General features: G+C 36.8%; 195 protein-coding genes, 1 other RNA gene, 21 pseudogenes and 2 riboswitches (2 of these 219 only partly in view). Of the genes and pseudogenes, 159 read left to right on the top strand and 58 right to left on the bottom strand.

The window, feature by feature from the left end; translation table 11 throughout:
• A protein-coding gene (locus ACJ9PY_RS11600; protein ID WP_411740055.1) for a DNA-methyltransferase crosses the window boundary here: on the top strand, positions 1-11 show its 3' portion. Its footprint begins 718 nt before the window's first position; 11 of the gene's 729 nt are visible here — the last part of the coding sequence; the start codon falls outside the window, past its left edge; the stop codon is at positions 9-11.
• Between the two features lie 116 nt (positions 12-127).
• Positions 128-259 carry a hypothetical protein gene (locus ACJ9PY_RS11605; RefSeq protein ID WP_286675646.1) on the top strand — a complete coding sequence of 44 codons (132 nt, stop codon included), beginning with the start codon at positions 128-130 and terminating at the stop codon, positions 257-259.
• Between the two features lie 213 nt (positions 260-472).
• Here the strand turns inward: ACJ9PY_RS11605 and ACJ9PY_RS11610 are convergent, their stop codons facing one another.
• Positions 473-1,666, bottom strand: coding sequence for a PucR family transcriptional regulator (locus ACJ9PY_RS11610; RefSeq protein WP_252297886.1), 1,194 nt, complete (start codon positions 1,664-1,666; stop codon positions 473-475).
• 537 nt (positions 1,667-2,203) lie between these two features.
• Here ACJ9PY_RS11610 and ACJ9PY_RS11615 point away from each other — a divergent pair.
• The 9 genes from ACJ9PY_RS11615 (at position 2,204) to ACJ9PY_RS11655 (ending at position 13,015) form a co-directional block, all read left to right on the top strand.
• Entirely contained in the window at positions 2,204-3,388 is a 1,185-nt protein-coding gene (locus tag ACJ9PY_RS11615; protein WP_411740056.1) for a M20 metallopeptidase family protein, read from the top strand.
• A gap of 57 nt (positions 3,389-3,445) precedes the next feature.
• Entirely contained in the window at positions 3,446-4,888 is a 1,443-nt protein-coding gene (locus ACJ9PY_RS11620) for a YfcC family protein (protein ID WP_411740057.1), read from the top strand.
• Between the two features lie 194 nt (positions 4,889-5,082).
• The gene (locus ACJ9PY_RS11625) at positions 5,083-6,099 is read left to right on the top strand and encodes an ornithine cyclodeaminase family protein (RefSeq protein ID WP_411740058.1); all 1,017 of its coding nucleotides are present in this window, start codon (positions 5,083-5,085) and stop codon (positions 6,097-6,099) included.
• A gap of 91 nt (positions 6,100-6,190) precedes the next feature.
• Positions 6,191-7,333: an aminotransferase class I/II-fold pyridoxal phosphate-dependent enzyme gene (locus ACJ9PY_RS11630; RefSeq protein WP_411740059.1), complete on the top strand. Its 1,143-nt coding sequence runs from the start codon at positions 6,191-6,193 to the stop codon at positions 7,331-7,333.
• Between the two features lie 620 nt (positions 7,334-7,953).
• The gene (locus ACJ9PY_RS11635) at positions 7,954-8,601 is read left to right on the top strand and encodes a GntR family transcriptional regulator (protein ID WP_252297891.1); all 648 of its coding nucleotides are present in this window, start codon (positions 7,954-7,956) and stop codon (positions 8,599-8,601) included.
• A gap of 212 nt (positions 8,602-8,813) precedes the next feature.
• Complete coding sequence (locus tag ACJ9PY_RS11640) at positions 8,814-10,469, top strand: M20/M25/M40 family metallo-hydrolase (RefSeq protein ID WP_411740060.1); 1,656 nt, start codon at positions 8,814-8,816, stop codon at positions 10,467-10,469.
• 184 nt (positions 10,470-10,653) lie between these two features.
• Positions 10,654-12,036 carry an amino acid permease gene (locus ACJ9PY_RS11645; protein WP_411740265.1) on the top strand — a complete coding sequence of 461 codons (1,383 nt, stop codon included), beginning with the start codon at positions 10,654-10,656 and terminating at the stop codon, positions 12,034-12,036.
• A gap of 304 nt (positions 12,037-12,340) precedes the next feature.
• Positions 12,341-12,523: a hypothetical protein gene (locus ACJ9PY_RS11650; RefSeq protein WP_411740061.1), complete on the top strand. Its 183-nt coding sequence runs from the start codon at positions 12,341-12,343 to the stop codon at positions 12,521-12,523.
• A 6-nt stretch (positions 12,524-12,529) separates the two neighbouring features.
• Positions 12,530-13,015 (top strand): hypothetical protein, encoded by a 486-nt coding sequence (locus tag ACJ9PY_RS11655; protein ID WP_411740062.1) that lies wholly within the window; start codon positions 12,530-12,532, stop codon positions 13,013-13,015.
• Between the two features lie 711 nt (positions 13,016-13,726).
• Here ACJ9PY_RS11655 and ACJ9PY_RS11660 read toward each other — a convergent pair.
• Positions 13,727-15,151: a YfcC family protein gene (locus ACJ9PY_RS11660; RefSeq protein ID WP_411740063.1), complete on the bottom strand. Its 1,425-nt coding sequence runs from the start codon at positions 15,149-15,151 to the stop codon at positions 13,727-13,729.
• 346 nt (positions 15,152-15,497) lie between these two features.
• On the opposite strand from ACJ9PY_RS11660, the gene ACJ9PY_RS11665 reads away from it, so the two are divergent.
• Positions 15,498-16,652: a M20 metallopeptidase family protein gene (locus tag ACJ9PY_RS11665; RefSeq protein ID WP_411740064.1), complete on the top strand. Its 1,155-nt coding sequence runs from the start codon at positions 15,498-15,500 to the stop codon at positions 16,650-16,652.
• Positions 16,653-16,799: 147 nt separating this feature from the next.
• On the opposite strand, the gene ACJ9PY_RS11670 is transcribed toward ACJ9PY_RS11665, so the two are convergent.
• On the bottom strand, positions 16,800-17,753 hold the full coding sequence (locus tag ACJ9PY_RS11670) for a LysR family transcriptional regulator (protein ID WP_411740065.1): 954 nt from the start codon (positions 17,751-17,753) through the stop codon (positions 16,800-16,802).
• A gap of 848 nt (positions 17,754-18,601) precedes the next feature.
• Here ACJ9PY_RS11670 and ACJ9PY_RS11675 point away from each other — a divergent pair.
• The 7 genes and pseudogenes from ACJ9PY_RS11675 to ACJ9PY_RS11705 all read left to right on the top strand — a co-directional run bounded on the left by ACJ9PY_RS11675 (position 18,602) and on the right by ACJ9PY_RS11705 (position 26,861).
• The gene (locus ACJ9PY_RS11675) at positions 18,602-19,657 is read left to right on the top strand and encodes an ornithine cyclodeaminase family protein (RefSeq protein WP_411740066.1); all 1,056 of its coding nucleotides are present in this window, start codon (positions 18,602-18,604) and stop codon (positions 19,655-19,657) included.
• Positions 19,658-19,680: 23 nt separating this feature from the next.
• Positions 19,681-20,805 carry an aminotransferase gene (locus ACJ9PY_RS11680; RefSeq protein WP_411740067.1) on the top strand — a complete coding sequence of 375 codons (1,125 nt, stop codon included), beginning with the start codon at positions 19,681-19,683 and terminating at the stop codon, positions 20,803-20,805.
• 415 nt (positions 20,806-21,220) lie between these two features.
• On the top strand, positions 21,221-21,664 hold the full coding sequence (locus ACJ9PY_RS11685) for a MarR family winged helix-turn-helix transcriptional regulator (protein WP_411740068.1): 444 nt from the start codon (positions 21,221-21,223) through the stop codon (positions 21,662-21,664).
• Between the two features lie 13 nt (positions 21,665-21,677).
• A pseudogene (locus ACJ9PY_RS11690) lies at positions 21,678-22,280 on the top strand (DDE-type integrase/transposase/recombinase); the annotation flags it as partial.
• A gap of 70 nt (positions 22,281-22,350) precedes the next feature.
• Positions 22,351-23,688 (top strand): haloacid dehalogenase-like hydrolase, encoded by a 1,338-nt coding sequence (locus ACJ9PY_RS11695; protein WP_411740069.1) that lies wholly within the window; start codon positions 22,351-22,353, stop codon positions 23,686-23,688.
• Between the two features lie 664 nt (positions 23,689-24,352).
• Positions 24,353-25,798: a PLP-dependent aminotransferase family protein gene (locus tag ACJ9PY_RS11700; protein ID WP_411740070.1), complete on the top strand. Its 1,446-nt coding sequence runs from the start codon at positions 24,353-24,355 to the stop codon at positions 25,796-25,798.
• A 904-nt stretch (positions 25,799-26,702) separates the two neighbouring features.
• Positions 26,703-26,861, top strand: a complete 159-nt coding sequence (locus ACJ9PY_RS11705; RefSeq protein ID WP_411740071.1) for a Spo0E family sporulation regulatory protein-aspartic acid phosphatase — start codon at positions 26,703-26,705, stop codon at positions 26,859-26,861.
• Positions 26,862-27,140: 279 nt separating this feature from the next.
• Here the strand turns inward: ACJ9PY_RS11705 and ACJ9PY_RS11710 are convergent, their stop codons facing one another.
• On the bottom strand, positions 27,141-28,022 hold the full coding sequence (locus ACJ9PY_RS11710; RefSeq protein WP_411740072.1) for a LysR family transcriptional regulator: 882 nt from the start codon (positions 28,020-28,022) through the stop codon (positions 27,141-27,143).
• A gap of 513 nt (positions 28,023-28,535) precedes the next feature.
• On the opposite strand from ACJ9PY_RS11710, the gene ACJ9PY_RS11715 reads away from it, so the two are divergent.
• The 6 genes from ACJ9PY_RS11715 (at position 28,536) to ACJ9PY_RS11740 (ending at position 33,906) form a co-directional block, all read left to right on the top strand.
• Complete coding sequence (locus ACJ9PY_RS11715; RefSeq protein WP_411740073.1) at positions 28,536-29,903, top strand: MATE family efflux transporter; 1,368 nt, start codon at positions 28,536-28,538, stop codon at positions 29,901-29,903.
• 152 nt (positions 29,904-30,055) lie between these two features.
• Positions 30,056-30,238 (top strand): YolD-like family protein, encoded by a 183-nt coding sequence (locus ACJ9PY_RS11720; RefSeq protein WP_411740074.1) that lies wholly within the window; start codon positions 30,056-30,058, stop codon positions 30,236-30,238.
• Positions 30,239-31,799: 1,561 nt separating this feature from the next.
• On the top strand, positions 31,800-33,236 hold the full coding sequence (locus ACJ9PY_RS11725) for an amino acid permease (RefSeq protein WP_411740075.1): 1,437 nt from the start codon (positions 31,800-31,802) through the stop codon (positions 33,234-33,236).
• Positions 33,237-33,472: 236 nt separating this feature from the next.
• Positions 33,473-33,592, top strand: a complete 120-nt coding sequence (locus ACJ9PY_RS11730) for a PLP-dependent transferase (RefSeq protein WP_411740266.1) — start codon at positions 33,473-33,475, stop codon at positions 33,590-33,592.
• Positions 33,534-33,722: a hypothetical protein gene (locus ACJ9PY_RS11735; RefSeq protein WP_411740340.1), complete on the top strand. Its 189-nt coding sequence runs from the start codon at positions 33,534-33,536 to the stop codon at positions 33,720-33,722. Before ACJ9PY_RS11730 ends, ACJ9PY_RS11735 begins: the two co-directional genes overlap by 59 nt.
• Before the next feature lie 37 nt (positions 33,723-33,759).
• Positions 33,760-33,906 (top strand): hypothetical protein, encoded by a 147-nt coding sequence (locus ACJ9PY_RS11740; protein WP_411740076.1) that lies wholly within the window; start codon positions 33,760-33,762, stop codon positions 33,904-33,906.
• Positions 33,907-33,929: 23 nt separating this feature from the next.
• Here the strand turns inward: ACJ9PY_RS11740 and ACJ9PY_RS11745 are convergent.
• A pseudogene (locus tag ACJ9PY_RS11745) lies at positions 33,930-34,013 on the bottom strand (hypothetical protein); the annotation flags it as partial.
• On the opposite strand from ACJ9PY_RS11745, the pseudogene ACJ9PY_RS11750 reads away from it, so the two are divergent.
• From ACJ9PY_RS11750 to ACJ9PY_RS11770, 5 genes and pseudogenes are all read left to right on the top strand, one after another.
• Positions 34,009-34,146, top strand: a pseudogene (locus ACJ9PY_RS11750) (pyridoxal 5'-phosphate synthase lyase subunit PdxS); the annotation flags it as partial. The pseudogenes ACJ9PY_RS11745 and ACJ9PY_RS11750 sit on opposite strands and share 5 nt — an antisense overlap.
• Positions 34,147-34,961: 815 nt before the next feature.
• On the top strand, positions 34,962-36,074 hold the full coding sequence (locus ACJ9PY_RS11755) for an aminotransferase class I/II-fold pyridoxal phosphate-dependent enzyme (RefSeq protein WP_411740077.1): 1,113 nt from the start codon (positions 34,962-34,964) through the stop codon (positions 36,072-36,074).
• 112 nt (positions 36,075-36,186) lie between these two features.
• Positions 36,187-36,291, top strand: a pseudogene (locus tag ACJ9PY_RS11760) (hypothetical protein); the annotation flags it as partial.
• Between the two features lie 211 nt (positions 36,292-36,502).
• A complete protein-coding gene (locus ACJ9PY_RS11765) occupies positions 36,503-36,964 on the top strand; it encodes a GNAT family N-acetyltransferase (protein WP_411740078.1) in 462 nt (153 codons plus the stop codon).
• A 1,104-nt stretch (positions 36,965-38,068) separates the two neighbouring features.
• A complete protein-coding gene (locus ACJ9PY_RS11770) occupies positions 38,069-38,332 on the top strand; it encodes a hypothetical protein (protein ID WP_411740079.1) in 264 nt (87 codons plus the stop codon).
• Positions 38,333-38,865: 533 nt separating this feature from the next.
• On the opposite strand, the gene ACJ9PY_RS11775 is transcribed toward ACJ9PY_RS11770, so the two are convergent.
• Complete coding sequence (locus tag ACJ9PY_RS11775) at positions 38,866-39,168, bottom strand: helix-turn-helix domain-containing protein (RefSeq protein ID WP_411740080.1); 303 nt, start codon at positions 39,166-39,168, stop codon at positions 38,866-38,868.
• Positions 39,169-39,344: 176 nt separating this feature from the next.
• Here ACJ9PY_RS11775 and ACJ9PY_RS11780 point away from each other — a divergent pair, with 176 nt between their 5' ends.
• A complete protein-coding gene (locus ACJ9PY_RS11780; protein ID WP_411740081.1) occupies positions 39,345-41,009 on the top strand; it encodes a DUF262 domain-containing protein in 1,665 nt (554 codons plus the stop codon).
• A gap of 169 nt (positions 41,010-41,178) precedes the next feature.
• Here ACJ9PY_RS11780 and ACJ9PY_RS11785 read toward each other — a convergent pair whose 3' ends face one another.
• The 4 genes from ACJ9PY_RS11785 to ACJ9PY_RS11800 all read right to left on the bottom strand — a co-directional run bounded on the left by ACJ9PY_RS11785 (position 41,179) and on the right by ACJ9PY_RS11800 (position 44,875).
• Positions 41,179-41,433 carry a hypothetical protein gene (locus ACJ9PY_RS11785; RefSeq protein WP_411740082.1) on the bottom strand — a complete coding sequence of 85 codons (255 nt, stop codon included), beginning with the start codon at positions 41,431-41,433 and terminating at the stop codon, positions 41,179-41,181.
• Positions 41,427-42,185 carry a hypothetical protein gene (locus tag ACJ9PY_RS11790; protein WP_411740083.1) on the bottom strand — a complete coding sequence of 253 codons (759 nt, stop codon included), beginning with the start codon at positions 42,183-42,185 and terminating at the stop codon, positions 41,427-41,429. The genes ACJ9PY_RS11785 and ACJ9PY_RS11790 overlap by 7 nt, the downstream gene beginning before the upstream one ends.
• A 721-nt stretch (positions 42,186-42,906) precedes the next feature.
• Positions 42,907-43,758, bottom strand: coding sequence for a hypothetical protein (locus ACJ9PY_RS11795; protein ID WP_411740084.1), 852 nt, complete (start codon positions 43,756-43,758; stop codon positions 42,907-42,909).
• 700 nt (positions 43,759-44,458) lie between these two features.
• Entirely contained in the window at positions 44,459-44,875 is a 417-nt protein-coding gene (locus ACJ9PY_RS11800; protein WP_230163446.1) for a MarR family winged helix-turn-helix transcriptional regulator, read from the bottom strand.
• A gap of 470 nt (positions 44,876-45,345) precedes the next feature.
• Between ACJ9PY_RS11800 and ACJ9PY_RS11805 the strand changes: the two genes are divergently transcribed.
• The 3 genes from ACJ9PY_RS11805 to ACJ9PY_RS11815 all read left to right on the top strand — a co-directional run bounded on the left by ACJ9PY_RS11805 (position 45,346) and on the right by ACJ9PY_RS11815 (position 48,487).
• Complete coding sequence (locus tag ACJ9PY_RS11805) at positions 45,346-46,347, top strand: LLM class flavin-dependent oxidoreductase (protein WP_230163408.1); 1,002 nt, start codon at positions 45,346-45,348, stop codon at positions 46,345-46,347.
• A 206-nt stretch (positions 46,348-46,553) separates the two neighbouring features.
• Positions 46,554-47,270 carry a hypothetical protein gene (locus ACJ9PY_RS11810; protein ID WP_411740267.1) on the top strand — a complete coding sequence of 239 codons (717 nt, stop codon included), beginning with the start codon at positions 46,554-46,556 and terminating at the stop codon, positions 47,268-47,270.
• A 101-nt stretch (positions 47,271-47,371) separates the two neighbouring features.
• Positions 47,372-48,487, top strand: coding sequence for a M20 metallopeptidase family protein (locus ACJ9PY_RS11815; protein ID WP_411740085.1), 1,116 nt, complete (start codon positions 47,372-47,374; stop codon positions 48,485-48,487).
• 751 nt (positions 48,488-49,238) lie between these two features.
• Here ACJ9PY_RS11815 and ACJ9PY_RS11820 read toward each other — a convergent pair.
• Positions 49,239-49,871, bottom strand: a complete 633-nt coding sequence (locus tag ACJ9PY_RS11820) for a GntR family transcriptional regulator (RefSeq protein ID WP_411740268.1) — start codon at positions 49,869-49,871, stop codon at positions 49,239-49,241.
• A gap of 338 nt (positions 49,872-50,209) precedes the next feature.
• Between ACJ9PY_RS11820 and ACJ9PY_RS11825 the strand changes: the two genes are divergently transcribed.
• The 4 genes from ACJ9PY_RS11825 to ACJ9PY_RS11840 all read left to right on the top strand — a co-directional run bounded on the left by ACJ9PY_RS11825 (position 50,210) and on the right by ACJ9PY_RS11840 (position 54,575).
• Positions 50,210-50,590 carry a RidA family protein gene (locus tag ACJ9PY_RS11825; RefSeq protein WP_411740086.1) on the top strand — a complete coding sequence of 127 codons (381 nt, stop codon included), beginning with the start codon at positions 50,210-50,212 and terminating at the stop codon, positions 50,588-50,590.
• A 23-nt stretch (positions 50,591-50,613) separates the two neighbouring features.
• Positions 50,614-51,855, top strand: a complete 1,242-nt coding sequence (dpaL, locus tag ACJ9PY_RS11830; RefSeq protein ID WP_411740087.1) for a diaminopropionate ammonia-lyase — start codon at positions 50,614-50,616, stop codon at positions 51,853-51,855.
• A 71-nt stretch (positions 51,856-51,926) separates the two neighbouring features.
• Positions 51,927-53,090 (top strand): M20 aminoacylase family protein, encoded by a 1,164-nt coding sequence (locus ACJ9PY_RS11835; protein ID WP_411740088.1) that lies wholly within the window; start codon positions 51,927-51,929, stop codon positions 53,088-53,090.
• A 174-nt stretch (positions 53,091-53,264) separates the two neighbouring features.
• Positions 53,265-54,575, top strand: coding sequence for an aromatic amino acid transport family protein (locus tag ACJ9PY_RS11840; protein WP_411740089.1), 1,311 nt, complete (start codon positions 53,265-53,267; stop codon positions 54,573-54,575).
• Between the two features lie 252 nt (positions 54,576-54,827).
• Here the strand turns inward: ACJ9PY_RS11840 and ACJ9PY_RS11845 are convergent.
• The 4 genes and pseudogenes from ACJ9PY_RS11845 to ACJ9PY_RS11860 all read right to left on the bottom strand — a co-directional run.
• Positions 54,828-55,782: pseudogene (locus ACJ9PY_RS11845) on the bottom strand (IS4 family transposase); the annotation flags it as partial.
• Between the two features lie 136 nt (positions 55,783-55,918).
• Entirely contained in the window at positions 55,919-56,299 is a 381-nt protein-coding gene (locus tag ACJ9PY_RS11850; protein ID WP_411740090.1) for a RidA family protein, read from the bottom strand.
• Between the two features lie 142 nt (positions 56,300-56,441).
• Positions 56,442-56,809: pseudogene (locus tag ACJ9PY_RS11855) on the bottom strand (hypothetical protein).
• A 74-nt stretch (positions 56,810-56,883) separates the two neighbouring features.
• A complete protein-coding gene (locus tag ACJ9PY_RS11860; protein ID WP_411740091.1) occupies positions 56,884-57,075 on the bottom strand; it encodes a tyrosine-type recombinase/integrase in 192 nt (63 codons plus the stop codon).
• Positions 57,076-57,782: 707 nt separating this feature from the next.
• Here ACJ9PY_RS11860 and ACJ9PY_RS11865 point away from each other — a divergent pair.
• The 22 genes and pseudogenes from ACJ9PY_RS11865 to ACJ9PY_RS11970 all read left to right on the top strand — a co-directional run bounded on the left by ACJ9PY_RS11865 (position 57,783) and on the right by ACJ9PY_RS11970 (position 84,035).
• On the top strand, positions 57,783-58,688 hold the full coding sequence (locus tag ACJ9PY_RS11865; RefSeq protein WP_411740092.1) for a LysR family transcriptional regulator: 906 nt from the start codon (positions 57,783-57,785) through the stop codon (positions 58,686-58,688).
• Between the two features lie 165 nt (positions 58,689-58,853).
• Positions 58,854-59,441: a LysE family transporter gene (locus ACJ9PY_RS11870; RefSeq protein WP_411740093.1), complete on the top strand. Its 588-nt coding sequence runs from the start codon at positions 58,854-58,856 to the stop codon at positions 59,439-59,441.
• Between the two features lie 260 nt (positions 59,442-59,701).
• Positions 59,702-60,076: pseudogene (locus tag ACJ9PY_RS11875) on the top strand (family 1 glycosylhydrolase).
• Between the two features lie 631 nt (positions 60,077-60,707).
• Positions 60,708-62,663, top strand: a complete 1,956-nt coding sequence (locus ACJ9PY_RS11880; protein WP_411740094.1) for an AAA family ATPase — start codon at positions 60,708-60,710, stop codon at positions 62,661-62,663.
• On the top strand, positions 62,648-64,684 hold the full coding sequence (locus ACJ9PY_RS11885; RefSeq protein WP_411740095.1) for a UvrD-helicase domain-containing protein: 2,037 nt from the start codon (positions 62,648-62,650) through the stop codon (positions 64,682-64,684). Before ACJ9PY_RS11880 ends, ACJ9PY_RS11885 begins: the two co-directional genes overlap by 16 nt.
• Positions 64,685-64,948: 264 nt before the next feature.
• Positions 64,949-65,020, top strand: a pseudogene (locus tag ACJ9PY_RS11890) (endopeptidase); the annotation flags it as partial.
• A gap of 1,264 nt (positions 65,021-66,284) precedes the next feature.
• The gene (locus tag ACJ9PY_RS11895) at positions 66,285-67,730 is read left to right on the top strand and encodes a hypothetical protein (RefSeq protein ID WP_411740096.1); all 1,446 of its coding nucleotides are present in this window, start codon (positions 66,285-66,287) and stop codon (positions 67,728-67,730) included.
• A gap of 180 nt (positions 67,731-67,910) precedes the next feature.
• Positions 67,911-68,666, top strand: a complete 756-nt coding sequence (locus tag ACJ9PY_RS11900; RefSeq protein WP_411740097.1) for a trypsin-like peptidase domain-containing protein — start codon at positions 67,911-67,913, stop codon at positions 68,664-68,666.
• A 29-nt stretch (positions 68,667-68,695) separates the two neighbouring features.
• A pseudogene (locus ACJ9PY_RS11905) lies at positions 68,696-69,064 on the top strand (family 1 glycosylhydrolase); the annotation flags it as partial.
• Positions 69,065-69,205: 141 nt separating this feature from the next.
• Positions 69,206-69,919: pseudogene (locus ACJ9PY_RS11910) on the top strand (flotillin domain-containing protein); the annotation flags it as partial.
• A gap of 1,044 nt (positions 69,920-70,963) precedes the next feature.
• On the top strand, positions 70,964-71,719 hold the full coding sequence (locus ACJ9PY_RS11915) for a helix-turn-helix domain-containing protein (RefSeq protein WP_411740098.1): 756 nt from the start codon (positions 70,964-70,966) through the stop codon (positions 71,717-71,719).
• 243 nt (positions 71,720-71,962) lie between these two features.
• Positions 71,963-72,847, top strand: a complete 885-nt coding sequence (locus ACJ9PY_RS11920) for a hypothetical protein (RefSeq protein WP_411740099.1) — start codon at positions 71,963-71,965, stop codon at positions 72,845-72,847.
• 70 nt (positions 72,848-72,917) lie between these two features.
• Positions 72,918-73,166: a hypothetical protein gene (locus ACJ9PY_RS11925; RefSeq protein WP_411740100.1), complete on the top strand. Its 249-nt coding sequence runs from the start codon at positions 72,918-72,920 to the stop codon at positions 73,164-73,166.
• Positions 73,153-74,664 carry a tyrosine-type recombinase/integrase gene (locus ACJ9PY_RS11930; RefSeq protein WP_411740101.1) on the top strand — a complete coding sequence of 504 codons (1,512 nt, stop codon included), beginning with the start codon at positions 73,153-73,155 and terminating at the stop codon, positions 74,662-74,664. Before ACJ9PY_RS11925 ends, ACJ9PY_RS11930 begins: the two co-directional genes overlap by 14 nt.
• Positions 74,661-76,775, top strand: a complete 2,115-nt coding sequence (locus tag ACJ9PY_RS11935; protein WP_411740102.1) for a hypothetical protein — start codon at positions 74,661-74,663, stop codon at positions 76,773-76,775. The genes ACJ9PY_RS11930 and ACJ9PY_RS11935 overlap by 4 nt, the downstream gene beginning before the upstream one ends.
• On the top strand, positions 76,744-79,152 hold the full coding sequence (locus tag ACJ9PY_RS11940) for a site-specific integrase (protein WP_411740103.1): 2,409 nt from the start codon (positions 76,744-76,746) through the stop codon (positions 79,150-79,152). Before ACJ9PY_RS11935 ends, ACJ9PY_RS11940 begins: the two co-directional genes overlap by 32 nt.
• Positions 79,145-79,582, top strand: a complete 438-nt coding sequence (locus tag ACJ9PY_RS11945; RefSeq protein WP_411740104.1) for a hypothetical protein — start codon at positions 79,145-79,147, stop codon at positions 79,580-79,582. The genes ACJ9PY_RS11940 and ACJ9PY_RS11945 overlap by 8 nt, the downstream gene beginning before the upstream one ends.
• A gap of 139 nt (positions 79,583-79,721) precedes the next feature.
• Positions 79,722-79,862: pseudogene (locus tag ACJ9PY_RS11950) on the top strand (isochorismatase family protein); the annotation flags it as partial.
• Between the two features lie 61 nt (positions 79,863-79,923).
• Positions 79,924-81,393 (top strand): nicotinate phosphoribosyltransferase, encoded by a 1,470-nt coding sequence (locus ACJ9PY_RS11955; protein ID WP_268564942.1) that lies wholly within the window; start codon positions 79,924-79,926, stop codon positions 81,391-81,393.
• Positions 81,394-81,427: 34 nt separating this feature from the next.
• Positions 81,428-82,258 (top strand): ammonia-dependent NAD(+) synthetase, encoded by an 831-nt coding sequence (gene nadE / locus ACJ9PY_RS11960; RefSeq protein ID WP_057277742.1) that lies wholly within the window; start codon positions 81,428-81,430, stop codon positions 82,256-82,258.
• Between the two features lie 122 nt (positions 82,259-82,380).
• Positions 82,381-83,394 (top strand): annotated as a pseudogene (locus ACJ9PY_RS11965) (serine hydrolase domain-containing protein).
• Between the two features lie 347 nt (positions 83,395-83,741).
• Positions 83,742-84,035, top strand: coding sequence for a hypothetical protein (locus ACJ9PY_RS11970; RefSeq protein ID WP_063576323.1), 294 nt, complete (start codon positions 83,742-83,744; stop codon positions 84,033-84,035).
• A 149-nt stretch (positions 84,036-84,184) separates the two neighbouring features.
• Here the strand turns inward: ACJ9PY_RS11970 and ACJ9PY_RS11975 are convergent, their stop codons facing one another.
• Positions 84,185-84,589 carry a hypothetical protein gene (locus tag ACJ9PY_RS11975; protein WP_063576322.1) on the bottom strand — a complete coding sequence of 135 codons (405 nt, stop codon included), beginning with the start codon at positions 84,587-84,589 and terminating at the stop codon, positions 84,185-84,187.
• A 342-nt stretch (positions 84,590-84,931) separates the two neighbouring features.
• On the opposite strand from ACJ9PY_RS11975, the gene ACJ9PY_RS11980 reads away from it, so the two are divergent.
• From ACJ9PY_RS11980 to ACJ9PY_RS12025, 10 genes and pseudogenes are all read left to right on the top strand, one after another.
• Positions 84,932-85,180: a hypothetical protein gene (locus ACJ9PY_RS11980; RefSeq protein ID WP_411740105.1), complete on the top strand. Its 249-nt coding sequence runs from the start codon at positions 84,932-84,934 to the stop codon at positions 85,178-85,180.
• A gap of 230 nt (positions 85,181-85,410) precedes the next feature.
• Positions 85,411-85,839 carry a DUF5082 family protein gene (locus tag ACJ9PY_RS11985; RefSeq protein WP_034312189.1) on the top strand — a complete coding sequence of 143 codons (429 nt, stop codon included), beginning with the start codon at positions 85,411-85,413 and terminating at the stop codon, positions 85,837-85,839.
• Positions 85,839-86,129: a YwqI/YxiC family protein gene (locus tag ACJ9PY_RS11990; RefSeq protein WP_057277738.1), complete on the top strand. Its 291-nt coding sequence runs from the start codon at positions 85,839-85,841 to the stop codon at positions 86,127-86,129. Before ACJ9PY_RS11985 ends, ACJ9PY_RS11990 begins: the two co-directional genes overlap by 1 nt.
• On the top strand, positions 86,126-88,084 hold the full coding sequence (locus ACJ9PY_RS11995) for a polymorphic toxin type 15 domain-containing protein (protein WP_411740106.1): 1,959 nt from the start codon (positions 86,126-86,128) through the stop codon (positions 88,082-88,084). Before ACJ9PY_RS11990 ends, ACJ9PY_RS11995 begins: the two co-directional genes overlap by 4 nt.
• A 19-nt stretch (positions 88,085-88,103) precedes the next feature.
• The gene (locus ACJ9PY_RS12000) at positions 88,104-88,652 is read left to right on the top strand and encodes a T6SS immunity protein Tdi1 domain-containing protein (RefSeq protein ID WP_328118388.1); all 549 of its coding nucleotides are present in this window, start codon (positions 88,104-88,106) and stop codon (positions 88,650-88,652) included.
• A gap of 323 nt (positions 88,653-88,975) precedes the next feature.
• The gene (locus ACJ9PY_RS12005) at positions 88,976-89,443 is read left to right on the top strand and encodes an antitoxin YezG family protein (RefSeq protein WP_239861191.1); all 468 of its coding nucleotides are present in this window, start codon (positions 88,976-88,978) and stop codon (positions 89,441-89,443) included.
• A 324-nt stretch (positions 89,444-89,767) separates the two neighbouring features.
• Entirely contained in the window at positions 89,768-90,403 is a 636-nt protein-coding gene (locus ACJ9PY_RS12010; protein ID WP_411740107.1) for a deaminase domain-containing protein, read from the top strand.
• Positions 90,404-90,431: 28 nt separating this feature from the next.
• The gene (locus ACJ9PY_RS12015; protein ID WP_137024583.1) at positions 90,432-90,788 is read left to right on the top strand and encodes an Imm3 family immunity protein; all 357 of its coding nucleotides are present in this window, start codon (positions 90,432-90,434) and stop codon (positions 90,786-90,788) included.
• Between the two features lie 255 nt (positions 90,789-91,043).
• Positions 91,044-91,399, top strand: a pseudogene (locus ACJ9PY_RS12020) (DNA/RNA non-specific endonuclease).
• Positions 91,400-91,416: 17 nt separating this feature from the next.
• Positions 91,417-91,872 carry an immunity protein YezG family protein gene (locus ACJ9PY_RS12025; RefSeq protein ID WP_098184845.1) on the top strand — a complete coding sequence of 152 codons (456 nt, stop codon included), beginning with the start codon at positions 91,417-91,419 and terminating at the stop codon, positions 91,870-91,872.
• Between the two features lie 224 nt (positions 91,873-92,096).
• Here ACJ9PY_RS12025 and ACJ9PY_RS12030 read toward each other — a convergent pair.
• The 3 genes and pseudogenes from ACJ9PY_RS12030 to ACJ9PY_RS12040 form a co-directional block, all read right to left on the bottom strand.
• Positions 92,097-93,011, bottom strand: a pseudogene (locus ACJ9PY_RS12030) (iron-hydroxamate ABC transporter substrate-binding protein).
• A 1,030-nt stretch (positions 93,012-94,041) separates the two neighbouring features.
• The gene (locus ACJ9PY_RS12035) at positions 94,042-95,253 is read right to left on the bottom strand and encodes a SpoIIE family protein phosphatase (protein WP_411740108.1); all 1,212 of its coding nucleotides are present in this window, start codon (positions 95,251-95,253) and stop codon (positions 94,042-94,044) included.
• 22 nt (positions 95,254-95,275) lie between these two features.
• On the bottom strand, positions 95,276-96,097 hold the full coding sequence (locus ACJ9PY_RS12040) for an alpha/beta fold hydrolase (protein ID WP_034312169.1): 822 nt from the start codon (positions 96,095-96,097) through the stop codon (positions 95,276-95,278).
• A 537-nt stretch (positions 96,098-96,634) separates the two neighbouring features.
• Between ACJ9PY_RS12040 and ACJ9PY_RS12045 the strand changes: the two genes are divergently transcribed.
• The 3 genes from ACJ9PY_RS12045 to ACJ9PY_RS12055 all read left to right on the top strand — a co-directional run bounded on the left by ACJ9PY_RS12045 (position 96,635) and on the right by ACJ9PY_RS12055 (position 100,457).
• Positions 96,635-96,844, top strand: coding sequence for a hypothetical protein (locus ACJ9PY_RS12045; protein ID WP_063576313.1), 210 nt, complete (start codon positions 96,635-96,637; stop codon positions 96,842-96,844).
• A gap of 384 nt (positions 96,845-97,228) precedes the next feature.
• A complete protein-coding gene (locus tag ACJ9PY_RS12050; protein ID WP_278089818.1) occupies positions 97,229-98,191 on the top strand; it encodes a peptidoglycan-binding protein in 963 nt (320 codons plus the stop codon).
• 661 nt (positions 98,192-98,852) lie between these two features.
• Positions 98,853-100,457 carry a phosphodiester glycosidase family protein gene (locus ACJ9PY_RS12055; protein WP_411740109.1) on the top strand — a complete coding sequence of 535 codons (1,605 nt, stop codon included), beginning with the start codon at positions 98,853-98,855 and terminating at the stop codon, positions 100,455-100,457.
• A gap of 114 nt (positions 100,458-100,571) precedes the next feature.
• Here the strand turns inward: ACJ9PY_RS12055 and ACJ9PY_RS12060 are convergent.
• The 3 genes and pseudogenes from ACJ9PY_RS12060 to ACJ9PY_RS12070 all read right to left on the bottom strand — a co-directional run.
• Positions 100,572-100,709: pseudogene (locus tag ACJ9PY_RS12060) on the bottom strand (IclR family transcriptional regulator C-terminal domain-containing protein); the annotation flags it as partial.
• A gap of 207 nt (positions 100,710-100,916) precedes the next feature.
• Positions 100,917-101,501, bottom strand: coding sequence for a TetR/AcrR family transcriptional regulator (locus ACJ9PY_RS12065; protein WP_411740110.1), 585 nt, complete (start codon positions 101,499-101,501; stop codon positions 100,917-100,919).
• Positions 101,502-101,508: 7 nt separating this feature from the next.
• The gene (locus ACJ9PY_RS12070; protein ID WP_411740111.1) at positions 101,509-102,261 is read right to left on the bottom strand and encodes an alpha/beta fold hydrolase; all 753 of its coding nucleotides are present in this window, start codon (positions 102,259-102,261) and stop codon (positions 101,509-101,511) included.
• Between the two features lie 263 nt (positions 102,262-102,524).
• On the opposite strand from ACJ9PY_RS12070, the gene ACJ9PY_RS12075 reads away from it, so the two are divergent.
• From ACJ9PY_RS12075 to ACJ9PY_RS12110, 8 genes and pseudogenes are all read left to right on the top strand, one after another.
• Complete coding sequence (locus ACJ9PY_RS12075; RefSeq protein WP_347877884.1) at positions 102,525-102,773, top strand: recombinase family protein; 249 nt, start codon at positions 102,525-102,527, stop codon at positions 102,771-102,773.
• An 80-nt stretch (positions 102,774-102,853) separates the two neighbouring features.
• Positions 102,854-103,003 carry a hypothetical protein gene (locus ACJ9PY_RS12080; RefSeq protein WP_411740112.1) on the top strand — a complete coding sequence of 50 codons (150 nt, stop codon included), beginning with the start codon at positions 102,854-102,856 and terminating at the stop codon, positions 103,001-103,003.
• A 346-nt stretch (positions 103,004-103,349) separates the two neighbouring features.
• On the top strand, positions 103,350-104,045 hold the full coding sequence (vanR, locus tag ACJ9PY_RS12085; protein ID WP_400449215.1) for a vancomycin resistance response regulator transcription factor, VanR-F/VanR-M family: 696 nt from the start codon (positions 103,350-103,352) through the stop codon (positions 104,043-104,045).
• Entirely contained in the window at positions 104,038-105,135 is a 1,098-nt protein-coding gene (gene vanS, locus ACJ9PY_RS12090; RefSeq protein ID WP_411740113.1) for a vancomycin resistance histidine kinase VanS, read from the top strand. Before vanR ends, vanS begins: the two co-directional genes overlap by 8 nt.
• A 117-nt stretch (positions 105,136-105,252) precedes the next feature.
• The gene (gene vanY, locus ACJ9PY_RS12095) at positions 105,253-106,116 is read left to right on the top strand and encodes a VanY-A/VanY-F/VanY-M family D-Ala-D-Ala carboxypeptidase (RefSeq protein ID WP_411740114.1); all 864 of its coding nucleotides are present in this window, start codon (positions 105,253-105,255) and stop codon (positions 106,114-106,116) included.
• Positions 106,117-106,170: 54 nt separating this feature from the next.
• Positions 106,171-106,384: pseudogene (locus ACJ9PY_RS12100) on the top strand (VanZ family protein); the annotation flags it as partial.
• 25 nt (positions 106,385-106,409) lie between these two features.
• Positions 106,410-106,799, top strand: a complete 390-nt coding sequence (locus tag ACJ9PY_RS12105) for a hypothetical protein (RefSeq protein ID WP_411740115.1) — start codon at positions 106,410-106,412, stop codon at positions 106,797-106,799.
• Between the two features lie 160 nt (positions 106,800-106,959).
• Entirely contained in the window at positions 106,960-107,838 is an 879-nt protein-coding gene (locus ACJ9PY_RS12110; protein WP_411740269.1) for a YitT family protein, read from the top strand.
• A gap of 387 nt (positions 107,839-108,225) precedes the next feature.
• Here the strand turns inward: ACJ9PY_RS12110 and ACJ9PY_RS12115 are convergent, their stop codons facing one another.
• Positions 108,226-108,489, bottom strand: coding sequence for a hypothetical protein (locus tag ACJ9PY_RS12115; protein WP_411740116.1), 264 nt, complete (start codon positions 108,487-108,489; stop codon positions 108,226-108,228).
• Between the two features lie 230 nt (positions 108,490-108,719).
• Here ACJ9PY_RS12115 and ACJ9PY_RS12120 point away from each other — a divergent pair.
• Positions 108,720-108,868: pseudogene (locus ACJ9PY_RS12120) on the top strand (hypothetical protein); the annotation flags it as partial.
• 971 nt (positions 108,869-109,839) lie between these two features.
• A complete protein-coding gene (locus ACJ9PY_RS12125) occupies positions 109,840-110,088 on the top strand; it encodes a hypothetical protein (RefSeq protein WP_106026440.1) in 249 nt (82 codons plus the stop codon).
• Positions 110,089-110,227: 139 nt separating this feature from the next.
• Here the strand turns inward: ACJ9PY_RS12125 and ACJ9PY_RS12130 are convergent, their stop codons facing one another.
• Positions 110,228-110,767, bottom strand: coding sequence for an ECF transporter S component (locus tag ACJ9PY_RS12130; RefSeq protein WP_145505727.1), 540 nt, complete (start codon positions 110,765-110,767; stop codon positions 110,228-110,230).
• A gap of 209 nt (positions 110,768-110,976) precedes the next feature.
• Here ACJ9PY_RS12130 and ACJ9PY_RS12135 point away from each other — a divergent pair, with 209 nt between their 5' ends.
• Positions 110,977-111,825 (top strand): pyridoxamine kinase, encoded by an 849-nt coding sequence (locus ACJ9PY_RS12135; protein WP_278090139.1) that lies wholly within the window; start codon positions 110,977-110,979, stop codon positions 111,823-111,825.
• A gap of 630 nt (positions 111,826-112,455) precedes the next feature.
• On the opposite strand, the gene ACJ9PY_RS12140 is transcribed toward ACJ9PY_RS12135, so the two are convergent.
• A complete protein-coding gene (locus ACJ9PY_RS12140; RefSeq protein ID WP_061463132.1) occupies positions 112,456-112,689 on the bottom strand; it encodes a helix-turn-helix domain-containing protein in 234 nt (77 codons plus the stop codon).
• A gap of 77 nt (positions 112,690-112,766) precedes the next feature.
• Here ACJ9PY_RS12140 and ACJ9PY_RS12145 point away from each other — a divergent pair, with 77 nt between their 5' ends.
• Positions 112,767-113,027 carry a hypothetical protein gene (locus tag ACJ9PY_RS12145; protein ID WP_411740117.1) on the top strand — a complete coding sequence of 87 codons (261 nt, stop codon included), beginning with the start codon at positions 112,767-112,769 and terminating at the stop codon, positions 113,025-113,027.
• On the top strand, positions 113,027-113,179 hold the full coding sequence (locus tag ACJ9PY_RS12150) for a hypothetical protein (RefSeq protein ID WP_411740118.1): 153 nt from the start codon (positions 113,027-113,029) through the stop codon (positions 113,177-113,179). The genes ACJ9PY_RS12145 and ACJ9PY_RS12150 overlap by 1 nt, the downstream gene beginning before the upstream one ends.
• Before the next feature lie 359 nt (positions 113,180-113,538).
• Here ACJ9PY_RS12150 and ACJ9PY_RS12155 read toward each other — a convergent pair whose 3' ends face one another.
• Positions 113,539-114,600 carry a DUF3900 domain-containing protein gene (locus ACJ9PY_RS12155; protein WP_106026435.1) on the bottom strand — a complete coding sequence of 354 codons (1,062 nt, stop codon included), beginning with the start codon at positions 114,598-114,600 and terminating at the stop codon, positions 113,539-113,541.
• Between the two features lie 505 nt (positions 114,601-115,105).
• Between ACJ9PY_RS12155 and ACJ9PY_RS12160 the strand changes: the two genes are divergently transcribed.
• Together ACJ9PY_RS12160 and ACJ9PY_RS12165 are read left to right on the top strand one after the other, a co-directional pair.
• On the top strand, positions 115,106-116,518 hold the full coding sequence (locus ACJ9PY_RS12160; protein WP_187049371.1) for an amino acid permease: 1,413 nt from the start codon (positions 115,106-115,108) through the stop codon (positions 116,516-116,518).
• A gap of 521 nt (positions 116,519-117,039) precedes the next feature.
• Positions 117,040-118,338, top strand: a complete 1,299-nt coding sequence (locus ACJ9PY_RS12165; RefSeq protein ID WP_411740119.1) for a protoglobin domain-containing protein — start codon at positions 117,040-117,042, stop codon at positions 118,336-118,338.
• A gap of 309 nt (positions 118,339-118,647) precedes the next feature.
• Here the strand turns inward: ACJ9PY_RS12165 and tatA are convergent, their stop codons facing one another.
• Positions 118,648-118,854, bottom strand: a complete 207-nt coding sequence (gene tatA, locus ACJ9PY_RS12170; protein ID WP_145505702.1) for a twin-arginine translocase TatA/TatE family subunit — start codon at positions 118,852-118,854, stop codon at positions 118,648-118,650.
• 361 nt (positions 118,855-119,215) lie between these two features.
• On the opposite strand from tatA, the gene ssrS reads away from it, so the two are divergent.
• The 5 genes from ssrS (at position 119,216) to ACJ9PY_RS12195 (ending at position 124,647) form a co-directional block, all read left to right on the top strand.
• A non-coding RNA gene (gene ssrS / locus ACJ9PY_RS12175) (6S RNA) lies at positions 119,216-119,403 on the top strand.
• 326 nt (positions 119,404-119,729) lie between these two features.
• Positions 119,730-121,097: an MFS transporter gene (locus tag ACJ9PY_RS12180; RefSeq protein ID WP_268936971.1), complete on the top strand. Its 1,368-nt coding sequence runs from the start codon at positions 119,730-119,732 to the stop codon at positions 121,095-121,097.
• A gap of 299 nt (positions 121,098-121,396) precedes the next feature.
• Positions 121,397-121,585: a hypothetical protein gene (locus ACJ9PY_RS12185; protein ID WP_053534951.1), complete on the top strand. Its 189-nt coding sequence runs from the start codon at positions 121,397-121,399 to the stop codon at positions 121,583-121,585.
• A gap of 716 nt (positions 121,586-122,301) precedes the next feature.
• On the top strand, positions 122,302-123,273 hold the full coding sequence (locus tag ACJ9PY_RS12190; RefSeq protein WP_411740120.1) for a family 43 glycosylhydrolase: 972 nt from the start codon (positions 122,302-122,304) through the stop codon (positions 123,271-123,273).
• A gap of 123 nt (positions 123,274-123,396) precedes the next feature.
• Positions 123,397-124,647, top strand: a complete 1,251-nt coding sequence (locus tag ACJ9PY_RS12195; protein ID WP_411740121.1) for an MFS transporter — start codon at positions 123,397-123,399, stop codon at positions 124,645-124,647.
• Positions 124,648-124,930: 283 nt separating this feature from the next.
• Here the strand turns inward: ACJ9PY_RS12195 and ACJ9PY_RS12200 are convergent, their stop codons facing one another.
• The gene (locus ACJ9PY_RS12200) at positions 124,931-125,257 is read right to left on the bottom strand and encodes a YnfA family protein (protein ID WP_411740122.1); all 327 of its coding nucleotides are present in this window, start codon (positions 125,255-125,257) and stop codon (positions 124,931-124,933) included.
• Positions 125,258-125,454: 197 nt separating this feature from the next.
• Here ACJ9PY_RS12200 and ACJ9PY_RS12205 point away from each other — a divergent pair, with 197 nt between their 5' ends.
• Positions 125,455-125,808 (top strand): hypothetical protein, encoded by a 354-nt coding sequence (locus ACJ9PY_RS12205; protein ID WP_411740123.1) that lies wholly within the window; start codon positions 125,455-125,457, stop codon positions 125,806-125,808.
• A gap of 182 nt (positions 125,809-125,990) precedes the next feature.
• On the top strand, positions 125,991-126,938 hold the full coding sequence (locus ACJ9PY_RS12210; protein ID WP_411740124.1) for a DMT family transporter: 948 nt from the start codon (positions 125,991-125,993) through the stop codon (positions 126,936-126,938).
• 320 nt (positions 126,939-127,258) lie between these two features.
• On the opposite strand, the gene ACJ9PY_RS12215 is transcribed toward ACJ9PY_RS12210, so the two are convergent.
• Complete coding sequence (locus ACJ9PY_RS12215; RefSeq protein WP_336619042.1) at positions 127,259-128,344, bottom strand: MBL fold metallo-hydrolase; 1,086 nt, start codon at positions 128,342-128,344, stop codon at positions 127,259-127,261.
• A 260-nt stretch (positions 128,345-128,604) separates the two neighbouring features.
• Between ACJ9PY_RS12215 and ACJ9PY_RS12220 the strand changes: the two genes are divergently transcribed.
• Both ACJ9PY_RS12220 and ACJ9PY_RS12225 read left to right on the top strand, forming a co-directional pair.
• On the top strand, positions 128,605-129,348 hold the full coding sequence (locus ACJ9PY_RS12220) for a type II toxin-antitoxin system SpoIISA family toxin (protein WP_223255799.1): 744 nt from the start codon (positions 128,605-128,607) through the stop codon (positions 129,346-129,348).
• Entirely contained in the window at positions 129,349-129,528 is a 180-nt protein-coding gene (locus tag ACJ9PY_RS12225; RefSeq protein ID WP_034312075.1) for a hypothetical protein, read from the top strand.
• 495 nt (positions 129,529-130,023) lie between these two features.
• On the opposite strand, the gene ACJ9PY_RS12230 is transcribed toward ACJ9PY_RS12225, so the two are convergent.
• Positions 130,024-130,983 carry a diguanylate cyclase gene (locus tag ACJ9PY_RS12230; protein WP_411740125.1) on the bottom strand — a complete coding sequence of 320 codons (960 nt, stop codon included), beginning with the start codon at positions 130,981-130,983 and terminating at the stop codon, positions 130,024-130,026.
• 532 nt (positions 130,984-131,515) lie between these two features.
• Between ACJ9PY_RS12230 and ACJ9PY_RS12235 the strand changes: the two genes are divergently transcribed.
• On the top strand, positions 131,516-134,086 hold the full coding sequence (locus ACJ9PY_RS12235; RefSeq protein WP_411740126.1) for a helicase-related protein: 2,571 nt from the start codon (positions 131,516-131,518) through the stop codon (positions 134,084-134,086).
• A gap of 63 nt (positions 134,087-134,149) precedes the next feature.
• Here the strand turns inward: ACJ9PY_RS12235 and ACJ9PY_RS12240 are convergent, their stop codons facing one another.
• Entirely contained in the window at positions 134,150-134,356 is a 207-nt protein-coding gene (locus tag ACJ9PY_RS12240; protein ID WP_411740270.1) for a YqaE/Pmp3 family membrane protein, read from the bottom strand.
• Positions 134,357-134,667: 311 nt separating this feature from the next.
• Here ACJ9PY_RS12240 and ACJ9PY_RS12245 point away from each other — a divergent pair, with 311 nt between their 5' ends.
• Complete coding sequence (locus tag ACJ9PY_RS12245) at positions 134,668-135,339, top strand: hypothetical protein (protein ID WP_411740127.1); 672 nt, start codon at positions 134,668-134,670, stop codon at positions 135,337-135,339.
• Between the two features lie 581 nt (positions 135,340-135,920).
• Here ACJ9PY_RS12245 and ACJ9PY_RS12250 read toward each other — a convergent pair.
• The 3 genes and pseudogenes from ACJ9PY_RS12250 to ACJ9PY_RS12260 all read right to left on the bottom strand — a co-directional run bounded on the left by ACJ9PY_RS12250 (position 135,921) and on the right by ACJ9PY_RS12260 (position 137,251).
• Entirely contained in the window at positions 135,921-136,232 is a 312-nt protein-coding gene (locus ACJ9PY_RS12250) for a hypothetical protein (RefSeq protein WP_098936493.1), read from the bottom strand.
• Between the two features lie 313 nt (positions 136,233-136,545).
• Positions 136,546-136,707, bottom strand: a complete 162-nt coding sequence (locus ACJ9PY_RS12255; protein ID WP_411740341.1) for a hypothetical protein — start codon at positions 136,705-136,707, stop codon at positions 136,546-136,548.
• Positions 136,708-136,997: 290 nt separating this feature from the next.
• Positions 136,998-137,251, bottom strand: a pseudogene (locus ACJ9PY_RS12260) (four-helix bundle copper-binding protein).
• A gap of 130 nt (positions 137,252-137,381) precedes the next feature.
• Here ACJ9PY_RS12260 and ACJ9PY_RS12265 point away from each other — a divergent pair.
• Positions 137,382-137,771, top strand: a complete 390-nt coding sequence (locus tag ACJ9PY_RS12265) for a DUF948 domain-containing protein (RefSeq protein ID WP_411740128.1) — start codon at positions 137,382-137,384, stop codon at positions 137,769-137,771.
• Positions 137,772-137,866: 95 nt separating this feature from the next.
• On the top strand, positions 137,867-138,232 hold the full coding sequence (locus ACJ9PY_RS12270; RefSeq protein WP_057277700.1) for a DUF948 domain-containing protein: 366 nt from the start codon (positions 137,867-137,869) through the stop codon (positions 138,230-138,232).
• 223 nt (positions 138,233-138,455) lie between these two features.
• Here the strand turns inward: ACJ9PY_RS12270 and ACJ9PY_RS12275 are convergent, their stop codons facing one another.
• Entirely contained in the window at positions 138,456-138,647 is a 192-nt protein-coding gene (locus ACJ9PY_RS12275; protein WP_034312059.1) for a DUF3934 family protein, read from the bottom strand.
• Between the two features lie 180 nt (positions 138,648-138,827).
• On the bottom strand, positions 138,828-140,159 hold the full coding sequence (locus ACJ9PY_RS12280; protein WP_411740129.1) for an oligosaccharide flippase family protein: 1,332 nt from the start codon (positions 140,157-140,159) through the stop codon (positions 138,828-138,830).
• Between the two features lie 381 nt (positions 140,160-140,540).
• Between ACJ9PY_RS12280 and ACJ9PY_RS12285 the strand changes: the two genes are divergently transcribed.
• Positions 140,541-140,819 (top strand): hypothetical protein, encoded by a 279-nt coding sequence (locus ACJ9PY_RS12285; protein ID WP_034312053.1) that lies wholly within the window; start codon positions 140,541-140,543, stop codon positions 140,817-140,819.
• A gap of 262 nt (positions 140,820-141,081) precedes the next feature.
• Here ACJ9PY_RS12285 and ACJ9PY_RS12290 read toward each other — a convergent pair whose 3' ends face one another.
• The 3 genes from ACJ9PY_RS12290 to ACJ9PY_RS12300 all read right to left on the bottom strand — a co-directional run bounded on the left by ACJ9PY_RS12290 (position 141,082) and on the right by ACJ9PY_RS12300 (position 145,128).
• Entirely contained in the window at positions 141,082-142,518 is a 1,437-nt protein-coding gene (locus ACJ9PY_RS12290) for an amino acid permease (protein ID WP_057277697.1), read from the bottom strand.
• 372 nt (positions 142,519-142,890) lie between these two features.
• Positions 142,891-143,841, bottom strand: a complete 951-nt coding sequence (gene rocF, locus ACJ9PY_RS12295) for an arginase (RefSeq protein WP_034312048.1) — start codon at positions 143,839-143,841, stop codon at positions 142,891-142,893.
• 555 nt (positions 143,842-144,396) lie between these two features.
• Complete coding sequence (locus ACJ9PY_RS12300) at positions 144,397-145,128, bottom strand: hypothetical protein (protein WP_095678392.1); 732 nt, start codon at positions 145,126-145,128, stop codon at positions 144,397-144,399.
• 192 nt (positions 145,129-145,320) lie between these two features.
• Between ACJ9PY_RS12300 and ACJ9PY_RS12305 the strand changes: the two genes are divergently transcribed.
• The 11 genes from ACJ9PY_RS12305 to ACJ9PY_RS12355 all read left to right on the top strand — a co-directional run bounded on the left by ACJ9PY_RS12305 (position 145,321) and on the right by ACJ9PY_RS12355 (position 158,365).
• Entirely contained in the window at positions 145,321-146,205 is an 885-nt protein-coding gene (locus ACJ9PY_RS12305) for a hypothetical protein (protein ID WP_411740130.1), read from the top strand.
• 298 nt (positions 146,206-146,503) lie between these two features.
• Positions 146,504-148,123 (top strand): amidohydrolase, encoded by a 1,620-nt coding sequence (locus tag ACJ9PY_RS12310; protein ID WP_411740131.1) that lies wholly within the window; start codon positions 146,504-146,506, stop codon positions 148,121-148,123.
• Positions 148,124-148,225: 102 nt separating this feature from the next.
• Positions 148,226-149,458 carry a Zn-dependent hydrolase gene (locus ACJ9PY_RS12315; protein ID WP_411740132.1) on the top strand — a complete coding sequence of 411 codons (1,233 nt, stop codon included), beginning with the start codon at positions 148,226-148,228 and terminating at the stop codon, positions 149,456-149,458.
• A 129-nt stretch (positions 149,459-149,587) separates the two neighbouring features.
• A complete protein-coding gene (locus ACJ9PY_RS12320) occupies positions 149,588-149,788 on the top strand; it encodes a DUF3311 domain-containing protein (protein ID WP_053534973.1) in 201 nt (66 codons plus the stop codon).
• The gene (locus tag ACJ9PY_RS12325) at positions 149,785-151,269 is read left to right on the top strand and encodes a sodium:solute symporter family protein (RefSeq protein WP_411740133.1); all 1,485 of its coding nucleotides are present in this window, start codon (positions 149,785-149,787) and stop codon (positions 151,267-151,269) included. Before ACJ9PY_RS12320 ends, ACJ9PY_RS12325 begins: the two co-directional genes overlap by 4 nt.
• A 52-nt stretch (positions 151,270-151,321) precedes the next feature.
• Positions 151,322-152,188 (top strand): carbon-nitrogen hydrolase family protein, encoded by an 867-nt coding sequence (locus tag ACJ9PY_RS12330; RefSeq protein WP_411740134.1) that lies wholly within the window; start codon positions 151,322-151,324, stop codon positions 152,186-152,188.
• A gap of 319 nt (positions 152,189-152,507) precedes the next feature.
• Positions 152,508-152,825: a DUF3870 domain-containing protein gene (locus ACJ9PY_RS12335; protein WP_034312026.1), complete on the top strand. Its 318-nt coding sequence runs from the start codon at positions 152,508-152,510 to the stop codon at positions 152,823-152,825.
• 161 nt (positions 152,826-152,986) lie between these two features.
• Positions 152,987-154,147, top strand: coding sequence for a DUF819 domain-containing protein (locus ACJ9PY_RS12340; protein ID WP_411740136.1), 1,161 nt, complete (start codon positions 152,987-152,989; stop codon positions 154,145-154,147).
• 15 nt (positions 154,148-154,162) lie between these two features.
• Positions 154,163-155,266, top strand: a complete 1,104-nt coding sequence (locus ACJ9PY_RS12345) for a dipeptide epimerase (protein ID WP_411740137.1) — start codon at positions 154,163-154,165, stop codon at positions 155,264-155,266.
• Positions 155,235-156,269 carry an NlpC/P60 family protein gene (locus ACJ9PY_RS12350; RefSeq protein ID WP_411740138.1) on the top strand — a complete coding sequence of 345 codons (1,035 nt, stop codon included), beginning with the start codon at positions 155,235-155,237 and terminating at the stop codon, positions 156,267-156,269. Before ACJ9PY_RS12345 ends, ACJ9PY_RS12350 begins: the two co-directional genes overlap by 32 nt.
• Positions 156,270-156,565: 296 nt before the next feature.
• A complete protein-coding gene (locus ACJ9PY_RS12355; RefSeq protein ID WP_411740271.1) occupies positions 156,566-158,365 on the top strand; it encodes a S9 family peptidase in 1,800 nt (599 codons plus the stop codon).
• A 529-nt stretch (positions 158,366-158,894) separates the two neighbouring features.
• Here the strand turns inward: ACJ9PY_RS12355 and ACJ9PY_RS12360 are convergent.
• Positions 158,895-158,984, bottom strand: a pseudogene (locus ACJ9PY_RS12360) (formylglycine-generating enzyme family protein); the annotation flags it as partial.
• A gap of 246 nt (positions 158,985-159,230) precedes the next feature.
• Here ACJ9PY_RS12360 and ACJ9PY_RS12365 point away from each other — a divergent pair.
• From ACJ9PY_RS12365 to ACJ9PY_RS12385, 5 genes are all read left to right on the top strand, one after another.
• Entirely contained in the window at positions 159,231-160,016 is a 786-nt protein-coding gene (locus ACJ9PY_RS12365; protein WP_411740139.1) for a DUF2935 domain-containing protein, read from the top strand.
• A gap of 147 nt (positions 160,017-160,163) precedes the next feature.
• Complete coding sequence (locus tag ACJ9PY_RS12370; protein WP_098865803.1) at positions 160,164-160,814, top strand: GntR family transcriptional regulator; 651 nt, start codon at positions 160,164-160,166, stop codon at positions 160,812-160,814.
• A gap of 113 nt (positions 160,815-160,927) precedes the next feature.
• On the top strand, positions 160,928-161,716 hold the full coding sequence (locus tag ACJ9PY_RS12375) for a glucose 1-dehydrogenase (protein ID WP_411740140.1): 789 nt from the start codon (positions 160,928-160,930) through the stop codon (positions 161,714-161,716).
• Positions 161,717-161,750: 34 nt separating this feature from the next.
• On the top strand, positions 161,751-162,503 hold the full coding sequence (locus ACJ9PY_RS12380; protein ID WP_268572887.1) for an SDR family NAD(P)-dependent oxidoreductase: 753 nt from the start codon (positions 161,751-161,753) through the stop codon (positions 162,501-162,503).
• Between the two features lie 48 nt (positions 162,504-162,551).
• Entirely contained in the window at positions 162,552-163,337 is a 786-nt protein-coding gene (locus ACJ9PY_RS12385) for a glucose 1-dehydrogenase (protein WP_411740141.1), read from the top strand.
• A gap of 188 nt (positions 163,338-163,525) precedes the next feature.
• On the opposite strand, the gene ACJ9PY_RS12390 is transcribed toward ACJ9PY_RS12385, so the two are convergent.
• Positions 163,526-163,681, bottom strand: coding sequence for a DUF4021 domain-containing protein (locus ACJ9PY_RS12390; protein ID WP_082609346.1), 156 nt, complete (start codon positions 163,679-163,681; stop codon positions 163,526-163,528).
• A gap of 156 nt (positions 163,682-163,837) precedes the next feature.
• On the opposite strand from ACJ9PY_RS12390, the gene ACJ9PY_RS12395 reads away from it, so the two are divergent.
• A complete protein-coding gene (locus ACJ9PY_RS12395) occupies positions 163,838-164,488 on the top strand; it encodes a lysozyme family protein (protein ID WP_034311999.1) in 651 nt (216 codons plus the stop codon).
• A gap of 88 nt (positions 164,489-164,576) precedes the next feature.
• Here ACJ9PY_RS12395 and ACJ9PY_RS12400 read toward each other — a convergent pair whose 3' ends face one another.
• The 4 genes from ACJ9PY_RS12400 to ACJ9PY_RS12415 form a co-directional block, all read right to left on the bottom strand.
• A complete protein-coding gene (locus tag ACJ9PY_RS12400) occupies positions 164,577-165,128 on the bottom strand; it encodes a DUF402 domain-containing protein (protein ID WP_411740272.1) in 552 nt (183 codons plus the stop codon).
• 163 nt (positions 165,129-165,291) lie between these two features.
• Positions 165,292-165,792, bottom strand: coding sequence for a VOC family protein (locus ACJ9PY_RS12405; RefSeq protein WP_089362193.1), 501 nt, complete (start codon positions 165,790-165,792; stop codon positions 165,292-165,294).
• 286 nt (positions 165,793-166,078) lie between these two features.
• Entirely contained in the window at positions 166,079-166,492 is a 414-nt protein-coding gene (locus ACJ9PY_RS12410) for a VOC family protein (protein WP_048686391.1), read from the bottom strand.
• A gap of 62 nt (positions 166,493-166,554) precedes the next feature.
• The gene (locus tag ACJ9PY_RS12415) at positions 166,555-167,022 is read right to left on the bottom strand and encodes a DinB family protein (RefSeq protein WP_411740142.1); all 468 of its coding nucleotides are present in this window, start codon (positions 167,020-167,022) and stop codon (positions 166,555-166,557) included.
• A gap of 163 nt (positions 167,023-167,185) precedes the next feature.
• On the opposite strand from ACJ9PY_RS12415, the gene ACJ9PY_RS12420 reads away from it, so the two are divergent.
• Both ACJ9PY_RS12420 and ACJ9PY_RS12425 read left to right on the top strand, forming a co-directional pair.
• The gene (locus ACJ9PY_RS12420; protein ID WP_411740143.1) at positions 167,186-167,677 is read left to right on the top strand and encodes a hypothetical protein; all 492 of its coding nucleotides are present in this window, start codon (positions 167,186-167,188) and stop codon (positions 167,675-167,677) included.
• 198 nt (positions 167,678-167,875) lie between these two features.
• Positions 167,876-168,256, top strand: a complete 381-nt coding sequence (locus ACJ9PY_RS12425; RefSeq protein WP_053535009.1) for a VOC family protein — start codon at positions 167,876-167,878, stop codon at positions 168,254-168,256.
• A 97-nt stretch (positions 168,257-168,353) separates the two neighbouring features.
• Here the strand turns inward: ACJ9PY_RS12425 and ACJ9PY_RS12430 are convergent, their stop codons facing one another.
• Complete coding sequence (locus ACJ9PY_RS12430; RefSeq protein WP_095678412.1) at positions 168,354-168,674, bottom strand: 2Fe-2S iron-sulfur cluster-binding protein; 321 nt, start codon at positions 168,672-168,674, stop codon at positions 168,354-168,356.
• A 266-nt stretch (positions 168,675-168,940) separates the two neighbouring features.
• Here ACJ9PY_RS12430 and cdaS point away from each other — a divergent pair, with 266 nt between their 5' ends.
• The 22 genes and pseudogenes from cdaS to sdaAA all read left to right on the top strand — a co-directional run bounded on the left by cdaS (position 168,941) and on the right by sdaAA (position 196,013).
• On the top strand, positions 168,941-169,567 hold the full coding sequence (gene cdaS / locus ACJ9PY_RS12435) for a sporulation-specific diadenylate cyclase CdaS (protein WP_411740144.1): 627 nt from the start codon (positions 168,941-168,943) through the stop codon (positions 169,565-169,567).
• Between the two features lie 268 nt (positions 169,568-169,835).
• A complete protein-coding gene (map, locus tag ACJ9PY_RS12440) occupies positions 169,836-170,582 on the top strand; it encodes a type I methionyl aminopeptidase (RefSeq protein ID WP_057277666.1) in 747 nt (248 codons plus the stop codon).
• 223 nt (positions 170,583-170,805) lie between these two features.
• Complete coding sequence (locus tag ACJ9PY_RS12445) at positions 170,806-171,564, top strand: helix-turn-helix transcriptional regulator (RefSeq protein WP_411740145.1); 759 nt, start codon at positions 170,806-170,808, stop codon at positions 171,562-171,564.
• A 117-nt stretch (positions 171,565-171,681) separates the two neighbouring features.
• Entirely contained in the window at positions 171,682-172,929 is a 1,248-nt protein-coding gene (locus ACJ9PY_RS12450; protein ID WP_411740146.1) for a GTPase, read from the top strand.
• Positions 172,930-173,045: 116 nt separating this feature from the next.
• Positions 173,046-174,188 carry an acyl-CoA dehydrogenase family protein gene (locus ACJ9PY_RS12455; protein ID WP_411740147.1) on the top strand — a complete coding sequence of 381 codons (1,143 nt, stop codon included), beginning with the start codon at positions 173,046-173,048 and terminating at the stop codon, positions 174,186-174,188.
• 931 nt (positions 174,189-175,119) lie between these two features.
• Positions 175,120-175,440 (top strand): (2Fe-2S) ferredoxin domain-containing protein, encoded by a 321-nt coding sequence (locus ACJ9PY_RS12460; RefSeq protein WP_057277663.1) that lies wholly within the window; start codon positions 175,120-175,122, stop codon positions 175,438-175,440.
• 472 nt (positions 175,441-175,912) lie between these two features.
• Entirely contained in the window at positions 175,913-177,103 is a 1,191-nt protein-coding gene (locus tag ACJ9PY_RS12465) for a sensor histidine kinase (protein WP_268592690.1), read from the top strand.
• Positions 177,104-177,211: 108 nt separating this feature from the next.
• Positions 177,212-179,200 (top strand): acetoacetate--CoA ligase, encoded by a 1,989-nt coding sequence (locus ACJ9PY_RS12470; RefSeq protein ID WP_411740148.1) that lies wholly within the window; start codon positions 177,212-177,214, stop codon positions 179,198-179,200.
• A 115-nt stretch (positions 179,201-179,315) separates the two neighbouring features.
• Positions 179,316-179,687: pseudogene (locus ACJ9PY_RS12475) on the top strand (IS1595 family transposase); the annotation flags it as partial.
• A gap of 1,112 nt (positions 179,688-180,799) precedes the next feature.
• Positions 180,800-181,045 (top strand): hypothetical protein, encoded by a 246-nt coding sequence (locus ACJ9PY_RS12480; RefSeq protein ID WP_411740149.1) that lies wholly within the window; start codon positions 180,800-180,802, stop codon positions 181,043-181,045.
• A gap of 276 nt (positions 181,046-181,321) precedes the next feature.
• Positions 181,322-181,421, top strand: a riboswitch (glycine riboswitch).
• Between the two features lie 362 nt (positions 181,422-181,783).
• Positions 181,784-183,163, top strand: a complete 1,380-nt coding sequence (locus tag ACJ9PY_RS12485) for an amino acid permease (RefSeq protein ID WP_411740150.1) — start codon at positions 181,784-181,786, stop codon at positions 183,161-183,163.
• A gap of 327 nt (positions 183,164-183,490) precedes the next feature.
• A riboswitch (glycine riboswitch) is annotated at positions 183,491-183,595 on the top strand.
• Between the two features lie 184 nt (positions 183,596-183,779).
• Entirely contained in the window at positions 183,780-185,030 is a 1,251-nt protein-coding gene (gene glyA / locus ACJ9PY_RS12490) for a serine hydroxymethyltransferase (RefSeq protein WP_268592686.1), read from the top strand.
• Positions 185,031-185,168: 138 nt separating this feature from the next.
• Positions 185,169-186,278, top strand: coding sequence for a glycine cleavage system aminomethyltransferase GcvT (gene gcvT / locus ACJ9PY_RS12495; RefSeq protein ID WP_411740151.1), 1,110 nt, complete (start codon positions 185,169-185,171; stop codon positions 186,276-186,278).
• A gap of 158 nt (positions 186,279-186,436) precedes the next feature.
• Positions 186,437-186,832 (top strand): glycine cleavage system protein GcvH, encoded by a 396-nt coding sequence (gene gcvH / locus ACJ9PY_RS12500; RefSeq protein ID WP_101222131.1) that lies wholly within the window; start codon positions 186,437-186,439, stop codon positions 186,830-186,832.
• A gap of 1 nt (position 186,833) precedes the next feature.
• On the top strand, positions 186,834-188,186 hold the full coding sequence (gene gcvPA / locus ACJ9PY_RS12505; RefSeq protein WP_268592684.1) for an aminomethyl-transferring glycine dehydrogenase subunit GcvPA: 1,353 nt from the start codon (positions 186,834-186,836) through the stop codon (positions 188,184-188,186).
• On the top strand, positions 188,179-189,663 hold the full coding sequence (gene gcvPB / locus ACJ9PY_RS12510; RefSeq protein ID WP_268592683.1) for an aminomethyl-transferring glycine dehydrogenase subunit GcvPB: 1,485 nt from the start codon (positions 188,179-188,181) through the stop codon (positions 189,661-189,663). The genes gcvPA and gcvPB overlap by 8 nt, the downstream gene beginning before the upstream one ends.
• Before the next feature lie 241 nt (positions 189,664-189,904).
• Entirely contained in the window at positions 189,905-190,783 is an 879-nt protein-coding gene (gene lipA, locus ACJ9PY_RS12515; protein ID WP_411740152.1) for a lipoyl synthase, read from the top strand.
• A gap of 38 nt (positions 190,784-190,821) precedes the next feature.
• Complete coding sequence (locus ACJ9PY_RS12520) at positions 190,822-191,133, top strand: iron-sulfur cluster biosynthesis family protein (protein ID WP_411740153.1); 312 nt, start codon at positions 190,822-190,824, stop codon at positions 191,131-191,133.
• 115 nt (positions 191,134-191,248) lie between these two features.
• Complete coding sequence (lpdA, locus tag ACJ9PY_RS12525) at positions 191,249-192,646, top strand: dihydrolipoyl dehydrogenase (RefSeq protein WP_411740154.1); 1,398 nt, start codon at positions 191,249-191,251, stop codon at positions 192,644-192,646.
• A gap of 318 nt (positions 192,647-192,964) precedes the next feature.
• Positions 192,965-193,834 carry a formyltetrahydrofolate deformylase gene (gene purU, locus ACJ9PY_RS12530; protein WP_268592679.1) on the top strand — a complete coding sequence of 290 codons (870 nt, stop codon included), beginning with the start codon at positions 192,965-192,967 and terminating at the stop codon, positions 193,832-193,834.
• A gap of 594 nt (positions 193,835-194,428) precedes the next feature.
• Complete coding sequence (gene sdaAB, locus ACJ9PY_RS12535) at positions 194,429-195,091, top strand: L-serine ammonia-lyase, iron-sulfur-dependent subunit beta (protein ID WP_411740155.1); 663 nt, start codon at positions 194,429-194,431, stop codon at positions 195,089-195,091.
• Positions 195,092-195,131: 40 nt separating this feature from the next.
• Entirely contained in the window at positions 195,132-196,013 is an 882-nt protein-coding gene (sdaAA, locus tag ACJ9PY_RS12540; protein WP_411740156.1) for an L-serine ammonia-lyase, iron-sulfur-dependent, subunit alpha, read from the top strand.
• 1,871 nt (positions 196,014-197,884) lie between these two features.
• Here sdaAA and ACJ9PY_RS12545 read toward each other — a convergent pair.
• Positions 197,885-199,711 carry a helix-turn-helix domain-containing protein gene (locus ACJ9PY_RS12545; RefSeq protein ID WP_411740157.1) on the bottom strand — a complete coding sequence of 609 codons (1,827 nt, stop codon included), beginning with the start codon at positions 199,709-199,711 and terminating at the stop codon, positions 197,885-197,887.
• 167 nt (positions 199,712-199,878) lie between these two features.
• Here ACJ9PY_RS12545 and ACJ9PY_RS12550 point away from each other — a divergent pair, with 167 nt between their 5' ends.
• From ACJ9PY_RS12550 to ACJ9PY_RS12605, 12 genes are all read left to right on the top strand, one after another.
• Positions 199,879-201,075, top strand: a complete 1,197-nt coding sequence (locus tag ACJ9PY_RS12550; protein WP_411740273.1) for a M20 metallopeptidase family protein — start codon at positions 199,879-199,881, stop codon at positions 201,073-201,075.
• 51 nt (positions 201,076-201,126) lie between these two features.
• Positions 201,127-202,371, top strand: coding sequence for an MFS transporter (locus ACJ9PY_RS12555; RefSeq protein ID WP_411740158.1), 1,245 nt, complete (start codon positions 201,127-201,129; stop codon positions 202,369-202,371).
• Between the two features lie 522 nt (positions 202,372-202,893).
• A complete protein-coding gene (locus ACJ9PY_RS12560) occupies positions 202,894-203,886 on the top strand; it encodes a thiamine pyrophosphate-dependent dehydrogenase E1 component subunit alpha (protein ID WP_063576237.1) in 993 nt (330 codons plus the stop codon).
• Between the two features lie 21 nt (positions 203,887-203,907).
• The gene (locus ACJ9PY_RS12565) at positions 203,908-204,942 is read left to right on the top strand and encodes an alpha-ketoacid dehydrogenase subunit beta (RefSeq protein WP_411740159.1); all 1,035 of its coding nucleotides are present in this window, start codon (positions 203,908-203,910) and stop codon (positions 204,940-204,942) included.
• A gap of 105 nt (positions 204,943-205,047) precedes the next feature.
• Entirely contained in the window at positions 205,048-206,268 is a 1,221-nt protein-coding gene (locus ACJ9PY_RS12570; protein WP_411740160.1) for a dihydrolipoamide acetyltransferase family protein, read from the top strand.
• A 16-nt stretch (positions 206,269-206,284) separates the two neighbouring features.
• Positions 206,285-207,667 carry a dihydrolipoyl dehydrogenase gene (gene lpdA, locus ACJ9PY_RS12575; protein WP_411740161.1) on the top strand — a complete coding sequence of 461 codons (1,383 nt, stop codon included), beginning with the start codon at positions 206,285-206,287 and terminating at the stop codon, positions 207,665-207,667.
• A gap of 35 nt (positions 207,668-207,702) precedes the next feature.
• A complete protein-coding gene (locus ACJ9PY_RS12580; RefSeq protein WP_411740162.1) occupies positions 207,703-208,479 on the top strand; it encodes an acetoin reductase in 777 nt (258 codons plus the stop codon).
• 205 nt (positions 208,480-208,684) lie between these two features.
• A complete protein-coding gene (locus tag ACJ9PY_RS12585; protein WP_411740163.1) occupies positions 208,685-210,571 on the top strand; it encodes a sigma-54-dependent Fis family transcriptional regulator in 1,887 nt (628 codons plus the stop codon).
• A gap of 71 nt (positions 210,572-210,642) precedes the next feature.
• Positions 210,643-211,620, top strand: coding sequence for an NAD(P)H-dependent flavin oxidoreductase (locus tag ACJ9PY_RS12590; protein ID WP_057277652.1), 978 nt, complete (start codon positions 210,643-210,645; stop codon positions 211,618-211,620).
• Positions 211,621-213,945: 2,325 nt separating this feature from the next.
• Positions 213,946-214,215 (top strand): hypothetical protein, encoded by a 270-nt coding sequence (locus tag ACJ9PY_RS12595; protein WP_411740164.1) that lies wholly within the window; start codon positions 213,946-213,948, stop codon positions 214,213-214,215.
• 105 nt (positions 214,216-214,320) lie between these two features.
• Positions 214,321-214,545, top strand: coding sequence for a hypothetical protein (locus ACJ9PY_RS12600; RefSeq protein ID WP_283930740.1), 225 nt, complete (start codon positions 214,321-214,323; stop codon positions 214,543-214,545).
• Positions 214,538-215,248 carry an exosporium leader peptide gene (locus tag ACJ9PY_RS12605; RefSeq protein ID WP_411740165.1) on the top strand — a complete coding sequence of 237 codons (711 nt, stop codon included), beginning with the start codon at positions 214,538-214,540 and terminating at the stop codon, positions 215,246-215,248. Before ACJ9PY_RS12600 ends, ACJ9PY_RS12605 begins: the two co-directional genes overlap by 8 nt.
• A gap of 334 nt (positions 215,249-215,582) precedes the next feature.
• Here ACJ9PY_RS12605 and ACJ9PY_RS12610 read toward each other — a convergent pair whose 3' ends face one another.
• Complete coding sequence (locus ACJ9PY_RS12610) at positions 215,583-216,224, bottom strand: glycosyltransferase (protein WP_411740166.1); 642 nt, start codon at positions 216,222-216,224, stop codon at positions 215,583-215,585.
• A 751-nt stretch (positions 216,225-216,975) separates the two neighbouring features.
• On the opposite strand from ACJ9PY_RS12610, the gene ACJ9PY_RS12615 reads away from it, so the two are divergent.
• A complete protein-coding gene (locus tag ACJ9PY_RS12615; RefSeq protein WP_411740168.1) occupies positions 216,976-218,007 on the top strand; it encodes an acyltransferase family protein in 1,032 nt (343 codons plus the stop codon).
• A 171-nt stretch (positions 218,008-218,178) separates the two neighbouring features.
• Here the strand turns inward: ACJ9PY_RS12615 and ACJ9PY_RS12620 are convergent, their stop codons facing one another.
• Positions 218,179-218,358 (bottom strand): hypothetical protein, encoded by a 180-nt coding sequence (locus ACJ9PY_RS12620; protein WP_411740169.1) that lies wholly within the window; start codon positions 218,356-218,358, stop codon positions 218,179-218,181.
• A gap of 301 nt (positions 218,359-218,659) precedes the next feature.
• On the opposite strand from ACJ9PY_RS12620, the gene ACJ9PY_RS12625 reads away from it, so the two are divergent.
• Entirely contained in the window at positions 218,660-219,031 is a 372-nt protein-coding gene (locus ACJ9PY_RS12625; RefSeq protein ID WP_034306719.1) for a cyclic-phosphate processing receiver domain-containing protein, read from the top strand.
• A gap of 836 nt (positions 219,032-219,867) precedes the next feature.
• Here the strand turns inward: ACJ9PY_RS12625 and ACJ9PY_RS12630 are convergent.
• From ACJ9PY_RS12630 to ACJ9PY_RS12655, 6 genes and pseudogenes are all read right to left on the bottom strand, one after another.
• Positions 219,868-220,398, bottom strand: a pseudogene (locus tag ACJ9PY_RS12630) (6-phospho-beta-glucosidase); the annotation flags it as partial.
• A gap of 178 nt (positions 220,399-220,576) precedes the next feature.
• Entirely contained in the window at positions 220,577-221,494 is a 918-nt protein-coding gene (locus ACJ9PY_RS12635) for a DMT family transporter (protein WP_411740170.1), read from the bottom strand.
• A complete protein-coding gene (locus tag ACJ9PY_RS12640) occupies positions 221,487-222,182 on the bottom strand; it encodes a GntR family transcriptional regulator (RefSeq protein WP_411740171.1) in 696 nt (231 codons plus the stop codon). Before ACJ9PY_RS12640 ends, ACJ9PY_RS12635 begins: the two co-directional genes overlap by 8 nt.
• 674 nt (positions 222,183-222,856) lie before the next feature.
• The gene (locus ACJ9PY_RS12645; protein ID WP_095678425.1) at positions 222,857-223,675 is read right to left on the bottom strand and encodes a methyltransferase domain-containing protein; all 819 of its coding nucleotides are present in this window, start codon (positions 223,673-223,675) and stop codon (positions 222,857-222,859) included.
• A gap of 173 nt (positions 223,676-223,848) precedes the next feature.
• On the bottom strand, positions 223,849-224,304 hold the full coding sequence (locus ACJ9PY_RS12650) for a HEAT repeat domain-containing protein (RefSeq protein ID WP_098865835.1): 456 nt from the start codon (positions 224,302-224,304) through the stop codon (positions 223,849-223,851).
• A 275-nt stretch (positions 224,305-224,579) separates the two neighbouring features.
• Positions 224,580-225,407: a TrmB family transcriptional regulator gene (locus tag ACJ9PY_RS12655; protein ID WP_411740172.1), complete on the bottom strand. Its 828-nt coding sequence runs from the start codon at positions 225,405-225,407 to the stop codon at positions 224,580-224,582.
• A 139-nt stretch (positions 225,408-225,546) separates the two neighbouring features.
• Between ACJ9PY_RS12655 and ACJ9PY_RS12660 the strand changes: the two genes are divergently transcribed.
• A complete protein-coding gene (locus ACJ9PY_RS12660) occupies positions 225,547-226,176 on the top strand; it encodes a homoserine/threonine efflux transporter (RefSeq protein ID WP_034306727.1) in 630 nt (209 codons plus the stop codon).
• Between the two features lie 217 nt (positions 226,177-226,393).
• On the opposite strand, the gene ACJ9PY_RS12665 is transcribed toward ACJ9PY_RS12660, so the two are convergent.
• Together ACJ9PY_RS12665 and ACJ9PY_RS12670 are read right to left on the bottom strand one after the other, a co-directional pair.
• On the bottom strand, positions 226,394-227,689 hold the full coding sequence (locus tag ACJ9PY_RS12665) for a (Fe-S)-binding protein (RefSeq protein ID WP_411740174.1): 1,296 nt from the start codon (positions 227,687-227,689) through the stop codon (positions 226,394-226,396).
• Between the two features lie 32 nt (positions 227,690-227,721).
• On the bottom strand, positions 227,722-229,128 hold the full coding sequence (locus ACJ9PY_RS12670) for an FAD-binding oxidoreductase (protein WP_057277637.1): 1,407 nt from the start codon (positions 229,126-229,128) through the stop codon (positions 227,722-227,724).
• Positions 229,129-229,239: 111 nt separating this feature from the next.
• Between ACJ9PY_RS12670 and ACJ9PY_RS12675 the strand changes: the two genes are divergently transcribed.
• Entirely contained in the window at positions 229,240-229,881 is a 642-nt protein-coding gene (locus ACJ9PY_RS12675) for a hypothetical protein (RefSeq protein ID WP_411740175.1), read from the top strand.
• A gap of 64 nt (positions 229,882-229,945) precedes the next feature.
• On the opposite strand, the gene ACJ9PY_RS12680 is transcribed toward ACJ9PY_RS12675, so the two are convergent.
• On the bottom strand, positions 229,946-230,686 hold the 3' portion of the coding sequence (locus ACJ9PY_RS12680) for an ABC transporter permease (RefSeq protein ID WP_095678476.1). 66 nt of this gene lie beyond the right edge of the window; the window shows 741 of its 807 coding nt (coding positions 67-807); its start codon lies beyond the right edge, outside the window; the stop codon is at positions 229,946-229,948.

Below are 230,686 nucleotides of genomic sequence, written 5' to 3' on the forward strand. Positions count from 1 at the left end.
CGACAAGTTAAATGAGAAACTCCTGATAAAATCGGGTTACCCCCCTCTTGATAATTATGAAATTGACTACTAAAGTCTTTAATCTTAACGATACGAGATAAACACCGTTTCCTGCGGTGTTTTTATTTTGGATAAGAAAGATGATCTGGGGAAATTAGGTGAAGATATTGTAGGTCCAGCTGTTTTTCTGTCCTCAGAAGAATCATCCTTCATCACTGGAACTCATATTTTAGTTGATGGAGTTTATTCAGTAAAATAATTATGTAAGTACAAATCATGAGAAATCTTACAAATTGATTGTTAATCTAAAGGAAAAGAAAAAGCGCAAACTTGTTGCCATTCAACGGGTTTGCGCTTCTTTACTTCCCCTTTTTGTTGAAGAAATCCGGTACTCCTTGCATCTTTGAAATCCTACGAATACGCCAATATACTTCGAGGGATAAAACTTTTTTATACTCATTTCCTTTGTTTGTTATAAAATTCCAAATTCATTTAACAAATCCGTGCAAATTTGAACTTTTACGGCCAATGAAAGCTGTTCATAGTGTTCAGGTTTTTTAAAATTCAAACCGGTTAAGTGCGTTATTTTTTCTAGACGATAACGTAGAGTATTCTCGTGTAGAGATAATTTAATAGACAATTCACGTAAATTTCCGTCGCACATAATAAATTGAGTTAACGTATCTAAAAGTAATAATGAATTCTCTGCGTCGAAATCTCTCAAAGGATTTAAACATCGTTGACTAAACTGTTCCATTGGCTCAGACTTTGCAAAAGGAAAGATAGCCTTAAAGGTTCCGATATCTCCATATGGTAAAAAACAGGAATTTAAATTGTTATGTAAAAGGGCTGCATAAAAAGATTCCTGGATAGCTTGCTTTATTTCTTCTAACCGATAATGTAAATCGCTAACACCTATAGCTATACTTGTATCCGAATCTAATAGTGTATGAATTATTTCAGTTAATAAGAAGTCTTTATCATTTGGGTCTATATAATTCTTGGAGTAAAGGATCATAAAGCCGTTATTAAATCGCAGTAAAGAAATAGAAGGTTGGTTAAATTTACTGTTTTTAAAGCAAGTTTGAACCTTAAAAAAAAGTTGATTGTCAAAGTTATTTTTAAAATAAAAATACAATATAAAAAAGTTATTCTTTAGAGATGGATTGATTTGAAGTGCATGTTGTTTTATATTGCTTTGATCAAGTGATTTATATAGTAGATTATCAATCTCTTTTTGTCCATAATAGGAGCTTCCAAGCATTTGTATGCTCTCTTCTATCGAAATAATAATATCTTCAAAAAATATAGATGGATCAATAATAAAAATAGGAAAATTCATTGACTCTGCGTACCGAAGAGCTGAATCGTGTATAGGCAATCGATATATATTTTTTATTGCTAAACCGCTTGCTTCTTTTTTAACCAAGTGCTTGATAGCATCATTTATGAGGTAGTCGTCATCCTTTGCATATAAAAATGTACTTAGAGCAAGTTGGTGTTCATGAAAATTACTATGAAAATATCTATTGTTTAAACTGCGATCAAATTCGTAGTCTAATATTCCACAATCCGTTATTTTTCTAGAAAGCCCCTTTTCTCCTGCAATTAGCTCCATTCCGTCGAAAATTCTCAAGTTCATTAAGTCTTTTAGTGTAACATCCATTATCTTGTCCCCTTAATTATTTTAATCAATCTTATTAATTTGCTAAAAATCGATTTCTTTCGTCATAATTCCAACAGTATTTTTTATAATAGATTATAACTAAATTGTTTAATTTTTGTAAAGTTTCACAAAAATCTGACTTTCCATTCGATTATTACTCAATTAAAATTCAATTATGATTTCATTGAATCAAGATGATATAGAAAGGTGGGGGCTAATAATGTAAATGACTATAATTCAAAAAAATGATTACGCTTTCATATTCTAACAATTCTACTACTTCCTGTGAAATTACAAATCTTCACCTTTGATAAGGTTGTAATACTGAATATTACGTTTATTGACGTGGGGATATTCAGTAAAGATGGCACAGACGGATTGAACTAGTATATAAACCTTATACATCTGAAGTATGATCAGAGATTATTCGAAAGTTGACATTATAACTATTTAAATCAAAAGCATAATTAAAATATTTACATTATCTATTTAATATTTGCAAAAATAGATAAAACGTAAAAATTTGGGAGGCATGAAATGGTAGCTTCAGTCGAAGTTAAAATCGATAACTCTTTGGTGGATGACATCATTAAATGGAGAAGATATTTGCATCAAAATCCTGAAATATCATACTTAGAAACAAAAACTTCGCAATTTATTTACGATATATTATCATCTTTTGGAGGTTTAGAAATTACTAGACCTACTCCTACAGGTATAGTAGCTAGATTAATCGGTACTAAGCCTGGAAAAATTGTAGCAATTCGCGCTGATATCGATGCATTACCTATTCAAGAATTAAATGATTTAGCATATGCTTCGGAAAATGAAGGAGTTATGCATGCTTGTGGTCACGATGGACACACTGCCATGCTATTAGGGACAGCTAAATTACTAATAGAATATAAAGATCAAATTGAAGGGGAAATAAGATTTATTTTCCAACACGCTGAGGAAATGACTCCTGGAGGAGCCAGTGAATTAATTAAAGCAGGGGTTATGGAAGGTGTTGATTGTATTATTGGAACCCATCTATGGTCACCATTAGAAAGTGGCAAAATCGGAATATGTTATGGACCTATGATGGGCTCACCTGATTCTTTCTTTCTTACTATAAACGGGAGTGGAGGTCATGCTGCGTTACCACATCAAACTATTGATAGTATTGCTATAGGTGCACAAGTTGTTACCAATTTACAGCATATTGTATCTAGAAAAATTGATCCTTTAGAAAATGTAGTATTATCTATTACTCAATTTCAAGGGGGTAGTGAATGGCATGTTATTCCTGGGACGGTTGATATAGCAGGAAATGTTCGTTCATTAAACCCATCCATCAGAGAAAAAATTCCCGGAATGATTGAAAAGGTGGTTAAAGGTATTACATCTGCACATGATGCCTCGTATGAATTTGAATATAGTTATGGTTTCAATCCTGTTATAAATAATGACTTAATTACTCAAGAAATAGAGAGTACCGCTCAAGAAATTTTTGGATCTGCTCAAGTTGAAAGAATTAAACCAGTTTTAGCTGGAGAAGATTTTTCTGCATATCAAAAAATAGTTCCTGGCTGTTTCTTTTTTATTGGTATAGGTAATGAAAAAAGAGGCACTCACTACCCACATCATCATCCTCGTTTTAATATTGATGAGGATGCGTTACCTAAAGGAGTAGAGTTATTCGTTAAAGCAACTCTTAAACTTCTTCAAAATAATGTTTAATAAATTATAATTATTCACTTATCTATAAATTTGTTAAACAAGGGGGCAGGGAATTATATGAATTCTAACCAAAAAGTAGATGTCGTAAATGAAGATGTAAATGTAAACATAAAAGAAAAACATAAAGAAAGAAAAGGTTTAAATACTTTTGTTTTACTCTTTATTATTGTTATTATTGCAGCAATTCTTACTTACATTGTACCTGCGGGATCATTTGAAAGAGCTGAAGAAAATGGACGCACAATTGTTCAAGCCGGAACTTTTGAATATATAGATTCTAGCCCAGTAGGTGTTCTCGGTGTTGTAGGTAGTATACCACTTGGTATGATTGAAGCAGCTGGTGTTGTTTTCTTTGTATTAATAATGGGAGGGTATTTTGGAATCTTAAAAGCAACCGGAGCAATTGATGAATTAATTTTAATGTTATCTAATACATTGGCCCAACGTGAAAAATTAATTATCCCAACTTTAGTTTTATTTTTTGCTCTTCTAGGTGCACTAACTGGTGCTGCAGAATCCAACCTAGTATATATTCCTATTTTAGTGCCACTTGTCATTGCGCTAGGCTTTGATACTATAACTGGATTAGCCATTGTATTAGTTGGCGCCTCTGTTGGATTTACTGCTGCTATAATGAACCCATTTACTATAGGTGTTGCTCAAGAATTAGCCGATCTACCTATATTCTCTGGTATTGGCTTACGATTAATTCTTTTAATAGTTCTCTATGTCATTGCAGTTTACTTCATTCATCGACACGCAATGAAAGTTAAAAAGAATCCTGATTTAGGTCACTATGGATATTTTAGTCGAGATGATATTAATCATCATCTCGGTACTAATACAAAAATGAGTACTACAAATAAACTTATATTACTACTTTTTGCCTTAAACTTTGTTGTTCTAATATTTGGTGTTTTGAAATATAATTGGTTCATTTTGGACATCGCAGGTCTTTTCTTACTTTTTGCAATTCTTATTGGTTTAGTAGGACGCCTACACCCAAACTCAATAGCAGAAAATTTTATGTTAGGTACTAAAGAATTGCTCGAAGGTGCATTAATCATAGGGGTTGCACGTTCAATTTTAGTTGTACTCGAACAAGGCCATATAATGGATACCCTACTGTATCATGCAGGAAATTTAATTGCGAACATCCCAGTTGCCTTTACTGCACTTGGTATGTTCGGTATTCAAATGACACTGGATTTCTTTGTGCCTTCTGGCAGTGGAAAAGCGGCATTGACAATGCCAATTATGATACCTCTTTCCGATCTAGTTGGCGTTACTAGACAAACGGCTATACTTGCTTATCAACTCGGTGATGGCATTACAAATCTCTTTTTTCCAACATCGAGTTACCTTATGGCAGCATTAGCTATCACAGGAATGGCATATTCCAAATGGGTAAAGTGGATTTTTCCTTTCTTAGTTATTCAGGTTATTTGTGGCATCATTGCTTTACTTGTTGCCCAATATATCCAATATGGGCCTTTCTAGTTTTTATATAGTTAGATTATAAAGAAGTAATTAATTAATAGTGTAAATATAATTTTTCGTTGAAAAAAATTATAAAAAAGTAATGATTTTTTTAGTGAAAATCACAAATGTAAAGTTTGAACCCTAACGATGGGTGTATTTATAATAAAATTGTGAAAGTTCAATAATATCAATAGAAAGGGGGGAGGATTGCGATGAAAATTTGTATACTTAGTCGTGATCAAATAAAACAAACCTTAGAAATGAATCAAGTCATTAAAGGCGTAGAAGAGGTATACCAATTAAAATCCCAAGATAAAACAGAAGTTTGGCCTCACGTAGCCTATGATTTTATACCTGAGGAAGGGGTTATGGACATAAAGTCTGGTTATGTGAAGGGAGTGCAATTGCATGGGTTAAAAATGTTAAATTCATTTCCTCATAACTCAGGAAAAGGCCTACCTACTTTTAATGGAATGATGATGGTATTTGACTCTAACACGGGAATTCCTTTAGGTGTTATGGATGCTTCTTATATTACATGTATGAGAACTGGTGCAGCAGGAGCAATTGGAGCAAAGATGTTAGCTAAGGAGGATTCGCAAAACCTGTTGATTGTAGGATCAGGAAATCAGGCAGCCTACCAGCTTGCAGCAACTCTTCTATTGCTACCTCAAATTAATACAGTAAGAGTTGCCAATCCAAGAAATGTAGATGAGGCAAGAGACTTTGTGTCAGGTATTGTCGATAGGTTAAAAGGAGAATTTGGAATCACAGTTTCTACAAATATTCGGTTTGAGGTTGCAGAAAATTTAAAAGAGGCAGTAGAGAATAGTGATGTAATTATAACTGTTACTCGTTCAAGAAGTCCACTTATTGAAAAAAGTTGGGTAAAAAAAGGAACACACTTTAGCTGTGTTGGAGCAGATATGAAAGGAAAACAGGAAATTGATCCGGAGATTTTTAGAGGAGCACGTATCTTTGTAGATGATAAACCGCAGTGCATTGAAGTAGGGGAATTAGAAATACCAGTAAAAAAAGGGGTAGTTAGAGAGTCGGATATTTCTGGTGAAATAGGTGAACTTTTGGAGGGGAAAGTAAAAGGAAGAACTTCAAATGAAGAAATTACAATCTATGATACTACCGGAATTGCTTTGTTGGATCTTATAACTGCAAAAGTGGCAATTGATTTAGCGAAAGAAAAGAATTTGGGTACTTTTATTGAGATCTAATTAATTTAAAGATAATCACTGTTTTGTATTATTTACGCCTTAAAGAACAGTAAGTGCATTTGAATAATTAACTTTGGGAGGAGTATTATATATGAATGTTAAAGAATTTAAGCTTGAAAAGTGGTTAAATCCAAGAGTTGATTCCGCTAAATTTAATTTGGGTGCAAGTTGTGTGAAAGCGTTCACGGTTGAAGAGTTGTTTGATTTTATTGGAGAAGATGTGAATGAATTTTTAAAAGAACTACAAAAAATGAGTCTTCATTATGGACACTTTTTTGGATTAGATAGGCTTTTAAGGGCATTAAGCAATTTATATAGAGAAGTAACCCCAGATATGGTATTGACAGTTCATGGAGGAACAGGTGCTAATAATATGGTAATCACTGAATTAGTAGAGCCGACGGACAATGTGATTGCAATTATACCGAATTATCAGCAGCATTATTCACTTCCAGAATCTTTAGGAGCTGAAGTAAGATACCTTGAGTTAAAGGAAGAAAATGATTATTTGCCGGATTTGAATGAATTAAAAAATTTAGTTGATGAAAAAACAAAAATGATTACATTATCTAATCCTAACAATCCAACAGGGGCCCTTATTGAAGAAGAAATGTTAAAGGAAATATGTAAAGTTGCCGAAAGTGTGGACGCTTATGTGCTATGCGATGAAATTTACAGAGGTTTAGGCAATGGCTACATGACCTCAATTGTAGATGTATATCATAAGGGAATTGCGACAAGCAGTACCTCAAAGGTGTTTTCAATGGCAGGAACTAGATTAGGGTGGATTGTTACAAGAGATAGAGAAACTTACGACAGACTTGAAAATAGACGTTCCTTTGACACTATTTGTTGTGGAGTATTTGATGAATTATTAACAGCAATAGCTTTAGAACATTTCGATAAAATTTTAGAAAGAAGTAAAGAAATTGTCAGAGAAAGTAAAATGATTTTTGACGAATGGATAAAAACTCAACCATATTTATCGTGTAATTACGAAAGTTTCAGTACTACGGCTTTTATAAAATATGATTTTGATATTCCAAGTGATGAATTATGTAATGACATCTATGAAAAAACGGGTGTATTGCTCTGTCATGGTGACTGTTTTGAAATCCCTCATTCATTCAGAATTGGATATGCTTTCGGTGATCCAAAAGTATTGGACGAAGGACTTAGAATACTAGGTGACTATTTTACAGATCTGAAAAGTAAAAAAGCAGCAACAGTTTGATAGAAGTAGCCACAAATTTGATTGATTTGTTTTCTCAGAACAAAGTTAGATATACATCCCGGTACATTTAAAAAATGCAGAACTTTAATTGGTGCAGGCAGATAGTTTTAAAGGATTAGTACATTTAGCAACCATTAACAGTCCTGTACCAATGGTTTCTGTTCAAGGCATGAGGAAGAAAATCATTATTGTAGACGGTCTTACTAAATCTCATTCAATTACTGAATGAAGAATTGTTTTTTTATTTACAACTACTTATTTATCTAGAGAAATGCTAAAGGTCATCTTTAGAATTGAGCTTGCTCAAGTACGAATTAGCCAGTATGCAACAATAGACGCTCTAACCGAAGAAAGGAGACAATCTCTATTTGATAAAAGCGTCAAGATGACATTATTTGATTTTACGCTCAATAATAAGAGATTTTATTAGGAGGAACTGGATTTATAACAAATTCTACAACACGAAAACATCCGAGAAAGTGGAAGCGCTTAACTGCACTCTTATCAGTATTAATAGCATTTATGGAACAATTGGTGAGGTGGATTGCTTATAATTTAGATACATTGTATTGTATACATTGTATAGATTCTACAGCGATTACTTTTAAAGGGAGTTTATAATGCGAAAATTAAAGTCTGCAGGTTCGTTATCTGATCAAGCGTATAATATGCTTAAAACTGCAATTATCAATAATGAAATAAAGCCTTTGGAATACTTAGTAGAAGAGCAAATTGCCGAACAATTGGGGATAAGTCGAACTCCTATCCGTACAGCGCTAAAAAAGCTAGAATTTGAAGGGTTAGTTGAAATGGAAACTTCAAAGCATACACGGGTTCGTACTATTTCCGTCGGCGAAGTACAAGAATACCAAGTTCTAAGAGAATCACTTGAACCTCTTGCTGCTCAGCTTGCCTGTGTAAGCATGGATAGTGAGCAATTATTATTTTTAAAAGATCTTTGTGAGCAGCAGCGCCAAAGCATAGAGGAAAAAGATTTTAGCCATTTCATTAGTTTAGACACCCAATTTCATTGCTATCTTGCTGATTTCACAAATAACAACAAATTGAAAGAATTCGTAAGCTCTCTTTGCACCCAGCTACAAAGGTATGTCATTCTAACGAATACAATACAAACGAGCTCATCAGAAGCACTAAAAGAACATCTGCAAATTATAGAGGCTTTTGAAAGAAGAGACGCGGAAGAAGCTGCTGAATGCATGACGAAACATATAAAAAATGTATCTAGGAGATTTGGAACTACTCCATAATAAGGATATTTTTCTGAATATTATAAATACGTACACATATAGTAGAAATAGCTATCTAGTACTTGTAATGCAAGAATACATTCTTAACTTAATCACCCTTATCCTTTGATTGCGCCTTCTAATTTTACATATTAGGCACAATCGCGAGATTTATTGTATACAAATACAAAAACAATCTTTATTTCTACTAAATAACTGAATGGAGATATCAAATGAAAATACTTCAACAGAAAACCACAACACTTGAAGGTAGATGGCAAATGAAAAATCAATTATTAGACCTACTGTGCGAACTCGTCCAAATTCCTAGCGTAACCCATAGTAATGCTGAGATTACCGTCGCCGAGTATGTTGAAAAAAAGCTACGTGAGCTTCCTTATTTTCAACAAAATGCAGAGTACTTAAATCTGCATCAGACAGAAGACAATCGCAAATTTGTTACGGCTCTCGTAAAAAAGGGAGCGAACGAAAAAAAGACAATTATCCTCGTAAGTCATTTTGATGTCGTTGGAGTAGAGGATTATGGTAATTGGAAGGAATTTGCCTTTAACCCGAAAAAAATAACTTCATTATTTTATGAAAACAAGCACAGCATGCCTGAAAATGTCCAAAAAGATTTAGAACAAGGAAATTGGCTATTTGGTAGGGGAACGATGGATATGAAGTGTGGACTAGCGCTCCATATGTCCCTTATCGAAGAAGCATGTACGGATGCATTTGATGGAAATATACTTCTTTTAAGTGTTTGTGATGAAGAAGTGAATTCCGTTGGCATGCGGAATGCTGCACCTATCTTATCAGAGCTGTCAAAGCAGCATGATCTTGATTATATAGCGTGTTTAAATTCAGAGCCTATGTTTTCCAGATATCCTGGGGATGAGAATAAGTATATCTATTCAGGTTCTATAGGAAAGGTTTTACCTGGATTCCTCTGTTATGGGAAGGAAACCCACGTTGGTGAGCCTTTTTCGGGCTTAAACGCCAATTATATGGCTTCTCAATTGACATGTGAGTTAGAGTTAAATACAGAATTCTGTGAAGCAGTGGAAGGGGAAGTCACGCCTCCTCCTACTAATCTCATGCAGAAGGATCTAAAAAAGGAATACAATGTACAAATACCCCATCGAGCTGTGACCCTATTTAATATGTTTATGATGGAACAGTCGATGGATACAGTAGTGACCCAGCTGAGACAAAGCGCAGAAAAGGTGGCACGAAGCATTGAACAAGGCTATCGAAAAAAAGCTATTCGCTTTTCTACACTCGAAGAATCTATCGCAAAAGAAGTAAACGTAAAAGTGTTAAACTTTGATGAATTACTACAGTACGCTTTAAAAACCTATGGTAAAGAAGAAGTAGAGCGTATTCAGGCAAACGTGATAAACAATAGAGGTAACAAGGATGATCGCGATGTGTCTATTCATTTGGTGGAGGAGTTCACTATTTTATGTAAAGAACTTTCACCAATGATTGTTATGTTTTTTGCACCTCCTTATTATCCATCGGTAAGCTCTCGAAAACACCCGCGTATTCAGTGGGTAGTCCAAGAAATGATGGACTATGCTAAAGAGAATTATAATATAGAACTTAAAAAACAAAATTACTTCGCAGGTCTATCTGACTTAAGCTACACAGGTTTACAGACACCCATATCAAGCTTAGGATGCCTGACTTCCAATATGCCTCTTTGGGATAAAGGATATAGCATTCCTTTAGATGTATTAGAAGAACTAAACATCCCAGTGCTAAACCTCGGGCCTATAGGTAGGGATGCCCATAAATGGACAGAACGACTAGATATCGACAATGCATTTAATGTTTTAAGAGATATGCTCTCAGTTACTATTACTCGATTACTAATGAGATAAAAAACGGATATAGGCAAGAAATAATTAACATAAGGAAAAGAAAAAATCTACTTTCCTAGAAATATATACGAAAAAAAGATTTGAATTATCCTAATATTCGAAATGATTTCGGTTTATTATTCAACCAAGAAGGGGTGGTTAAAAATTGGGGAATTATAAGGAAAACGATGAATTAAAGCGCACGATGAAAAGCAGACATTTGTTCATGATTGCACTTGGAGGTGTCATTGGAACTGGATTATTTCTCGGATCAGGATTCACAATTAGTCAAGCAGGACCCGGAGGAGCCGTTCTTGCTTATGTACTAGGTGGGATTCTTATGTATCTAGTTATGCTTTGTCTCGGTGAATTAACAGTGGCTATGCCAAATTCGGGATCTTTTCAAGCATATGCTACGAAATATATCAGCCCTTCAACCGGATTTACGATTGGATGGCTTTATTGGTTAAGTTGGGCGAATACGATCGGGTTAGAATTTACATCTGCAGGTATTCTTATGCAGCGTTGGTTTCCGGAAGTGCCTGTTTGGATTTGGTGTTTGGTATTCGGAATTCTCATATTCTCACTAAATGCTTTGTCTACTCGTAGTTTTGCAGAAACAGAATTTTGGTTTTCTAGCATTAAAGTGACTGCTATTGTTCTCTTTATTATCCTTGGGGGGGCAGCTATGTTTGGTTTCCTTAACCTAAAAGGGGATGAAACTGCTCCGTTTTTCTCGAATTTTACAGGTGACGGTGGTCTCTTCCCCAATGGAATTCTTGCCATATTTTTAACAATGGTTACTGTGAACTATTCTTTCCAGGGAACTGAGCTCATTGGAATCGCTGCTGGAGAAAGTGAAAATCCAGATAAGACACTCCCTCGTTCCATTAGAAATATAATTTGGCGTACCATGTTCTTCTTTGTATTGGCGATGTTTGTCCTTGTTGCACTAATACCGTGGAAAACGGCAGGATTAGTTGAAAGTCCGTTTGTTACCGTATTTGACAGAATCGGGATTCCATATGCTTCAGATATCATGAATTTTGTTATCCTTACAGCTGTTCTTTCTGTAGCCAATTCAGGACTGTACGCAGCCTCAAGAATGCTCTGGTCACTTTCAAAAACTGACATGGCCCCATCTTTGGTAGGTAAACTATCTTCAAGAGGTATTCCGCTGAATGCACTAGTTATCACGATATCCATATCGGCCCTCTCACTTCTTACTAGTGTTGTGGCTGCAGAAACTGTCTATGTATGGCTTATTTCTATTTCTGGTGTGATTACCATTGTCGTATGGATGTCTATATGTGCATCACAGTTCTTTTTTCGAAAAAGGTTTATAGCAGAAGGTGGAAATGTAAACGATTTAAAATTTAGAACACCTCTTTATCCACTCGTACCGATCTTGGGATTCGTGTTATACGGAATTGTGTTAATTAGCCTTATTTTTATCCCTAATCAAAGACTAGGGCTATACTGTGCTATACCTTTCATGGTAGCCTCTTATATTTATTATCACGTAATAATAAAGAAGAGAAAAAAGCACAAAAGTGGTGAAGACAATGAACTTGGAAAAGCACAATGATTCCAATGTAGAATATTCACCACATTCCATGGATAAGTATTCATGAACTAACTTCGTGTAAAAGAGATTGCACAAGATTATCAAGACCTTAAATTATAAAAAACCTTAATAAATAATTGGAGAGCACATATTATACATGGTTAATATGTGCCCTCTTTTTATCAGCTAAAAAACCCGTTAAGAGGGGATTGCAACAAAAAAACCTCTAAACCTGATAGTACTTACATTCAATTCTTAGATTGATTGTATATACATGAAAAGAGGGTTCCAATGAAAAAGATATTGTTGATTTTGGCAGCCTTTTTTGGTAACAGGACTTAGTGCTTGTAAAGGAGTACAGGAGGAAAATAAGGAATCTCCACCAATTTCAGAAAAGCCAAATGATAATCCTAAGGAAATCGTCGTGCAAGATGAAGATCCTCCAGGTGAATCGGTCGATGATCCGACAAAAGATCTGCCAAATACGAAAACGGATATGATCATATAAGAAGGTATGGAAGAATTATTCCAATTCATGCTTCATCATAGTCAGGCATTTGGATTCTCAACCTACATCGTGGATGACATGGTCGTTGAAGAGGCGAGTTCTGGTGAAGGAGATGCAATGATTGTTTTTGCAAATTTTGCAGGCAAGAGAAATGAGGATGCCAAAGTTCAGATATTTTCCAAAAGGGAGGGTACGAATGCGACAATAGAAGGACAGGATGAGTTTGCGAGGGAGGTTGTGATAAGCAACGACTTTGAAATTAAACAGCAATCTGATAATACGCCGAACCAATTTGATTGGTCTGAGATAGAATTTGACATTAGTCAGAAGGGCAGTAATTATTCAATATTGGGTACAGTGCCGGTTTTTCAATATGGCGACCGCGTTTACTATGCGATCGTTCAATACCCGGAAGAATATGAAGAAGGCTTCATACCGCAGGTTGTAAAAATGTTTGATTATATCGTATGGTATGAGCCCCTTGATAAATGAGTATCCAAAATTGGAAACTCTTTTTTTTTTGAGGGGAAACGTCTAATGGTGGATAAAACCATTTATAGAGGATATATCCAGAGGGGCAGCGGATATATTGCGTTTTGCAGCGGATGAATCCGAAGAAGCGGGCGATTTTAATCCCTTCCTGCATTGACTAGCAATTGTGCAATTCTTTCACTTATACTAAATTTCGTTTTTTTCAAATGAGCGCGGGGCAGGTTAGTTCAATGAGGATTCAATATCATAACTAAATTGCATAAAAAATTCCGGTTTTCGTTTGAACACCAGAATGCAATAGATATAGTTGTAAAGAGAAATCTCTTGTGCTAATAAAGTATCAACCTCTATTAGTAAATGGATGAATGGGCATGGGGAAAAGTAAAAAAAATAATGGACTCCGAATCTCGAAATCCATTTCAAAATAACGTGTATGAAAGTCACGTAATTAATCTTCTATTAAAGGGTTTAAGTCAGAAAAAAGGGAGAAGTTTAAGTTGCCCAATATTAAAATCCCTATTTTATTTATTCAAATATAGACATAAAATAGGTGTTATATATTTTTTTGATTTATTGTTGAGTTTCTATCATGATGCTTTATATTATAAAATAGATATATTCTAGTAAAGAACGATCAAGATTGCTGATAATTTTGCGATTCATAAAAATATTATATATATAAAATAGTGGGAATTAATTGAAATTTGGTGGTTAAAAAGGCCCGTACTTAATCAAATGAGCTATAATTACAGCTATAATCCCTATTCCATATTGTATTAGAATCAGAGGCCAGACCCATTTTGCCCAACGTATCCAAGGAATCCCTGCAAGGGTTATAGCTGCCATGAAATACCCTGATGTTGGAAAAATAATATTCCCAATTCCATCTGCTATGGAAAATGAAAGTACAGTTGTCTGTCTAGTAACCCCAATTAAATCTGCCAAAGGTCCCATAATTGGCATAGTTAAAGCAGCTTGTCCACTTCCAGATGGAACTACAAAGTGAATAAGAGCTTGGAGTATAAACATTCCTCCAGCACTAAACACAGAAGGAACAAGTTGAAGGACAGAGGAAGTATGATGTAAAATCGTATCGATGATATGTCCTTGTTCAAGAACGATTAATATTGCCCTAGATACTCCAATGACAAGGGCTCCTGTAATTAATCCCGCTGAACCTTTCATAAAAGAATGAACGATTTGATCTGCTGAAAGTCTGCCGACCAGACCTATGAGAATTGCTAGTACAATAAAGAGAGCTGCAATTTCTGTAATATACCAATGAAATTTGATTACACCAAATGCTAAAAAGATGAAATTAAGTAAAAAACAAAAGAGAACCCATTTATGTCTTCTTTCAAAAATAACAGGCGAGTTCAGTATTTGCTCTAAGTTTATATCCTGATAACCGCCAAAATACCCAATAGAACGGTCTTCTTTGACTTTCATTGCATGTCTGTAAACAAATCCAACCCCTACTACATACATAACAATAAATAATAAAATCCGATATGTGATTCCAGAGAAAAGTGGAAGGCCAGCGATTCCTTGGGCAATGCCAACGGTAAAAGGGTTCATGACTGCAGTTGTAAAACCAATTGAAGCTCCTATTAATACGATGGCTGTTCCAGTAAATACATCAAATCCTAGAGCGATAGCAAGAGGAATAAGAATTGGAATATAGGCTAGGGTTTCTTCAGCCATTCCCATAAGAGACCCTCCCAATGCAAAGAATAACATCATAACGGGAATTAACCCTTTCTCCTTGTTAGCGAACTTTCTTGACATAACTACCATTAAAGTCTCGATTGTACCGGTAGCTGTAAGGACTCCGAATGTACCTCCAATAATAAAAACAAAAAAGATGATATCGGCTGCTTCCACCATCCCGGTGTGTATGGCTTTGAAATAACTAAAGAATTGAACGGGTGATTGATCTATTCTGGTAAAGGATCCTGCATCTACTATTTCACGTCCGTTTTGTTCAACCCTTTCATACTCTCCTGCCGGAATAATGTGGGTTAGTATAGTGGCAACCAATAGTACGAATAGCAGCAAAACAAATACATTGATTGTTTTGCTGCTATTTGTTTTTTCACTCTTCACCTCTTCTATTTTCTGTTGTAATTGAACCAAGTTATTTCCTCCCTCTCTTTAAATTCATCACATTACTTTTGTTTCATCTGTTATTAAAATATTAGAATTATTCTGTTTATTTAACAAATTGAAAAATCCTATAGTTACAATTTGATAAATTAATAGTATTGTTTTTTTTCTTTTTATAAATGAAACAGTTAAATTTATTAATTTTCCATAAAATTCTAATTTCAATGAAAGCTGTTTACTAACTATAAGAAACTTCAATTACAATCATAAAACCTTTTAATTAGTTGTATTACATCGATTTATTTACAATTTAACAATAACGAGTATTCTATTTTAAGCGAATCGGAATTTAAATCAGTTACTAGGGGGAATAAAAATGGAAACAGCTGAATTGAATAAATTAACAAAATGGGCAATTGAACATAGGAGATATTTTCATCAGTATCCCGAATTATCTGGCGAAGAATTTGAAACACGTAAATATATTAAACAGCATTTGGACAAGTTGAATATAGAAATATTAAATTATGAACCTCCGAGCATAGTAGGATATCTTAAAGGTACAGAAGGTAGCACAACTATTGCTCTTAGAGCCGACATGGATGCACTCCCTGTTGAAGAAGAGGGTGAAAAAAGTTATATTTCACAAAAACCTGGAGTTTCTCACGTTTGTGGACATGATGGACATATGGCTGTGTTATTGGCGGTAGCCAAGTGGTTGTCCGAACATAGGAGGGAAGTAAAACCAAATATCGTTTTTATTTTTCAATCCTCAGAAGAAATGTCTCCTAGTGGTGCTGAATCTTTAATACGACAAGGGGTATTAAATGAAGTCGATATGATTTTTGGAATTCACTTGTGGCAACCCCTTCAGAAGGGAAAGATTGGAATACGCTCTGGTGCGATGATGGCGTCAGTAGACGATTTCCGTATAACGATCGAAGGAATGGGAGGACATGGTGCTTCACCTCATGAAACAGTAGATTCTGTTTATATATCAAGTCATATTATAGGAGCCCTTCAATCTATTATAAGTAGAAGAATTGATCCATTGAATCCAGCTGTTATTTCTGTTGGGAAAATGGAAGCAGGAACTTCTTACAATATCATTCCTACCAAGGTATCCATGTATGGGGCAATACGAACTTTATCAAATGATACAAGACATTATATTTGTAGTGAAATGAAGAAAGTTATTGAAGGAATTTGTAATAGTTTTGGAGCGAATGGAAGTTTAGAATTGTTCGGGGGATTATCTCCTGTGATGAATGATAAAGAAATGAGCCATTTTGTGGGAAAGACAGTCAAAACAGTGTTTGGGACAGAAGTTTTAGTTCACGTAGATCCTACCATGGCATCGGAGGACTTTTCTTGTTATTTAGAAAAAAGAAAAGGGGCTTTTATTTTTGTAGGAACCGGAGGGGAAAAGAGCGCTTATCCACATCATCACCCCAAATTTGACATAGATGAGGACGTTCTAGAGACTGCAATAAACTTATTCATAGGACTTGTACTAAATTATGAAGAATAGTCCGATTTGAAACATTAGTTGAAAAGATAGTATTTACTAAAGAATATTCAACAGTAGTAAACAAAACAAAAAGTCCTGAATAACATCAAATGATATTATTCGAGGACTTTTTGTTTGCTATGGTTAGAAAGCAAAGGACATTCTTTACTATGTTGTAGCTACCCAAGCATCTTTTAATAGGTCACTAAAGGAATTAATAGTAGCTCCTTCTGTTCGCGTTTTTAAATAAATTAAAGATGTTCCAATCGTTTGAGTACAATAATGTAAAGGAACGAGTAGTCCGTTCGCAAGTTCTTCTTTAATGACATTTTCCCCGAGTAAAGCAATCCCTGTTTGATTGAGTACAGCACGTCTAATGGTTTCATCACTTCCACCGAATTCAATGATAGACGTCGGTCTATAATTCATCTCGGAAAAGCATTGTTTAATTAGTGTATCAAAACTACAGTTTCCATGAAATGCTAGAAAAGGATATTTTTCTAATATTTTTTCTTTAGTGTTATCTTTTAAAATTTCTGCAGCAACTACTAGTACTGCCCTTTCTTCACCAAGAACATGACTTTCAATATCTTTATGGTTACATTCACATGCAATAATTCCTATATCTGCTTCATTACTAAGGATTTTTTCAATAACGTCCAGACTATTGGAAGGTATAAGTTTTAATTTAACTTGTGGATGAAGGTTTATATAGGCATTTACCAAAATTGATAGGTAGTGACTACAATAATATTCAGATGCAGCAATAGAGAGTCTTCCAGATGGACCGTTCAATTCCTCCAGGTCTCTTTCTAATTCCTCCACAACATTAAATAACTTATCTGTATGTTTTTGTAACTTTTTACCTGCGGGAGTTAAAAAAGTATTTTTTCCAATGCGAGTAAAAAGTGAATGACCAAGCTCTCTTTCTAATACTTGAATTTGTAGCGTAATAGTTGGTTGTGTGTATCCTAAAATTTTAGCTGCTTTTGTCATATTCAGGTGTTGGGCAACAACCTGGAAAGTTTTCAAGTTTCTAAGCTCCATACTTTTTCCTTTCATACCTGAAAAAATAGATATAATTTTGCATTTAACAGTATTAAGTTTTTCTATGGTTACCATTAAATTAATTCATTTTATCTCTATTTTAGCCTGTGATAAATTTATTGCGGACACAATTTAGATGATATTCATACTATCAGAAGATGAATATGAAATCAAAAATGTTAGGATTAGCATTGAAAATCAAAAGAATGATTTAAATTAGGATCATGTTAGAGTCGTTTAAACTCTTTATAGTCAGGTTTACAGTCATTTAGTTAAAAATAAACTCATTTACTGAACGGGGATACAATAATTTTAATTATTTAAACAATGGGTTCAGGTATAACTCCTTATAGTTGAATTGCTCGTTCTTACAGTTTTATTATTTATTATGATTGAAGTAACTTTCTACGTGCAGCTTTGTTTCTACGAATCCGATGCCAAGGCGACTTCTGTACAGGGTGTGTTAAGAGGTTACAAAGATGTCAATATTACTTTTATCAGTCCTTTTTTAGCATATTTAGGGAGTTGGCTTGTGTCTTGGTTATAAATTAGCTAACTATAGTTTTATAGGTCCCAAATTACTGAATCAGGTTAATTCAGAATCTTCATAAATATTTTCGTTGCGGGGGTTACTTTCCTTTGAATGACTGCATTAATGCATTTCAATCAAAAAATAAAAGGTGAATAATAACTAAAATTAACTATAAGTAACAAGAGGCTCATGCATATTTAATAAGAATATGTGCTGGGCCTCTTTTTAATGAATTTTATAATTTATTTTTGGAGATGCTAAATCACTAAGTTTATTTAATAGATACTATTAAATTAATCAATTTTTCACATTGTTTATACTGTGATAGATTTAATTGGAACTTAGTAGTGGCAACTACTTTGTAGATGAAAAATTAAAGGAGGAAATAACTTTGTTCCCATTTAGAGTTTTAAATCAGGAAAATATTAAAGAGTTATTAGACATGAGAACTACAATAGAGTTGGTAGAAAGAGCTTATACGTTGAAGGAGAAAGACGAGGCCTCTTTATTTCCGATGGTATTTCATGAGTTTGAACCTGGTAAAGCAGATATGGATATTAAGTCAGGAGAATTAGTAGGTGCTAATATCTTTGGTCTTAAATTAGTTTCATGGTTTGGGGATAATCCTTCTAAAAACCTTCCGGCCGTTGTAGGGACAGTTCTAGTGCTGGATAGTCGTACAGGAGCGCCACTAGGTATCATGAGTGGAGAGTTTATTACTATGATGCGCACTGGAGCTGCTGGAGGTATAGGAGCCAAATATTTGGCAAGAAAAGATTCAGAGCATCTCGTTTTGGTTGGTTCAGGGCATTTAGGACCTTACCAAATTATAGCTACCTTGATGAGTATGGAGAATATCAAAAAAGTAACTGTTTACAACGCTAATTCTTTTGAACATGCTAATGATTTTTGTAAATCGATTAAGGATAAATTATTGGAACTTCTTGCTCCTTATAAAGATCTAGATCAAGAATTTTATAATCAAATGCTTCAACGAATCAACATTTCATTTGAAGCAACCAAAGATATTCAACAAGCAACAGAACAAGCTGACATCATTATTACCGCAACTCCAGCTCGTAAACCTATAATTAAAAAAGAATGGGTAAAACCTGGAACGCATATATCGTGTATAGGTGCAGATATGGAAGGGAAGCAAGAAATCGATGAAAACCTTTTTGTTAACGCAAGAGTGTTTGTTGACGATGTAGGTCAAGCCATTAGTGTAGGTGAGACTGAAGTACCATATAAAAAAGGACTTATTACAACCATTCAAATTGAGGATGAAATAGGAAGTGTGATTTTAGGTAAGGTTGCCGGTCGTGTTTCTAATGAAGATATTACGATTTTTGATAGTACGGGAATATCTTTACAAGATTTATTAACAGCTAACTATCTTTTAGAACAAGCAACTGAAAAGAAACTCGGTCTTATTACAACACTTTAATATATATACAAAGGAGATTTATTATGAATATTAAAACATTTGCAGTAGAACAATGGATGAATGAATACGAAGTGGAAGCTGTGTACAATATTGCAGAGACTTGTGTAGAGTCGCTAACAGTAAACGAATTAATCTCAATTGATGGAACAGATCCAGAAAAATTTCTCGTTGATTTGGGCAAGAACAAATTAACGTATGGGCATATTGAGGGCTCTCTAGACTTTAGAACATTAGTATCAAATGAGTATCAATCTCTTGATGCTGATAATGTACTAGTAACAAATGGTGCCATTGGTGCAAACTTTTTATTACTTTATTCTCTTATCCAACCAGGCGATCATGTAATTGCAGTCCATCCAACATATCAACAATTATATGAAGTTCCTACATCATTTGGCGCAACTGTAGACTTATTACCTTTACGAGAAGAAAATAATTATTTACCGGATTTAAATGAGTTGAAATCCTTAGTAAATGAAAAAACAAAAATGATAATAATTAATAATCCAAACAATCCATCCGGCGCTATTATCGAAAAAGAAATGCTTGAAGAGATTGTAGAAATTGCTCGTTCTTATGATGCTTATATCCTTTGTGATGAAGTATATCGTAAGTTATTACAAGAAGACGATTTAGTAGTTCCATCTATTGTAGATTTATACGAAAAAGGTATAAGTACATCTAGTATGTCAAAAGTGCTCTCATTAGCGGGTTTACGTCTTGGGTGGATAGCTGGACCAAAAGAAGTAATTTACGAGTGTTTTAGACATCGTGATTATACAACAATAAGTTGTGGTATGTTAGATGATATTTTGGCAGTCCATGCATTGAAGAATTATGACAAAATTTTAGATCGAAATCGTAAAATTATTAAAGAAAATTTAACTATTTTAGACGCATGGGTAGAACAAGAACCTTTAATTTCATATGTTAAACCACGTGCTGGTACAACTGCTATGCTTAAATATGATCTCCCCGTTTCTTCAGAAGATTTTTGTATTGGTCTCTTCAAAGCAAACGGTGCATTCCTCACGCCTGGTTCTTGTTTTGATATAGAAAGTCATGTTCGAATCGGTTACGCCTGCAAAACAGATGTATTAGAACAGGGGCTTCAAAAAGTATCAGAATACCTTCGGACATTTAAATAATTTTATAAATATTAGATTCTAGTTGTATTTGTACAATGGCCAAAGCCAGCCTATTTTTCAGATCATTAGCAACTCTTGAGATAAAACAAAGAAGAGAATTTATTTATAATTAGAAAACTAATGAATAAAAAATCATAGACGTATTCCTGGGTTAGGATTAATGATTAGAAATTCAAATTATTAATCCTAATCACAGGTTGTTCAAAGGTTCCTCTGTTAACAGTTACCAAAGAACAAATGGATAAAGGATTATGCTTGATATAGCATTAGCAAAGTATGAAAAGACATTAAAGCTAAAACCTATTAAAAGGAGTATTAAAAACGTCTTTTTAGATACTTATTTTGGATAAAGAGAGAAGCAATTCTAGTGAAGCTCCTTATAAACCTATTTTGAAAAAATAAGTGGGGAAGTATTATGGAAAGAATTATTGAAGAGATTAAAGTTATTGCAAGATGCTTAGATACACTCAGCAATATAGCATATAAAGATTTTCAACTTTCTAGGGGACAGTACTTGTATCTCATTGAAATCTGTGAACATCCTGGAATGATTCAAGAAAAAATAGCTGAAGTGATTAAAGTAGATAGAACTACAGCAGCTCGTGCTATAAAAAAGTTAGAAATAAATGAATTTATAAAAAGAGTAAGTGATAAGGAGAACAGAAAAATAAAAAAACTATTCCCTACAGTAAAAGGAAAAGAAATATATAAACTGATAGAAAAAAAAGAGAAACACTTCAATGCATCAGCTCTACAGAGTATTAATATAGAAGAACAGCAATTAGTTTTAAGTCTTATTCAAAGAATAAGAGGAAATATTGAAATTGATTGGCAGTATATAAAAAAGGGTTCTGGCTGACATAATTTTGTGAACAGAGAGATGGTATCTGCGGTACTACTTTAGCTTTCGTATATTAGTGGTGACGATGGAAGAACGCGGCTTATCGATGGCTCACAAAACATTATGCGCGGGTTCATCAAAATGAACCGGAATTAGATGAAAGAGTACGGGCGTAATCATAAGTAATGACTCCTGGAACGTCGATGAAACGTATTTCAAAGTAAAAGGTCAATGGATGTATCTGTATCGTGCAGTGGATTCAAAGCTTTATTTTCAGTAAAACTAGTGACAAAAAGGCTACAAGCACTTCTTCAAGAAAGCTTTGCGGTCTTTAATATATCTAAACCTTGACTCATTCCGGTCGATGAGAATCAGGCTTAAAAATAGGGGAAAGCATACCAGAAGGATGCAACTTAGACAACAGAAATATTTGAATAAATAGTGAAGCAAGATCACCGCTTTTTAAGAGGCAAGTCTTATTTCATGATAGTATGAGGATTCAAAACAGTTTTGAACAGCCAAACAGATCATCTGTGGATTGGCGGTGATGTATATGCTGAAAAAGGACAATTTCATCAAGGGGGAGTCTGTCCAAACAGAGATTGAATTCATATTATTTCGTGTAGCATTATAACTCATGGTTGAAAAACAAATTTAATATTTAAATTACAAACATACTAATTTATTAAGGAGAATGTATATCTATGTCTCTTATAAAATTAAGAAATGTTATAACTCTATTAACTACAATTGTTATGTTGTTAGCAATAATTAGTATGGCAGTATCTACACCTAAAAAACATGTATCTGCAAAAGGAAAGGATAACGATGAAAAAGGAACGGCTGTTCAAGTGTTAGACAAGGGAAAGTGGGCGCCTAATACCTATAATTCGGTTCAACAATTGATTAACAATTATGGGGAAAATGGTCCGAAATACAATTCGAATAACGCACCTTATGCCGTCTTCGACTGGGATGACACTAGTATAATAAATGATGTAACGGATAAATTTTTTATCTATCAAATAGATCAGTTAGCGTATAAATTAACTCCGAGTGAATTTGCCAAGGTTATTAAATTAACTGTGCCAAATGGTCCTTTTTCGGGAGTGGTAAAAAATAATAACGGAGAGCAAATTACATTAGAAAAAATTACTAGGGATTTAAACAGAGATTATAAGTATCTTTATAATCATTATAGTGGACTTAAAGGTAATCAACCATTAGAGAAAATTCATCAAACAAACGAATTTAAAGATTTTAAAATAAAATTGTATTTCCTTTATCAAGCTATTAATGAAACATACGGAGCAGAAGTTGCTTACCCATGGGAGATTTTCTTTGTTGCAAATATGACAAAATCTGAAGTGTCTAAATTAGCGATAAAATCACATCGTCATAGCTTACAGGTAGGGATTACAGATGTTAACCTGACTAGCCCTGTATCAATGAAGGGAGATACTGGGGTAGTAAGTGTATCTTATACAGATGGTATGAGATTAGCACCTGAAATTTCAAATCTAATGCATACTTTCAAAAGTAATAAGATTGATGTTTATGTGGTGTCTGCCGGATTTGAACCTGTTGTAGAGGCTATTGCTTCAAGTCCTGAATTTGGGTATAACATTCCAAAAAATCACGTATTCGGCTTAAGATTGGAAAAAAATGATCATAAACAATTTGAACCACTGTACAAAAATGGTTATCCATTTACTTATCGTGAGGGGAAACCAGTTCTCATTAGAAGCAAAATTGCTATTAAAAAAGGAGGTAAAGACCCTATATTTATAGCAGGAGATAGTAATTCCGACTATGGTAATTTCACTGAATTAAATGGGATAAAGCTTGGATTGATTGTCAATCATTTAAGTAGTGGTGATTTTGGTAAAGTTTCAAAAAAAGCTGTAGAACAAATGGGTAAAGCAAATCCAAAATTTGTCCTACAAGGTGTAAATGAAAATACTGGTTTATGGATACCGTCAGAATCTACAATCGAATTAGGAACCAATAAAGAGGTTCTCTTAAATCAAGAATTAAAATAGAAAGAAATGAAAAAATAAGGTTCTAGTGCAAAAACAGAATTGATGGATGGAACCTAGGTGATATTCCAAATAATTCATGTGTGAATTTGACTTTATATTGGACAATTACACCTGAGTTGGTGCAATTGTCCTTTTTTTATATGCCTAGCTACAATTTCCAGAAGTGGATGTTTCATACTGCTTGATTCCCAACAAAGAAGGTGCCCCGTTTTTGGGTAAAAACGATGATTTATTCAGCTAAATTGTTAAGGTGCCGTATTCGATAGATTTTAACGCCATTAGGCATTATCTTTTTCTCTTTTAATTGCTCAATGACTAAAAATTCGTTAGATGTTTCAAAATCTAAAGCCATTGTAGATATTTGAAAATCCAAGGATTTTTTTGAAAAATGATATAGGTTTCATCGTCTTCTTTTGTTTGCTTGAGATGACGCAGTATTCTTTTATCTATATAGTCTTATATCAATAAACCAATCCACAATAAGTTCTTGGAGTCATGGATAAGCCTGTACAAATCTCACGTTAACAATATAATGTCAGGCCCGTCATGCTTCTAAAAAGCATGGAATAGCGATAAAAATATTCACTTAACTATGATAATATACCTCTATTAGAAACTATTTCTTTGAAGGAAATTAAAACTGGAAAGATTGAGGTGTTATTATATGGATCTTACACCATTAATAAATATAGTCGATACTCGAAATAATCCTATTTATGTACAAATCTATAGTTACTTGCGACTTGAAATTGAAGAAAATAGATTAGAAAAAGGAACTAAATTGCCTTCCATTCGTAAGCTAGCTCAACGTTTAACAATCAATAAAAATACTGTAGAGAACGCTTATAGACAATTACAAGCTGAAGGCTATATTACTAGTCGCGAAAAAAGTGGATGGTATGTTTGTGATTTAGAACCGGAATTAATTAAGCAAGTTAAAAATTCCATAGACCTCTCGAAGCCACAAAAATTACCTGAATGTAAATATAGTAGTACCATGCCAGAGGTGGATATAATTTATGATTTTCGCTATGGAAAGATCGACGCACAACATTTTCCAGGTCCACTTTGGCGTAGAGCATTAACTAAATCACTAAGCATGGGTATGACAAATTCGCAATATTACGGTGATCCTCAAGGAGAACTTCTGTTACGTGAAGAATTGGTTCGTTTTTTATATCAATCCCGAGGTGTACGTTGCAATGCTGATCAGGTTGTGATTGGTTCAGGCACTCAAAATATATTATCTATGTTAACATTACTTCTTAATCAATATGGGCAGAAGATTGCATTTGAAGATCCTGGATATGATGCTGCCCGAATTGTTTTTCAAAATGCAGGGTATGAAATAATACCGATTCCTTTAGAGGAAGATGGGATAGAAGTAAATAAGATACATGAAAGTGATGCCCGGTGTGTATTCATTACACCTTCACATCAATTTCCGTTTGGGATGACCCTACCGATAAAAAAAAGACTACAGCTTTTAAAGTGGGCTAATGAGATTGATGGTTTTATATTAGAGGATGACTATGATGGGGAATTCCGCTTTCACGGGCACCCTATTCCTTCCCTACAAGGATTAGATACGAATGACAGGGTAATATATTTGGGAACATTTTCGAAGTCCTTAGCTCCTTCATTTTGTATGGCTTATATGGTATTACCATATCGTTTGCTTAATATATGGAAGGAAACATTTTCATTATATAATTCAAATGTTTCGCTAATACAACAGGAAGCATTAATTATATTTATGAAAGATGGACATTGGGCAAGACACCTAAAAAAAATGCGTAAACTTTATGCGAGTAAACAGGATAAGCTACTACACGCATTGCATAAGTGCTTATCAAACAAAATAGTTGTTAAAGGTGCAGGGGCGGGGCTACATGTTGTTATAGAAGTTCCTAACTTAAATGTTCATGCATCAAGCATTATAGAAAAGGCTAATCAACTTGGAATAGGTTTATATTCAACAGCAAGTTATTGGATAAACCCCATCGGAAGAGAACGCCCTGATTTTTTAATAGGTTTTGGTGGGATCAATGAAGAAGACATCGAAGAGGGTGTTCAATTAATAGCTTCAATTATTAATGAAAATCTATAATTTAATTATACGCATAAAAAAAATTATCATAAAACTTCTAATGAAATAACCTGATATTCAAAGAGGCTGACTTTACAGTAATATAAGATGAAATTCTTTGAGATAGGGAAAGAACTTTATGTAAAATCTCGAGTCTCCATAGTTAACTATGGAGACTCGAAAATTAGGATCCAAAAATCTATTTTTTTTAGTTCTTCAATGGTTTTAATTATACTTTCTTCGGCCTTTTAGTTGCTCTACCTTGGGCCAAGCATACCCAATTCTAAAGTGCCTGGCACTCATTTCAAACCATCTGCCTGAACCAACCAAAAGTTCCATACTTATCATATAAAACCTTATAGAACTCGTTTGTATCAATATTTATATCTAATTTTATTCTTGGAAAGAATTCACTCCTCCTTTAGGTTCAACCCATTCAATATAGCTTGTTCGTTCATTCATTCTTTAACTAAGTTGAATTTCAATAAAATCTGATATTGTACTCTCTAAGAATTTATCTCTATTTAAAAAAGATAAGTAATTTCCTTATCCAATACAGAATTACATATGAATATCTGCTCTTTAAGTTTCCAAAAAGTCCTCATTTAGTTTTTTATCTTGTGTAGCAAGCCAACCCATTCTAATTCCTTGTAACCCATTAGCTTTAGATAATTCAACGCTGATAGCTTTGGAACTAAGCGATGCAGCAGTTGGCAATTTCTCCTGTTACTTCCAACAAAGAAATAAAGCCTTCATTTTTGTTGGAATGGGAGGGGGGAAAGCTTTTATTCCCATTAACATCCAAATTTAGATATTGATGAGGATGCTATCCCAATAGCGATAGATGTATTTATACAGCTTGTATTTGGATTTGAAAAGCTGCTTTAAAAAGAATAATTCCAACTTCAGAGAGGTATGAGCAGCGATGTCTTCTAACATTAAATTACTTAAAGAAATTGAAGCTTGCCGGTTACTAATGTTTAATTTAGCTAGTCGAAATTCCTTGTCTTCTCCACAAGTTGTTGAAGCTAGTCAAAAATTAGATCTTTTATTAAATAAATTAAGTAAAGAATTTAAACAATAGGGTTATCAACCTCATTTTATCCTCGCTTTAAAAAATATACTGTTGGAGGAAACTGTTCCAATGGCGAGTTTTCAGAAAAGCTCATAGATGAGATTGCTTAAAACCTATTTAAAATAAAAATATGAGAACAAAAGAAATATATTTTACTTACCTAATTCTCGATTATTATTGTTCATATTTAATGGCTACTGTAAAGCCAAAAAGCCTAATGGGATACATTTTAGGCTTTTTGGCTTTACAGTATTTTATTTATGAAAAAGGTGGGGGAAGCATTCTTCGTCATTCAATTGCTGCGTGCCAAGCTTCTTTTAATAAGTCACCAAAAGATTGGATAGTCGGCCCTTCAGAGCGATTCTTCAAGTAAATGAAGGAAGTTTCAATAGACTGATTGCAGTAATGCAAGGGAACAAGTCGACCATCGGCAATTTCTTCTTTAATTACATTTTCACCGAGTAAGGCAATGCCTGTCTGGTTGAGTACGGCGCGTCTAATCGTTTCGTCACTTCCCCCGCACTCGATGATGGATGCCGGTTTATAATTTATTTCGGAAAAGCATTGGTTGATGATTACTCCAAAGCTGCAGTTCTCATGGTAAGCAAGGAAAGGATAATTCGCGAAAATCTGCTCCCTCGTGTTCAGTTTAAAGATTTCTAAAGCAACCACGAGTACTGCCCTTTCTTCGTCAAGCGTATGTTTTTCAATGTCTGGAGAGTTACAATCACAAGCAATAATCCCTATATCCGCTTCATTGTTAAGAACCTTTTCGATTGCAACAAGGCTATTTGAGGGAACAAGTCTTAACTGTACTTTCGGATGAAGTTTAGTATAGGAATTGAGCAATAATGAAAGATGGTGAATGCAATAATATTCCGATGAAGCAATGGTAAGTGTCCCAGAAGGTCCATTGAGTTCTTCCAAATCCCTCTCAAGGTTTTCTATGGTAACAAATAATTTATCCGTATGCTCCTTTAACTTCTTCCCTGCAGGAGTTAAGAATGTTTTTTTTCCAACACGAGTAAAAAGTGAATGATTTAGTTTTCGTTCTAGCACCTGAATTTGCAATGTAATAGTCGGCTGGGTGTACCCCAGTATTTTTGCTGCTTTTGTCATATTAAGATGTTTAGCAACAATGTGAAAGGTTTTTAAATTTCTAAGTTCCATAGTTTTCTCTCCCATAATTTAAAAGTTAAAACAATGATGGATTCAAAGCATCACTAAATGTTTATTATAGTTACGATTAAATTAATTAATTTTAACGTTAGGATGAGCTGTGATAGGTTTAAGGAGAAGTTATAGTAGTAGTTTTTTCATGTTATCAGAAGAAGAGCAAAGGTGGGAGAAATGGAAGTGAAAGGTATATAAAGAGATTTAAATAAGGGGGAAAGGGCCTGAAAATAGGGCCTGAAAATAGGACTAACAATGGAGAAAAACTATATATTCAATAGAAAAAGATGATTATCAAATGTAATGAATTTTTTTAGCTTGAAGTAGGCAAAGGAAACAGATATTGGATTTGGACATCTAGAGGATACGAGTATCAACTGTATCTCCTTAATATTAAATATAGTGATGGATGCATTTCTTATTTTAAAATTCCCTTGAAAGTAGACTTTCATCAGGAAAAACTGGACATTCAGTTAATATCAATTTTATTTACTAGGAGGGGGAATATACGTGGCCGAAATGAAGACAAATAGTCAAAGGTTAAAACGTTTTTTTATTCTGTTGATTCCTATTTTCATTACCCAGACTTCTCTTTTTGCTATGCACTTTTTTGATACTATGATGGCTGGCCAGATCAGTCCGCAAGACCTTGCTGGTGTAGCGATTGGGTCAAGTTTATGGGTAGCTGTAAGTGCGGGGTTAGCAGGAATTCTATTAGCGGTTACACCGATTGTATCCCAGTACGTTGGGGCAGATCAACAAAATAAAGTGGCCCCATTTGTCGTTCAAGCAATTTATTTAGGAATTATGATGGGGATTTTGGTTATAGTCGCCGGATTCCTTACTGTACCGTCAATTTTAGGAGCAATGAATTTAGAAGCAAAAGTATATAAAATATCATCAGCATTTTTAGTTTTGTTATCTGTAGGGGTCATTCCCTTACTTGTTTATACTGTCCTTCGATGTTTTATGGATGCATTAGGACAAACAAGAACCACGATGTGGATTACATTGTATGCTATACCAATTAATGTATTTATTAATTACATTATGATGTTCGGAAAACTGGGTTTTCCTAGGTTGGGGGGAGCAGGGGCAGGGCTTGCTTCAGCATTGACTTATTGGTGTCTACTCTTTATTTCTATTTATATTGTACATCATAAGCCTACGTTCTCCATTTATGATATATTTCAGCAAATCCAACTTGTACATTTTAAAACCTTGAAAAAAATTTTAAAGATTGGTATCCCTATTGGATTATCTATATTTTTTGAATCCAGCGTTTTTTCGGCTGTTACTATACTAATGAGTCGATTCGATACCGATACTATCGCTGCTCATCAAATTGCAAATAACTTTCAAGCTCTCCTTTATATGACACCCTACAGCATTGCTCTGGCTTTAACTATTGCAGTTGGTTTTGAGGTAGGGGCAGGTCGTTTTAAGGAAGCTCGTTTGTACAGCATTATAGGAATAGTAACAGCTCTTATATTAGCTGCTTTTTATATGACGAATATTATTATATGGGATTATAAAATTGTTGGAATTTATACATCTGATTACCATATACAAGTAATTGCCCATCGTTTCTTACTCTTCGCAGCTTTGTTTCAATTTTCTGATGCCATTGCAACTCCTGTACAAGGGATACTCCGTGGTTATAGGGACGTAAATGTTTCTTTCGTGAGTACATTACTGGCTTATTGGGGAATTGGGTTGCCCTTTGGTTATCTATTAGCTAACTTTACTTCTTTAGAGGCAGTTGGTTACTGGATAGGATTAATTTCTGGTCTTGCTTGTGCTGCAATCTTTCTGTTATGGAGATTATTTTACTTACAGCGCCAACAACCAGACTTTGCAAACAGATTTACTGCTTAAAATCCTAGCAAGTTATTATGAAAAGTATGCTATTAAATATTATTGAACAACTAACAACCAGGGATCTATTGAGTGCTTAAGATAAGAGTGATTCAGTAAATCTTGGCTCTTTCGGTCATATTCAGAACATTTGTCAGTAAGGAGGCAAATAAATGATTCTAAAAGCACTAAGAAAAAATTCATTAATTACCATTAAATATTATGAAAATGGATTGTTACATACATGTAAGGGGCGTTTGTGTAACCTTATCCTTCATGAACAAACCCTTTTATTGGAGGATGAACAACATAACATCTTTTCTATACGTCTATCTAGTATTAAAGAAATCTGTTAATTACCTTATTATAGTTTTGAGAAGACATAAATAAAGTTGAATATGTTGATTATTTTAGGTTTTATTGTTTTCTCTATAGGATTTACAGGTGAGTTTATTAAAAGAGATGAAAACCCTAAAATCGTGGTTATTTAGCAAGAATTGAACATTGAACACGGATCATTCAAAAATCATTAAAGCAGGAATAGATAAAGGAGACTTGCTGATTTTGATATAGAGGGGAAAGTAATGGCACCCGATACACAATATCCCGAAACAGGTGAGTAACCTTTTACAGACTAATTCTAATATTAAAGGGGTACTTGCCACAAATGAAAACATTCCTTTAGATGCACTAAAAGTATGAGGAAATAGAATTAAAGATTCCTGTCATTGGAAAGGGTGGTAGTAAGCGAACTGCTGAAAACGGTTTAAGAGGAGAAGTTGAGCATTGCCTTATCTCAAAACCCCTATGATATGGGATACCTATGTGTTGAACAAGCATTAAAAGCATTAAGGGAGAACACGTAGAAAAAAAGATTGACAGTGGAGTGGACCGTATTACAAAAGATAATGCAAGATCGACAATAGAGTTTTATACAAAGGAAGTTTTTGAATGAATAGATGATACTTGAGTAGTCTTTTTAAAATAAAGATTGATTCAAAAACAAGTTATGAAGAATTTTAATGAACAGCCCATGTGTAGATGCTATGCCTCTATCAAATAGTTTTGCCCCAGAGTCAAACAAAAAATGGTCATTCTGTCCTATTTAATAAGAGGGAAACTGTATCTTTTCAATAGTAAGATATCTGTTTAAATATAAATATTACCATTCCGATGGTTAATGAACCTAACTGCATTCTATCTACCTTTTCTCTTTAATAGAGTTCCGGGTAGTAAGGTAAAGTCATCATTTGAATTAAAGGAGAGATGCGTATGTAGATTAAGAGAAAGACTATGAACAGAAATTGCCTGAAGAGCTGGCCTGCCCAAAAATCAAGTATCATTCGTTGAAGTATTCAAACACCGACTGCCGTTTCACAGGCTTAAATTTCACCTTTGAAAATCTCACCATATTTTATGGTAATCATGTCCCAAAAAGAACTCAAGGAATTAATCATACACGGAGCCTGCGCAGCACTGTTTATTATTCACTCAACCCTTCTTATGCGGGGTAGGTGACCACATATTGATTGTAAAGCCGAACTATGCTATAAACATTGAAGTTCCCAGATCTTTAGGAATCACCACCAATTTATTGAAACTCATGTATGAGAATAACTATGAAGTTGAAGTATCCACCAGGAGTAATAATTTCCGTGGGTAAACTGAATGAAATTATTGAATTTGCTCAAAAGCAAGATTGCTACTATCTAGTAGTAGACGAAGCCTATTGAGGTGTTAGTCGTAGCTTGTAAGAGATTGAAATCTCAATAATATTTACAAGGTCAATTAATACTAGGATTATATTAACTTGTAATAATCAATAAATAAAAAGAGCGTGTAAAAATAGTTACATGAAGACAAACCATATTAGTTAACTTTAATTTAAGTAGTTATTCTTAATTTTGGAGGCGCTGTATGATAAAAAATAATAACCAACAGATGGAACTGAATCGTACCATGAAAGGTAGGCACTTGTTCATGATTTCCCTAGGGGGAATTATCGGGACTGGACTCTTTCTCGGCTCTGGATATACTGTTAGTCAAGCTGGACCAATTGGTGCAATACTTGCCTACTTGGTAGGTGGATTAATTATGTATCTAACGATGCTTTGTCTAGGTGAATTGTCTGTAGCAATGCCGGTCGCTGGATCCTTCCAGGTTTACACTTCTCGCTTCATTAGCCCAGCAATCGGATTTACTGTTGGCTGGAATTATTGGTTGGGTTGGGCTGTAACCATTGCATTGGAGTTACTATCAGCTGGAGTATTGATGAAACGGTGGTTTCCAGATTCTCCAGTGTGGATGTGGTGCTTAATTTTTGGAAGCGCTTTATTTTTGGTAAATATGCTCTCTACTCGAACATTTGCTGAAACAGAATTTTGGTTTGCAAGCATAAAAGTAAGTGCTATTGTTTTGTTTGTTATCCTCGGAGGAGCAGCTATGTTCGGTCTAATTGATATGAAGGATGGCCAGGAGGCACCATTATTTTCTAACTTTACAACATCTGGCTTGTTACCTAATGGAGTTACGGGTTTTCTAATGACGATGATTACAGTAAGCTTTGCATTTCAAGGAACTGAGTTAATTGGGATTGCAGCTGGGGAAAGTGAAGATCCGGAGAAAAACATTCCGAAATCAATTCGAGCTATAGTGTGGAGAACACTTTTCTTTTATGTACTTGCAATATTTGTCTTATCAGGAATAATACCTTCTAGTGAAGCCGGTGTAATTCAGAGTCCCTTCGTTGTAGTATTTGATAAGATTGGAATCCCTTATGCATCGGATATTATGAACTTTGTTATTCTGACAGCATTACTATCTGTTGCTAATTCTGGCGTATATGCGTCAACTCGGATGCTTTGGTCGTTATCCCAAGACAACATGGCTGTTTCAAAATTAGGGAAACTTAATAAGAAAGGAGTGCCAATGAACGCACTGCTTCTGACGATGAGCATCTCATCACTTTCCCTACTATCAGGCCTAGTGGCAGAAAATACGGTTTTCCTATGGCTAATTTCCACCGCAGGTTTAGGGACAATAGTTAGCTGGATTGCCATTACTGCCTCACAGATTGCGTTTCGGAAACAGTATTTAGCCAAAGGAGGGACTCTAGAAGAATTGAAATTTAAAACACCATTGTATCCTTACTTACCATTACTTGCCCTCCTTCTTAATCTTACTGTCCTAGTTAGCTTGGGGTTTGATCCGGACCAACGTATGGGTTTATATTGTAGTATTCCATTCATGGTAATCTGCTATTTGTATTATAAGCTTCGGATTGAAAGGAAAAAAGAAGCTTTACAGAAAGATAATCTTAATGATTCTATTGAAAAAATAAATGAAATAAGCTAAAGGGAGGAAAAAATTTATATTTGTCTTAGGGAAATTTTTCTCTAATATTAACGTCTACAGGCGTAATCCTTTTCTCTTTTAATTGTTCAATGGTTGAAGAGTATGGTGAAGTTAATCGTTACTGAAGCCTCGTGGTATTGTGGAGTGACAAACAGCCAAGGACTTTTCGAAAAAGTGCTTGGCTGTTTTGTTATCTTTGGATTTACTTAAATAAAGATCTTTTGTATTACCTCCCGATGGGAATTCCAGAAGGGTTGGTTCGTCTTTCTTGTGGTATTGAAGATGCGGATGATCTCATTGCTGATTTGGAACGAGTGTTTGTACATCTTGAATCCAATATGCAAGTATCTAAATAAAAATACATTCGGGCAGACTTTAGGCTGCCCGTCCATTTTAGAAATAAGCATCATGACAATCCGTATTGCATTACTTGGATTTGGAATTGTCGGCAAGGGATTAGCTGAAATTTTGAGAGATAAAGGGTAAAGCGTTACACAGTAGTCTTGGGTTTGATGGCAGGATTGTGGCGATTTCTGATCCTATGAAAGGGTCTCTTTATCATCCTGAAGGATTAGATTTAGATCAGGCATTAAAGTCTGTAAAAGACACGGGAAAAGGATATGATGCCCAATACAAGGTTGTTATTTTAGCCAGCAAAAAGACGGCGTGATTATGGATGTGATCAATGCCGGAATCAATGTAATCAACTCCAAGCGCCTCTAATACACATGCTTCTACGATGTGGCCAATACGGGCTTTCGCCATGACCGGGATAGAGAAAAGTGAAGTATTAACACCAGCGGATCAAGAGTATCACCATTCTAAAAGTGCATTTACTGTTCCGTTTGTGTGCGGATGCTGTGATTTAGGTGAAGCGGCAGCTATGCTTCGGACAAAGGCAAGCCTGGGTAAGAATGTTCGGCCTATTGTCACTTTAGATGTTATTTTGCACCTGTTTTAGTCGATTTTTTGCATTAAAAATAATAAAAAAAGCCATCAAATCAAATCCTGATATTTGTTTACTACCTTTTTTATTACTAAATAGTAAATTTGTTTAGTTGGGGACAGTTAAATTAGTTTATATAATACTGATTATTGATTCAAAAAAAGCCCTTTATTCGTTAATTTTTGAATGAAATTCTAGTTTTTTTATGAGTACAGTTCATCTTGAATCTGGATTTTTATGTTTATGGTTATTAAAATCAGCTTCTTTTAATCTTCTTTCTACTAAAATTGCATTACTTTTTTCAACCCATTTTAACTTTTCATTTATCTGTTTTGCCACTAATATTGCAGGAGAAAAAATATACCTGGTTCAGTTAACTTGTTGTTGTATTTCTTTTTATGATTGGCAATTATTTTGTTCATGTCAAGTAGTTCTTATATTATTGCTGAACTGTTGAAATTGAATTAATCGAAATTATTAATGACCTTATTTAAAATAAAACAAATTCCTTTTAATTAGTTATTTTAAAAGGATTATTATGAGTAGGTTTTATTAGAATATATATGTATTTTAATAAAGAAATGGATGTAATTGATTCATTTGAATATCATTCTGTCCTATTTCAACTAACCCAAACTGTATCTTTTCATTAGTACAATATGTGTTTAAATATAAATTGTAAGCATTTCAAGATTTAAAAAGTATTACTTCACTCTATCTATGCTCTCTACCTAGGTAGAGAGGAAATTCAGATTATTTAATTTAAGGGAGAGATTACTATGTGGTTTAAAAGAATGACTATTGAAAAAGAATCACCTGAAGAACTTGGATACGAAAACATCAAGTATAATTTGTCGGAGAGTTCAATTGCCGATCTTCGCTATGAAGATTTAAATTTTACGTTTGATAATCTTACTATATTTTATGGTGATCACAGTGGAAAAAAAGAATTGAGAGAAATAATTGCAAAAGAACACTACAATATGGATGCAAATCAGGTGTTAATTACTAATGGAGCTTGTGCAGCATTATTTATTATTCATTCTACACTTCTTATGCCGGGAGACCACATATTGGTAGTAAAGCCGAATTACGCTACCAACATAGAGGTTCCACGGTCTTTAGGAATCACTACTAATTTACTAAATCTTACATTTGAAAATAATTTTGATGTGGATATAGATGAGCTAAGGAGCCGAATTACACCGGAAACAAAGCTAATAAGTATTACATATCCACATAACCCAACAGGAGTAATGATTTCTGAAGATAAGCTAAATAAAATTATTGAAATTGCCGAAGAGTATAATTGCTATTTAGTAGTTGATGAAACATACAGAGATTTAACATTAGGAGAAAAATTGCCAACTGCTGCATCCCTTAGCTCAAAAGTAATTAGCGTTGAATCGTTATCAAAAGCTTATGGTTTACCAGGAATCAGAATGGGATGGCTTGCCACTCAAGACAGTAATTTAAAAGAAGCATTCCTGGCAACTAAAGAGCAAATATCTATATGTAATTCTGTTTTTGATGAAGAAATTGCTTATCATGTTTTTAAAAACAGAGAAAAGTTCTTAGAAAGTACTAGAGAAGATAATCTATTAAAATTTAATATCGTCAAAGAATGGATGGAAGAACAAAAATATCTTGAATGGGTTGAACCAAAAGGCGGGGTAATCTGTTTTCCAAGAATAAAATTAGATATTGATATTGATACAAACGAATTCTATAAGGTTCTTTTTGATAAATATGGAACTTTAGTGGGTGCGGGTAGATGGTTTGAAATGAGTGATAGACATTTTAGAATTGGATACGCTTGGCCTACTGTAGAGCAATTAAAAGGTGGATTAGATAGTATTATTAAAACTATCGAAGAATTAAAGAAAAACTAAAAAATATATCAAAAATTACTCCCGAATTTTAACTTTTATAGATTCTTTTTTGTTTAAGAATCTATAAAAGTTTTACAAAATACAAATATGTATATAACTAGGAGGAATATTTATGGTAATACAATACTCTCATGAACCATTTTCCAATTTTAAATTAGATACCAACAAAAGAGAATTTCAAGAATCACTAGCCTATGTAAACACACAGCTTGGCAAGCGCATTAGCCAAAAATAAGGAAAACAGGTGTATGCAATAATTTTAATCCTAATATTGAGATAGCCTAGCACGCTTATCTAATTGAATCCCATGCTAATCACGTACCTATTATAGAATTCTGGTAGCAGTATATCTAAAATGTAGAGATTATCTATGATTGAATTAAAGTTTTTATTTCAATACCTAATGATTGGAGAAGGGGGGGAGGAAGATGAATATTTATCAGGCAACTATACTAGACGTTGAAGGGATTTCGCATTTATTCAATTCGTATAGGGTTTTTTATAAGCAAGAGTCTAATCAGGAAGAAGCTAAAGCTTTTATTTTAAAGCGTTTTCAACAAAAAGACTCGGTAATATTTGTAGCTGTTCATCAAGGAAGTTATTTAGGGTTTACACAAATGTATCCGTTTTTTTCATCGGTTGCAATGAAGAAATTATGGATTTTAAATGATTTATATGTACTAGAATCGGCTAGGAAACAAGGTGTAGCTTCAAATCTACTAAACATAGCAAAAGAATATGCTCATAGTACGGGTGCAAAAGGAATAAAGCTCGAGACAGAAATTAATAATACATCTGCACAAAAATTATACGAGACAAACGGATATGAGAAAGATAATGTGAATTTTTATTACAGTTTAGATGTAAAAACCAAAACAGTAAAATATTAAGAAGTTTTTCCTATATATTTACTTCATAACCTTTATTCACATAATAAACAGTTCTAGGAAATATAAGAGATTGTATGATTACATACCTCTTATTTACCTAGAGCTGTTTAATTTTAGAGAGATTCGTAAGGAAGTAGAGGTTCTTTATATAAATATTTTGTAAGCCCAAACCAACAGTAGGAAGGTAGTAAAAATCAAGGTATGGGACTTATAAAACTGTATTATTTCTAAACATTCTAATTTTTTATAAAGTAACTGTCCTATATTATATATTCTCATTAATAATTAGGATATTAAATGTATACCCTCTTCAATTTTCTCTTCATTAATTCCACCAAAACCAACTAAAAAGTCAGGGCGTTCTTTTCCTATAGGATTAACCCAGTAACCTTCTGTAGAATATAATCCTACTCCAAGTTGATTAAAGCATTCCGTACTGTAGAGATTCATCACGTCATAAAGTGTGGGGATCGTATGTCGTATCAATTTCCTAAGAGCATCATTCTAATTATACTCGTTATGCCTTCTCATTATTAACGGCATCAATCCTGAACTCTTAACGAAAAAAAGATGGGCATTACGGCAAGTACTAGGCAGCAACATTGAAGTAAATGGCAGCTTATAAAGGCTTACCGAAAATGCTCAATTATAATTATTAAGGCATTCATTCTCATCGAAAATATGGAGCTTCCTGTGTATGGTTGGTCAAGACATCTATGGAAACGTCATTTCATGCGATTTTGCGGATTTAGAAACCTTACTAATTTCGGGTGAAATATACATCTCCTAAAGGCTTACGCTTAGTATTAGTGGATTTTTAGCGAGCTGATTTAGTGGAAGCTAATAAAGTATTAGAAAGATCGGCGTTAAATTAACGAAGGTATTGCAGTTGGTACTGGTACAGATATGGATTCAGAAACTGCTAGAATTGCGATTCTTTCTGGTGCACCTTTTGTTGTATCGCCGTATATAAACGACAATACAGTTCGGCTTCGTAATCGGTATCGAAATAATATTATTATTCCCTTGTTTCTAGGGTATAAATAGAATTTAATACAGATACCTTAGTCAGCTAAGAGAAAACAAACGATAGGGATAAATAAAATGACGTTTAGTATTTCAGCAGATGATTGGAAGGATCATTTTAAAAACAAAGTAGAGGAATTGAGCATACCTGCTCAGTATTATTTGTTTCGTAATTTTTTAGAACAAACTTTATGTTATTCAAATAATTTGAGCGACAAAACAAGATGGGTTCTTATGCACATCTTAGCAGCCGAAGTGAAAACCTTGAAACAGTTTGATAAGGATACATACAATGAGTATCTATTAAATGATATAGAGCTGGAGAAAAAACAAGGGTTGTAGAATAAACTCTTTCAGGATTGATTCCATTTTAAAGAAATAAAGCAAAGAATATAGCAAGGGTAAATCATACATTAGCTATAAATGGGGGAATAGGGGCTTGAAATTATATACTTAAAAAGTTAACAAAGAATTTTTATAACTCAAAGAATCATTAACTTCCCTATCTTCTTTATAACCTGATAACTTGTGATTTTTAACAGCTGATCAGAAAGGAATGAGGAGGATCAAGTTTTATAAAGAAGAAAGAAAAGAGTGAAGTAGTAGGTGGAGCAGAGATTTTAGTTTTTTCTTTTGATAGCTTACTCCCGTATTAAGTATGAAAGTCCATACTCATTATAGTTTGCCTTATGGTCCTTTTTGTTTTCTGGAGATTTATGGAATGTATTATAGGTTTAGTTATGCAACTATTAGGTTCTCTAATTGAAGAGGAAAGGTAATTAATTACACTTGGGCTATTTGTATGTATAACTAAAAACCACCGCTAAATGCGGTGTACTTATTTATACATTTTTGCTCTCACTTTTCTACAATACCTATTTTAAAAAGGATTGGATCATTTCAGTAACTTTTTGCCGTTGATCAGGGGATAACTTTTTTGCAGTATTGATTAAATCAATCAAATCGCTAGGCGTATTTTCGTTTATCTCAAATATATCAATAATGCTAATTTCTAATGCTTCAGAAATCTTTAGAAGTGTTTCTATAGTTGGAGATATAGCATTCCTTTCTATTTTACTAATATTGGACTGACTAATTCCTGATAAATGTTCAAGTTGGGTACTAGATATACCTTTATCTGATCTTAAAGTTCGCAATTTTTCACCCAAATTTATCATAATAAATCCCCCGTTAATACTGTTTATAAAAAAGAATTGTTTATTTATATAAGTGGAAACATCATAGCAAATATGTTTTAAAAAAAACGCAATTAGTTAAAGTTGACTATTTTATGTATAATAATATTCATATATGACTATAATGAACATTAGAAGTTGATCGTGGAGGTGAGAAAATGTCAATAGATACAAAAAGACTCAGCATTGGAAAGTTATTAGGGAGTGTTAATGAAGTCTTTCGAATACCTCTATATCAAAGGCCATACAATTGGGGTAAAGATCAATGGAATGATCTATGGGAAGATCTAATCAGATTAGATAGTGACCAAACACATTTCCTGGGGTTTATCATTACCATAAGCCAAGAACGGCAAAAAGGTTTTGGGTATTTTGAGGTAGTAGATGGACAACAACGAATTACAACAATTCTAATACTTTTAACTGCAATACGTGATTTAGCAGAGAAAATCGATAAGGAACGTGCTGCCTACATAAATAATTACTTTTTAAAAAGTTCAACAATAGATGAAATTGAAGCCAAGTTAATATTAGGTAGGAAGGATAATAAATTATTCAAAAAATTAGTTGAAAAAAGTATTAAAAGGGAAGATGTAAAAAATGAAAAAGTCATTCAAGCTTATAATTTCTTTTTAGAAAAGTTGCAGGATAGTAATTTGCAATGGCAGCATATCTATACAAAGTTATTGGGGTCATTGGATCTTGTATTAATGGTTACTGATTCATATTATGACGCATTCAGGCTTTTTGAGACCCTAAATAACCGCGGGTTATCCCTTTCATCCGTTGATTTGATTAAAAATTATTTACTAAGTAAATTTTCAGCCAACGAATCAATGTTGGAAGAATGCATTGATATTTGGGATAGTATTATTGAAAATATTGAGGAAATTGAGTCGGTCCGACACGATAAGGTTCGTTTCTTTAGACATTATTTGTTCTCTATTGAATATGGTGTTGTCCCAATACCTAAACTGTATTCGAAATATCAAAAGTTGATTGATTCAAATGATAATTTATTGAGTTTAGTTGAAGATATATGGTTAAAATCTGAAATGTATTTAAAGCTGTATAATGGAATATTAGGCATAAAGGAGGTGGATGATCGGCTGAATACGTTAGTACGTATAGAAGCAACTACGTGCTACCCACTTTTAATTAAGTGCCTCTCCAAGAACCTTAATAAAGAACAATTGATATCAATTTTGGAGGCTATCGAAGTTTTTACATTGCGAAGAAGTATATGTAATATTTCAACCCGGGACATAGATAGAATTTACAATCATTTGGCTTTAGAATCATTCAATAAAGAAATGCCAGTTTCTTATATTGTTGATTATCTTAAGAGGAGAACCCCATCTGATACTGAATTTTATTTAAACTTCCAGAACCGAGATTTTACAAGGTCAGCACAAACGAAATATATCTTAGAAATGATAGAAAATGCACTAACAAACAACACAAGAGAAAAAACTATAAGTGGTCGAAGTGATGTTCACATTGAACATATTATGCCAAGGGAATTACTAAGGAAAAGAAATAAAATCATTGAAAATTCTTGGCAAAAAGAACTAGGAACAAGAGCTTCTGAATATTCAATGTTCGTGAATAGAATTGGGAACCTTACGCTGCTTGGAAGCGAATTAAATATTACTGCATCTAATTATCCTTTTCTTGAAAAGAAAAAAAAATATGAGCAATCCATCATAATGTTAACCAAAGAAATTTGCCAAGAAGACAAATGGACCTTCGAAGAAATAAATATAAGGAGTGTGTATCTTGCGGGCATAGCTAAGAAGATTTGGAATTTCAATAATTTTTAAAGTAGAGAGGTGTAAAGAATTATCCCTCTTTGTTGTTGATGTTGGCTTTAATATCAAGTATTAAAAAAAGCGTTGCTGATGGCAATGCTCTTTTTTACTGTTGTTGGGGTAATTTACGCGCAGATGAACATCCGCTCTTTTAGCAGCTAATCCAAACTTAGCCGCATGTTTAAAGCCGTGGTTTTTTAGGTCGAACCTTCTTAGATACTGTGTTAAGATCCAGATATGCGGAAAAATCTCGTTTTATTTTTGCTAGGTAGGATGCTTTGTTGAGTGAAAAATCATACATTTTATCGACAAAATAAGATTCATCATCGTAAATGACACTATCAGCAATGTAATATTCATTTATATTTTCTACTAACATATCTGGATTCCTGACTAAAGCAGCTTCCATAATTTCTTCTTCATTATTCTCTAACATTTCTTTGCCAGCTTAGTTATCGTTTCCGTATAGAAAATTTCATCATAAAAGATTGTGTCTTCAGGTAAGTCCCAGCCAAACAAAGAACCAAACTCTTCTTCTACCCCTGAATTGGTAACTTTAGATTCTAGAAAACTTTCAATTTTTACCGCGTACACGTTGCTTGAAACTTTATTTAGACGCTCTATGACCCAATTTAAATGTTTTATGATTTCAGCCTCTTTATCAAAACAAATGTAATTTAAATAATCATTATATTCATCACCATTAGGTAGAAAGGATTCAATATGCCAGCCAGGATCCATTTCAAACAATGGGATATAATATTTCCCAGCATTGCAAATCGCACCAATGTATTCATTTCTTTCTAATGCTACTTTGATAAGATTCTTAAGGTTTTCCTCTCGCTCTGTTATTTGCTTATGGTCATATACTTTATTTAAATCAAATTTTATATTGTATTTTTCTCGGTACTGTGTAAAATCTTGAGATTTTAATATTAAATTAAATACCTTTTCTGACAAAGACGCATTGTAATAGAACTCTGGGTCAGGTGATTTTACCGTTTTATTAGAAAACACAGCTTTCTCCGGATCAATCTTGTAGATTACACTATTAAAGATATATTTATTACCCTCCCTTGCTATTGTCGCCCAATTTTTAGTGATGTTATTATCTCGGTCTAAATCAAATTTAACCGTATAAAATTTGCCTTTCTTATTTTGTTTAACAACTAAATTTTTAATATCCATTTTTTTCAACACCTCTAATCTAATAAAGAAAAAAAGCATATTTTTAATGACAAAGAGAGAAGGTTTATGTTTCAGAACCGCTAACAATGACCTAAGATATGCTCCTGAAAATGGGAATTTTAAGTTCGCGTTGTTTTTAAAGCTTAAGACACGCAATAGGTACAACTATTGGTGACGTAATTTATGATTAGGATTCATTAATTACTGCTCTAACTATACTCATAATAATGGCTTATTGAATAAATTCCTCATTTTTTTCTCTCTTTATATCATTAGAGTAAACGGATGCGTTGTTGAATCGGAGCTGTCTTTAAGGCAGCTTTTACTTATTCAACTAAAAGACGGATTAGTGCAATATCTTGAAAGTAATTATTGTTTTTTCGACGATGTTGTTGAGTGAAGGAACTCTGTATTTTCTCAGCCGGATACTTCAACATAATATCGAAGAGTTCATAAAGATGTGGATATAACATAAGGCAAAAATTTTGGTCAAAGGGAAGATGTAGTTGTCGAATTTGTTGCAACTGCATGTTTATGTATTATGTGAAGGGTTACACTTAAACTAACTGGTGAATTAGTTTATTTAAAAGAAAAAAGGAGAGTACATATTATACATGACAAATATGTACTCTCCTTTTTATAGTTAGGTCTTTATAACTTAAGCTTAGTAATAAAATCACCAGTTTCAACATCGTTTCAACTTTCCGGCTCTAATCTTTAACTAATATTTCTCTAGTTCTTTTACCTTTAGACCGCCTTTAAATTTAACGTTTTCTAAAACAAGAGGGTTTTCCATATTTGATTTTGATTCAATTACTCTATATTTTGGAGTTATTATCTTATTATCTAAATCAATAGGAGCGACAATTAAATTCTCTTTATCTTTTCCTACTACAACAAAAGTAGAACTTTTTTCATGTATTATTATGTAGTCTTCAGTTCTTTCAGCTTCAGTTTCCCCAAAAGTATAGAAAACCAAAAAAATTCCATATAAAGAACATATAATTATAATCCAATTAAAATAAGGAATACTACTCCAAATAGAAAATAGAGTGTTATAAAATTTGCTGACTAATTCTTTTATCTTTGTTATTATCTTTCTGTATACCCAAAAATTGTCATATAAGGAATAATGTATAAGTAGTGTAATGGAGTAATATATATATAACATCCAGTTAATTGGTTTTTCTATATTAGTAATGTATTTAAACACAATTGATAAAGCGAATGGTATAGCAACAAGATTAATAATTATTCTAAAATTTTTATCTTCTACTTCCAAAGCAAAAATTACTACGAGAGTAATAGACATATATACAATTGTAAATACTATTATAGCCGCGGTAAAACCATAAACTGTTTGAATAATGTCAGTAGGTGTTATATCACTTGGTGATATAATACCTAATTTATAATAATTCATATAACCCTGCTTATATGCATAAGAAAAACCAGTTAAAATAGCTATGAGTATTGCTGTATCTTTAAAAATATTTATATTTTTAAAAATGTCTATTATACTTCTATTTTTAAATACATTCCCTGAAATAGCATTCGTAACAGTATCAACCATTTGGTTTTTAGTGTTTATATCTTACCACCTCGTTTTATCCTAATCTTTACCAGTGTTTATTATTACCCTTAAGGTCTATAAAAAAACCATTAAAGTGCTGAATTTAAATTTATTTCTATCTTAAGAACATCCATAATAGTTTATTTTCCAACGTCATTTCTTCCTATTAATATATTCATTCCTTCATTAGAGTCTATTTTTGCTTCCCACCTAGGCGTATATTTAGTAAAATGTTCATAAGAAAAATTACCCATTTAGATTATAATAAATATTCTTTATGCTAACAGACATTTTGGGGAGCTTTTAGTATTAATAAAAATCGTTGATAAGGCGAGTAAACTGCCAAGTGGCAGCTTTTCTTTAACTAAAGATGTTTGCTTCATGATGAAACCGTTCCTCCTTAATAAATAGAATTAAATTAAATGAACCTCTCTATTTATATAGAGAAAGTAATGCTAATCCATAGAAAGCCATCTTTCTTTTCAAAAGAATACTGCCACATCGGAAACATGCAATGGGATTGTTTAGTTCCTAGTGTGTTTTAGCTTATATGGACTGAATAATTCTTATGCGGCATATAATTCCCTATGAGATCCATTATATGCGTGCGCATGCATATAGTATTAAACGTTATGCTACCTTTGATCAAATAAAAAAAGACCCTATCCGAATTTAGGGCTTTGAAAAATCATTGATATGGCTATAGTTTATTTATGAGTTTTAGCAATTCTTGTTTATTACTATTTTCAGAAGAAGCAGCGAGAAAAACTTGATTAAATGTTTCGATACATTCCTTTACTGCTTCTTCACCTTTTGTAGTCAAACTAGTATAAACACCACGAAGATCGTCTTCACAAGCACTTCTTTGTAATGTCTGACAACTTCTTGCTTCTAGTCTAGTCACAAGCCTAGAAACAGCACTTTGACTTAGTCCAACCAAGTCAGGTAGATCTTGCAGTCTCAATCTTTTATTGTATGCTAGAGATAAATAATAAAGCACATAAAACTCTTTCAAGGTTAAATCATATTTTTCTTGAAATACTGCTTCGAGTTCATTGTTTATTTTCATTTGAATATGTGTAAGGGATAACCAATTATCCAAAAGTTCGTTATTCATAATAAGATTCTCCTTTTCTATAAAATGAAGACCTTTGATTATCGTATTGTACTGGGTTATATAAAAATCCATGTGAAATATGATACCATTTGCTTTGTTTTTAGTCCATGTTGTTTATTCTGAGCTTTTTAGGTAGTTTTTTGTTCAAATGGCTTAAAAGAAATCGTTGACATTGTTTTTTATCCATGATAGGGTTTAACCATCAATTATATGCGTACGCATGCATTTAAATATTTGAGTGAGGGATTCACTTCCCCGTCACTTATATCATTTATATATTCATTAAAGTTATCAAGTAAGCACTTTTTCTCCAATGTCAAGTCAGTATCTTTGTGAAATTTCTTCATCATTTAAACAGGTATTCAAAAAATCACCACCAAAGATTCACTGTGGTCCTAAGTATACAGTTTCATTCTAAACCTGTTATTGACTATAGTGATATATTTTGATTTAGAAAGGGAGCCAATGAAATGACAAATATAAATATACCGGTTTCTGTCTTAAACCTTTCCCCGATTCGTCAAGGACAGGAACCTAAGGATGCAATTGATGCAATGGTTGATTTAGCAAAAGCTACGGAGGAAATGGGATATAATCGCTATTGGATTGCAGAACATCATAATACTCCTACACTTGTAAGTTCAGCTACCTCCATTTTAATTAAGCATACATTGGAGCATACGAAAACCATCCGTGTTGGATCTGGCGGGGTTATGCTGCCTAATCATTCTCCATTAGTCGTTGCCGAACAATTTGGAACGATGGCAACCATCTATCCAAACCGTTTGGACTTAGGACTTGGAAGAGCACCTGGAACTGATATGATGACGGCAAGTGCGTTAAGACGTTCACAGAAAGATTCAGTTTATACATTTCCTAATGACGTAAATTCCTTGCTTACATACTTTGGACCTGAAGAAAAACAGGGTTATGTCAAAGCGTATCCAGGTGTTGGTACTAAAATCCCATTATATATTTTGGGGTCATCGACAGATTCGGCGTATTTAGCTGCTCAATTAGGGTTGCCGTATGTGTTTGCCTCACACTTTGCACCTAGGCATATGGAGGAAGCCATCTCGATTTATCGAAATCGATTCCAACCTTCTGACTATCTTGATACTCCATACATGATGGTTTGTTTAAATGTGATTGCAACTGAAACAGATGAGGAAGCGAAAAGAGAATCAACAACGATGCAACAATTTTTCCTAAATGTAGTACGAGGTACACAATTTCCATTGCAGCCACCAGTAGATAGCATGGATAACCTATGGAGCGAACCTGAGAAAGAAATGGCTTCCTCGATGACCAGTGTAGCGTTATTGGGAAGTAAAGAGACAGTAAGAGCACAATTAATAAATTTCCAAGAGAAGTATAATGTAGATGAAATAATGGCTGTTTCCTATATCTTTAATCCTGAGAAACAAAAGCGGTCATATCAAATCTTTAAGGAAATTGTTGAAGGTAAATAAATAGCAGGAAAACACCTCTGTTATGGAGTTAAGGGGGGATGGTATCGCGTTATCTTTTAAATTAAATTGTATTTTTTATATAACAGACGTTAAAGCCGTGGTTTAGTAAATGTGATCACGGCTTTTTCTGTTTGCCTTAATTTACTTAATATGTGACGAAATACGCTTGAACGATAACGTTCTTTAATCCATAAAGGATTAAGGCTATTAATACGATTTTCATCCGGATATTAATTTTTTATGCTGGTTCTGTAACAATCATGGGATTGGTTGTTCCATACGGAAATGTAAGCGTTTTAAGCAATGGCTATGCAGGCTTATTTGGATTGGCAGGAATACCAGGTGCGGCTGCGATCATGAATATCGTCATTCTGACATCTTTGGCTTCCGCTGGAAACTCCATTGTATATTTACTCAGCAGAACGCTAGTTGCATTATCAAAAGAGGGGAAAGCACCGAGAGCATTGGGCAAAATAAACAAACGCGGGATTCCAATGAATGCGGTTCTTCTCACTTTGTTCCTTGGCCAGGTTTCTCTGATTACGAACTTCGTTTCCCCGGAAAAAGTGTTCGTTTGGCTAATTTCTATCGCTGGTTTCAATACACTGCTTGGCTGGTTTGCTAGTTTCCTCTCCCACTATAAGTTTAGAAAATGGCTGGTGGCACATGGCGGATCTGTGGACAAGCTAAAGTTTAAAATGGGTATTTATCCGGTTCCGACTATCATTTGTTTATTGGTTTTAGTTGCTATTGCCATTTACACAGCATACAGTCCTGGTACAAGATTTTCATTCTATATCGGCGCACCCCTGCTAGTGTTGTATTTTATTATTGGTACCTACTTGAATAAAAAAGGAAAACTCCAAGAACCAAATTATAGGCTATTCTTAGAATCGCACATAAATGAAACAGAAATAAAATAATGAATATTGGTGGTCATAACACATTAAAATACATTAATAATTTCTCTAGTAATCTATTTGATTAGTAAGGGATTTACCGTGAATTATAGGAGGCAGTGATATTGGAAAAGAAAAATCTTGAATTGGCGGTACAACTGCGCCATGAGCTTCATGCCCATCCAGAATTATCAAACCATGAAGTCTGGACCAAACAGCATTTAATCGAATTCCTTAAAGCAAACACAAATCTTGAAATCGTTGACAGGGGACTTTGGTTCTATGCTATCTATCGCTCCAAAGTTGGAAGAAGAAACATAGCTTTCCGTGCGGGCTTCGATGCTCTTCCAATTGAGGAAACCATTGATCTTCCATATGGTTCCCAAGTCCCTGGGGTTTCTCACAAATGTGGACATGACGGTCACTCTGCAACCCTTTGCGGTTTCGCTTTGGAAATTAATCGGAAGGGGTGTGACAATAACGTGTTCTTCCTATTCCAGCACGCAGAGGAAACAGGTGATGGCGCAGCTGAGTGTTCGGTCTTCATCAAGGAAAACAACATTGATGAAATCTTTGGCTGGCATAATATGAGCGGTATTAAAAAAAATACTGTCCATGTAATTGATGGAACAGCACAATGCGCATCCAAGGGTATGTCCATCTATATGGAAGGTGTTCCTTCTCACACCAGCGAACCGGAGAAAGGAATAAATCCAGCTTTCGCAATGGCTAAGGTAATCGATACCATTCCAGGATTCATTGATCCTGCAATCAATAAAGGTATCGTTCTATGCACTGTCGTTCAAGTAGACATTGGTGCAAAAGCATTTGGAGTAAATGCCAGTAAGGGTGCATTGAGAATGACGATTCGAGCACTTTACGAGGAAGAGATGGATAGGCTTCAGAAGAATATTGAAGATGTTGCGAAGGTTGAAGCAGAGAAGTATGGACTGAAGGTGAGTTTTGAATACCAGGATGAATTCCCGGAAACTTTGAATCATAAAGAAAGCTCTGATAAGATTCGACAGGTCTGTAAAGAAAAAGGCATTACGATGGCTGAGCTGACGGAGGCGTTCCGTGCTTCAGAAGATTTCGGTTATTACACGAAACTCACAAAAGGTTCATACTGTTATATTGGAAACGGAGAAGACTATCCGAACCTGCACAGCTACGAGTATAACTTCCAAGATGATCTCATCGAAACGGGAGTGGAACTGTTCAAAGGACTTGCTGAGTTATAAAAGATAGTTAGACTGAATCACTTACATAGGCAAAGAAGTTAGCGTGAGAATTGTTCAAGCTAACTTCTCATTCAACTCGCCTGTACGGTGTGAAGTGTGGGAAAAGCTGGCGATAACGTCAAAAGCTTACCTATCACTATCATAAGTTCAATAGCTTTTTACTAACGATCAGTTTAATAGAAGAAAAACACCCTAGGTGCCAAAAAGGTGCCGATATCGATATTTTTATATATTGTTGAGTGAATATTCTAGTGAGGAACAAATGTTTCATTGTGTGATTTAATTAAGGTTAAATTGTATGATGTTTTCATGTAAAACCACACAATCTATGGGCAACATGATTTTATTAACCTGATGTTATAAAGTGATTTTTAATACCTTATATTTCAGGAGAGTATATGAGTTGCCTTAAATAACATATAAATAATGCAAAAATCGAGGATGTTTCCAAAAGATTGAATAACTTTTGTGAATCATCCTTTTTCACTATTCCATTAAAGGGCCATTTAATTGAGTAAGTGTTGGGGGTAACAAAGGTGTTTTTAATTACATCACCTAGAACCAAATTACATTCCCTGAATTAATAACTTTAGAAATTCCATAAGCATGACTCTGTTTGTAGAACTAATAAAAATAAGCTGGAGAGTTCGAGAACCTGAAAAAGATTCTCGAACTCTCCAGCTTATTTGCTTTCACCAACAGCTATTTTTTATTTTCAGTAAATGTCTGTGCACTCTTTTTAATACGCTGATTATTCATCATTTTCAGAATTTATCCGAATGCGATTTAAGCTATTTTTCCAGTTTGCTTTTATTGCATCTATCGCACGATTTAAATCCTGTTTTTTTATTGCATCTATTATCTGTTGGTGTTCAGTATAGGATGTATTCTTGGTATCAGTCTGACTGAAATAATGTATCTCTATTCTTTGAATCCTTACTTTTAAACTTGAGAGTAACTTTGGTAACTCTAGATTATTTGACAGTTGAATAATTTTATTATGAAATTCATTATCTGCCTGAAGTGCTGCAAAAATATCCCCTATATGAATAGTTTTATTGAAATTTTCGTTAAGTTGTTCCAATTCTTCTATATCCTTTGCAGAAATGTGAGGAAGTGCCTGTTCCATCGCCAAACATTCTAGTGCCGATACAATGGAATAGATATTTTTAGCCTCTGTTAAATCGATTGGAGATACTAAAGTCCACCTATTGGCTTTCGTTATCACAAGTCCATCATTTTCTAACCTAAGTAAAGCTTCCCTAATAGGGGTACGACTAATTCCCAGTTGTTCAGACAAATCCAAATCTCTTAATTTTGTACCAGGTTCCAGTTCTCCGGTTACAATCCAATTTCGGAGCTTATTATATACTTCATCCTTCATAAACGTGCGTTTTATTTTAGTTTCATTCTTCTTCAAAGTCAATTTTGAGCACCTCTTCTATGAGACGATTCTTTAATATGTAATATACCACATTAAACTCAAAATTTATAGGCCTGGAACAGTATAGGAAAGGGAGTGCATCTCCTATCCAATATTGAAAAGTTGTGTGTAGGGACAAAAAAAATATTTACTAATATGTAAAGTGTGATATATTACATATATAAGGTTAGAAAAACACGCGAATTATTCCATTTTGGAAGCGTCTACATTAACATGTTCTTTTCATTTTCAATATTAAACTCGATATTCTATCAAAAAATCGAAGGAGGAACTAATTTATGATAAAAGAAGTAATCTCTACAACAAATGCACCTGGAGCTATTGGACCCTATTCTCAAGCAATTAAAAAGGGTAATTCTATTTTTGTTTCAGGTCAACTCCCTGTAAATCCTCAAACTGGCGAAATGCCAGAGGATATAAAAGAACAAACAAAACAATCTTTAAATAATGTAAAAGAAATATTAGAGGCAGCTGGAGCTTCTTTAGTAGATGTAGTAAAGACTACCGTATTTTTAAAAGATTTATCAAATTTTTCTGAGGTTAATGAAATATATGGGGAATTTTTCACTGAAAATTATCCTGCTAGATGTTGTGTCGAGGTATCTAAGTTACCTAAAGATGCAGGTGTAGAAATAGAGGTCATCGCAATTTTAGAATAAAACATTTTATGAGGGAGATAACAATGGGAAATTTAACAGAAGTAAAAACTGAAATTAAATATATTGTAAATGAAAATACAAGAAAAACAGATATTGAGAAGGCATCAGCAGGATTTATTAATAGGGAAGTAGTTGAAAAGGTAAGAAATTTTCATAAAAGCTTTCCAGAGTATGAAGTAACTCCACTTCAAAGATTAGATGAGTTGTCTAAACAATTAGGAGTTAGCAATATATGGGTGAAAGATGAATCTTATCGATTTGGACTTAATGCTTTTAAAGTATTGGGTGGTTCCTATGCTGTTGGTAAATATTTAGCAGAAAAATTAAACGTCGATATTTCAGAGCTTTCTTTTGAAAAACTAAGAAGTAAAGAAGTAAAAGAGAAACTTGGAGATATTACTTTTGTAACTGCAACTGATGGAAACCATGGAAGGGGATTAGCTTGGGCTGTAAACCGGCTAGGACAAAAATCAGTAGTTTATATGCCAAAAGGGTCTTCAGAAATAAGATTAAACAATATACGAAAAGAAGGGTCAGAAGCTTCTATAACAGATTTGAACTATGATGATACAGTTAGGCTGGCAAGCCAGAAGGCTAAAGAAAATGGCTGGGTATTGGTACAGGATACAGCCTGGGATGGATATGAAAAGATTCCAACTTGGATTATGCAGGGTTATGGAACGATCCTGGATGAAGCAATGGAACAGATTGTAGAAGCTGGTGTTGACCGACCGACGCATGTGTTTTTACAAGCTGGAGTTGGATCTTTTGCTGGCAGTATGCTCGGATATCTAGTAGAGAAATTTGGAGATGAACGTCCTATAACAGTTATTGTCGAGCCAGATAAAGCTGCCTGCCTATACAAATCTATGAATGTGGGTGACGGAGAGCCCCATTCTGTAACGGGTTCTTTGAATACGATTATGGCAGGTTTAGCATGCGGGGAACCAAGTACATCTTCTTGGGGTATTTTAAAAGATTATGCAGAGGTTTTTGTTTCTTGTCCAGATTATGTAGCCGCACGAGGTATGCGAATTCTTGCAAACCCATTAGGTTTTGACCCCCATATTATTTCAGGTGAGTCTGGTGCAGTTGGTATGGGTTTAGTTAGTCTATTGGATGAAAATAGAAAGCTAAAGGATATGAAGAATACATTAAAACTGAATCAGGATTCAAAAATTCTTATCATCAGCACAGAAGGTGACACTGATCCGAATCATTATAGAAAAGTAGTATGGGATGGGGCATATCCATCCATATTATAAATTTCGACAAATTCAAAAGACTTTTTAAAAGATTAGGATCATAAAAATATTTAATGTGGGGTGAAATGAATATGAAAAACGAAAATTTCGAAAAACAGCTGACTGAATGGAGGCAATATCTCCATATGCATCCTGAAAGCGCTTTTGAAGAAAGAAATACATCTGAATTTGTTGCTAAAATATTAACTGAAATTGGATTAGAGGTTCACAGAAATATTGGTGGTGCTGGAATCGTTGCTAGTTTTAAAGTGGGTGATGGTCCAGACATTATCGGTCTCAGAGCAGATATGGATGCAATTAACCTAACAGAGGAGGGGATACATCCATACACCTCTAAGAATCCGGGTAAAATGCATGCGTGCGGTCATGATGGACATACTGCAACATTATTGGGTGCAGCTAAGTTATTAACGGAGCGCAAAAATTTTAATGGGACGGTTAGATTTATTTTTCAACCTGCCGAGGAAATTGGTAAAGGTGCTATTGCAATGATACAAGACGGACTTTTTGAACGTTTTCCAGTAGATGAGATTTATGGAATTCACAATATGCCAGGCAAGCCTGCAGGTTCAATCTCAACTCGTGTTGGTGGATTTATGGCTAGTGAGGATAACTTTGTGATCCATATCAAGGGGCAAGGTGGACATGCTTCAATGCCTCATATGAGTAAAGATCCGATCATTATTGCATCTGAAATTGTTCTTGCTTTGCAGACCATAATATCGCGTAATATGGATCCTGTTGTTCCTGCCGTCGTTTCAATCACTGAATTTATTACGGATGGGATTCGAAATGCGATTCCTTCGAACGTAGTGATTAAAGGAGATACTAGAAGTTATAATTCAGAGGTACAAAGGTTGTTAGAAGATAGGATGCGAACTATTAGTGAGGGGCTTTGTAAAATAAATGGGGCAGAATGTCACTTTGAATATACTCATGAATTCGCACCAACTGTTAACTCCGCAAACTGTGTTGATATTGCGGTAAAAGCAGCCCGAAATGTTGTTGGCGAAAATAATGTCGATGCAAATGCTCCACAACTTATGGGATCTGAAGATTTTGGTGTTTTTTCACAGAAGATTCCTGGTTGCTTTGTATTTATAGGAAATGGTGACGATTCTGAAGGAGTAGGCAATGTTCCACTTCATAACTCATTCTATGACTTTAATGATAAGATATTAACTATTGGAGCGGAATATTTAGCAGAGTTAATAAAAGTCCGCATGCCAAAATAAATATTTTAATAGTTTAGAAGCTATTTTGGTACTGTATTCATGTAGGTCTCGGAATTATCTTCCCGAGGCCTAGTTAAAAAAGGTAAGTGAAAGCGGTTTCAATGTAGAAATACGATATTAATTTTTCAAGAAATATTCTGATTAATACGCCTTAATTACAAGGAGATATGATATATGTACGAAAATACAGCAGAAAATGTATCAGAAAATATCACAGTGAAAAAGGAAAAATTACCGGACCATAAAAGATGGCATAAACAAGATACGACCTGGGCTTTAAGCCTTTTTGGAACAGCCATTGGAGCAGGAGTACTCTTTTTACCTATTAATGCAGGAATAGGAGGAATTATATCCTTACTGTTCATTACCATCCTAGCCTATCCGGTCATGTACTATGGACATAGGGCGTTTGCTAAAATTATTTACTCTTCCAAAGCTGTTGATGAAGGGATTACAGGTACGATAAGAGAATATTTTGGAAATAGGGCAAGTAAAATTTTTAACTTAATATATTTCTTGATCATTTATATCATAATGCTTTTGTATGCGGTTGCTATAACAAATACTATTAGCAGTTTTATGGTAAATCAATTGCATCTTAATGAGCCGCCAAGGGCAATTTTATCACTTGTAATTGTGCTAGGTCTTATAGCTATAGTGAATTTTGGTCAAGAAATCACTATAAAAGTAATGAGCATGCTTGTGTATCCTTTTATTGCTTCTCTGATTTTTATAGGAATATATTTGATTCCACAGTGGAATATGTCAATTTTAGATGTTTCAAATATTTCTGTAGCTTCAACTGGGAAAGGTATTATAGGAATGCTCTGGTTGACTTTCCCTATCATGGTATTATCCTTTAATCATATTCCTATTATTTCTCCTTTTGTTATAAAACAGAAGGAAACTTATGGAGAAGAAGCTACTGACGCTAAATGTGCCCAAATACAAAAATACGGTTACATTTTGATATTCACTGTTGTAATGTTCTTTGTATACAGTAGTGTCTTGAGTTTATCTCCACAAGATCTTGCATTGGCTAAAGAACAGAACTTATCAATCCTTTCGTATCTTGCTAACCATTTAAATATACCTACAATCAATTATATAGCTCCTCTCATTGCTTTTATTGCCATCGTAAAGTCCTTTCTTGGCCATTATGTTGGAGGATATGAGGTAATGCGTGACATGATATTAGAGTCCAGTAGAGCTCGTGGAAAAGAATTAAGTGAAAAGGCAGTTAAGACATCGATCCTTATCTTTATGGTATTAACAGGCTGGTATGCTGCTTATGCAAATCCAAGTATTCTTGGAATGATGGAATCTATCGCCGGACCTATAGGTGCAGCTCTATTATGTATTTTACCAATGTACGCTATCCGTAAAGTTCCAGCTCTGGCTAAATACAAAGGGAAACTTAGCAATGTTTTTGTCACTGTTGTGGGTGTGATTACTGTCCTTGCCCTTTTTAAAACATTTTTCTAATTCAGTATTGTTGTATATAGTGTCGTATTTTTTTAAGCATGAAGTGTGTCCAAGGTTATCTTTTCATCTTCAGAAATCGCGCAACATCTTCATTTTGAGTACCTAATCCAGGTAAATCTTACTTCTCAACACTAATAGTGGTTTAATGTATTTCATGTTTGTGCAAATTGTTCAGCTGTCCGCTGCCATTTTCAATGGCAGCGTTTTATGTTCGAGTATGGTAACACTTAAGAGGCGCATGACAAAAAAAGAAAGATTTGTAGTATATACGTTCATTCCACTTAATCGTTTGCTTCGGTCTTTATAGGTAATGCCCTTCTTCTTTTCTTTTTTTGCTTGTTCTTTCAATCTTTTCTCTGTTTGTACCTCAGTTAGTCGATGAATAATCACTCGGGCGGATAGTTTTTGATACAGATCAATGTATGCTTCTGAAATTTCAAGTGTTTGACCAGGTTGTAATTGATTCATAAGTTCTTCCGTTTCTAACTGAATAAAGAGAGTACCTTTCTTCACAGTCCCATTCCGAAAAAACTCTGGTTCATCATTCTTAAGATATATACGAGAATTCAACTTCAAACGTGAGACATAGTAAGCACCTTCATCATTCATTTTCTGCAAGTCGTGTAAGTCGAAATACACTAAATCCCTTATGTATAAGTCTTTCGGTTGAATGGTTAGTAGACTTGTGGAAACGAAGATTTTATCATTTTCTCTCCCTTCTCCTACATAAACGTGGAGGAACTTCCCACTCAATAAGTCATTTTCAAGTTGGATTTTAACACCTGCGGTATGGCTACTTCCGCCAGAACCTTGATAATGTGAAGCAAACTTATCTGGAAGTTGAAATGTTGTAGAATCTAGAATCCAAATACATTTAAAAGTCGTGGAGTATGGATGAAGTATTTCTTGTGTTGATTGAATTCTTTGAGTTAGAAGATTAGCTAGAACTTGTTAAAGAAACTGTAGCTCAACCATTAAATCGTTGATTAAGCCCTTCGGGACTCATGAGGACACCTGTAGATGCTTCGAGACGGCTACACAATTGTGTGAATGGTGTACTCGCGACCTGTTGACTAAGCCATACACATAAAGCAATTAATTCTTGTGCTTGATATTTACTTGTACGTTGAAAAAAATAAGATGGAGATAAGTAGTTTTGAAGTTCTTGAGAAAAGAGATTCATTTCGTCTGAAACAGAAAAACTCATAGAAAACGCCATCCTTCCTGTATATTTCTACAAAAAGAATAGCGTTTTTTTCGTTATGATGATACAAATTCACCTTAGCTTGATGGCGATGGGGTGGTACCCCATAGAGCTTTTTTCACCTAGAATTTATCTACAACTAGGATCTTCTAGCTATCATTTCTATTTCAATCTGTGCACCTAGAGGTAGGGATGCTACGCCTATAGTTGTACGAGCAGGATATGGTGCAGAAAATTGTTGTACATACACTTCATTCATTGCTGCAAAGTTATCCATATTAGTTAAAAACACATTTACTTTTTCAACATCGTCAGGGACTAAACCAGCTGCTTCCAATACATTAAAAAGGTTCTTAAAGCATTGCTTTGTCTGTTTAACAATATCACCTTCTACAAGCTTTCCAGTCTGTGAGTCTATAGGGGTTTGCCCGGATAAAAATAGTAAATCCCCTGTTTCAACTGCATGTGAGTATGGGCCAACAGCAACAGCTCCATCTGCATTAAAAGCCTTTCTTGACATATAAAACTCCTCCTTTAATTATAAAATATTTATTTAGTCGCATCGTGAGATATCAGTTATACATCAACAAAAATAAGTTGTAGAATGGATAAATACAATTAATAGTGATTGTAAAATAGATTTTGATTTAAACTGAAAGCTTCTATATTGAATGCTTTTTATCTTTATCATAATTGGTGATGTACTAGAGTGTGTTAATATGCGGTCTAATACTTTTTCAGTAAATGGCATAAAGCAATTAAGTATTAGCCTCCCTAAACAAACGGTTAATAAAGTTCCCACGCCAATTGGTCCATTTAAAATCATGGCCATTATCAAGAATACGAGGTAAATGAATGTTCACGAAAAAAATATATTTGTTCAAGTTTATTCTTGCATGATTAATGTTAATCGGTCAACTGGAATCGGTGAAAGTGCATCAAAAGGTGAAGTTCCAAGGTCGGATTGTATAGTGAAAGAAATATCAAGAGTTAATATTAAAATTCCTAATTCATAAAAAACATATTTCACTTTACCGACCCCTTTATCATTATTTTTTTGTTGCAAATGCAACAAAGTTAGGTCTTTCTCCTGCTCAGAGTTGTTTATAGGGTAGACGTTGTGGTTGAAGAATGGCCAAGTTGAGTCATCATTAGTTGAATGTCTCCTGACTGTTCCATTATATTCGTCCCATAGGTATGCCTAAGTTTGTGTGGAGACATCGATTTATTAGACTTAAATGCCTTCGTGTATTTCTTTACTAGAGCCTCGATGGCGCGGTTGGAAAGAGGGGGCACTAGTCAAGAATACATAGGCCGTATCATCATTTGAACCCCTATAACGTTCCGTTCGCACAGCTAGGTAATCCTTTATGTCCTGCATAGACGGAGGAGAGACTGTCACTACATCTTTTTTTCCACCCTTACGTAACTAGTATCTTTTTTTCCTCGAAATCCAAGTCGCGTGGCCTCAGATTGGGAATGTTAATCGTCATATTTTCAAGCGGTTTCGCTTGATTTTTTAAAATGATGGTAGTGAGAGTGTCGTAATGTTCTGTATAACCCCAATATGTATTTTCGCATTCTTGGTAACAGTTAAAATCTTTAACTTTCATTTAAAGCATTGTTTTATAACTATTGGTATCGGTTTGTGCTAAAATATCAATCACACATTTTACCAGCTTATTGTTCCTGCCGTCATAGAAGTAGGAATAAAATCGAGTGGAATTTTTAAAAAAAGTGGATGGAAGGTTATTTAAGAGACTGGTGGCCTTTCTATGTTCAATATAAAGGAGTTGTTCCACCTGAATATTCAAAGCATCGGCAATCTTATAAAGAGTTACTAGATAAGGAAAGACTAAGTCCCAATGAACGGTTTTTGGTCTTTCCTTAATAAAAACAAGAATGAAAATTAGTAAACTGTTATAGAAGGAAAAATATATAAGAATAACATCAGAATGTTTGATTATGGATTTATAAGTAACTTTGAAAAGGTGGCGTTCAGTTTGACTTTACAACAATTAAAATATGCACTTGAAGTAGCAAGTAAAGGATCTATGAATGAGGCAGCAAAAAGTTTATTCATCTCCCAACCAAGTTTGTCGAATGCTATTAAGGAATTAGAGAAGGAATTAAAAATAACCATATTCATTAGAACGAATAGAGGAATTGCTATTTCTAATGAAGGAGCTGAGTTTCTAGGTTATGCCAGACAGGTATTACAGCAGTATAATATGATTGAAGAAAAATATATGAGTGGAAAACCAGCTAAGCAACATTTTTGTATTTCAACCCAGCATTTTACTTTTGCAGCCAATGCTTTTGTAGAACTTGTAAAGGAATTTGGAGCTTCTGAGTATGAGTTTACACTTCGTGAAACGAAAACTTATGAAATAATTGAAGATGTGAAGAATTTACGAAGTGAACTGGGGATTATCCATTTAAGTAATTATAATGAATCAGTATTATTAAAGCTGTTAAGAGAAAGAAATATTAGTTTTTCAGAACTATTTGTTGCAAAACCACATGTATTTATTAGTAAAAAACATCCATTGTCTATCAATGAATCTATTGATTTGGATGAATTAGATGATTATCCATGCCTTTCATTTGAACAAGGAGAATACAATTCTTTTTACTTTTCAGAAGAAATTTTAAGTACAAGAATTGTAAAGAAAAATATTAAAGTAAGTGACAGAGCAGCTATTGTTAATTTCATGATTGGTCTCAATGGTTATACCATTTCTTCTGGAGTTTTTCCTAAATATCTTCATGGAGAAGAAATTATTGCAGTTCGTCTTAATGTAGATGAAGTCATACGGATTGGAACAATAAAGCATAACGATGTCACATTAACAAAACTGGGAGAAATATATTTAGATGCATTAAAAATGATTGCAAAGGAATTATAAAAGAAAAATCGACTTAATAATAAGTTTGATATAGTTATTATCTATATCAGGTTATATTATTTCAGTATTATACTATATCAAAACAACTCATTATAATATAAATGATTAAGGGAATAAGCCGAAAAATAAACATTTTAAGGATGGAAAGCAGAGTGTGATTTTGATATGGGAGTTCAAGTAGTATTTGCATTTGTTATATACGCTCTAATAAATGCCTTTACACCAGGACCTGGAAATATCCTGGCATTAAATACTATGACCAATTATGGATGGAAAAGAGGAAAGCGTTTATTCTTTGGGATATTTATAGGTTATTATTTTGTACAAGCGTTATGTGCAGTATTTGTTTTCGGACTAGAGAGCTTAATAAATCCAATAATGTCCGTCCTTAAATATGCGGGAGCAATTTATATTTTATGGCTGGCATATCATATTGCCATTAGTAAGCCTGACAATAAAAATGATGTGAAACAACCTTCTTTTTTAATTGGTTTTGTTTTGCAAGTTGTTAATGTAAAGATATTTATATTCGGTATTACGGCTCTGACAGGATATATTATTACATATTATACTTCATTAGGTATGCTTATATTTTTTGAGATGATCATTGCTACAATAGGTACTATCGCTACCTTGACTTGGATATTTTTTGGTGGATTGTTTCAAAAGACATATTTCAAACATTTTCAAGTGATAAATATTATTTTGGCGCTATTACTTTTGCAATGTGCAGTTGGACTTTTATTACAGTAAAGAAAAAATTAGAAATTGATTTTATTTCCATACTAAAGGGACAAAAAGAACGTTTTATTCTTTTTTGATAGAGCTTCTTATGAAGCTCCTATAGTTAGTGGATAAGTGAGAGTTTATCTTTGTCAAAAGCCAGTTATTGTTCTAAAAAATTATTGTACCTCATACCAATAAGGTGAAACTGTATTAAAGCCCTTAGGATCGATTTGCCATCCCCACTCGCTTGATGTTAGATACGGATTTTTGATTCCTCAAGGAGTGCGTTGAATCAACTGTATGACCGATATCAAAAACCATTATTCGTAGCAGAGAATGGACTAGGCGCCATTGATACATTGCGCGAAGGTGACATTATAGACGACAACTACCGGATTTCTTACTTAAGAAAGAACATATTATACAAATGAAAGAAGCCATTGCAGACGGAGTCAACGTATTCGGATATACAAGCTGGGGCTACAATGACATGATCATGATCAGTGCATCAAACCAACCAAATCTCAAAACGGTATGGGTACATCAATGTTGACCAGGACGACATGGGCAGAGGGACAAAACGTCGCATAAAGAAAAAAACATTTTATTGGTATAAAGATGTTATTGCAACAAATGGAGAACAATTAGAGTTATTTAATTAGAGATAATTGGCCATGCAGGGGTGAAAGTCAGTGTGAGGTTCAATTCAGTGATTCACAATAAATTAAAATTGAGTTTTAACTAGCTCCTCCCGTATCATTATCGGGAGGTTTTTGTATGTTGGAGAGAATTTTATATCTAGTTCACCTAAAATTGTAAAAGTATGTGATATAAAAACCTAGTTTAAATAAAAAATACCTACTTTTAACGTCCATTAAAGTATTAAAATACGTTACGGACGTTCGTTATTTTGTATGCACTTTATGGACTTTTTAATAGAACAAGAGAGAGAAAAATAAAATATAGAAGAAATTCGTAATTTCTAATTTTGGAATTTTAAGATGAATTTTTTTCATGATTCAATAGGTCGTACTCATAAATGATAGGTTTTAACAGGAAGTTTAGTCGATGAAAGAAAAATGTGGTAAAATTTGAATATTAAGTATTTATTCCTTCTAGACAGATAGATCCTTAAGCTAAAAGTAATAAGGGGTGTGGAGTAGATGAGCTTTAAATAGGTCACATGGTTCATAAGAATAGAAATTAAGAAATAGCAAAATATAGGTAATATTCACTTAATATATCTCTGAGTTCCATTGAGAATAGCGTTAATTTTAAATAAGGAGTGACATAATGTATATCAGTAAAATTAAGATGAAAAACTTTAGGCTTTTAAATGATACAAGCCTTGATTTAAAAAAAGATTTATCATTACTAATTGGTAGAAATAATAGTGGCAAAACGTCTTTTTTAGTTTTATTTGAAAAGTTTTATGAACAAAAGGATTTTAATTATAATGATTTCTCTTTATCTCTAAGAAATAAGATTAAGGATATTAATGATCAAACAGAAACAAATCAGTTAACAATTCAAATGGTATTGGAAATTAAATATCATAAAGATGATAATTTAGAACATATATCCGATTTTATTTTAGATTTAGACCCTGAGATAGATACTGTAAAGATATTATTTGAATGTGCTATTAATAAAAAAAGCCTTTTAAAGGATTTGCTAACTATTGAGAATGAAGATAAAGAGAGGTATATAATAAAAAATATTAATAGCTATTTACAAAAAGATGTTTATGTTTTCGATAATTATAAGGATTTAGAAATTAATAATAGGCACAAGCTGGTTAAAAAAGAATTGAAAAGCATTAAGAAGTTAATAAATTTTCAAATAATACATGCTAAACGGGATGTTGCTAGTTCAGAAGAAAATAAAGAAAGTAAAAAAGTGCTTTCTTCATTGACTACAAAATATTTTAATAATAATTCACAAGGTGATTTCCTTGCAATTAATAAACAATTGATTGAAATGGATAGTAACCTTGATAAACAATATGATACTTTCTTTAAGACATTTTTAAAAAACTCAAAAGAATTTTTAGAAATAAAAAATATAAAAGTAGTATCAAATCTGCAATCTAATGAATTGCTTCAATACTCATCGCAAGTTGTTTATGGTGTTGACAATAATCATTTACCAGAGAATCTTAATGGGTTAGGTTTTATGAATATTCTTTATTTATTATTAACCATTGAAATCAAAAAAGAAAATTTTATTGAGTTAAATAAGGAAATAAATCTATTGTTTATTGAAGAACCAGAAGCACATACACATCCACAAATGCAGTATGTTTTTGCAAGGAAGATTAAAACAATTCTAGATGACGTAAAGAATCTTCAAACTGTTGTTACAACACATTCAGCACAGATAGTATCACAATGTGATTTTGAAGATATTAGATACTTAATGAAAACAGTAGATGAAGATGGAAATGAAAATACAGAAATAAAAAATTTCCATACAGAATTGGAGAAAAAGTATACAAAGTTAGAGGAATTTAAATTCCTTAAACAATATTTAACCATTCAATCGGCAGAACTATTCTTTGCAAGTAAAATTATCTTTATTGAAGGCACTACTGAGAAAATACTCTTACCTTATTTTATTAATAAATTTGACAAGGAAAATGAAAAAAAAGAATCGTATATTCCATTATCTTCTCAGAATATTTGCATTTTAGAAGTGGGGGCAAATGCAAAGGTTTTCCATCACTTTCTTGAGTTCCTAAAGATTAAAACATTGATAATTACTGATATAGATACTACAGCAAAAATGAGTAGTGACAATGGGTACTACTCTGCATGTGAAGTATTAAAAGCACAGAACACGAGTAATGAAACATTGAAACATTTTCTAAGGGCACCAGATTTGAAAACGGATAAACCAGCATTCGAAAAGTGGATTGAAAATTTAAGAACTAATGCTCTGGATGATTATAGTGAAAACATAAAAATAGCTTACCAAACAAAAGAGAAAAATTACCAGGGTAGAAGTTTTGAAGATGCCTTTATAAACATAAATAAGGAAACAATAAAAATGAATAAAGATAATATAGACGGTTTAAAAAAGACAAAACTGTTTGAGGAAGAAGAAAATATATATGAGTTAACTCAAGAAGTTTTAGATAAAAAGTCTAATTTTGCTGCATCATTATTGTACTTGGCATTATCCGAAGAGGCAATTGATTGGGAAACTCCAGCATATATTAGAGGAGGGTTATCGTGGATTGCGGAATAACTTCATTAGACAAAATAAAAAGTTGTATAAAAAATAATCAAAATTTTGTTCTTCAAGGTGGAGCGGGAAGTGGTAAAACTGAAACATTAAAACAGCTTTTAGAATTTTTATCAGAAAGTTACCCAGGAAAAAAGATTGCTTGCATTACTCACACAAATTTGGCTGTTGATGAGATAAAGTCAAGAGTAGGAGACCAATATACAATCAGCACTATACATTCCTTTTTAAATTCATTAACTAAAGACTATAAGAAAAATATTCAGAAGGTAATTTTCGATATATTTAAGTTGAGTAATATTGAAAGAAAAGGGGCTGAAAACTATGATGATGAAAAGCAACAAAAAAAAGAGGAATTTGATAATTATAAAAAAACACAAAAAAAATATGCTGACAAGTTATATACAGTAAAGAATGAATCAACTAAAAAAGTTGAGGGTAAAAGAGACTATGATAAGGACCCTGAAGGATTTAATAGAATTTTAAATGAAAAAATTAATATACTGAATAAAGAAATAAAAGCAGAAATTGAATCTAAAGATTTTTATAATATTAAATATAATGAGACTAGGTTTGATGATTTTAATGAATTAACTTTTGGACATGATAGTTTACTTGAAGTTTCTTACCTACTTTTTGATAAGTATGAAATTTTAGGGAAAATTCTACAAGATAAATATGATTTTATCTTTATTGATGAATATCAAGATACTAATGAAAAAATCATAGATATCTTTTTGAAAAAACTCCCGTTAAAAGAGAAAACCATAGTAGGATTATTTGGTGATTCAATGCAGGCAATTTATGAAGATGGTGTAGGTGATGTCGAAAAGTATATTGATGATAAATATTTAGTTAAAATTATTAAAGAGGATAATTATCGATGTTCTGAAGAAGTAATTAAATTTATAAATCAACTGAGAAATGACGGGCTAAAACAACAAGTAGCATTTAAAGTAAATAAAGATGCTATTAAAGAATCTTTATCAGATAGACAGGGGAGTGTTAAGCTTTATTATTCTATTTATGATAATAAGCCAAATGTATATAGTAACCTAGAAGATAAAGCTAATTATGAAAATGCGTTAAATACTTTGATTGAAAAAGCGTGTCATAATCAAGAAAATTATAAGACACTCATGCTAACCAATAAATCTATTGCTGGTAAAGCAGGATTTGGAGCCCTTTATGATGTATTTGCAGCAAGATATCTTGATCCGAAGGAACAAATAGATAATCATTTACTAAATTTACAATTTTTGGATTTGTTTGAACTTTGTAATGCTTATGAGTTGAAGAATTTTAACTTTATACTTGATAAACTTAATAAATCCAACTTTTCTATAAAACGTTTAGAAGATAAAATAAAACTGAAAAAAAGTTTTGAGAAAATAATAAATTCAGATAAAGGTGCTTTGGAAACATTAGAAATGGCTTTCAAATTAAAACTTATAAAAGTCGCCGATAAAAATTTGGAATATTCGAACAGAAAAAAAGCTTTTTTAAAAGAGTTAGAACAAATTGATGACTATCAACTATTTAAATCAATATACAATAGTGGAAACAAAACGTTTGCAAAAATTAAAGATAAAATGGATTTTTTAGAGGAAGATGCATTTAAAGATTTCGAAAACAAACTAAAAAAAGAAGCGTTCTACGTTGATCTTTTTTCAGACAAAATAAAATTCAAAGATATAATGAATTACTTTAAATATGTTAATGAAGAAACTCAATATATAACAATGCATAAAACAAAAGGATCGGGCATTGATAATGTAATAGTTGTACTTGATGAATACTTTTGGAATCAATATAATTTTAATCTAATTTTTGATTCTAACTATAAAGACGAAAAGAAAAAACTTAAAAACCAAAGACTTGCGTATGTTGCTTGCTCTAGAGCCATAACTAATCTGACATGTGTCAAACTTATTTCTAAAGATGAAGAAATAGAAATAAAAAAGTTTTTCAAGGATCCAATAAATGTAGAAATAGAAAGATTAATGACAATCCCAGTTAATTAATCCGAAAGTACAACTTTAAGGATTTTATAATTCGATTATGCACTAATTTATCCCTAATAAAAAATTATGCAGTGTGAAACCTGATATTTGTTTACTACCTTTTTTATTACTAGATAGTAAACTTGATTAGTTGGGGACACTTAAATTAGTTTGCATAATACTGATTATTGATTCACAAAAAAGCCCTTTATTTGTTTATTTTCAAATGAAATTCAAGTGTTTTAAATGATTCCAGTTCATCTTTAATCCTATAAACATGGTGCCTCACATGCTGGTATTTATATAGGTGGTAAACAATTTATACACATCTCCTCTTCAAATGGAGTAAGCATTTAACGGGGGGGACTGGTGCACCAGTCTTACCATCTATGCTTGTTAAGGAAAGACTTTTTAATGTTATTCATATTTTATGGGGCAAGTATAAAAGGAAACATCGTCGCCGGGAAGTTGCTTACTAAAAATGCTTTGATATCTGTAGCATCTTTTCCTTTCGTATTAGGGGCCGTTATGCATCTTATTATTCTTAATCGGACACAGATTTAACTTTTGAAAAAGTCTTTCATTCATATGAACACGTTAGGAAATATATACAAAATGCTGATGGCACTACATATGGGGAATTTATAAAATTTAGGAATTTTTTAATGGGCCATGGCTCAATCAATAAAATAGAAGATCTTCGTAAAAGTATTAATAGGATAAAAACTGGGTTGTCTGTACATCAAACAAAGTTAGAATCATTACTTATTAAAAAAACAAAAGAAGAATTAGATGAAGTTTTTTCTCTGGATGACAGTGGAAACTTATCCTAAGAATCCTTCTTCCATTAACGGGTGAGTTTGTATAATAAAGTTAGCCAGTTTTTACTGGTTGACCTTTTTTAATAGACTCTTTTATATCGGTAGCCAGGGTAGGACATGTGCGTGGGATATGATTCAGTAAATTAAACTGTCCGTCCCCGCTTGTAGAAGAATCCCATATTTTTTATTTTTTGAAGAGCTCTCAGTTGTCTCCAGTCGAAATTAAGAAAATAAAAAAGGTGGCTGTTAATCTTCTTCATAAAAGAAGAAAGAGACTGGAAATGTAAGGAAGTAGCACGGGGTGCTATTCGTACCGCTATTCACGACTTCCTTTGGGAAGAGGATACAGGTTTGTCGGTGAATATTTTTAGTGAAACTGGATGTAAAAGAAAAGCCGAAATATTATTTCAACATGTATTTACGGCATATTCTAATCTACCTCCACCAATGTATAATAATGTTTCTTAAGTGCAAAAACACTTAAAGAAACCAACCTTTATACCATTACTTTTATTTTTATAATAAGTAATGAATTATAAATTTCCTATTTTACCCTTTTAAGCCCTTTTAAGCCCTTCTGCACCAGATGGGCTTTTTTTGTATGGAATACCACACAACAATGGGGATTTAAGTATAATATGAATCAATAAAATTGGGTAAAAAGACTTAAATAAATTGTCGGGAGATTTTTGTTGTAAGTAATTCCTATATTTGAAATAATTGTTATTGAGTGGACTAGCAGACTAGTAAGGGCTTGTACTGAATTGACTATAAAGAAATTTAATGATAGGGGGACAGAAATGATTAGTCAAATAAATGAGATGCTGAGCTTCTATATAAATACATTTGAGCAAGATATGCCTGAGAAAGATTTATTAAAGTTTTTAAAAAAAGAATACGGGTTTAATGATGAAACTGAATTTATGAATTTACTCATTAATAACTTCATACTTATCCAAAGTGAAGTAATGAAGGATTTGAAGGAAATTAATGACAGAATAAATAATATTGATAAACGAAGGGCTGAGATAGATCGTAGCAGTTATGAGTTTCGAAAACTTGACTATTGCAGGAGAATAAACAGTGAAGCAAAAGAGGATATAGAGAGATTCCTAACTGAAGAGGCTATCAATTATATTAAAAAACGAGTCGTAAATAAGAAGAAATGGACGCGTACTACCGGTGACCTAGCTGTACTTGTGAATTCACTACCTTACAAGTATTCTTATTTTAAAAGGTTTTATGATCCTAATTATGACTTTTCAACTGATGCAAAGTATAGATTTTTACTAAATCATAGCCCTAGAAAAATTCAACCTAAAATAGATCTTAAATCCAATAATAAAAGTGAATATTATAAAGACCTGGAAAATAATCTTATGGATAATGATCTGCTTGATAAAGTAATGAATAGCATTAGAAACCATCATGTATTAAAAAAACGTGAAGAAATATTCGAGACACTTTTTGATTTATACAAGGATGAAAAATATCAATCATTTGTAAACTTGGCAGTTATTCAAGTCGAAGGGTTATTTTATGATTTCTGTTTTATTCTGAATGATGAAAACGAAATTGATAGTCCTGGAACACTTAGTGTAAAAGCAGAGAAAGTTTTTTCATCAACCCCTGAATTATGGCTATCGATGTATCCTTATTTTGCGTTTGAAGCTCCAATTTTTAGAAATAAGATTGCTCATAATGGTTTTTGGGATTTGAAAGGTATTAAAAACTTTGCTAATGAATTGATTTTTGATTTATTTGCAATAGTAACTGCAATAAAATCTTCAAAAAAATTACCTTATAATCTTCTCAGAATTGTTTTGCCGTTGCGTGAAGAGATTAAGAAAGTGGAATTATCATATGAGAATTACCCAACAGTGCTGCATTCGCTATTTGGTGGAATGGGAACAATAAATGGTAAAGAATTTTTCGATATATTAAAACGTAGAGAAGAGAAAAGAAAAGTATTAGAGTTCTACCGAATACACATCTCTGAGTTTGAAAGTACCAATCTATATGAAGAGTGTTGTAGGCTTACACAAGTTATATATGACGAGAGGTTTTGGGATATAGTTATCAATTTCTTATCTGACATTCCAGAACGTAGAAAGGGACAACCTTTTGATTTCGTAAGCTTCGCAGAAAGTCTGGCAAATAACTACATTTATGAATTTCCAAAAGACAGTCCTTTAAAGAAAAAGTGTATTTTAATAAAAAAAGATTTGGAAAGATTCTCGAAATGAAGTTAATAAGCCTATAATGGACTGGATAAATTATAGAACCTCTTAGAACCTTCTTAAAAAAACTGTGGAGGCGAAGGAACCTTCACCTAGACTTTCAAATTGAAAAAGGGGTCTTGGCTTCGATGAAGAATTGGAGGGGACCATTCAATTTCGTTAACAATAAAGGAGTAGAAATACGATATGGTGCAAATGACTGATGAATCATTGATGTCAATCTTTATCAGGATGTATTTTAATGAAATTCTCGTCTCAGTAGGAACGGCGTTCTTGGTTAACTCAAAGTCAGGCAGTCCCCTATTGATCACAAATAGGCATAATGTGACGGGAAAACACAACGAAACAGGTGCCCTATTATCCCCAAAGACTGGATTAGTCCCAAACAGAATAGAAATTTATCATAACAGGTTGGGTGAAAGGGGGGCACACATCATCAAATCTGAGGAATTGCTTTTGGATGAATTTGATCCTAAATGGATTGAACATCCAACATGGGGGCCAAAAGTGGATTTTGTTGCCATTCCATTGACCGACTTAGAGGATGTGGCCATTTATGCTTACACCTTGGATATGGGAAGGGATATCTTTTTGGGGGTAACGGGAACGGTGAGTGTCGTAGGGTTCCCTTTTGGAATCCAGGTTGGGAACAATGCGGCCGTATGGGCAACTGGTACAGTAGCCTCCGAGCCTGAAATCGATTATAGGGGGTTGCCGCTTTTCCTTATTGATTGTAGAAGCAGGGGAGGGCAATCAGGGTCTCCAGTAATCGCATATCGGTCAGGCGGATCCGTGGTTAACATGATTGGAGGCGGCGGGGCAGTTTGGCCTGGACCTGTAAAGAAATTTGTTGGAATCTACAGTGGGAGGGTCAACCCAGAATCTGATTTGGGAATGGTATGGAAGGCTTCTGCTATTAATGAATTGGTCGATAGTATATGATTCAGATGATCCGTGTAATTTGGTGAAGTTTGAGATATTTATTAAATTATACGTATCGAAAATATGGTTTACCGATAATAATTACAGAAAATGGATTAGGTGAAGTAGACATAGTTGAAGAAAATGGGGAAATTCATGATAGTTATCGAATAACTTACTTACAAAAACACTTGTCTAAACTAAAGAAAGCAATTATAGAAGACCATGTAGAATGTATAGGATATTTAATGTGGGGGCCAATTGATTTAATTAGTGCTACTACAGGAGAAATGAAAAAACGTTATGGATTTATATATGTCGATAAGCAAGATGATGGTACAGGTGACTTCTCTAGAATTCGAAAAGATTCGTTTTATTGGTATAAGGATGTAATAAAGACAAATGGAGAATTTTTGTAATACAATAAATGATTTATTTGCATAGATGTATTTTGAATAACTCTAAAACACCTTCAGTTATGGGGTGTTTTTTTTATTTCATTAGGTGCCCTACTTCCATAAAACAGAATAGATTTGTCCCTAAAAAGGCAGCTTTCAGAAATCAACAAGCTAAAGGTTGCGGAATTCAGGCGTGAGCAGGATATTGCCAAAGCACGGGCTGACCAAGCTTACGATCTTGAAACGGCCAGGTCTAAACAGGATGTAACCGAACAGGAAATGCAAATCAGGATCATTGAACGTCAGAAGCAAATTGAACTGGGAAAAAGAAATCCTTCGCCGTGAAAAATGATTCAGAAGTGAAGAAAAAGACTGATGCCGACCGTTATGCGGTAGAGCAGGCAGCCTCCGCCAACAGGATGAAACAGATTACAGAAGCGGATGCCGATAAGTATAAAATTGAAGCCATGGCAAAAGCGGAAGCGGAACGCGTTCGCATGGACGGTCTTGCTAAAGCGGATGCCCAAAGGGCACAAGGTACGACAGAAGCGGAAATCATCCGTTTAAAAGGGTAGCAGAGGCAGAAGCCAAGCAGAAAATAGCTGAAGCTTTTGAACAGTTCGGGCAAGCCGCTGTAATGGACATGATTTTGAAAATGCTGCCGGAATATGCAAAAAAAGTTGCTAGCCCCTTAGTAATATAGACAAGATCACTGTAGTGGACACAGGTGGAAGCGGTGCGAATGGCGGGGCTAATAAAGTGACTGGATATGCAACGGATTTAATGGCATCCTTGCAGGAGTCATTGAGAATTTCTCAGGAAAACGAAATTTACCATTCACCACCATCAGCCAGGAGATTGTCGAAGCGAGCATGAATATGGCAGCAAGGAAGAGTAACAGTTAAGAAAATAACTGTATACACTATTCATCACATAAAATTAAATCTGATGTATAACCAATATAGATAGATTATTGGGTTATTGAACTTACATATAGAGAATAAAATAACAGAGAGCCATTTTAGCCATTTTCAACAAGATATATGAATTGACCAATAAAACTGATATTTTACTGAAAGAAAAAGTTGAAATAGAACAAAAGATTCTAAGTGAGTTATTTAATAAATTTGGTATAACAATACGGCTCTTTAATTGATGTTTTATTAGAGAATATAGTATTGCTGGAGAGTTTAATAGGAAATGTAAGAATTTCAAACAAGGGAGTCTTTGTTACGGCCTATTTTCGAAATTCAATCGGGGAAAGGCAGTTTCTTTCGAATAACAGATGTAACCCCCAATACTCTCATCAAGACGAACACGCTTATGATTTACAAAGATGCCCGTTCTGAATAAAGCTCGAGTCATCGTTTATATCCGTAGGATAGATCAATCTTATGAATGGCTAATAGAGAGAAATCCTTCCAAATGGTTTGGAGGGTTTTTTGGGATGGCCAAAAATTATAGATCATTAGGAAAATGAAAATTTTAGTGAAAGATATTGACATCCTATTAGCTGGTTTAGATCTATAAGTTTCACTAAAAATAATTAATTAAAACCTGTATAATCAAATACTTTTATCGCGATTAATATTATTTTAGAAAAACAAAATTATTAATTTTTTTTCATACTGGTCATTATATAGAAAGGTTACAAGTACAAGTATTTTTTAATAAAGGATATTAAAGACTTCTATATTATATTGATTTTTATACATTTTTTTTATAATCAGCAAAAAAATAAATAAGGAAACTTAAAATAAATCAATAGGAATTGAATAGGAATTGAATATTCTGAAGTTTATGAAATTTATATTGCACGATAACTAAATTTATGATTCAATAGTTTTGACGGTGGTTGCCAGTAGGTATAGATAACTAAAGGAATGAGGAAATGAGTCAAATTATTGTTGGAGGTGTACTTTGAAATATTATTCTGTCAAGGAGGTTGCCATTTTAATAAATAAGAGCGAAGAAACCGTTCGGAGGTGGTTACGGAAAGGCGATGTTTTTCCAAATGCCCAAAACAATTCTGATAAAGAAGGATGGAAAATACCAGAGACGGATATCCAATTATCAAAATCATCGATTAATGAACAACCAAAAACAAATAATCAGACATTAACAGTATCTCAAGTTGCTTCTAGACTTGGCAAAAGCGGGGAAACCATTAGACGTTGGCTCAGGACTGGTAAACAATTCCCTAACGCTTTTAAGAACAGCGATGTACAGGGATGGCGTGTCCCTGAAAATGACTTAACTTACATGAATTTCAAACAAGCACCTCCCCAATCTCCTTCAGTGCCATCCACCAATGTTATCCATCATGAAAATAATCAGCACAACAGAGACCTTGTTATCCTTGCCTTTAAAGCAGTAGCATTAACGTCACCTTCAGAAGACATGGTTGCATTGTTATCTCATGTGGGCATTCAGAGAATTTTGGAAGTACTTCTGATTATGCAGCAATCTCCTAAAAAGGTGAGAAACGTTGAAGGATTTATTAAGAAAGCAATTGAAGAGAATTGGAAACCTGATGCAGTTCCTATAAAGTTACAAAGGAATCAGGGTAAAAAGTTATATGATCTTTCGCAAGATGAGTTTTTACAAATAGTGAACAAAAATGAAAATCCCGCACCCAGTAATGTTCCTTTCTACAATTGGTTGGAAGAGGATTGAAACATAATTATCTTGCGACAACTGTAACGAAATTGCATATTGCATCCCATTCTAAAACTAAACACTTTCGGTACAGTGTGCCTATGGAGGTAGACAGAAATTAACATACGATTGGACAATCTGTTCGTTGGAACACTGTCGAGATTGTAGTGAACAGCCAGTGCATTGTTATTGATAGTCTACAAAGAAAACGCCGGGGAGAACTTGAACACATAAAGCTTTTATAGGAGGAGAGTGACCATTATGAATATTTTATTTGAAGAATTATTTGATGTTGATCTAATCGGGAAAGCGACTACAAAGAAGCCTAATTTAAAAAACTTAAATTCTAATCCAACAAGTAATAAAGAATTGGCTGTAATTGGTATTGATTTTCAAAATGACTTTTTGGAAGAAGGAAATCTGGCTATTGCTAATTCTTATCGTGACGTTAGAAATTTTGCTAAGTTCATTTATGAAAATGTGGATGTTATAGATGATATTTTTATGAGTTTAGATATACATCAGCCGAAACAAATCTTTCATCCTGCTTGGTGGGTAAATGATAAAGGACAGTATCCTGAGCCATTTACGGTTATTACTTATCAAGATGTATTGGAAGGTAAGTGGGCACCTATTTACCAAGAGCAAGAAAGTTTAGAGTATCTTCGTAGACTAGAGGCAACTGAAAAGAAGTCCTTGATAATTTGGAGTTTCCATTGCCTACAAGGTACATTTGGTGCAGCAATTGAAACGCAATTATCAAACTTGTTATTTGCCTATTCTTTGTATAAAGAGAAGGATGTACATTACGTGACAAAAGGGTTAAATCCTATTTCTGAAATGTATGGAATAATAAAACCTGAGTATTCAAAAACGGATTTAACAGACAAAAATCTTTTAAGTCAATTGCAGAATTATAAAACAATAGTTATTGGTGGAGAGGCTAAATCTCACTGTGTACTTGAGACTATCAAACAGATTGTGGAAGAGTTTGAAATGATAAATCACAAGGATTACTTAATTTATGTGTTAGAAGATTGTACATCTTCCATCACAGGTTTTGAAGAAATCACAGATTATGAATACAAAAAATTAGCTTCAAAATACCCAATTATACTAACTACAATTAAAGAACTTAAATTTTAATTGATACCTGAAGAGGGAGGGGTCTCTCTTCAGATACATACATTTATATAAACGTAGGAGGTTGATTAATATGAAAACTTATCAAGATAATAGCTTAGCTTCGTACACCGAAGCTTACCAAGAAAAAATGGTTGAGACATATTGGCAAGATAATATGCACTACAAACAGGCGTTATTTGAACTGTTCTTTAGAAATTCACCTTTTAGAAACGGATATGGGTTATATATTGGATTGGAAAGTATTGCGAATAATATCAAAGAAATTAAGTTCACAGATAATGGTATTGATAATTTGAGAGGTGTATATGGCTGTGAGTAGTAAGTGTGACTACGATCACTTGAGAAATATTGATAATACATTGGATAGTACTGACAGATTAAGAGCCTTCATCCAGATTTATTCCTCTGCAAATATAAAAGGTCTACATTATGTGCATTTTGATGGCAAGGAAAATATTATACAAATTTACAATCCTTCTCATAAACTGCATTATAATAGCACTTGTTTCTTATTAAAACAAAAGTACACTGACACTCCTATAAATACTGTTTCAAGACAAGCACATCAACTGAGAAGATTTTTGGACTTCCTTGAGTTTTGGAATATTGATTTGTTAGAAGTAGATATCTTTACAGTTGTTGTATCCTTTGTTAGTTACTTGCGTTTATTAAAAAGTTTAAGAGCCACACCCAACCGGGCAATTGAATGGTCATTACTGAAACAGGTGCCTTTGCATGAAAGAGCAAAGCATTTCGGTAAAGTATCCTCTATAAATTTGAATTTCGAGGGAATAATGATTCAAGAAAGATTTGAAGACTTTTCCCATAATACTATAAGCGGTTTTGTAGAAACAGCATGTAAGTATCTAGGTTTTTTAAAAAAAGAAACCCATGAATTCGAATCTATAGACCTTACGTCTATTCCGGTAAAGCAAAGAGCATTCACGACTACCACTACAGGTACAACAGGGAGAAAAACGTATGTAATAGCAACCAATGTACACGCCATACTGAGTGAAGCTGGTTTTAAAATTCCAAATACTTCAGCAGGCCACATTCAGCCTTTATCGGAAGAAGTGATGACTGAAGAAGTTATAAACAATTTCATGTCATTGATTCCTTCAGGCGATATCCAAACAAGACTTTTGTTTTACATCTTGAAGTCCTTCGGACTTAGAAGGTCTGAGGCTCGAAACCTTCTTTTTGTTTCTGAAAACGTACCTAAGGACTTTTACCTTTGGGATTTTAACAAAGCACAGGAATGGTTAAAGAGCGAGATGCATGGTGATTTATCGTATGATAACACTCTAAAAGCATGGGTTTGTGATGTAGTAAAAAGAGAGGTTACCAATTTTCAATCTCAAAATAAAACAGTCAGACGACGACTAATTCCTAACTTCTTCTCGCAGCAGGAACTCACAAACTTATTACTTGAGCATATCAAGGAAAGACAGTTGGTAATGGAAGAAACAAGGAAAGAACATGATTACTTATTTTACTCAACTTCAAATAATTCAAAGGGAGAGGCAATTACCGGAGGTACGATTTATTCTAAGTACCGAAGCGTTATTTCCGGTTCTGGAAAAGAAGATATTTACCTCAACTTCTCCCCACATTCCTTCCGACATTTTTTTGCAACTCACTTAATCAGGATTAAACGCAAACTAATTTACGATGTATCTAGGTGGTTAGGTCACAGAGATGAAAAAACAACTAGAAAAATTTATCTTCATTACCTGCCGGGACTAGATAATTTGCCTACAGACGATAAATTAGGCGATATGGCTACTACTTTCAAAAATGGTGGAAAAGTATGAATTTAATGAATACAGAGTGGATTGAGCTTGAAAATATGATTATAGGACGCCAATACAGTGAGACCTGGAAGAAAAATTATAGTGGTATACTGAGAAATTTGAAAGCTGAATATCCTACAGGGGATATTTGGCTGAAAACTCCTATAGAAGAAAAGGAACATATCATCATATATAGAAACATTAATGACTCTAGATACATTTTATCTTGGGCAATAGAACGAGGTTTAATGCAAAACCCTGAATATAGAAAAGCGATTATAGATTACTATAATAAGTTCTATAATGCTGTGGGTGGAATATGTAAAGAGTTAGCCAAATATTACGAGTTTGTCACAGAAGAAGAAGCTAAAGCATTAAAAAAGTTGCGAAACAACTCCCAGATAGTGCATTTTTTAAGTAGTTTTTACAAGTTGTGCGTTACTTTTGGAAAGAAGTTGAAGGATATTACTGATAAAGATGTACTAGAGAGCTGTGTAGACTGGTCATTAAACTCAGTTGTTACTTCAAGAAATATCATACAAAAAGCAAGATTCGCTCTTGGTTATACAACGAAGAAGTTAATTGTTAATAAGAAAAACAAAGATAAATTCGAAAGAATGGCGACAGAATATCCACATTTTGAAACTCCTATTCGAGATTATCACAAATACATGAAAGCTGGAGGATACTCAAAAACAACTATAGACAAGAAACATGCTACCTTGTTACATTTTCTAATATTTCTAAATGAACAAAGCGATACTATACAACTATCAAACTTCCAAAGAAAGGAGTTCTGGGCATATTATAATTGGTTAGATCTACAGTACGTCCCATCTTATACTTATGCACATATTATTGATGCTAGGTTGTTTATTGAATGGGGGTTAAATGAGTACCCTGATTTTCCAAAGACTATTGACTACCCTGAAGGGCTATCGTCAAAAATAATTCGTACTCTAGTAGCAGAGGAGGAAAATAGCGAGGGACGTGCTTTTCCGATAGAAGGATTAGCTCAAAGGATAATTGAGGAATGTTATACATATGTTCCTGAAACTGAAAGGGAAGCGTTATGTAGGGACTTCTGGCTTATTGTCGGGTCTTGTCCTGTTCGATTTTCTTTTGTTCATAACCTTGAGGTAGACTGCCTAAAGCCTATGTTAAACAGTGATAGTTTTCTAGGGTTAACATCCACATACAGAGATAAAGCTGGAAATGTTAATGCTCAGTTCCCTCTGTTTGATGACATTGGAATTGAAGCGATAAAACGTCTTCAGAAACGATTCCATGAAAAGGGATTGAAAGCAATTACTAATCCTAATAACAAGCTGATGTATGATCATCTTTTCCTTGAAAATAATGTCAATGGACTTCTACCAACAACTGCTTTTAGGGTTTTTTTGAAAGATAGAATTCTTCCTCGAGTAAAAGAGATTGAAGAATATAAGATTAATAATAACGGTGCTGTGTTTGAGATTGGTGCTCATGGATTTAGGCATTTTATAGCTACCGTAGTACAAGCCAAAACAAGAAATATAAAGGCAACCCAGTTTGTACTAGGCCATCATGACGAAAAAATGTCTATGCGTTACCTTAGAAGTAAAATTTCGCGAAACACTCTTCTCTACTCCATCATTGATGGCTATGAAAAGCAGGAGGTTTCCGGAAAATTCTATCTGAAAATCATTGAAATGTGGAATGATGAATCCATTGAAGATAGTAGGTTATTTGATGTATTCATGTCAGACATGGATTTAACTACATTCCTAAAACATTATGCTCGTAAAAGGGATATGGGTTGGTGTATGTCTGAAGAAAACTGCGAAACTTACTTTCGATGCTGGGGCTGTAACTTTTTTGTTTTGCGAAGAGAAGAAATAGAAGAAGCAATTGAACTGCTAGCAACTCTTTTTCGGGAACACAGAAATCTAGTACAGAACAGTAAGGATTACACAGATAATAACCCTATCGCAGCTTCTTCTATAAAGACACAGGCTCTTATTCAAAAAAGGCTTACTGACTTGCGTTTGAGTCAAGAGATGATATGGGAAATGGTCAGATTGAAATTGTTGGGTAAAGATATCAAGGAGGCATTGTCAAATGGGGATTTTTCTCTCGCTTCAAAAGAGTAATGATGTCATATTAAAAGGAATTTCTATAAAAATGTATGAACAAGTGCATTTATCAGTCGAAGAATGGGTTGTGCTTGCTCCTATCGGAAAAAAAAATAGTAGGGCGATGTTTAATGTCCCTTTTCATGAGTGTGTTCAAACTGACGTTACGAGTTTCCTCGGAAGAGAAAAGAGCTTTAAAGAACTTTTAATAAACAACTATTTGTTAGCTTTAGCTTTTGTACAGAGATGTCGATTACCTTTAGAATACACTATGAATTTTAATACCTATTATCAATTACCATTAGACGATATGCCTAATTTCATTATCCTTTCGGACTTGTTTGATACGCATTATAAAACATGGAGCCCTCTGAACGGAAATGACACAGAAGTAATGGCAAAAGACAAAAAAGTAATTCAATCTCTCGCTTTGAGATTTTGGTTTTCCGGGTACGGGGTAATTAAAGGGATCGGTCACGAGCCAATAACTGATATTTTATTAAAAAAGGTCGCAGGTGACTTTCATAACAAGACTAGTAAAGATAGAAAACAAAAGACTTTTAAGTTATTAAGTTATCTACTTTCCAAGGAAGAAAGGTCATCAGTCCAAGAGCTAATGAGTTTTTCGGATAAAAAGGACGTTTTCAAGTTAGAAACAGATTCTTGGTCTGAAGAGTACCCTGCACTTAAAACGGAGCTAGCACTCCATATAAAGGGGTATGTATTTACTTTCCTGAAAAAAAGAGTAGATAAAGGACAGCTTCAAATAAAAACTGATAACGATGGTCATTCGAAGACTGTTTACCAAGAGCAGATAGAAGCCTCCACTTGGAGAGAGTATTCCCGTTTTTTACGTAGTTTTTGCGTGAACTATCTCTATCCAAGCCAAGTACACACCATTAAAGATGTACTTCAAGGAAGCCTAATGGACGTGTTCGTTGATATAGATTATGATAACAATATAAGGGAGTTTACTAATAAATTCTTTCTCATTGAAAATTGGTTTGATTTTTACGCAAGCAAAAACAAGTTATATATTAATAAAAAACGAATCATTCCAAGTACAAACTTAGGGACACGCAATAGACTATATGGAAAACACATTGATTTCAATCAGGCAGTTAAATTAATAGAAACTTTGCAAGATGATCAATCACCTTATCATCAAGATAATAAGTTGCTATACTTTAGAGGTAGAAGGGTGTCTTTATTGGTGCTAGAAACCGCAAAAAGGGCTCATGAGATAGCTTACTTAAAACAAAATTGCCTAAAAAATAACGTGTATGGTGACAGCATTTTGCATTGTCATAAAACTAAAACAGGTAAACCGCATAATGTTAAAATTTCAAAAAATGCAGTCGAATGGGTTAAGCAATTACAGAGTGTAGCCCCAACGGTACCTATAGAAATAAATTCGAAAATATTTTTTGGTGGCGACGATCTAAAAACAAAGAGGTTGGTTGCAGGTGCGTCTAAGGTAACCCCTTTACTTCCAAGCTATATTACTTATTATCTCAAACAGTTACAAAAGAGGATATGGAAAGGGAACCCTCCGCCAAGTGGTAGGTACTTCACATCTCATGATTTAAGGAGAATGGGTGCGACTTACTTGAAACTGAAAGGACTTTCCAATGAAGAAATCGCTGATAGGCTCGGTCATGACGACTTAGCATCTCAATACACTTACACTCTCACAGCAGGGAATGATGTATTGGATGCACTACAAGAAGTATCAGAACAAGGTTTGTACGGAATTCAAGCGGATGTGAATAAAAATGCCATTGTTTCTGTTACAGATGACGTAAAGGTGCTAAGCGAAGAGAGTTTTTTCAACAATGCTTCTATGATTATTGATGTGGTGGAAGATGAGGAAAACGCTAAATCCTTTATAGATAAATTGTTACAGGAAATAAATGATATTGATCTTCCGGATGAACAATCGCAACCAAATGGAGAAATCCCAAAGGGATTCCCTATGAGAACACACAACTGCAACGCTCATGAGAGGGTAACTTGTTTTCATCATACATTGAAGTGTTACAAGTGTAAGAAGTACAGTCCTGATGAAGATATGTTACTGGAACATAAAGCGGAACTTGTTAGATGGGTTGTTTTTGTTCATCACCAAGAAATTTTACTGAAGAAGACAAAAGATAGAGTAGAGAAAAGAACGCTTCCGGTAAGGATAGACGACATAAAAAATGACTTAAACCGAGAGACGTTTAAGGAGTTATTCCGAAAGTTTAAGCATTTTTCAGAACAGGAAGCTGAAGCTGTTGAAAAAGAGGTAAAACAAACTGCGAAAAAATACATCAACAAGTATTATCGGAAGGTTCCGAGTCCAACAGCAAAGCAAATGGATGAGTTTGTGAAGAACGGTGTTATCAATGGCTAAGAAACAAGTATCCCATGCGGATTTAACCCGAAGTACTGCCAGTGCCAAAAGAACGTTTATTAGGAGAGCCCAGAAGGGTATATACCTCACTCGTAAACTGAGTAAGGAAGAAGTTTTACAGAGGATAGCCTCAACTTTACATTTGACACCGAGAAGCTTGTATTCTGGTAATAGAAAAGTATACTTAGAGGATTGGTATCAAACTCTGCTTATAGAAATTGATGAAATTCATGAGGATTTAAGGGGTAAAAAGAACCTTTCTTCGGTCGAAGAGCTTAAAAATCTAACTATAGAACAACTAATGGAAGAAGTTTTCAAAATGAAAAAGACTTTAATGGCTTACCAAACGAAGTGTGAGGAACAGGCAATAGTTATTGAAAAAATGATGAAACAAGTAGTGAAGAGACATGAAAGAGTTGAAAAAATATAGCTTATTGATCGTCGAAAGGCGGTCATTTTTGTATACCATTTTGTACTTTTGAAGTAAAATTGTATAATTAGGTAAGAAAAACCTTGCCCTGACAGGTACGAGTCGGATTTTTGGATATACTATTTATTCATATAAATCCATTTTGCATACGGCAATCGACGCTTATAATTTAGGCTATAAAATTTTTGTATATGAACATGCAGTGGCCTCGTTCAATGATGCCGGTCACCATTGGGCGCTTGGACATTTTAAAGGATCTCTTGGAGCAACCATTCTATAATTTCGATTCAAGCAACAGAATAGAAGGGAAGCGAATGCTTCTCTTTTGGGAGGAACTATCCATGGAAAAAAAATACAACGATGACAGTTACGCATTACACACTGACCTATACCAAATTAATATGGCCCAAACTTATTGGCAGGACAAAACACATAACCGCAAGGCAGTTTTCGAGATATTTTTCAGAAAGCTTCCATTTAATAGCGGATATGCGATTTTTGCAGGACTTGAAAAAATTGTCCATTACCTTCAAAACTTTTCCTTCTCGGAAAGTGATATCGACTATTTAAAAAATGATCTGCACTATGATGAAGAATTTTTGAAATATTTGATGAACATCCGTTTCACGGGAGAGATCCGCTGCATGAAAGAGGGGGAGCTCGTCTTCGGCAATGAACCGATATTACGGGTGGAAGCACCGCTTGGTGAGGCTCAACTCATAGAAACTGCGTTGCTTAACATTGTGAACTATCACACACTCGTGGCAACAAAGGCATCACGCATCAAGCAGGTCATCGGTGAAGAATCTGCCCTAGAATTCGGTTCAAGGCGGGCGCAAGAAATGGATGCCGCAATTTGGGGAGCGAGAGCGGCCTATATTGCTGGCTTTGATTCCACTAGTAATGTACGTGCTGGAAAGCTGTTTGGCATTCCGGTTTCAGGGACGCATGCACATTCCATGATCCAAGCTTATAAAGATGAATATACGGCTTTTCATAAATATGCTGTTTCCCATAAAGACTGTGTATTCTTGGTTGATACGTATGATACATTGCGTTCTGGCATCCCGAATGCAATCCGTGTTGCCAAGGAGTTGGGTGATAAAATCAATTTCATTGGCGTCCGTCTTGACAGTGGTGATTTAGCTTACTTATCGAAAGAGGCAAGACGTATGCTTGATGCTGCAGGATTCCATGATGCGAAGATTGTCGCTTCCAATGACCTTGATGAATATACAATCATCAATCTGAAACAACAAGGAGCAAGAATTGACATTTGGGGCATCGGAACCAAATTGATTACGGCTTATGACCAGCCAGCGCTGGGTGCTGTTTATAAAATGGTTTCAATAGAGGGTGAAGATGGGAATATGAGAGATACCATCAAAATTTCTTCTAACCCTGAAAAGGTCACGACACCTGGCCTAAAACGAGTATATCGAATCATCAATAAAGTGAACCATCATGCTGAAGGTGATTATTTGGCGATGGAATATGAGAAGCCGCAGGAGCAGGAAAAATTAAAAATGTTTCATCCTGTCCATACATTCCTAAGTAAATTCGTCACGGATTTTGATGCGGTTGATCTGCATGTGGATATTTTTAAGGATGGAAGTTTGATTTATGAATTGCCGACCATAGATGAAATCAAGGCCTTCACGCAAAAAAATCTCCAAGTATTATGGCCGGAGTACCTTCGTGCCCTTAATCCTGAAGAATATCCGGTAGATCTAAGCCAGGATTGTTGGGATAATAAAATGAGGAATATAGATGAAGTTAAAGCCAAAGTAGAAAGAATGCTAACGAAATGACCTATCTATTTTATTAGAAAGCGGGGAAATGCCAATGCGTCCATTACAAAAAGAAATCGTAAAAAAATTACTTGTCCAACCAACGATCGATCCCGAAGCCGAATTCAGGAAAAGTGTTGATCTATTAAAAGGGTATATGAAGAAAAATACGTTTCTGAAAAGCTTCGTACTTGGAATTTCCGGAGGTCAAGATTCAACACTGGCTGGCTATATTGCCCAAACCGCCGTCAATGAATTAAATGAAGAAACGAATGGCAGCGACTATAAGTTTGTTGCTGTAAGCTTGCCATATGGAGTACAGGCAGATGAAGAAGACAGGCAGCTGGCTTTAAAATTCATTAAGCCAAGCCAAACGGTTACAGTCAACATCAAGGAAGCGGTGGATGCATCTATCAAAGCTGTGGAAGAAGCAGTTTCTGAAAAGCTATCGAATTTCTTAAGGGGAAATGTTAAAGCACGAGAGCGAATGAAGGTGCAATATGATTTAGCCGGGCTGTATAAAGGCGTTGTGCTTGGTACGGATCATGCAGCTGAAGCGATCACAGGTTTCTTTACGAAACATGGTGATGGTGCAGCGGATATCATTCCTTTATACCGTTTAAATAAAAGGCAAGGAAAAGAAATCCTGAAATTCGTCGGTGCTCCTGAGCGCCTTTATACGAAAATACCAACGGCCGATTTAGAAGATGACAAACCGTTACTTCCTGATGAAGTGGCTTTAGGCGTTAGCTATGATGAAATCGATGATTACCTTGAAGGCAAGGAAATCAGAACGGAAGCAGCTGAAATCATCGAAGGATGGTATACTAAAACCGAACATAAACGCAATGAAGCCATCAATGTTTATGATACTTGGTGGAAATAACGAGTGAAATCTTAGATAAGTTATCCCGCATCATATAAGATGCGGGTTTTTTGCTAGACCTAACAAGCACCTTTGCCAACACATCAGTAATGAAAATTTTACCGGCAAGGGAGACTCTACATATGGACATATCCAAGAATATTGAAGCAACGGGAAAGGAAATTGAATTCTCGGGTGTAATCAGTGTGAAAGCGGGAGATGATCTGATTCATAGTTCAGCACATGGCTATTCCAATCGAGCGGACGAAATCATGAATACGACAGAAACAAGGTTCGGTATTGCTTCCGGTTGTAAACTGTTTATCGCGATAGCCATTTGCCAGTTAATACAAAAAGGAAAACTTAGGTTCGATTCTAAACTTAAAGACTGTGTTAGGATCATGTTTCCTGATTTCAATCAAAATGTGACCATACATCACCTCTTAACACACACTTCGGGCATCCCCTGATTACTTTGATGAAGAAGTGATGGATGATTTTGAGGAGCTATGGCAGAATAATCCGATGTACCATGTAAAAGGATTAAAAGATTTCCTGCCAATGTTTCAAAATGAGGTGATGATGTTTCAACCCGGGGAAAGGTTCCATTACAATAATGCAGGCTATATTTTATTAGGATTGATTGTTGAGGAACTAACCGGACTTGAATTTACCGAATATATCGACAAGAACATCTTCCTGCCTTGTGAAATGAAAAACTCCGGTTATTTTTCCATGGATCAGCTACCTAAAAATACTGCATTAGGGTACATAGACGAAGAAAATGGAGCATGGAGAACCAACGTTTATTCCCTTCCCATTTTAAAGGCAGTGCGGATGGAGGAGCGTATATTACCACATCAGATATGTTCAGGTTTTGGGAGGGGTTATTTTCCAATCAGTTACTGAAGCAAGAATATACCAATCTCTTATTGGAAACCCATATTGCTACAGAAGATGATGGGGAATACTATGGCTATGGTATATGGATCCGTAAAAAAAATGACGCGATTTTCAAATACCACCTTATAGGGTATGACCCGGGAGTAAGTTTCAATTCTGCGGTATATCCGCCAAAGCGATTGAGAACCGTCATTACTCCAAATAAAGGCATGGGTCCATACCATATTACTAGAGCGATCGAGAAAGAATTATAAAAATAAATGGAACCTTTCCACTAATGGAGGGTTCCATTGTTTATATTCAATCTGAATTCATTCAAGTATTTTTTAAGAAAGGGACGAATTCGCATTCAATTGCTAAATTGGTTCCAGAACTTCTGGAGTTTCAAGGGAAGAACCCCTTCTGTACCCTTATTCAAGAACGAAGCTTTAATGATGCGGCACACCAATTTTTTATTGTCTGAAATCTTTAAGGAGGTAGCTTTCTTAGGTTTCAAGGCTTTTCCAAACAAAGAATTTGTATATTTAAATATCTTGAAGTAGAGTATATTTAATATACTTTATTTTATCCGGTATTTTCCGATGGAGGTTCTTTTTACATTATGAAGGCAAGATATGAACTAGCGAACATGAACTTAACAGTAAGCAATGTGACTTTACGTAATGCTGCGGATAGCTATGTCCTCTTGAAAGCTGCAGATGATCAAAATAATGAAATCACAATCAAGCTTTCCCACGAACAAGCGGAATTCCTGGAAGCGGAATTAAGGGAAGTAAATCGCCGCCGCAGGGAAAATAGTCCTGATATATCAGGAAATGATCAGGAACGTATTAATGACGACGATTCTTTTAATCTGTTCAGCGTTGATTTATTCAATGAAAATGAATCGAAGTAATCCTCAAATCATATTTGCTTCTCTGTAACCTTGCTTTCGATTTAAGATGATGCTGCAGAGAATCCATCATTCCCGCCAATACAAAACCCGAATTTCCATTTATTGAAAGGCATTAGGAATGTTTTAAGCAAGGTGACCTATCGTTACCTTTATTTTGATTGCTTGAAAAAATTCTTCACAAATAGGAATATGGATGATAATACAGCAAAAACCATGAAAAATACGATGAACCCCCATAGGCCTATCGCCGCATCTTGAAACTCCATATTTCCTCTGCTGGTAAGGGCTTGCTGTATCTCTATGGCAAATACTAAAACAACCATGACTGTAAAGGTATAAAGGAAAGAGAGTATCGTTATCCCAAAACGCATCCGGGCAATTAAATTAGATAAAAATAACACGAACAAAAATATGATGATACCGATGATTCCCATTATCCAAAAATGCAAATCTTTGTCCGTTGCATTTGAATTTAATGTGTCACTTACAAAGAATAGGATGAAATCGTGAAGATTATTGACGATTTCAGCTAATATCTGGATGATTTCTTTCATTTCTCACACCTCCAATCCTTAGATTATAGCAGGTTATAAATCTATATAGAAGAGGGAAGGTCCTCGAGGCTATCAGACTGACCTTTGGTGGAAGGAATGGGAAATCATAAACATGCTTGGAAACGAAAAAAAACATAAATAAATGAAGAAATCAGTTCATGTAACTTCACCTAAATAAGGGTAGATTGAACAAAATACATAGAAAAATAAAGTAAATAATGGAAAGCAGTAGTGCCTATTTCCAATGTTTTAACACCTTAGAGATCTAAACCATAATTGTTTTAATCGGAATGCTAGTAAAAAATGTTTTTATTTAATGATTTCATGGTTGGGGGAAAAAGTATGAATGATATACATAATCATGTGTTAACAGTAATTGATTTTATGAAAACCGGACACAAAACTTGCTTTGTGAAGGTCATCGGTTTTGATGCTGAATCCGTACAGGATTTTAAAGGTGAAGTTAAATTTGTCGGTGATTTGCCTTTTGGTGATTTGATACATCCCGAGCGGTCACATTTATCCTCCTCTTGCAGGGAATTTGTTCGGGATGACCTGCTGCATAGATACAGTCAAGGGCAATTTGAATGAAGTGTTGGAAGTTTATATAGTGAATCCAAGGGGTTTACTTGTTTAAAATTGGTAAAATGCCGGGTATAAAGAATATGGTATGTAGGAACTTTTTTATGCCAAACTTCTCTTTCAACTGATAAAATAGCATATTTCTCCCTATTTAACTCTCGGACTTTAATCCTTATAATGTTAAATAAGAAAAATATGACAGTTAGTGTAGGATTATACTGTTTTCTGAGGTGAGTTTCATGGTATATGCAGATATTTTGAGTAATATACACTCTGCTATCTCCAGTAAAAAAGCTGATTTAAATGTGAAAATTGAACGATTAGAAAATGCAAAAAACGATATTATAAAAGAACAGAGCATGTGTCTTAACGAGATTAGGAAAATAAAAGAGCCTGAGCTTGGTGGCAGCTGGACAGGGAACCGTTCGGATCACTTTCAGGATGCACGTCATGATGCTTATAATGTGATGTTTAGTATCATTCATGACGATTATGATGATTACCAATGGAAAATCGAAGCGATGATTACAAAGCTGAATGCAGAGAATACGCTTCTTAGCATAGCGGGGAATATAGCCCAAGAAGCCGACTCCCTTTTGAACAAAGGCGAAGAGGCATTTGAGCAGCTGGAAAGTAAAATATCCGATTTAAAAAGGCGGTTGTTTTAATGACGACAATCAAACTGAATCATCCTGCCGTAATGAAGCAAGTCGATCAAGTGAAGACGGCACTTGGTACAGTCACGCTTGGAAATTTGCCGGCAGGCGAGCTTGGCAACAATAAATTGGAATTCACTTCGAAATGGATCGATCGGGAAACGAACCTGGAGAAGGTCTTCGAGCAATATATCAAAATCGTCCAGAAAAATGTGGAAGATACCCGTGCCAACATTGACTTATTAAAAGAACAGGATGAAGCCATCTCTCATACGTCTTCACATGGGTATCCTGTGAGATGAAAATATATGAAGCCGAGACATTGACGGCCGCAACAAAGTCGCGAGCTAAGCAATATGAAGATCTAAAGAAGGAAGTCGCAGCCCTGAAAAAGGAATTTCAGGGCATTGTCGGCCTGGATAACGAGTTTCAGGGAGCCGGTGCTACCGCCATCAAAAGCTTCTATGAAGCGCAAATCGAGGTGGCGGACGCCTGGATGGAACTATTCACGACCCAAATCAGTTTTTTGGAAGGCATACCTGGCAGTCTGGAAGAGGCGGACCTCTCGGGAAATACGGTGGTCGAGGTTCCCTTTTTAGATGGCGAAGTGTCTAACGGCATCAACCAAGCGAAATCGCTTGTCGATGAACAAGCGAATGATCTCCAAAAAATCCTGAACAGCATTGACGATATTTTGCCTCTCGATATGTTCGATCAAAAGGACTTTAATGAAAAAATCACACTGGCCGGGCACAGGCTGGATGACACCGTGACAAAGGTCGAGAATATCGACCGGCAATTGGTCGAGGAATATGATGTGTCCGTCGGGCAGGAAAACGTGGCAGTTGGGCTCTTCCGTGCCTTGCTTGATGCCACCAAACAGGACGGCCATGTTTCGCCGATGACGTTCGATCAATCGGCATTCAAGAGCAGTGACGTCTATCAAGTGAAGGATGAAGTCGCCGGTCAGATGAAAGACTATCAAACCTTCAAAAAGCAGCAAGCCGAAGCCCGGAAAATCGAACAGGAAATGGAAGAACTCGAAAATCGTCCATGGTACGAAAAAGCCTGGGATACGACAAAAACCTTTACAGGGGAATTCACGGGATATTATGATTCAATCAGGGCCTCGACCGGAGTCGATCCAGTAACGGGCCGCAAGCTGTCCGATGCCGAACGAATCGCCGCAGGCGCCATGGCCGCCGCTGGATTCATCCCCGTCGTCGGCTGGGCCGGCCGGGCCATCAAAGGCGGCAGCGCCCTATACAAGACGGCCAAAGGACTTAATGCAGCAGACCACGCACTAGATGCCTATAAAACGACAAAAGGCTTTAGCCTCCTCCAGAAAACCGAATACGGAATATACGGACTCCTCGCAGCCAACGGCCTCGGCGAAGCAGCCACAGGCAAAGACATGTTCGGCAACCAACTGACCGAGGAACAGCGCCAGAACGGGCTAATGATGGCACTAGGCATCGCCGGTGTGGCTGGTGCGGCGAAGGTCGCCGATAAAGTAGCAAGTGGTACGAAGTTCGTCCCTTACAGCAAAGAATTTGCGCAAAAGCAGGTTCAGAAGGTTCAAGCCTTCGGCAGGGAAATCGGCAAGGTGGAAGTACCTCTCCGGATTAGGGTCGAAGAATTAGCGACGGCGTATGGAAACAACTATAAACATGTCACATTTGATAAAACGACGATTAAGGATATCGTGCAGAAGTTTGCGGCGAAGAGTGATGGTGGAAAGGGTATGGGTGTTTTGTACCATGTCCAAAGAATCTCAGAAATAGAAGTCAAGTTCAAGCAAAATCCTAAACACAATGCAGAAGAATTCGCAAGACAGTTAAAAGACCAAGAAAAAGGGTTGAATGGTTTAACTATTGATGAGTATTTAAAGAATAGAGAAAGATATATAGAAGAAGGAAGAGCTTTAGAAGGGAATGCAGCTCAAAAGGCTGCAAGAGTAAAAGCTTATTTAGATAAAGTTGATGAGTTAAGGGAGACAGGCTTATCTAGAAAAGAATCAGAAAAGCAGGCTACAGTATGGATAAATGAACAGGCTGCTTTACATAATCCAGATCAAATTGCGGGTGGCAATCCACTTGATATTGGTGGAATGGGAGATAAAAGGGTTAATTCATCCCTTGGTTCGCAATGGAGATATAGAATTGATGTTATAGATGAACAAATAAAAACTATTGCAGCTAGTATGACGGAAGTGGATAAAAAATCAATATACTTAAATGTGAAATTAATACAATGAAATAGAGGTGATTATAAAAATGTCAACTAACATTTTTGATAACTTTAAATTATTTGAAAAAGCACAAGCAGAAACTATTAATAATTTCAATGGTTACATACCTGAACAAGTATTAGAAGTGTGGAATAAATATGGTTTTGGTAGTATTTTAAACGGGTATTTAAATATTGTTAACCCAGAAAAATATAAGGAACTATTAAAGGATGTATATGTAAGAAACGAGGATGCTCTAGTATTGTTTACTACATCAATGGGGGATCTTGTTGTTTGGGAAGATAATAAATATTTAATTTTACTTAATTTTAGAAAGGGTGAAATTAAAGGGATATCGTCCGGTTTCAAATATTTCTTTCCTGATTTAGAAGATGAATCATTTTACGAAGAAATTTTAGATTGGAATCCTTATCCTGAAGCAGTTGATAAATATGGAGAACCAGATTTTGATGAATGCTTTGGTTATACCCCTCTCCTTGGATTAGGTGGAACTGAGAATGTGGAAAACTTGAAAAAGGTGAAACTTATTGAGCATATTTATCTAATTACTCAATTCATGGGACCAATCGAATAAGAGTCAATGAAGTTGAAAAGATGGTTGATGATTACAAGTGACTATCAAAAGTAAATGAATCCAGGGTCTTTTTTGGGGTTAAGTCAAAAAGCATAAAACTCAGGGGCTTATCGTTTTTTTCGATAAGCTCTTTTAATTTGGTGAAAAAAGAATCCTAAATACTAGAAACTGGTTATATGAGAAAGTAGAAAAGAAATATTAAATCCCCAAGTAACACTCCAAGGATAAGACAGACATAGTAACAAAGAAACTAAAATCCTCCCCTACCAGTTAGGAATATTGGAGATATGGACATTTGAAAATTGAGCAGGAGGTGGGTAAGTATGAATGATATTAAACTTAATAGTATTTATCAAAAAATAGCCCAAACTATTAATGAAACTATACCAGAGGAATGGTCAAAGGTATTAATGTACGGTGAAATTGCTGACGGTACCGGTACGGCTTTCTTTTTTTATTATAATTCTAATAGTGAATTGCCTATTTATAGTCATGATATACCTGAAATATATAGTTTAAACGAAGAAGAATATGATAAATTATGGTATCAATTATTAGATGAATTAAAATTATTATCAGATGAATTTAAAAATAATAATCAAGAACAATGGACCAATTTAACTTTTACTTTAGAAAGTACCGGTAAATTTAAGGTTGACTATGATTATGAGGATTTATCCAATGCAGATGATCTCGAAAGAAGGGTTATTTGGGAATATACTCGTTTAGGCCTTTTACCCGAATCTGAATATGATAAGAGGATTTTAGAAGAATACCTCAAGAAAGAATAATGGAGGATAAGTAAAGCTTGTTCTTTTTATGACCTTAACGCAAAAGTTAAGGTCTTTTCATTGTTGAAATAGAATATGTATCATCTATCGCTTCTCAGATAATAGGCCGTGAGGACTTAAAATCATATAGATTTACTTTAAGGCAAGGTGGCATAGAAAAAAGTATCAAGTGGTACAAAGTTCGTCCCTTACAGCAAGGAATTTGCGCAAAAGCAGGTTCAGAAGGTTCAGACTACAATAACAGACATCGCGAGATCAGGAAAAACCACGTTAAAAAATATAGGTGACGAACTAGGTAAAAAAGAAATACCTAAACGAATAAGTGTGGAACAGGTTTCACTCACAGGAGGACCAAGCCTTCCCCATGTTATGATTGAAAAGCAGACAATTAAGGAAGCCTATCAGAAATTCACGGTGAAAGATAGCAAAGTAGAGGGTGTTTCAGGGGAGAGTGTTCCTAAGGGTACGGGTAAAGTGTATCCAACTAGACAAATAGATTCAGTAGCAGAAACACATATAATTGATAAAGTGAAAGAGCTAAGAGGGAATTTAACAAGTAGGTATAAGAAATCTGGTAATTTTGCTGTTGCAGAAGTGGATGTCAGTGGGATAAGTAAATCTGAATTTTATGCTCAAAGTAGCATAAATGAACTCAAAGGAAGTCTTGAGGATAAGGTGCCTGATATTTCTTTACAACCTGAAAATCCAATGTTTAAAGCTACGGAAGCAGTTGGTAAAGAGGGAGAGAGTTACTTAAGGAATACAGATACGGAGTATAAAATACTAAATGACATTGCTTCTAGGCTTGGAGAGAATACACAAGCTACAGGGAAAATTAAGTTATTTACAGAATTGGATACTTGCGACAGTTGCAGTAAAGTCATAGCAGAGTTTGCTGCTAAATATAAAAATATTGAATTAGAAGTCATACACAACGATGGTAATAGAATTATTCCTTAAACTTAATTTTTTTTGGAGGGGAAAACTAGTGAAAGACTGGGAGTATAATGAATTATTTGATGCAATTCAGGAGACATATGAAGAGTTGTTAGATGAAGATAGGGGATATAGGTATGCTATAGCAAAACTAGCTGATGAATTTGATAGATTAGGCAAGATAGAAGATGTTATTGTTGATACAGCTATTGGAGAAATTGCAATTGGCCATGAAAAAGTTTTTGTTGGGCGCATTGAAGGTATAACAAAGAGGTTAAGCATGTTTAACCCACAAGAAGCAGAAGCTGACTTAACATTAGAAGAGATACAAGACTTATCGAAACGAATAAATAAAGTAATAGAGGGACTAAGAAATGCAGAGGTAGATTATAATTCCTCAGCAGAATAGCATTTGTGAAAGAAAAATAAATATTAAAAAACCTTGAATGGCTAAAACCATTCAAGGTTTTTTAATAAAATCGTCTTGGAACATTTATTTCACCTATTAGCTCAATTTTAATAATGTTAGCTTGAACTCCGGAACCTTATTAAACTTCCAATAGAAAAAAGAAGCTTAGCTTTCTGTCTACAGAACTATAATCCTGATATTAGATATAAAACTGGAGAGTATGATTACTTATATGAAACAGATAATTTAGGTAGGATTACAAAATTTGAAACAGAAAATTTAAAATTAACAACGAGAACAGATAGATTGTCACACAGCAAAAACACACCTGGTAAAGTAAAAGGTCAAGACCATGCAGGGCATTTGGCAGGTGATAGGTTTGGAGGATCACCTAAAATAGACAATTTGGTATCGCAATTATCTGATGTTAATTTGAAGAAATATAAGAAAGTCGAAGATAATGGGCTGCAGCTCTAAAAGAAACACCACCAAAAAAGGTAACAGTTGATGTTGCTATAAATTACTCTGGGAATGATATGCGCCCAGACAAATTTATAGTTAATTACACTATTGATGGTAAGCCGGGCAGTGCAAAATTTAAAAATTTATAAAAGGAGTGCAATATAGTATGAAACAATTTGAAGATAGATTTAGTGAATTGCAAGCTGATATGATATCCATTTGTATGGAATATGTTGAAGATAGAGCCGATAAAGTATATGTTTATGCTTCATGTGAAGAAGATATGATATCGAGCAGTTTCTTTTATTTAATTAACAATAAGTATGTAGAATGTCATAAGGTGAACGATGCATTGGAAAATGGGGACGAAAGATATGATGTATCTACAGAACGACAGTTTATGGTATTAAATATTATCAATGATGATGCCGAAAAAATTGAAGAATTATGCAAAGAATACGAAAGAGACATGCCAACGGAGTTGAAATTAATATATGATGCTAAGAGTGGCAGTCTTCAAGCTGAATACAAGTATGATTTAGTACATACAAATGATGATATAAAAACGGCAGATGATTTTGCTGATGAGTGGTTTGAGGAGATAAAAAATAATAATCTTTAAATTGTTTAGATTTAAAGATATGCTCTAATTTGAATTCATAACTCATGAAGATTATGTCATCATGGAGTTATATAACCAGGGTGAGTAATGAATTAATTTATATAACTAGTTAAACAGCATCTGTTGCCTAAAAGGCATCAGGTGCTGTTTGTTTTTCTGGGAAGATATTCAAGTATAAAACATTAAAGAAGGAATTCTCATTTAAAGAATTCCTTCTTTGCATACTATTTGTTAAGAAATGATTTTTCGAAAAATTCCAGAAGATGCTCTAGAGTGATTGGATCACTGTAAGTGGATGCTTTACTATTTATTTCAAATATACGATCGTTCTTAACTGCAGGTATACTTTTCCACGTTTCGGTCTCCACAAATGAATTAACTACATCAGGGTTTTTACTAAAGATAATATAATCTCCAGTATACTCAGGAAGCACTTCAGATGAGAGGACATAAATGCCGGATTTAAGTGCCTTTTCTTTTACTTTTTCAGGCATTTTCAAGTCCATTGCTTGATACAATATTTCTGTTCCCCGTGCATAATTATTTCCAAATACATAAAACTCCTTAGCATCATTTTCAATGACAGAAACGGTTGCATCTTCACCAATTTTTGCACGTATCGCTTTTCCTGCTGTTTCTGCACGCGTTTCGAAATCATTAACCCATTCTTTTGCTTCCTTTTCTTTGTTTAAAAGTTTTCCGATTTCTATTTGCTGTGATAAATAATCTAATTTTCCTCAAGTGAATACAACAGTCGGAGCAATTTCATTAAGCTTTCCGATATTTTTCATCTCGGATCCGGCTATGATTAGGTCTGGTTCCAGTTCAATGATTTTCTCCAGGTCATCTTCTGAAACGACTTCCACTCCCTTTAGTCTATCTTGAAAAAGGGGATTCATATTTGTCCATTGATCTATTCCAACAATATTACCTTCCAAAGCCAATACATTAGGTCCATTGGAGAGAGCAATTATTCTTTTTGGGTTTTTAGGAATCTCAACAGGACCAGTTTCTGATTGATATGTAATTGTTTCTGATTTTGTCTTGGAATCATTATTTTCGTTCGCTTTCTCGTTGTTCCCACAGGCACTAAGGATAAGCACGAACAAGAGCAGGAAGGGTATGAATAGCTTTTTCATTTTGATTTTCTCCTTACTAATATAGTGTAGGTTAAAAATATACCAAAAAATGTCTAATTAATAATGATATTCATTTTCAATGATTACATCAACATATTAATAGGAATGATAATCATTGTCAATAACTTTCGCCAGATTGCTAAACCCCGTGAACTAAACCGTCACCCCTGCTAGTATTGTGTTTTTCTTCGTAAACCAAGTCTAGTAGTTAAAGGTGGATAGCACATTCAACGGATGCCGCATCCTAAGAAGAGGGATAAAATAGCTCGGTTCGTGTCATCATTTTCCGCATGCGTCGTTAAATACTTGATATTGAGGTTTTTTCGATTAACTCTTATTAAAATAATGACAAGTAGTTGTTTACATAACTATATTATGGTTTAATCGTTGAGAAATCATATATGTTTGAACGAAAATAATGATGCGAAGATCGTTTATTCCTGGCCATAAAACTTGGGGAGATTTCAGTTTGCTTCCACATACTTTGGAAATTGTCCAGAATCATGGAAGATGAATTGATTTGCATTCAGTCTAAACTTTTAGCAACTTGTCCACACCTTCCATCAGTCCATGCATATACAATAGTAAGGAGGGTGTTAGGATGGAGATAAACTGTTGTTTTGAAGAAAAATGTTTTGAGAACAATGACCCAAGTACAGTATGGTTTCCTGGAAAGCGTTGTAAATGTAAGTGCAAATGCAAAAAAAACAAGCGCCGTTTTCATTAATCACTAAATGAATGACTGGACATAAGTTGTTCAACAGAGGCAGGCCTAGTGGCTGCCTTTTTTATTTGGACATGCGTGGTATATATTAGTGGAATAGCGCTGAAATATATAAAGATGAAAAAAACACTCAACCATTATGGCTGAGTGTTTTTAAGCATGGGATATAGAAAATTAAAGTTCATTGAACTAAAGTTAATCCCTAAATAGAAGGGCGTTTCGAACATAGTATCCACTATACGAACTCCCAAGAAATTGAACAGTAACTTGGATTAGTTATGTAGCAGATAGCACAACCCCAATGTTTTATTTTAGTTTAACTAAAATAAGACATTGGTCATCTTTACGTTGGAGAGTGTCCTCTTCATATCTAAGCGATTGTATAACTTCCTCCTTAAGTGTGGATAAAGGGGCAGCGGAATAGGTCTTTAACAATGAGCATAAACGGTCTGAACCTATAGGTTCTTCAACTCCATCTGTATAAAGGCACAGCATACTTTCCTTATTGTATGTAACGGTATTTGTTTTAAAAAGTATATCTTCAAACATCCCGAGTGGTGGCCGATTAGAACGCAACTCATATTGTTTTCCGTTTATATCCTGTAAAAGAACGGATGGATGGCCTGCATTTATATAATTAATTTCTCTCTTATCAGTATCGATTAAAAGGTAGACGGCAGTGCAGTAATGAGATGATTTACTTGTGTTTTTGAATAAAGAATGAAGATGATCATCTAATTCCTTCATCACCGATTTCACTTCTGAACCTTTTAAAATTAATCTTTCAAATATGGAATGTAGTGACATGGTTATTAGGGCAGAAGAAAGCCCGTGCCCCATCACATCAAGTAGGATAAGGCCATACCGCTGGGCGTCAATTTGGTAAAAACCATATATATCACCCGATAATTGATTGGAGCCTTTATAATACGCTTGAATTTCAAGATGTTCATTAATAATAGGAACTGGTAATAGTGTCTCTTGTATCTTTTTTGCAAGACCCAGCTCTCTTTCTGTATCTACTTTGAATTTTTCATTTTTTTCGTTCAATTCAATCAGCTTATTCTTTTGCATTTTCATCGTTTCATGAGCAATCTCTAAATCAGCATAAGCCTTATTCCTAGCATTTAGTGCGGTCTCTGCCTCTTTTTTCGCTATAAGAAGCTCATTTTCTAATTCATTTCTTTTTCGCATTGGAATCACCACACACTCAATAATGGTTCTTCCATCTCGCTCTCTTTGAACAGCGTTGAGTAACACAGGTATTTCTTCATCATCTACAGACTTTAAGGATATATATATTTCCTCAATCTGATTTTCTAACTTAATCAGAGGAACCAGATAAAGCTGATGAAAGAGTATAGCTGAAGCCGAAAGGATATAATTAATAGGCTGCCCTTGCAATTGATCGAGATTATACCCCAATAATTTAAGTAAGGTTTGATTAACGGATAAAATATCATCTTCTTCTGATAAAGTTAAATATCCGCAGGGTGCCTCATTTAGTTGTTCATTCACAAAAATTCACACCCATCTCTATCTATAAATCGTTTGTCGGAAATTCATCCAAAAACTGTCGAATTAAGAATATCGTCTCTTCAGGATGACTCATATGTGGACAGTGTCCTGTTGCTTTCATCATCTTCAATGTACTATCGGGAAGATGCTTATGAATATATTCACCTACTGCTGACGGAGCAATAACATCTTTGGAACATTGCAAAATGAGTGATGGTACTTTTACTTTTGCTAAATCTTTACGGTTGTCTGCAAAAAAGGTAACCTCCGCAAATTGTCGTGCGATAATGGGATCAGTAGAACAAAAACGATTCTCTAAATCCCGTTTAAGCTCTGGGCGATCTGGATTACTCATGACCGTTCCCGCAAAAGCGGTTGCCCAGCCTATGTAATTTTTGTCCATCATATCAATCAATCCTAAAAGTTGTTCTTTCTCGAATCCCCCGTAATAATCATTTGGGAGATTAAGGTAGCAAGGGGAAGGACCAACCAGGACAAGTTTAGAAAAATATTCAGGATGTTTAATGGATGCCAGCATCCCAATCACACATCCAACAGAGTGTCCAACAAATATAGCATCTTTTAGGTCTAATGCCGAACAAACATCAAGTACGTCTTGTGCATACCCATCAAGAGTACTGTATCTTTCCACATTATATGCCTGTATATCTGAATTACCTGACCCAACATAGTCAAATAGAATAATATGGTATTCATCTTCGAAATCTTTTGCAACTGATTGCCAGACATTTTGATCACAACCAAAACCTGGTGCAAATATCATTGGTCGTGTACCTCTTCCTCTAATCTTTACATTATTACGCAATAAAATATTGGGATTCATGATTGGCTCCTTCATTTAGAAGATATACTTACTATATGGTAACACTAACCTTATTCGAATTAAAGAATTACACTTTAGCTGAAAATTGTCTGAGCTTGAACAGGAATGAGGAGAGTGGTATACACTTGGCGGAGTTTCAAGACTTTGGAAACTCTCGGTCTTTCGTATACAGGAACCTCTTATTCCTGGAAAAGGTCGACAACGTTCCTTGATAATATGGAAAGCCTTATTATAAAAAGGGGTCATGTATAAAAGAAATACGAGGGATTTTTTGATTAGATCGCTAAGAAATATATGGTCATGATATTATATTTTAATAGATAAAGGGTTTTTGTATGGGTAACTTAAACATCTCCCTTTTTCTGACCCAAATCCTTGAATATTCTTTTACCCTATCTGATCCCTAATTGGAGCTATTAATAACTAGCTTCAGTTTTTTTTCGCAAAATAATTATTGAAATAATAAATCGTTATCGGACGCCTTCTTTGTTTTTCCTGTATAATAATACTATATTTTACATTTGGGAGGGATTATTTATGGACCATGCAAGCAGTTTAATAGGGCTTTTTGCAATCATACCGATTTTGTTTTATTTGGGACTTATTGTTTTAAGTGTTTATTTCATTATTAAGATCATAAAATTCATCAATGCAAAGACAAGATTAGATCAAGAAAGAAATGAAAAGCTGGATGAATTGATAAAAGTCATTGGAAAAGATAAGGAAGATCAGAATAAGCCACTTTAATATAAAGGCCCTTTTCGTAAAGATTGTTGTTTTTAAAACGAAACCATTTTAGGTTGATTGGAGCGGAAGTGCGAGACTCCTGCGGGAGCAGCGGGATAGGTGAGACCCCACAGGCGTTTACGCCGAGGAGGCTCACCGCCCGCCCCGCGGAAAGCGAGCACCTGGAGGGGAAATCAACCACACTGCACTACTTCGTAAATAGCAACAAAGTATGCGAAAACAGCCAATATAAAAAAGCACAATTCCATTAGGGGTTGTGCTTTTTTTATTTAAGAAGGATGAAGCTTACTAGATCCACATAAAAAGAGCGATTTTTTTGGAACGTCAAGGTAGTGGTACAAGCATTTCCTAATTAGCACCATAACATATTAGGAGGTGATTGAATTGACAGTTAAATTAGAAACTTTATTGGATCGTTCAGAAAAGAATATGGGCAGCGGAATTCATCCAGTCGTAAAAGAATCAGCTTTGGAAATGGTTAAACGGGCATACAAAGAAGGCATTTTCGTGCAAATCAGCGCAGGTTATCGGTCTATGGAAGAGCAAGCAAAGCTATATGGTCAAGGTCGCCTAGGTTATATATACGATGGTAAAAACTATAGTGATTTATCGAAGCCGAGAGTGACCAACGCGATGCCAGGTCAATCTTATCATAACTATGGACTAGCCATTGATTATGTCATAGTCAGCGATGATGGAAAGAATGGCATATGGACAGTTGATGCAAAATGGAGACGTGTAGCGGCTATTGGTAAATCCTTGGGCTTTGCATGGGGCGGGGATTGGTCAAGCTTTAAAGATTATCCGCACTTGGATATGACGGGCGGACTGACTTATTCTCAGTTAAATGCGGGAACAAAGCCTAGACTGATATCAAAAGTGAATGGAACCACTCCACCACCTACACAAGTCGAATCCGAAGTCATTGTAAAAGAAACACCAGCAAAGGACAGCGGCAACCAAACTATCAAGTCCATTCAGAGGACATTAAATAGCAGATATAGAACAAAAATAGATGTTGATGGATATTATGGTCCCAATACTAAAAAAGCGCTGATCAAGGGTTTTCAAACCGAATTGAATAAACAATATGGTGCAAAGATTAAGGTTGATGGAATATGGGGGCCCCAAACAAAAGCGGCTTCACCTAATGTTAGGGAAGGGGCGGAAGGGAATATCACCTATATCCTTCAAGCTGCACTTTATTTGGAAGGACATAATCCACATGGCATGGATGGTATCTTTGGAAGCGGAACGGAAATAGCTGTGAAGGCTTTTCAAAGGGCCAATGGATTATCTGCAGACGGCATCGCAGGTGAAAATACCTTTGCAAAACTATTTGGATGATATTTGAAATGGAATAGAACTATATTGCTTAAAAGTGGCTTAGCAAAAAAAGCCCTATGAGGGCTTTTTTATATGAATGAAAAAATAGCAGTCATTTTAAAAGTAAATATCCCAATCGTTTAGGAATCGAAGTATAAGAAACGTAAGAATACATATGGGGACAAGAAATGTAACCGCATTTACGAAATGAAAGTACTTTAATGCGGAATGCTTTTTGACTTTAATCAATAAATAGAAGAAGGATGAAATTGCGATCAATGGGCATATCAAGCCAAGATCAGTTAATATGCTTGAAATTGGGTGGTTCATAACACTAAGTCCAATAAGGAATGAAGCAAGGCAAATAACATTGATAACCGACAAGATGAATGGTATAAACAACAAGTTCTTTTTTACTGTTTCCATAAATTTCACCTCCTAGGAGATAACCCCACACATATCTTATATTATTCACGATTATCCAGCAAAACTTTTGATTAACTGTTTACAAAGACAAAATACTCAAATTTATCCATTCACAAATCTGAATTGTAATATTTATCGAGTATTTATGCTCATTTTTGTTCACTTAAAATTGACTGAAATATAATAGTTTTTTTAATTTTCCATCACATTTAGACAATAAAGTTAAAGGAAGACATAACTTTATTGGAGGAAAAAAATGAAAAAAATATGGAAAAAGCCAATTTTGCCTATCGCCTCTATTAGTCTGGCATCTGTGATGTTTGTAAATGCCATTCCCGAAACTCCAGTTCAAGCAAAATTGAATATTCAATCACAAGTGCAAATGAAAAATCATTTACTTCCGCTTGGAACCCCAAATTTGCAGGAGAAAAGAACTTCCATGAATCTAGCACCAGGAGTGAAGTATACCAAAATCAATCGTGGTGAAACATCTTCTAAAGACTTTTACACAGTGGATGTGGCATTTGTTGAAACACAAAAGCACGCAAAGGAATTGTTGGGAAATTTAAAGAAAGACGGTTTCAACAGGGCTCATATTATAAAAGAATTGGATCGGGCCGTGGATGACCGGAAAAAGGGACCGCTTGGGTACATTGTTCGCATCGGTCAATATCAGCTGGAAGCGGATGCAGCCGAAATGAAAAACAAGTTATCTGAAAAGGGATATTCGGGACTTCGGACCGTGTATACGGGTGAAGACGGAGAGAAAACAACAGGACCATGGGTAGTGAACGTCCTTGAAGTGGATCAGGATCGATTTAATGGGCATATGGTGCCTGAATTAGCAAATGATGCAGTGACAGGAAAAGAAACATTGACCCAAATCGCTGATAGAAATGATGCTATTGCAGGAGTTAATGCAGGATACTTTGTTATGGGAGAGAAGGATGGAACACCAGGCGATCTTGCCGGTATATTCGCAAGCAAAGGTCAACTTGTCAGTGAAGCTATAAATGGCCGTTCAGCTCTGATTTTATCTTCTGCTGAAGGGAAGGCAAATATTGCATCTGTGTCCACGTCAATTCAGGCTACTTCATCTGATGGGGCGGTTAGGGAAGTGGATGGATTGAATCGGAAGCCAGGATTAATCCGCAATTGTGGCGGTGTCGGAGGAGATACGACAACAGAACTGGCAAAACATGATTTTACTTGTAAAGATGGAAGTGAACTTATCCAATATACGTCCGTATTTGGAGAAAAGACAGAATCGGGCGACGGTATGGAAGTGGTAGTAAATCATGCCGGGGTAGTGGCGGAAATCCGTAACAAGCGTGGGGGAGACATTCCAAGCAGTGGTTCCGTTCTTGCGGGAACGGGGGAGGCGGCAGAGTGGCTTCGTGACCATGCCCGACAAGGAATGAAGATTCAAGTGAAAAGTAAAATAATCAGGGATGGAAAGCAATTAAAATTAGACCAAACCACAAGTATGATTAATGGAGGTCCTCGATTAATGAAAAACGGAGAAATTTCCATTAATGCAGTAGAGGAAGGCTTTCACTGGGAAGAAGATCCAGGCTTTTATTATCGTTTTGGGGAACGTCGTAATCCAAGAACGCTTGCAGGAATCAAAGAGAATGGCAATCTATTATTTGTCACCATTGATGGACGCGCACCCGGATGGAGCGTGGGGGCTAATTTTGAAGAAAGTGCGAAAGTCATGAAGTCATTAGGGGCAGTCGATGCCATCAATCTTGACGGCGGCGGATCGACGACCATGACAGTTGGGGATGACCGAGTCACAAGACCATCTGATGCAGCAGGTGAACGCCCGATTGCCGACGGTATTCTGTTAGTAGAATAGATGGGCAGGGATTATCGTCTTCATTCATCGTTTTGGTTCAAGCGGGTCGTCACGAAAAAAATCTCTTCAGTTAGGTTTCTGAAGAGATTTTTTTCTGTGATATTTTGAAATAATTTAATATAGGGAAATTGAAATACTTTCAGCAGTTTTTAACAATAAAGAGATATGTTGTGCCATCGATTCCTCATGCCAGCGAAAGAAAGGCCCGGAAATGGAGATAGCTCCAATGACTTTTCCTTTAGCTCCGAAAACTGGTGCTGATAATGTCCATTTTCAAAGTAGTCAGCAGACGATGAGTGATAGGGGGAGAAATATTAAGGCTCACTAATATGACGACATGATGCATGTTCGAGATGAATGTATTAATAAATAGTTCTTCCCATAAAAGAGACCGTCAATGACGATCTCTTTTTTCTCCATTTTAGCTGTAGAAGTTCCTCTTTAAATCTTCATTCAAGATTAGTTACAAAACTCGCTTATAATCTGGTTCTTTATTTCTTCCATCGGAAATCCCTGTTGATAGGTGGATATCATCAACATAATTCCTTGTAGCACAGATGAAAAATATAACGATCGTTTCCTTGGTTCCGTTTCACCCATACTTTCAAATATTTTACATTGAAACTCAAATTGTCTAGCATTTTCTTCAATTATGAGATGACTGTATTTTATCAACTCTTCATCTGATTCTGGCTGAGTTTGAAGGTGTAGATAGAACCGATGGACTTCTGGCTTTTGGTGGATATTATCTATGGCACCATTGATTATATGTTCAAGCTGTTCACGAGGTGTATTTAAGGTGAAAGCTTCTTCCATGACCTCCACCACCTCCTTGATTCTGGCCTCGACCATTTCAGAAAGCAGTTCTTCTTTTCCTTTATAATAGTTATAGAGTAACCCTTTCGAAATGCCCGCATGCTTGGCTATATCGCTTATGGAAGTAGCGTAATAGCCTTGTTTTATAAATAACTCCATGGCTGCAGCGCGAATTTTTTCTTTGGATGCTTGGCGAATACGGTCATTCTCTTCGGGTGTACGTGGCATTTTATCTTCAATCCTCCATAAAAGCAGTGAATTCTTGATATAAAATTTCAGAATGGGTGAGGGGCAGCATATGATCGGCATCCTCTATTTCGATGAAACGGATGTTTGGAACCTTTCGGAAACAATCGGCAACCCGGAAATTATCTGCCAAGTCCTTTTTGCCGATAAAAAATAAAGTTTCGGTGTTCAATTCTTCTAATCGTTCCATTGCCGGTGGCCGCGGCCATATCATGCAGAAATCAGCGGGCCACTTAAGCATGCGCCCGAAATGATGCCTGAGCATTTTGACAGTGAGATCTTTGTGCGGACTATCGATAACAACTTGGTATGTTGGTGAATGAAGGACAAGCTCTAACATCTTATCTATATTGGGGGCACTTTCCAATATCTTGTTATGATATTGTTCAAACTCCTTTGAATAGGGAAAACCAGTTAAAGAAGGAGCAATTAATACAAGTTTCGATACCCTTTCTAGGTAATTAAGGGCGAAATCAGTGGCAATTTGCCCGCCCATGGAATGACCTATAATCGTTGCCTGATTAAGTTCCAGGTAATCCATTAGTGCCAATACATCCTCAACATAGTTTGCATGTTTTATGGGGGATGGGGATTTTCCGGCACCACGGCCATCAAAAACGATCACTTTGTAATTTTTAGTTAAAAGAGATGCTAAAAATGTCCATTGCCTCAAATCAACCCCGCCACCATGAATAAGAACAACAGGAAGACCCTTGCCATTAACCTCGAAATGTAAATCCAATGCAGCCCCTCCTTTTTCATCACTGAATTTTCAGATTTATTTTATTATTGAATGAACGTTTAGTCAATAGAAAATGCAATTAAATTTTGAACAACTGACTAAAAGTATATTAACTTTTATATAATGCTGATTTTACTATTAGTGTTAATCTAAATGTTTATGTAAAGTGTCTAAAAGTTAGTATATGATTTAACATATTAGTCTTTTAGACAGAGGTGCTTTAAAAGACTTTAATTGGGTAGTTTCAACAGTTGGACAAACACTTGAAAATCAAATTGAATTACTTCAGGGATATGGCTAAGGAAAATCAATCTGATGCAAAATCAAATCGAATAGCTCTTCATGGAGCATTAGAGTATTTGCGAGAAGGAGATAAGCTAATTATAACTAAAATAGATAGACTTGCTCGCTCAGTCAAAAACCTACATAACGTTGCTAGCCAATTAGAGGATAACGGCATTAACCTTGTTTTCTTAGAGCAAATAGATTTCTCAACTCCATCAGGGAAATAAATGTTCACAATGCTAGAAGAATTTGTTGAGTTTGAAAGGGAATTAATGAACGAAAGAACAGCAGAAGGACAAGGAAACATATGGAAAGAACAGGTCAACCAAGGAAAAACTTAGAACGTGCATTGGATCTCTTTGGTAATCGAGAAGAAAATAAAATCGGTGTTAATGATATTGTGAAAATGACAGGTGTCCCGAGTAGTACCATCTATGCAAATGCTAAAGATAGGTAAAGGTGTATAAGTTGGATATTAAAGCTGTAACATTTTCACTTTATTGCGTGATGTTACGTTTTTTAACAAATTTGTTAATGATGAATCACCCTGTTTTGGGACCTTTCGTGAAAATGATACTCCCTCTTTTATTTAAGAATTCGTAGCCTTTTTTTTCTGAACAGGTAGCCGGATACTAAACTTGAGGTATTGCGTTACGAACTACAAAGACTTATATTCAATAATCGGGCAGCTTGTGGAATAAACAAGTGATAATTGAACTCGGCAAAAACAGCCGATTTTTTTACGATACAACTTCGCAACACTTATTGACGATTAATGATAACTTTTTCTAGGGGTGGAATACATGGAAAATATAAAAATTTTAATAGCTGATGATGATGTTGAGATTGCTGATTTGGTTGCTATACATTTAGAGAAAGAAGGATATCGTGTCATTAAGGTATCGGATGGGCAAGAAACCATTGATGTTATCCAGACTCAACCAATTGATTTACTGATTTTGGATATTATGATGCCGAAAATGGATGGATATGAAGTTACCCGTCGCATTCGCGAAAAACATAATATGCCGATTATTTTTTTGAGCGCTAAAACGTCTGATTTTGATAAAGTGCAGGGACTCGTGATTGGAGCAGACGATTATATGACGAAACCATTTATACCCATTGAATTGGTAGCTCGGGTAAATGCACAGCTGCGGCGCTTTATGAAATTGAATCAACCTAAATACAAACAGGATACAAACTTGGAATTTGGAGGATTAACGATTTCTCCTGAACAACGTACAGTTACTCTATATGGTAAGAATATTGAATTAACACCGAAAGAGTTTAAAATTTTATATTTATTAGCCAGTAATCCAAATAAAGTCTATAATGCAGAAGATATTTTTCAGAAGGTATGGGGGGATGCATACTATGAAGGGGGGAATACCGTTATGGTTCATATTCGCACTTTGCGAAAAAAACTTGAAGAGGATAAACGAAAAAACAAATTGATAAAAACTGTATGGGGGGTAGGTTATAAATTCAATGGGTAATATTCTGCGAGGCTTTCGTTCAAAAATGATTATATTGTTAGGTTTAAGCATGTTGTTATCTAGCGTCATAACATATTTCCTCTTTAAAGTACTCCAATTGTATTATTATTCAAATGTTAATTATGGAGATACACTAGCCTATTTTCGCAAAATCATACAAAATATTGGAGACCTTAACGTCTTTTTGCTTGTATTTATCACGCTTTCGATATTATTCTTCTTTTTACTTACAAAACCCTATTCTGCCTATTTCAATGAGATTTCGAAAGGAATTCATTATCTCGCTCAGGGCGACTTTAAGCATCGAGTTCAAATATTGTCAAATGATGAATTTAGTGATATTGCACAAGGCATTAACCTGGCAAGTGAAAAATTGGAACAAGCCATAGAGAGGGGTGACTTTTCGGAGAGTAGTAAAGAGCAGTTAGTAGTTAATTTGGCTCATGATTTGCGCACACCTCTTACCTCTGTTTTAGGTTATTTAGATTTAATCCTTAAGGATGATAATTTGACAGAAAATCAGGTCAGGCATTATTTAACGATTGCCTTTACCAAATCTCAACGCTTGGAAAGGTTAATTGATGAATTATTCGAAATAACAAGGATGAATTATGGGATGTTAGCAGTTGAACAGAAACAAATCGATTTAAGTGAGCTACTTGTTCAATTGAAAGAAGAATTGTATCCTGTCTTTGAGAAAAATGATTTGATAGCAAGAATGAATATCACTTCCCCTCTATCTATTATGGGTGATGGAGAGTTATTGGCACGTGTGTTTGAAAATCTTCTGGTTAATGCAAATCGCTATGGGTATGAGGGGCAGTATGTGGATATCAACGGTTTTATTGATTCAGAGGAAGTGGTTATTCAAGTTATCAATTATGGGGATGCCATTCCTCCAGATGAACTGCCTCATATTTTTGATATGCTTTATACTGGTGACAAAGCACGAACTCATCAAGAAAATAGTACAGGTCTCGGTTTATTCATTGCGAAGAATATTGTAGAGCAACACAATGGGACAATATCCGCCGCAAGTGATTTAATACGCACTATATTTGAAGTCCGATTACCAATGGCGGATTCCTAAGAAGTTTAATAATAAGATCCAAGTGAAAATTTAAGAAAAATTTAATGTTTACCCCACTTTTTATTTTAAAAGTTTTTCCTATCCTATAAACAAGTTACATCAAGGAGGAGACTAAAAATGAAAAAGTGGGGATTTTTATTGGTTTTTGCATTAATTCTAGTTTTTATTTTTAAGATATTACCGATATCCCAAGATAAAGTAGAGGATCAAATATATGAACAAAATGATAATAAAGCTATTGAAAATCCCCTAAAGATTGAGATTACAGAAGAGCAGATCCATCAAGGGAATCTGCTTTTGGTTAACAGTGAATATGCTGTTGAACAAGCTGGTATACAATCGGATATCATAAATTTATTTGCACACAAAGGATTAACTACCGGATACCAGTTACCTAATAATGAAATAAAATTATCAGAAGAAATAGCTGAAAAATTTTCGGAGATGATAGCTGCGGCTGAAGAGGATTGGGTTAGTAATTTTTTAATTAGCAGTGGTTATCGAGATTTTGATGAGCAAAACAGACTGTACAAGGAGATGGGGGCTGACTATGCTTTGCCAGCCGGGCATAGCGAACACAATTTAGGATTAGCACTCGATGTAGGGTCTACTCAAATGAAGATGAAAGAAGCACTTGAAGGAGAGTGGATAGAAGAAAATGCTTGGAAAAACGGCTTTATCTTACGCTATCCCGCAAATAAAACGTATATTACAGGAATTCAATATGAACCATGGCATATTCGCTATGTCGGCTTGCCTCACAGTGCGATTATGCAGGAAATGAATTTAGCTTTGGAAGAATATCTGGATTATTTAAAAGATGAAAAGAGCATTTCTATTAGTGTTGAAGGGAAAAAATATACAATTTCATATTATCCCATTTCTCAAAACGGGACAATTGAAGTTAAAGTACCAGCGAATGAACAGTATGAAATATCTGGTAATAATATGGACGGAGTGATTGTGACCACATTGAATTAGGTTCAAAAATGATAAAGTCTTAGTTTTAAATGTAAAGTAGGAAACGTATTCTATCTGCTTACACTTACAGTTTTGTACACTTATTTTTGTACTATTATTTATTGTGTTTCAAATTGTATTCTTATTAAAGGCGCAAAAATATTTAAGCATTTTCTATGGGGGGATGTTTTTCTTTTCTACCTCTCACTAGAAATCAATACTTCCATTTTCTTCTGAAGGTATTACTACATATATGTTGAACCTTTTTCTATTTATACCGTTAGGTTTTTGAACACCTTAGGGGCGATTATTGGATGTTAGCAGGCGGGGATTTTGGTTCACTCTTATGCCGTATTAATATAAATGGCAGTATCATACTAAACCCTGTCAATGCAGGGATATACATATATGCTATTAAGTACACATTCAGAAGAATTGCCATTATTAATGTTATTTTAGAGACAGGTTCAGCTCTGTATTGTATCCAAACTGCAAAATCAGGTACAGGAGCTATTTCAGGATGTTACGCTTCAGCATATGTGAGTCCTATCAATGCTTCGTCAGTATTAGGGCGTTCATCTGATTGGTTAGTGGATTTATCAGGTAACTTTGCTACAGCACCTAACGATTGTGCAGATGATTCTACTTTTAGAGGGAATGGAATTCTCAGAATTAGAAAAACTGGTGCTTGGGTAACGATGTGAAAACCAATAACAACAATCAAACGCTAACAAGAATAGCAGTTTTATTTTGGCTAAATTAGGAAGATGTAACAAAGTTGGAACTTCTATATTCAAAGTTATTTTTCCTGATTTAATATTAGAGTATAATAGTAATAAATAAATAATAAAAGGTGTGATTTTTCTGACGGAAGCACTAAAAAAACAGCATAGAAAGTTACCTCGTTTGATAATTATCCAACGGATCATTCTTATTACAATTGGTGCTTTGCTAATGGCCACTGGATTGGAAATCTTTTTAATTCCCAATCATGTAATTGATGGAGGCATTACAGGCATTTCCATTATGCTTTCTCACATTACCGGAATAAAACTGGGAATCTTTCTATTCCTTTTGAACCTACCATTTGTATTTCTGGGATATAAACAGTTTGGAAAAACTTTTGCTATATCTACTATATATGGGATTATAATGCTTTCCATTTTTGCGACATATTTTCATCCTATCCCGCCCTTCACCGAAGATATCCTTCTTGCTACAATTTTTGGCGGTATTTTTTTAGGTATAGGTGTGGGAATAGTAATTCGTAACGGTGGTGCTCTTGATGGTACAGAAATACTTTCGATTGTAATAAGTAAAAAAGTGCCTTTTTCTGTTGGTGAAATTGTTATGTTCATCAATCTATTTATACTTGGTTCTGCCGGATTCGTTTACACATGGGATAGAGCTATGTATTCAATCTTAGCTTATGTAATAGCTGCTAAAGCCATTGACATTGTTATTACTGGAATGGAAGAAACAAAGTCAGTTTGGATAATTAGCGATGAAGCAAAAGAGATGGGTGATGCAATCAATAGCCGATTAGGACGGGGTGTAACATACTTACATGGTGAGGGTGCTTTTACTGGAGAAGACAAGAAGGTTATTTTCTGTGTAATTACCAGACTTGAAGAATCCAAGTTAACTACAATTGTTGAAGAAATCGACCCTTCATCTTTCTTAGCAATGGCAAATATTGCGGAAGTACGTGGAGGAAGGTTCAAAAAGAGAGATATTCATTAATGTTAACCACACAGGAAGCGCTCATAACTTGAGTGCTTTTTTTTGCATACTTTTTTAACAGGATCGGAATAATTTACAGTAAAAAACATTGGAGAATAAAATGCAGTTAGTATTTACTGCGCTTTTTTTATTAGCAGGGATTAAATGGGGCAATTGGATTATTATCAGACCATCTTATTCTTTATTATTGGTGATCTTCTATATAGTCGTTTACTCAATAACCATCAACTGTGGGCTTATCAAGAAATATTTTAAGTGTTTTGGAAACATTAAGTCTGAAATTTTATTATTAACAAAATCCAAACCGTCCCAAAAGGGTGGCTTTTCCTTTAACCAAGTGATGTCTTATTCTTTTTTAGAATTTAATACACAGAAAAGGCACTTAACCTATTGGTCGAGTGCTTTTTGTGTCTTTTTTAATACTTCTTTATTTTTATTAATGAAAACTTTATTTCTTAATATCATTTCTTTATTATTAAGCTCATTATTTAGTTCGGTAGTATTGTTCAGTTTCTCTAGAAGTGAGATTATTGATGGCATTGCTAATAATTCATGGAAAGCTATGTTTGTTTTAATAGATAAGATTTTTAGCTCAGTAAGTTGACGAGGAGATAAAAAAGACTCAAATGGTTGCCTTTCATTTATTTCCATGATTGTATCCTCCATATGATGTGAATTATTAAATTGTAATTTAATTATAAAATAGATAAGTTCAATAAATGTATTAATCATGTAAAGATTTGATGAATTGTAGAAGGTTGGATAAAATTAGGGTAATATCCTGTTAATATGGTAAAAAATTGATGATGAATAGGGAGAGATTATAATAAGATACAACTAAATACTCAGATGTTTTTTCTGAAGACTCATTTTGGAAGAAGATTAAAAAATTCGGCAAAAAAGCAGGGGTTAAAGTTGGTTATGTAGCTTTACTATTGTTTTACACACTTCAAAAACCACTCCTGTTTGGGCAAAGACAGTAATTGTTGGAGCGCTGGGGTATTTTATACTTCTGATTGATTTAATTCCTTACCATTTGGAGCTTTAAATTGGGTTCTGTTTTTTACTGCTCTATCACGATGATTTTTACCTGTATTACCTGCCATAGTACTCACCTCACTTTCTACTATTTTATAACATTAGTAGGAAATTATATGTAGGATAAAATATTCTTCGACTGTCGAAGTTAACAATTTCTAACAGGAAGTTATTGGGATTTGTTCGGATGATTAAAGAGAAATTAAAACGCAAAAGAATTATTAGAGAAGGAAAATACTTAAACAAGACGATTAGCGTTCAAAAATGCTTTAAAACTTGTATTTGGGGCTGTTGTTGGGATGACTGTTGCTACTTTTATAGTTCAAGACTTGTATAAAATTAGGAACTTATTTCGCTTGCCACAAATGGGGTAAAAAGAAGCCTAAAGTTAAAAAGGCTTGTAAAGCACTAGGATACTGGTAAAATATCCGAAACTAAGGGGGAAACACGTTGTTTGACATACCTGACTTTTCGAGAATAAATATGCTGAAATTATCGTTACATTCTTTGCTTTTATGCATTTTATTAAGCTTAGTTTGTTTAATTATCAACGATGTTTTTTCAATTATCGTTGATAAAAGAATTAATTTAAATTTATTTTTCATTCCAATAATCATGGTCTTTTGGGTTTTGATAGCAGTTAAAAAACCAACATACCAAAAATGATTTCTGGATAGGAGTCTGGGCAAAATGCTCAGGCTTTTTTTATTTGTCTAAATAAGGATGTGTTAACCGTGAATCTATTCATGCATGGATGATCCGTATGACAGAAGGCGAGAGACTAATTTAATATTGGCGGGTATGGATAATCATAATTACTATTGGCTGAAATGTAAGGATCGATAGTTAAGTGTATGTAGGATTAAGAAGTTAAGGACATGATGAGTATACAACTACTTAAGCTATGCAGTAAGTGTGGTGAGGTAATAGAGCATGGTAATGGTACGGTACGATGGGGGATGAGTGAAAAAAATACATAACCTGCGAGGAAATGGCTATTTTGTAAATGAACCTAACTACGAATTAATGGCTAAGGCGTTTACGGAACTATACTTTAGTTTTACTAAAGGTGGATCTGGAGATGTAGAATTCGACAAATTAGGCACAATAGCTTTATTTTCTGCATTGGCAAATGATGAAGAAGGGAAACAAAAGGAATTAGATAAAATGAGAGCTCACGTTAAAAGACTTAAGAATGAAAAAAAGAAATAGATAAAGTCTTGTCGTGGTCATCTAGTTTACCCTCTGCATGCAGAGTACCGATAAAAAGGGAAGCAAACAAAACATAGCCCCCAAATACACCATCCATGTAGTATTTGGGGGCTACTTGACGTTTACCTTTTTAGCGAATTTACTTAAAATGAGGAACCTTTTTCAAAGCCACACAAACTGGAACGGCAACGATAATTCCTAATATATTTTGAACGAGATCTCCAGGTATCGAAGCTAAAGGTGCAATCCAATTACCGTATAGAATCCCTTCACCAATATAATAAACAGCTATCATAAATGGAATTGAAACGATTGTTGCTATTACATTGAAAGCAATGCTAGTACCGTTGCGACCCTTTGACCAAGTGATTTTACCAACAATATATCCTTGCAAACCACGCGCCACAATGGTGATAGGTGCCCACAATGTCCACCCTCCAACTATATCAAATAACCCCATTCCTATCGCACCAGCAAGAGCTGCTTTTTTAGGACCAAATAAAATAGATGCAATAAAAAGCATAGCTGTTCCTAGATGAACTAACCCTCCATTTGCGGCAATTGGCAGTTTAATATTCAAAAAGAATGTAGATAGGAACACAAGAGCAATCAACATTGCGGTAATAATTAAATCCATAGTTTTTTGACTTGACCTTGAATAACTTTGTGTATTTTGCATATCTGTAAACCTTCCTAACTAGAATTTTCCTATGATTTTAGCAAAAGACTGGTGTCTATAAAAGTGTCAATTTATTAAAAAACTATGAGGTCAGTTGATAAAAAATACAGATATTATACATATTGAAAAGAGAGAGGAGATGACTGTTTTTAGCTGATTTATGATAAGATAAATAAAGTTTAAAGTGGATAGGCCATAAGGAGGTTATTATGAAAAAAGTTGCTGTACTACAGGATTTATCATCTTTTGGAAAATGTTCATTAACAGCTGCAATTCCGGTTCTTTCGGTCATGGGCGTGCAGGCATGCCCTTTACCAACGGCCATATTGACTGCGCAAACCGGATATCCAAGTTTTTTTTGTGAAGATTTTACATCCAAAATGAAAAACTTCATAGAAGAATGGAGCAAGCTTAATGTAACCTTTGATGGAATCTATACCGGCTTCGTTACTGGTGAAGAGCAAATTAATAATATTTTTCATTTTTTAGATAAATTTTATACAAAAGAAACCATTTTACTTGTTGATCCAGTAATGGGGGATATAGGAGAAGTCTATAAACTTTTTACCGATGAATTACTGGTACTTATGAGAGAACTGGTGAAGCGTGCAGATGTCATTACACCAAATGTTACAGAGTGCTGTTTATTAACCGGATTGTCTTATGAAAAGCTGCATAGCTATTCTAACGAAGAGGACTATATTAAAGCGATAGAAGAAGCAGGGAAAATGTTGCAGCAAGAAACGGGAGCTCAGGTTATCATCACTGGAATGAATCCACCGTCAGCAGATTCAGAGAAGCAGTTTATCGGAAATATGTATTTGGACGGAAGTAGAACCTTTTATAGTGCGACGCAGTATAACGGTGAAAGCTATTCAGGTACTGGTGATTTATTTGCATCTGTGATTATGGGAAGCATGATGCGTGGAGAGAACCTAGAAAAATCCGTACAGCTCGCAGTGGCATTCCTGACAGAGGCTATCAATGATTCCTCCTTGGAGCAAATTCCTAAAGTAGAAGGAGTTAACTTCGAAAAATATTTACGAATGTTATTATGAATGCTTTAAAAAATGGAAAAAATAGAGTAACAAAAGCTCGGCTTTTTGACTAACCGAGCTTTTTGTATAAATCAAATAGTGCTTATATTTTGCTGAATATTGTAAAAAATCACTTAAATAATAAGGAAACTTTCTATTTACCTCACAACAGCCAGTATTTATGTTCGTTAAAGTTTGAAAATATTTAACTTCCATAGACCTTTACAAAGATTAAGAAAAATTACTTGAAGAAAAAACAATATTATCTACAATCGAGGAATTAGAAGCTCTATTTCCTGATAAGGATAGATCAGAAATTATAAAGAAAATGCGTCAATTAGGTTGCTTAGAATTAAAAAACGTAAAAATTCCATGGAGTGCAAAAACAAATAAAGAAGATAGACCGCCTTGTAAAATTACTTATGCTAATTAGCCTAATATGGAATTAATGGCTAAAGCATTCACTCACCTATATTATGAACTATTAAAAAAGGGTAAACTTAACGATAAACCTTGGCTTGAAGAGGAATGAAAAAAGCTAAGGAATATACCTCAGCTCAGTTAAGGAGAATTAATAAAGAAAGAAAAGCTAGTGATAATAATATTTTTTACAATGAATTTCCTGTTTATACAAAAGACCACCAGTAATTGCTATTGGTGGTTTTCTTCAGTTTGAACTAATTCAATTTCAAATAAATCTTCTATAGATATATCTAATGCTCTGGATATTAAAACTGTATGAGTATCCTTATGACTTTCTAATTTATCAAACCTTGAAATGTTTCCTTGAGGGATTCCTGTAAGTTCACTCAATTTAACTTGTGTCATTCCTCTTTCCTTCAATACTTTACCTAATCTTGGAGTGACCTTTACTGTAGTTTTCATTCTCATACAACCCCTCAAGACGGACAACGAAAAAATCCAAACAAAAAACAGCCGAAAGGCAAAAGGGGATAAATAATATGACAACTCAAACAATCGAGGTTAAAAAGGTATTCGTAACTGACAACCAAGAGCAATGGATTGTATTTGAAGAAGAAATGCAAGCAGGATTCCAATACAAACTTGCTACTATTGACGACCTTCACGATTATGTAGCTGGAACTGGCGAAGTGTTTACATACAACGTAGCAACATCAGAGGGTGTGGTTCAATGGCATGAAGAACACTTTTCTTATGATTCTCCAGTTGACTACATCTGTGAATACAGGGTGATCAACTAATGAATAACAGATATCTTCCTTCCATTACTCTCACCAATGATGTCCTCCAAGAAATTATCACAGCCACTGAGTTAGAGATTACCGAGTTAAAGAAGCAACTTGATAAATACGATAGGAAAGGTAATAAAGAAGCTGCAAAAGCCACGGTGTAAGTGTTATTCGCTACAATGAGGAATCTAACATCTTATGAGAAAATGCAAAAGAATCTTCCTAAACGTGGCAGGCAAGGGGAAATTTATAATTTTGGAATACCAGAACGTGAAGTTGTATGAAAACAAGTTCTATAAGAAAAGAGCCTAAGTAGCAGTATTTACTTAGGCTCATGATAAGCATGCATTTCTAAAAAATATATTTAACTTCTTAATTGAAAATAGGACTTAGAAAAAATAAACAAACTGGAGAAACTACTAACAAAAGTTAGTAGTTAGATTTAAGAGTATTAATAGTATTTTAAGGTCTAAAATTGATCACATACTGCTCACATTTTTGCTCACAAAACTCGGACTATTTATCAACTTTTATTTATGATTTTTTCGATTAGTATTTGCAAATCATCCGGCTTATGAAACTCAATCGGCGAAACGCCTTTATCGAATTCTATTGTATTGGATTCTATCATCAATACATATTTCCCATTAATCTTTCCTAAATGGATGCTTTCGCCAAAATCGGCTAACAGTCCTTTGACGGATGTACTGCCAAGCTTCATTCGCATTTCGGCTTCAGGTGTATGCTCGACAATCTGGGCTGTGGCTTCGACGACTTGGTGTGTTTCTAGGCGTTCCTGAATTTCCCGCTTTTCACTGGTTTCCCAGATTTCCAGGTCCTGTTCGAATTTCTGCAGTTCGTCACTGTTTTCTTCGAATTGAGCGGATACATGTTCATGAACCATGTGTATGACCTGGTTTTTCATGATTTCTGGCATCGATTCGCCATATTCTACGAACTTCAAAAAGTCCTCGAAGTAGCGGGCATGTGAGGCTTGATGGATTTTCAGCTCGGCTTCTTCGACCATTCCTTCTTCGGGCATGTATGGGTATTGGATGGATTTCATATTTTTAGTGGTGATTGCCATTTCAACGTGCCTAATCAAGGTCCGTTCATCCGAAATGGAAGCAACTTTTGGCTCAAAATCACATTTTAGTAAGAAAACGAATGGTTCATCAAGATATTTCGTTAATTTTGCCGATGCGATTATGAAGACACCGCCACGGACGGCACTTGTATCAATATAAGATCGCGTGAATTGTTCATTTTCCTCTTGGAATTCCTGTTTTGTTTTTGCATATCGAACACGGTTAAATACATTGTAATTAGGGTTGGAATCGAGTGCATGTCCTTCTTCGACAATAAAAGATCCAATTTTGGTCGGTATTTGTTCAGTTTTTGGATGACGGTCGACTTTTCGTTTGGAAATCTTCATCAATTCCCCATCCAAAAAATCCTTTAAAGGACTTTCTTCGTATTCTTCAGTATCAAGAGTTTGGAAATGTTTAAAACGCTTATCAGCCTGATCGCCTTTTCCTTCGACTTGGATTAAATAAAAAGACAGATAGGTAATTGCAAAATCCATGAATGTCACCTTCTTCAATTATTAAGCATAATTCCCGTACTTTTTTTAAGACTTAATAAGTATAGTGATGTACTTTGATTCCGTCAAACTATTGGCGCATGAATGATCAGAATAATATTGGAGTATTATTTCATAATAATACATATACAAAAATAACGAATGATCCAATATTGGATTAAAAATATTAGAACTTTTACAAGAAAAAATTAATCGAAATACTCTAATAGCTTACTTTATTGATATTAAAATAATGAATTTGTTCATCCTTATTTGTTAAATATTGATATTCCTGTTGAATATTAAGGATTCCCTTCCAAGTAAAATTCAAAAAACAGAATTTTACAATAATAAATCATTGACGAAGGAAGGGGTAATACGTATAATTTGAAAGTCAGACAATTCAGGAATTGTAGAAATTTGTCGAAATTTCTTCGATATAAATGGTAAGTGAATTTATTTGTCTGTAGTTTTCAGAATAGTCTATAAAATTTACGGAGGAAAGAACATGAGTATTTTTAGGAAGAAGTCCATTGAGGACTTGTTGAAAAACGCAGGTTCCGGCGGTAAAGGATTGAAACGGGAACTAGGAGCTTGGGATTTAACGATGCTAGGAATCGGAGCGATTATTGGGACAGGCATATTTGTATTAACAGGTACTGGTGCAGTGAATGCTGGTCCTGCACTTTCATTATCTTTCGTCATTGCTGGGCTTGCCTGTTTATTCGCTGCACTTTCTTATGCAGAATTTGCAGCTTCCGTGCCGGTATCCGGTTCGACTTATACGTATGCTTATGCAACTTTAGGTGAATTCGCCGCTTGGATAATCGGATGGGATTTGATTCTTGAATACTTATTGGCTGTTAGTGCCGTATCGGCCGGGTGGTCGGGCTATTTCCAATCATTTTTAAGTGGATTCGGAATTAACTTTCCAGAGAAATTGACGGCGGCACCGGGTTCGGTCGAAGGTGTCACGACTTATATGAACTTGCCGGCCTTTTTGATCGTCATGGCGATAACCTTTTTGATTTCCATAGGTACGAAACAAACGACTAGAATCAATAATATCATGGTCGTTATTAAAGTGTTGGTAGTGTTGTTGTTCATCGTTTCTTCTATTTATTATGTGAAACCGGAAAACTGGCAGCCTTTCATGCCATTTGGTATCGATGGAGTATTTTCAACTGCCGCCTTAATGTTCTTTGCTTTCATCGGCTTTGATGCAGTTGCATCTGCGGCTGAAGAAACAAGAAATCCAGGTAGGAATTTACCACGGGGAATCCTCGGTTCATTAGTCATTTGTGTAGTGCTTTATATGGCGGTAAGTTTGATCATGACTGGTGTAGTACCGTATGCACAATTCAGCCAGGCTCTTGATCACCCGATTTCTTTGGTCTTGCAAAGCGCAGGACAAAATTGGGTTGCAGGTATCATCGATCTAGGTGCCTTCCTCGGAATGACAACGGTGATTTTGGTAATGTTGTATGGCCAAACGCGAATTATGTTTGCAATGTCACGTGATGGGCTGATGCCAAAATCCTTATCAAAACTTCATAAAAAATATAAAACACCTTATGCAGCTTCATGGATATTTGGTATGATAGCGGCCCTATTGGGAGCATTCATACCTCTTGGTGAATTGGCAGAGTTGGTCAACATTGGAACATTGACTGCTTTTACGATGATTTCCGTAGCGGTTATCGTTTTACGTAAAACAAGACCGGATATGAAACGAGCTTTTTATTGTCCGGCAGTACCGCTCGTTCCTGGCCTGGCAATCGTTTTTTGTGTATTCTTGATGATTCAGCTAGGGAGTCATACATGGATAAGGTTTTTAATCTGGATGGCTATCGGAGTAGTCATTTACTTCGCTTATTCCCGTAAGCATTCCAACCTTAACCAGCAGGAAAAAGATCATTGAAAAAGACACTTTTTGAGCGTTTCAGTTTGACGACTAAAGGAGTTAGGAAGGCTATCTCCCCGAACCAAGATTTTAAATGAAAACTTGGTTATCCTTCATGTTTTTGTTTTTCGCTAGCTATTTATTCAGCAGGAGTGTCGCGAGCTTATCCAAGTGTTCGAAATGAGTCCAGCCTACAGTTTTTTCTTAAAAATATATTCCGGTTGATTGGAACGGAAGGTACGAGACTCCTACGGGAAAAGAGCGTCCAATTGAGACCCCACAGGCACCAAGAGCGCCGAGGAGGCTCCCGGACCGCCGGCGGAAAGCGAGTGCCCTACGTTCCAATCAACGTTCATATTCTACACTCTCTCAAAAAAAGTATACGGTCTGAGACACTCTCTGGAGTGTCTTTTTTTGTTTGGACATATATCGTTCATAAGTATTATGTGAAAGAAGAAAATTTTTCAAAGTGAATTAAGATAAACAGACTTTATGTCGAAATAGTATATATGGGTTAAAAAATGGGGGGCAATTCAATCATGAAAAGAATATGGAGAAATAAACAAAAGATAGATTCTATAGACTATACGCAATATAAAGAACACGTCAGTATCAATATCAAGGAATATCCGAGCGTATTGAATCAAGTGGAAATGATTCATTTGAGCATCGAGGATTTGTGTATAATTCGTTCTTTACAGGAACAAGTGAAGGAACATTTGACACAAATTGTAGAGAACTTTTATAAAAATCTAGAAAATGAACCCTCTTTAATGAAAATCATTAAGGACAATGGTTCTGTTGATAGGTTGAAAAAGACACTGCATCGTCATATGTTCGAAATGTTTAGCGGAACCATTGATGATGCGTATATTAAACAGCGTTATATTATCGCACAAGTACATGTGCGAATTGGACTTCCGCCAAAATGGTATATGAGTGCATTTCAGGATTTATTGCAATCATTGATCCTTCATGTGATTTCCAACATAAAAAATATTGAGCAATATCAAGATAACATTCTGGCTGTCACTAAAATTTTTAATTTAGAGCAGCAAATAGTTTTAGAAGCATATGAACTTGAAAATGAGAAGATTCGCCAAAAAGACTTAGCAGAAAAAGAGACGATGAAACTACAGGTCAATCATAATGCAGAGGAATTGGCAGCAATCAGTCAAGAGACCAGTTCAGCAACTCAATTAATGGCAAATAAGGTAGGGGAAATTCATGATTTCACCCAAAAGGGGTCCGAGATTGCCATACATGCAGAGGGAAAGTCAAATGAGGGAGTGGAACTGTTACAAGGATTAGAGAAAAGATTGGTGAAAACGCAGGATCAAATGACGATCATTTCAAAAGATATGGAGCAGCTTTCCAATACTTCAAAGGAAATTGAACGAATTGTCACGATCATCACTTCAATTGCCGAGCAAACGAATTTGTTGGCGTTGAACGCAGCGATCGAAGCGGCAAGAGCTGGTGAAAATGGTAAAGGATTTGCGGTTGTCGCTGGTGAGGTAAGGAAGCTATCGGAAAATACCAAGGACTCGGTATCTGAAGTAGTGAAATTGGTTAATGGAATCGCTCATTTTACCAATGTCATGAACACGTCAATTTCCATGGTTAGCGGGGAAATTACTAAAGGCACGAAACAAGGAAAAGAAACGGGCATATTTTTTACTGATATAGCAAAGGCCATGCTTTTTGTGAAAGAGCAGAATATTAAGATCACCAAGGAAATGACAGAGCTGAATGAAATATTCGATGAAATTAATGAAGCGTTCAATCAAGTGGCCGTTTCCTCGGATCAATTGACTCAATTGACAATGAACTTGTAATGAAGTTGAACGGTTTTGCAGAACAGTATTTTAATAAACAACTCGATAGAATATATCTAAAAACCCCCAAAGCAGTCTATAGAATATGAATAAACTATAAATAGGGATTTAAATTACTTCCCAATGGATGCCGTTAACAGGCTGCTCATTAAATCACTTGATAAAATATAAGTTTAATGTTATATTAATAAAGCGATGAGCTAATTTGTGTAAGTCGAAGAACAAGCTTTTAGCTAAACGTCGGGATGTGGCCTGACGGTTCTGCGCCACAAACGCATCAAAGACGCCTGCTGCGTGCAGGCGTCTTTTTCATTTTATCGTTTCTTTTTTTGCAGCTTGTACGTCATCTTTGAATTCCTCTTGTATTTCTTCTGTTATTCCCTTGGTTGCATCTTTAAATTCCCTAAGTGAGTTGCCGACTGCCCGTCCGATTTGAGGCAGCTTGTTCGGTCCAAAAACAATTAAAGCTAAAAGAAGGATTAAAATTAAACCGGGAAAACCAATGTTTGATAGCATAATCAGTCACTCCAATCAAATCTATTAGTTAATATTATAGACTCCTTCCATGTATTTGCAAATGGTATTTAGAATATATTATAGTGTTGAACATCCGATGATCTTTGGAAGACAAACGCTTTCAATTCCGTCTCCATTTTATCTTGCACATTCTATCTTAAAATATTTACTTACCCAAGTATGATATTCCCTGAAATGATATCAATGAAAGTGGGGGACGGATAGTGTAATCAGAGTGCCATTTGACGTTTTGGGCATGAAACTAATTTGGCTGCACCAGCTTAATGTCCGGCATGAAATTTTTTTGTTGCATGGGAATGATTAAACTTGCAAGTTTGAAGATATTTCGGTATTATAACTATACAAGCTGCGTTGTTCGTAATGATAATTAAGTTTTAACCTTTAAGCTGTAATAGGGAGTTTTATATTGAAACAGGAATGTTATGCCTCGTCACTGACTTGGACAACAGGATTGCTTCTGCAAACACCCACTTTGAGGAGTGGTGGTTTAAAACTTTCTTACTTGAATACGGCAATAGCGGCTTACTACTTTAATAATTAGAAACCAGTCCGATAAGGGACTGGTTTTTTGTTGTTTTTTGGTTTGGTACGTTGAAGATCCGTATAAAAAAAGATGATATCCAGAAATTGCGAATACCATGTTAGTAACCGGGTTATGTGAAGGCTTCAAGAATTATGAATAATATGTGAAAGTTTTTATTGAAATATCAGATAATTAGCATTTATAATAACAATTAGATAACTCGGTTCACTATTTGTATAAAAATATGTGAGTCGAATATTTTTTGAATGATTACGTAAGCGCTATCATTTGGATGGAATTATTGCAGTCACCTAGAGAGGAGAAAGATTTTATGGCTAAAATTAATACGACCGAGGTAATTGGCAACAGTAAATTTAACCGCTTTCATTTAGGATTGCTGGCATGGTGTTTTATCATTATCCTTTTTGACGGCTATGACCTTGTCGTTTACGGAACAGTCGTCCCGTTATTGACAGAGGAATGGAACCTTACTTCCGTGGAAGCTGGGGCCATGGGCAGCTACGGTCTATTTGGAATGTTGTTCGGGGCCATCTTCTTTGGTACATTAGCAGATCGGATTGGCAGGAAAAACGTAATCGCGATTACACTTATTTTATTTAGTTTATTTACGCTTTTATGTGGATTTGCGGATACGCCTACGATGTTTTCGACTTTCCGATTCCTGGCGGGGTTAGGGCTTGGGGGCATCATGCCGAACGTCATTGCCTTATTGACGGATTATGCACCGAAAACGATGCGGAGCATGGTCGTTTCAATCGTTTTGTGCGGTTACTCATTCGGAGGGATGCTTGCGCCGATACTGGGCATCCTGGTTATGCCGACACTGGGTTGGGAATCAATATTCTGGTTTGCCGGAATACCATTGTTGTTTTTACCCTTCATGATGAAACGTTTACCAGAGGCTTCGACCCATCTGATCAGAGTCAACAAAAAGGAAGAACTAATCAGAATATTATCCAAGGTAAGTCCGGAAAGTGAATTCGACATCAAGGACGAACTTGTGGAAGTGAAAAAAACAGAAGCCAATATGCCGATTGTTGGATTGTTTAAGGATTCCCGTACTCTTAGCACATTGATGTTCTGGATCGCCTTTTTCATGTGCTTATTGATGGTATATGGCTTGAATACATGGCTTCCAAAGCTAATGATCGAGGCAGGGTATGCGTTGAATTCAAGCTTAGGTTTCTTGATCGTCCTTCAAGGCGGCGCTATCGTAGGCACGCTAATCATCGCTAAACTTTGTGATCGTTATGGTTCCAAGAAAATGCTTGTGCCGATGTATGCGCTTGGTGCTGTAAGTTTGACGCTATTGGGAATGGGCGGAAGCTCATTTGTGATTTACACATTGGTAGCGATTGCTGGAGCCTGTACCATTGGTGCCCAAAACCTTGTACAAGCCTATGTTTCCCAGTACTATCCGCCGAATATTAGATCGACTGCACTAGGGGTGGCATCTGGTATCGGAAGGATTGGCGGCATGCTCGGGCCCATACTCGGCGGATTTTTATTATCCATCTCGCTGCCCATCCAATTGAATTTCATCGCCTTCGCCATTCCGGGTCTCATTGCTGCAGTTGCCTTATCATTCGTTCCAGTGAAAATGGCTTATTATAAACATGATCACTCGGAACCAACTGAAGAAATGGGCGTAGAAGCCAATAAAATGAACGTCTTGTGAACTATATGCATGAAATGCAGTGCTTGGATACCCATGCTGTCATTTCATGCCTATTTGTTTTTTTAGTCTTTTTTGCCATAAATGAAATGGAAAATTGACAAGAAATAGCGTAAAGGTTTTCCAGGAGTTGTTTGGCGTGACCTACTTTTGAGAAAAGTTGCTTAAATGTTCATATTTTCGCAATATGAGTCACTCTTACTATAAAGAATAAATGTTAGAATGATGGTACGGATAATTAATTCTCCCTTGAAGTGGAGCGAACTAGAAATTAATCTCATCTTTTGTGAGGAGTCAATACTTTGAAAATTTTAAAACATGTAATTTTTTGGTTATGCATTATAGGGACATTATTCTCTATGATTTATTTCTTTGTAGCGGACATTCCGTTATATGTTAAATTGTTAGGCGGAGCCATCATCCTTTATCTTGGTTATGATCTAATAACAGAATCAAGGAAAAGAAAGCGTAAAGAAGCCTTGGAAGCTTAAAACTATATTAGGTAAAAGCCCTCTTTAATAGGGCTCAGACTGTAGTCAAACTCGATGAAAATCGATTTGGCTACAGTTTTTTTATGGCTTGTACAATTTGAACGTTGATTGGAACATACAAACTGAGCCCTCTTTTGATAAGAGGGGCATCTTTAAGCGCATCAAGAATTGGGCAATCCTTAGTTGAATAATTTGACCATGGTATTCGGAGGGGGAAATTGCATGTATCGAGGATCAGTAAACTTGTCAATAAGGGGAAAGTGATTTCTGGCCACAAGTGGTTTTATAATTGCTTGAATTATAGACAAGATAGTTAACATAAAGGTTTCGATATAGAAATGGTTTTTCTCAGTGTCACCATTCACCTTTCAATCTAACAAGGTTCAAATGAATTTTAAAAGATGTACGTATAAATTATGCAATATATTCATCTAAATTTTCAAAATAATAACAAAAGAAAGCGTTGACATCTTTAAAAAGACAAATTATTATTTATTTGTACGGATAAATATTAAGAATATTTACACTTTTGTAAAATTAGTCCGTATTAATTATCGATTTCTTTATCATTAAGATTTATCGGGCGGAGCAAAAAATATTAAATATATCCAATAGGGGGGATCTCAGCCGTCAGAAAAAATTTCAGATATCGTTATCGAAATAGATAATTGCAACAAGATTCAAAGAGTAGACGTAAACACAAAGGAGACTAAAATATGAATACAATGCAAACTTATAAGAACCCAATTGTTGAACAAAGAGCAGATCCTTGGGTATATAAGCATTCGGATAACTATTATTATTTTGTTGCATCCGTACCAGAATATGACCGACTTGAAATCAGGCGATCTAAAACTATTCAAGGAATAGGTAAAGCGGAGGCTATTACTGTCTGGAGAAAAAATGAGACTGGACCGCAAAGCTCACTGATTTGGGCTCCAGAACTTCATTTTATAAAGGGAAAATGGTACATCTACTTCGCTGCAGCGAGAACCGACCAACCGGTAAACGGAACGTTCGACCACCGAATGTTTGTACTTGAGAATGAAAGTCCCGATCCATTAAAGGGAGAATGGATTCATAAGGGACAAGTTAAGACTGAATGGGAATCTTTTTCATTAGATGCTACCGCTTTTGAACATAAAGGTATTTTATATTATGTATGGGCTCAAAGGGATTTTAACATTAAAGGTAATTCCAATATATATATTGCGGAAATGGAAAATCCTTGGACAATTAAGGGGCCGCAGGTAATGCTTTCAAAGCCTGAATTACCTTGGGAGACTATTGGTTTCCATGTAAATGAGGGTCCAGCAATGCTTAAAAGAAATGGAAAGGTTTTCATTACTTATTCATGCAGTGCAACAGATCATAATTATTGCATGGGTTTACTAACGGCTGAGGAAGATAGTGATTTGTTAGACCCTGCTTCTTGGACTAAATCTCCAAATCCTGTTTTTCAAAGTGCACCGGAAAATGGACAATATGGACCAGGTCATAATAGCTTTACAGTTTCAGAGGATGGGAGCGAGGATATTTTAATTTACCATGCCCGTAATTATACCGAAATTGAAGGGGACCCCTTGTATGATCCCAATCGTCATACACGGGCACAAGTATTTAAATGGAACCAGGATGGCTCTCCAAACTTTGGGATCCCATTACCGGATGCGGTGAATAAAAGTTAAAGTAAAAGCTAGTGATGAAATATTAATATTCAGCTTGGAATCTTTCTGCAATGCCGTGGAAAGATTCACTTGCATTTTAGCATAGTTAAATTTGACTTATATAATACGTAAAGGGGACCTTATATGAATGTTTCTAAAGGTTTTTGGAATTTTGGAGGACTATTTTATTTTTACTTTATAATTTGGGCAATCGTTCTTGGTTTCCTCCCATTATGGTTAGAAGATGTTGCCGGTCTTAACCCAAGTGAAACAGGCATTGTTTTTTCATCGATGTCATTAATTGCACTATGTTATCAACCTTTTTTAGGAATCATTTCAGATAAATTGGGATTCAAAAAAAACTTATTTTGGGTTGTCGTAATCCTTTTAATGTTTATGGGGCCTTTCTTCAGCTTCCTTTATGCCCCATTACTAAAAGCGAATATAGTTATAGGAGCAATTATAGGAAGTGTATACCTTAGTGCAGTATTCAACGGCGGGGTGGGGGTTGTTGAATCCTATATAGAAAGAGTGAGTCGTAATAATGGTTTTGAATATGGCAGGGTAAGGTTATTCGGATCTATAGCAGGGGCTACGGCCTCATTGATTGGGGGAGTAATGTTTGTAAAAAACCCTAATTCAATTTTTTGGTTTGCATCAGGTGCTGCAGTTTTTTTAGCTATCTTATTATTTATGGCTAAAATAGAAGGTCAAGACCATATCAAGTCAGTAGGCTCGAAGGATAAAGGAAATGAAATTAGTAAAAAAGCTGTTTTTTCGATATTTAAAATAAAGAACTTCTGGTACCTTTCATTCTTAATAATCGGCACGGCCGCCATATATGATGTGTTCGATCAACAGTTTCCTAACTATTATGTACAATTCTTTTCTTCTAAAGAATATGGAACGGATATATTTAGTAAGCTAGTCTCCATTCAAGTTGGACTTGAAGCCATATTAATGATTTTTGCCCCTGTGATCGTAAATAAAATGGGTGCTAAAAATGGGCTGATTCTTTTCGGTGTATTAACTTTCGTTCGTATTTTTGGAAGTGCAATAGCTACGGGCCCTGTTCTCTTATCAATATTCAGGTTGATTGCAGCTTTTGAAATGCCCTTACTCTTAGTTTCCATTTTTAAATACATTACAGGAGTATTTGATACTAGGCTAAGTGCAACCATTTATTTACTGGCATTTAATTTTGCGAAACAGAGTGCCATTACTATTTTTTCTTCTGTAGCGGGTAGTATGTATTCATTCATGGGTTTCCAAAACACATATTATTGCTTAAGCGCAGTTGTTTTACTTGTTACCCTTATTTCTTACTTTACTCTATCAAATGACAAAAAAATGCAAATCGAAATTAAACCGCCCCTTTATAGTGCAACTAACTAATAAACATGAGTTGTATTCTATTTGGGAACCAGTTTATGAAAAAGATTATCATAAATTATGTATGCGTTTTCAAATGTTTAATTGAAGAACTTTGCGACACTCCTGCAAGAAAAACTTGGTAGCCGAGACACCAAGACGCTTGCTTTGATGAGACTTGGCAGACAGTTGGCGGAATGGGAGCCGATTTCTGAAAAGCTGGAACGTTTTTTTATAAAAAAACGTTCCAGCTTTTCTTTGAGTTTATCTACAGTCTGATTAAAGGGTCTTATGCCCTTTAATTCTTTTACTGTCTAGGGCCCCATATAATGACTGAAACACCGATCAAACAGATTACAGCTCCAATCCAATCATATAAATCAGGGGTTTTCTTATCGATGCCCCACCCCCATAAAACAGAAAGAACAATGAAAACCCCGCCATATGCAACATATACACGGCCAAAGGTAGGGAACGTTTGAAATGTTGCAATGATGCCGTATAACACCAGCCCGAAACCTCCGGCTAAACCTAGAAAAATGGATTTACCTTCTCTTAACCAAAGCCAAATAAGGTAACCGCCGCCAATTTCCGCCAGACCAGCCATAACGAAAATTACAATAGTAACCAACATATATGTATACCTCGCTTCCTCGTTGAAATTTTATCATAGATGAAACAGTAAATGATCATACTTTACAGTGTTGTTAGTAAATTAAACTGGCATCACCGTTAAGGCATGAATATGATTCTTCATAAAAGAGATATTGTTATCATGTTGTTTGTGCTGATTTGGTGTCCTTCTATCTGTTGTGTTCGATGGGGTTAACATTGCTGGCGCCGAGCTTGATGCTGAACTTGATCAACACAGCCTATTATGGTTTTGGGCAATTCCTGCCTGGATTATTATCGATTTTCTTTTTTCGCTCCATAAGACCTGCAGGTATTGCAGCGGGCCTCATTGCGGGGAATCTGTTCGCCATAGGAATGCATCTGGCTCAGATGAATTTCTTGAATATTAATATAGGCTTAATTGCTTTATTGATAAACTTCACAGTTGCTTATGCCATCAGTATGTATTTGAAAAGAAAACAGAAAGCCCAGACCGCTTTTGAAGAACCAATTGCCTGCAATAGTATTGAATTAGAAGAAACCTATCCAAAAAACTCTGTCATTGTCGATTAATATTTCTTACGATAAGATGCATTCAGATTTAATTCAACCATACATTATTGTAATAGGCTTAAAAATTCGTTAAATATCCAGAAAAAGACCAGTTTTTTTATCTCTAACTTGGGTTGCAATACAGATGCAAAGGGTACTATACCTAAATAGGAATATAGTAATCTAGTTGAGGAGTTGCAGCCATGAAATCCCGATCATTTGCATACATGTTAGCGCTATTTCATTCAAGTATTGTCGGCCTATCTTTTTTATTCACGAAAATGGCGATTGCTGAATCGAATCCGCTTGATACTTTGGCGTTCCGGTTCACGATTTCTTTCGCCATCATTTTATTCCTGGTCGCCGTAAAAGTCATAAAGGTGAACTATTCTTGGGAGTCGGTTAAAAATCTTGTACCACTTTCCCTATTATTCCCAACTCTTTTCTTTGCCTTTCAAACTTTCGGACTTAAGTATTCGCAATCCACCGATGCTGGAATTCTGTCAGCCGTCACTCCAATTCTAACATTGATGATAGCTGGATACTTCCTTAAGGAGAAAACATCTTTATATCAAAAACTTTCGATTTTCTTGTCGGTAGTTGGGGTCATTTTTATTTTTGTGATGAAAGGGAGCAGCATCAATTTTTCTGACATGCTTGGGATGGTATTGATCCTGCTATCCTGTATTGCAACTGCTTGTTATACAACGATGACCCGTTCACTTGCCAGGAACCATACACCAGGTGAAATGTCCTTTTTCATGATGGGAACAGGCTTTGTCATTTTTAATGCAGCTGCACTCGTTACCCATTTAAAACAAGGTACGATGGCGGAATTCTTTACACCATGGTCGAGCATGGAATTCATCAGTTCCATTTTGTATTTGGGAATATTGGCTTCATTGGTCACTTCATTATTATCCAATACGATTTTATCAAAAATAAAAGCGTCGCAAATGAGTGTGTTTGCCAATCTTTCCACTGTTGTCACGATTGCGGCAGGAGCTCTCATTCTAAATGAAAAGCTTACGATCTATGATATATTGGGTTCGATACTAATCATTTTAGGCGTAATAGGCACCAATTATTTTGGAGTGAAGAAAGAGCATTCAATAAAAGTGAATCTTGAGTATAATGAAGGGAAATTGTAAATGAAAAAGGTCCATCCCAATATGGATGGACCTTTCGACTGTAGACAAACTCGATGAAAATCGAGTTTGTCTACAGTTTTTTTTGGCTTGTTTGGACGTTGATTGGAACGTAGGGCACTCGCTTTCCGCGGGCGGTCAGGGAGACTCCTGCGGGGTCTCCCCTAGACGCGCTTTACCCGCAGGAGTGTCGTACACCCGCTCCAATCAACTTAGATATAACATTTAGATAGAAACCAGACCTGAGGGGGGAAGGTATTGCTTTGGGTCATTTGGTTCGGGAACATCATTTGATGAATGATACGTTTTCCGAACCCCTTTTTTCATTTCCACCATCTTGTTTGAGGGAAGTCCGTTGAACCAAGCACTACCGGTTCGCCTATTTGAGGTGTGCAGACCTGGACACCCAGGTCATTGGCCGCTTTTGTTACCCGTTCTATCGGATCTGTCCAGTCATGAAAAGACAATGTGAAACCTGCCCAATGAATGGGGATCATCCGTTTTCCTTGTACATCGATGTGTGCTTGAACAGTTTCTTCCGGAATCATATGGATGGTTGACCAACGTTCATCATATTGGCCGCATTCCATTAAAGTTAAATCAAATGGACCATATTTTTCGCCGATTTCTTTAAAATGGCTGCCATAACCACTATCGCCGCTGAAATATACCTTTTCTTGTTTTCCTTTAATTATCCAAGAACACCAAAGTGTCGTATTGCCATCGCCTAAACTTCTACCAGAAAAATGCCTTGCAGGTGTACAAATAAATTGCAAGTCCTTGAATGAAGCTTCATCCCACCAATTATGTTCCTGAATCAGTTCTTGTTTAACGCCCCATCTTTCTAGATGTCCACCGACACCGAGTGGGACAATGAACTGGTTGACCTTATCTTTTAATTTCTTTATCGAGAAATAATCCAAATGATCGTAGTGATCATGTGAAAGCAGGACGGCATCGATAGGAGGAAGCATATCGATATCAAAAGGCAGCTCCCCGCTAAAGCGCTTGTTCCCGAACCATGGAAAGGGAGTGGGTGCTTTGCCAAACATGGGATCCACTAAAATGGTTTTCCCATCTAACTCCAACATGAATGCAGAATGACCAAACCAGGTGATTTTATTGGAATTCTTAGAAGCGGGTTCTTTTTTTCCAATTATAATGGGACTGTCGGGCCTCCTCTTTGGATTAGGTTTTATGAAATCACGTAAAATGGAACCAGTATGCCTAAGACTCATCGCTTGACTGGCAGGAATCTGATTTTGGAATTTCCCTTTGGCAAAATTCTCTTTAGTAGTGAAACTTCTTACCTTTTCTTTGTTTGTCCGTCTTCCAAGCGGAGGATAGAGGTTAAGGAAAAGTAACAAGAGTATAAAAGTAGAAATGAGGATCTTAATAATTTTCATCATGATAGCTTCCTCCAATAGTAATCATAGCTTTTATTAATACATATCATATCATAGAATTTATACGGTTATTTACTATGATGTCCCACAATATAAATGATAAAGATATCTGTAAAATCACATTGGGTGGAGTGTTTTTTCTTTTGGCAAATGTTTAAGTTTCACCCGTCTCAGGCAGGGAATAGAGGTATATATAATGAATAATATAGAGGACGGGATAAGGAATGTAGCAGCTGAATGGTAGGGGGATAAATCGATTGTTAATGTTTTTCAGAGTCTTTGTATGGGTAGTATTTATTGCATTATTAGCCTATGTCATTCTTTCTTGGAAATATAAAGAGAAGGTTAGTAAAAGGATTGAAGCGATTCGAAAAACCTGGTATATCATTTTTATACTGGGAGCACTGATTTATTGGAATTTCTATCCGATGAGCATTTTTAATGAGTGGGAAAATTTCTTGATCATGGCTATCGTATTCATCCTGATTGATATGTTTGTGTTCTTGAGCATGTATATATCGAAGATTGGCGATAACGAGCTATCCTATGCAACAAAAGCTGTTGCGGAAAGTGATAAACTATTAACGGATAATAGGGAAAAGGTCAAGAATATGTTTCATCTCCTAAAGAAAGAAGGAATACCTGAGTATTATCAAACGAATAAGGAATACTTGGCTTATTTGAGCATTCTCCTTCAAGCATATGCAGCAAAGGAAGGGATGAACGTGAAAATCCTTCCTTTCAAAACCGAACAGGACAAGCAGTCGGTGATAAATGGGGTTCCGAACTTGAATGGCAGTACCATTCGTGCTACATTGGAAAGAGAAGATACGTATTATAATGATGAAGAAAAAATGGCTCTGCAGCCTGTTAGTATTTTGATGGAACCCTATATCCTTGACGTTAAATCAGAAAGCTTCGTTTCAGAAGTCGATTGTTTATTGATAGCATTATTAATCATGATGTTCGATATGGTCATAAAACAAAAACCAGGTGGTGAAGGATAAATGAGCATTTATGATAAAGCCGGCAACGACGTGTCAGTTGCCGTAATCAAACCACAGGTTAAAATACCCGATGTAGGTTTAAGTCCCCACACTAAAAAAGTGATGAAACAGAACGAACGCATCATTCTGAAACAAAAAGAAAAAGCTGCACGCTTCAGCCGGTTAAAAAGTGTTTTGTGAAAAGGAAGGGGTTTTTCCTTTCCTTATGATATTTAATGGTTAACCCGCATATACTATTCAAAATCAAAGAATAGGAAGGGTCTTTCAGAATATGAACAAAAAGCCCGAGAGAGTTAACATCCCGGTCCCCTCCGCTTCACCATCCGAGAAACGGATACATAAGGCAAATGCCGACCTGCTCAAGCTTTTGCAAAGGCTGAAAGCGAAACGTTGGATTTTTTAAAGGTGAAAGAAAGCCAGTCTCCTAAGGAGAACTGGTTTTTTTATTTGGCTGTTTTCGCATACTTTGTTGCTATTTACTAAGTAGTGCGGTGTGGTTGATTTCCCCTCCAGATGCTCGCTTTCCTTGGTGCGGGCGGTGAGCCTCCTCGGCGTAAACGCCTGTGGGGTCTCACCTGTCCCGCTGCTCCCGCAGGAGTCTCGCACTTCCGCTCCAATCAACCTTGTTTTAAAAATAACAATCTTTACGAAAAGAGCATTTTATTTTTTACATGATCACTCAGGGTGGAAGTATTGAATATTTTTCCGTCCAGACTCTTTGGCCATATACATGGAACGGTCTGCTTTTTTCAAAAGTGAGTCCATTTCCATACCATGATGAGGATAAAAGCTAATCCCTATGCTAGCTGATACAAAATGATCATTTCCATTAATGGTAATGGGCATTGTGGATAAACTGTTCAATAATAATTCAGCGTTTTGCTGAGTGCTTTTCATTAAATCCTCACAATGCGAAGGATTTAATAATACAATGAATTCATCACCACCGATTCGAGCCACCTGACTGCCTTCGGGGACGGTTTGCAAAAAACATTCGGCAGCCTTTTTGATGACGCCGTCACCAGTATCATGTCCAAAGGAATCATTAAAAAATTTAAAATGGTCAAGATCGATGTAAAGAAGGGCCATTTCATCGTTCGTTTTATCTTGATGATAATCAAAATAATTATAAATGAAGTTCCGATTATAAAGACCTGATAAAGGATCCCTGATAATCCCTTTTTCAAGATTGATGGCATGACTAATCAAAGCTGCCATAGACTTAATGAGGGTTAGGTCATATTCTTTAAAAACATGAGGATTAATGTCGAATGCACATAATGTCCCAATGATTTCATCCTCATTTATTAGGGGAGCTCCCATAAAACACCCATTCCCGATAAACCTCGTTGCAGGGTGGTCACTAGTCAATTCATGTTTCCATAAATTCGGGATAACGAGTGGTTCCAAGCCATTCTCAACAACTAATTTACAATAAGCCATATTATAAGGAAGGATGTCACCTTCACAAATTAACTTTGCATTTCTATTGAAGGACTTGATCATGAAACTCTGGATGGGATTCACTATAGAAAGGAAAAATGTATTGACCTCAATGGTTTGAGCTAATAGTGCTAATACTTCTTTAGCGATGGAATCAAAATTTTTATAATAGTTGATATCTTGCTGAATCATTCTCAGGCTCCTTTTTTTATCTATATTCTTTTTAGGTTTTCTGATGTTATTTCTTATATTCAAAGCAAAGACACAAAAGCGTAATCTGAATATCGTGACAGTTGCCCGGATTTCCTCTAAACTCAATTAAGGGGTTGGAATTGTATTATGGATGAATCATGTAATCGGGAAAGTTGAAAAATGGACCTTTACTTAATTTTCGGCTTTTTTTTATTATCATTAAATTCTCCTGATTATAAAACGATTCTGGCCAAGGCTGGGTATCTCTTCATAATCCATAAATTCTAATCAGTATTTATAGCATTATACTGTAAATGAAATGGTGAGAGTAACTTTAATGTGCATATTTGGCATATTTTTGATATTCACCTTGGAAAGCAAAGCAACCTGGCATTTTTGCATCCTCTCATGATAACGGAGCTCATGAATTTAAATGATAAAACGAATGTACCAAACTCATTTTAAACAAGAATTTGGGGAGGATAAAAGGAAGTAATAAAGTACATATTGGATAATTCAAAAGGGGATCACTATGGGAAAATTAGAAAGTATATATCCTATTGCTATAGAGAATACAAAAGAAAAAATCATCCAGGATATTGATTTTTATTTAGAGAATCAAGAGACAATGCCTTCTTATTCAGCATATATATCAGACAGGACGACTTTTATTGAGCAAATTTGGATTAATGTTTGGATAAATAAAGCATCAAATGATGTGCCCAGAAAGGAAAAAAAGGCTTTTTTAAGCGAAAGGGGATTTGTAACGGAAGGTTCAGACCATAAGCTGATCAATAGCATGTTCCGGAACGAATTAAAGAAGTATCGCCCATTTGATGGCTTAACGTGGATTAAAAAAACCTTTGCCGACAATCAAGAAGATTGGGAGAAGAGATATAAAAATGCAAGGGAGAAATTCTTTAGGCGACAAGAAGAACAGCGGCTTGCCAAACAGCGTTGGAAAATACGCGCAAGGCTGCAAGAAGAAGCCCATTCATTTTTCGAAAATAACTCACTTCTTTTATATTTACATGTCAGGTATTATATTGCCGGTATAATGGCAAAAGATCTGAAGAATAAGCCTAAATTCCAATATGTCGATCCGTACTTGCTTGAAGAACAATTAGTTGAAGAGGGCGGTTTTCAAGCTGCCGAATACCTAATGGTCACTGACTTTTTCGAAGAGCTGACAGGCGATATCCATTCGTTAATCGGTTGGGGCCGGAACCGTTATGAATATGAAAATTACTACTACAGGTATGAAAGGTTAGTTTCGGATTTCATAATGAAATTAGCCCCTGACAAATACTTGAACCATCTATCTGCCGCCCTGCATCATGATTTTTTGGAGTCATATGGGGAAAGGCTGACGGACGATGCCCTTCAAGGTATACTAAGCGATGAATTGGCCGATTTGTCTCAGTCCTGTTTTGATGAGCTTCAGGAAGAATACCTTTCTGATTTACTGAAGCTTGAAGGAATTCCTTTTAATGAAATATTGCACGAAGAAATATTTGAAAAAGACGTGGAGAACAGAGAAAGAAGAAAAGCTGAAGTATTGGCAGAAGAAGCCAGGAAGCGGGCAGAAGAGCAAAGGATGATCGATGACATCATCGGTAAGGCCTATACTCCATCATTAGGAAAAAAAGTTAGATATGTTTTGCATATAGGTGAGACCAATACAGGGAAGACGCATAAGGCCCTGGAAAAAATGAAACAAGCGGAAAGTGGTATGTACCTGGCTCCACTTAGACTGCTTGCACTGGAAGTGTTTGATAAATTAAATGCGGATGGTGTACCTTGCTCATTAAAAACCGGTGAAGAAGAAAAGGCTATTGAGGGTGCGAAACATGTCTCCAGTACCGTTGAAATGTTTCATGAAAAAGACTACCATGAAGTAATCGTCATAGATGAAGCCCAAATGATTGCCGATAAAGATCGAGGCTTTTCTTGGTTTAGGGCAATTACGCAAGCTAATGCGAATGAAGTACACATAATCGGGAGCAATAATATCAAAAAGATGCTTCTGAACCTTCTGAATGAAGCAGATTTAGAACTTCACGAATATAGACGGGAAATACCGCTTGAGGTGGAACAAAGGGAGTTTGGACTGAAGTATACCAAAAAAGGGGATGCCCTCATTTGTTTTTCTAGAAGGCAGGTACTGGAAACAGCATCCCGGCTTAAAGAGAGTGGACATAATGTCAGCATGATATACGGCAGTATGCCTCCTGAAAATAGAAAACGGCAAATAGAATTATTCAATCGCGGTGAAACATCAGTTGTCGTTGCCACCGATGCGATTGGAATGGGATTGAACTTGCCAATACGCCGCATCGTCTTTCTTGAAAATGAAAAATTCGACGGGACACGAAGAAGAAGATTGACTTCTCAAGAAATCAAGCAAATCGCAGGCCGAGCGGGTAGAAAAGGGATTTATGACACGGGGAAGGTAGCATTTACAGCAGAAATCAAAATCATGAATAAGTTGCTGGAACAGGTAGATGAGCCAGTTCAAACCTTCACAATCGCCCCAACCTCTGCTGTATTTGAACGTTTTCAAAAATATTACCGGAACCTGGGGACATTTTTCGAAATGTGGGAGAGGTTTGAGCCTCCTAAAGGCACGAAAAAGGCTTCGCTATCGGAAGAAAGGGAGCTTTACGAACTGATACGGGATACAGAAATCGAAGCTCGTTTTTCTTTAATGGATTTATATGGTTTCCTGCATATTCCTTTTTCGGCAAAAGAACCAAGTCTGATCAGACAGTGGCTGGAAACGGTCGAAGCGATTGCCGAGAACAGTGACCTTCCTGAACCGATCATCAAGACAAGGAATCTTGAGGAATTGGAGCTATCTTATAAAGCGATAGGTCTTCATCTTTTATTTTTATATCGGATGGGTAAGCGTACGGAAGCTGTTTATTGGGAGCGTATCCGTGAAGAAATCAGTGATGGCGTTCATGATCAGTTAAAAGATGAAATGTTGAATTATCAAAAAAAATGCAAGCGCTGTGGAAAAAGGCTGCCTGATGACTCACGTTTTCAAATATGTGACGCTTGTTATCATAGAGGGATTAGAAAGACGCACAGATTCAATTAAACGAATTCTTTTAATAATAACCCGAATACATTGCATTCGGGTTATTGGTGTTTGCATAAATCACTAAGTCGTTCGTTTCAGTTTAGCAATAAACGCTGCTTGCCGCTTCATTCGTTTATCCGCTTTCTTGTCATGCACCACTAGGATTGCATGAATTAATCCAGGGACATAAAAAAATAGTGTGAGGACCAAATTAAGCACAGCCTGAATGGGTTTACCGGCCAATAAAACCGCTAATGGAGGGAAAAGAATCGCAATTAAATAAAGAATGGTGAACACTCTCCAATATAATGTTTTTTAACTGACTTCGGTTTGTTTCTCTTAATGGTTACTTTACTTTAAATGAGCAGCAATTTGGTTACTGATGTTCCATTTTCCTGATGATTCCCCTTGTTATCGCCTTGATAAATATATGCTCAAGAGCCCGATTCATACCTACTGAGCAATCTGGCTCAAAGAAGCAGTCTTTTACCCCGATATAGGAGGGACATGGTTATTCATCGTTTTTGCTGCCATCGGTCAACGTGTCGCGTTTTTGTGTTAGAATAATCAGAATACTAACTGACGAAAGCGGGAGATTTATGAAAAAAAAGATAGGCTGTTTGCATGCACACTATACAAATGTAGAATACATAGAAAACGCATTCTCGAAATTCGATATTGAATGGCTTCATTTTGTAGATCCGGGATTGATGCAACGGGTGTCAACGGATGAAAATTTTAATTATTCGGATGCTCAAAAAAAGGTTAAACAACAGGTCGAATGGATTGCCGAATGTAAAGTGGATGCCATCCTGATAACTTGTACAAACTATATTGCTTTATTAAACGAAGAACAACTATCTTTACCCATGCCCATCATTAAAATCGATGAACCATATTTTGAGCAAATTTGCCAATTGCAGCAGCCGCAAATGATATTATTCACGAACCCTGCCACTGTTGAAGGAACGGTCAAACGTTTAACTGCACATGCTGAAAAATTTGGGACTGTGGATTTTGAAGTCATCATTATCGACGATGCCTTTGAATTCATTATGCAGGGATTGGGAGAAAGATATAATCAGGAAATCATGAATTATTTATCCCAGTTTAAAAACGAAAATAGACGGCTGTCTGTAGCTCAACTATCAATGGTCGAAGCGGCAAGGAGATATGAACTTCAGACAGGACAGACAGTTTTAAATCCATTGCATGCATTGGTTGATTCCATGATCGATCAACTAGAACTAAGTTCCTTGAGTGGCGTTTGAATACGAGGAAGTATTTTGCCCATGAACGGAATGATTGTTAAATTCAAAAAGTGTCTTTGGGTATGAATTCATGAATGATCTGGTTAAATCACAATGCAGGGATTTCAGAAGATAAACTCGAAAAAAAAGCGAGTTTGACTGCCGTTTTTTATTTAGGCTCTTTTCGTAAAGATTGTTGTTTTTAAAACGAAACTATTTAAGGTTGATTGGAGCGGAAGTGCGAGACTCCTGCGGGAGCAGCGGGACAGGTGAGACCCCACAGGCGTTTACGCCGAGGAGGCTCACCGCCCGCCCCGCGGAAAGCGAGCATCTGGAGGGGAAATCAACCACAACTCACTACCTGGTAAATAGCAACAAAGTATGTAATTTCAGAAATCCATTCCTTTCCGACTACTGTCTGCCAAGCCGCATCAAAGAGGCTGTGGTGTCCCGGCTAGCCAGTAACTCGGCAGGAGTGTCGCAAATTTGTTCAATCCAATAAGGATTATAGTAAAAAACATGATGAAGGATAATCTAGTCTTATTATATATTTTAGGTAGAACCCCATTTTACAAACTGAAATCCCTATGCAGGGATTTTTTTTATGCCTTTGTACGGATTTGTTCTCGTATGTTTTCAAGTTCTTCGAGGGATAGATCCGTCAGGGAATTTTTAATTTCCTCTTCGACCCGTTTTCGGTCAAGCTCCCTATATTCGCTCCACCAATCCCGCAGCCCTTCGGTGTTTTCGAGAAGATACTCTATATCGATTTCTTCTTGCTCATCATCTGATAAATATCGCATGACTGCACCTAATAATCGATTGAGTTTAGCTGCTTCACTTTCCTTCTCAGGTGAAGCGGGGGTATCTTTAACTTCTAAATCATCTTTAGCAGGAACATTCCGAGGTGTCATAATATCCTCCTGTTTTTAATACTAGTGTGCCTAAAAAGGGCGATTTTCAATAGATGTTTTTCGTATTTGTTGAAATTTCTTGGTAAATAAATTTCAACAAACACCTCGTTAGAATATATAAGAAATATCATCATCCTTTAATAGGTTCAAAAAGTAGTCAGTTGGTAAGGGGGAAGGATAATAAAAGGAATAGCTAATGCTATTCCTTACAGTTTGTAGACAAAAGGGGTACGGAATTAATAAATTCTGAACCCCTTTTGAAATTTCCTCTGAATTTCGCCTAAAGTTATGAGATTGGGGCTCTACGAGTGCACTATGTTAGGCCATTTTTGGACCTGGCCATGTTCAATTGGCCATCTTCTTTAAATTTAATGGCAGCCTCCATTTTACGAACCAAATGGTTCGGTGGCACAAGTTGATCTATAGTAATCATTTCAAGCTGATCTAGCTGAATAGAATCATGTTTAGAAGTCATCCTCATCACCTCAGGTTTTAATACTTAAAACAAAACTCACTCCAGGCAACAGTGTTCTATCTAAAAGGTAGGACAAAGTTGATTGGAGCGGGTGTACGAGACTCCTGCTTAGAAAATCGCGCCTAGGGGAGACCCCGCAGAAAGCGAGCCTTACGTTTCAATCAACGTCCAAATTGTACAAGCCATAAAAATGGACAAACTCGATTTTCATCGAATTTGTCTATAGTCTTAAAGGAATAGCTAATGCTATCCTTACATCAAGCGACTATTTTTCTGCATTCTTCTGCGCATCACAAACAAGCCTCGGCACATTTTTGACACTGTTCATGATCGTGTTTTTTGCATTCATTTCCGCAGCTTTCACAAATCTTGACAAAACATTAGCCAACTCTGAAATAAACGGGGTTCCTCTACCTATCGCCTGTGCTAAAAAAGAGCAAATATCCGCACATTCCCGATCCAAGCGAATGCTTTCCAGCATCATGTTTACATGTTCTTCTTTTAAGCATGCGTCGTAACAATGATTACACGCCTTTACTATTATCCATTAAACTACCCTTTAAACTTCTTTTGGGGAAAGGTAAATGGTTCTTTAAAACTGATCGGACAAGTAATGGACTATAGGGAATGAATGAAAGGGACAATGCATAAATTTAAATGAAAGGAGTGGATATATGAAAATGTTCATTAAATTAAGTGTTGCCAGTGTCACCGGAGCCGTCGTGTATTTGATATATAATGTCAACCAGACGCTGCGTAAAGGAATGGGAACGCTCGAAGAGACAAATAAGACACTGGAAGAGGTAAGAAATGCTGTCCATGGATTGACGCAAGAGTCCAAACAACTGATCCACTCTGCCAATCAAATTACTGCGGATGTAAAAGGGAAGATGGAAAATGTAGATCCATTGCTGGAATCCGCTCAAGATGTTGGGGAAATGATTCATAATGTAACCAATACCATGAAAGAAGCCAGTTTGGAAGGCCGCCCCAAGGATTTATTCACACCGTCAGCTCCTTCAACTCGAACTAAAGCTGGGGGGGTTCAAATAAAACTCAGATAGAATCATCATTTATCTTTAAAAACAGGCACCCCGGGATTCACTAACCTATTAAAAGCAATTGTTTCTACCATTTAATTCAGAGGGGGAGCTTTATCTTGATTATTCAATATAGTGTGGCTGCAATCGCTTTAGCCTTCATTTGGTTGGTCGTATTTTTGATAAGTACACTTCAAAAGGGAATGGTCACGATAGGGGAAGCCAATCACACATTGGTTGAGGTGCGAAATGCCATCCACGATTTATCCGGCGAATCGAAACAACTATTGCAAACTGCAAATGAAATCACCGACGATGTAAAAGCTAAAATGAAAACGGTTGAACCATTATTGGATTCTGCCCAGGACGTTGGTGAAGCGATACATTCGGTTACAAACTCTGTTAAAAAAGCCACTAACGGCTTCCGTACAGAGTTTTCCCCGAAAAAAATCAATGCTATCAAACCCAAAAGCCAAATTAGATAAAAAAGAAAAAAATGAAAAAAATAAAAATGAAAGACACTGCCGGGTTTTGGAGTGTCTTTTTTGATGGTATGTAAAATAGCCGTACTCTTATGCCTCATTTGGATATTGTTAATGGTTTATATCTATAAGACCCATTTCTCTCATACAGATCTCTTAACACCCTGTATGAGAATATGGAACAAACATAAATGTTGTATGTTTTGTGGGATTGTAGGACAAGTAATTATTTTTCTGTCTTGTCACCTGTAGAGTGACCGGATGTTTTTGAATCACTGGAATGCTTGACGCCTTTACTAACATATGGTTTGGCGCTTTTTTTCTTGTTGGCACTTGTTTTCCAACGATTCCAGCCCTTCTTGCCCGTTCCAGTGCCCGTACCTTTACCCGTTCCGCTCTTAGCCTTAGCTTTACTCATGAAATCACTCCATTACTATTGTATGGTTAGTTTAAACCATTTTACTTGATTATTACCCAAGTATGTTGAAATATACAGTAACGAAGGTGATATGTACAGGGAAAGGCTCAATATTTTTAATCTAAATCTTTATAAACCAATAATAGCAAGGTTTTTGCCGTGCGGAACTTGCTTTTGGCTTCACTTTATCGATATCGATCTTGATTTCGTCAGTAAGATGCTTATGCCGATTTTTTTGCAAATGGTCAAGTAGTGCATGAAGGTTAATAATACCGCACCAGTGTTCATTCCTAAAATGATTCCTCCCATATTAAGAGAAGCCTGTGACCCTAGGATATACATCATTAAAAAGGCAACAATATGGGACCATACGGTATGGATGAAAGCATCTTTCACTAAACCCAGGCCAATGAGATAGGCTTGCATGGGAATGACAAAAAAATGAAAAAGGAAGTAAGGACATAATAATTTTAAATAGTATGCGGCAGAAGTTGAAGAAAAAAAGAGGGAGGTCAAAGGTTCCGCAAAGAAATAAATGAAAAACACGGCCGGAACTCCATACAATACGGTGAAAGACATCGATTTTTGCAATAAAACCCTCAATTTTTCTTTATCCTGCCTCTTGTATGCATTCGAAACATTCGGAATGAGCATGATCATTAAGGAATGCGCGATAAAGGCTGGAAAGAAGCCAATCGTCATTGCAACTCCAGTAAGCATCCCAAAATGCTCTGTAGCCACTACCGCACCGAATCCTGCCGAGAGAAGGGCAGTGTGGATCAAAAAAGGTTGGATGGCATTTGTTATCGCATGAAAGATCCTTAACCCCATGGTGGGCAGAGAAACCGCCAATAACTTTTGCCGTGCAAGTTTACCGGTTGTCCGTGAGTTCGTACCGCGCCTCATGATCCGCATTTGAAGAATCAAAAGGTTGATCAAGTAAAGAAAAACGAGGAACTCACTGCCAATCAAAACAAAAAAGGCCATCAATAATGACTTTTCCTGGTTAAAATGAAATAAGTTAAAGATGAGGAAAAGCAAGCCGAATTGAATGATATCTTTTAAAAAGTTGGAAAAGGCAATCTTCCCCATTTGCTGGACACCCATGAAATAGCCTCTTGCAATCGACGAAAAGGCAACTATTGGGATCAGTGTGATGAGCAGCCATTTAATATAGGGATGGTATTTGTCCATTATGGATGAAAAGTAAAGTATGAAAGGCATGACTACACACATTACCAATACGACGACTGCAGCCATCTTAAGTGCATGAATGATAAGATTATAATGCATGGTCTGTTTATTTTCCGCAACGAATTTTGAGATGGAAATATGTAATTCAAGGCTGGCGATCACATATATCAAAAAGAAAATTGGCAATATGGACATATAAAGCCCCATGCCCTCTTCGTGTAATTCCCTGGCTAGGAGCATGTTCACTAAAAATTCGATACATTCACCAAAAAACGCTGCGACAATCAAGATGAGCGTTCCTTTATAAAAAGATTTCATGTTGGTCCACTCCTAACAAGGTGTTTGTATAAAGATATGAGACATGCCATGGAATATTCATGAGGAACTGCAGATCACGGCTATACAAAAGGCGATTATGCCTATGGCAATCCTTATTAATCGCTGTTGAAAGATAAAAAATTAAATAAGGGTAAGCTCGGGAAATGGAATGAATCGATTTGGTTACAATCATTTCTAATGGGAAAATCATTAGCCATGACATTTATCAAAAGGCTTCATACGGTGATATTCCAATCGAGGGCTTTTTTGTTGCCATGTTTCCTTTGTCGAAAGTGTCAGAAGAACATAAGAGTGGGACACGAATTTCGCTTTGAAATTCAAGCTTTATTTTGCTATCCTTTAGCAGAGGGGATGATCAATATGAAATTCACATCTATTAGTCAATCAAATATAGATGAATTGTGCATTGCGTTTGAAAGTTGTCTTACGAAACATGACATTACATTTAAATATGTAGATATGATGGAGGATAACGGAATCATATCGTTTATTTTTTGTGATGACCCGGAAAATGCGAGATCTGTCGACATGGAAAGTGAACGCTTCATTGGATTGGACACCGATTACATAGCTAAGGAAATTTTAGAGCCAATCCTGCCTAAATTAAAAGAATTTGCACAATATAAAATCATCGATTAAGATGATTTTTTTTGTTTTGACATTTGGTTTTTATTGCCCAGATGTATCTTGAAATTTAACTTCCTATATATATACAGGGGTGGTTAGGGGAACTAAAAAAGCTGGAAAGCGGTTTACCATTGGGTAGCTGGCAGGAATGGTGACTAAATAAAAGAAATACCCTGGGTGTGTAAACATCCAGGGTATTTCTTCTTTGAAAAGCAATCTTGATGGATTGTAAAAATTACTTTTCACCACTTACTATACTTCGCAGCGTTCTGGATTAAATGACCATTTTTTTACCGGCATTTAATTCAACTTCCTGCTTAGGCGTTTCTATGGTCTTGTTTTTCTTCACTCTAAAGTGATAAACCGCATAACATCCAAGGAAGAATGTTCCCCCGCAATACAGGGCCATTCGCTGCTCAGGAACAAATGCTAAACTGATCATGACGATGCAGTTTGTTGCTAAAGCAAGAATGGGGATGAATGGGTATAGCGGAACTTTGAATTTCAGATTTTCTATCTTTCCACCTTGGCGGGTATATGATCTTCTAAAAGCAAGAAGACTAGCAGATATGGCAATCCAGCCAATTTGTGCACCTAATCCTGCAAGGGAGAGAAGAAAGACAAATACTGTGTCTGCAGCCACTACACTAGAAAGTAAAGACAAACCGGCAATCGCCAGTGTGATGAGCAGGGCATTAAGCGGAATTCCTCTCTTATTCACCAAACCGAGTTTCGGACTTGCCATGCCTTCCCTTGAAAGCGAGTAGAGCATACGTGTGGCAGCATAAAGGCCGGAGTTCGCCACTGACAATAGTGCTGTAAGAATGATGAAGTTCATGATGTCAGCTGCATACGGAACCCCGATACTATCCAGTACAACAACGAATGGACTTTCTGAGATACCTGCTTTTTCCCTTGGAATCATCGCCGAAAGTACAGTGACCGAAAGAACAAAGAAGAAGAGGGTTCTCCACACCGTTTGTTTGATGGATTTTGGTATGACCTTTTCCGGGTTTTCACTTTCTCCAGCGGCAATTCCGATTAACTCTGTGCCCTGGAAGGAAAAGTTCACTGTAATCATTGTGATGAGCAGGGCCGATATCCCATTAGGAAAAAGACCCTCAGCGAAAAAGTTTGAGAAAAATGGTGTCTCTTGTCCACCTTTCATATCAATCAAACCAAACATAGCAGCACCGCCAACGATGATGAACAGAATGATGGCCAATACTTTTATGCTGGAAAAAACAAATTCCGATTCGCCAAATGCCTTTGCTGATAAGGCGTTTAGTGAAAAGATGAGAAAAGCAAAGATTGCACACCACATCCAAACGGGTGATTCAGGGAACCATCTTTGCATAAGCTGGCCTGCCGCCAGAAACTCCAAGGCAACTGTAACTGCCCAACCTAACCAGTAAAGCCATCCAATGGCAAACCCGGTGCCAGGACCGATGAACTTTGTCGCATATGTCTGAAACGAACCGGAAACAGGCATCGCAACGGATAGTTCACCTAGACATAGCATCGTTAAATACATGATGAAGCCGCCGACTATGTAAGAGAGGATAGCGCCGAAAGCTCCTGCTTCATGAATGGTATAGCCCGAACCGATGAAAAAGCCCGTACCAATACATCCCCCTATTGAAATCATAAATAAATGTCTTGCTTTCATGCTCCGTTTTAATTCATTTGGTTGATTTTCTGCTGTTTTCATTGAAAAACTCCTTTACCTGATGGGTGCAAACGGTTTCATTTATGTTGGGACGTTTTTAGGGAATTTGTGTTCTTACAAGTCTAATAGCTTAGAATCTGATTCTTAGTTGATGTCGAATTCCCTCCGAAAGGAGATTACTTCTGCATTAAAGAAGCATGATTCAAGGAACATAGGTACCTATGCAGAATTAATTTCGAAAGCGCCGCTTAATAAAGAAAGAGAAGCCAAGCGTCAGGAAACTAGGGATATAAATTGATTCAAATCGATCATCCGCCAATGGAGGAAGAAGCTCATAAACGAAGTATGGGCTTTTTCCTATGGAGTATCACTTTAAAGAACTCTCTATCTTTCTATCAAAAACAAAGTGTCCGATTATTTAACTTGAGCCAATAAATCAGGAGTGATATGTTCTTCCGCTCCATAAAGTAATTTTTCCCCAAGCAATGAGCCCATTAATGCGACAGCAACTTCAGCCGTTTTATTATGCTCGTCCAATATTGGGTTTATCTCAACAAACTCTGCCGATGTAATGATATTAGCTTCAGCCAGCATTTCCATGGCAAGATGGCTTTCACGGTAGCTAATGCCTCCCATTACAGGCGTACCGACCCCAGGTGCATCATCTGGATCAAGACCATCAAGGTCAAGTGATAAATGTACAAGATCCGTACGTTCTTTCAGATAGGCGATCGATTCTTCCATCACTTTTGTCATACCCATTCTATCAATCTCATGCATCGTATAGACTTTAATTCCTTTTTCCCTGATTAACTCTTTCTCACCTTGGTCTAAAGAACGGGCACCAATGATGACAATGTTCTCTGGTTTGACCTTTGGAGAATATCCGCCGATGTTAGTCAGTGCAGGGTGGCCAAGACCCAAACTTACGGCTAGGGACATACCGTGTATGTTTCCTGATGGGGAAGTTTCGGCAGTATTTAAATCCCCATGTGCATCATACCATATTACCCCTAAGTTTTCAGTATGCTTCGCTAAACCGGCTAATGTACCGATAGCAATGCTGTGATCTCCTCCTAAAACTAAAGGAAAACGATTTGCTTGGATGACTTCATCCACTTTTTGACTCAATTTTTCATTACCTTCTGCTACATCCTGCAGATTCTTTAAATTTGTGTCACTATCACTTTGTGCTCTTTCCTGTATTTCTACTTTAATATCACCTTCATCACGGACAGTATAGCCAATGTTTTCAAGTCTTTCACTTAATCCTGCATATCTGATGGCACTTGGCCCCATATCCACTCCTCTTCTAGTTTGACCAAGATCCATTGGCACACCAATGATTGAAATTTCCTTTTTCATATGTAATTCCTCCTTCGATTTTTCTACCCTAGTATAAGGGTAAAATGATAGATGACTCAACTCGACATTTTTTTGAATATTTATACGATTGAAAAAAGGGTAAAAGTCCTGGGTTTAAATTCCTATTATTGGATATTTATGAATAGGATACATTACCGTGTGGGGTATGAAGGGAACTGGCTGAATTCCTTTGAAATCTGCGATTGTTAAGATTTTTATTCCAGGAATGGAAGTGATAGCGTTACCAAACTGAATCGGTGGCCGAAGGAAGATTCTGAAGATATTGAATATATTATACTGGTTACATTTATTCATCAAAATGAGCGGTTTCACCTAAAATGCATGGAAGGATTTTTCATTTTTATATTAAAAAAATTTTTTTGACGTGAGAATAAAGAACTTTTTCTCTAATGTGGTTAACCGCGAGAAACGATTCATTACAAAAAATAGGATAGATTACTAGAGGAAAGTGCCATTTTGAAGGGTTTGTTTCACATATACAAAAAAGGTAAAGAGCGGCTGCCTTTTACCTTCCTGTTAAACTATATGTTGGTTTCAAAACTTTTTATGCCATTCCTCATCTTCAAGTGGCACACCTTTGGTACTTATATATTCTACAATCATATTTCCATGTTCAAGAACTTTATCTTTTTTAAGGCCATTGATCATTTCGTTAAAGCGGTCTTCATCTGCATCCTGTTTCTTACGTGAAAGGGTAATCCGGATGGTAGGGGAAACTTCGTAATCTTTATAGCTGGCTGGCTTATTCGGATCAATGTTCAATTCTTTACCGATCCCCTCATCAAAGACCAAGAGTAATTGATTATAATCGCCTATTTCTTCTTGAATCTTCTCCCAATCTTCGCTTTCTGCAATATTTTCCATTTCCTTGGATATCAACACGTCACCCAGTTCTTTTTCAACATATGGCCTGATTTCCTTCTCTGCATCATCTTGCCATTTATCAGATAGGAATGTATCCTCCATTTCCCCTGTTTCATCATTAAAGAAAACAAGAAAATGCGTACCATATTTTTCATGTTTCACTTTAGCTGCGTATTCAAAATAGCCCCGGTTTCCCATATTGTCGTATAGGACATCATATATTTCGGTTCCTTCATCAAAAGTTTCTTCTAAGTATCTTTCAGCTTGATCCCGGATCTTCTTTTCTTCATCGGGATCTGCTTTCATGCTCTGTGTGAATGTAAACAAAAGGATCACAACACCGACCAAGATGATTGAAAAAACACCTAATAAAGTAAGTAAAATCTTCTTTGTTTTGCTCAAGGAACACCCTCCTGTAATCACTGCTACTTTAAAACAATTCCCATATTATTCTAACATCATTATCGCTCATTTTACTATGGAAATTGAGCCTATCTTTTCCCCAGTGCGAAATCTAAATTACCTGCCCTCCAAAAGATCGGGATACTTTGTTACAATAAATAAATCCTTAGTACCCTAAAGGGAGAGATTGACTTGGAAACCTATCAAAGAAAAATGAACCATAATCGGGATGAATACAGAAAGTTAAGGTGGAAACAGCATCGTATACAAGTTACAGGTTTATTCGATGCCGTTTTTTCGAAAAAAGCGTTCGTAGATAAAGTGGCTATCGTCGGAGCAGGCAATTGCGATGATTTGGATATAGAGTATCTGGCAACTAAATGCAACTCCATATACCTATTTGATATTGATATGGAAAGTATGGAAAAGGGTACGGCAAATTTGCCTGAACGGACCCGGGAGAAAATTCAACTTATTGAAATTGATGTAACAGGCCTCGATAAAGTGGATTTTGATCACCACCTATCTTCCATGCTGAATCGTGGTGAAACGGCAAAGGGAATTATTCGGTATTTAAAGGATACCGAGAATCGGTTAGGTCAGCTTTCTGAACGTGTTTTTGCTAATTATTATAATGATTTTGATATCGTGGCAACTTCCGCCATTTATACTCAACTATTTTATAATTGGGCCATGGAGCTTCTTTCCGATCATGCAAACCACTATCAGAAAAAAGATGCAGAAGTGATGAAGAATGGAATTTTGGATGTAAGGGATGAGATCGTTCGTACATTGAATCACTCTATATCTAAATGTACCAAGCAAAATGGATTCTGTATTACATGGACTGATATCTTAAAAATCGAACCTGAGTATATGGATACCATTAACGAAGGGCTGAATGCCATCTTTGCATTGGCCTCGAACGTTGGATATGGGGCAGCCTTGATAGGGGTAAAAACGTTTATTGAAAAATTGGATAAAAGCGAATTAACCCTTCGATACTGGCCATGGGATTTTCAAGAAAATAAACAGTATTTGACCATTGGCATTATCGGGAGAAACAATGGGTTGTAATTGAATAATGGCGGGATAGATAAGCAAATAAGCAGCTGGATCTATCCTTTTTTTGATTGGTTATAGTCCCCTTAGGAATAGAGGGGGCTGGGGCCAGCAAACCATGTGAATTAAGACGCAATTATATAAAAGGTATAAAAAAACGATGATATTTTTAACTATTTGTCTAATGATTTCACAATCTGGTGTGGATATAATGAATCTGTTGAAAACAGAATATTCCGGTAAGTGGCGGCAGGGACAGCAAATGAAGAGGTGGCAGAACTGAGGGGGAAACAATAAGGAAGGGGTGTGTTGGTTGAAAGCTGATAACGTGTTCATAAACGGCGAAGTCATAACCGTAAATCAAAAAAATGAAGTCGCGGAAGCCCTGGCAATTAACGGTGATCGTATCTCGGCAGTCGGAACGAATCAGGAAATCAAGGTATTTATCGGAGAAGAAACAAATGTGATTGATTTGCAGGGAAAGTCCTTACTTCCCGGGTTTATAGATTCTCATATTCATCTTATCTTGTATGGTGTCAATCAATTGGCAGTGAGCTGTAAAGCTGAACATATCAAATCTGTAGAAGATTTGTTAATCGATCTGAAGAAGAAAGCTTCGACGATCCCTAAAGGTGAGTGGATTCGGGCTTGGGGCTTCAATGAGACCGCAGTGAAAGAAAAACGTTATCCAACAAAAGCGGAATTGGATGCTATTTCAACAGACCATCCCATTATCGTGAATCGCACATGCAGCCATATAAGCGTGGTGAATAGCAGGGCGCTTGAGATTGCTAGAATTGATGAAAACTCAGAGAATCCAACTGGAGGGATCATTGAAAAGGATGGAGCGGGGAGGCTTACAGGAAAACTCATTGAAACAGCAAATATGATAATGGCCGACAGAGCAAGCTATTCAGAAAGTGAACTGTTGAAGGCGGTCAAAATAGCATCGGGACATTTCATTGAAGCAGGCATTACAAGCATTCATGAAGCTGGTGCTCATGGTCCTGACAGTTTCCGTTTAATGCAGCAGGCCATAAAAAATAAGGACATTCGTGTCCGTATCTATGCGATGGTCGGTTCATTGAATAATTCTCATGAATTTGTGAATAAAATGGTAGATTCGGGAGTGATAACCGGAACGGGAGACGAAAGATTCAAAATCGGACCAGCCAAATTGTTTACGGATGGCAGCAGTACCGGTCCGACAATTGCCACTCGTGAGCCTTATACGAGTGATCCTGGTTATTCAGGGATTCTTTATTATAAAGAAGAGGAGATCCATCAAGTATTAGGTCAGGCACATAAAAGAGGCTTTCAAATCACAGTCCATGCCCAAGGAGACAGGGCAATAGAGATGTATTTAAATTGCGTGGAAAAGGCTTTGAATGAATCGCCCAGAAAAGATCATAGACATAGAATTGAGCATGCTGGAATATCTTCACCAGATTTACAAAAAAGGATGAAAGAACTTGGGGTTATCCCAATCCCCAACCCCCCATTTCCTTATGAATTCGGTGATATATATATTGAGCATTACGGCAATAGGGTCAACCATATGTACGCTGCCCGTGATTTTATTGATAATGGCATCCTGGCCGCAGCCGGTTCAGATGCTCCCGTTACTGATCACGACCCTATATTAGGCATACACGTTGCTGTTAATAGAACAAGCAGGTCTGGTATGAAAATAGGTGCGATTCAATCGATTAGCGTATTGGAAGCCATTAAACTATACACATGGAATGGCGCGTTTGCTAGTTTCGATGAAGATGTCAAAGGCAGCCTGGAGGCAGGAAAGCTGGCCGATCTAGTAGTATTGAATGATAGTATATTGAAAGTGGATTCCCGAAATATCAAGGATTTGAAAGTTGAATCGACGATTCTGAATGGGGAGATTCTTTATCATAGGGAAACAATGGTGGAAATATAATCTAGCGTGACTATTCTAAAACAACAAGACCTTCACTTACATTTTTTTGGCTTAAGCGAACGAAGAGGATTTAGCAGGTTATCTAAAAGGGGGATATTCGCTATGAAAAAGCAAAAATTATTAATTAATGGTGAGAGGCTGAGTCGTACGCTAGAGAAATTTGCTGATTTTGGACGCACAGAAAACAACGGGGTCACACGGCTATCCCTTTCCGACGAAGATCGATTAGTCCGTGATTATTTTTGCGCTTGCTGTAAAGAATTGGGTATGACCATTAAGATTGATGATATGGGGAATATTTACGCCACTTTAGCGGGACTTGAAAACAAACCACCTATTGTAATGGGATCGCATATGGATACGGTAAAAAAGGGCGGGCGGTTTGATGGTATCTTGGGTGTAGCTGCAGGCTTGGAAGTCGTGCGTACTCTGGTCGAAAACAATATCCAGCCTAAAATTCCGGTAATGATCGTCAATTTTACGAACGAAGAGGGAGCCAGATTCGAACCTTCCATGATGTCTTCGGGAGTTCTTTCGGGTAAATTCGAAAAATCCGTCATGCTGCAAAAGACGGATAGTGAAGGAACCACTTTCGAAAGTGCCTTGAGTACCATTGGATATGCAGGGGATCAAGAGTCTCGTTTAAAAGAAGCAACTGCATTTCTAGAGTTGCATATTGAACAAGGGCCCATTCTTGAACGGGAATCACTAACGATCGGTGTCGTTGAATGTGTCCTTGGTATGGTTTGCTATGAGATAGAAATTACAGGAGAATCCGATCATGCAGGAACCACCCCGATGAATATGAGAAAAGATGCTTTCTTCACCGCGAATAGCTTGATTATGGAGGCCCGTCAGAAGCTAGGCATGCTTGATGACGATTTGGTTTTTACGATGGGAAGGGTAAATGTGTTTCCGAATATCCATACGGTCATCCCTAATAAAGTGGTTTTTTCGCTTGAAGCGAGACATAAGGATTCCAAAGTCATCGAAAAGGTGGAGGAAGTCATAAAAGGCCTTACAACTAGAGGTTCAGAAGGCGGCTGCGACATCCAAGCGAAAAAATTGTGGGACAGGAATACCGTGTGGTTCGACAAATCCATTTGCAATTTGCTCGAGCAATCGAGCAATTCATTAGGACTACCATATAAAAGAATGGTAAGCGGTGCAGGACATGATGCACAGTTTATAGCCAGTTATATACCTACTGCCATGGTTTTCGTCCCAAGCATCAACGGGAAAAGCCATTGTGAAGAGGAACTTACTACATGGGAAGATTGTGAAAAAGGCGTCAATGTAATATTGGAAACGGTCCTTGCCATCCAGTCATCTTAAGCGGAAATATGGTTGGTTGTATACAGCCAGTGACCGAAGGGTGCCATCAAACCATCAGTTCAGCATGAAAGTCGGCCTGACTGATGGTTATGCACCCGTGTAAGGAAACTAATTAGGGGAGGGTATAATTTGGATGCTATTAAGCTATTGCTTTTTGTTCCATTTATAGGGTTTTTAGGTTTATTGCCCTATGCAAATAAAATAGAACCGTACATATTGGGAATGCCTTTTTTGTTATTTTGGGTTGCATTTTGGATGGTGATGGCATCGATTATATTAATGATCGTCTATAAGTTCGATCCTGATAATAAAGGGAGTGAATCTGAATGAATATCTCATTGCTCATCATTGCCATCTTCTTGGTTCTAGCACTTTATTTAGGGATTAAAGCAAGAAAAGGGAAGGATATGGATATGGAGCAATTTGCCGTAGGGGGCAGGGGCTTCGGTACTTTCTTCATTTTTCTCTTGATAGCAGGTGAAATTTATACAACTTTTACATTCCTGGGCGGAAGTGGGTGGGCATACTCAAAAGGTGCCGCTGCTTATTATGTTCCCGCCTATATTTTCTTAGCTTATGTCCTATCCTATTGGCTCGTCCCTAAAATATGGAGATATTCAAAACGACATTCCATTATCTCTCAGCCAGAGTATTTTGCATCTAAATATAAAAGCAGGTCAATGGGGATGATCGTTGCTGTATTGGGAAGCTTAGCCCTCGTCCCGTACATAGTCATACAGCTTAAAGGATTGGGTATCATTGTTTCAGAAGCATCATACGGAGCAATTTCACCAGTTGCTGCAAGTGTGATCGGTGCTGTGGTTGTAACTACCTATGTAATGATTTCAGGCATTCATGGTTCGGCATGGACTGCCATACTGAAAGATTTCATGATTTTGGTGGTCGTCATCTTTTTAGGGATTTACATTCCAGTTCATTATTTCGGAGGCATACAGCCAATGTTCGAGACCGTGCAAGCTGCCAAACCGGAAATGTTGGTTTTGGCAGATCAGGGATTGAGTCAGTCCTGGTTTGTGTCCACCGTTTTGCTGAATGCACTAGGATTTTATTTGCTGCCACAAACTTTCATGGTCGTTTTATCGTCCAATGGGGAAAGGACCCTTCGCAAAAATGCGATTGCGTTACCTTTATACACATTGTTGCTGCTGTTCGTTTTTTTCATTGGATTTACAGCCATCCTGCAAATCCCGGGTTTGCAAGGAGCTGATGGTGATCTCTCACTTTTAAGGCTGGCGATACAAACATTCAATCCTTGGGTGATAGGGGTTATCGGAGCTGCAGGTTTATTGACGGCCTTAGTACCGGCTTCAGTCATGCTAATGGCTGCATCGGTAGGTCTGACAAATAGCTTTTTCAAAGTTCTGGTACCTGCTGCGACTGAAACACATCAATTGATTGTTTCAAGGATAATCATTATTGGTATCTCAATCATTGCTTTAATTGTAACGGTTACAGGCGGCGAGGCTTTGGCCATCCTGAATATCATGTCTTACAGTTTAATTACGCAACTGGCCCCGTCCTTGTTTTTCAGTTTGCCAAAAACCAATATAATCAATAAGTATGGTGCGATGGCTGGAATATTGGCAGGTGTCCTGATTGTTTTATATGCGACAATTGCAGATGTGAAGGTTGCTACATTCCTGCCAAATACCCCACATGTAATTAATGATATCAGTACAGGCGTCATAGCTTTGTTGATTAATATACTAGTAACATTCCTTGTAAGTGCCCTGACTAAACAAATCTTCATGCAACAGACCGAGATGAATGATCTGGACAAGATATCCTGATTTCTTTTAAAAGTCTGGAAGAACTGATAAAACATGATATGGGAGGGCTTTTGTGAAAATTAAAATAACGGCTTGCCAATTTCGTGTAGAAAAAGTGTCAAATTTCCTTGAATTTCAGGAACAAGTAGAAGACTTGATCACCCAAGTTCCCGAAAACTCGGATTATATCATTTTTCCTGAACTGTTAACTATCGGGTTATCAGCGGCCTTTGGAGAACAGGATGCTTTGTCCGTTATCAGGATCGATGAATATACCAATCAATACAAAGATCTTTTCAGGTCAATTTCAAGAAAAAGAAAACAGGTCATCATTGCAGGCACTCATCTGGAACGCCGCGAAAATGAATACTACAATATTGCTTATATTTTTGATGAAGACGGATCAGTCGTTGAGCATAAAAAAACTCATATCTTTCCTGCTGAAGCGAATTGGCATACTTCTGAAGGCGATGAACTGGAGGTTTATTCCGTGGGTCCGGTTAAGATAGGAATAGCGGTATGTTATGAAGCGGAGATACCTGAAATTTCAAGGATATTATCAGTGAACGGTGCCGACATCATTTTTTGCCCATCATACACATTTACAGAGGCTGGTTTTTGGCGAGTTCGCCATTGCGCACATGCACGTGCAATAGAAAATCAGGTATATTTTGTTCATTGCCCCACAGTTGGTGAACCAGGATCACCCTTGCCGAACGGATATGGCCGTGCCAGTATCCTTAGCCCCTGTGACAGCGCTTGGCCTGCTAATGGAATAGTGGCCGAGGCGGTAATGAATGAACATACCATCATTACCGGTACAGTGGATATGGACGAACTTTATGAGAATCGAAAAAGTGGTGCAGCAACCACCTTCAAGGATCGTAATCGCCGAAAAGATATGTATGCGAAATATGAACCATACGAAGGGCTGAAATGATGTGTTGGATCCCGAACCATTGTCGTCCGAATGAAGATCCAATAAAGTGCGGTGGTAGGTCAAAAATGACCCCTGAAACGAGTTCTTTAACAATATCTGGTTATTCTTCGTGATTCTTCAGTTTGATTGGCGTATTAGTTATAGAACTTATCTATTCTCTGGCCGAAGGAATCGGAAATTGACTTAATATACAAAATATATTGTCAAATGCTTGCTATATATATTAAAATATATATAACCATTTCATATTGTAATAATATAGATAGTCACCCTATTTATACCTGTTATGATGTCTGTAATGGCAGGAGGCACAACAATCATGTTTCAACAGAATACAGTATATATAGTTGGCGAATCGAAGGCACCGTCCAATAATCCAATTACACAGCAATTCAACTGCTTTTTTATCGGGTTCGTTATTGATCGTGATACGCATGAAATAGTGGATGCGGAATGCTCGACCACGATATCGATTACATCACGCTTCATTCAATCCATGTTAGTTGGTAAATCCATTCTTCGGCCCGATGAATTGGAGACAGAAATTGAGCAACGGTATTTTGGTTCATCTCAGAAAGCACTGACCGTCGCCCTAAGAAATGCCAGCATCAAATATCAGCAACTTTATAAGTTATAGCTGCTTCTTTTGTCAGTCGCAATTGAAATCCAGCTGTTAAAGAGTGCGTACGCGCTCTTTGGCAGCTGGATTTTTCTATGTAGTGCCATGCAATAATTCATTGATGGGGTTGAATAAAATGGATATTGCATTTAATTATAAAAGATTAGGAGGTATGGAATATGATTCAAGATGGTGTAATGTTTGTCTGCTTTTTATTGGCATTTACTGCCCTGATTGCGGTTGTGGAGAAAAAGATAGGAGGAAAGTTCTTCAAGTATGTTCCTGGTATTGTCCTTATTTATATTGGAGCGGCTCTGATGAAAACATTCGGGGTCTTTTCAGATAGTGAGTCAGTCGAAAGTTCATATAGCACCATACGGGGGCTCCTCTTGCCTGCAATGTTGATGCTTATGCTTTTGCAATGCGATATGCGGAAAATCATCAGGCTTGGACCAAAGATGCTGTTAACTTTTTTTGCGGCTTCATTCAGCATTATTGGAGGGTTCACTCTTACTTACGTTTTAATGAATGGCTTTTATGCGGAAGGAACTTGGAAGGCATTCTCGGCCTTGAGCGCAAGCTGGACAGGAGGCTCTGCCAATATGGTGATCTTGCAAGGCATACTCGATGTACCTGAAAATATTTTTGGCTATGCGTTGATCATGGATACTGTTAATTATTCCATTTGGGTCATGTTCTTGTTTTGGCTGGTGCCTCTTGCTGGAAAATTCAATATTTGGACGAAAGCGGATACATCTTTCATTGATCAGATGACTTCCGAGCTTGAAGCGGGGGAAACCGCCAAGACGGAATTTGGATTCGTGGAATTGATCGGTTTCTTGGCGCTGGCTTTAATTGTTTCAGCAGGTGCAACCAAAATTGGGGAGAGACTGCCGGTACTCGGTGCCGCTGTGAATGGAACCACTTGGACGATCATCATCGCTTCGACCGTAGGGTTAATTCTGGCTGTCACGAAGGTTGGACGTATTGCCGGTTCCATGGAAATTTCCAAAGTCATGCTTTATATCGTCATTGGTTTAATTGCTTCCCATGCCGATTTTTCACAGCTGTTTCAAGCACCTGTGTATATTATTTCAGGCTTTATGATTCTATTCTTTCATGGATTGATCATGGTCATTTTGGCCAAAATCTTTAAGTTGGATCTATTTACAATGGGAGTTGCCTCTTTGGCCAACATAGGGGGCGTGGCATCAGCCCCCATATTGGCAGGTGCATTCAACCGGGCGCTAATACCGGTCGGGATATTGATGGCAGTACTTGGCAGTCTTCTGGGCACCTATTTTGGAATTCTTACATCATATATACTCTCAAGCTTTTAAGGAAGGGTTGTTAATATGAAGATTGAAAGTTTACAAGTATCAGTGGAAACCTTGCCACTTATCAAGCCATTCAAGACTGCATTACGCACTGCAATGGAAATTGAAAACATCATGGTTTCCGTAAAATTGGAGGATGGAACGGAAGGGTTGGGGGCTGCAGCCCCTACGGTTGCCATCACAGGTGATTCTACAAAAGGAATCATGATGGTCATTGAAGAAGTAATCACACCACATCTAATTGGCCGCGACATCGAGAATATCAATGCATTGTCTCAGCTGATCCAACGATCCTGTGTAGGTAACACAAGTGCAAAAGCTGCTGTTGAAATCGCTTTGTACGACGCAGTCAGCAAACGATGGCAGCTCCCATTATATCAATATCTTGGCGGTAAATCTAATGTCCTGAAAAATGATATGACAATCAGCGTTGATGAACCCGAAGAAATGGCAAAGGCGGCATTGTCCCTTATCGAAAGCGGATTCTCTACGATGAAGATAAAACTGGGGAAGGATTGGAAGAATGACGTGGAGCGCGTTGCCTGCATTCGTGCTGCTGTTGGCGAACAGGTTATGATCAGGATTGACGCAAATCAAGGGTGGACAACAAAACAAGCGATTTCCATCATTCATGAAATCGAAGAAAGAAAGCTGAACGTTGATTTGGTGGAACAGCCCGTGCAAGCCCATGATATCGAAGGATTGAAAGAAATAAAACGCTCTGTCCAAGTGCCGATCATGGCCGATGAAAGTTTGTTTTCCCCACGTGATGCCATGAGACTCCTGAATGAACATGCTGTTGATTTCCTTAATATCAAATTAATGAAAACTGGCGGAATTCGAAGTGCACTCCAAATCGCCGATATGGCAGAAGCAGCCGGGGTGGAATGCATGATCGGGAGTATGATGGAATCATCCGTTAGTGTAGCGGCCGCGGCTCATCTGGCAACCGCCCATCCAAATATAACGAAGATTGATTTAGATGCCCCATTATGGATTAAGAATGAGCCATTTGAAGGCATTCGATTTATGAAAGATCAACTTCTCATTTCCGATAAACCTGGACTGGGAGTCAAGAGGAAATCCTCTTTTGCTCAAAAAAAATTTCGAAAGGGTGAATGATTTGAAAAGGTTAACCGTTTTTGTGTTATCTTTATTGGCTTTTGGTATTTTAGTATTCAGTCCCAATGAAGCTAGTTCCAGGGAGAAGCAGAGAATTGCCTATGTTGATGTGAACGTGGCCACTCTTTGGACTGAGCCGGGATTATTAAGGGGAATCGATGCCCCTTCTGCATCGAATCCCGCTGATTTGAATGAATGGATCGGCTCGTTGAAATATGAAGACAAGCTGTGGCTTGTAGGTAACCTGGAAACACAAGCTTTATATGGTTCTAAAGTGACGATTCTTGAAGAACGTGGCGAATGGGTGAAAGTAGCCGTTTCCAATCAACCTACACCCCGCAATGATATTGGTTACCCAGGTTGGATGCCAAAGGCACAATTAAAAGACGGACATTCTTTTGAGAAGCAATTTAAACGAGGATTTGCCCTTGTAAATGCCCCAAAGACCTGGCTTTATTCGGATTCGAAACTTCGGTCCAAATTCATCGAAGTCAGCTTCAATACCCGCCTTCCGCTATTGCAGGTGAAAAAAGATAAAGTGAAGGTGATGACACCGGGTAATGGGGCAAAATGGATGGAAAAGCAAGACGTGTCAGTCTATCAAAATGAAAATCAAATACCGGCTCCAACCGGTAAGGACATCGTTGAATCAGGAAAAGGTTTTTTGGGGCTACCTTACCTATGGGCTGGAATGTCCGGTTTTGGATTTGACTGTTCTGGATTTACTTATACGATGTATCATGCTAATGGAATAACGATCCCACGGGACTCTTCCATTCAGGCCCAGCATGGCAAAAAGGTTGAACAAGAAAATCTTCAGCCAGGTGACTTACTATTTTTTGCCCATGATAAAGGGAAAGGAAAGGTCCATCATGTCGGAATGTATATTGGTGACGGCAAAATGATCCATTCGCCTAACAGCTCAACACATGTAAGGATAGATGAAATAAAAACATCGGGATACGGAGAGGAATATGCCGGAGCAAGAAGATATATCGATTGATGCTTAACAAGCTTAAGAGCCCAGTGCTCTTAAGCTTTTTTCATATGTAAACAGATCTTTACTCAGTCTATCGAATGACAAAACGATGTTCCGATGAATTTAAAAAAGAATAGTTTTGCATAACCTGGATGTTCCGGATGCCTATAGAGTGTTTAGTTAATATTAAATGAGACTAAATTATCCATATTTCGCTTTTAAAACCTTAATTCACTATTTCCTCAGTACCGATGAGGAAAAATATGGTATAATTATTTACGGATATTTCTCAATATTATGATAGTAAGGGGTTGCCAATGATGATCACTTTTCCAAAACCTGATGTTGAGCAATTTTTACGAACGTTTTCCATTGCTGATTTTGCTGTAAGTCCAGATGAAAAACATCTGGTTTTCAGTACCAATTTGAGCGGCAAGTATAATTTATGGGGAATGGATTTGCCAAACTCCTTTCCTTATCCGCTTACATCCATCGATCAAAGCTGCCAAGGGCTTATATATGATAAGAAGAGCCGGTTTATCATTGCTGGTTTCGATCAAGACGGTAATGAAAATACCCAGTTTTACGGTGTTCCTTTGAATGGAGGTACAATGAAGGAAATCGTTAATCATGAAAATACACGTAATTTCATGCCAAAATTATCGAATGACAGTAAAAAGCTCTATTACACGACATCCAGAGGAAATCCTTCCTTTCTTAATTCCTATTGTTTGGATTTAGAATCAGGACAGGAAAGGCTGGTACTGGAGGGGAAAGATGCAGCGACCTATTTATTTGGCTTCAGCCCGGATGAAGAAACCTTACTTTACTATAAACACTTTGCTAATACATATACTCTTCTCTATGCAAAAAAAGGGAACGAAGATATCCTGCTCACTCCGCCGACAGAGAAACAACACACAGTGAATGATGGGGTTTTTGTTTCGGATTCGATAATATATTTATTGACTGATTATGATTCGGACTTTACCTATTTAGCTTCATACAACCTTGAAACAAACAAGTTCTGTAAAGTTAAAGAATTGGAGAATGAGAGTTTTACTGCTATTACTTTTAGTAAAGAGAATCAATCATTATATATAACCAGTCAAAAGGGTGTAGAGGATCAATTATATGAAATCAATCTGCAAAATGAAAATTGGAGAAACATCCCCGTGCCATGCAGTGTCATTAATAAACTTGAAGTTGCTGCATCAGGCACGCTTTACCTATTTGGCATGAGTGCAACCAAGCCTCATAATATCTATAAAAATACAGGTGATGAGTGGGTATCATTAACTAAATATACTGTTCCTGGCGTCGATTCTAATGAATTGGTTGAACCGGACATCATTACCTACCCTTCCTTTGATGGCCGGGAGATCGAATCGTTATTTTTTAGGGCAAAAAAGGAAAATGACAATGGTGAAGTCATTTTTTGGCCTCATGGAGGACCTCAAGCGGCAGAACGGAAGTTTTTTAGAGCTTCATTTCAATTTTTCCTGAATAACGGTTACAGTATTTTCGCGCCAAACTTCCGCGGTTCTACTGGTTATGGTTTGGAATTCATGAAAATGGTAGAGGGAGATTGGGGAAATGGACCGCGACTTGATAATGTAGCCGGCCTTGATTGGCTGATAGACCAAGGGCATGCACAAAAAGGCAACATTCTTTTGATGGGCGGAAGCTTCGGAGGCTATATGGCCCTTCTGCTGCACGGGCGACATGCGGATTATTTTAAGGCGGTTGTCGATATTTTCGGCCCATCCAACCTATTCTCATTTATCAATTCCGTACCTGAAGACTGGAAGCCAGTCATGGACCAATGGGTAGGAAACCCGGAAATAGATAAAGAAAAACTAATCGAGTTTTCGCCTATCACTTATCTAGAATCCATGAAAAAGCCAATGCTTGTCATCCAAGGAGCAAACGATCCCCGTGTCGTCAAAGAGGAATCGGATCAAATCGTTCAAGCGTTGAAGGATAAAGGAAGAGATGTCGATTATATGCTTCTAGAAAATGAAGGACATGGATTTTCCAAAAAAGAAAATGAGATTGCCGTCTATCAAAAAATACTCTCCTTCTTAAATCGATTCACAGCAGTAACAGAGAAGGTATAATCCATATTTTTGCAAATTAAGAACCCCTGCCGCTCACGTTCAAAGTGATGAAGCAGGGGTTTTTGAGTTTTGGGAGTTAGTAAATGGCTTCATAATACGGCATTAAAATCAGTCATTCAAAATTCGGAATTCCCCGAATAAACGCTAGTCACCTTTAAACCTTGAACTTGTTCTAGGTTTTTTCATTGTGTTCATAATTGTTGTATTCAGTAATCCGTGTAAACAAACTGAAGAACTTGCGTAACTTCTTGAAGCTGGAGATTACTTTTTGCTTGCTCTGAATACTCTATAACCGTGGCTGTTTCCGTAAGAAAAAATGAGGCGATAATGTTCGTCCATGACTCGTTTCAAAGATTCATTCAAAGGCTGAAGGGGGCTATTTGAAACTGAAGAATTCATTAATTGCTCTAAGGCGGTACTCGATCTCAAGATATTTACCTCTGAAAACCCGTTTTGTCGGAAGGAATTCAACCATTCGGATTGCATTTTAATAATTCTCTTAAATGATAAAATTTCATGATTTCCTTTTTTGAGGCAGAAGAAACGGTCTGATTTCAGCTTTCCATTTGCTTTTAATTCTATCGTCCCTTAATTCTATTTCTCCCCTTGGAACTTTCACCGCTCGAAGAACATTGTTTTTTTAGTTATACTGCTAGAGATTTAAATTAGAACGCTAATGAACGTTTTTGGAGAAGGTATGAACACGTTTGACCCACTTTGGGTGTGGACGGGATTTTGTCTCGGCCGGATGTTCAATCGTGCGGGTAATGAATCAATTTTAGATTGATTACGCCCCATATAATTTATATTAATAAGTTTGTAGGTTTAAGAATACAAATTATAAGTGTGTTTCTTTTACTAGTTTTTGGAGAAAACAGCAAGATTCGAGCATCGGTTTTGGCTGCAAATCTTAGGAGACCATGCCAGGTTCATCCACGAGTCTTTAGCTCCGGTCGAAGTGGAATACATTGAAATTGCCTCAGAATTCATTCAAATTTTTGATACTCTCCTTGGTAAAGCCAATTCGGAAGAGATTTCGCAACTTACTGCCACAGCAGAACAAGAAACATTAAGATTTCGGGAGTTTAAGCTTTGTCTTATAAAAGAGCATCTGGTAGGTAAAATTAAAATACATCTTTCACCTTCATTCATTAATCATATGGTGAACGAATTAGAAGAATATTTAAGATTATTGAAATATTTCAATGCAAATCAAATGCCGCCGGTTTTTCATGAACTTCATCATCATTTGCTTTGGCTGCTAGATGCAGCAGGGCATGCAGGTACAATATCATCCAATATGGATGATGTTGAAAAAAGATTAAAAGAGAAAAGTGAGCAATATAAAAAACATTTTAATGATTTTTATTTAAAAGCTGTTGAAATGGCTGGATTTTTACGAACTAATCTGTCAACATTCCCAGCATTGGAAAAAATGAATGCGGACGTCACATTGGAAATTAAATTCTTCCAGCACTTCCTGCTTGAATTGGAGGAGCTTGACCTCAGTGCGCAGGCTCTTGGAACTTTTTCGCCATTAATGGCCGATCATATGTGGCGTGAAGAATGTTATTATTTAACGAAACTCGCTGAATCGACAGACATGGAAAAGCCAAACTGCGATCCAGCGAAACCGAGGCTAGTCGAATAAAAAAGTACCTCATGGAGCCCTTTCTTTAAACGGGCTCTTTATATGTGCTTTCCTTAATGGATGTGATTTATAAAGGAAGTTAATTCCTATCCTTATGTTATACTAGAAGAACTAAAATTAATTATAGAAGTATAGGAGTGCTGAAAGATGTTTGGAAATGCTTCCAATTTGACAGATGGCATTTATTTTGGAGAATCGTTACCACAACAAATCGCTAAACACATTTTAAAAAAAATCATTGAAGGTGAAATAGAAGCTGGAGAGAAAATCGTCGAAGAAGACATTTCCAAAGAATTGAACACTAGCCGTGCACCCGTACGCGAAGCCCTTTATTTATTGCAGGTTGACGGTATTGTTGAGAGGATGCCGCGGCGGGGAACGATCGTCAAGCCATTTTCACAAAAGGAAATCATTGAATATAATGATGTTACGATCGGGTTGATCCAGATGGGCATTGATTTTTCCCAAGGGAAGTGGCATGCAGAAAATAAGCAATCATTACAAAGGCATTTGGAAAGTGCAACCGATGAGTGTGAAAATAGGAATGTAATCGAGTATCAAAAAAGGGCAACACAGATATTTCGCTATATTTTTTCAATCGCTAATAATAAAGCATTATCAAGATTTTTTGAAGAAGCCAGTCATATCCTCATGGTTTTTGCCCAAAGTCAATGGAATACGGAAACGATGGAAAACTTCCATTTCAGATTAAAAATGTCCATTGAGGCCATTCTAGAAGATGATTTCGTTAAAGCAAAAAATGAAATTCATGAAGCCTTGAGTCGTGGAGTGATGTAGAGTCTTTGACTCTAAAACCAAATTGTCGACAATCGACAAAATTAATGATATGATGTAATCGTATTCAAACAAGAATATCTTCACCAAGATTAAAGGGAGAAAGGGAGAATATTATGCAAGCATTCGATTTTACAGAAAAAGTAGCAATTGTTACCGGCGGCGGCGGGGGGATCGGCCGGGCAGCATCTATTACACTTTCAGAAAATGGAGCCAAAGTGGTTGTTGTAGACCTTTCCGAAGAGGCTGGTATGCTAACGGTAAATAAAATCAAAGAAAACGGCGGCGAAGCGAAATTCGTAAAAGCCGATGTTACAAAGGAAGCCGATATTAAAAATTATGTCCAAAAAACGATAGATTCCTATGGGAAAATCGATATTTTCTTGAATAATGCCGGGTGGGAAGGAAAAATAATGCCCCTTATCGATTATCCTACTGAGGTTTTCGATCAATTAATGACAATAAATGTACGCGGCGTTTTCTTGGGCTTGAAACATGTATTGCCACATATGATTGAACAAAAAAGCGGGGCAGTCGTGAATACAGCTTCTGGAGCGGGTTTACTGGCAACGCCAAACATGATTGCGTATGGCGCAAGTAAACATGCGGTTCTTGGAATGACGAAAACAGCTGGTGTCGAAGTTGCTCCACATGGTGTCCGGGTGAATGCGGTCTGCCCAGGTGTCGTCAATACAGCTATGATGCGGTCGATTGAAAGCGGATTTGGTCAAGGTGATTCCGCGGCAGCAGAAACGGCTAGAAAACAGTTGGAAGCAACGACTCCGGATGGCCGGTATGCTGAGCCTCAGGAAGTTGCAAATCTAATGATGTACTTAGTATCCGATCTTTCCAGCCACATTACGGGTCAAGAACTTGTAATCGACGGAGGGGCCATTTTAATCTGATTAGCAAAAAACATTATTAAAGGGGGACACATACATGAGTTTAAAAGGAAAAGTCATAATAATTACAGGAGCGGGCAGCGGAATTGGTAAGGAAACGGCATATAAATTAGCTGATCAGGGAGCTATTGTCGTAGCGGCTGATTATAATGATGTTGCCGCTAAGGATACGGCTGAATCTATTCAACAAAAGGGAGGCACGGCATCTTTTGTGAAAGTGGACGTAGCTAAAGCGGAAGAAGTGGAAGCGATGGTCGAAGCAGCAATTGCCAACCATGGCACCATCAATGGCATATTCAACAACGCTGGAATTGGGCTAGTAAAACCTTTTTTGGAAATGGATCCAGAATCATACCACAGAGTCGTTGATGTTGACCAACACGGCGTATATTATGGCATGTATTATGCAGCAAGGAAGATGGTCGAGCTTGGTGTAACTGGGGCAACGATCGTTAATACAGCTTCTATATATGGGACGATGGTTTCAATTGGCAGCTTTAATTACCATGCCGCAAAAGCTGCAGTCATCGCCATGACTAAATCCGGTGCCATTGAACTTGCGCAATATGGGATTCGTGTTGTCGGCGTTGCACCAGGTTTCATCGAAACGCCGATCATTGGTGAAGATCCAGAGTTCCTAGACAGTTTGGCACAACTTCATATGAGGAAAAAATTGATTCAGCCAGAAAAAGTTGCTGAAGTTGTAACGTTCTTGTTCTCTGAAAAAGCGGACGCCATTAATGGACAAGTCATCCCTGTTGATGATGGATTCTTAAGCTTTAAAGGATAATTATAATCAAAGGATTTTCGAGATAACTTAAAAAGGGAGTTTTGACAAATGAGCGAACGATTCGATGACAAAGTTGTAATCATTACTGGGGCAGGATCAGGGTTAGGACAAGCAGCCGCATTGGAATTGGCTAAAGAAGGGGCTAAACTTTCATTAGTTGATTTAAACGATGCATCTTTGGAAGTGACAAAAAAATTAATCTTGGAAATTGCACCAAAATCGGACGTGCTTCTGGTCACTGCAGATGTATCGGATGAAGAAGCAGTAAAGAACTATGTAGACCAAACAGTCAGCAAGTATGGCAGAATCGATGCATTTTATAATAATGCGGGTATCGAAGGTAAACAAGCCCCTATGGCTGAATACGATAGCAAAGTTTTCAACAAAGTGACGGACATCAATATCAATGGTGTGTTCTATGGTATGAAATACATTCTGCCAATCATGAAAGAACAAGGATCAGGGGCAGTGGTGAACGTGGCTTCCGTAGGTGGAATTCGTGCTGTGCTTAACCAAAGTGCTTACGTTGCGAGTAAGCATGCTGTTGCAGGCTTAACGAAAACAGCTGCCATAGAATATGGTCATTATGGAATCAGCATAAATGCCATTGCACCAGGAGTTATCTTAACGGCAATGGTAGAAGGTTCATTCAGGCAAATAGGCGGGGAAAATTGGGAAGAAGCAATGGCGGATTTCGTCAGTGTGAATCCTAAGAAACGCTTTGGTAAACCAGAAGAGGTCGGCCGTTTAGTCGCCTTCCTATTATCAGGGGAATCGGAGTTCATCAACGGGGCTGTCATTCCGATTGATGGCGGACAGTCTTCACAATACTAAACGTGTAAAGGGAGTGACAGTATTAGGTCACTCCCTTTTTAATCGTATCCTTTTATTTTATGACCAAATGAATTCAAATTTTAAAAATCAGTACATTATGAAACGAAATGCGAACCATTAGAATAGTAACGGAACTCATAAAAAAACGCCATATTAAGGCGCTTAACAAACATTAAAGAAACCAATCGTTACTTTTCTTTATCATGAAGCTTATCTTCATATTCAGTTTCCAACATACCATACAGACCATTCATTTCTTGTTCATCCGGATCTGCCCCAAACTCGTTTCTATATTTTTTCTTTTTATCATCAAGGATTTCTTCTTTTTCATTCTTCTTGTCCATACATTTCACCTCCAACCAATAGGGTGTCTCATTGTTTGATAAAATATGCATGGTAATCTCATTTGCAAAACGTTTTATTGGGTATTCTAAATAGTTATTAGTCTTACTATTTGTTAAGATATAAATATATTAACTTAGAGATATCGGAGAGGGAATGTGAAGAAGAAGAAACGTAAGAAATCAAAGAAAGTTTTTACCATTTTCATCCTGATTTTTGGATTTTTGCTCATTAAGGAGATCATGAAAACCCCCTATTCCGAAAATGTTTCCACATCAGTAAATACGCTTGATTCTTTCGCGAACGTAAAAAAGTATAGCTCACTCCTTCAAGGGGAGTTGGCTAAATACGGACTTGAGGAGCATACTTCGACATTGATTGCTTTGATGCAGCAGGAAAGCCGAGGACGGGGCGGTGACCCAATGCAGGCATCTGAGTCAGCGGGTCTTGATCCAAATACAATCACAGATCCAACGGAAAGCATTAAGTATGGGGTGAAACATTTTAAGAGGATCAATGAATATGGCAATGAAAAGGGTGTGGATTTTGCCACGATCATTCAAGCATATAACATGGGTATTGGTTATATTGATTTCGTGGCGAATGAAGGGGGCAAGCATAATGAAGAGCTTGCGAAGAAGTTCTCCATGCTTCAGGTCGAAAAGAACCCCAAGCTCTATGATTGCGGCGGGGACAAGGATAATTTTCGGTACCCATATTGCTACGGTGACTACTCATACAGTGCAAAGGTATCTAAGAACATTGAGGAGCTTGGTAACAGTATATCGGCTCAAGCTGATGGTGAGTGAGGGGAACAAAAAGCCTACTGAATGAAGTAGGCTTTTTGTTCATGATAATGCTACCTCTTTTGCGGAGTTCAAAGAATCAAAACGATTGTCATTTATTGTTCAACCATGGAAGGAGGTCGTTATGTTTATAGAGTTTCCCGGATTCCTCAATGATTTGTGAAAGAAGGATATCAATGGAATCAAGTAAAGAGTTTAAGGCTTGTTTAACAGAACCCCTCTCAAATTGCTCTAAGGGCACAGGTAACTCTTCCTCGTCCAAAATAAAATGTGACCCATCCGGAAGCACCATGATATCAATGATCAAATCCTCAAAGGATAACAACTTATCCGCCATATATGTATTTTTTACAATATTAAAATAGGAACCTAAATAATTGCCTTCATTATCTCTCCAAATGTATAAATTATAAGGGCGGTCTTTCCAATAATAAGCTATCGTATAACTTCCAATGGGTATGTTTAATTCTATGGGACCCGCTTTCATCGTGAACGCATCCATGATTTCATGAAAAAGCACGACATGATGATTTTGTGCGTTTAATAGCATACAGGTATGTTCTACAACTAAAGAGTCATAGCGGATTTTTCTTTCAATTATTTCATTGCCAAGTTGAAGTGGTGTTGTATATATTTTGTCCATCATTTTATTTCTCCCTTAAAAACCATCTAGATCATTATGCCATTTGTTTCTTTTCTACTTTGGTAAATATCAAAACCTAATTTCACAAGTACCGAGAAATTAGGCTTTAACTATTTTAAAATCGTTCACCCTTCTGCCTAATCAGAATGTTGTTTATTGGAACTTATCCTTGATACGCCTGCTCTAAAGTTTTAATGTCAATTTTCTTCATTTGGAGCAACGCCTTCATCATTCTTTCCGATTTTTCAGGATTGGAGTCGTTCACCATCTCGGTTAGACTTTCTGGGATGATTTGCCATGACACACCAAATTGATCTTTCAGCCAACCGCACACTTGCGCCTTTTCATCTCCGCCTTCCGAGAGTTTCCCCCAATAATAGTCCAATTCTTTTTGATCCTCGCAATGGATGATAAATGATATTGCCTCTGTGAATTTGAATTGCGGACCGCCATTTAATGCTACGAATGTTTGTCCTTCCAATTCAAATTCCACGGTCATCACTGAACCCATTGTCTTTCCATGGATTTGATTTCCTTCATTTCCATAGCTAGTGATTCTTCCGATCTTAGAATTTTCGAAGATGGATGTGTAGAACTTTGCCGCCTCTTCGGCTTGTGAATCAAACCAAAGGTTAGTTGTGATTTTTTGAATTTTGTTTTTCATCATTTTTCTCCTTTTTTGTTTTCATCCTTGCTATATGATCATGGAAATGAGAATTGATTCGATAAGATAAGATTAAATACCTTGAAAGTACCCTTTCACTATACACCTTTTATCCTGAACCAAGATAATGATGTAAAGTTAGGTTGTGTTTTGTGTTTTCCAACCGATCATTTAACTAATCCCCTTAATCCTTTGCTTGTTACAATATCCTTCTCATGGTGATGGAAATACAAAAGGATATAGAAACTTTTCAACCGTGAAAAGTCCTATATCCAAATTTGGTTTCTCAGCTTTCGAAGTTAAATTGCCATTGGATTCCGAATTTATCGGTTAACTGACCGTAAATTTTACTCCAGAATGTTTCCTGCAGCTCTAGACCAACCGTGCCGCCTTCACTTAGTTTGTTAAAGATCGATTTAATTTCCTCCACATCATTACCGACATATGCAAGGCTGATATTATTTCCTTCTACAAAAGGCATACCAGGAAAAGTATCTGAAAACATGATATTACTACCATTAATAGTAAGCCTTGTATGCATGACTAAATCTTTCGCTTCTTCTGGAAGGGGAAATTCCGGATTAGGCGGTGTTTCCCCAAAGGTCATGATATTTGGTTGTTCCGTTCCAAAAACCTCTGCGTAGAACTCTACTGCTTGTCGACAATTCCCATTAAAATTAAGATATGCATCAACTGACATGTATCTCACTCCTATTTTCTTATTTATTTTTCATTGCTCCCAATTTATTACTTAATGCATGATTACCTTACGAAAAATTCCGGTGGTTCAATTCCAAGGGTTCTAAGATAAATATAACCCTGTCCCCTATGGTGGATCTCATTTTCCAGGGCATATTGAAGTCTATCAAAGTGGCTTTGTGAGGGACCGAAAAAAGGATCTTTTTCAACCACTCCAAGCGTTTCCTCGGTCATTTCCTCCCACAATTTCCTCGTCTCATCCCTTACTGCTTCGCATGCTGATACGAGTTCTTCTTTGGTGGAAATTACGGTAAAGGATTCTGGAAACTCCCAAATACCCAGTGCAATTCCACGCATATATCCAGTCTCAATGTTCATGACTTCTTTAACCATCTCTGCGAAAGGGCGAAGCTTCCCGGCCGGTGTATAATGAAATAATTCCTTTTCAGGGAAAGCTTCAACCACCCGCAACGTCAATCTCCTGTTGCCTTCCAATATATTTAACAAACCCTCTTTCGAAAGAACCACCATTTCACTCTCCTTTGATCAATACTCTGTATAAAAGTTCTGTGAAAAATCGAAAAGTCCTGCAAATTCCTGAATATAAAGAATGCATAGCTTTTTTTATAAACAATGGAGCAATTCCATTAATGTATAATTAACCAATAGATAAAGTAAAAAGGGGAAATGTCATATGTTCGGTTCATTAAATAAAACTAAATTAATAAAAAATGATTTAAAAGGCATTGCGAAATTAATGTATCAGGATGTGTCAGTTGACACTTGGGATCAAGAGAACCTAACAAAGAGAAATTTAGATTTTACTATTGAAAGCATTCGTTATATAGATGCTTATACGAAAAGATTAAGCACTACTCAAATGGGTAGGGAACTTTTAAAGAATCATTTTGATAATTTTGTGGTAAGGATAGGTGCGTATATTGGAGAAGTTATAAAAAGGAATATAAATCAAGATTATAAATGGTATGAATATGATTCTGTATATCATTTTTCTTCTGCACTTGATGAAGTGAATAGGGGCATTAAAACAGAGACGGTTCTTTACTCCAAAAAGAGAGATAGAGTTATAATGCCATTGACTGTGGTAGCTCAACATCTGGAAGGGAATCCGGCACATGCAGATTTCTTGGAATATGTAGAAGAAACAATTAAGCAAAGTTCGTAAGAGATATCCGCTTCCCATAAACAATTGTGTTGGTTTTCAAAAACCTTCCCAAAAGAGGAAAAATTCAATTTTTGTAAATATTGATTAAATCTTTCATTTATTATACGATTTAATCAGTTATATTTTCCCAACCAGCATGATGCTTATACATAAATGATTCAAATTAATAACGGAACCAGCAGAAAGGGAGAGAAGCCAATGATTAATAAAGTCGGTCAAATTATGTTATACGTTAATAACCAAGATGAGTCATTGAAATTTTGGACGGAAAAATTCGGATTTAGCGTAATTTCTGAAGAAGATAACGGCCAAGGGTTAAGATGGATTGAAATAGCACCAACAAAGGATGCACAAACGAGTATCATCCTGCATAATAAGGAATTCATTGCTAAAATGCAGCCTGAATTAAATCTTGCTACACCTTCATTAATGTTTTACTCGGATAATCTTGATGAATTATATAAAGACTTTTCGGAGAAGAATATCAAAGTGGGAGAACTTGTAAATATGCCATCTGGAAGAGTCTTCAATTTTGCTGATAATGAAGATAATTACTTTGCGGTCATGGAAAAGAAGTAAATCATTTAGCTAAAGATAAAAAACATCAAAACGACTAGAAAAAATATTTTTAGTCGTTTTGATGTTTTTTGATCAAACTACACTCTTTATGAAACATTTAGTCTTCAGGCCTTGGTCCAGCAGGAAGTCCAGAGTTCTCAACCGTTTTGATCGGCCGAATTGTTATGTCTCCATTCACGTAAATTTGACAAGATAAACGCAAATGATCTTCCATTCCTTTTTCCTCAAAGACCTTTTTTTCTTTATGTGTAACCTCCAAAAAATCACCTGCCAATATTTCCACTCTGCAAGTTGTACACTTAGCTTTCCCACCGCATCGGTGGAGAATATTTATCCCGTTATCTTCCAATGCCAATACTAATTTTTTTCCCATTTCAACTTCAAACGTTCCTTGGTCTAATACTGTTACATAAGGCATCTAATACCACCTCTTATTATAGGATATCTATCAACAGGTCATTAATATATCTATTCTCTTACCTTGTCCATATGACATAAAAAAATGTGAAGTCACTGCTGATTTATAGTAAAGATGAATAATTAATTATCGTGAAGACAAACTTTAAGTACATTCATAATTATTAATGTAAAAAGGGATAAATAGAGCTAGGGAAAATAAGCATGGTCTTTTAGTGGGAATTAAGATCTATTCAAAAAAAGAGTAGAATAATTAAAGGGAGGTGCATGCCTGTGAAAAATGGACATTGTGATTTTTCACCAATGAAACAAACGTTAAAAGAGGAGATAAGCCAAGTAATATCGGCATTACAGGATAACTTAGAAGCAATGGGTGATGAAAATTATTGTCTTCTTGGAAATTTCGAGAAAATAAAGGATAAATTCATATACATTGATATGAAAGCAGCAACATTTTATCTAAACTGTTATTTGTCACCATTTACGGACAAATATCCCGAATTATCAACTTGCGTTCAAAATTTATCGAATTTGAGACATGGCGGGTTGATTGTGATTCAACGGGGAGATCCCCTTGATTCATTGATTCAACCCGGTATTTCTATAGGAGCGGAGTTAACCCATTCTTTATTGGAATCGATTTTTTTTCCTGGAAATCCACTGCATGATGGTGCCGTTTTGGTTAGTCAAAATCAGATTGTTTCCGCAGCAAATGTCCTTCCGCTTTCAGACATGTCAACCGGGGGAAAGAAACTGGGAACACGGCACCGCTCTGCTTTGGGTTTATCTGAACGGAGTGATGCCCTTGTATTGGTAGTATCAGAGGAAACAGGAAGAGTTTCATTTGCAATGAATGGGAAACTGTACCCAATTAATACACACGGGCCTATATAGAATTATTAAGACCATAAGTCACAGGGTAATTATCATGTTCCAGTTAATTCACCCCTGGAATATTCAATCGCGTAATAAGTAATCGCTGGATCCTTTTTAGGCTTTTGTAATTTTGCTTATTTTATCAGAATTACAGGTACAGAAAATTTCATGAATTAATCAACCCGGTGATTTTTACCGGGTTTTTGGTTGCTTTTTATATAAAAAAAGGCATATGATAAATAAGGAGTCTCAAGCAGATAAGTTATAAAACGAAAGAGGATTTTACATGATAACCATTAAAAGTGAACGAGAAATAAATTTGATGCATGAAGCGGGCAAACTTCTTGCTGCGACGCATAGAGAAATTGCAAAAATGATAAAACCGGGTATCACGACTTGGGAAATCGAGGAATTTGTCGATCAATATTTGGCAGAGCATGGTGCTACACCTGAACAAAAGGGCTATAACGGCTATAAATATGCAACATGTGCCTCAGTGAATGATGTGATTTGTCACGGGTTTCCGCAAAAGAAAGCCCTAAAAGAGGGAGACATCGTCACGATCGATATGGTGGTGAACCTTAACGGCGGTTTGGCGGACTCAGCTTGGACATATGCAGTCGGAGAAGTTTCCGAAGAAGCTCGGCGCTTAATGGATGTAACCAAGAATGCTTTATATAGAGGCATTGAAGTTGCACGGGCAGGAAATCGTCTCGGGGACATTGGGCATGCAATCCAGTCTTATGCAGAAGGTGAAAAGTTTTCTGTTGTCCGCGATTTTACAGGACATGGAATCGGCAAAACCATGCACGAGGACCCTACCGTCCTACATTATGGTAAGCCAGGTAAAGGTGCCCGTTTAAAAGAGGGCATGGTCATCACGATTGAGCCTATGCTGAATGCAGGAACATGGCATATGAAAATGGACCAAGACGGCTGGACGGCGAGAACGGCAGATGGAAAGCTTTCCGCCCAATATGAACATACCCTCGTCATTACAAAAGAAGATCCGATCATTTTAACGGAACAGTAAGCAAAAAAAGAAACGGCCTTATCATAGGCCGTTTCTTTTTTTGTTTTAAACTATTTCACAATAAACCTCGACAGAATATTCGGAATTCTCCTATCCCACAATAGATCGAATCCAAAAAATTAGTACTAGGCAGTTTGGCATTAAAAACTTTACTATTATGTGGCAGCACAGGATAATAAGGGGAAGGAAGAAATATTTAATTATATACAGTATTAAGGGGGGAATGACTGTGAAGAAAGGGGAGAAACTGTCTGCGACGGTAGAAACCGTGGGGTTGAGCCAGCGCGAATTTTTAACGATTTTCTTACTTCACTCTTTGAGGATAAAAGCGAATTATCCAAGGGCGATTCATCAGGACCTGAAAAATACGTTCACTGGAAAAGTGCATAGCTATGACTATTTATGTAAAATATCGAATACGCTAGTCGAATCCAATCATTTATCATTATATACGAATAAGGGAAGAAATTATTTTCAAATAACGGAAAAAGGCAAAGAGCTTTACATATGGTATCAAGAAAATTTCCTGGAACGGTTTTCCGAAGTGAAAAAGGTCATTGATCGCTTCATGTTCGATTTAAGGGGATCTGGTGAAAACCCACCGGTTGTAAATGAGCTTCCAGAAGAATACAGGTCTTATTTCTCGAAAATAATATCGGTGAAGGACCTTGTCCGTTATGTAACTTTAAAAGCCGCTTTCACTAAGAAACCCATTTATATGGGGGAAATTGGCGATCTGCTTAAAAATCAGTTCGGCTGGATCGCTTCAAATGGCTATTTATACGATTTATCTCATGAAATGGAAGAGAACGGCCTACTTGTCGGCAGGTGGGAAAGTGAAAAACGAACTAAACGGTATTTACGAATAACCGATGAAGGACAGCATCATTACAAACAGATTGCGGATTCTGCGGCCTTTCAAGTCCAGGAAATTCAAAAATACATGGCCAGTGTCGTTATGTTCTTAAAAGAAAAGAGTTAAATGATTAGACCAAAATGGAGCCCCTTAATTTGCAAGTAGAATGAAGTTACATGCTTAAATTGAATCGTTCAAGGGTAAATGTTACTTAATACACTTCTAAAAAAGGGGGAATAAGTGATGGCGGAAAAACAAGATGAAATGGGAAGCATATTCAGTTTCATTAAAGGCCAGGTAGATAAACTCCCAATTTCACAATCGAAAAAGACCAAAATGCTCGACCAGCTCTTAAAGCTTAAAACGATGACTGTTGATGCAAGGGAACCGCGAATTGCTCTTGTCGGTAGAAGAGGGTCTGGAAAATCCTCACTGATCAATGCGATGTTTGGTCAGGAACGGCAATATGTCAGTTCCGTTAAATCTGGAACGGGTAAGGGTAAATGGTTATGGTACCCGAGTGATGCCGAACCCAAAATTCGTTTACTGGACTCACGCGGGCTGGGTGAGAGTGAAGCTCCTACGGAAGAGTTCGAAGAAGATACACCATTGGATGAATTGATAAAAGCGGTGACTGAAGAACAGCCTGATGTGTTTCTTTTCTTGATTAAAGCAAAAGAAGCGGATTCACGTATTGAAGAAGACTTACAAGAATTGAATAAGCTGCGCAAGATCGTTAAAGAGAATCACCATTATGATGTACCTGTCATCTGTGTGGTCACACAAGTGGATGAATTAGATCCGCCACATTATAAACAAATACCTTTTGATGCCAATCCTAAGAAAAAAAAGAATATTGATGAAGCCATCGCTTTGATGTCAAAACGATTTAAAGAGAGTGAAATACCACTTTTGAACATTATCCCTACTTGTTCGTATATTGATTTTGATGAAAGCGGAAATATTGAATATGATATGCGTTGGAACATAGATTTGCTTTCTGATTACTTAATTGAGGCCTTACCCAGTGAAGCGAAGCTGAAGACAGCCAAAGCGATGCAGAGCCAATTCGTAAAGAAAAAATTCGCACGGACGATAGTGGGAACGTTTACGGCAATCGCAGGTTTAATAGGTGCAGAACCAATACCTTTTGCCGATTTTCCCATTTTGACCGGCATTCAAGGTTTGATGATTGTGGTGATTGGTTTTATCGCGGATAAAGAAATCAACATGAAAACGGCAAGTGAATTCATTGCAGCGTTAGGAATCAATGTTGGCATTGGACTCCTTGTCAGGGAAGGTGTCAGGGCTGCAGTCCGTTTCATCCCAGGAGCTGGTCTAGTCGTTTCCGGAGCGGTAGCGGGTGCCGTCACTTATGGAATCGGGCAAGCCGCGATAGCTTACTTTCTAGAAAACAAGAATATTGATCAGGCGAAGGAGGCTTACAAGAACGCGAACAAAGAATATAAAAATGAAGACATTGACTCTTAATGTGCAGATTCGAACCATAAACTACACTAAGGTGATATGATAAAGTGGAGTTAGCCGTTCTGTATCTGCTGCTGGATGGTTCAAGATTTTTGTTTACTAGAGGAGGGATGATCTTCATGTCGTTTTTTCAATCACAGAAGCAAAAAGACTATATACAAAAATTAGAGGACGCGATTCAGTTGTTTTCCGGCCGATCTGAGGCACTTGATGATTCAAAGGGGTTTCCTTATGAAAACATTCAGGAGTTAAAGGAATTCGGATACCCCCAATTAACATTAGCTAAAGAGCATGGGGGATATGGCGGTTCCTTATATGATTTTCTCCTATGCCAAGAAAAAATAGCTCAATATTGCGGCCCAACAGCCTTAGGAATAGGCTGGCATGTCGGAACGGTACTTTCCTTATCGGAAAAGAGACATTGGGAAAAAGGAGTCATGAAAGAATTGTATGATGAAGTGTCGAAAGGTGCACTAATCAATACGGCAGCATCTGAGGCTGGAACGGGGAGTCCGACGCGCGGAGGCCGACCGGAAACCATCGCGATCAAAAAGGGTAATCAATGGAATTTGAATGGCAGAAAGACTTTTACTACACTCTCTCCTGTCCTTGATATTTTTCTCGTAACGGCATGGGTTCCCGAGGATGAGCGACTTGGCACATTTTTAGTTCATCGTGATGTAAAGGGTGTAAGTATAGAAGAAACTTGGGATATGATTTCCATGCAGGGGACAGGAAGTCATGATCTGGTGTTAAATGATGTCAGCCTGCCTGAAAAGTATTATGTCATGAAAAGCAATCCTGGTGAAAAAAGAAAACCTGAAGCGTGGCTATTACATATACCGGCTTGCTACTTGGGAATCGCAGTGGCTGCCAGAAATTACGCAGTCGAATTTGCGAAAACCTATTCTCCGAATAGCTTGCCAGGACCAATCAGGGACCTTCCGAATGTTCAACGTACAATCGGGGAGATGGAACTGGAATTGGGTGAAGCACACCATTTCCTCTACTCTGTCGCAGAAAAATGGGTGCGGCAGCCTGAAGATCATGATGAATTATCGAAGCAATTGGGGGCAGTTAAGTTATCGGTCGTCAACAAATCGATCTCCATCGTCGATAAAGCGATGAGAGTCGTCGGAGCCAAAAGTTTACAACGAAACAATCCCCTGCAACGCTACTATAGGGATGTACGCGCAGGACTCCATAATCCTCCGATGGATGATGCAACAATCACCATGCTCGCAAAATCAGCTCTTTATTAAATTCTTATTCAAATATTTTTTTGATGGCACTGAAATGATCGTTTCAGTGTTTTTTCTATTCTTTTTCTAACATTATTTTGTGTTTTCGTTTTAAGGGCATTATAAGGTGTAGTCTTTCTTCCATACACATGTAAGACTTCTAGAGTGTAGGGAAACTAGAACAAAACATTTATAAAGTCAAAGTTGGAAAAACCAGGTATTCACAAACTTAAGAACAAACAACTGAATGAGTTACATGGATTCAATTGCAAAATAAAAAGAGGCACGAAAAGTACTATTCACACGTAATCAAAGGGAAGGTGCCCTGCTACCCTAGTTGAAAGCTAACTGATGATTTGAAGTAAGCTCTGTGGAGATGAGTCTCTACAGAGTTTCTTCATTTTTCTTATTTTGTGCCGCTAAACCTATTCCAATTCTCTGTCACTTATAGAACCTTTATTTTTTCTGGAATTCGGGAGAAAATAGAATTAGAAAGTCCCTGAATCGGTGCTTGGCTTATTTATGTTTTATGGGCGGTGCAATAAAGCGATTGAAGGTAGTGTAGAGAAAAGAACCGTTGAAGTGGAATTTGATCCAGACATGTACCATAACATTAAAAAAAGAACGTGCGAATTGTAGCACGATTTCTTTTAGAGTAACATATACTTTACCGGGGTATGGTTTATAATTTGTATGGTTTATCATTACCCTGGCCGTTGATTGTTTCCATACATCCTGTGGAAAAAGGAAATAGCGTTTATTCTCTGAAATTCGACCTGTCTGAATACTCTTATAATGCGTTTGTTGATAGTAAACCCGGAAACCTTGTCATCAGGTTAGTCCGATAGAGTTTAAGGTTGATAAAAATTTGAGGAGAATTTAAGTTTTATGATAAAGTCAATAGCCATCGATTTGCTATAGAGGTCAAATAAAAAGGAAATGGGGAATTTATATGAACTTAGATGGGGTTAGCAAACATCTATTAATTTGCAACGGGAAAACATGCACGAAAAATGGAGCAGAAGAAGTAACAGAGACGATTAGGGGTGAATTGAAAAACTTAGAACTACAAAAGGAGATTCACACAACAAAAACATTATGCAACGGCCAATGCAAGCATGGTCCGATCGCTATTCTATATCCACAAGGAACCTGGTATAAAGAAATGGATAAAACAAAAAGTAAAGAGCTTATTCATAAATTGAAAGAAAATGACAATGTTCATCTAGGTTCTGAACTTTATTATCATGATGGGAAAACATTCAAGAACTAGAAGAGTGAATGAACTGTAACATCTCACTTCTATATCTAAAAAGGGTTTCTGTATATGACGCTTTTCTGGAAGAAAAAAATTGCGATATTCAGTGGACTGATCATTTTTACCCATCAGTCGATAATTTAATCAATAGAGTTTACATCTCCCCATTAATACTAATTGAAAATTGTTCTCTTAGAAAATTCAACAGTTTTACCAATATGAAAAAAATACCCGTTTTTAAGAACGGGTATTTTTTATATAACATTACCTCAAATTCTTTCCTGGATGGCGGAAGAGGAAACTTTTAATTTCCTCATAATAATTTAACTAGCTTATCATTCTCTATCTTGATATGATTGATATGCCTGTCTAAATCTTCGAAAAATATCGAAAGTTCGGTGTAAAAATGAATCTTATGACCAAAGATTTACTGATTAACTTTTTACTTATCCTTTTTCCGATCTTTTTATTGCAAATGAGCTATCTAGTGAAGTACGTATATCGTTTAGATGCATTAAAAGGATCCTTCCTATCGATTTTCCCTATTCTTTCACTTGTTCTATGCATGTTATTTCCCGTTGTTATAGAAGATGATTTTGTTTGGGACCTTAGATGGATCCCTTTTCTATTAGGCGGTTTATATGGAGGCTATCGGTTAGGAATCATATTGATAGTCATCACTCTTGTTATCCGCTATTTATCAGGGGGTGATAATGGATTTTATATATCATGCATCACTTTTCCACTAGTGGGTGTTTCCTTGTTTTTTATATCTAAATACTATTTGAAACTCTCTGTCAGTAAAAAAATTCTCATCGGTATATCATTAATCTTCATTGTACATATTCTCACGCAGTTTATTTCAACAGTAGTATTTGAACTTACTATCGGCATAAGTTTATGGAAACAATACTTCACGATCCAAGTCATTGGAATTGTTGTTGTAATCTTACTATGGGAGGTCATCCTCACTAATTTTCAGGTTCTCGAAAAATTAGTGAAAGCGGAAAAGTTGCAAATCGTTAGTCATCTGGCTGCTAGCATATCTCATGAAGTCAGAAATCCCCTTACAGTTACCAGGGGATATATACAAATGTTAAGCGAAGACGTTTCTTCCCATACAAAGGTCAGATATGCAAATATTGCACTGAAGGAATTGGATCGGGCCACGGATGTCATTAATGATTATTTGACATTTGCTTCCATAAGTCCTGAAAACACGGAGCGATTAAGGGTATCGGAGGAAATTCAGCATGTCGTTAACAGCATAAAACCCCTTGCTAACAATAATGGAACAGAATTGAAGTTATCACTAATCGAAGATGGAGCTTATTCTATCATGGGGGAAAGGAAGAAATTCCAGCAGTGCTTGTTCAATATCCTAAAGAATGGCATAGAATCGATGGACCATGCTGGCGAAATATACATAGATTTAATTCGTGCTGCCTCCACCATCCAAATTAAAATCCAAGATCAGGGAATTGGAATGACACAGGAACAGATATACCGTTTAGGTGAGCCTTACTTCACGACAAAAAATAAAGGGACGGGATTGGGCATGATGGTTTCATATAGCGTTATCAAAAGCATGGATGGTACGGTACATGTGTCAAGTGTACAAGGGAAAGGGACATGTTTCTCCATTAACTTGCCCATACATAAATACGAGCCTAATTGAGTTTAGTGTAAATTGACAGTTTTGAAACTCATAGATTACAATTTAAGTAAACTACCAATATTATGAAATGATTCAATGACGCATTTGATACCTAAGGGAGATGATTGCATGAAATCGCTTACAGATGGACAAATCATTTGGGAACCGACAAAGGAACAAATCGAGCAAACGGTATTGACTCAATATGTGAAATGGTTAAAAGAAAAGAAAAATTTAACATTTCATGACTATCATGAATTATGGAAATGGTCGGTAGATGAACTGGAGCAATTTTGGGCTTCAATTTGGGATTATTGTGATGTAAAAGCCGGCAGGACATATGACAGGGTTTTAGCGGAGCAATCCATGCCAGGTGCGAAATGGTTCGAGGGGGCAAGGCTTAATTATGCTGAAAATGCATTATTGAATGATCAAGAAGAGAAAACGGCGATTTTTTTTCGTTCCGAACATATCAGGCAGCAAGAGGTTAGCTGGAAAGAGCTGAAAGAAAAAGTGGCATCTGTCGCCCATTCATTAAGGAAACTTGGTGTGAAATCAGGTGACCGTGTTGGTGCCTATATGCCAAACATACCCGAAGCGGTGATAGCTTTCTTGGCAACAGTGAGCATAGGTGCCATCTGGTCCAGTTGTTCACCTGACTTTGGGGCAAGAAGCGTCATAGATCGTTTCAAACAGATTGAACCAGTTGTATTACTGGCGGTTGATGGATATCAGTACAATGGAAATGTATATGATAAAACATCGGTCGTCTCCCAGCTTAAACAGGAATTGGTCACTGTCAAGCATACCGTGCTGGTTCCTTACATAGAAAAAAAGATTTTGGAAGTGAATCTGGCAGATACAGTTCCTTGGGATGACCTATTAAAAGAAAAGGCAGAATTATCTTTTGAAAGTGTTCCTTTCGATCATCCTCTTTGGATTCTCTATTCATCAGGTACAACCGGGATGCCAAAACCGATTGTACAAGGGCATGGCGGTATATTATTGGAGCATTTCAAATCAACAAGAATCCATCAAGGCATGACTTCCGAGGATACCGTATTCTGGTTTACGACGACAGGCTGGATGATGTGGAATCTCCTTATGGGCGGTTTGCTTAATGAAGGGATCATCGTCCTTTATGACGGCAGTCCTTCTTTTCCGAATAGGGATGTTCTTTGGGAATTGGCGCAAGATACAGGCATGACTTTCTTTGGAACAAGTGCACCATTCCTTACGAATTCCTTGAAGTTAGGAAACAAGCCCCTGGGAAAATATGATTTATCGAAATTGAGGGCTCTTTTTTCAACTGGAGTTCCATTATCTGGAGACGGTTATAAATGGGTGTATGAAAATGTCAAGAAGGATATCTGGCTCAGTTCATCCAGTGGCGGGACCGATGTATGTGCCGGATTTGTGGGCGGTGTTCCAACATTGCCCGTGAGGATCGGAGAGATACAAGGAAGGGCATTAGGTGTTTGTGCGGAAGCCTTTGATGAGCATGGTCAAACATTGATTAATGAAGTCGGTGAATTGGTCATTACCAAACCGATGCCGTCCATGCCGCTTTATTTCTGGAATGATCAAGATGGGAAAAGATACTACGAGAGTTATTTCGATACGTATCCTGGCATATGGAAACATGGTGATTGGATAAAGATCGACGACAAGGGCAGCTGTATCATTTATGGACGTTCCGACTCGACCATCAACCGTTCTGGTGTACGGATGGGAACTAGCGATATCTACCGGGTCGTCGAAGCGATCGACGAGGTGATGGAAAGCCTTGTCATTGATAGGGAAGTGCTTGGCCGCGGTTCCTCACTGCTGCTGTTCGTTGTCCTTAAGCCCGGTAATAGCCTGGATACAGCATTGACGGCAAAAATCAAGGAACAAATCAGAGGGCATGTGTCCCCTCGCTTTATCCCTGACCAAATCCATGTCGTTGAACAAATTCCTAAAACGTTGAACGGGAAGAAAATGGAAGTCCCGATACGTAAAGTGTTATTAGGTTTCGAGTTTGATAAAGTAGTGAATGCAGACTCCATGGGAAATCCAGAATCACTACAGTTCTTTAAAGAATTAGCTCTCGAGCTGAATGAGAAAAAAATATTCTAGCAATCAGGCGGAGCAAAAAGCTCCGTCTTTTTTTTAGGCTGTTTAGTATAGATTGTTATTTTTTCCACCTACTAATTGAACATAGATATCATCCGTTTTATAGAGGCGTTTAGTGATGTGGGAAAATGTATACGAAGGTTTCAGCAAACAACTAAGTCAAAGCAATTGGCTTTATTTGAGGCCATAAAACAAGCTTTGTTTCCAGAAAATCTGATAGAATTGAAAAATTGCTCAGATCTATACGTGAAGCTCGATTGCTTCAAGTATAGGTTGCGTTCATTGTGGAAGTACACTGTAAAACGCAATGGGTAGCCTCGGCTTCAAACAATTAGAAAGTATTGTCGAGAGTGATGAAACATTTTTTCGTTAGTCTTTAAAAGGCCGCCGCGTGATCAAACATAGAAAACCGAAAAAAAAAGGAGAAAAAGATAAAAAAAGAGGAACTTCTAATCTAAAGATTGCCGTAGTAGTAGCTCAAGACCGCAATGACAAACCATTGGTTAGTTCTCTAAGGCCTATTGTAGAGTTGACGCAAACTGTGCGATTATACGGGCACATAAAGCACCCGTAATTTCTACTTATATTTAGAAAGGGGCAAAAAGTATGTTTCTTGTTTCTTTAATTTTCTTTCGTATCATTTTCTATTACTTTGCGAATAAAAAGTCCTTAACGAGTCTTTTTAAAGAAATGTACGGAGCTACACCATGCTTAAGAATATATTGATTCGTTAAAAAGTATTATATTGAAGAAGCCGAAACATTGATCAATTCACCAGAAATTTTAGCTATATTGGAAACCGTACTAACCAAACATGATCAATCGTAGAAACGAATACAGCAATGTTGAAACAGATGAAGTGATTGCTACAAGTTCACCTTACTTTAAATCAGATGTTGCTTTGAATGTACATTCTTTTTTTACCAGAATTGAATATCAAGAAATGACCGCGAATGAAGAAAATTATTTTTCAAAAACTTTATGGTTTTATGAGCATTGTTTACAGGTATACAGCGCATCTATTTAAGTACTTGGGACTTTCTCTTTATAAGCCTTATTATACATCTGTTAAACCAAAGGAATTAAAACGAGTATATTTAAATTGTATGATTTACTAAAAAAACTTGTTTAAGACATTCTTTATTCCTATTTAACGATTAATGCATTCCATTTTTTTATATTAGAAAAGTGATTATATGATAAAGTCATTGTTGCTATGAACTCCAATGACTTTTTCTATTTTAAAGAAAAACTACTTTCGATGGTATATTTACTTGCTAAGTTGAGATTCAACTCCCTTTTTTGATGTGAATATTTGTTAGTGAAATATCTTACTATCTATAAAAGAAATATACGCAAATAATAAGTATATATAGATTTGATCATAATTTATGAATATGTTTTAAAAGAAGATGCTAACCAAATTAGAGTCCCGGTTTGACGATGTTAAAAATGAAATCGGGAATGGTTTCGTTAACACGTCAAGCATTGTGAGAATGAATACGTGATGATAAATATAAACGCTATTGATCCAAATTATGTTATTCTATTTTTGTTTACATCAGTCCGTCAGAAAAACTATAAAGGGGGTATAAGGTTAAAATGGTTAAGGAAAAGAAACTCAAGCTAAAGAAGCCAAAGAAGTGGTGGGGATGGGTTCTAGCATTTGTCATCATAGCTAATACAGTTGGTGGTGGGGACAAAGAGGAAGTTGCTAAAGAAGAGAAGGCTTCTGAAAATACTGCTGAACTTAGGGAGGAAGCTCCTAGACAATCTTTACTGCTGCAAGGAATTTCACGAGTCTCGAATTTTCTCTTTTTCCATACATCAATTATGTTAAAACTATAGATATTATGTCCTCTCCCGGCTTTAAATTTGCCGAATTGTCAATCGACAATGCCGATATTTTTGCTTATACATAAGCGTGTTTGGGATTCCTAGCAACATAGAAAAGCTGCTAATAAGCTTGATTTTTCATAGCTAATAACTTCTAAAATATACTGATCATAAAGTTCAAATTTGTCCATTTTTAAATTTCAGAAAATAGAGTTTTTTCAGATAATCATTGAAATATCCATTAAAACCCGATAATATACAACTATTAAAACAACTTTATATCAGCGGATGATGATTGTGGGAGAGTCTAAACAATGTTTAGCACCGAAGGAGCAAATCCTATAAAAGCAGGAACTAATCTCTCAGGTAAAAGGACTACAATTGGACGCGTCTCTGAAGAGAGCCATAGGCCACCGAAGGAGTTAAACTCTCAGGTAAAAGGACAGAGGAAGGTAGGAAAATACCTATCTTTCCTCTGCCCTTTTTTGTACTTGGAAAGATAAAAAGAGAGGAGTGTGAATTGAGATCTGTAGATAAATGATCTATCCTTTGTTTTGTACAATTAATGCTATATTTTCAAAAATGGTTGGTAGCTTTATTTCAAAAATCTATAACTAGCACGCATCAAAGAAAGCGCTTACAATAGTGAGGCAGTCTCCAGTACGCTAATAATTCACACTCATTGAAAGGCTGACCCTTTAAATGGGGAAAATTCCAAGTAGCCTAAAAAAGTAGAAGGTGGGAAATCGTATGCAGGAACAAAAGTTGGATAGAGGGCTAAAAAACAGGCACGTACAACTCATAGCTATTGGTGGGGCAATCGGAACGGGATTATTTCTTGGAGCAGGAAAATCTATTCATTTAGCCGGGCCATCAATTCTATTTGCTTACATGATTACAGGCATCATTTGCTTCTTAATCATGCGCGCACTTGGAGAACTGCTCTTATCTAATTTGAACTATCATTCCTTTGTTGACTTTGTAAGAGACTATTTAGGTAATATGGCAGCATTTGTAACCGGCTGGACCTACTGGTTTTGCTGGATATCAATCGCAATGGCCGACTTAACGGCAGTTGGTCTTTATACTCAGTATTGGTTTCCTTCCGTACCGCAGTGGATGCCAGGATTAATTGCTCTAGTCATTTTGCTATTTATGAATCTTGCAACCGTAAAACTTTTTGGCGAAATGGAATTCTGGTTCGCATTAATTAAGGTCATCGCTATCCTAGCACTAATTGTTATCGGTATTTTCATGATTATTAAAGGCTTTTCCACTGATTCAGGCGCAGCAAGTTTCACGAATCTATGGAGTCACGAAGGTATGTTCCCAAATGGAATAAATGGTTTTGTCCTCTCATTCCAGATGGTAGTGTTTGCGTTTGTGGGCATTGAACTTGTAGGACTTACAGCAGGTGAAACAGAAAATCCAGAAAAAGTTATCCCCAAAGCGATCAATAATATTCCTATTCGGATTATAATTTTCTACATTGGCGCACTTATTGTCATTATGAGTGTTTATCCTTGGAACGCAATCATCCCAACGGAAAGCCCATTCGTCCAAGTATTTGTGGCTGTAGGTATCGCTGGTGCAGCTGGTATCGTTAATTTTGTCGTCCTAACATCGGCTGCTTCGGCATGTAACAGCGCAATCTTCAGTACAAGCCGGATGGTATATTCACTTGCCAAAGATAAAAATGCACCTGTACCGTTTGCAAAACTTAATGACCGAAAAGTACCTTCCAATGCATTGTTCTTTTCAACTGTTGTCATTTTAATTTCCGTTGTTTTGAACTATTTAATGCCTGAAGGTGTATTTACCTTGATTACAAGTATTTCTACAGTATGTTTCATCTTTATTTGGGGAATTACAGTCATCAGTCATTTGAAATACCGTAAAACAAGGCCAGATCTAGTGAAAAAGAGCAAATTTAAATTACCACTTTATCCAATTTCCAATTACTTCATCCTTGCTTTCCTAGCGTTCGTCCTTGTGGTTCTTGCACTTGCGGACGACACTCGTGTTGCCTTATTCGTTACACCTGTTTGGTTCATTATGCTGATTGCGATTTATAAGATGGGCAAAACGAAGGTGGATCAGGCGAATCAGAGAGAGATAGCGGGGAATTAAGAGTCAAGAAATCCTTTGATTCTATTTGCGGTGTTTGTTCAGATAGGCCGCTCCATATTTTCCAACTCGGTGAGTAAAAAATCTGTCCGTTTTAAAAAAACAAAGGTATCTGGTTGATCATATGATAATTCGAAATAAATATTTTAGAATAGTATTGTTAGCGCTTTCAAAAATGCTTGACATAATTATGCTCAACAACTATTCTAAATGTACTAAATTGAATAAGCGGATGACAGTTGTGGGAGAGTGCAAAGCGACAAGCCACCGAAGGAGCAAGTTCCAAAAAGACCCTTGGAACAAATCTCTCAGGTAGATGGAACCACAAATGGACGCACCTCTGGAGAGCGCGTATTAACATATACGCCACCAAAGGGGAAAGGCTCTATTAAAAAATGGAGCTAAACTCTCAGGTAAAAGGACAGAGAAGGGTAGAGAACGCTACGACCCTTTTCTGTCCTTTTTTGCGTGCAAAAAAGGTTGTAAAGCATACTATTTTTAACAGTTTTATAGAAAAGCAGGCCTGTAGCGGGCAAGAAATTTAGTGTCTAGTACCATATTGGAATTAGTAATTAAATAAAAATTCAGAATTAATAAAAATGTCTAGGAGGAAATTTAAATGAGTTTACATCAAAATGATTTAACCATTTTTGAAGCGATTGAAAAAGAAGGACAACGTCAACATCAAACACTGGAGTTGATTGCATCAGAGAACTTTGTTAGCCCAGATGTATTAGAGGCAATGGGAAGCGTGATGACAAATAAATATGCAGAAGGTTATCCAGGAAAGCGCTATTATGGTGGGTGTGAATTTGTCGATGTGGCAGAACAAACGGCTATTGAGCGGCTAACAAAGCTTTTCGGTGCCAAATATGCAAATGTTCAGCCTCACTCAGGTGCACAAGCCAATTTCGCAGTTTTTTTCGCACTGCTTCAGCCTGGTGATAAGGTGATGGGAATGAACCTTTCACATGGTGGCCACTTAACTCATGGAAGCCCAGTCAGCGTTTCAGGAAAATGGTTTGAAGTTGTGTCCTATGGAGTTAGAGAAGATACTCAGTTAATTGATTATGATGAGTTGGAAGCTATCGCAAAGAAAGAAAAACCTAAATTGATTATTGCAGGAACTAGTGCCTATCCAAGAACGATTAATTTTGCACGATTTAGAGAAATTGCCGATCAAGTGGGTGCAAAACTTATGGTGGATATGGCTCATATAGCCGGTCTGGTAGCTACTGGTCTTCACCCATCCCCAATCCCATATGCGGATGTTGTGACAAGTACAACTCATAAAACATTAAGAGGACCTCGGGGGGGCATCATTTTAACAAACGATGAAGTAATTATCAAAGCGATTAATAAATCCGTATTCCCTGGAATTCAAGGTGGTCCACTTATGCATATCATTGCAGCAAAAGCAGTTGCATTCAACGAAGCTTTACAACCAAGCTTTAAGGATTATGCGAAACAAGTCATTGAAAATGCTACAACACTTGGCGAAACATTAAAAAATGAAGGTGCAGTCCTTGTTTCTGGTGGAACAGATAATCATATTGTCCTTTTAGATTTGCGTCCGTGGAATTTAACAGGAAAAGAAGCAGAGAAACTATTGGAAGACGCAGGCATTACCGTTAATAAAAATACGATTCCCTATGATCCAGAAAAGCCCTTTGTTACGAGCGGTATCCGAATGGGCACAGCAGCCATAACAACTCGAGGCATGAAGAAAGAAGAGATGGTGAAAATTGGTGAAATGATTGCAACTGTTCTAAAGAGTAAAGGGAATAAAGACGTTCTTCAGAAAGCAAGAGAAACGACGAAAGGGATTTGTGATGGTTATCCTTTATTTCAACAGCCAATTACTGTGTAAAGAAAGGGACGGCTTAATGGAATTATGCCTTTGCTGAAAACCTGAGCAACGGCCATGGCAGAAAGATATGTCTCCTGACAATAAAGAAACCGGTAATAGTTGAACTATTTTACAGAAAATCATAATTGGGGGTAAACCATGGGGATTGAAACAACATTAAAGCAAACACCGCTTTTTGAAGTATATGAAAAATACGGAGCAAAAGTCATAAATTTTGGTGGCTGGTCTCTGCCGGTTCAATTTACAAGCATTTTAGAAGAGCATGAAGCTGTTCGAACTGAAGCAGGACTTTTTGATGTTTCCCATATGGGAGAAGTACTTGTGGAAGGGAAAGATGCCGAGAGTTATATTAACTACCTTGTTACAAACGATGTAACAAAGCTTGGCATCAATCAAGCACAGTATACCGCAATGTGTTATCCAGACGGAGGAACGGTTGATGATTTATTAGTTTATAAATTAGGGAATGAAAAATATTTACTTGTCATTAATGCTGCAAACATTGAGAAAGATTACGAATGGATGAAGCAGCAAGTAAAAGGAGAGATGGAGCTCCAAAACATTTCGGAAGACATCGCTCAGCTTGCCATCCAAGGACCAAAGGCAGAAAGCATTTTGCAAAAGTTAACGGAAATAGATTTATCAGAAATTGGTTCTTTTAAATTCGCCCAGCATGTCAACATCTCTGGTATTACCGACGTACTTGTATCCCGTACAGGGTACACAGGAGAAAATGGATTTGAACTTTATTTATCTGCAGACAAAGCGGTAGTACTTTGGGAAAAGATCATAGAAGCAGGAGCCACGAGTGGATTAAAACCTTGCGGACTAGGTGCACGGGACACGCTTCGTCTTGAAGCACGTCTTGCACTCTATGGCCAAGAACTAAGTAAAGACATCAGCCCGCTTGAAGCAGGAATCGGCTTTGTCGTAAAGACGAATAAAGAAAGTGACTTTATCGGAAAATCTGCTCTTACAGAACAAAAAGAAGCTGGATTAAAACGAAAATTAGTAGGGATTGAAGTAACAGGCCGTGGGATTCCGCGTCATGGTTACAAGGTAATTTCTAAAGATGGAGAGGAAATAGGTATTGTTACATCAGGAACACAATCACCATCTTTGAAAAAAAGCTTAGGTCTTGCCTTGTTATTAGCCGATCAATCTGAAGTGGGTACGCCGATAAAAGTGGAAATCCGAAATAAACAGATAGAAGCCGTTATTGTTAATGCACCATTCTACAAAAGATAAGCGGAAATATTTTAATAGAGTTATCGTATAGTTTTCCTGAGTCGATTTACGTTACCTGGCTTGCAGCCTGAAATGGATTACCTAAGAGTAAAATTACCCAAAATATATTCAGAATTATGACAATAGTTAAAAAAACGAAAAGAAAAGGGGAAAATACAATGACGAAAGTAATATCAAGTTTTCGATATAGCAAAGAACATGAATGGGTCCAACAATTAGAAGGAAATCGTGTACGTATTGGAATCTCTGATTATGCACAAAAGGCTTTAGGTGATATCGTCTTTGTTGAAAATCCAGAGATTGATGATGAAGTAACGGTCAATGAATCGATGGGAACGATCGAGTCAGTTAAAGCAGTTTCCGAACTTTACTCACCTGTTTCAGGTACGGTGGTTACTGTAAACGAAGAGTTAGAGGGTGCCCCAGAGACGATTAACGAGCATCCATTTGAAGCAGGCTGGTTAGTCGAAGTAGAAATGTCCAATCCAGAAGAGTTAGACTCACTTCTAAACGAAGATGAGTATCAAGCATTTACTAATGAAGGAGAGGAATAATATGACAGCCACTTTTAGATACCTTCCTGATACGAAACAAGATCAAGACGAAATGCTCTCATTTTTAAATATTTCTTCAATAGATGAGTTATTTGAAGATATTCCAGCTGAAATTAGACTGCAGGGTGAGCTAAACATCCCAAAGGCGGTTCCTGAACCGCTTCTTTTGAAAAGAATGAACCAGCTTGCTACAAAAAACAAAAATGCGAATCATTATCCGACTTTCCTAGGCGCGGGTACATATGATCACTACATTCCAAGTGTGGTAAACCATATGATTTCGCGCTCCGAATTTTACACGGCCTATACACCTTACCAACCGGAAATCAGTCAAGGTGAATTACAAGCAATTTTTGAATTTCAAACGATGGTTTGTGAGTTGACAGGAATGGATGTGGCTAATTCTTCCATGTACGATGGTTTTACATCGCTTGCGGAAGCTGCATCGCTTGCTGTCACATCTACAAGACGTTCGAAAGTTCTTGTATCCAAAGCGGTACATCCTGAATCCCGTGCTATTTTACATACAGTAGCAGCAGGTCCGGGATACACAGCTGAGGAAGTAAACCTTGCCGGTGAGATTACAGATTTAGGGAAGCTTCAAGAACAAATTGATAAAGATACTGCTGCCGTAATTGTTCAATATCCAAATTTCTTCGGTTCCATTGAGGATATAAAAGCAATTAAGAAAATTGCGGAAGAAAAAGGTGCCCTTTTAATCGTAAGCGCCAATCCTCTTGCACTAGCACTCTTACAGGCTCCTGGGAAACTTGGGGCAGATATCGTGATCGGTGATATGCAGCCATTAGGAATCCCGATGTCCTTTGGCGGGCCACACTGCGGCTATTTTGCGGTAAATAAAAAACTCATGCGTAAAATCCCAGGACGTATTGTAGGCCAAACAGCAGATGAAAAAGGACAGCGCGGATTTGTGTTAACACTTCAAGCACGTGAACAGCATATTCGCCGTGATAAAGCCTCATCCAATATTTGTTCCAACCAGGCATTAAATGCTCTCGCCTCTTCTATTTGTATGACATCACTTGGGAAGCAAGGGATTCGTCAAATGGCACAGCTAAACATTGAGAAAGCTGATTACATGGCGAAAACCCTAGAGCAGAAAGGCTATTCTATATACAATGAAGCACCATTCTTCAATGAGTTTGTTGTCGGGCTTCCTCTTCCGGTAAAGGAAGTCAATGCAAACCTTCTTAAGGCGGGTATTATCGGTGGATTTGATTTAAAAAGTGATTACGGTTTTGAAAATAAAATGTTGCTAGCTGTGACTGAGCAGCGAACAAAAGAAGAAATTGACCAATTTGTTGATGCTTTGGAGGCGATTGTAAATGGTTGAATATAATGAGTTAATTTTTGAAATAAGTCGTCCAGGACGGGTAGGTTCAAGTATTCCGGATAGTGACGTTGACTATGTTGATATAAATGAAAAATTTCCAAAGCATTTAATTCGTGACGAACCGGCTGAACTACCAGAAGTATCAGAGTTGCAGCTTGTCCGCCATTACACAGCGCTCTCTAATAAAAACCATGGAATCGATAATGGATTTTATCCTCTGGGTTCTTGCACGATGAAGTACAATCCGAAAATAAATGAAGATGTGGCACGTTTGGAAGGCTTTAGCCGCATTCATCCCTATCAGCCCGTTGAAACAGTACAGGGTGCATTGGAGGTTTTATATGAATTACAGGAAGAGCTAGCGGTCATTACAGGAATGGATGCTGTTACATTACAGCCATCCGCAGGGGCTCAAGGGGAATGGACAGGTTTAATGATGGTTAAAGCGTATCATGCTCAAAAAGGTGAAACCAGAACGAAAGTACTTGTTCCAGACTCAGCGCACGGTACAAATCCTGCAAGTGCAAGTGTTGCTGGTTTTCAAACGATCACGATTCCATCCGATAAAAATGGATTAGTAGACTTAGAAGAATTAAAGAAACATGTGGGACCTGATACAGCTGCGCTAATGCTGACGAATCCGAATACCCTTGGACTTTTTGAAAAAGAAATTGTGGAAATCGCACAGGTTGTCCATGAAGCAGGGGGCCTATTATATTATGACGGAGCGAATGCCAATGCCATTTTAGGTAAAACAACACCAGGTCAAATGGGCTTTGACATCGTGCACTTAAATCTTCACAAAACATTTACGACGCCTCATGGAGGTGGCGGTCCAGGGGCAGGCCCTGTCGGTGTGAAAGAGAAACTTACTCCTTACTTGCCAGTGCCGCGCATCGAAAAAGAAGGTGATAAATATGTGCTGAACGCTAATTATCCGCACTCTATCGGAAGGGTAAAAGGGTATTATGGAAACTTTGGAATTCTCTTGCGGGCGTATACTTATATTCGCACGATGGGGCCTGAAGGGCTGCGCCAAGTATCTGAAAGTGCCGTGCTTCATGCTAATTACCTTCGTAAAAGATTAGAGCCATATTTTGAAGCGCCATATTTACAAATTTGCAAGCATGAATTTGTCCTATCCGGATCTAGGCAGAAAAAGCTGGGTGTAAGAACGCTTGATATGGCAAAACGTCTGCTAGATTTCGGCTACCATCCGCCGACCATCTATTTCCCGTTAAATGTTGAGGAATGTTTGATGATTGAACCGACTGAAACAGAGTCCAAAGAAACACTTGATGCTTTTGCGGATGTCATGATTACAATTGCCAAAGAAGTGGAAGAAAACCCAGGGGTTGTTTTAGAAGCACCACATACTACAGTGATTGGACGATTGGATGAGGTCCAAGCAGCTAGACAACCAATCTTGCGTTATTCCAAAGAAGAAATAGTAGAGGAAGCAACGGTAACGTCATAAATGAATGAATATGAACCACCAAGGATGGAATATGAAGAAAAGAATCTCGATATTTCATTCTAGGTGGTTTCATAAGCGTGTTTTAAAAAGGATGAAAAAAGTGCCAAGAGATGCAAGGAGAAAATAGTCTTGAGAACTTAAAAGACAGAGCAACGGAGAAACTCTATCGGACTTTTTTTAGGCCTACTGAACAACCTCTTTCAAGCTAAAATTACATCTGCTCATAGGAGTGAGAAATAAAATGTTCATCAACGATCTTCGTAAACCAGAATGGCTTAAAATTAAATTAAATACGAATGAACAATATACGGGCTTAAAGAAAATGATGCGCGAAAAAAAACTTCATACTGTTTGTGAAGAAGCAAGATGCCCTAACATTCATGAATGCTGGGCGGTACGAAAAACGGCAACTTTCATGATTTTAGGAAGTATATGTACGCGAGCTTGCAGGTTCTGTGCAGTTCAAACAGGGCTACCATCAGAGCTTGATTGGGAAGAGCCCGAACGTGTCGCAGAATCAGTAAAGCAAATGAACCTAAAGCATGTGGTGATTACCGCTGTTGCTCGTGATGACTTAAAAGACGGCGGAGCAGAGGTATTTGCAGAAACTGTAAAGGCAGTGAGGCGGCAAAATCCATTTTGCAGCATTGAAGTTCTCCCCTCGGATTTGAATGGGGAATATGACAACTTAAAAACATTAATGGATACAAGACCAGACATTTTGAATCACAACATTGAAACAGTAAAACGCTTATCCCAAAAAGTTCGTGCACGTGCAACATACGAACGTTCATTAGAGTTTTTACAGCGGGCAAAGCAAATGAATTCGACTATCCCTACGAAATCAAGCATTATGATTGGTCTAGGAGAAACAAAAGAAGAAATTATGGAAACAATGGATGATCTTCGTGCTAACGATGTGGACATTATGACTATTGGTCAATATTTGCAGCCGACTAAACGACATTTGAAGGTCGAAAAATATTGGAGTCCAGAAGAGTTTGAAGAACTGAAAAACATTGCAATGTCAAAAGGGTTTAGTCATTGCGAAGCCGGTCCGCTTGTTCGCTCCTCCTATCATGCAGATGAACAAGTTCGTGCAACTAAGGTTAATGCGTAATCATCTTTCAATAAACCATTAAGAAAGGGGAGAATCAGATGATAGCCAAAATGAAAATAACAGAGGCAGCCATGAATAAACTGAAGGAAATGACATGTAACGGTACGCAAATTCCTCGCCTTGACGCTGATATTGCCGGCGGCTGCGGGGTGTCGATGAAGTTCTCCCTCTTATTGGACGAGCCCCGCAGAAACGATGTAATTATTGAATATGAGGGAGTTCAGCTTAGATTAGATCATTTTACAAAACGCTATTTAGATGAGGAAATACAAATTGATTATAGAGAAGATAGTGACTTTATTGTTGGAGAAAGCTTTGCATCCAGTGCATGTGCCATTGAAATAAATTAAAGTATCGTGATCGTTTACCTATTAAAAGATTAGATCGTGTTTAATAAGTTAGTTGTTTTCTTACACGATTCATATATTTATCTATGGTTATGAAAACCAAAGGGGGAAGTATTAGGTGAATCAACAATATGACGTTGTTATCATCGGTGGCGGCACCGGTGGATATGTTGCTGCCATTCGTGCGTCTCAATTAGGATTAAAAACGGCGGTAGTTGAACAAGGTAAACTTGGTGGAACTTGCCTTCATGCAGGTTGTATTCCAAGTAAAGCATTATTAAGAAGTGCAGAGGTATACACAAATGCAAAGAATGCAGATAAATTTGGTGTTATTGCACCGGAAGTTGGGCTGGACTTCTCAAAAGTACAGGCCAGGAAAGAAGAAATTACTGAACGCTTATATAAAGGTGTTCAACATTTAATGAAAAAAGGGAAAATAGATGTGTTCGAAGGAAAAGGGATTATTTCACAGTCTAAAGATGTTTTAGTGAGATTGAATAATCATGAACTGGAAACAATATTAAACTCTCGAAATATTTTAATAGCTACAGGATCTCGTCCAAGAACATTACCCGGCCTAGAAGCAGATAGTGAATATGTGATGACATCGGATGAAGCGCTTCAAATGAAAGAGCTCCCAAATTCCATCATTATTGTCGGCGGCGGTGTTATTGGAATAGAATGGGCTTCGATGCTTATTGACTTTGGATTAGAAGTAACTGTGATAGAGTATGCCGAGCGCATTTTACCGACGGAAGATAAAGATATTTCAAAGGAAGTACAGCGACTAATGAAGAAAAAAGGTGTAAAAATCGTAACAGGGGCAAAGGTGCTTCCAGAATCGTTAGAAAAAGGAGACGGTGTCTCTATAAAGGCGGAATATAAAGGGAAAGAAACGACATTTTCAGCAGAAAAATTATTGGTATCTGTCGGAAGATTAGCAAACATTGAAGGCATTCACCTTGAAAATACCAAAGTTGAAGTCGACCGTGTTATTCAAACAAATGAGTATTACCAAACGAATGAGCCAAACATTTATGCAATTGGAGATGTGATTGGAGGATTACAGCTTGCCCATGTCGCTTCACATGAAGGGATCATCGCAATTGAACATATGGCAGGAGAAAACCCTGTGCCACTTGATCAATCTCTTGTTTCAAAATGCATATATAGTAACCCGGAGGTAGCTAGTGTTGGGTTAACAGAAGAGGATGCGAAGGAGAAAGGGTATCAAGTAAAAACAGGGAAGTTCTCCTTCCGTGCGATTGGAAAGGCTCTTGTTTTTGGTGAATCAGACGGTTTTGTCAAACTCGTTGTTGACGAAGAATCCTGTAAATTGTTAGGAGCGCATATGGTTGGCCCTCATGTAACCGATATGATTTCAGAAGCTGGTCTTGCACGAGTATTAAATGCAACAGCTATGGATATTGCGCATACGATACACCCTCATCCTACATTAGCTGAAGCAATTGGGGAAGCTGCCCTAGCTGTATATGGTAAGGAAATACACGCATAGATATATAGATAGTAATAGAAAATTTGAATACTTCTTCCTTCATGGGGGAGGCGAATCATATGATAGGTGGGAGAACCAAAGCATTAAGTATTAGGCAATATAACTATGAAAACTGAAGAAGTGAAGTGGTGGAAGGGAAAGCGTCTGTCAATAAAAAAATTTTAAGGTCTATCTCCCTCCCTCACCGTAGCTCAAGATTGCTAGAAATGAAATTGTAGTGACGGTATTTTTCTGACACCAATAGCGGTAGTGTTCATCATTCTGAATTCGAAGTTTTTACATATTTTAATTACAAATCTAAAGGATGGTGAGAGACCATTGTATAAAGAAGTGAATGTTAACCGTGCTAAATTATTAATATCTTGTCCAGAGAAACCAGGTATTATCTCGGCTGTATCTAACCTTTTATTAGAAAGCAGAGCAAATGTTGTTCATTTTGACCAACATACGACGGATCCACAAGCAGGTATGTTTTTTATGAGAATCGAATTTGATTTAAACGACTTTGATGCTTCCTATAAAAAACTTGAAGAGGACTTACATGTGCTGGCCCAGGCTTATACGATGGAATGGAGCTTAAGCGGTAATAATAAAAGAAAACGAATGGCCATCTTTGTATCCAAAATGGATCACTGTCTTATGGAGCTTATATGGCGTTGGAAATCGAATGAACTTCCAGTGGAAATCCCGATGGTGATCAGTAATCATCCTGATTTAAAAAAAATAGTAGAAAGTTATGACATCCCTTATTATCATATTCCTTTAGCTCATGAAACGAAGCAACAAGCAGAACAGAAAGCACTAGACCTATTGAAAGGGAAAGTAGACTTCATTGCCTTGGCTAGATATATGCAAATTCTTTCCCCTGCATTTGTATCGGAGTTCCCAAATCAAATTATTAACATTCATCATTCTTTCTTACCGGCGTTTGTCGGTGCAAATCCTTATGCGAGGGCCTATAACCGTGGCGTTAAGTTAATTGGAGCAACTGCTCATTATGTTACAAATGATCTTGATGAAGGCCCCATTATTCAGCAAGATGTAAAGAGGGTTAATCATAGACATACAATCGAAGAATTAAAGGTTACCGGAAGTCATGTGGAAAGACAGGTTCTTGCCCAAGCTGTTTCTTGGCATATTGAAGATAGAGTTATTATTCATGGTAATAAAACAATAGTATTTGATTGAATACAATATTAAGATGCTTCAAAGATGGAGATAAACATTAATTATAAAGATAATTGAGGAACTTATTATTTTTCCAATATTTTTAAAGGTTTTTCTCTTCTAATTCTATTGAAAACAGACAAAAACTCGTCCTTGGGAGTATTTTGTCATCTCAAATTGGACTCAATTACTATTTATACCTATCCTATATTAAATACCCACATCTCAATCTCTATTATAATTGAATCAATTCCATTCCATAAAAGTTTTGCCGGTTAGAGTGATAGAATTTAAGTCATTCATTTCAAAAACGAATAACAGCTTGATTTTTTGTGCATTTGTTGATTGAGGCGATCTACTGCTAATTTCGGAGCATTATTAATATAAACAAGCATCGTAAGGTCGCAGTGTTGGGAGCTATGTACGGTTTCAATTATCCTGTAAAGGTGACAATCACAGCTGGGATATGTGGAGCTGAGGTATATTTCCTTGGCTTAATCGTATTAAGAATTAAAAGATTAGGACCGTTTCACAAATAAGGGCTAATGAAGAACAAAAAGCGGCATATTGAAGGCTGTTAAAAAATTCTTTTCCCAGAAAAGGGGGCATTACGAGATGAAATACAGATCTGCATTCGATATAATCGGTCCCGTCATGATTGGACCTTCAAGCTCACATACAGCAGGAGCTGCCAGAATTGGCAGAGTAGCAAGGACATTATTCGGAAAACAACCGAAGAAAGCGATTATTTCTTTATATGGTTCTTTTGCAAAAACTTACAGGGGACACGGTACGGATGTTGCTGTCGTAGGGGGGATATTGGATTTCGATACGGATGATGAACGAATCCCTGCCTCTTTAACGATAGCGGAAGAAGCCGGTATGGACGTTTCCTTTACAATCGAGGATACTGTGATGGATCATCCTAATACAGTCAAAATCAGACTTTTCGATGAAGATAAAGAATTGGAACTTGTTGGGATTTCGATTGGCGGCGGAACGATAGAAATAACGGAGCTGAATACGTTCAAGCTTAAATTGTCGGGTGAAAACCCAGCCATTTTAGTCGTGCATAACGATGTGTTTGGAATCATATCTTCCGTTTCGACCGTATTGGCGAATCATGAAATTAATATTGGCCATATGGAAGTTTCACGGAAGGAAAAAGGTCAAATGGCCCTCATGGTGATTGAAGTCGATCAGAAAATCCAGAGCGATGTCATGAAGGAAATTAAAGGATTGGAAAACGTGTCGCAAGTCATAAGGATGGTTGAATGATCATCATTAAAAGTGTTGGCATAGATATGGAGGTAAAAACATGTTCCGAAATGTAGCAGAGTTGGTTGAACTTGCTGAAAGTAAACATGTAAAAATCGCGGAAATCATGATTTTACAAGAAATGGAGTTCTCGGGCCTGTCGAGAGAACAGATCATTGAAAAGATGGACAGGAATTTGATAGTGATGGAACAAGCGGTGGAAAGAGGCCTGAAAGGTGTACAATCCGTGACAGGCCTAACGGGCGGAGATGCCGTTCTTTTGCAAAATTATATCAAGTCGGGCAAGGCACTGGCGGGTAATTTATTATTGGATGCCGTCAGTAAGGCTGTTGCCACGAACGAAGTGAATGCAGCAATGGGAATGATTTGTGCCACTCCGACTGCAGGTTCTGCTGGCGTTGTTCCCGGTACATTATTTGCCGTGAAAGAAAAATTAAACCCGACCCGGGCAGAGATGATTGAATTCCTTTTCACTTCCGCTGCCTTCGGATTCGTTGTTGCAAACAATGCTTCCATTTCTGGAGCGGCCGGAGGCTGCCAAGCAGAAGTGGGCTCGGCAAGCGGAATGGCCGCAGCTGCGATAGTGGAACTGGCCGGCGGTACACCAAGCCAAGCTGCAGAAGCGATGGCGATCACATTGAAAAATATGCTTGGATTGGTTTGTGATCCAGTGGCAGGTTTGGTTGAAGTTCCTTGCGTGAAACGTAACGCAATGGGTGCATCCAACGCGATAACGGCAGCTGATATGGCACTTGCAGGCATTACGAGCCGCATTCCATGTGACGAAGTGATCGATGCCATGTATAAAATAGGATTGACCATGCCAGTTGCACTTCGTGAAACGGCAGAGGGCGGCCTAGCTGCCACTCCTACTGGGCGTAAATTGGCAAAGGAAATATTCGGTTCCTTTAAAACACCTTAAGCTCAGTTATGAAATCATGGTCCTCAAAAGTTTGCTAAGTATTGCATTGGAGAAATAAACAAAGTCACTTCTAGGTGAAAAATTGATCCCGTTCATGACTAATCAAGGATATAAAGCGAACCCTCGCTTCAGTTACGAAACTTATAGTTTCAGAGGAATCGGTAAAGTCATCCATTGTAGGACTGAAACCCTTTGATTATCAATCCTCGATGACGGAGGCTAATTTTTTTATGAATTCAAGTTTGGCTGCAACTGACACGGTTAAAACATTTTTGTAAAAGATAAGGATGGAAGATTGATGATTTGAGCTTAATGGTCAATTGATGGGGCGTAAATAAAAAATAACATGCGCTCCATAATATCTCTTTTTAGACATAGTATACTGATAAACGGTATCCAATATATCAAAGACTGTCTTTTCACAAAGTGTTGGGATTTTTGCCCATTAAGGTAAAAAGGCAAAGTAGCGTTTTTGCCGAATTTTAGTTTTTTTGTATATGTAAAGAATGAAGATTGTGAAGGTGTCTTGAGGGATATCTTTCATTGCCGCATTAGTCAATCTTTGGCTTTATACTTACTCGTCCTTTAAACAGAATTCACTTTTTTGGCAAGCTACAATAAGACTACATTGTCTTCAAACCCCTTTACCGTATGGACACCATCAGCATTAATAAGCAAAAGGTCAATTTCCGCCAAATGGTAGGTAACCTCAATTTCTCCTCGAATAACGAAAAGAATTTCAATTCATCAAACACCAGCCGAATATAGTGGTCTTCATAAAAAAGAATCCTTCTATTTCCAAGAAGTAAATAATAAAAGCGAACAATATACTTTGGTGAAATCACCTCACTTTTTATTTAAATTGAGCAATTATATTTTGCCAAAGCACCGCAGTGTTACGGTGAAAGAACCGAAAGTTTCAGCAGTACATATTAACCTGCCGCAAGAACATGTTCTTGTTCGGGATAAAGTCCAGCGAATACTGGTTATTGCACCGCTGGAATAAGTTATTTTGGCGAGGACTTTGTAGGAAAAATGGCAATTTGAATTGGTTTTCTCAGAGTGGAATCTCAACAATATTTTCAAGCTGTGATAAAGAGGGCTTTTATCGCAAAAAGTCGGAGTTCATGTGCCATTGCCATTTTCCTTATCTTCACATATGTAGGAATTTCTAAAAAGATTAGTAAAAAGACAAATGAATATAAGTTCCAAAAAAACACGATACTCAGGGTAAATCTGATCAAGCACTGCTTGAAATTGAAGTTTCGTTTATACATTTAACCTTATACATGTACATGTCTTCACGAACGATTACGAAGGATTAAGAGTTGAATTCCTCGTTTTTTTGGCTCCAAATCTTCTTTATTCTACTCGCAGAAATGGCAAGTATCAATCACATCTGACTTTACTTTTCGAAGAGAGATGAGCTCCTTTCTCGATATAAGACAAGTGGGTTAATGATAATTAGTAAATACCCTCTTTCCTCGAAATACTGAACAGCTGGTATATGATAATGCCCAGTAGACTCTTATACGACGGAGGTAGGATTCCTGTTAAGTTTTCTATCTCTCTAATATATTGGTGTAAGCTCTCTAGTTCTTTAATGGTAAGTGCTACTTTTTATAAGGCTTCTTTTTCAACCTTAGTTTTCGTAATCTTGAGAAATGATGGAGGGACGTGGCCTATAAATGGCTCATACACAATTATGAGTTGGTACATCAATATGCCCTGATTTAGAAAAGAATTCGACATCATCTCAAGCAGATAGATGAAACACACTTAAAAGTAAAAGGACAAAGGGGGTATTTATATCGTACATTCTATTCGATTGATTTCTCTAAGTGGGAATCTACTATTATCCGTGTACTTTTTCATATATTTGGACCAGAACAGGTTTTATAAAGGTAAACTGCAAGCTGTACTTTTAAGTAATTCTCAAAATGGCTAAAGTCCATTTTAAGAATATCCTCAATTTTTTTTATACGGTGATAAAGAGTATTTGCATGGATATGCAGGTCTTTGGCTGTTGCAGTCATGGAACGATTATTTTGTACATACGTGAAAAGAGTGTGCAGAAGTTCACAGTGTTTCTCCTGATCTATCCATAACAAGGAAAACGTCTCACTGAGGAATAAGTTAATTTCTTCAGGTGGATGGTGTAAAAAAAGGCGGCTGATTCCAATATCCCTGTAATGGACAATGCCCTTTTCCTTTTGTTTTTTTAAGTGAAGCAGTGCTTTCTCAGCCTTCGTATGATTTTCTTCTGCTTGGCCAGGATTGTAATGTCCGGTACTAATCCCGGCTCGGGCTATGACTTTAAATCGATCGTTCCACCATTTTATGCTGCTTTGGATCATTTCTGTAAAATAGGCTTCGCGGTCAGCATTTTGGGCAGAAGAAAACAAGGTGATTTTATTGTTATAACTAAAAAGAAGACAATTTTCAACTGGAATTTTCTCCTTAAGGTGGGTGAGTAGAACCAGTGCATCATTTTCCAGAGGCTGCAAATCGGCATTGCCCTCTAATTCGATTAAAGCGGTTATATAATAGTGATGATGAATGCCTAAATCCTTTGCAGCCACTTCAGCTTGATGAGGATTTTTTATTTTTAAAAACTGTTGATAGGCTTCATAGATCTTCTTATACATGATTTCAGTCTGTGACCTAAGTTTCATAATTTCAAGTGAGAGAAATGGCGCTCCCTGTTTAATTATTAGGCAATCGAGCTCTGATAAAGGTGAGTTCCCTTCTGCAATCAAACAACCTAAAAAAATAGATCCAGATCTAATCGGATAAAAATAACAATCAGTATGGGTGTTATTATAAAGTGATCCGTAAGCCGGCTCTGTTTTATTCATATAGAGAAGAAATAGATCATCAAGATTTCCGACCCAATTCGCTCCGTGTACTGGATAGAGCTTTCCTTCCAGGTAATCTGCATAGACCAGTTTTTTTTCCATCAGTTTGTTCATTTCTTTGATAATGACATCCAACCCTCTGTTCTGTATCGACAACCGAGTGAGAAGGTTGTGGATATCCGTCCTCTTTGCTAACAGTGTATTTGCTTTTTGGAGCTGTTTGGATAAATGAGTGAATTCATCAAGGTTTTTCTGCACTTCTGTGTGAAGCAGGGCATTATGTATGGCAATAGAAGCCTGAGCAGCAAAACTTTGTAAAAGAAGGAGATCCGTTTGGCTGAGACCATCTTCTATATCAAAGCAATGAAGGGTCATCACTCCAATTCGTTTCGTTCCAAATGATACGGGCACAGATAATATAGACTGAATATTTTGATTTTTTAATTGTGACCTTTCGATCGTGTTCATATTTTCTATACTTAAGTCAGCCATGCTGTCATAAATGGCTTTTGTTGTATGAATCAGGCTTACGTTGCCATCTCTGAAAACTTTTCCTGTAATGGACTCACCTACCTTTACCTTAAAGTTGATTATATAATCCTCAAATCCAATATATTCCTTAATGATCAGTTTATTAGAATGCTCTTCATACAGTTGGATGTATCCCGCCTTAGCAGATTTTACAATATTCAGGGCATAATGCATGATTTTCTTCAGCACTTCACCTATTGCGAGAGTCGAGCTAATGGCTTGGAAGCTATCCATTAAATTCATCATGTCATATTGTGCCTTTTGATTTTCTAACTTCAACTGGTGAAGAGAGACATCTTTACTCCTCAAGTTTTCCCACCTCCAATGTTGAAAACAACACGAATATTGTTCAAAAATTGTTTAATGCCACATTGTCTAGTTATCTGATATTTTATAATATTTAGTAAATAATGAAAAGAGATTAAACTCTTTTCTGATGATTGAGAGATTTCAAAATAGAAAGGGTGAAGAAAGTGGTGGAAAGCGTTGCATACATAGAACTAGAAAGTAAGTTTGAAGATCTTGTTAAAATCAGACGGGATTTGCATATGTACCCGGAATTGTCATTTAAAGAAGAAAGAACTCCGAGGATCATTGCGAACTTTTTAAGAGAGTGTGGTTTGGAAGTAAGAACGGGAGTAGGTGGACGAGGCGTTACGGCATTGTTAAGGGGAGCAAAGCCTGGAAAAACAGTTGCGCTTCGTGCTGATTTTGATGCACTTCCGATCCAAGATGAAAAGGCTGTTCCCTATAAATCAAAAATTCCAGGCGTCATGCATGCATGCGGCCACGATGTTCATACGGCCTCTCTACTCGGAACTGCTTATGCGCTAAGTAAAGTAAAGGAGCATCTTCAAGGGAATGTGCTGTTTATTCACCAGTTTGCTGAAGAGGTGATTCCAGGAGGCGCAAAAGCGATGATTGCGGATGGATGCCTGAATGAAGTTGATGTCATCTATGGTGCTCATGTTTCATCGGCGCTTCCGGTAGGACAGGTTCACTTTAAAGAAAAATTCATGATGGCAGCCGGGGATAAATTTAAAATCCTGATTAAGGGAAAAGGGGGGCACGGATCAATGCCTCATCTTGCGGTAGATCCGGTATTTATAGGAAGCCAGATTGTGATGAATATCCAACAAATCACGTCCAGCCGTATCAATACAATTGATCCTGTTGTCATAACTGTCTGTTCGTTTGAAGGAAGCAGCAGCTTCAATATCATTCCTGATCAAGTGATTTTATCCGGGACAGTTCGAACGTTTTCCGCGGAAGCGAGGGATCTTGCCAAAAAGCATATTAGAAAAATCGCAGAGGCGGTCTGTAGTGGTGCCGAAGCCGAATGCGAGATGACGTATGAATACGGCTATCCTTCTGTATGGAACAATCCGGAGGAGGCAAATCGAGTTCAACGTATAGCTGAGATGGTTGTAGGGAAAGAAAATGTGTCGGAGGGTCCTTTACTGATGGCAATGGAGGATTTTTCCTACTATTTAAAAGAAAAGCCGGGTGCATTTTTTAATGTAGGAGGAATGAATTCTGACATTCAAGCTGTCTACCCTCATCATCATCCGAAATTTGATGTGGATGAGATGTCCATTCTTCTGACTGGGAAAATGTTCATTTCGCTCGTGTTTAATTATTTTAGTAGCCAAGATCAGAAAATTGGAGACTAGTCAAATTATTAACTGAGATTGCAATGTTAATTGAGAAGGGGGAAAAGGCTTATGCAAAGCAGTCCAGTAAAAAATAACAAAAGGCATATGATTCTCGCACTGCTGTTTTTAGGTTGGTGTTTATCTTATCTTGATAGGATGGCCATGAATGTTGGGATTGTTGAAATCGCAAAGGACTTCAATCTTAGCCCGTCGGTGATGGGGGTTGTGCTAAGTAGTTTTTTTGCCGGGTACGCTTTAATGCAGGTACCTGGTGGATGGCTTGCCGACAAGTTTGGTTCTAGAAAAGTCATCGTTGTTGCTATTTTGTTTTGGTCTTTGTTTACCGTTTTTACAGGGATGGCTTGGTCCCTAATGTCCATGATTATCATTCGTTTTATGTTCGGTCTAGGAGAAGGTGGGTATCCGGCAGCAAGTTCCAAGGCGATTGCGGATGTTTATCCTAAGGAAGAGCGACCTAGTGCCCAGACGACAATGATGTCATCCAATTCACTTGGAGGCGTAATCGCACCGCTAATTGCCACACCATTACTTGTGTGGATTGGTTGGCAAAATCTATTTATTGTCATTGGTATAGTAGGTGTTTTAGTGGCAGCGTTGCTATGGTATTACTTGAAGCCAGAAAATATGCAGGCGGACAGTTCCGAAAAAGAGACTTTAGAAAAAACATCTTTTAAAGATTTAGTGAAGATTCCAATTGTATGGCAGTTATCTATAATGTGGTTTGGGATGAGTACACTTATATGGGGACTTACTTCATGGATGCCTCCTTATCTAGTAGGAGAAAGAGGTCTTGACCTCCTGTCAATGGGTATGCTTACCTCCATTCCAGCACTTACTGGCGCGATCGGCACTATAATAGGCGGTAAACTCGTTCAGTCCTATTTAAGTGGAAAGGAAAAGTATCTGGCTATTGTAAGTTCTATTTTGGTCATTTTGTTTCTGTATTTACTATTCAACGCACCATCCGTTACTCTTGTCATTACGTTTCAGTCCTTGTGTACCATTTTTCACGGGTTCGTTTTTGCCACTATTTTTGCCTTGCCGCATAAAGTATTTTCAAAGAATAATATCGGATTGGCAATCGGGGTTATTAACCTTGGTGGGATGATCGGCGCATTCCTAGCACCGATGGTAATGGGGTATTTAATTGAAACATTTAACGGATCCTTTACATCAGCTTTCGTTTATTTAATCATTTGCGCTGTTTTGACCATCATTGCTGCAGTCGGGCTTAATTTGAAAAAAGGTCTTTCCGTCGTCAAAGATCCAATGGCAATAAGCAGCGGAGAATAAACGTGATTTCAAGGACAACTTGCACTTGAATCCATATATAATGTGAAATGGTTCTGGTGCACTACTCAATATAGAGATTACTGTTATTAATGACTTGAACTCCAACACAGAACGGACGCGCTTCTTAATAAAACGAAGATCTTGTTCCATTTTATTAACTTGATCATGCCTTCCTTCAGGGTAATTAGGCTTCTTATCTACTGTTATTACCTAGGCTTAGAAACGTCCGAAAAGGCCAAGGCTTTCTTGGAAAAGCGCTTGGCTGCTTGTTTAACTCTTGATTTACTTATATAAAAGTTAATTGTATTTCTTTGGAGGAAATACTTTGCTACAAAGAAGAGAGATTCTTAAATGAGTGATTGTATATTTTTTTAAAACGAGACAAAACGAGACAGCAATCTCATTTTGTCTCGTTTTGTTTCTGCTGAAAATAGGTAAAGTCCTAATTTTACCGCCTCCCTTTTTGGCACGGCAATTGCACTATATAAGATTGACTCGCTATTACTGATTGGGGGCTGAAAAATGGAAACGGTTCAATCGAATGAAATGAAGTTATCACAGGACAAGGCTTATTGGATGTACAAGAAAATGCTGGAGATCAGAAAATTCGAAGACCAAGTTCATGAATCTTTTGCAAAAGGGATTTTACCTGGGTTTGTCCATTTATATGCAGGGGAAGAAGCGGTTGCTGTTGGTGTATGTGCCCACCTATCCGAAAAGGACAGCATTACAAGCACTCACAGGGGCCATGGCCACTGTATTGCAAAAGAATGCGACCTAAACGGGATGATGGCTGAAATCTATGGGAAAGTGACCGGGCTTTGCAAAGGAAAAGGCGGTTCAATGCATATTGCCGATTTGGACAAGGGGATGTTAGGTGCAAACGGGATAGTCGGCGGAGGCTTTCCGCTCGCATGCGGTGCAGCATTAACTGCCAAGTATAAAAAGACCGATCATGTTAGTGTATGTTTTTTTGGTGATGGTGCCAATAATCATGGGACATTCCATGAAGGGATAAATCTGGCGGCAATCTGGAAGCTGCCCGTAATATTCATCGCTGAAAATAATGGGTATGGAGAAGCCACGCCTTTCAACTATGCTTCTAGCTGTAAAACGATAGCCGATCGGGCGATAAGCTACAATATCCCGGGTGTCCGGGTGGATGGGAAAGATGTATTGGCCGTGTATAAGGCTGCTGAAGAAGCCGTTCAGAGGGCTCGCAGGGGAGAAGGCCCATCATTGATCGAATGCGTTACTTATCGTAATTATGGCCACTTCGAGGGAGATGCACAGAAATATAAAAAGGAACAAGAAAAAAAGGAACATAAACAAGAGAAAGATGCGATTGCCTTATTTAGGAATTACTTACTGAATCAGAATCTGCTGGCGGAAAAAGAACTGATTTCTCTTGAGAATGCCGTTGAGGAATCTATTAAACAAGCAGTTAAGTTCAGTGAAGAGAGCCCATATCCAGAAGCGTCCGATTTATTAAACGATGTTTATGTATCTTATTAAACCATAAAAGGAGGAATTGAGATGAGTAGAAAAATCAGTATGTCGCAGGCAATAAATGAAGCAATGGCCATTGCAATGAGAAAAGACGAGAATGTCATCCTTATGGGAGAAGATGTAGCCGGCGGTGCAGAGGTCGATCATTTGCAGGATGACGAAGCATGGGGTGGCGTCTTAGGTGTCACGAAAGGATTGGTTCAAGAATTTGGCCGGGATAGAATTCTTGACACACCCATTGCTGAAGCAGGATATATGGGAGCGGCAATGGCAGCCGCTTCGACAGGCTTGCGGCCGATAGCCGAGTTAATGTTCAACGATTTCATTGGCAGCTGTTTGGATGAAGTATTGAATCAAGGTGCGAAATTCCGCTATATGCTTGGCGGTAAAGCACAGGTTCCCGTGACGATCCGTACGATGCATGGTGCAGGGTTCAGGGCTGCAGCTCAGCATTCACAAAGCCTTTATGCCTTGTTCACCAGCATTCCAGGATTGAAGGTCGTTGTTCCCTCATCCCCCTATGACGCAAAAGGGCTTTTACTTTCAGCCATTGAAGATAATGACCCTGTCATCTTTTTTGAAGATAAAACACTATACAACATGGTTGGAGAGGTTCCGGAAGGCTACTATACAATCCCAATCGGCAAAGCTGAAATGAAAAGGAAAGGCTCAGATTTGACGATCGTTGCCATCGGTAAACAAGTTCACACCGCGATGGAGGCTGCTGAAAAACTCACAGCTAAAGGAATTGAAGTTGAGATTGTCGACCCGCGGAGCTTGTCACCACTGGATGAAGAATCGATTCTCTCCTCTGTGGCAAAAACAAATCGTTTGATCGTGATCGATGAAGCGAACCCAAGATGCAGTGTCGCAACGGATATTGCCGCACTGGTGGCGGATAAGGGGTTTGATACGCTCGATGCGCCAATCAAGAGGATTACGGCACCACATACACCTGTCCCTTTTTCTCCACCGCTTGAAGATATTTACCTTCCTACATCAGAAAAAGTGATACAAGCCGTTTCAGAATTATTAGGGGAACCTTCCATTCTAGGAGTGTAAATAAATCCAGATGCATGCTCCAGCTTTTTCGCATAGAACTGCAAAGGTTGGAGCAACAAAACCAATGATGGATAAAACAAACCATTATGAAGGGAGAAATTAGATATGGCTGTCGAAGTGGTAATGCCGAAATTGGGCATGGCAATGAAAGAAGGCACTGTTTCGTTATGGAGTAAGGCTGTTGGGGATCCAGTCCAAAAAGGTGAAGCAATAGCCAGCATCAATTCAGAGAAAATAGAAATGGATATTGAATCTCCAGCGGAAGGTACGATCCTGAATATAGCTGTTCAAGAAGGACAAGGAGTACCTCCAGGAACCGTTATTTGTCATATCGGAGATCCGAATGAAAAAATAAAGATCGATGAACCTGTTGCTGTAGAGACCCAGTTGAAAATTGATGAACAAGAAAAGCCGAAAACAATAGAGTCCCCCACTTTGCCAATGGGAGATCGATTGATGATCACTCCGGTTGCACGAAAAATGGCACAGGCAGCGAATCTTGACATTGAGAGAATTCAAGGCACCGGGCCAGGAGGAAGAATCACTAAAGAAGATGTCCAGAAAGTAATGGAGAAAAGGGATTCCATCCCGGTAAATACAGAAGAAAGAATAGTTCCGCCAAAACCTGCTATAGAGAGTCAGCAGCAGATTCCTGTTAAGGGAATGAGAAACATCATTGCCAAACGTATGAAAGAGAGCTTGCAAAGCAGTGCCCAATTATCGCTAACGCTGAAAGTTGATGTCACTGATCTAGTCATTTTGCAAAAACAGGCTACAGAAACGCTGCAAAAATATGAATCAACTAAATTGACTATAACGGACTTTGTTGCCAAGGCTGTCGTGCTTTCACTTAAAGAGCACCCTAAAATGAATAGTGCCTATATTGAAGATAACATCATTTTGTATGAGTCTATCCATCTTGGATTAGCGGTGGCCTTGGAGAATGGACTAGTTGTTCCCGTCATAAGAAATGCCGAAAATTGTACCCTAAGACAGTTATCGAAAAAGGGGAAGGAGTTGGCCCGGTGTGCACGTGACGGTCAATTGCCAATTGAAGACATGCAAGGTTCCACTTTTACAATCAGTAACCTCGGGGCATATGGCGTTGAGCATTTTACGCCGATTCTCAATACACCGGAAACGGGGATACTTGGAATTGGCACTGCTTACGATACCCCGCTTTATATTGGCGAAGAATTGGAGAGGAGAACGATCTTGCCACTCAGTTTAACTTTTGATCACCGTGTACTGGACGGGGCACCCGCTGCTGCCTTTTTACAAACACTAAAACGGTATTTAGAAGAGCCGATCACCGTGATTTTATAGAAAAGGAGGGAAAGACTTGAATCGTATAGTTATTATAGGCGGAGGTCCTGCAGGGTATGTAGCGGCAATCACTGCTGCCCAGCAGGATAAGGAGGTCATATTGGTAGTCGATGGGCCATTGGGCGGAACCTGTTTAAACGAAGGCTGCATGCCAACGAAGTCATTATTGAAAAGTGCCGATACGTATGACTTGGTGAAAAATGCCGGGCAAATGGGAATTCGCCTTTCCCTCAATTCGATTGAAGTCGATTGGGATACCGTACAGGAACGAAAAAGAGAGGTCATTTCTAAACTTGTGAACGGCATTCGATATTTAATTGGTAAGAATAAAATAAATGTTATACAGGGCAGGGCTTCTATCCTTTCAAGCAATCGACTGCGGATCGAGAACGGAAATGAAAATGAAGTGATTGATGCAAGTAAGATCATCATTTCAACGGGGTCTGAACCGATTCCACTACCTTTTGCGCCGTTTGATGGTGAATGGATCATCCACAGTGGTCATGCCATGTCACTTCCTGCCATTCCCGATTCCCTGCTAATTGTCGGAGGCGGCGTCATCGGATGTGAATTTGCCAGCATTTATAGCAGGATGGGCACCGAGGTTACCGTTATCGAAATGGGGGAAAAGCTGCTTCCAGGGGAAGATGAGGATATCACGAGCATTCTGCATGAAGAATTGAAAAACCAAGGCGTTACGGTCCATACCTCCACAGCTGTCAAAAACATCAATGCAACCAGTAAAACGGTATATTTAGAGAATGGCGATGGCAAATTGGAAGAAATGCATGCTGATTACGTACTCGTATCTATAGGGAGAAGACCAAGAGTGAACGGAGTAGGCTTAGAGGAAAACGATATTGATTTTTCCCGACTTGGCATCTCGGTGGATGATCGAATGCAAACAAGCAATCCAACGATTTATGCCTGCGGTGATGTGATAGGAGGCATCCAACTTGCCCATGTAGCTTTTCATGAAGGACGGGTGGCGGCCCTGAATGCCTGCGGTCAATTTGCACAAGTGAATTACCGGGCAATCCCTCGCTGCATTTATACCTCCCCGGAGATTGCCAGTGTAGGCTTGACCGAAAAAGAAGCGCGTCAAAAATATGGTGAAATTAAAGTTGGTGAATTCGCTTTTTCGGCAAATGGGAAAGCTGCCCTTTCCAATAAACCGGTAGGAAAGGTCAAAGTCCTAGTGAACCCACAATATAATGAAATTCTAGGTTTTTCCATTGTCGGTCAGCATGCAACAGAATTGATTGGACAAGGAACGATCATGCTGCTTGCAGAAATAACGGCAGATATGTTGGAAGATTTAGTGGCGGCGCATCCAACCTTGTCGGAATCCATACATGAAGCTCTTTTAAATGTAGTAGGTCAAGCTGTGCATTCCTAAAATAAATAAGTTTTTTTACTGAAGGGGGATTTTGTATGGTTAGCGGTCAACGGACGGCAGTCGTCACTGGTGCAGGTCGTGGTATCGGACGTGCCATTGCATTAAGATTGGCTCAAGATGGATTGAATGTGGTCATTAACGATGTCAAACTGGATACGGCTGAATCGGTCGTGAATGAGATAAGGGAACTTGGACGTGAAAGCTTTGCCGTTAAAGCGGATGTAAGCAATAGACAGGAAGTATTCGAAATGGTGAATCAAGTTGTGGAACGTTTTGGACAACTGGATGTTATGGTTTCAAATGCAGGAATTGCACAAATAAAGCCTCTATTGGAAGTAACTCAAGAAGATCTTGAACAGATTTTCAATATAAATGTAAATGGTGTCCTCTTTTGCCTGCAAGCAGCGGCAGAACAAATGAAAAAGCAAGAAGGCGGGAAAATCATAAGTGCTGCCAGCATAGCCAGTTATAAAGGATTTAGTTTACTAGGTACATACTCGGCCACAAAATTTGCCGTTAGGGGAATTACACAAGCGGCAGCACAGGAATTGGCCCAGTTCGGCATTACGGTGAATGCATACTGTCCAGGAATTGTCGGGACGCAAATGTGGGATTTAATCGATGAAAAAATGGGTCCTTATATGAATCTTGCTAAAGGGGAAACATTTAAAAAGTTCACAGATTCCATAACCTTAGGACGCTCCGAAACCCCAGAAGATGTGGCGAAATTCGTATCTTACCTTGCTTCACCGGATTCGGATTATATGACAGGTCAATCCATCATGATTGATGGAGGAGTTATTTTTTCATAAACTTTATTGGTAAATAGAGAAGCATCATGTGAATAATCACATGATGCTTTTTTTGTAAACTTAATCTATATATTGTAAGCGAATACATAATCTACTATAATTAAAAAGACCTCGAATAACATCCTATTTTATTACTCCATGGTATTTTTCCTCTAGATTGACTGGTCAAATGAAGGTTCAAACCAAATGATTAGAGGAGGATTATATGCTATCCACCAGTTGTTATCTACGTACATGGGAACGCTTTGTCAGTGAAGGGGTTCTCGATTCAAATCGTCTGAACAAGCGAATAATGGAGTCCTGGTATCGCTGCAAAAAAGATCAAGTCAACCCATACCTTAATAAAGGCAAACACATTTTGACGGATGAATTATTGGACATTCAAAGAGAAAAAAACTCCTTCCTATTAGAAGTGGCATCACCCCAATTATCCAGGATGAATCAATCGATAAAAGAATCTGGAATGATGGCTTTATTGGTCGATCCGGATGGATATGTCCTTTCACTTTCCGGAAACGAGAAAATCCTCGATGAGGCAGGAAAAATAAATTTTGTGGAGGGTGTATGCTGGACGGAGGGTGAGGTCGGAACGAACGCAATTGGAACAGCTTTGAAAACGGGTGAAGCCGTAATGATCCAAGGTACCGAGCACTATTCGATTGCCTCGCACAAATGGAGTTGCTCTGCCATGCCCATATTAAATGAAGACGGTAAGATATTGGGAGTTTTGGATATATCATGTCCAGTAGAATACTTTCATCCCTCCATGCTGGGGATGGTAGCCAATTTGGCGTATACAATCGAACAGGAAATGGGAATGCGTTCCTATAAAAAGGAGCTGGCACTGACCCAGCACTCGATAGAACTTGCAGAAACCTATCCAGATTTGCCTTTTATCGTATGTAATCATAAACAAATGATAATCTCCGCCAGTAAACAGGTTCGCAAAAAAATTCCTCAATCCATCGGTATGGCGTTGGTCGATCTGTTAAATCATGGATATCGAATCGTAAAGGAAAATCCGCTTCTATCCAAAGAGGATAATAGGGTTTCCGGTAGGTGTTTATTCTTATCAGAGAATCATGGTCGTGAAGCCAATAGGCTTTTCCCTGCTTCAATGCCTTTAGAAAGATTTGTCTTCGAAGGGGAAAGAGGGATTAGTGAATCCTTTCATAACACATTACGTAAAGTGAAGCTTGTTGCACCGACAGAAGCAAATGTGTATATATCCGGTGAAACAGGTGTGGGGAAAGAGCTTATTGCCAAGGCTATTCATGATAATGGCATCCGCAAAAAAGGACCGTTCGTCACGATAAATTGCGGAGCTATACCTAAGGATTTAATGGAAAGTGAACTATTCGGGTATGTTGAGGGCGCTTTTACAGGCGCTAAACGGCAAGGTCACAAAGGGAAGTTCGAGCAGGCAAATGGAGGGACCATTTTTCTCGATGAAATCGGTGAAATCCCTTCAGCGATGCAGGTTGCCTTACTGCGTGTTCTTCAGGAAAGAAAAATCGTTCCGATCGGCGGCACAAAAAGCATATCATTGGATATTCGCATTATCACTGCAACACACCGTAATCTTGAAGAGCTTGTCAATGAAGGGTCCTTTCGTAAGGATTTATACTATCGGCTGAACGTTTACCCCATTCATGTACCTCCCTTAAGGGAAAGGATTGAAGATATTCCTTATCTAGTCAACTACTTGTGTTCGAAGAATAATTGGAATATTCCATTAACTGAAGAATTATTGAACCGTTTAAAAGAGTACAATTGGCCAGGCAATATTAGAGAACTGCAGAATGTACTTCAGCGATTGACCATCTTACTAGCAGAAGGACCTCTTGATTATGTTAAAGTGTTGAATACCCTGCATTCCCCGACCGTTACACGGCATGATGATTTCCCTGCATGGGAAGAACCGGGTAAAAATGGCATCAAGGGAAATGAACTGACGATCCGTGAAAAAATTCAACGGGATCTAATGATAGAGGCATTACAAAAATCAAGAGGAAATGTCACTGCTGCAGCAAAGCTGATGGATATTCCAAGAAGTACATTTTACAAGCGGCTCCATAAGTATGGTATATAGACATGCGTGTGTACATTATGTAAGAAAAGCAGACTTATAGAAATCCTTGAAAAATGAAAGGGGTATGGCAAATGAAAACGAGAATGACTGAATTATTGGGGATTGAATATCCGATCATTTGCGGCGGGATGTTTCAAGTTGGCCGGGCCCCGCTTGCAGCCGCTGTTTCAGAAGCCGGGGGACTTGGTATCATCACTTCGAAAACACAGGTGACACCAGAGGGTCTCCGTGATGAAATACGGAAAGTGAAAACTTTGACCAAGAAACCATTTGCTGTAAACCTGAACCTGTTTCCAAGTCAAACGGCAACCCCGAATGATGAGTTCATCGATATTTTAATTGAGGAAGATGTGAAAATTGTTGAAACGAGTGGCCGAAGCCCAGAAAGTTTAATGCCCAGACTTAAAGAGCACGGCTTTACCGTGTTACATAAGGTAGCGAACGTCAAAAACGCTGTGTCTGCAGAGAAATTAGGAGTCGATGCGATTATTATTGTCGGGAATGAAACAGGCGGACATCCAGGCATGGGGGATGTAGGAACGCTTGTCATGCTCCCTAGAGCCGTTGACTCTGTAAATATACCAGTAATAGCTGGAGGGGGATTTTCGGATGGGAGGGGCCTTATCAGCGCCTTATCACTCGGTGCTGAAGGTATCGTCATGGGGACTCGCTTTATGGCAACGCAAGAAGCACCGATTCATGAAAACGTGAAGCAGTGGATGGTATCGGCCAATGAAACGGATACGGTCGTCATCCAACGGAATATAGGCAGTCCTTCGCGTGTAGCACTAAATGCCGTCAGTAAAGAAGTGGACAAACTTGAAAATGAAGGTGCCACTATAGAGGAATTGATTCCGCTAATTACGGGACAAAGAAGCAAGAAAGTATACTTTGAAGGAAATTTAGACGGAGGCATCTGGTCATGCGGTCAATCCGTAGGACTCATAAAAGAAATATTGACCGTCAATGAACTGATCAAACAAATCGTCCAAGAAGCAAAAAACTCGTTCGAATTCATCCAAAGCCGTATCGAATCCATTCGAACATAAATAACCTAACTGGAACATGCAATCAATAGTGATTTCGTGTTCCTTTTTTTATCTATTAGAAATAAAGTTCCATAGGTGGTCAAGAATAGACTTTATCAAAAATGCATGACCGTTATTTATATCAGAAGAATGATTTATAACTCTAACGCGAAAAGCCAATTCAATAGAAAAAAGCTACATAAGCCCATCAATTACTTGCTAATTAACTTTCAGCAACTTCTTAATAAAAACTTTCAAACGCAAAAAAACCAAAAAGGTAATTAACCTTTCGTGAGTGTTTACATAACATTATTATTCTGCTTAATTCAAACAAAGCTTGAGATTTTAAAACCATTCTATTTTATCTGGCATTTTTGATTCCTGAAACTTTTAAATCTTTTTATATAAAATGTAAAAATCGACTTTTACGATTTTATTTCACTCATGATAAACAAGAACTGATTGCTGAAAGTAGGTGTGGCTCTATACAAATTTAATTTGAAGGTTTGCCTTATAACGCTTGGCAGCTTCCTATTGATTCACTGCTTGTTTCCACATATGAAAGCGGTCAATGCTTGTTATTTTACATCAAAACTCCATGGCGGTTTGAGCATCATTAAGTTTAAAACAATTTTTAAAGGTTATTCATGCTAAAGGCTGCTATGAGGTTAATTATGAAAGCTTATATTGTAATTATGTGGCTAAATGGAGGAGCTATCATCAATTTCAGGTAGAAAGCGGAACTTGCATGATAAAAAACCTTTTGAATTGTCATTGAGGTAAATTATATTTATATAATTTTTCATAAGTGTTAACCCGTGATTTTTCTCATTTGGCCATTTAATTTATATATAAGAATAATAAAAATGATAAAAAATGTAAATAAAACCGAGATATTTAGATTACTACAGGTTATTAGATAACTATTCTTTGAATAGGTCTTTAGGAAACAGAAGATTTAAATGAATTTCCTGTACCTAAAAATGCTGAATTGTCCGTTTTATACATGAAGGGAAATAATAAAATAGATTTGATTACCACAACCAAGCAACTGGAGATACTTAGAGTGAAATGACTAAGGATGATAAATACTAATTGAATAATCCGATCTATAGTATAAAAATGATTGAAAACGAAATATGTTAACAATTAGCAGATAAATTAAAATTCAATATATAAATCAAGAAGATTTAAATGACCGTAACTGATGTGAAATTAGCTTAAATCCAAGAAATCTTATTGCGAATTTAGACCGAATTTAGACCGAATTTTTAATTGAAGATCAATCATTATAATTGGAACAATTTTTATTTAAGTTTTAAAGTATAAGTTAACAATGACTAATTAATAAAAAAATTATAGATAAATAATGGCAATGAAATTAAATATTAAAAATCCGTATCACGTCTCACTAAGTTAAGTATTCTTAAGATATGAGACAAAATAAACATTAAAAATACAACTTCCTATAATATATATTATGTAAACTAGAAAAATGTTTAATAAAAATGATTCTTTCCTTTAATGTCTACCACCCCTCATCTATTAAACATTTTTAACAACGACTACATCTGACATATAGACATCCATACGGAAAATCATTTTTACGAATGTTTTAGCTTCTCTATTTTCCTTTTATGATTAATTCTAAATTCCTGTCAAGACTTTCTTTTTAAAATTATTATCTAATTGATAAATATCCTTGTTGAACCGTTTATTATTTGATTCATTTCCTTATTCCCGAAATAATTCACAAATCTTTACAAATATCCTATTCATGAATCTAAACTTTTTCAAATATACCTCAGGGTGATTCAGATTTAGAAATCCATGATTTTCCACGCGAAACGGGATTCGACAATACTTTCTTTTACGAAAATCATATTTCTCAGTTGCAACAATCCATTGTTCGGAATTCGCTTGGAAGACTTGAAAGTTTAAGCTACACGGTTACATTGGCAGAACCAGAGGCTTCTTAATTCAGTTAACCAATCCGATTCCATATATAAGACGCTCTCCCCTTTTACAAATGAACTGCGTCTTTTTCAGTATTGCTTTTTTCCCCAGAAGTTAATTTTCATGGTATTTCAACAAGCACATTTATAGGTTTTTTTATGTTCAGTATATACATAACGTTGATAAATCGATATTCCAGCTTCTTCTTTAAAATAACTTGCCCAAACGATATTCAGCTATCATTCTTAATTGTACGCATTCAATATAACCCATTCAATATAACCCATTCAATATAACTTTAAATAGATCCTTATTTTTAAAAAAACAAACTTAAAAATCCAATCCTTTTTTTTATATCGGCATATATAGTGTAGAAAGGGAGTGATTAACTTGGCCGATCACGATAATATTTGTTGCAAAGAATCTCACTGCGGAAAACAGGACCTCAAGGCCAGGGGGTGCTTTGGCTTATGGATCATTGTACAATCCGTCTGGGAATTTTGTCATATAGATTTTGATTTCCCAGGATTCAGCTTAAATACAATCCCGAATCCGGAAACAAATGAGATCACTGTCTCTCTAAGTGGTGTCTATGAAATAAGTGCCGACCTTGTTGTTGTTACTAATGAACTTGAAACTTCATTATTCACGATTAACTGAAGTGTCATAGGGCCCATTCCAGGTTCCTCTTTCGGAATCGTAATAGGATTGACATGTCAAACTGGAGAACCTTTTTGGTTTAACACTATAGGTAAGACCGTCCAAGTGGAATTAAATGCAGGAGAAAAAGTGTTTGTGTTTATTCAAAATGTGAGTGGAAGTGTTTCTTATAGATCTCTGTCACTTACTGTAAAACGTATAGGGCCCCTTGTATCCTCTGCTAAAGAGGAAATAGAAACTATTAAAGCAGAAAGAGAAACGGAAAAAACAGAAAAAAATCTTCATTGCTCGACTTTTCGGAAAGTGAACAATGAGAAAAAGGGTGAGTAAAATAGATAAGCCAATTCAAGGTCGTAGATTTGTTGACACGACCTATAAGTGTAAAAAAGATGATTTCTTTAATAAAAAAGATGATTTCGTCAATAAAAACGATCATAAAAAATGTAAGGATAGTGAACAAGGTCCTCGAGGACCTCAAGGACCTCCAGGACCTCAAGGGTTTCAAGGACTTCCAGGACCTCCAGGACCTCCAGGACCAGGGGGTGCTTTGGCTTATGGGTCATTGTACGATCCGTCTGGAAATTTTGTCACAGTATCTACGGTAAGTCCTCCGGCTCTGGGGCAGAAGGTTGTTTTTACAACTACTGGGCCGTTATTAGGAACTGCTCCTTTTCCTCCCGGTCCTGGTCCTTATACTGATATTGAGGTTCTGACTGCTGGGGTTTATGAGATTAGCATGGATTTAACAGCCATATTGATTAATGCTTCTAACTTGACGTTTAATACCGAGGTGCAGTTCAGGTTATTCATCAATGACACAACCCCGGTTCTTGAGAGTACTTTTGAATCCTTTAATCGTATTTCAGGTGGTCCAGGCGGTCAACCATCGCAAGTTGAAACTAGAAACACGATAGGAAGAACAATCCAACTTCAATTATCCGCAAACGATAGGCTAAGTATTAGAGTTATTACTGCATCTGCCAATGTAACATATAGGTATCCCTCATTAGTAGTCACAAAAATCGCCAACTAGCTGCCAAAGTCAGTAAATAGGAGCAAAAAGAGCCCTAACCTAAATGTTGTGGGCTTTTTCCGATTTACTGAACGTGGTGGTTTTGGTTACACACTAGTGGAGTCATAATGTCAAAAAATTAAAAAGACAGTAGAATACACTGGCATAATGCTAAAGGAATCTCTTTTATAAGAGAGGTTGTGAAGGAATGTACTTAAAGTAACCGTGCAGTTCAGTGTAATAATGCAGTTACGCAACAGCGCGCATTTGATTGAACCAGTTATATAAACATAATCAATTCATCTCTCAACATAAAAGAATCCTCCAACAGATTACTGGAGGATTCTTAAGATTATTATTTAAACTTATCCGGAAACTGCTTTATAACTCCCGCAGTGATAGTATCTGCCATTAGGATTATATGTGTGACCCCTTCGTCAATTGCAGCGATTCTTGCGTTCCAATCTTTTGCTAAGCTTGCAGTTAAATCATTTGTCACAAATTTCAGATGCATATACAGCAAATTTTTTAGATCTTCATTTTTTAAATAGGGGTTGGCACCGCTAAGGAAAGCTGCTATTTCATCAGCATTTCTATACCATTCTTTGTTTAGTTGTTTCACCAAGGCATCATTTCCGCTTTTAGCCGCATCTACAATCTTTCCCGCAATTACAATATGCTCCTTAAGCAGATTCGTAAGTTTGTTCCCAGCTTTCTCTCCGTATACTGGCTTTACAGCATTACCAATATCCTCCTGATTCTTTAGAAGTCTAGCCAGTACCTGTGTTTGATCCTCCGCTCCAGCGGTGGTTGCACTTGTTATATAATTACTTGTCCATAATACATGATCAATCCAAAGTCTCCTGAATTCATTTTTGAAGTTTACCTCAGATTGGCTAATACGTTGTTCCTGTGGCTTAGCGTATGCGCTAGTTGTTCCGGCCACCATGTTTAGAGGAAATAGTAAAATAAATCCCATCAACAATAATTTTTTCATAAAACCATCTCCTTCCAAAGTTAAAAAGTTCCTTTTTATTATTGATATATACGAATTTTATATGCATAAAATTGCTTGTACTTACCATGTTTATATTAAATTGGAATTAGATGGACTCACATCGTCCAATGTAAGCTGTTTTGTATAAAATCAGGTCATCAATCATGATTAATACACAGACACAGCTACGTCGCATTGGTGCTTTAAATATGATGAATTAATGTTTAAATTACTTGAGAATTCAGGAATAGACGCAAAGAATTAGTGAATTTAATATGGGAGCAAGTTAATAGAGAAAGTAGAAAATAAGAACGCCTCCTCCCCCTTCATCACATTGTCTTACCAAAACTATTAAGCATTCTTTTAGAGCAGCAAAAATTAAATGTTTTTAATATATCAGCAGGACTTATGCTCCAGCATGTGTGCAGTGCTCCATGCAATGATAATTAAATATCAATTTGCAAGTTGCAATCAGAAAGTCTCCCCATTTCGCTTAGTCAAAAGGCTTGATTACAGGGGTTTCTTCTGTAAGGGACTGATTAACAAGAACATAGGCATTCATATGATTACTATCTGTAAAGTGAAGATACTACTACAAACAGTCCACCCTCCTGAACGATTAGCTGTTCATTAATTAAGTCTTACAGTATCTTGTAATTGGAATCAGAAAGAGAAAAATAAATTTTTCTTTGGTGTACATAATATAGGGAATAACCAATGATAGTAAAAGTGTTATGAAAAGGGTGAGCAAATGGAAAGAAATAACGCGATTGACTTTATTAAATTTTTTGCCATATTTTCTGTTGTAGTCATTCATGTATTCCCTAGGGATAGCCAAATTGGTCTATTTATTCTCGATAACCTCTCAAGGTTTGCGGTGCCATTCTTCTTTACTGCATCTGGTTATTTGTTCGGTCAAAAGATGATCCATAAAAGGGATTCCTTTGATTATTTTAAAAGGTATATTATAAAAATCTTGAAACTGTATTTGTGCTGGCTCTTCTTTTATATGATGTATGATGTTCTAATTCTTTATAAAGATGCTGCCGATGTACCAAAGGAATTTGCGCAATACATTAATCATTTTTCTTTTCTTGACCTTTTATATTACGGAACTGGGACTAGCGGATACCAATTGTGGTTTTTAACCGCATTAATTTGGAGTGTTATCATTCTATTCGGTTTTTTTAAGTTAAAAAAAGCATGGCTTCTTTTACCCATTAGCTTAATATTCAACTTGTTAGGTCTTTTCGGACAATCGTATTCGGTGTTCTATGATCTTCCTCTGAGTACACGGGATGCTTTATTCATTGGTCTTTTTTATACAACTTTGGGATTCTTCTTTGCGGATGATAAATTCTTTAAAAAGTCGGGAGCAATAACAGCCAAAACCAATTTATCTTTAATTTTTATCTTCTTTACTATCCAAGTGGTAGAAGGATACTTATTAGAAAAGATATTATCGGGAAGTCATGGGGAATATTTTATTTCTACTATCTTTTTAACTTCATTTCTTTTTTTATTTGCATTAAATAATAAAACATTGGGGAAGGATTTGTTCATTACTAAAGTAGGAGGAAGAGCCCTGGGTATATACATTGTTCATGTAGTCTTCATCGATATTTTTGATTTAATTATTTCGGCACTAAGAATGGATCATATATCTGACAATCTTTTCTTAAAACTATTTGAGACACTCCTAATAATTACGATGTCGTACATTTCTTATGACCTGCTTCAATATTTCAAAAGGCGTTTAAGCGAATTGGTAAAAATCAGTTAGTGGAAGGTTAAAACCCTTACACACCTCTAAAATTATCAACTAAGTGATTTTTTAACCTTGGCCTATTAATTGACACTACTTTGCCCAATAAAAAAAGCGCCTTTCTCAGAGGGCGCTAAGCTGGTTAATTATAGTTAAAAAATTGATCCCCTATATAAGTAAATGTTGGTTTTATCCTTTTGACATAGTGAAGGAATCAATGTTACATACTTTTAGAGCATTATCAATCAATGAAAGCTGTTCATTAATCATTGATAAGTAGGAAATATGATAGCCATTATTTTGTTCCTTTAACTCCAACAGCAGCGTTTTGTCCCTTAATATAAGGTAAATCTCGTCTGGATGTAACATATCACTTCTCCTTTTAATCAAGATATTACCTTTTACCCCAATTATTACAATCATTAACTAATAAGTGGATGTTTTGTACTATTTTTCACAAGGTATTGCTCAGAAACAATTCCTTCTTATAGTAAAGATCCATTAGTTGAAGTAGCACGACGATCAAAAAAAGGCTGTCGTAAAGTAGTATTAAATGTCGAATATGCCCCCTTCTTACCTTGTTGTGTTAGACTTAATAGATAAAACCATATTTTCTTGGTTTTAATTGACTTTTCTTAGTCACACTTGCATAAGCAAAGGAGTGAAGGAAATGGAGAAAATCAGCGTTTTTTTGGATGACTATCGGAAAGCACCCGATGGCTATGTGTTAGTCGAGACTATTGACGAATGTTTAGAGCTATTGCAAAACTTTGATATTGAACATCTCTCTTTGGACCATGATTTATTAAATAAAACCAGGAATGGTTCTATGCTTGTTCAAATGATGGTGAAAGAAAAACTATTTGCTAATCGCATTACTATTCACTCTGCCAATTCAGTTGGCGGTAAAGCGATGTACAACTGTTTAAAGCAAGCACAACGGAACTTAACTATGCCCCCTGCGATTATCGTATCTTTACGACCATTGCCCCTCAAATTCTTCCCGTCAAAGGTTCTGCAACATTATATAGATATACGGTAACCCCTTCTCAATCTTAATTACATGTCACCCATTCTTTTTACATTTGACCGTAGGTTAGATAAATAGTAAATCGAAAGGGCAACTTTAATCTGAGTTGCTCTTTTTGTATTTCTACTTTGTTTAAGAGATCGAATATCTTTCATTGCACACTTTGCGATCATCCACATGTTTTTCTTTCTGGCTGCGTATATCTATATACCAACTCCCATAGCATTGTACCGCCAAGCAGAAGTTCATACCGGGTACACATAAAGATTCGACACATATGAGATATGTAATTTTAAAGTTACTATCCTCCCCCCCTGCCCTATCGCCTAATTAATTTTGGTGGTTTCTTAAGACATATCTAGCCACCCAGATCTTTCAATTTTCTGTGGGATTTTTCCTTCTTTGAGGCTTTGTCATCCGTTGTATAAGGTAAACAGTTATCTTTGTATTTTTTTGCATTAACTTCCTCCTGATGTAAACGATAAATTTAATTGGAGCTGTTTAAAGCGCAACGAAAGCAGCTGTAAATATGATAGTGAAACGTTACGTCAAGAGGAAGCCGTGGCTGGAAGTATTGTTCGGGTGTCGATTGTTTCTCCAGGAGCTATCACAACAGAATTAACTCAAACCATTGCTGATACAGACTTGAAAGGGCGATTCTAGATGCTACCGTTAATGAGTTTATTGTAAGACCATCTCGACAACAGCCTTAATCGATAAAAGTTTTGAATAAATTGCAGGTCAATAAAATAGATCACACCCTGATTGAAAGCGGACAAGGGGTGATCTATTTTAGTCTTAAAGCCAATTGCTATTTAATATGCCCATTCTGTATTCATTGAATTAATTCATGATTTCACTTCATTGAAAAATTGCGGCAGGTCTTCTTTATGGGCTTCGAGCATTTCATCCAGCATTTTTTTGGCGATGGTGTCTGATGGTACCAAAGGGTTTATCGTCATCGCTACCAAAGCTTTATGATAATCTCCTGTGACAGCCGCTTCAGCAGCCATTCTTTCAAATGAATTAATTTGCTGGACCAACCCCCGGACTGCTACAAGCAGGTCTCCTATGGCGATTGGTCTAGGGCCTTCTTTGGTGATCACACAGTTAATCTCAATTGCTGATTCATCTGGGATACTCGCTATCGCTCCGTTATTATGTGTATTGACTGGCTGAATATCCCGCTTATCATTGTAAATCGAATTGATGAGGCTGCAGGCCGCTTCGCTGTAATACGCTCCACCGCGCTTTTCTAGTTGAGTCGGTTTAACATTCAGTTCAGGATCTCTATACAATTCAAATAAATCTTTTTCCAGTTGTTGAACTACCTCAGCCCTCGTCCCATTTGTTGCTGAGGATTCCTTTTCTTCGGCAAGCGATACAAAAAAAAGCAAATTCACATGTAGTGTAATTGCTTTTTAAAGAAGTTATGGATATAACTCATGCTAATTTAGCTTTCGTTAATGTTCGAGCTATCCCCTTACAGGGTAGACTATGGTTTTAATCGCCAAGTAAAAATAAACTCCTGCAGATTTTCCCCGGTTTACAATGACCTTACTTGTTCTTTACGATGGATAGTATCGTAATGGTGCTTATAATGCAGAGTGTGCCGAGCCACTCGGCAAAACCGAACGTTACATTCAACCAGAAAACGGATATTAAGGTTGCGGATAATGGCTCAACGGAAGCCAATAAGCTTACCTCTGAAGCAGATATGAATTTTGTACTTTCCAAATAAAAATAAAAAGCAATGATCGTACCGAAAATGATGATGAATAAAACCGCTGAAAATGAAGGTAACGTCCATTTGCCTTCAAATGCCCATGGGGGATGGATCATGCTAAAGCATATGCCTCCAATCAACATGCCCCAACCCACAACAATCATTGAACCCCATCTTGAAAGGAGTTTGAAAGGCTGCAATGTATAGAATGCCAAGGCAAAGGCTGATGTTACTCCCCAAAATACTGCCCACCCGGAAATGGAGAGTGTACGTATGCTTCCTCCCGTCACAAGCAAAAAAGTGCCTAAAATCGCTATGATCACAGCTACGCTCACCGTAATGCTTGGAAAACGTTTGGAGCGAATGGCTAAATAACAAGTGATCAGTGCCGGGGCCAAGTATTGAAGGACAGTGGCAGTGGCTGCGTTGCCATGTTCAATTGCTGCAAAATATGTGTATTGAACAGCGAGCATGCCCAGAATGGCAAAAAGGATAATTTGAAGCGCATCATTTTTAGTTTTCCAAATCTCAAAAACCTTCAGTCTTTCATTCTTATGAGCGATCCCCAATAAGATGATTCCAGAAAGCAACAAGCGTACAACAGTGAGCCACTCAGGACTGAAACCTTGCTGCTGAAATAGATATTGGGCTGCCGTTCCTGACACTCCCCATAACGCAGCGCCAGTCAGTACCAGTGCAATCCCTTTATTTCTTGAAGGTGATATAGCAACTAAAGTATCATTATTCATTTTTTTCTTTCCCACTTTTTACACGTTCCGTATGGGCTTGTATTCTAAAGTAACTTTCTTTCCAATTCTTTTCTATCTCCTTAAGCACCATAGTGAGATTTCCACCCCTAATTGCCTGTATGATCTGGTCATGCTCATCAACGGAAAAGTGAACATCACTTACCTGATTGAAATAAAACAGTTCCATTCGTATAAGTTTTTGTTTGAGTCCCGATAGAATCCGCTTCAACTCATCATTTGTTGAAAGATTGATGTAAATGGAATGAAAGTCATTATCTTTCTGGACGGCCACTATTTGATTTCCCTCGTCGATTGCGTTTTTAACTTCATGATTGATGGCTTCCATTTCCATTAAGTGTCTTTCTTCAATGAAATCAAAAGCCTGTTCCATAGCCAGCTTTTCCAGTGTCCAAACAAGGGAATATATGTTTAATCCCCCTTCGAATCGAATAGGGGAAACAATAGTTGAACGGCTCGGCTTGGTCTCGACAAATCCCTCATCCTCAAGCCTTAAAAGTGCTTCTCTAATAGGGGTTCTGCTTACTCCCAATTGTTCGGCTAATTCTTTGTCGCGTAATTGTCGGCCTGGCGACAGGATTCCCTGGACAATCCAATCCCGCAATATCATGTATGCTTCTTCACGTACAGACGTACGTATAATTTTTTGTGAAGAATTTGAATGCTTCAACGGCTTTACCTCCTTAAAATACAGGTATATATAATATGCAATATATCACATATTGCATTCCGTTGGAAGAAATTATAGAACATTTGAAATCTGGGTCCTTTAATAAAACATCAAGCATCTTTTCACATAATAAAAGGGAATCCTTCCTTAGTAAAAACACTTTTTTACGATGGTGAAAGAAATCCTTCTATCATGAGTCCTCGAGCTTTAAATTTACAACGATTCACTGATTAAAAATAAAGTTCTATTTTTTTGTATACCATTGTATGTATTTTAAAATTCCTAGTACATTAGATTGAGACTAATGGCATTTGTAGTTTATTGCTTTCAGGATTAACAAATATTGGGTATTTTTCGCGAGTGATTTGGATACTTCTTCACTTTACTGACCATTTTCAAGTGAAATTTGTGTATCTAAAAAAATGTCTTGAAAATATCTTGGTGCTTACCGCACTCATTACATGAATATTCTATTTCCAATGCATCTTCAGTTACTGTATGAACTGTCTCTTTTTTACAAGTTTCACAAAATCTCTTTTCGGATATTTCTTTCATTTATCATTCACACTCCGTTTTTTTCAACATATTTGTAGCCTTGTTACTATTATTTTGCGAATATCCAACCGAAAAAATACCTTTTTCCTGAAGGGCCAGAGAAAAAGGTACTAAAATTGTTAATTTAACCTTGGATTCCAATACATCAAAGCTGCATGAAACGGATATTCGTATTCGAAAACTCCTTCTTTTTCCACCACATATTTATTTAGGATCGTTTTTACTTCATCATAGGAAAAATGTTCATCAAGAATTTTTGTTGTATTATCTCGGATTGCTTCTTCATAGGTGGAATAGATTTTTTTACTTTTCAATTTAACGATCTTACAGTCCGCCAGTATTCCAAGTTGATACAAAACATTCAAGATGTGTATGTAATCCCGTCTTCTTAAATTGATCGTATATCCTCGTTGCTTCAATTCCATATAATGAGGTTTTTCTGGTCCGGTTGTCATACCTACTATCGCTAAACGAGCTGCAGAATCATTCATTTTTAATAAGGTATGACCGATTTCACTCATTCGGTAATAACAATTAAAACCAAATACTACATCATATTTGACTTTTTTGTTATCACTTTCCCACTTATCATGAATTAACTCCATGTTTTCGAAACCTTTTTCGTTTGCCTGGGCTTCCAAAAAATTGATAATGCTTTTGGAACTATCTATACAAGTTAGCTTCCTGACTTCTTTTGCAATATCAAATGTATAATTGCCCCATCCAGGGCCGATTTCCAAAACATGATCATCCTGTTTTAATAATGCCAATAACTCTTGCTGCACAATTTTTGCATAAGGGTCCGCTTTATGTTGTTTTTTCGCTGCGACCTTGGAAGCCCAAAAAGCTTCTTCTGCAGCATCATCTTTTAGCCTGTTAGGTATCTTCCCTGTATGATCTGTCATTGCCTGTTTCCAAAGTTCAATATAATCTGTCATCTTTTCTCCCCTGAATTCGTATGTAGTTATCGGTTTTCAAATTAAAGCAAACAGCCAAATACTTCCTCTAATAAATATATTAGCATACCATAGCTAAAACTTTGTTTTACACATAAGAAAAAGGAGCAAAAACTATGCTCCTGTATCCATATTGCTTATTTTTCTAAAAACTTTTATCTTTTCGATAAAGCTGACCACGTATTTTCAAGCCATTTATCAAAGTCTGCTCCTTTTTCACCCTCATATGTATCATATATATCCATTCTCATCTTCTGGAGTTTGTCTTTGAATTCGTGATATGTGTGATTTTCAGGTAAACTCTTCTTGATCCTCACTAAGATTTTGGTCAAACCTTTGATCAACTCGCCCTTTTTCCTTGCTGGCAATTGCACATCTTCGCCTAAACTTTTCAATTGACGGTAAGCTGCCTCTTGAACTTTATATACAGAATCATTATTCATGATATGTGTGAGAATGTCGATTACTTGTTTATTTTTTGCTTGACCCAATTCTTCGATTGCATCTAAACGTTCTCTCCAATTAGATTTGCGATTGGCAGACTTTTTTAATTCCTCATAGTTGGCAGGTAACTCGATACCCGTTGTTTCCTTGTTATTCAAATGAATCATTTCTCCTTCTGTCTTAGTGATCCGGATATCAAACATGTAATCCGATATAATAATCCCATTACCAAAATGGCTTATTCCTTCTTCATTATACCCTTTTCCATATTTTAATATAGTTAAATTTATCTGCCGTATCGTCAAACACCCGGGTTCCGGGACGAGATGCTTTGTTTGTCTTCAATTTACCTGCGCCTATCAACTTCAACTTTAAAAGGCATAAATCCTGCCTGGATTCATGCCACTTTGAAGGATGCTTTTATTATTGAACATGTACAAATCTAGTCCACGTAATGTTTTTTATTATCTGGATGAATAGAAAATTTTTTACGTAAATTGACGAGGTTTACACCAAAACTTTCTTCTAAAAGTTCCCTATGTTTCTCCATGATTTCCATGATATACAAATCATGAATCATGACTTCTGTAATGGGCATCACTAAACCTACATGCATGGTCCATGCTGCACGGCTATCTTTACCAAGAGAGACTATACCTGCGACTACTTCAGAATCATCGCCACTGATAACAAGCCATCGTCCACCATACTCTTCTGTAATTTCATAACCCATATAATGGAGGTAAACATTTGCAAAATCACAGACGATTTCCCCATAGGCAATAATTGTTACATTGACCCCACCATTTGCGGCCTGTCTTAGTTCAGGTTCTAATTCTTCGAATTCGTCTTCCCAAATCTCTAAGAGTATTCTTTTTTTAGCAGATAATATACAAGCTTTAACTTTATCAAGTATTTCATTGCGCCCCATGATATTCCAGATATTTTCACGATCATTTGCAGACCGTTCGAACTCCGCTAATGATTTTTCTGCCAGTTCAAAATTCTCTTCCGCTTTCATTCGACGGTTTTTTATTAGCTCCTTTGCAGGAACAGGAGTATACTGTGGTGTGTTTCCAGGACTGACCAGAATATCTCCGCGTATGGCGAGACTATCCAGAATTTCATATATTCTTGAACGTGGTACACCGGAGTTTTTTGCTACTGCATAGCCTGTTAATGGCGATTCTTCCAATAAGGCAAGATATGCTTTCGCTTCATATTCGGTGAAATTCAGATTTTTTAATGTTTCTAAAATGGTTTCTTTCATAAACCCTCCAACACAACCTTAGTCGCTACCTTTGTAACTAATATTTTAGCAAAATCTGTTGACGTTTTCCATTTTCATCTAATATACTTACTAAGTAGTTACTTTAGTAACCACTATGAAAACGGGAGGGGGAATTAGTTTGGACAGCTTACTTACATACATTTCAATAGTGGCAATGATGGTTATTATACCGGGAGCAGATACAATGCTCTTAGTGAAAAATACGCTTAGCCATGGTCCGAAAGCGGGACGTTATACCGTTCTCGGAATGGCAACGGGACTTTCTTTTTGGACGCTTATAGCCATTCTTGGACTATCTGTTGTCATTGCAAAGTCTGTGATTCTTTTCAGTACAATCAAATATTTGGGAGCCGCCTACTTAATTTACTTAGGGATAAAAAGTTTTTTTGCTAAAAGCGTTTTTTCCTTAAAAGAAATTCAAGCACAAGCAAATACACCTGTTAAGTATTCAAACCGGCACAATAAAGATTCCTTCATGCAAGCATTACTTAATAATATTCTTAATCCAAAGACCGTTTTAGTTTATATAACAATCATGCCACAATTTATCAATTTGAACGGAAATGTAAACCAGCAATTGATTATATTAGCCTTCATCTTAACCTTGCTCGCTGTACTGTGGTTTCTATTTCTTGTTTATCTAATTGATTACGCAAAAAAATGGATGAACAATTCCAAATTCCAGAAAGCATTCCAAAAATCAACTGGCTTAATTTTAATCGGTTTTGGGATTAAAACAGGAATTTAAATTCATTTACTCACACATTCCGTTCAGATAATTGAACGGTTTTTTTCATTTGCGAACCGGCACCGATATCTTTTTAATTATACATATGGCACTGCATTATTGACTCCAAAGATTTTTACGTCTTCATCATTTAAAACAAAAACGTCAGTATTTTCCCAATAAGTGCAGGAAATACTGACGAAGTAATGTCCTATGAAGTTTGAAGTATCCCTTTTTGTCAATCCAAGCCGCAAGCCTTGGCAAGTACTTCAACAAGGTGCAAACTTTTCATTTGGTTCGCCGCTCCCTCCCTTTGGATGCCAATGCTCATTTGCATTTGGCATCCTGGGTTAACCGTAACAATGGTAGTTGCTTTCGTTTCGTTAAGATTCTTCATTTTCTCATCAAGAATTTTCATGGATTCATCAAAGTGGAGAAGATTGTAAATGCCTCCAGATGCACAGCAACGGTCAAACCCTTCCATTTCGACATAGGAAACACCTGGTATGGATTGCAATAATAAACGAGGTTCCTTTTGGACCTTTTGTACATTGCGTAAATGACATGAATCTTGATAGGAAACGATGCCTTGCCATCCTTCAGTGAAGGGTAGCGGTCCCAATTGATGAAGAATTTGACTGATATCTTTTGATTTTTCCGAGAAAGCCCTTGCCGCCGCAGCCCATTCTTGATCCTCTGCCAATAGATGTCCATATTCAAGAAGCGAAGCACCGCAGCCTCCTGCGTTATTTACGATTACATCAGCATCCGTTTGCATGAAGGTTTGGATATTCCTCTTTGCCAATGCTTTCGCTTGTTTTGTTTCACCTTGATGGGAATGCAGAGCACCGCAGCAATTCTGATTTTCAGGGAGAATGACCTCACAACCTGCTATGGTAAGCAGCTCAATGGAAAGACGGTTAATTCGTGACATCATGGAATCCATGATACACCCAGTAAAAAATGCCACTTTTAATTTCGTTTCCCCTTTTGCCGGCATAATCGTACCTGGTCGGATACGTTTGGAAGAAGTCTCGATGACTGGAAGTGCCTGTTCTAAATGTGCAAGGGCAGGGGAAACCTTCTGCAATATATTTGATGAACGGATAAGCTTGGATAAGCCGGTTTTTTGATAGAGCTGCACTGCACTTCCAATCCTGTTCATTCGTTTTGGATATGGAAAAAGATGAACCAATGCCAGTTTTTTGATTCTTGTCATTTTGTTTTTTTGGTTTGCTGACGGGGAGTTTTCAATGGCTTCTTTAGCCGCTTCCAGTATATGTCCGTATGGCACACCAACAGGACATGCTGTTTCACAAGCACGACAGCCTAAGCATAAGTCGATTGGTTCAGCTAAATCTTTTTGGAAATCTATTTTTCCTTCGGCTGCCATTTTCACTAGATTGATACGACCGCGTGGAGAGGCGGATTCCACACCCATTGATTCATATGTAGGGCATGCCGGTAAACAGTATCCGCATTTTACGCATTGGTTTGTCCAATCATAGGCATCTGAATATAAATTTTGGACCACAGCATTTGACTCATTCGGTTTGGTGGGTAGATTCATGGAACCAACACGACCCTTGTCTGTCCCTTATCAGGAAAAATCTTCCCAGGATTCAGGATATTATTGGGATCCCATGCTTCTTTAATTTTTTTCATCATATTCACTCCAGTAATTCCTAATTCCATTTCCATATATGGTGACTTTAAAGTACCGATTCCATGTTCCCCTGAAAGTGTTCCGCCTAATTCGATTGCCGCTTCAAAAATTTCACTGACAGCAAGCTCCACTTTTTTCATTTCCGTAATATTTCGTTTATCAGTAATGATGTTCGGATGTAAATTCCCATCCCCTGCATGACCGAATACAACCAAGTTCAACCCGTATTTCTCCCGGATATTGTTTAATCTCTCCATCATTGCCGGTATTTGACTGCGTGGAACGGTCGCGTCTTCAGAAATTTTTGTAGGACCCATTTGTGTAATGGCCGGGGAAACCAATTTACGCGCACTCCAAATCGTTTGGCGCTCTTCCTCTGTCTCCGCTATCTTGACGTAGGAAGCACCCTCTGCCCTGCATATATCGGCGCATTTATTGATTTCTTCCTCAATCGCCAATGGGTGTCCATCTATTTCTATGATCAGAATGGCTTCTGCCTGAAGAGGCAACCCGGAAGGATGGTAGCTTTCAACAGCACGGATGCACGCATTATCCATTAATTCCAGGGCAGAGGGTAGAATTCCTGATGATAAAATGCTGGTAATTGCATGTCCAGAGTCTATCAAATGATTGAAGTGGGCGACAAATGTTTGTTTAGATTGAGGTTTTGGTATTAAGCGGATGATTGCCTCAGTTACGATGCCCAGAGTACCTTCCGATCCTACGATCAATCGGGTCAAATCATACCCAGTTACATTTTTTACGGTCTTTCCGCCAGTACGAATGATTTCTCCTGTCGGGGTGACCACCTCCAGACCTATCACGTATTCTTTTGTCGTTCCGTATTTCAATCCCTTTGGCCCGCTGGAGTTTTCTAATAGATTCCCGCCTATAGTGGCTACATTGGAACTGCTTGGATCCGGCGGATAGAATAAGCCAGCTTCTTCAGCCTTTTTATGAATATCTGCCGTAATCACCCCTGGAGAGACTATGGCAAGCATATTTTCCCGATCAATGATCAATTTATCCCGCAAAAGGGTCATATCAAGAACCATCCCCCCTTTAACAGGTAAAGGGCCGCCGCTTAGCGAGGTTCCTGATCCTCTAGGGTAAACAGGTATTTTGTGAGTATTAGCCAATTTAACCACTTCACTGATTTCCTCCGCGTTTTTGGGCTGGATGACGATTTCGGGTAAATATTCCCCAAAAGAAGCGTCATAGCTATAACAATACCTTTCTGCCAAATCAAGAAACATTCTGTCACCTGGAATTACCTGTCGAAGATCGACCAAGGCTTCTTTCTCCATGATTCCCACTTCCTTTCTTAATAGAAATTTGGAAAAGGTCTATCCGTATGTAATATAATGGCATTTTAAGATTCTGCTAGATATAATGATGAAAGAAAAGGAGGTTTTTTTTTGAAAATCGCACTGATTCATGCAACCACAACTGCACTAAAACCAATTGAAATTGCCTTTCAGACCGTTGCACCGAACATTGAACTCCTTCATTTCATGGACACGTCTCTTCTCTCCTTGATGGAAAAGAGCGGCAAGTTAACTCCTGAAATCATCCGCCGCTTTTCTGCATTAGTGAATATCGCCTATGATTCTGATGTTTCATGCATCCAACTTACTTGCTCTGCCTTTAATGACATCACTGCAATTTTACAGCCTTTATACTCTGTAAGGTTATTTCGTTCAGATGAGGCCATGCTTGATGAAGCTCTTCGCTATACTCGCATTGGCCTGGTTTCCACCGTAAAAGAAACGCCGATCGCCCTTCAAAATTACCTATTAAATAAGAATCCGGACTGTATGATCGAGTCATTGGTCGATCCCGGAATCATCCATTTATTATCACAAGGAAAAAGAAAGGAACATGACGATCGGGTTAAAAAGATGGTGGAACAATTGGATGGAAAGACAGAAGTGATTTTGCTTTCACAATATAGTATGGAACATATCGCAAAGCAGGTTAATCCCTCTGTCCCTGTCCTAACGGCGCCGTTATTGGCTGCGAAAAGGTGTTTGGCCCATTTGAATGGAATGTACACATGAGTTTTCTTCGAAAAAATCATAACTTTTCAAGCATGATCGTATGTCACATCATATATACCGTTTTTTAACCGTTTGTATGATGCGAACCGCCAAAAACTTTGCCTACACCTTGAATTTTTTCAAGTATGACAATCAGAAGGACTGATATGAAAATAACCACGCTCGACACGGATGCGACGATTGGATTGTAGGCATCCTGCATTTGCGAGAAAATCTCGATCGGCAGCGTTCTCATTTCAGGTGATACCATAAAAAGAGAGACCGTTACATTATCAAATGATGTCAAAAATGCGAATAATCCCCCTGAGATGGCCGCGGATCCAATTAGCGGCAGTGTCACTTTCATGAATACCGTTAGTGGATTGGCTCCAAGTATGGCCGCAGCCCTTTCGAGATTATAATCAAATCCACTTAAACCGGTTAATACGAGCCTCATGACATATGGTATGCAAATCACGATATGGGCAATTAAAAATCCTGTAGACGTACCGGCAAGCATCATTGGTGTAAAGTACATTAAGAGTGCAATCCCTAAGACTAATTGCGGCACACTTAATGGAGAAGTTAAAAGGGCCGTAATATACGATTTTCCCGGAATATCATACTTTGCGATGCCAAGGGCACCCAAAGTACCGAATATGACGGAGAAAAGGGCAGCTAATGCTGCGAACTTCGCACTGTTCAAAAATGCTTCCAAAAATTCAGGGCGCTCCAAGATCTTGGCATACCATTGCAGTGAAAAGCCTTCAGCCGGAAAACTTGGATAATTGGCACTTGTAAAAGAAGCGGGAATAACGACAATGAG

Origin of the sequence: Peribacillus sp. S4 (genome assembly GCF_046715815.1) — a bacterium.
In the GTDB taxonomy this organism is placed as follows: domain Bacteria; phylum Bacillota; class Bacilli; order Bacillales; family DSM-1321; genus Peribacillus; species Peribacillus frigoritolerans.

Bases quoted from the DNA above. Each gene is read 5' to 3' on its own strand.
- ACJ9PY_RS11790 (WP_411740083.1), bottom strand. From the start codon at position 42,185: ATGGATATTAAAAATTTAGTTGTTAAACAAAATAAGAAAGGCAAATTT.
- ACJ9PY_RS11945 (WP_411740104.1), top strand. From the start codon at position 79,145: ATGGCTAAGAAACAAGTATCCCATGCGGATTTAACCCGAAGTACTGCC.
- ACJ9PY_RS11925 (WP_411740100.1), top strand. From the start codon at position 72,918: ATGAAAACTTATCAAGATAATAGCTTAGCTTCGTACACCGAAGCTTAC.
- ACJ9PY_RS12250 (WP_098936493.1), bottom strand. From the start codon at position 136,232: ATGACACCTCGGAATGTTCCTGCTAAAGATGATTTAGAAGTTAAAGAT.
- cdaS (WP_411740144.1), top strand. From the start codon at position 168,941: ATGCCTGTGAAAAATGGACATTGTGATTTTTCACCAATGAAACAAACG.
- ACJ9PY_RS11975 (WP_063576322.1), bottom strand. From the start codon at position 84,589: ATGAAAGAAATCATCCAGATATTAGCTGAAATCGTCAATAATCTTCAC.
- vanR (WP_400449215.1), top strand. From the start codon at position 103,350: ATGGAAAATATAAAAATTTTAATAGCTGATGATGATGTTGAGATTGCT.
- ACJ9PY_RS11985 (WP_034312189.1), top strand. From the start codon at position 85,411: ATGGTATATGCAGATATTTTGAGTAATATACACTCTGCTATCTCCAGT.
- ACJ9PY_RS11695 (WP_411740069.1), top strand. From the start codon at position 22,351: ATGTCTCTTATAAAATTAAGAAATGTTATAACTCTATTAACTACAATT.
- ACJ9PY_RS12390 (WP_082609346.1), bottom strand. From the start codon at position 163,681: ATGGACAAGAAGAATGAAAAAGAAGAAATCCTTGATGATAAAAAGAAA.
- ACJ9PY_RS11840 (WP_411740089.1), top strand. From the start codon at position 53,265: ATGTACGAAAATACAGCAGAAAATGTATCAGAAAATATCACAGTGAAA.
- ACJ9PY_RS12480 (WP_411740149.1), top strand. From the start codon at position 180,800: ATGGTTAAGGAAAAGAAACTCAAGCTAAAGAAGCCAAAGAAGTGGTGG.
- ACJ9PY_RS11635 (WP_252297891.1), top strand. From the start codon at position 7,954: ATGCGAAAATTAAAGTCTGCAGGTTCGTTATCTGATCAAGCGTATAAT.
- ACJ9PY_RS11630 (WP_411740059.1), top strand. From the start codon at position 6,191: ATGAATGTTAAAGAATTTAAGCTTGAAAAGTGGTTAAATCCAAGAGTT.
- ACJ9PY_RS12620 (WP_411740169.1), bottom strand. From the start codon at position 218,358: ATGTTACATCCAGACGAGATTTACCTTATATTAAGGGACAAAACGCTG.
- ACJ9PY_RS12130 (WP_145505727.1), bottom strand. From the start codon at position 110,767: ATGCAAAATACACAAAGTTATTCAAGGTCAAGTCAAAAAACTATGGAT.
- ACJ9PY_RS11720 (WP_411740074.1), top strand. From the start codon at position 30,056: ATGATTCTAAAAGCACTAAGAAAAAATTCATTAATTACCATTAAATAT.
- ACJ9PY_RS12135 (WP_278090139.1), top strand. From the start codon at position 110,977: ATGAAAAAAGTTGCTGTACTACAGGATTTATCATCTTTTGGAAAATGT.
- ACJ9PY_RS12255 (WP_411740341.1), bottom strand. From the start codon at position 136,707: ATGACTTCTAAACATGATTCTATTCAGCTAGATCAGCTTGAAATGATT.
- lipA (WP_411740152.1), top strand. From the start codon at position 189,905: ATGTTCATCAACGATCTTCGTAAACCAGAATGGCTTAAAATTAAATTA.
- ACJ9PY_RS11655 (WP_411740062.1), top strand. From the start codon at position 12,530: ATGGAAGAATTATTCCAATTCATGCTTCATCATAGTCAGGCATTTGGA.
- ACJ9PY_RS12000 (WP_328118388.1), top strand. From the start codon at position 88,104: ATGTCAACTAACATTTTTGATAACTTTAAATTATTTGAAAAAGCACAA.
- ACJ9PY_RS12080 (WP_411740112.1), top strand. From the start codon at position 102,854: ATGGAAAGAACAGGTCAACCAAGGAAAAACTTAGAACGTGCATTGGAT.
- ACJ9PY_RS12005 (WP_239861191.1), top strand. From the start codon at position 88,976: ATGAATGATATTAAACTTAATAGTATTTATCAAAAAATAGCCCAAACT.
- gcvT (WP_411740151.1), top strand. From the start codon at position 185,169: ATGGGGATTGAAACAACATTAAAGCAAACACCGCTTTTTGAAGTATAT.
- gcvH (WP_101222131.1), top strand. From the start codon at position 186,437: ATGACGAAAGTAATATCAAGTTTTCGATATAGCAAAGAACATGAATGG.
- ACJ9PY_RS12580 (WP_411740162.1), top strand. From the start codon at position 207,703: ATGGTTAGCGGTCAACGGACGGCAGTCGTCACTGGTGCAGGTCGTGGT.
- ACJ9PY_RS11920 (WP_411740099.1), top strand. From the start codon at position 71,963: ATGAATATTTTATTTGAAGAATTATTTGATGTTGATCTAATCGGGAAA.
- ACJ9PY_RS12445 (WP_411740145.1), top strand. From the start codon at position 170,806: ATGACTGTGAAGAAAGGGGAGAAACTGTCTGCGACGGTAGAAACCGTG.
- ACJ9PY_RS12460 (WP_057277663.1), top strand. From the start codon at position 175,120: ATGAACTTAGATGGGGTTAGCAAACATCTATTAATTTGCAACGGGAAA.
- ACJ9PY_RS11870 (WP_411740093.1), top strand. From the start codon at position 58,854: ATGGGAGTTCAAGTAGTATTTGCATTTGTTATATACGCTCTAATAAAT.
- ACJ9PY_RS12650 (WP_098865835.1), bottom strand. From the start codon at position 224,304: ATGATTCATTTGAATAACAAGGAAACAACGGGTATCGAGTTACCTGCC.
- ACJ9PY_RS12200 (WP_411740122.1), bottom strand. From the start codon at position 125,257: ATGTTGGTTACTATTGTAATTTTCGTTATGGCTGGTCTGGCGGAAATT.
- ACJ9PY_RS12565 (WP_411740159.1), top strand. From the start codon at position 203,908: ATGAGTAGAAAAATCAGTATGTCGCAGGCAATAAATGAAGCAATGGCC.
- ACJ9PY_RS12065 (WP_411740110.1), bottom strand. From the start codon at position 101,501: ATGCCACGTACACCCGAAGAGAATGACCGTATTCGCCAAGCATCCAAA.
- ACJ9PY_RS11995 (WP_411740106.1), top strand. From the start codon at position 86,126: ATGAAAATATATGAAGCCGAGACATTGACGGCCGCAACAAAGTCGCGA.
- ACJ9PY_RS12625 (WP_034306719.1), top strand. From the start codon at position 218,660: ATGGAGAAAATCAGCGTTTTTTTGGATGACTATCGGAAAGCACCCGAT.
- ACJ9PY_RS12610 (WP_411740166.1), bottom strand. From the start codon at position 216,224: ATGAAAAAATTATTGTTGATGGGATTTATTTTACTATTTCCTCTAAAC.
- ACJ9PY_RS12615 (WP_411740168.1), top strand. From the start codon at position 216,976: ATGGAAAGAAATAACGCGATTGACTTTATTAAATTTTTTGCCATATTT.
- ACJ9PY_RS12190 (WP_411740120.1), top strand. From the start codon at position 122,302: ATGAATACAATGCAAACTTATAAGAACCCAATTGTTGAACAAAGAGCA.
- ACJ9PY_RS11645 (WP_411740265.1), top strand. From the start codon at position 10,654: ATGAAAAGCAGACATTTGTTCATGATTGCACTTGGAGGTGTCATTGGA.
- ACJ9PY_RS12040 (WP_034312169.1), bottom strand. From the start codon at position 96,097: ATGAATCCCAATATTTTATTGCGTAATAATGTAAAGATTAGAGGAAGA.
- ACJ9PY_RS12425 (WP_053535009.1), top strand. From the start codon at position 167,876: ATGATTAATAAAGTCGGTCAAATTATGTTATACGTTAATAACCAAGAT.
- ACJ9PY_RS11730 (WP_411740266.1), top strand. From the start codon at position 33,473: ATGGGAATTCCAGAAGGGTTGGTTCGTCTTTCTTGTGGTATTGAAGAT.
- ACJ9PY_RS12585 (WP_411740163.1), top strand. From the start codon at position 208,685: ATGCTATCCACCAGTTGTTATCTACGTACATGGGAACGCTTTGTCAGT.
- ACJ9PY_RS12570 (WP_411740160.1), top strand. From the start codon at position 205,048: ATGGCTGTCGAAGTGGTAATGCCGAAATTGGGCATGGCAATGAAAGAA.
- ACJ9PY_RS11610 (WP_252297886.1), bottom strand. From the start codon at position 1,666: ATGGATGTTACACTAAAAGACTTAATGAACTTGAGAATTTTCGACGGA.
- ACJ9PY_RS11930 (WP_411740101.1), top strand. From the start codon at position 73,153: ATGGCTGTGAGTAGTAAGTGTGACTACGATCACTTGAGAAATATTGAT.
- ACJ9PY_RS12280 (WP_411740129.1), bottom strand. From the start codon at position 140,159: ATGAAATCTTTTTATAAAGGAACGCTCATCTTGATTGTCGCAGCGTTT.
- ACJ9PY_RS11805 (WP_230163408.1), top strand. From the start codon at position 45,346: ATGACAAATATAAATATACCGGTTTCTGTCTTAAACCTTTCCCCGATT.
- ACJ9PY_RS12165 (WP_411740119.1), top strand. From the start codon at position 117,040: ATGAAAAGAATATGGAGAAATAAACAAAAGATAGATTCTATAGACTAT.
- ACJ9PY_RS12450 (WP_411740146.1), top strand. From the start codon at position 171,682: ATGGCGGAAAAACAAGATGAAATGGGAAGCATATTCAGTTTCATTAAA.
- ACJ9PY_RS11935 (WP_411740102.1), top strand. From the start codon at position 74,661: ATGAATTTAATGAATACAGAGTGGATTGAGCTTGAAAATATGATTATA.
- ACJ9PY_RS12560 (WP_063576237.1), top strand. From the start codon at position 202,894: ATGGAAACGGTTCAATCGAATGAAATGAAGTTATCACAGGACAAGGCT.
- ACJ9PY_RS12265 (WP_411740128.1), top strand. From the start codon at position 137,382: ATGAAAATGTTCATTAAATTAAGTGTTGCCAGTGTCACCGGAGCCGTC.
- ACJ9PY_RS11780 (WP_411740081.1), top strand. From the start codon at position 39,345: ATGTCAATAGATACAAAAAGACTCAGCATTGGAAAGTTATTAGGGAGT.
- ACJ9PY_RS12275 (WP_034312059.1), bottom strand. From the start codon at position 138,647: ATGAGTAAAGCTAAGGCTAAGAGCGGAACGGGTAAAGGTACGGGCACT.
- ACJ9PY_RS11670 (WP_411740065.1), bottom strand. From the start codon at position 17,753: ATGGTAACCATAGAAAAACTTAATACTGTTAAATGCAAAATTATATCT.
- ACJ9PY_RS12245 (WP_411740127.1), top strand. From the start codon at position 134,668: ATGAAAAAAAAGATAGGCTGTTTGCATGCACACTATACAAATGTAGAA.
- ACJ9PY_RS12145 (WP_411740117.1), top strand. From the start codon at position 112,767: ATGACAACTCAAACAATCGAGGTTAAAAAGGTATTCGTAACTGACAAC.
- ACJ9PY_RS11825 (WP_411740086.1), top strand. From the start codon at position 50,210: ATGATAAAAGAAGTAATCTCTACAACAAATGCACCTGGAGCTATTGGA.
- ACJ9PY_RS11680 (WP_411740067.1), top strand. From the start codon at position 19,681: ATGAATATTAAAACATTTGCAGTAGAACAATGGATGAATGAATACGAA.
- ACJ9PY_RS12235 (WP_411740126.1), top strand. From the start codon at position 131,516: ATGGGAAAATTAGAAAGTATATATCCTATTGCTATAGAGAATACAAAA.
- ACJ9PY_RS11800 (WP_230163446.1), bottom strand. From the start codon at position 44,875: ATGAATAACGAACTTTTGGATAATTGGTTATCCCTTACACATATTCAA.
- ACJ9PY_RS11940 (WP_411740103.1), top strand. From the start codon at position 76,744: ATGGGGATTTTTCTCTCGCTTCAAAAGAGTAATGATGTCATATTAAAA.
- dpaL (WP_411740087.1), top strand. From the start codon at position 50,614: ATGGGAAATTTAACAGAAGTAAAAACTGAAATTAAATATATTGTAAAT.
- ACJ9PY_RS12555 (WP_411740158.1), top strand. From the start codon at position 201,127: ATGCAAAGCAGTCCAGTAAAAAATAACAAAAGGCATATGATTCTCGCA.
- ACJ9PY_RS12325 (WP_411740133.1), top strand. From the start codon at position 149,785: ATGAATATCTCATTGCTCATCATTGCCATCTTCTTGGTTCTAGCACTT.
- ACJ9PY_RS12380 (WP_268572887.1), top strand. From the start codon at position 161,751: ATGAGTTTAAAAGGAAAAGTCATAATAATTACAGGAGCGGGCAGCGGA.
- ACJ9PY_RS12590 (WP_057277652.1), top strand. From the start codon at position 210,643: ATGAAAACGAGAATGACTGAATTATTGGGGATTGAATATCCGATCATT.
- ACJ9PY_RS12670 (WP_057277637.1), bottom strand. From the start codon at position 229,128: ATGGAGAAAGAAGCCTTGGTCGATCTTCGACAGGTAATTCCAGGTGAC.
- ACJ9PY_RS12230 (WP_411740125.1), bottom strand. From the start codon at position 130,983: ATGATTCAGCAAGATATCAACTATTATAAAAATTTTGATTCCATCGCT.
- ACJ9PY_RS12635 (WP_411740170.1), bottom strand. From the start codon at position 221,494: ATGAATAATGATACTTTAGTTGCTATATCACCTTCAAGAAATAAAGGG.
- ACJ9PY_RS11725 (WP_411740075.1), top strand. From the start codon at position 31,800: ATGATAAAAAATAATAACCAACAGATGGAACTGAATCGTACCATGAAA.
- ACJ9PY_RS11900 (WP_411740097.1), top strand. From the start codon at position 67,911: ATGGTGCAAATGACTGATGAATCATTGATGTCAATCTTTATCAGGATG.
- ACJ9PY_RS11665 (WP_411740064.1), top strand. From the start codon at position 15,498: ATGGAAACAGCTGAATTGAATAAATTAACAAAATGGGCAATTGAACAT.
- sdaAA (WP_411740156.1), top strand. From the start codon at position 195,132: ATGTTCCGAAATGTAGCAGAGTTGGTTGAACTTGCTGAAAGTAAACAT.
- ACJ9PY_RS12375 (WP_411740140.1), top strand. From the start codon at position 160,928: ATGCAAGCATTCGATTTTACAGAAAAAGTAGCAATTGTTACCGGCGGC.
- ACJ9PY_RS12405 (WP_089362193.1), bottom strand. From the start codon at position 165,792: ATGAAAAACAAAATTCAAAAAATCACAACTAACCTTTGGTTTGATTCA.
- ACJ9PY_RS11615 (WP_411740056.1), top strand. From the start codon at position 2,204: ATGGTAGCTTCAGTCGAAGTTAAAATCGATAACTCTTTGGTGGATGAC.
- ACJ9PY_RS12345 (WP_411740137.1), top strand. From the start codon at position 154,163: ATGAAGATTGAAAGTTTACAAGTATCAGTGGAAACCTTGCCACTTATC.
- ACJ9PY_RS12140 (WP_061463132.1), bottom strand. From the start codon at position 112,689: ATGAAAACTACAGTAAAGGTCACTCCAAGATTAGGTAAAGTATTGAAG.
- ACJ9PY_RS12410 (WP_048686391.1), bottom strand. From the start codon at position 166,492: ATGTCAGTTGATGCATATCTTAATTTTAATGGGAATTGTCGACAAGCA.
- ACJ9PY_RS12285 (WP_034312053.1), top strand. From the start codon at position 140,541: ATGAAATTCACATCTATTAGTCAATCAAATATAGATGAATTGTGCATT.
- ACJ9PY_RS11835 (WP_411740088.1), top strand. From the start codon at position 51,927: ATGAAAAACGAAAATTTCGAAAAACAGCTGACTGAATGGAGGCAATAT.
- ACJ9PY_RS12150 (WP_411740118.1), top strand. From the start codon at position 113,027: ATGAATAACAGATATCTTCCTTCCATTACTCTCACCAATGATGTCCTC.
- ACJ9PY_RS11795 (WP_411740084.1), bottom strand. From the start codon at position 43,758: ATGGTTGATACTGTTACGAATGCTATTTCAGGGAATGTATTTAAAAAT.
- ACJ9PY_RS12160 (WP_187049371.1), top strand. From the start codon at position 115,106: ATGAGTATTTTTAGGAAGAAGTCCATTGAGGACTTGTTGAAAAACGCA.
- ACJ9PY_RS11775 (WP_411740080.1), bottom strand. From the start codon at position 39,168: ATGATAAATTTGGGTGAAAAATTGCGAACTTTAAGATCAGATAAAGGT.
- ACJ9PY_RS11895 (WP_411740096.1), top strand. From the start codon at position 66,285: ATGATTAGTCAAATAAATGAGATGCTGAGCTTCTATATAAATACATTT.
- ACJ9PY_RS11880 (WP_411740094.1), top strand. From the start codon at position 60,708: ATGTATATCAGTAAAATTAAGATGAAAAACTTTAGGCTTTTAAATGAT.
- ACJ9PY_RS11955 (WP_268564942.1), top strand. From the start codon at position 79,924: ATGGAAAAAAAATACAACGATGACAGTTACGCATTACACACTGACCTA.
- nadE (WP_057277742.1), top strand. From the start codon at position 81,428: ATGCGTCCATTACAAAAAGAAATCGTAAAAAAATTACTTGTCCAACCA.
- ACJ9PY_RS11705 (WP_411740071.1), top strand. From the start codon at position 26,703: ATGTCTTCTAACATTAAATTACTTAAAGAAATTGAAGCTTGCCGGTTA.
- ACJ9PY_RS11710 (WP_411740072.1), bottom strand. From the start codon at position 28,022: ATGGAACTTAGAAATTTAAAAACCTTTCACATTGTTGCTAAACATCTT.
- ACJ9PY_RS12645 (WP_095678425.1), bottom strand. From the start codon at position 223,675: ATGACAGATTATATTGAACTTTGGAAACAGGCAATGACAGATCATACA.
- ACJ9PY_RS12415 (WP_411740142.1), bottom strand. From the start codon at position 167,022: ATGGTGGTTCTTTCGAAAGAGGGTTTGTTAAATATATTGGAAGGCAAC.
- ACJ9PY_RS11765 (WP_411740078.1), top strand. From the start codon at position 36,503: ATGAATATTTATCAGGCAACTATACTAGACGTTGAAGGGATTTCGCAT.
- ACJ9PY_RS12055 (WP_411740109.1), top strand. From the start codon at position 98,853: ATGAAAAAAATATGGAAAAAGCCAATTTTGCCTATCGCCTCTATTAGT.
- ACJ9PY_RS11820 (WP_411740268.1), bottom strand. From the start codon at position 49,871: ATGAAGGATGAAGTATATAATAAGCTCCGAAATTGGATTGTAACCGGA.
- gcvPA (WP_268592684.1), top strand. From the start codon at position 186,834: ATGACAGCCACTTTTAGATACCTTCCTGATACGAAACAAGATCAAGAC.
- ACJ9PY_RS12220 (WP_223255799.1), top strand. From the start codon at position 128,605: ATGTTTTTCAGAGTCTTTGTATGGGTAGTATTTATTGCATTATTAGCC.
- sdaAB (WP_411740155.1), top strand. From the start codon at position 194,429: ATGAAATACAGATCTGCATTCGATATAATCGGTCCCGTCATGATTGGA.
- ACJ9PY_RS11620 (WP_411740057.1), top strand. From the start codon at position 3,446: ATGAATTCTAACCAAAAAGTAGATGTCGTAAATGAAGATGTAAATGTA.
- ACJ9PY_RS12210 (WP_411740124.1), top strand. From the start codon at position 125,991: ATGAAATCCCGATCATTTGCATACATGTTAGCGCTATTTCATTCAAGT.
- ACJ9PY_RS12520 (WP_411740153.1), top strand. From the start codon at position 190,822: ATGATAGCCAAAATGAAAATAACAGAGGCAGCCATGAATAAACTGAAG.
- ACJ9PY_RS12485 (WP_411740150.1), top strand. From the start codon at position 181,784: ATGCAGGAACAAAAGTTGGATAGAGGGCTAAAAAACAGGCACGTACAA.
- ACJ9PY_RS12385 (WP_411740141.1), top strand. From the start codon at position 162,552: ATGAGCGAACGATTCGATGACAAAGTTGTAATCATTACTGGGGCAGGA.
- tatA (WP_145505702.1), bottom strand. From the start codon at position 118,854: ATGCTATCAAACATTGGTTTTCCCGGTTTAATTTTAATCCTTCTTTTA.
- ACJ9PY_RS11970 (WP_063576323.1), top strand. From the start codon at position 83,742: ATGAAGGCAAGATATGAACTAGCGAACATGAACTTAACAGTAAGCAAT.
- ACJ9PY_RS12400 (WP_411740272.1), bottom strand. From the start codon at position 165,128: ATGGACAAAATATATACAACACCACTTCAACTTGGCAATGAAATAATT.
- ACJ9PY_RS12225 (WP_034312075.1), top strand. From the start codon at position 129,349: ATGAGCATTTATGATAAAGCCGGCAACGACGTGTCAGTTGCCGTAATC.
- ACJ9PY_RS12215 (WP_336619042.1), bottom strand. From the start codon at position 128,344: ATGATGAAAATTATTAAGATCCTCATTTCTACTTTTATACTCTTGTTA.
- ACJ9PY_RS12025 (WP_098184845.1), top strand. From the start codon at position 91,417: ATGAAACAATTTGAAGATAGATTTAGTGAATTGCAAGCTGATATGATA.
- ACJ9PY_RS12355 (WP_411740271.1), top strand. From the start codon at position 156,566: ATGATCACTTTTCCAAAACCTGATGTTGAGCAATTTTTACGAACGTTT.
- ACJ9PY_RS11850 (WP_411740090.1), bottom strand. From the start codon at position 56,299: ATGTCAAGAAAGGCTTTTAATGCAGATGGAGCTGTTGCTGTTGGCCCA.
- ACJ9PY_RS11755 (WP_411740077.1), top strand. From the start codon at position 34,962: ATGTGGTTTAAAAGAATGACTATTGAAAAAGAATCACCTGAAGAACTT.
- ACJ9PY_RS12180 (WP_268936971.1), top strand. From the start codon at position 119,730: ATGGCTAAAATTAATACGACCGAGGTAATTGGCAACAGTAAATTTAAC.
- ACJ9PY_RS11990 (WP_057277738.1), top strand. From the start codon at position 85,839: ATGACGACAATCAAACTGAATCATCCTGCCGTAATGAAGCAAGTCGAT.
- ACJ9PY_RS12155 (WP_106026435.1), bottom strand. From the start codon at position 114,600: ATGGATTTTGCAATTACCTATCTGTCTTTTTATTTAATCCAAGTCGAA.
- ACJ9PY_RS12420 (WP_411740143.1), top strand. From the start codon at position 167,186: ATGTTCGGTTCATTAAATAAAACTAAATTAATAAAAAATGATTTAAAA.
- ACJ9PY_RS12290 (WP_057277697.1), bottom strand. From the start codon at position 142,518: ATGAAAACAGCAGAAAATCAACCAAATGAATTAAAACGGAGCATGAAA.
- ACJ9PY_RS11625 (WP_411740058.1), top strand. From the start codon at position 5,083: ATGAAAATTTGTATACTTAGTCGTGATCAAATAAAACAAACCTTAGAA.
- ACJ9PY_RS11640 (WP_411740060.1), top strand. From the start codon at position 8,814: ATGAAAATACTTCAACAGAAAACCACAACACTTGAAGGTAGATGGCAA.
- map (WP_057277666.1), top strand. From the start codon at position 169,836: ATGATAACCATTAAAAGTGAACGAGAAATAAATTTGATGCATGAAGCG.
- ACJ9PY_RS12195 (WP_411740121.1), top strand. From the start codon at position 123,397: ATGAATGTTTCTAAAGGTTTTTGGAATTTTGGAGGACTATTTTATTTT.
- rocF (WP_034312048.1), bottom strand. From the start codon at position 143,841: ATGAAAAAGGAAATTTCAATCATTGGTGTGCCAATGGATCTTGGTCAA.
- ACJ9PY_RS12315 (WP_411740132.1), top strand. From the start codon at position 148,226: ATGAAAAAGCAAAAATTATTAATTAATGGTGAGAGGCTGAGTCGTACG.
- ACJ9PY_RS12115 (WP_411740116.1), bottom strand. From the start codon at position 108,489: ATGGAAATAAATGAAAGGCAACCATTTGAGTCTTTTTTATCTCCTCGT.
- glyA (WP_268592686.1), top strand. From the start codon at position 183,780: ATGAGTTTACATCAAAATGATTTAACCATTTTTGAAGCGATTGAAAAA.
- ACJ9PY_RS12340 (WP_411740136.1), top strand. From the start codon at position 152,987: ATGATTCAAGATGGTGTAATGTTTGTCTGCTTTTTATTGGCATTTACT.
- vanS (WP_411740113.1), top strand. From the start codon at position 104,038: ATGGGTAATATTCTGCGAGGCTTTCGTTCAAAAATGATTATATTGTTA.
- ACJ9PY_RS12105 (WP_411740115.1), top strand. From the start codon at position 106,410: ATGTTAGCAGGCGGGGATTTTGGTTCACTCTTATGCCGTATTAATATA.
- vanY (WP_411740114.1), top strand. From the start codon at position 105,253: ATGAAAAAGTGGGGATTTTTATTGGTTTTTGCATTAATTCTAGTTTTT.
- ACJ9PY_RS12430 (WP_095678412.1), bottom strand. From the start codon at position 168,674: ATGCCTTATGTAACAGTATTAGACCAAGGAACGTTTGAAGTTGAAATG.
- ACJ9PY_RS12470 (WP_411740148.1), top strand. From the start codon at position 177,212: ATGAAATCGCTTACAGATGGACAAATCATTTGGGAACCGACAAAGGAA.
- ACJ9PY_RS12370 (WP_098865803.1), top strand. From the start codon at position 160,164: ATGTTTGGAAATGCTTCCAATTTGACAGATGGCATTTATTTTGGAGAA.
- ACJ9PY_RS11685 (WP_411740068.1), top strand. From the start codon at position 21,221: ATGGAAAGAATTATTGAAGAGATTAAAGTTATTGCAAGATGCTTAGAT.
- ACJ9PY_RS11700 (WP_411740070.1), top strand. From the start codon at position 24,353: ATGGATCTTACACCATTAATAAATATAGTCGATACTCGAAATAATCCT.
- ACJ9PY_RS12045 (WP_063576313.1), top strand. From the start codon at position 96,635: ATGGACCATGCAAGCAGTTTAATAGGGCTTTTTGCAATCATACCGATT.
- ACJ9PY_RS11770 (WP_411740079.1), top strand. From the start codon at position 38,069: ATGACGTTTAGTATTTCAGCAGATGATTGGAAGGATCATTTTAAAAAC.
- ACJ9PY_RS12335 (WP_034312026.1), top strand. From the start codon at position 152,508: ATGTTTCAACAGAATACAGTATATATAGTTGGCGAATCGAAGGCACCG.
- gcvPB (WP_268592683.1), top strand. From the start codon at position 188,179: ATGGTTGAATATAATGAGTTAATTTTTGAAATAAGTCGTCCAGGACGG.
- ACJ9PY_RS11785 (WP_411740082.1), bottom strand. From the start codon at position 41,433: ATGTTAGAGAATAATGAAGAAGAAATTATGGAAGCTGCTTTAGTCAGG.
- ACJ9PY_RS12455 (WP_411740147.1), top strand. From the start codon at position 173,046: ATGTCGTTTTTTCAATCACAGAAGCAAAAAGACTATATACAAAAATTA.
- ACJ9PY_RS12655 (WP_411740172.1), bottom strand. From the start codon at position 225,407: ATGAAAGAAACCATTTTAGAAACATTAAAAAATCTGAATTTCACCGAA.
- ACJ9PY_RS11980 (WP_411740105.1), top strand. From the start codon at position 84,932: ATGAATGATATACATAATCATGTGTTAACAGTAATTGATTTTATGAAA.